This window comes from Sphingomonas sp. BL2 (genome assembly GCF_056680015.1).
Genome location: NZ_JBWXPL010000002.1, coordinates 57672 through 228491 on the forward strand (window position 1 = coordinate 57672; position 170820 = coordinate 228491).

General features: G+C 60.1%; 182 protein-coding genes, 2 tRNA genes and 5 pseudogenes. 87 read left to right on the forward strand and 102 right to left on the reverse strand.

Features of this window, described 5'->3' with window-relative positions; translation table 11 throughout:
- Positions 1-460: 460 nt before the first annotated feature.
- From AC1ME3_RS18735 to AC1ME3_RS18745, 3 genes are all read right to left on the reverse strand, one after another.
- Positions 461-727: a hypothetical protein gene (locus AC1ME3_RS18735; RefSeq protein WP_480955940.1), complete on the reverse strand. Its 267-nt coding sequence runs from the start codon at positions 725-727 to the stop codon at positions 461-463.
- 66 nt (positions 728-793) lie between these two features.
- Positions 794-1309: a YciE/YciF ferroxidase family protein gene (locus AC1ME3_RS18740; protein WP_480955941.1), complete on the reverse strand. Its 516-nt coding sequence runs from the start codon at positions 1307-1309 to the stop codon at positions 794-796.
- A gap of 107 nt (positions 1310-1416) precedes the next feature.
- Positions 1417-1908 (reverse strand): nucleoside deaminase, encoded by a 492-nt coding sequence (locus tag AC1ME3_RS18745; protein WP_353454180.1) that lies wholly within the window; start codon positions 1906-1908, stop codon positions 1417-1419.
- Between the two features lie 357 nt (positions 1909-2265).
- Here AC1ME3_RS18745 and AC1ME3_RS18750 point away from each other — a divergent pair, with 357 nt between their 5' ends.
- Complete coding sequence (locus AC1ME3_RS18750; RefSeq protein ID WP_480955942.1) at positions 2266-3075, forward strand: SirB1 family protein; 810 nt, start codon at positions 2266-2268, stop codon at positions 3073-3075.
- A 33-nt stretch (positions 3076-3108) separates the two neighbouring features.
- On the opposite strand, the gene AC1ME3_RS18755 is transcribed toward AC1ME3_RS18750, so the two are convergent.
- From AC1ME3_RS18755 to AC1ME3_RS18780, 6 genes are all read right to left on the reverse strand, one after another.
- The gene (locus tag AC1ME3_RS18755; protein ID WP_480955943.1) at positions 3109-3483 is read right to left on the reverse strand and encodes a hypothetical protein; all 375 of its coding nucleotides are present in this window, start codon (positions 3481-3483) and stop codon (positions 3109-3111) included.
- A gap of 68 nt (positions 3484-3551) precedes the next feature.
- A complete protein-coding gene (locus tag AC1ME3_RS18760) occupies positions 3552-3839 on the reverse strand; it encodes a hypothetical protein (protein WP_132742086.1) in 288 nt (95 codons plus the stop codon).
- Positions 3839-7102 carry an error-prone DNA polymerase gene (locus AC1ME3_RS18765; RefSeq protein ID WP_480955944.1) on the reverse strand — a complete coding sequence of 1088 codons (3264 nt, stop codon included), beginning with the start codon at positions 7100-7102 and terminating at the stop codon, positions 3839-3841. The genes AC1ME3_RS18760 and AC1ME3_RS18765 overlap by 1 nt, the downstream gene beginning before the upstream one ends.
- Positions 7099-8703, reverse strand: a complete 1605-nt coding sequence (locus tag AC1ME3_RS18770; RefSeq protein WP_480955945.1) for a Y-family DNA polymerase — start codon at positions 8701-8703, stop codon at positions 7099-7101. Before AC1ME3_RS18770 ends, AC1ME3_RS18765 begins: the two co-directional genes overlap by 4 nt.
- A gap of 100 nt (positions 8704-8803) precedes the next feature.
- Positions 8804-9565 carry an ImuA family protein gene (locus AC1ME3_RS18775; RefSeq protein WP_480955946.1) on the reverse strand — a complete coding sequence of 254 codons (762 nt, stop codon included), beginning with the start codon at positions 9563-9565 and terminating at the stop codon, positions 8804-8806.
- 460 nt (positions 9566-10025) lie between these two features.
- Positions 10026-10526, reverse strand: coding sequence for a hypothetical protein (locus AC1ME3_RS18780; protein ID WP_480955947.1), 501 nt, complete (start codon positions 10524-10526; stop codon positions 10026-10028).
- A 131-nt stretch (positions 10527-10657) separates the two neighbouring features.
- Here AC1ME3_RS18780 and AC1ME3_RS18785 point away from each other — a divergent pair, with 131 nt between their 5' ends.
- Complete coding sequence (locus tag AC1ME3_RS18785) at positions 10658-11422, forward strand: hypothetical protein (RefSeq protein WP_480955948.1); 765 nt, start codon at positions 10658-10660, stop codon at positions 11420-11422.
- 4 nt (positions 11423-11426) lie between these two features.
- Here AC1ME3_RS18785 and AC1ME3_RS18790 read toward each other — a convergent pair whose 3' ends face one another.
- Entirely contained in the window at positions 11427-11609 is a 183-nt protein-coding gene (locus AC1ME3_RS18790; protein WP_333962134.1) for a hypothetical protein, read from the reverse strand.
- Between the two features lie 341 nt (positions 11610-11950).
- Between AC1ME3_RS18790 and AC1ME3_RS18795 the strand changes: the two genes are divergently transcribed.
- The gene (locus tag AC1ME3_RS18795; RefSeq protein WP_480955949.1) at positions 11951-12946 is read left to right on the forward strand and encodes an SDR family oxidoreductase; all 996 of its coding nucleotides are present in this window, start codon (positions 11951-11953) and stop codon (positions 12944-12946) included.
- A 233-nt stretch (positions 12947-13179) separates the two neighbouring features.
- Here the strand turns inward: AC1ME3_RS18795 and AC1ME3_RS18800 are convergent, their stop codons facing one another.
- From AC1ME3_RS18800 to AC1ME3_RS18810, 3 genes are read right to left on the reverse strand one after another with little or no spacing between them, the layout of a single operon-like run.
- On the reverse strand, positions 13180-14271 hold the full coding sequence (locus tag AC1ME3_RS18800) for a hypothetical protein (RefSeq protein WP_480955950.1): 1092 nt from the start codon (positions 14269-14271) through the stop codon (positions 13180-13182).
- A complete protein-coding gene (locus AC1ME3_RS18805; protein ID WP_480955951.1) occupies positions 14268-15755 on the reverse strand; it encodes a relaxase/mobilization nuclease domain-containing protein in 1488 nt (495 codons plus the stop codon). The genes AC1ME3_RS18800 and AC1ME3_RS18805 overlap by 4 nt, the downstream gene beginning before the upstream one ends.
- 23 nt (positions 15756-15778) lie before the next feature.
- Positions 15779-16360, reverse strand: a complete 582-nt coding sequence (locus AC1ME3_RS18810; RefSeq protein WP_480955952.1) for a hypothetical protein — start codon at positions 16358-16360, stop codon at positions 15779-15781.
- Between the two features lie 343 nt (positions 16361-16703).
- On the opposite strand from AC1ME3_RS18810, the gene AC1ME3_RS18815 reads away from it, so the two are divergent.
- Complete coding sequence (locus tag AC1ME3_RS18815; protein WP_480955953.1) at positions 16704-16973, forward strand: hypothetical protein; 270 nt, start codon at positions 16704-16706, stop codon at positions 16971-16973.
- A 799-nt stretch (positions 16974-17772) separates the two neighbouring features.
- On the opposite strand, the gene AC1ME3_RS18820 is transcribed toward AC1ME3_RS18815, so the two are convergent.
- Positions 17773-18120: a hypothetical protein gene (locus AC1ME3_RS18820; RefSeq protein ID WP_480955954.1), complete on the reverse strand. Its 348-nt coding sequence runs from the start codon at positions 18118-18120 to the stop codon at positions 17773-17775.
- Positions 18117-18797, reverse strand: coding sequence for an AAA family ATPase (locus AC1ME3_RS18825; protein WP_480955955.1), 681 nt, complete (start codon positions 18795-18797; stop codon positions 18117-18119). The genes AC1ME3_RS18820 and AC1ME3_RS18825 overlap by 4 nt, the downstream gene beginning before the upstream one ends.
- Positions 18798-19214: 417 nt before the next feature.
- Between AC1ME3_RS18825 and AC1ME3_RS18830 the strand changes: the two genes are divergently transcribed.
- The 3 genes and pseudogenes from AC1ME3_RS18830 to AC1ME3_RS18840 form a co-directional block, all read left to right on the forward strand.
- Positions 19215-19646 (forward strand): hypothetical protein, encoded by a 432-nt coding sequence (locus tag AC1ME3_RS18830; protein ID WP_480955956.1) that lies wholly within the window; start codon positions 19215-19217, stop codon positions 19644-19646.
- A gap of 71 nt (positions 19647-19717) precedes the next feature.
- Positions 19718-19798: pseudogene (locus AC1ME3_RS18835) on the forward strand (hypothetical protein); the annotation flags it as partial.
- 122 nt (positions 19799-19920) lie between these two features.
- Positions 19921-19965: pseudogene (locus AC1ME3_RS18840) on the forward strand (hypothetical protein); the annotation flags it as partial.
- A 152-nt stretch (positions 19966-20117) separates the two neighbouring features.
- Here AC1ME3_RS18840 and AC1ME3_RS18845 read toward each other — a convergent pair.
- The 5 genes from AC1ME3_RS18845 to AC1ME3_RS18865 form a co-directional block, all read right to left on the reverse strand.
- Positions 20118-20279 carry a hypothetical protein gene (locus AC1ME3_RS18845; protein WP_480956100.1) on the reverse strand — a complete coding sequence of 54 codons (162 nt, stop codon included), beginning with the start codon at positions 20277-20279 and terminating at the stop codon, positions 20118-20120.
- 424 nt (positions 20280-20703) lie between these two features.
- The gene (locus AC1ME3_RS18850) at positions 20704-21282 is read right to left on the reverse strand and encodes a hypothetical protein (protein WP_480955957.1); all 579 of its coding nucleotides are present in this window, start codon (positions 21280-21282) and stop codon (positions 20704-20706) included.
- Positions 21283-21297: 15 nt separating this feature from the next.
- Positions 21298-21588: a type II toxin-antitoxin system RelE/ParE family toxin gene (locus AC1ME3_RS18855; RefSeq protein WP_480955958.1), complete on the reverse strand. Its 291-nt coding sequence runs from the start codon at positions 21586-21588 to the stop codon at positions 21298-21300.
- Positions 21581-21826, reverse strand: a complete 246-nt coding sequence (locus AC1ME3_RS18860) for a type II toxin-antitoxin system ParD family antitoxin (protein WP_480955959.1) — start codon at positions 21824-21826, stop codon at positions 21581-21583. The genes AC1ME3_RS18855 and AC1ME3_RS18860 overlap by 8 nt, the downstream gene beginning before the upstream one ends.
- A 31-nt stretch (positions 21827-21857) precedes the next feature.
- Positions 21858-22073, reverse strand: coding sequence for a hypothetical protein (locus AC1ME3_RS18865; protein ID WP_480955960.1), 216 nt, complete (start codon positions 22071-22073; stop codon positions 21858-21860).
- An 829-nt stretch (positions 22074-22902) separates the two neighbouring features.
- Between AC1ME3_RS18865 and AC1ME3_RS18870 the strand changes: the two genes are divergently transcribed.
- Positions 22903-23121, forward strand: a complete 219-nt coding sequence (locus AC1ME3_RS18870; RefSeq protein ID WP_056405815.1) for a hypothetical protein — start codon at positions 22903-22905, stop codon at positions 23119-23121.
- Positions 23122-23157: 36 nt separating this feature from the next.
- Positions 23158-23343, forward strand: a complete 186-nt coding sequence (locus tag AC1ME3_RS18875; protein ID WP_480955961.1) for a hypothetical protein — start codon at positions 23158-23160, stop codon at positions 23341-23343.
- A gap of 283 nt (positions 23344-23626) precedes the next feature.
- On the opposite strand, the gene AC1ME3_RS18880 is transcribed toward AC1ME3_RS18875, so the two are convergent.
- The 3 genes from AC1ME3_RS18880 to AC1ME3_RS18890 form a co-directional block, all read right to left on the reverse strand.
- The gene (locus tag AC1ME3_RS18880) at positions 23627-24139 is read right to left on the reverse strand and encodes a Ros/MucR family transcriptional regulator (protein ID WP_480955962.1); all 513 of its coding nucleotides are present in this window, start codon (positions 24137-24139) and stop codon (positions 23627-23629) included.
- Positions 24140-24381: 242 nt separating this feature from the next.
- On the reverse strand, positions 24382-24570 hold the full coding sequence (locus AC1ME3_RS18885) for a hypothetical protein (protein ID WP_480955963.1): 189 nt from the start codon (positions 24568-24570) through the stop codon (positions 24382-24384).
- Between the two features lie 84 nt (positions 24571-24654).
- Positions 24655-25632 (reverse strand): sensor histidine kinase, encoded by a 978-nt coding sequence (locus tag AC1ME3_RS18890; protein ID WP_480955964.1) that lies wholly within the window; start codon positions 25630-25632, stop codon positions 24655-24657.
- A 136-nt stretch (positions 25633-25768) separates the two neighbouring features.
- Here AC1ME3_RS18890 and AC1ME3_RS18895 point away from each other — a divergent pair, with 136 nt between their 5' ends.
- Positions 25769-26176, forward strand: coding sequence for a BLUF domain-containing protein (locus AC1ME3_RS18895; protein ID WP_480955965.1), 408 nt, complete (start codon positions 25769-25771; stop codon positions 26174-26176).
- Positions 26177-26219: 43 nt separating this feature from the next.
- Here the strand turns inward: AC1ME3_RS18895 and AC1ME3_RS18900 are convergent.
- From AC1ME3_RS18900 to AC1ME3_RS18910, 3 genes and pseudogenes are all read right to left on the reverse strand, one after another.
- A pseudogene (locus AC1ME3_RS18900) lies at positions 26220-26618 on the reverse strand (response regulator); the annotation flags it as partial.
- 790 nt (positions 26619-27408) lie between these two features.
- Complete coding sequence (locus tag AC1ME3_RS18905) at positions 27409-27600, reverse strand: DUF6771 family protein (protein ID WP_426291548.1); 192 nt, start codon at positions 27598-27600, stop codon at positions 27409-27411.
- Positions 27600-27722, reverse strand: a complete 123-nt coding sequence (locus AC1ME3_RS18910; RefSeq protein WP_480955966.1) for a hypothetical protein — start codon at positions 27720-27722, stop codon at positions 27600-27602. The genes AC1ME3_RS18905 and AC1ME3_RS18910 overlap by 1 nt, the downstream gene beginning before the upstream one ends.
- Positions 27723-28529: 807 nt before the next feature.
- Between AC1ME3_RS18910 and AC1ME3_RS18915 the strand changes: the two genes are divergently transcribed.
- Positions 28530-28847: a hypothetical protein gene (locus tag AC1ME3_RS18915; RefSeq protein WP_480955967.1), complete on the forward strand. Its 318-nt coding sequence runs from the start codon at positions 28530-28532 to the stop codon at positions 28845-28847.
- A 15-nt stretch (positions 28848-28862) separates the two neighbouring features.
- Here AC1ME3_RS18915 and AC1ME3_RS18920 read toward each other — a convergent pair whose 3' ends face one another.
- The 9 genes from AC1ME3_RS18920 to AC1ME3_RS18960 all read right to left on the reverse strand — a co-directional run bounded on the left by AC1ME3_RS18920 (position 28863) and on the right by AC1ME3_RS18960 (position 36942).
- On the reverse strand, positions 28863-30491 hold the full coding sequence (locus tag AC1ME3_RS18920) for a strawberry notch-like NTP hydrolase domain-containing protein (RefSeq protein WP_480955968.1): 1629 nt from the start codon (positions 30489-30491) through the stop codon (positions 28863-28865).
- 151 nt (positions 30492-30642) lie between these two features.
- Positions 30643-30873: a BrnA antitoxin family protein gene (locus tag AC1ME3_RS18925; protein ID WP_480955969.1), complete on the reverse strand. Its 231-nt coding sequence runs from the start codon at positions 30871-30873 to the stop codon at positions 30643-30645.
- Positions 30874-31214: 341 nt separating this feature from the next.
- Positions 31215-32102 carry a DUF7146 domain-containing protein gene (locus tag AC1ME3_RS18930; RefSeq protein ID WP_480955970.1) on the reverse strand — a complete coding sequence of 296 codons (888 nt, stop codon included), beginning with the start codon at positions 32100-32102 and terminating at the stop codon, positions 31215-31217.
- 130 nt (positions 32103-32232) lie between these two features.
- The gene (locus AC1ME3_RS18935) at positions 32233-32676 is read right to left on the reverse strand and encodes a hypothetical protein (protein WP_480955971.1); all 444 of its coding nucleotides are present in this window, start codon (positions 32674-32676) and stop codon (positions 32233-32235) included.
- An 84-nt stretch (positions 32677-32760) separates the two neighbouring features.
- The gene (locus AC1ME3_RS18940; RefSeq protein WP_480955972.1) at positions 32761-33261 is read right to left on the reverse strand and encodes a DUF2726 domain-containing protein; all 501 of its coding nucleotides are present in this window, start codon (positions 33259-33261) and stop codon (positions 32761-32763) included.
- 169 nt (positions 33262-33430) lie between these two features.
- Positions 33431-33760 carry a single-stranded DNA-binding protein gene (locus AC1ME3_RS18945; RefSeq protein WP_480955973.1) on the reverse strand — a complete coding sequence of 110 codons (330 nt, stop codon included), beginning with the start codon at positions 33758-33760 and terminating at the stop codon, positions 33431-33433.
- 51 nt (positions 33761-33811) lie between these two features.
- On the reverse strand, positions 33812-34492 hold the full coding sequence (locus tag AC1ME3_RS18950; protein WP_480956093.1) for a hypothetical protein: 681 nt from the start codon (positions 34490-34492) through the stop codon (positions 33812-33814).
- Between the two features lie 308 nt (positions 34493-34800).
- A complete protein-coding gene (locus AC1ME3_RS18955; RefSeq protein ID WP_480955974.1) occupies positions 34801-35604 on the reverse strand; it encodes an RNA replicase in 804 nt (267 codons plus the stop codon).
- A gap of 480 nt (positions 35605-36084) precedes the next feature.
- Positions 36085-36942, reverse strand: coding sequence for a replication initiator protein A (locus tag AC1ME3_RS18960; protein ID WP_480955975.1), 858 nt, complete (start codon positions 36940-36942; stop codon positions 36085-36087).
- 673 nt (positions 36943-37615) lie between these two features.
- Between AC1ME3_RS18960 and parA the strand changes: the two genes are divergently transcribed.
- The 3 genes from parA (at position 37616) to AC1ME3_RS18975 (ending at position 39530) form a co-directional block, all read left to right on the forward strand.
- Positions 37616-38302: a ParA family partition ATPase gene (parA, locus tag AC1ME3_RS18965; RefSeq protein ID WP_480955976.1), complete on the forward strand. Its 687-nt coding sequence runs from the start codon at positions 37616-37618 to the stop codon at positions 38300-38302.
- Positions 38299-38598: a ribbon-helix-helix domain-containing protein gene (locus AC1ME3_RS18970; RefSeq protein WP_480955977.1), complete on the forward strand. Its 300-nt coding sequence runs from the start codon at positions 38299-38301 to the stop codon at positions 38596-38598. The genes parA and AC1ME3_RS18970 overlap by 4 nt, the downstream gene beginning before the upstream one ends.
- A 497-nt stretch (positions 38599-39095) precedes the next feature.
- The gene (locus AC1ME3_RS18975) at positions 39096-39530 is read left to right on the forward strand and encodes a DUF3617 domain-containing protein (RefSeq protein ID WP_480955978.1); all 435 of its coding nucleotides are present in this window, start codon (positions 39096-39098) and stop codon (positions 39528-39530) included.
- Positions 39531-39663: 133 nt separating this feature from the next.
- On the opposite strand, the gene AC1ME3_RS18980 is transcribed toward AC1ME3_RS18975, so the two are convergent.
- From AC1ME3_RS18980 to AC1ME3_RS19000, 5 genes are all read right to left on the reverse strand, one after another.
- Positions 39664-39885: a hypothetical protein gene (locus AC1ME3_RS18980; protein WP_480955979.1), complete on the reverse strand. Its 222-nt coding sequence runs from the start codon at positions 39883-39885 to the stop codon at positions 39664-39666.
- Between the two features lie 242 nt (positions 39886-40127).
- A tRNA-Pro gene (locus AC1ME3_RS18985) sits at positions 40128-40204 on the reverse strand.
- Positions 40205-40568: 364 nt separating this feature from the next.
- Positions 40569-41381: a helix-turn-helix domain-containing protein gene (locus AC1ME3_RS18990; RefSeq protein ID WP_480955980.1), complete on the reverse strand. Its 813-nt coding sequence runs from the start codon at positions 41379-41381 to the stop codon at positions 40569-40571.
- Between the two features lie 592 nt (positions 41382-41973).
- A complete protein-coding gene (locus AC1ME3_RS18995; protein WP_332747435.1) occupies positions 41974-42885 on the reverse strand; it encodes a replication initiator protein A in 912 nt (303 codons plus the stop codon).
- A gap of 600 nt (positions 42886-43485) precedes the next feature.
- The gene (locus AC1ME3_RS19000) at positions 43486-44139 is read right to left on the reverse strand and encodes an SOS response-associated peptidase family protein (protein ID WP_480956094.1); all 654 of its coding nucleotides are present in this window, start codon (positions 44137-44139) and stop codon (positions 43486-43488) included.
- A gap of 217 nt (positions 44140-44356) precedes the next feature.
- Between AC1ME3_RS19000 and AC1ME3_RS19005 the strand changes: the two genes are divergently transcribed.
- Entirely contained in the window at positions 44357-44689 is a 333-nt protein-coding gene (locus AC1ME3_RS19005) for a hypothetical protein (RefSeq protein WP_480955981.1), read from the forward strand.
- Positions 44690-47232: 2543 nt separating this feature from the next.
- Here the strand turns inward: AC1ME3_RS19005 and AC1ME3_RS19010 are convergent.
- Positions 47233-47979 (reverse strand): Crp/Fnr family transcriptional regulator, encoded by a 747-nt coding sequence (locus AC1ME3_RS19010; RefSeq protein WP_480955982.1) that lies wholly within the window; start codon positions 47977-47979, stop codon positions 47233-47235.
- Positions 47980-48453: 474 nt separating this feature from the next.
- On the opposite strand from AC1ME3_RS19010, the pseudogene AC1ME3_RS19015 reads away from it, so the two are divergent.
- A pseudogene (locus tag AC1ME3_RS19015) lies at positions 48454-48971 on the forward strand (recombinase family protein).
- 61 nt (positions 48972-49032) lie between these two features.
- Here the strand turns inward: AC1ME3_RS19015 and AC1ME3_RS19020 are convergent.
- The 4 genes from AC1ME3_RS19020 to AC1ME3_RS19035 form a co-directional block, all read right to left on the reverse strand.
- Positions 49033-49869 (reverse strand): hypothetical protein, encoded by an 837-nt coding sequence (locus AC1ME3_RS19020; protein WP_480955983.1) that lies wholly within the window; start codon positions 49867-49869, stop codon positions 49033-49035.
- 2 nt (positions 49870-49871) lie between these two features.
- A complete protein-coding gene (locus AC1ME3_RS19025) occupies positions 49872-51218 on the reverse strand; it encodes a lipopolysaccharide biosynthesis protein (RefSeq protein ID WP_480955984.1) in 1347 nt (448 codons plus the stop codon).
- The gene (locus tag AC1ME3_RS19030; protein ID WP_480955985.1) at positions 51215-51940 is read right to left on the reverse strand and encodes a nucleoside/nucleotide kinase family protein; all 726 of its coding nucleotides are present in this window, start codon (positions 51938-51940) and stop codon (positions 51215-51217) included. The genes AC1ME3_RS19025 and AC1ME3_RS19030 overlap by 4 nt, the downstream gene beginning before the upstream one ends.
- Before the next feature lie 85 nt (positions 51941-52025).
- The gene (locus AC1ME3_RS19035; protein ID WP_480955986.1) at positions 52026-52802 is read right to left on the reverse strand and encodes a nucleoside/nucleotide kinase family protein; all 777 of its coding nucleotides are present in this window, start codon (positions 52800-52802) and stop codon (positions 52026-52028) included.
- A 187-nt stretch (positions 52803-52989) separates the two neighbouring features.
- Here AC1ME3_RS19035 and AC1ME3_RS19040 point away from each other — a divergent pair, with 187 nt between their 5' ends.
- Together AC1ME3_RS19040 and AC1ME3_RS19045 are read left to right on the forward strand one after the other, a co-directional pair.
- Positions 52990-53655 carry a response regulator transcription factor gene (locus AC1ME3_RS19040; protein WP_480955987.1) on the forward strand — a complete coding sequence of 222 codons (666 nt, stop codon included), beginning with the start codon at positions 52990-52992 and terminating at the stop codon, positions 53653-53655.
- A complete protein-coding gene (locus tag AC1ME3_RS19045; protein WP_480955988.1) occupies positions 53652-55031 on the forward strand; it encodes a sensor histidine kinase in 1380 nt (459 codons plus the stop codon). The genes AC1ME3_RS19040 and AC1ME3_RS19045 overlap by 4 nt, the downstream gene beginning before the upstream one ends.
- A 46-nt stretch (positions 55032-55077) precedes the next feature.
- Here the strand turns inward: AC1ME3_RS19045 and AC1ME3_RS19050 are convergent, their stop codons facing one another.
- The 4 genes from AC1ME3_RS19050 to AC1ME3_RS19065 form a co-directional block, all read right to left on the reverse strand.
- Entirely contained in the window at positions 55078-55731 is a 654-nt protein-coding gene (locus AC1ME3_RS19050) for an outer membrane protein (protein ID WP_480955989.1), read from the reverse strand.
- Between the two features lie 311 nt (positions 55732-56042).
- Positions 56043-56549 carry a Ros/MucR family transcriptional regulator gene (locus AC1ME3_RS19055; RefSeq protein ID WP_480955990.1) on the reverse strand — a complete coding sequence of 169 codons (507 nt, stop codon included), beginning with the start codon at positions 56547-56549 and terminating at the stop codon, positions 56043-56045.
- Between the two features lie 1499 nt (positions 56550-58048).
- Positions 58049-58124, reverse strand: a tRNA-Val gene (locus AC1ME3_RS19060).
- A gap of 2151 nt (positions 58125-60275) precedes the next feature.
- A complete protein-coding gene (locus AC1ME3_RS19065; RefSeq protein WP_480955991.1) occupies positions 60276-60791 on the reverse strand; it encodes a hypothetical protein in 516 nt (171 codons plus the stop codon).
- 733 nt (positions 60792-61524) lie between these two features.
- Here AC1ME3_RS19065 and AC1ME3_RS19070 point away from each other — a divergent pair.
- The 3 genes from AC1ME3_RS19070 (at position 61525) to AC1ME3_RS19080 (ending at position 62768) form a co-directional block, all read left to right on the forward strand.
- Positions 61525-61746, forward strand: a complete 222-nt coding sequence (locus AC1ME3_RS19070) for a hypothetical protein (RefSeq protein WP_480955992.1) — start codon at positions 61525-61527, stop codon at positions 61744-61746.
- Positions 61747-61753: 7 nt separating this feature from the next.
- On the forward strand, positions 61754-62107 hold the full coding sequence (locus AC1ME3_RS19075) for a hypothetical protein (protein WP_480955993.1): 354 nt from the start codon (positions 61754-61756) through the stop codon (positions 62105-62107).
- 493 nt (positions 62108-62600) lie between these two features.
- Entirely contained in the window at positions 62601-62768 is a 168-nt protein-coding gene (locus tag AC1ME3_RS19080; protein WP_480955994.1) for a hypothetical protein, read from the forward strand.
- Here AC1ME3_RS19080 and AC1ME3_RS19085 read toward each other — a convergent pair.
- On the reverse strand, positions 62765-63154 hold the full coding sequence (locus AC1ME3_RS19085) for a type II toxin-antitoxin system VapC family toxin (protein ID WP_480955995.1): 390 nt from the start codon (positions 63152-63154) through the stop codon (positions 62765-62767). The genes AC1ME3_RS19080 and AC1ME3_RS19085 overlap by 4 nt on opposite strands.
- Positions 63147-63395: an AbrB/MazE/SpoVT family DNA-binding domain-containing protein gene (locus AC1ME3_RS19090; protein ID WP_480955996.1), complete on the reverse strand. Its 249-nt coding sequence runs from the start codon at positions 63393-63395 to the stop codon at positions 63147-63149. Before AC1ME3_RS19090 ends, AC1ME3_RS19085 begins: the two co-directional genes overlap by 8 nt.
- 211 nt (positions 63396-63606) lie before the next feature.
- On the opposite strand from AC1ME3_RS19090, the gene AC1ME3_RS19095 reads away from it, so the two are divergent.
- Complete coding sequence (locus AC1ME3_RS19095; protein ID WP_480955997.1) at positions 63607-64083, forward strand: lyase; 477 nt, start codon at positions 63607-63609, stop codon at positions 64081-64083.
- Positions 64084-64216: 133 nt separating this feature from the next.
- Here AC1ME3_RS19095 and AC1ME3_RS19100 read toward each other — a convergent pair whose 3' ends face one another.
- Positions 64217-65371: a hypothetical protein gene (locus AC1ME3_RS19100; RefSeq protein ID WP_480955998.1), complete on the reverse strand. Its 1155-nt coding sequence runs from the start codon at positions 65369-65371 to the stop codon at positions 64217-64219.
- An 83-nt stretch (positions 65372-65454) separates the two neighbouring features.
- Between AC1ME3_RS19100 and AC1ME3_RS19105 the strand changes: the two genes are divergently transcribed.
- Positions 65455-66690 (forward strand): integrase, encoded by a 1236-nt coding sequence (locus tag AC1ME3_RS19105; RefSeq protein WP_480955999.1) that lies wholly within the window; start codon positions 65455-65457, stop codon positions 66688-66690.
- A gap of 658 nt (positions 66691-67348) precedes the next feature.
- Here the strand turns inward: AC1ME3_RS19105 and AC1ME3_RS19110 are convergent.
- The 4 genes from AC1ME3_RS19110 to AC1ME3_RS19125 all read right to left on the reverse strand — a co-directional run bounded on the left by AC1ME3_RS19110 (position 67349) and on the right by AC1ME3_RS19125 (position 71604).
- Positions 67349-69502, reverse strand: a complete 2154-nt coding sequence (locus AC1ME3_RS19110) for a xanthine dehydrogenase family protein molybdopterin-binding subunit (RefSeq protein ID WP_480956000.1) — start codon at positions 69500-69502, stop codon at positions 67349-67351.
- On the reverse strand, positions 69499-70518 hold the full coding sequence (locus AC1ME3_RS19115; protein WP_480956001.1) for an FAD binding domain-containing protein: 1020 nt from the start codon (positions 70516-70518) through the stop codon (positions 69499-69501). The genes AC1ME3_RS19110 and AC1ME3_RS19115 overlap by 4 nt, the downstream gene beginning before the upstream one ends.
- Positions 70518-71126, reverse strand: coding sequence for a (2Fe-2S)-binding protein (locus AC1ME3_RS19120; protein WP_480956002.1), 609 nt, complete (start codon positions 71124-71126; stop codon positions 70518-70520). The genes AC1ME3_RS19115 and AC1ME3_RS19120 overlap by 1 nt, the downstream gene beginning before the upstream one ends.
- A 217-nt stretch (positions 71127-71343) precedes the next feature.
- Positions 71344-71604, reverse strand: a complete 261-nt coding sequence (locus AC1ME3_RS19125) for a DksA/TraR family C4-type zinc finger protein (protein ID WP_480956003.1) — start codon at positions 71602-71604, stop codon at positions 71344-71346.
- 142 nt (positions 71605-71746) lie between these two features.
- On the opposite strand from AC1ME3_RS19125, the gene AC1ME3_RS19130 reads away from it, so the two are divergent.
- The 10 genes and pseudogenes from AC1ME3_RS19130 (at position 71747) to AC1ME3_RS19175 (ending at position 79552) form a co-directional block, all read left to right on the forward strand.
- Entirely contained in the window at positions 71747-72079 is a 333-nt protein-coding gene (locus AC1ME3_RS19130; RefSeq protein ID WP_480956004.1) for a hypothetical protein, read from the forward strand.
- Between the two features lie 74 nt (positions 72080-72153).
- Positions 72154-73253 (forward strand): IS3 family transposase gene (locus tag AC1ME3_RS19135; RefSeq protein ID WP_480955804.1). Its coding sequence is split into 2 segments (ribosomal slippage): positions 72154-72406 and positions 72406-73253, totalling 1101 coding nucleotides; the frame shifts between segments, so codons are not numbered across the junction.
- A 171-nt stretch (positions 73254-73424) separates the two neighbouring features.
- On the forward strand, positions 73425-73787 hold the full coding sequence (locus AC1ME3_RS19140) for a hypothetical protein (protein WP_480956005.1): 363 nt from the start codon (positions 73425-73427) through the stop codon (positions 73785-73787).
- A gap of 18 nt (positions 73788-73805) precedes the next feature.
- Positions 73806-73982 (forward strand): hypothetical protein, encoded by a 177-nt coding sequence (locus AC1ME3_RS19145; RefSeq protein WP_480956006.1) that lies wholly within the window; start codon positions 73806-73808, stop codon positions 73980-73982.
- 859 nt (positions 73983-74841) lie between these two features.
- The gene (locus AC1ME3_RS19150) at positions 74842-75246 is read left to right on the forward strand and encodes a BLUF domain-containing protein (RefSeq protein WP_480956007.1); all 405 of its coding nucleotides are present in this window, start codon (positions 74842-74844) and stop codon (positions 75244-75246) included.
- Positions 75247-75394: 148 nt separating this feature from the next.
- Positions 75395-75580 (forward strand): hypothetical protein, encoded by a 186-nt coding sequence (locus tag AC1ME3_RS19155; RefSeq protein ID WP_480956008.1) that lies wholly within the window; start codon positions 75395-75397, stop codon positions 75578-75580.
- Positions 75581-75946: 366 nt separating this feature from the next.
- Positions 75947-76327, forward strand: a pseudogene (locus tag AC1ME3_RS19160) (inorganic phosphate transporter); the annotation flags it as partial.
- Between the two features lie 172 nt (positions 76328-76499).
- Positions 76500-76934, forward strand: coding sequence for a pyridoxamine 5'-phosphate oxidase family protein (locus AC1ME3_RS19165; protein ID WP_480956009.1), 435 nt, complete (start codon positions 76500-76502; stop codon positions 76932-76934).
- A 664-nt stretch (positions 76935-77598) separates the two neighbouring features.
- Positions 77599-78726, forward strand: coding sequence for a hypothetical protein (locus AC1ME3_RS19170; RefSeq protein WP_480956010.1), 1128 nt, complete (start codon positions 77599-77601; stop codon positions 78724-78726).
- A 40-nt stretch (positions 78727-78766) separates the two neighbouring features.
- Positions 78767-79552, forward strand: coding sequence for a hypothetical protein (locus AC1ME3_RS19175; RefSeq protein WP_480956011.1), 786 nt, complete (start codon positions 78767-78769; stop codon positions 79550-79552).
- Positions 79553-79847: 295 nt separating this feature from the next.
- Here AC1ME3_RS19175 and AC1ME3_RS19180 read toward each other — a convergent pair whose 3' ends face one another.
- The 4 genes from AC1ME3_RS19180 to AC1ME3_RS19195 all read right to left on the reverse strand — a co-directional run bounded on the left by AC1ME3_RS19180 (position 79848) and on the right by AC1ME3_RS19195 (position 81352).
- Complete coding sequence (locus AC1ME3_RS19180; protein ID WP_480956012.1) at positions 79848-80234, reverse strand: type II toxin-antitoxin system VapC family toxin; 387 nt, start codon at positions 80232-80234, stop codon at positions 79848-79850.
- 1 nt (position 80235) lies between these two features.
- Positions 80236-80523, reverse strand: a complete 288-nt coding sequence (locus tag AC1ME3_RS19185) for an AbrB/MazE/SpoVT family DNA-binding domain-containing protein (protein WP_480956013.1) — start codon at positions 80521-80523, stop codon at positions 80236-80238.
- A gap of 276 nt (positions 80524-80799) precedes the next feature.
- Complete coding sequence (locus tag AC1ME3_RS19190) at positions 80800-81084, reverse strand: BrnA antitoxin family protein (protein WP_480956014.1); 285 nt, start codon at positions 81082-81084, stop codon at positions 80800-80802.
- A complete protein-coding gene (locus AC1ME3_RS19195; protein ID WP_480956015.1) occupies positions 81065-81352 on the reverse strand; it encodes a BrnT family toxin in 288 nt (95 codons plus the stop codon). Before AC1ME3_RS19195 ends, AC1ME3_RS19190 begins: the two co-directional genes overlap by 20 nt.
- 201 nt (positions 81353-81553) lie before the next feature.
- On the opposite strand from AC1ME3_RS19195, the gene AC1ME3_RS19200 reads away from it, so the two are divergent.
- From AC1ME3_RS19200 to arsH, 5 genes are read left to right on the forward strand one after another with little or no spacing between them, the layout of a single operon-like run.
- On the forward strand, positions 81554-81886 hold the full coding sequence (locus AC1ME3_RS19200) for an ArsR/SmtB family transcription factor (RefSeq protein WP_480956016.1): 333 nt from the start codon (positions 81554-81556) through the stop codon (positions 81884-81886).
- Between the two features lie 11 nt (positions 81887-81897).
- Positions 81898-82326, forward strand: coding sequence for an arsenate reductase (glutaredoxin) (gene arsC, locus AC1ME3_RS19205; protein WP_353449827.1), 429 nt, complete (start codon positions 81898-81900; stop codon positions 82324-82326).
- The gene (locus tag AC1ME3_RS19210) at positions 82326-83612 is read left to right on the forward strand and encodes an arsenic transporter (protein ID WP_480956017.1); all 1287 of its coding nucleotides are present in this window, start codon (positions 82326-82328) and stop codon (positions 83610-83612) included. Before arsC ends, AC1ME3_RS19210 begins: the two co-directional genes overlap by 1 nt.
- Positions 83609-83932: a YnfA family protein gene (locus tag AC1ME3_RS19215; RefSeq protein WP_480956018.1), complete on the forward strand. Its 324-nt coding sequence runs from the start codon at positions 83609-83611 to the stop codon at positions 83930-83932. Before AC1ME3_RS19210 ends, AC1ME3_RS19215 begins: the two co-directional genes overlap by 4 nt.
- Positions 83932-84690: an arsenical resistance protein ArsH gene (gene arsH / locus AC1ME3_RS19220; protein WP_480956019.1), complete on the forward strand. Its 759-nt coding sequence runs from the start codon at positions 83932-83934 to the stop codon at positions 84688-84690. The genes AC1ME3_RS19215 and arsH overlap by 1 nt, the downstream gene beginning before the upstream one ends.
- Positions 84691-84746: 56 nt before the next feature.
- Here the strand turns inward: arsH and AC1ME3_RS19225 are convergent, their stop codons facing one another.
- Complete coding sequence (locus tag AC1ME3_RS19225) at positions 84747-84962, reverse strand: hypothetical protein (RefSeq protein ID WP_480956020.1); 216 nt, start codon at positions 84960-84962, stop codon at positions 84747-84749.
- A gap of 179 nt (positions 84963-85141) precedes the next feature.
- On the opposite strand from AC1ME3_RS19225, the gene AC1ME3_RS19230 reads away from it, so the two are divergent.
- Positions 85142-85330, forward strand: a complete 189-nt coding sequence (locus AC1ME3_RS19230) for a hypothetical protein (protein ID WP_353449832.1) — start codon at positions 85142-85144, stop codon at positions 85328-85330.
- Positions 85331-85573: 243 nt separating this feature from the next.
- Here the strand turns inward: AC1ME3_RS19230 and AC1ME3_RS19235 are convergent, their stop codons facing one another.
- The 6 genes from AC1ME3_RS19235 to AC1ME3_RS19260 all read right to left on the reverse strand — a co-directional run bounded on the left by AC1ME3_RS19235 (position 85574) and on the right by AC1ME3_RS19260 (position 93015).
- Positions 85574-86260, reverse strand: a complete 687-nt coding sequence (locus AC1ME3_RS19235) for a ZIP family metal transporter (RefSeq protein ID WP_055879907.1) — start codon at positions 86258-86260, stop codon at positions 85574-85576.
- Between the two features lie 3 nt (positions 86261-86263).
- Positions 86264-89497, reverse strand: coding sequence for an efflux RND transporter permease subunit (locus tag AC1ME3_RS19240; protein ID WP_480956021.1), 3234 nt, complete (start codon positions 89495-89497; stop codon positions 86264-86266).
- A gap of 3 nt (positions 89498-89500) precedes the next feature.
- On the reverse strand, positions 89501-90670 hold the full coding sequence (locus AC1ME3_RS19245; RefSeq protein ID WP_353449835.1) for an efflux RND transporter periplasmic adaptor subunit: 1170 nt from the start codon (positions 90668-90670) through the stop codon (positions 89501-89503).
- Positions 90667-91932, reverse strand: coding sequence for a TolC family protein (locus tag AC1ME3_RS19250; protein WP_480956022.1), 1266 nt, complete (start codon positions 91930-91932; stop codon positions 90667-90669). The genes AC1ME3_RS19245 and AC1ME3_RS19250 overlap by 4 nt, the downstream gene beginning before the upstream one ends.
- 65 nt (positions 91933-91997) lie before the next feature.
- A complete protein-coding gene (locus AC1ME3_RS19255) occupies positions 91998-92333 on the reverse strand; it encodes a hypothetical protein (protein ID WP_480956023.1) in 336 nt (111 codons plus the stop codon).
- A 19-nt stretch (positions 92334-92352) separates the two neighbouring features.
- On the reverse strand, positions 92353-93015 hold the full coding sequence (locus tag AC1ME3_RS19260; RefSeq protein WP_060527465.1) for a cation efflux transmembrane domain-containing protein: 663 nt from the start codon (positions 93013-93015) through the stop codon (positions 92353-92355).
- Between the two features lie 69 nt (positions 93016-93084).
- Here AC1ME3_RS19260 and AC1ME3_RS19265 point away from each other — a divergent pair, with 69 nt between their 5' ends.
- Positions 93085-93489: a MerR family transcriptional regulator gene (locus AC1ME3_RS19265; RefSeq protein ID WP_060527464.1), complete on the forward strand. Its 405-nt coding sequence runs from the start codon at positions 93085-93087 to the stop codon at positions 93487-93489.
- A 66-nt stretch (positions 93490-93555) separates the two neighbouring features.
- Here the strand turns inward: AC1ME3_RS19265 and AC1ME3_RS19270 are convergent, their stop codons facing one another.
- Positions 93556-94038, reverse strand: coding sequence for a DUF4188 domain-containing protein (locus tag AC1ME3_RS19270; RefSeq protein ID WP_353449838.1), 483 nt, complete (start codon positions 94036-94038; stop codon positions 93556-93558).
- 404 nt (positions 94039-94442) lie between these two features.
- On the opposite strand from AC1ME3_RS19270, the gene AC1ME3_RS19275 reads away from it, so the two are divergent.
- On the forward strand, positions 94443-94610 hold the full coding sequence (locus AC1ME3_RS19275) for a hypothetical protein (RefSeq protein WP_353449839.1): 168 nt from the start codon (positions 94443-94445) through the stop codon (positions 94608-94610).
- Between the two features lie 157 nt (positions 94611-94767).
- Here AC1ME3_RS19275 and AC1ME3_RS19280 read toward each other — a convergent pair whose 3' ends face one another.
- Positions 94768-95136 (reverse strand): excalibur calcium-binding domain-containing protein, encoded by a 369-nt coding sequence (locus AC1ME3_RS19280; RefSeq protein WP_480956024.1) that lies wholly within the window; start codon positions 95134-95136, stop codon positions 94768-94770.
- Between the two features lie 181 nt (positions 95137-95317).
- Positions 95318-96235, reverse strand: a complete 918-nt coding sequence (locus AC1ME3_RS19285) for a hypothetical protein (RefSeq protein ID WP_480956025.1) — start codon at positions 96233-96235, stop codon at positions 95318-95320.
- A gap of 1571 nt (positions 96236-97806) precedes the next feature.
- Here AC1ME3_RS19285 and AC1ME3_RS19290 point away from each other — a divergent pair.
- Positions 97807-98946 (forward strand): FAD-dependent oxidoreductase, encoded by a 1140-nt coding sequence (locus AC1ME3_RS19290; RefSeq protein WP_480956026.1) that lies wholly within the window; start codon positions 97807-97809, stop codon positions 98944-98946.
- Between the two features lie 55 nt (positions 98947-99001).
- On the opposite strand, the gene AC1ME3_RS19295 is transcribed toward AC1ME3_RS19290, so the two are convergent.
- Positions 99002-99493 (reverse strand): RrF2 family transcriptional regulator, encoded by a 492-nt coding sequence (locus tag AC1ME3_RS19295; protein WP_480956027.1) that lies wholly within the window; start codon positions 99491-99493, stop codon positions 99002-99004.
- 86 nt (positions 99494-99579) lie between these two features.
- On the opposite strand from AC1ME3_RS19295, the gene hmpA reads away from it, so the two are divergent.
- The 3 genes from hmpA to AC1ME3_RS19310 are packed head-to-tail and all read left to right on the forward strand — an operon-like array spanning position 99580 to position 102245.
- Positions 99580-100773 carry an NO-inducible flavohemoprotein gene (hmpA, locus tag AC1ME3_RS19300; protein WP_480956028.1) on the forward strand — a complete coding sequence of 398 codons (1194 nt, stop codon included), beginning with the start codon at positions 99580-99582 and terminating at the stop codon, positions 100771-100773.
- A 9-nt stretch (positions 100774-100782) separates the two neighbouring features.
- Complete coding sequence (locus AC1ME3_RS19305) at positions 100783-101856, forward strand: NAD(P)H-dependent flavin oxidoreductase (RefSeq protein ID WP_480956029.1); 1074 nt, start codon at positions 100783-100785, stop codon at positions 101854-101856.
- The gene (locus tag AC1ME3_RS19310) at positions 101856-102245 is read left to right on the forward strand and encodes a tautomerase family protein (RefSeq protein WP_480956030.1); all 390 of its coding nucleotides are present in this window, start codon (positions 101856-101858) and stop codon (positions 102243-102245) included. Before AC1ME3_RS19305 ends, AC1ME3_RS19310 begins: the two co-directional genes overlap by 1 nt.
- A 177-nt stretch (positions 102246-102422) precedes the next feature.
- On the opposite strand, the gene trpS is transcribed toward AC1ME3_RS19310, so the two are convergent.
- The 3 genes from trpS to AC1ME3_RS19325 form a co-directional block, all read right to left on the reverse strand.
- Complete coding sequence (gene trpS / locus AC1ME3_RS19315; protein WP_480956031.1) at positions 102423-103433, reverse strand: tryptophan--tRNA ligase; 1011 nt, start codon at positions 103431-103433, stop codon at positions 102423-102425.
- Positions 103434-103836: 403 nt separating this feature from the next.
- Positions 103837-104295: a GNAT family N-acetyltransferase gene (locus AC1ME3_RS19320; protein WP_480956032.1), complete on the reverse strand. Its 459-nt coding sequence runs from the start codon at positions 104293-104295 to the stop codon at positions 103837-103839.
- 118 nt (positions 104296-104413) lie between these two features.
- Positions 104414-104728: a DUF6966 domain-containing protein gene (locus AC1ME3_RS19325; protein ID WP_332744512.1), complete on the reverse strand. Its 315-nt coding sequence runs from the start codon at positions 104726-104728 to the stop codon at positions 104414-104416.
- A 264-nt stretch (positions 104729-104992) separates the two neighbouring features.
- Here AC1ME3_RS19325 and AC1ME3_RS19330 point away from each other — a divergent pair, with 264 nt between their 5' ends.
- The 4 genes from AC1ME3_RS19330 to AC1ME3_RS19345 all read left to right on the forward strand — a co-directional run bounded on the left by AC1ME3_RS19330 (position 104993) and on the right by AC1ME3_RS19345 (position 107853).
- Entirely contained in the window at positions 104993-105295 is a 303-nt protein-coding gene (locus AC1ME3_RS19330; protein WP_443030011.1) for a lysozyme inhibitor LprI family protein, read from the forward strand.
- Between the two features lie 188 nt (positions 105296-105483).
- Entirely contained in the window at positions 105484-105804 is a 321-nt protein-coding gene (locus AC1ME3_RS19335) for a hypothetical protein (RefSeq protein ID WP_192239184.1), read from the forward strand.
- Positions 105805-105902: 98 nt separating this feature from the next.
- Entirely contained in the window at positions 105903-106226 is a 324-nt protein-coding gene (locus AC1ME3_RS19340) for a hypothetical protein (RefSeq protein ID WP_480956033.1), read from the forward strand.
- Positions 106227-106839: 613 nt separating this feature from the next.
- Positions 106840-107853 (forward strand): hypothetical protein, encoded by a 1014-nt coding sequence (locus AC1ME3_RS19345; RefSeq protein ID WP_480956034.1) that lies wholly within the window; start codon positions 106840-106842, stop codon positions 107851-107853.
- Positions 107854-108006: 153 nt separating this feature from the next.
- Here the strand turns inward: AC1ME3_RS19345 and AC1ME3_RS19350 are convergent, their stop codons facing one another.
- The 4 genes from AC1ME3_RS19350 to AC1ME3_RS19365 all read right to left on the reverse strand — a co-directional run bounded on the left by AC1ME3_RS19350 (position 108007) and on the right by AC1ME3_RS19365 (position 112268).
- Positions 108007-108441, reverse strand: a complete 435-nt coding sequence (locus AC1ME3_RS19350; protein ID WP_353450089.1) for a hypothetical protein — start codon at positions 108439-108441, stop codon at positions 108007-108009.
- A 208-nt stretch (positions 108442-108649) separates the two neighbouring features.
- The gene (locus tag AC1ME3_RS19355) at positions 108650-109069 is read right to left on the reverse strand and encodes a hypothetical protein (RefSeq protein WP_353450090.1); all 420 of its coding nucleotides are present in this window, start codon (positions 109067-109069) and stop codon (positions 108650-108652) included.
- A gap of 371 nt (positions 109070-109440) precedes the next feature.
- On the reverse strand, positions 109441-109956 hold the full coding sequence (locus AC1ME3_RS19360) for a BLUF domain-containing protein (RefSeq protein WP_480956035.1): 516 nt from the start codon (positions 109954-109956) through the stop codon (positions 109441-109443).
- Positions 109957-110762: 806 nt separating this feature from the next.
- Positions 110763-112268, reverse strand: coding sequence for an HWE histidine kinase domain-containing protein (locus AC1ME3_RS19365; protein WP_480956036.1), 1506 nt, complete (start codon positions 112266-112268; stop codon positions 110763-110765).
- 237 nt (positions 112269-112505) lie between these two features.
- Here AC1ME3_RS19365 and AC1ME3_RS19370 point away from each other — a divergent pair, with 237 nt between their 5' ends.
- Complete coding sequence (locus AC1ME3_RS19370; protein WP_133021323.1) at positions 112506-112913, forward strand: response regulator; 408 nt, start codon at positions 112506-112508, stop codon at positions 112911-112913.
- A 177-nt stretch (positions 112914-113090) separates the two neighbouring features.
- Here the strand turns inward: AC1ME3_RS19370 and AC1ME3_RS19375 are convergent, their stop codons facing one another.
- Positions 113091-113453 (reverse strand): hypothetical protein, encoded by a 363-nt coding sequence (locus AC1ME3_RS19375; protein WP_480956037.1) that lies wholly within the window; start codon positions 113451-113453, stop codon positions 113091-113093.
- A gap of 263 nt (positions 113454-113716) precedes the next feature.
- Between AC1ME3_RS19375 and AC1ME3_RS19380 the strand changes: the two genes are divergently transcribed.
- From AC1ME3_RS19380 to AC1ME3_RS19405, 6 genes are all read left to right on the forward strand, one after another.
- Complete coding sequence (locus AC1ME3_RS19380) at positions 113717-113884, forward strand: DUF2613 family protein (protein ID WP_480956095.1); 168 nt, start codon at positions 113717-113719, stop codon at positions 113882-113884.
- A gap of 391 nt (positions 113885-114275) precedes the next feature.
- Positions 114276-115394: a LuxR C-terminal-related transcriptional regulator gene (locus AC1ME3_RS19385; protein ID WP_480956038.1), complete on the forward strand. Its 1119-nt coding sequence runs from the start codon at positions 114276-114278 to the stop codon at positions 115392-115394.
- Between the two features lie 540 nt (positions 115395-115934).
- A complete protein-coding gene (locus AC1ME3_RS19390) occupies positions 115935-116525 on the forward strand; it encodes an acetate uptake transporter (RefSeq protein WP_480956039.1) in 591 nt (196 codons plus the stop codon).
- Between the two features lie 49 nt (positions 116526-116574).
- Positions 116575-117063, forward strand: coding sequence for a hypothetical protein (locus tag AC1ME3_RS19395; protein ID WP_480956040.1), 489 nt, complete (start codon positions 116575-116577; stop codon positions 117061-117063).
- The gene (locus tag AC1ME3_RS19400) at positions 117024-117716 is read left to right on the forward strand and encodes an MOSC domain-containing protein (protein ID WP_480956041.1); all 693 of its coding nucleotides are present in this window, start codon (positions 117024-117026) and stop codon (positions 117714-117716) included. The genes AC1ME3_RS19395 and AC1ME3_RS19400 overlap by 40 nt, the downstream gene beginning before the upstream one ends.
- Before the next feature lie 82 nt (positions 117717-117798).
- Positions 117799-118221, forward strand: a complete 423-nt coding sequence (locus AC1ME3_RS19405) for a hypothetical protein (protein ID WP_480956042.1) — start codon at positions 117799-117801, stop codon at positions 118219-118221.
- On the opposite strand, the gene AC1ME3_RS19410 is transcribed toward AC1ME3_RS19405, so the two are convergent.
- The 3 genes from AC1ME3_RS19410 to AC1ME3_RS19420 all read right to left on the reverse strand — a co-directional run bounded on the left by AC1ME3_RS19410 (position 118218) and on the right by AC1ME3_RS19420 (position 121558).
- On the reverse strand, positions 118218-119528 hold the full coding sequence (locus AC1ME3_RS19410; protein WP_480956043.1) for an APC family permease: 1311 nt from the start codon (positions 119526-119528) through the stop codon (positions 118218-118220). The genes AC1ME3_RS19405 and AC1ME3_RS19410 overlap by 4 nt on opposite strands.
- Before the next feature lie 2 nt (positions 119529-119530).
- On the reverse strand, positions 119531-119830 hold the full coding sequence (locus AC1ME3_RS19415; RefSeq protein WP_480956044.1) for an ArsR/SmtB family transcription factor: 300 nt from the start codon (positions 119828-119830) through the stop codon (positions 119531-119533).
- Between the two features lie 732 nt (positions 119831-120562).
- Entirely contained in the window at positions 120563-121558 is a 996-nt protein-coding gene (locus tag AC1ME3_RS19420; RefSeq protein WP_480956045.1) for a GlxA family transcriptional regulator, read from the reverse strand.
- Between the two features lie 343 nt (positions 121559-121901).
- On the opposite strand from AC1ME3_RS19420, the gene AC1ME3_RS19425 reads away from it, so the two are divergent.
- From AC1ME3_RS19425 to AC1ME3_RS19445, 5 genes are all read left to right on the forward strand, one after another.
- A complete protein-coding gene (locus AC1ME3_RS19425; RefSeq protein ID WP_480956046.1) occupies positions 121902-123350 on the forward strand; it encodes a class II fumarate hydratase in 1449 nt (482 codons plus the stop codon).
- Between the two features lie 13 nt (positions 123351-123363).
- Positions 123364-123759 carry a cupin domain-containing protein gene (locus AC1ME3_RS19430; RefSeq protein ID WP_480956047.1) on the forward strand — a complete coding sequence of 132 codons (396 nt, stop codon included), beginning with the start codon at positions 123364-123366 and terminating at the stop codon, positions 123757-123759.
- Positions 123756-125258 (forward strand): malate dehydrogenase (quinone), encoded by a 1503-nt coding sequence (gene mqo / locus AC1ME3_RS19435; RefSeq protein ID WP_480956048.1) that lies wholly within the window; start codon positions 123756-123758, stop codon positions 125256-125258. Before AC1ME3_RS19430 ends, mqo begins: the two co-directional genes overlap by 4 nt.
- On the forward strand, positions 125251-126543 hold the full coding sequence (locus tag AC1ME3_RS19440; protein WP_480956049.1) for a threonine/serine exporter family protein: 1293 nt from the start codon (positions 125251-125253) through the stop codon (positions 126541-126543). The genes mqo and AC1ME3_RS19440 overlap by 8 nt, the downstream gene beginning before the upstream one ends.
- Before the next feature lie 211 nt (positions 126544-126754).
- Positions 126755-127204, forward strand: coding sequence for a cupin domain-containing protein (locus AC1ME3_RS19445; protein WP_480956050.1), 450 nt, complete (start codon positions 126755-126757; stop codon positions 127202-127204).
- Positions 127205-127293: 89 nt separating this feature from the next.
- Here the strand turns inward: AC1ME3_RS19445 and AC1ME3_RS19450 are convergent, their stop codons facing one another.
- Positions 127294-127833 carry a hypothetical protein gene (locus AC1ME3_RS19450; RefSeq protein ID WP_480956051.1) on the reverse strand — a complete coding sequence of 180 codons (540 nt, stop codon included), beginning with the start codon at positions 127831-127833 and terminating at the stop codon, positions 127294-127296.
- 350 nt (positions 127834-128183) lie between these two features.
- Between AC1ME3_RS19450 and AC1ME3_RS19455 the strand changes: the two genes are divergently transcribed.
- The 8 genes from AC1ME3_RS19455 to AC1ME3_RS19490 all read left to right on the forward strand — a co-directional run bounded on the left by AC1ME3_RS19455 (position 128184) and on the right by AC1ME3_RS19490 (position 134830).
- A complete protein-coding gene (locus tag AC1ME3_RS19455; protein WP_480956052.1) occupies positions 128184-129644 on the forward strand; it encodes a catalase in 1461 nt (486 codons plus the stop codon).
- A gap of 507 nt (positions 129645-130151) precedes the next feature.
- Positions 130152-130811, forward strand: a complete 660-nt coding sequence (locus AC1ME3_RS19460) for an HD domain-containing protein (protein ID WP_480956053.1) — start codon at positions 130152-130154, stop codon at positions 130809-130811.
- 81 nt (positions 130812-130892) lie between these two features.
- On the forward strand, positions 130893-131333 hold the full coding sequence (locus AC1ME3_RS19465) for a Dps family protein (RefSeq protein ID WP_480956054.1): 441 nt from the start codon (positions 130893-130895) through the stop codon (positions 131331-131333).
- Between the two features lie 63 nt (positions 131334-131396).
- Positions 131397-131807: a DoxX family protein gene (locus AC1ME3_RS19470; RefSeq protein WP_480956055.1), complete on the forward strand. Its 411-nt coding sequence runs from the start codon at positions 131397-131399 to the stop codon at positions 131805-131807.
- Between the two features lie 111 nt (positions 131808-131918).
- The gene (locus tag AC1ME3_RS19475; RefSeq protein WP_480956056.1) at positions 131919-132638 is read left to right on the forward strand and encodes a ZIP family metal transporter; all 720 of its coding nucleotides are present in this window, start codon (positions 131919-131921) and stop codon (positions 132636-132638) included.
- Between the two features lie 134 nt (positions 132639-132772).
- Positions 132773-133111, forward strand: a complete 339-nt coding sequence (locus AC1ME3_RS19480) for a hypothetical protein (protein ID WP_480956057.1) — start codon at positions 132773-132775, stop codon at positions 133109-133111.
- A 138-nt stretch (positions 133112-133249) separates the two neighbouring features.
- Positions 133250-133879 (forward strand): hypothetical protein, encoded by a 630-nt coding sequence (locus tag AC1ME3_RS19485; RefSeq protein ID WP_480956058.1) that lies wholly within the window; start codon positions 133250-133252, stop codon positions 133877-133879.
- 576 nt (positions 133880-134455) lie between these two features.
- Entirely contained in the window at positions 134456-134830 is a 375-nt protein-coding gene (locus AC1ME3_RS19490; RefSeq protein WP_480956059.1) for a hypothetical protein, read from the forward strand.
- 11 nt (positions 134831-134841) lie between these two features.
- On the opposite strand, the gene AC1ME3_RS19495 is transcribed toward AC1ME3_RS19490, so the two are convergent.
- Positions 134842-135675 carry a TonB family protein gene (locus AC1ME3_RS19495; protein ID WP_480956060.1) on the reverse strand — a complete coding sequence of 278 codons (834 nt, stop codon included), beginning with the start codon at positions 135673-135675 and terminating at the stop codon, positions 134842-134844.
- A gap of 446 nt (positions 135676-136121) precedes the next feature.
- On the opposite strand from AC1ME3_RS19495, the gene AC1ME3_RS19500 reads away from it, so the two are divergent.
- The 4 genes from AC1ME3_RS19500 (at position 136122) to AC1ME3_RS19515 (ending at position 137997) form a co-directional block, all read left to right on the forward strand.
- On the forward strand, positions 136122-136334 hold the full coding sequence (locus tag AC1ME3_RS19500; RefSeq protein WP_480956061.1) for a hypothetical protein: 213 nt from the start codon (positions 136122-136124) through the stop codon (positions 136332-136334).
- 18 nt (positions 136335-136352) lie between these two features.
- The gene (locus AC1ME3_RS19505) at positions 136353-136922 is read left to right on the forward strand and encodes a recombinase family protein (protein ID WP_480956062.1); all 570 of its coding nucleotides are present in this window, start codon (positions 136353-136355) and stop codon (positions 136920-136922) included.
- A 73-nt stretch (positions 136923-136995) separates the two neighbouring features.
- The gene (locus tag AC1ME3_RS19510; protein WP_480956063.1) at positions 136996-137199 is read left to right on the forward strand and encodes an antitoxin VbhA family protein; all 204 of its coding nucleotides are present in this window, start codon (positions 136996-136998) and stop codon (positions 137197-137199) included.
- 204 nt (positions 137200-137403) lie between these two features.
- Complete coding sequence (locus AC1ME3_RS19515; protein ID WP_480956064.1) at positions 137404-137997, forward strand: hypothetical protein; 594 nt, start codon at positions 137404-137406, stop codon at positions 137995-137997.
- Between the two features lie 264 nt (positions 137998-138261).
- On the opposite strand, the gene AC1ME3_RS19520 is transcribed toward AC1ME3_RS19515, so the two are convergent.
- The 3 genes from AC1ME3_RS19520 to AC1ME3_RS19530 all read right to left on the reverse strand — a co-directional run bounded on the left by AC1ME3_RS19520 (position 138262) and on the right by AC1ME3_RS19530 (position 141605).
- Entirely contained in the window at positions 138262-138705 is a 444-nt protein-coding gene (locus AC1ME3_RS19520) for a hypothetical protein (RefSeq protein ID WP_480956065.1), read from the reverse strand.
- 106 nt (positions 138706-138811) lie between these two features.
- The gene (locus AC1ME3_RS19525) at positions 138812-139015 is read right to left on the reverse strand and encodes a DUF5818 domain-containing protein (protein ID WP_480956066.1); all 204 of its coding nucleotides are present in this window, start codon (positions 139013-139015) and stop codon (positions 138812-138814) included.
- 967 nt (positions 139016-139982) lie between these two features.
- Positions 139983-141605, reverse strand: coding sequence for an FAD-dependent oxidoreductase (locus AC1ME3_RS19530; protein ID WP_480956067.1), 1623 nt, complete (start codon positions 141603-141605; stop codon positions 139983-139985).
- A gap of 170 nt (positions 141606-141775) precedes the next feature.
- On the opposite strand from AC1ME3_RS19530, the gene AC1ME3_RS19535 reads away from it, so the two are divergent.
- Complete coding sequence (locus AC1ME3_RS19535; RefSeq protein WP_480956096.1) at positions 141776-143359, forward strand: Na+/H+ antiporter; 1584 nt, start codon at positions 141776-141778, stop codon at positions 143357-143359.
- A 67-nt stretch (positions 143360-143426) separates the two neighbouring features.
- Here AC1ME3_RS19535 and AC1ME3_RS19540 read toward each other — a convergent pair whose 3' ends face one another.
- From AC1ME3_RS19540 to AC1ME3_RS19550, 3 genes are all read right to left on the reverse strand, one after another.
- Positions 143427-144017: an NADPH-dependent FMN reductase gene (locus AC1ME3_RS19540; protein ID WP_480956097.1), complete on the reverse strand. Its 591-nt coding sequence runs from the start codon at positions 144015-144017 to the stop codon at positions 143427-143429.
- A 72-nt stretch (positions 144018-144089) separates the two neighbouring features.
- A complete protein-coding gene (locus AC1ME3_RS19545; protein ID WP_480956068.1) occupies positions 144090-144917 on the reverse strand; it encodes an alpha/beta fold hydrolase in 828 nt (275 codons plus the stop codon).
- Positions 144918-144974: 57 nt separating this feature from the next.
- Positions 144975-145673, reverse strand: coding sequence for a pirin family protein (locus AC1ME3_RS19550; protein ID WP_480956069.1), 699 nt, complete (start codon positions 145671-145673; stop codon positions 144975-144977).
- Positions 145674-145772: 99 nt separating this feature from the next.
- Between AC1ME3_RS19550 and AC1ME3_RS19555 the strand changes: the two genes are divergently transcribed.
- Entirely contained in the window at positions 145773-146687 is a 915-nt protein-coding gene (locus tag AC1ME3_RS19555) for a LysR family transcriptional regulator (RefSeq protein WP_480956070.1), read from the forward strand.
- A gap of 468 nt (positions 146688-147155) precedes the next feature.
- Here the strand turns inward: AC1ME3_RS19555 and AC1ME3_RS19560 are convergent, their stop codons facing one another.
- Positions 147156-148457, reverse strand: a complete 1302-nt coding sequence (locus tag AC1ME3_RS19560) for an MFS transporter (RefSeq protein ID WP_480956071.1) — start codon at positions 148455-148457, stop codon at positions 147156-147158.
- A gap of 58 nt (positions 148458-148515) precedes the next feature.
- Positions 148516-149505, reverse strand: coding sequence for a hydroxyacid dehydrogenase (locus AC1ME3_RS19565; protein WP_480956072.1), 990 nt, complete (start codon positions 149503-149505; stop codon positions 148516-148518).
- A gap of 205 nt (positions 149506-149710) precedes the next feature.
- On the opposite strand from AC1ME3_RS19565, the gene AC1ME3_RS19570 reads away from it, so the two are divergent.
- The 4 genes from AC1ME3_RS19570 (at position 149711) to AC1ME3_RS19585 (ending at position 154491) form a co-directional block, all read left to right on the forward strand.
- Positions 149711-152623: a TonB-dependent receptor domain-containing protein gene (locus AC1ME3_RS19570; protein ID WP_480956073.1), complete on the forward strand. Its 2913-nt coding sequence runs from the start codon at positions 149711-149713 to the stop codon at positions 152621-152623.
- Between the two features lie 53 nt (positions 152624-152676).
- Positions 152677-153351: an RraA family protein gene (locus AC1ME3_RS19575; protein WP_480956074.1), complete on the forward strand. Its 675-nt coding sequence runs from the start codon at positions 152677-152679 to the stop codon at positions 153349-153351.
- Positions 153352-153412: 61 nt separating this feature from the next.
- Complete coding sequence (locus AC1ME3_RS19580) at positions 153413-154156, forward strand: IclR family transcriptional regulator (RefSeq protein ID WP_480956075.1); 744 nt, start codon at positions 153413-153415, stop codon at positions 154154-154156.
- Between the two features lie 146 nt (positions 154157-154302).
- Complete coding sequence (locus AC1ME3_RS19585; RefSeq protein ID WP_480956076.1) at positions 154303-154491, forward strand: hypothetical protein; 189 nt, start codon at positions 154303-154305, stop codon at positions 154489-154491.
- A gap of 277 nt (positions 154492-154768) precedes the next feature.
- Here the strand turns inward: AC1ME3_RS19585 and asd are convergent, their stop codons facing one another.
- The 3 genes from asd to AC1ME3_RS19600 all read right to left on the reverse strand — a co-directional run bounded on the left by asd (position 154769) and on the right by AC1ME3_RS19600 (position 157998).
- Entirely contained in the window at positions 154769-155620 is an 852-nt protein-coding gene (gene asd / locus AC1ME3_RS19590; RefSeq protein ID WP_480956077.1) for an archaetidylserine decarboxylase, read from the reverse strand.
- A 202-nt stretch (positions 155621-155822) separates the two neighbouring features.
- Positions 155823-156767, reverse strand: coding sequence for an NAD(P)/FAD-dependent oxidoreductase (locus AC1ME3_RS19595; protein ID WP_480956078.1), 945 nt, complete (start codon positions 156765-156767; stop codon positions 155823-155825).
- 127 nt (positions 156768-156894) lie between these two features.
- Positions 156895-157998 carry an aldo/keto reductase gene (locus tag AC1ME3_RS19600; protein WP_480956098.1) on the reverse strand — a complete coding sequence of 368 codons (1104 nt, stop codon included), beginning with the start codon at positions 157996-157998 and terminating at the stop codon, positions 156895-156897.
- 95 nt (positions 157999-158093) lie between these two features.
- Between AC1ME3_RS19600 and AC1ME3_RS19605 the strand changes: the two genes are divergently transcribed.
- The 4 genes from AC1ME3_RS19605 (at position 158094) to AC1ME3_RS19620 (ending at position 160902) form a co-directional block, all read left to right on the forward strand.
- Positions 158094-158981, forward strand: coding sequence for a LysR family transcriptional regulator (locus AC1ME3_RS19605; RefSeq protein WP_480956079.1), 888 nt, complete (start codon positions 158094-158096; stop codon positions 158979-158981).
- A gap of 35 nt (positions 158982-159016) precedes the next feature.
- The gene (locus AC1ME3_RS19610) at positions 159017-159205 is read left to right on the forward strand and encodes a hypothetical protein (RefSeq protein WP_480956080.1); all 189 of its coding nucleotides are present in this window, start codon (positions 159017-159019) and stop codon (positions 159203-159205) included.
- Positions 159206-159337: 132 nt separating this feature from the next.
- Positions 159338-160051, forward strand: coding sequence for a bacteriorhodopsin (locus tag AC1ME3_RS19615; protein ID WP_480956081.1), 714 nt, complete (start codon positions 159338-159340; stop codon positions 160049-160051).
- A complete protein-coding gene (locus AC1ME3_RS19620; protein WP_480956082.1) occupies positions 160048-160902 on the forward strand; it encodes a Brp/Blh family beta-carotene 15,15'-dioxygenase in 855 nt (284 codons plus the stop codon). The genes AC1ME3_RS19615 and AC1ME3_RS19620 overlap by 4 nt, the downstream gene beginning before the upstream one ends.
- Here AC1ME3_RS19620 and AC1ME3_RS19625 read toward each other — a convergent pair.
- On the reverse strand, positions 160878-161270 hold the full coding sequence (locus tag AC1ME3_RS19625) for a DUF2254 family protein (protein WP_480956099.1): 393 nt from the start codon (positions 161268-161270) through the stop codon (positions 160878-160880). The genes AC1ME3_RS19620 and AC1ME3_RS19625 overlap by 25 nt on opposite strands.
- Positions 161155-161655, reverse strand: a complete 501-nt coding sequence (locus tag AC1ME3_RS19630) for a hypothetical protein (RefSeq protein WP_480956101.1) — start codon at positions 161653-161655, stop codon at positions 161155-161157. Before AC1ME3_RS19630 ends, AC1ME3_RS19625 begins: the two co-directional genes overlap by 116 nt.
- A 182-nt stretch (positions 161656-161837) precedes the next feature.
- Here AC1ME3_RS19630 and AC1ME3_RS19635 point away from each other — a divergent pair, with 182 nt between their 5' ends.
- Complete coding sequence (locus tag AC1ME3_RS19635; RefSeq protein WP_480956083.1) at positions 161838-162308, forward strand: nucleoside deaminase; 471 nt, start codon at positions 161838-161840, stop codon at positions 162306-162308.
- Between the two features lie 14 nt (positions 162309-162322).
- Here the strand turns inward: AC1ME3_RS19635 and AC1ME3_RS19640 are convergent, their stop codons facing one another.
- The 4 genes from AC1ME3_RS19640 to AC1ME3_RS19655 all read right to left on the reverse strand — a co-directional run bounded on the left by AC1ME3_RS19640 (position 162323) and on the right by AC1ME3_RS19655 (position 166199).
- Positions 162323-163204, reverse strand: coding sequence for a polysaccharide deacetylase family protein (locus tag AC1ME3_RS19640; protein WP_480956084.1), 882 nt, complete (start codon positions 163202-163204; stop codon positions 162323-162325).
- A 114-nt stretch (positions 163205-163318) separates the two neighbouring features.
- On the reverse strand, positions 163319-163744 hold the full coding sequence (locus AC1ME3_RS19645) for a PAS domain-containing protein (protein WP_480956085.1): 426 nt from the start codon (positions 163742-163744) through the stop codon (positions 163319-163321).
- A 607-nt stretch (positions 163745-164351) separates the two neighbouring features.
- Positions 164352-164915 carry a 3'-5' exonuclease gene (locus AC1ME3_RS19650; protein ID WP_480956086.1) on the reverse strand — a complete coding sequence of 188 codons (564 nt, stop codon included), beginning with the start codon at positions 164913-164915 and terminating at the stop codon, positions 164352-164354.
- 249 nt (positions 164916-165164) lie between these two features.
- Complete coding sequence (locus AC1ME3_RS19655) at positions 165165-166199, reverse strand: site-specific integrase (protein ID WP_480956087.1); 1035 nt, start codon at positions 166197-166199, stop codon at positions 165165-165167.
- 159 nt (positions 166200-166358) lie between these two features.
- On the opposite strand from AC1ME3_RS19655, the gene AC1ME3_RS19660 reads away from it, so the two are divergent.
- Entirely contained in the window at positions 166359-167432 is a 1074-nt protein-coding gene (locus AC1ME3_RS19660; RefSeq protein WP_480956088.1) for a mannose-1-phosphate guanylyltransferase/mannose-6-phosphate isomerase, read from the forward strand.
- Positions 167433-167491: 59 nt separating this feature from the next.
- Here AC1ME3_RS19660 and AC1ME3_RS19665 read toward each other — a convergent pair whose 3' ends face one another.
- Entirely contained in the window at positions 167492-167680 is a 189-nt protein-coding gene (locus tag AC1ME3_RS19665) for a hypothetical protein (RefSeq protein WP_480956089.1), read from the reverse strand.
- 89 nt (positions 167681-167769) lie between these two features.
- Between AC1ME3_RS19665 and AC1ME3_RS19670 the strand changes: the two genes are divergently transcribed.
- Both AC1ME3_RS19670 and AC1ME3_RS19675 read left to right on the forward strand, forming a co-directional pair.
- Positions 167770-168723 carry an NAD-dependent epimerase/dehydratase family protein gene (locus AC1ME3_RS19670; protein WP_480956090.1) on the forward strand — a complete coding sequence of 318 codons (954 nt, stop codon included), beginning with the start codon at positions 167770-167772 and terminating at the stop codon, positions 168721-168723.
- A gap of 62 nt (positions 168724-168785) precedes the next feature.
- A complete protein-coding gene (locus tag AC1ME3_RS19675) occupies positions 168786-170744 on the forward strand; it encodes a polysaccharide biosynthesis protein (RefSeq protein WP_480956091.1) in 1959 nt (652 codons plus the stop codon).
- The last annotated feature ends 76 nt before the right edge of the window (positions 170745-170820 follow it).

The following is a 170820-nucleotide window of genomic DNA, read 5'->3' on the forward strand; positions in this document are numbered from 1 at the left end:
TCGAACGACGGCTGCCCTTGCTTGTGTGACGATCCATACGGAAACTACGGCAAACCGTCCCATTTGGGCTCATATTGCCAGCCCGGTTCGACCGGCAGCTCATTTACGAGCTTGGCTTCCATTGGCGAAGGCCGGTCTGCGACCATCAGTTCTGGTCCGGGGCGCAGCACGCACAGTGTTTGGGAGCCAGTCGTTTTGCCTTTGCTGCCTGGCGACGTCGTTCCTGCCGACTTGGCAGCGGAGCAACGCCAACCGAACTGGGAAAACCGTTAAGCTCAATCGATTTGATCACGGCATCTTTGAACATAAGATCACTCCAGACGGCTTTCAGTTATAAGCCCTCCGGTCGCGATCTGTTCCTGCTACTCCGACGCGGGGATCGGTGGTCCTGATCAGAACAGCAAACCTGTGCCCCCTGCCCCTGACAAGGGACGTAATCGCTGGCCTGGTAGGGGCGGATTCAATGCTCGTTGGAGTGCCGGTCTTCGACCGGCGTGTAGTAGCGCGCTATATCCGCTTCGGTGAGCGCATGACCGCTCGATTCTTTGACAAGCGCGGCGATTTCGCCACCGGTCCTGCCAGCGTCGCGCAGCTGCTCGATCTCGTCGCTTACCATGTTGATGAAGGCGGGCACCGGGAACCGTTCCTCGCCCAGGCCTAGCGCATCGCGCATGTGCTTTTGCGCACGCAGGGCTTCGGGAAGCGTGAATGCGATATCGTCGGCCATCGAACGTGCCTTTCATGAAAAGCTGGAAACTGGTCGGGGGGCATCGGCCCCCCGACACTGAAACGCTTATGCGGTAACTGCTTCCGCCTTGGCGTTCACGCTCGACGTTGCCATCGCCGTCAGCTTGTCGTCGGTCGCATATTCCTCGTCGAGCGTCTCTTTCAGGATCGCTGCGATATCGGCGCGGCCGAGCTGGTTCGCCCAGGCGATCAGCGTGCCGTACCGCGTAATCTCGTAATGCTCGACCGCCTGTGCCGACGCGATCAGCGCAGCGTCGAGCACGGCCTTGTCCTCGATCTCGCCAGCGACTTCGTTGGCTTCCTTGATGATGCCGTCGATCGCCGGACAGGTCACTGCCTTTGCCTTCTCGCCGAGCAGGTCGAAGATGCTCTCGATGCGTGTGATCTGCCCTTCCGTCTCACGCAGATGGGTTTCGAAACCCTGCTTCAGTGCTGGTGCCGTCGCCTTGTCAACCATCTTCGGCAACGCCTTGGTGATCTGGTTTTCCGCGTAATACACGTCCTGCAACTGATGCAGGAACAGGTCGTCGAACGTCACGATGTCTTTGGAAAACAGGCCCATGATAGCGTCCTCGCTGAGCGGATAGCCGCGAAGCAAACTGCTCCGGTACCGCCGCAACGCGCCGACTCCGGGGTAAGTTTCGTTCGGTTTAGCGCAGCCGCAGCACGCTATAGATTTGCCTGCTCGTCGACTGGCAGCTCTGCGTCCGGACCATAATAGAGCTTGGCGCAGTCGTCGCGAAGGCAGCCTCCCTCAATGACGATATCGTCGCGGTAGGCGTCGCCGATGAACGTCAGCGTGTCGACGTGCTGTGCTTCGAAATACATCTCGTGGACATCATCGCGGCCCGCCCCGTAAACAACGCGCCCGACCTTCGACCAGATCGACGCCATCGTGCACATGCCGCAGGGCTGCAGCGTGGAGTAGAGCGTCGCACCGCGCAGCTCCAATTCCCCGGTGCTTTCACACGCCCGTCTGATCGCCATCATCTCGGCATGCGCGGTTGCGTCCGGCAATTCCTTGGTCTGGTTGCGCTCGCCCGCGATAACCTTGCCATCGAGCACGATCACGCACCCCAGCGGTGAGGTCGAGGGGTCGGAACCCTTCGATCGGGCGATCGCAATGGCTTCGCGCATCCAGCGTTCGTCATCCTGCGTCATCGTTTCGGCTCCCTGTCACGGTCTTACAACACGCAGCGGACACAATGGATCGTTCGGCGCGGTCATTTTCGAATGCCAAGGATAGCCGAATGCTACCGTTCCTTGCTGCGTGTCGGGAAGACAGGCCCCCGGACGGTCATTTTGGCAGGGTCGTAGGGTTTCTGCAGGCCAACGATATTGTCGTAGGTTTCACGCAGCCAAGTATCGATTTCGGCAGGGTCCAGGATCGTGATCAGGGGCGGAACCGGCTGTGCCGCACAGTCGCTGCTCACGTATCATAAACTGGTCATGGATCAGGCGCGCCGTATCCTGGCGTCGTCATAGAAACCGTCGAAGCAGTCTCCCATCTAACGGCTCATGACCAACACCATCCTCCATCTCGGGCTAATGGAAGACGGGGAGATCGAGCTTGATCTGGCCGCTCTCGAACTCGCTGCGCTCGATCATCCCGGTATCGATCTCGACGAATATCTCGACGAGCTTACCGACATAGAAATAGCTCTGCGCGCTGCTGACGGCGACGCGGTAAGCAGCGTCGCGCAGGCTCAGGCCCTGAGCAGCGTGATGGTCGAAGAGTTCGGGTTCTCCGGCGACCGGACGCACTACGACGATCCGCAGAATGCGGACCTGATCGCTGTCGTCGATCGACGGCTCGGCCTGCCGATCAGTCTGTCGATCATCTATGTGGCAATGGCACGACGCCTGGGTTGGTCGGCGATCCCGCTCAATACCCCCGGCCACGTCCTGGTCCGCCTCGGCGACGCATCGGATCCGCTGATCATCGATCCCTTCAACGATGGTCGTATCGTTGCCCCTGCACAGGTGGAAGCCTTGTTGGAGCAGATGACAGGCCAGGCCCGGTTTTCCGACGGGATGCTTCCCCTGTCGAACCGATCCGCACTCATTCGCCTGTTGCTCAACCAGGCGACCCGTGCCGAGCAGGCCGGCGATCCCGCGCGTGCGCTGGTACTGTACGACCGCATGACGATCGTGGCGCCCACGCACGCCCATGGTTGGTGGGAGCGCGCCAGACTTCAGCTGGTCGCAGGTGATGTGGCCGGCGCCCGCAGCAGCCTCAGTGCGATGCTGGAGATCACCCGGGATGACGATCTGCGCCTGCAGGTATCGGCAGCGCTCGATGCCCTTCCCCGGCCAACGCCGTCATGAATATTGCGGTGGATTGACCCTTGCCGTGATGCCTTATCCTAAGCGCGTCCATCGGCGCTCATGCCAGGCCCGGGACTGGACGACGTCTCCGAACCGCCAGAACCGGGTTTCCCGCGTATGGGGACCTGCACGAACAAGTGTCCAGCACTCGCCGGTCGGCAACTCGACGATGCGGTGAATGTGCGTGGCATCGACATGGTAGGTTTCGCCGGGAAGCCGGTGAACGAGTTCGCTGTGCCAACCGCCGCTCGGATTCAGGTGGAACACCTCTTCGACATAGCCGCCATCGAGGATCTCGGTGTCGAAACTCCAGGGGTGATCATGCGGCGTGGCGTGCGGCTCTTCCATCTTGAACCGGTGCAGCGCGCGTCCGTCATCCAGATGATATTTTGTGAACGCCCGCGACATGCGCTCGACGCTGACGATCCGCGTGCCTTCGGGAACGCGAGCAATGGCTGCTCGCGGTAATCTCATGCTCACGGTTCGGACACCTCTTCATAACAGCCGGCGCGGCGCAGCTGGCGGACAATCCCGTTGAACGCCGCGGTCACGCCCTGTGCCCTGCCGATCTCGTTCTCTTGGGCTGCGGCATCCCAGTAGAGTGCAAGTGGCCAGCGTTCCGGGCAGTGCGGGAGCAGGCAGCGCAGCGCCAACCGGATCTCGACGACATCGACGCGCGCGTCCGAGCAACGCGCAACGCCGCCCCGCAAGATATGCACCGATAGCGCGATGACAACGCGTTGATGACGGACGAGCTTGGCCATCAGTGGAAGTCGTGAGATTTGAATTTCACGACGGCTTCCGGATCCATGCCGTCCGCATGGGGCGGCCAGTAGGAGTTGCGAGGGGCAGGGCTCCAACCCTTGTCGCCGCGGTCGGGCGAGCCGGCATGTTTCGCGCCATCGCCACGGCCGGTCCGGTGTGGGAAGGACATCTCGCCGACCCGGTGCAGCAGATCGCCATGGTCGATGATCCGGTCGCAGATGACGTGGATGACCTCGCCCTCCTTCTGCACCCTGCCCTTCATGCCGATCATCGACGCGGACATGACACTGCGGCGCTGCCGCTCGAACCGGTCGGGCCACAGGATGCCGTTGGCGATTCCCGTCTCGTCTTCGATCGTGATGAACAGAACGCCTTTGGCAGACCCCGGCTTCTGGCGAACGAGAATGATGCCGGCGACCTCGACATGGCGTCCATCGCGGATGGTGGCCAGGTCTGCGCATTTGGTCACGCCGCGCCTGGCCAGCTCGTCACGCACGAAAGTCAGCGGATGCGCGCGCAGCGAGAGTTGCAGCGCGCGGTAGTCCTCGATCACCTCGCGACCATCGGTCAGTGGGCGCAGTTCGACATCAGGTTCGATCCCTTCCGCACTGACGGCCTGGTCGGCGCGATCGGCCGCGGCGAACAGCGGTAGCGGCGCTTCACCGAGCCCCCTCACCTTCCACAAGCCCTGGCGACGATCGGCACCAAAGCTATGGAAGGCGTCGCCGTCCGCGAGCTTCTCGATCGCGGCGCGCTGGACGCCCGATCGTCGCCATACGTCTTCGACGCTCTCGAACGCGGTCAGCTCGCGCGCACCGACAATCTTCGCGCCGTCCGCGTTGGACAGGCCGCGAATCTGCCGGAGCCCCAATCGTACGGCGAGGTACCGCCCGCCATATGGCTCCAGCGTGCAATCCCAGCGGCTTGCGTTGACGCAAGGGGGGCGAACCACGACGCCGTGTTCGCGCGCATCGCGGACAATCTGCGCGGGCGCGTAGAAGCCCATCGGCTGCGCATTCATCAGTGCCGCGCAGAACACGTCGGGATGATGATGCTTCATCCACGACGATGCGTAGGAGATCTTGGCGAACGAGGCGGCGTGGCTCTCGGGGAAGCCGTAAGACCCGAAGCCTTCAAGCTGGCGGAAGGTGCGTTCGGCAAATTCACGCGGATAACCGCGCTCGACCATGCCCCCGATCAGCTTTTCGCTGAAGTGCGACACGCCGCCTGTGAACTTGAACGTCGCCATGGCGCGGCGCAGCTGATCGGCTTCGGCCGGCGTGAACCCGGCCCCGACGATCGCCACCTTCATCGCCTGTTCCTGGAACAGCGGCACGCCGAGCGTCTTCTCCAGCACCGCGCGCAGCTCGGGTCGTGGGTATTCCGGTTTCTCCAGCCCTTCACGCCGACGCAGATACGGGTGGACCATGTCGCCCTGGATCGGTCCGGGGCGTACGATCGCAACCTGGATGACGAGGTCGTAGAAGCGCCGCGGTTTCATCCGCGGCAGCATCGACATCTGCGCGCGGCTCTCGATCTGGAAGGTGCCGAGCGTGTCGGCCTTCGAGATCATCGCATAGACGTCGGGATCATCGTCCTGCAGATCGGCCAAACCGACCCGCAGCCCCTTGTCCGCCTCGAGCATGTTGAAGGCGCGGTTCATGCAGCCGAGCATGCCCAAGCCCAGCACGTCGACCTTCATGAACTTCAGCGCATCGATGTCGTCCTTGTCCCATTCGATGATCTGCCGGTCTTCCATCGCGGCCGGTTCGATCGGGACAAGATCGTCGAGACGGTCATGGGTAAGGACGAAGCCACCTGGATGCTGCGACATGTGGCGCGGCACACCGATCAGCTTGCGGGCAAGCTCGAGCGTGAGGCGCAGGCGACGATCGCCGATGTCGAGGTTCAGCTCGTTGACCTGCTTTTCGCCGACGCCCTCGGCCGACCAGCCCCACACTTGCCCTGCCAATGACGATGTCAGGTCCTCGGGTAACCCGAGCGCCTTGCCGACATCGCGCACGGCGCCGCGCGCGCGGTAGCGTGTAACGACGGCGGTCAACGCCGCGTGGTTGCGGCCATAGGTCTCGTAAATCCACTGGATGATTTCTTCGCGACGCTCATGCTCGAAGTCGACGTCGATATCAGGCGGCTCGCGGCGCTCGCCACTGACGAAGCGCTCGAACAGCAGCTCGTGCTTGATTGGGTCGATCGAGGTGACGCCGAGCACGAAGCAGACGCAGGAATTGGCGGCCGAGCCGCGGCCCTGGCAGAGAATGCCCCGGCGACGGGCTTCGCGGACGATCGCGTAGACGGTCAGGAAGTACGGCGCATAGCCAAGCTCACCGATCAGCCGCATCTCGTGCGCGATCTGATCGGTATAGGCAGCCGGCACCGTACCGTTGAACATCGTGTCGACAGCGTCTTCCGCGAGCTTCTGCAGCGCCTCTTGCGCGGTCAGCCCGTCGATCAGCCGCTCATGCGGGTATTGATAGGCCAGTTCGCCCAGATCGAAGGTGCATAGACGGGCGATATCGACGCTTGCACGCAGCGCATCGGGATACGCCTTGAACCGCCGGACCATCTCGTCCGGGGATTTGAGCGCACGGTCGGCATTGACCTCACGCCGGTAGCCGAGTTCGTCGACGGTGCATTTCTCGCGCACGGCCGTCACCACGTCCTGCAGCAACCGTGCTTCAGGCGCATGGTAGAGGACATCACCCGTCACCACCGCGCGAACGCCAGCGCCACCTGCCTGCCGCGCCAGCGCGTCGATCCGCACGGCGTCGTCCGGCCGACGCCGTTGGAACAGCGCCATGTACCCGCGACGGCCATAGACTGTCTTCAGGTCGGCGAGCGCCGCCAGATTCTCCTCGTCCGCCTCAACCGGCAGCAGGATGGCGATCATGCCCTCCGACCAGGGTTCGAGGTCATGCCAGTGGAGCAGGCATCCCCCCTTCCCCGCCCGCTTCTTGCCCACCGTCAGCAAACGCGTCAGGCGCGACCAGGCGAGGCGGTCGGTCGGGTAGAGCAGCAGCTGCCGCCCGCAGGACAAATTGACGCGCGTTCCGGCGATCGAGCGAACGCCGGTCGCCTTCTGCGCTTCCCATGCGCGCACCACGCCCGCGACCGTGCCGATGTCGCTGACCCCGATCGACGGATAGCCGAGCAGCGCGGCAGCCGCGAACAACTCCTCGGGGCTCGACGCGCCGCGCAGCAGTGAGAAATGCGTGAGGACCTGAAGTTCGACATAGTCCGTCATGCGAACACGCCGTGCATCCACCAGCTGAGATCGCCGGTATCCTCGACGAACCCGTCGCCACGCCGGAACACCCAGTAGCGACCGCCCATCTCGTCCTCGACGCGGTAATAGTCGCGGACAGCCCACACTTCCGCGTCACGGCGCCACCACTCACCGTGGATCCGCTCGGGGCCGTCGCCGGCCACGACCTTGTGCGGCCGGCCGCGCCACTCGAACCGCCGGGGCGGCTGATCGGGCATGAGCGCTATGACACCCCACAGCGGTTCGGGCCTAGCCAGCAGGCGCGTCGGTCGCCGCCATTTCGGCCAACCTGCAGGCGCCACCACCGGGTCGGCCCGCATGACGGCGCGCTCGGGTACGTGACTTTCGACCGGCGCGATCCGGAACACGGCGTCAGCGCCAATGCGGCCGGCAACGACGTCGACGAGACGGGCCGGATCACGCACAAGGACCTCACCGGCGAGAACCGCGCCGAGATCGACCGCGTCGAGTGGTTCGGTGTGCGGCGCCGCCAGATAGAATTGCTCCAGCCCCAGGCCCGGATCGATCCGTTCGATCCTGAGCTTCATGAGCCGCAGCAGGTGCGAGACCTCACGCGTCGGTCGTGAGGTGCCGACCGCGACGACCTGCTCGGTGCCATCGACGCGCAACCCACCGAGCCGCAGCGATCGTACGCCAAGCCCCTTTGCGCGCAGCAGTTCGGCCATGTCGCCAAGCAGATCCTCCATGACCTGCGCGATCGCGTCTGCGGTGACGATCGGTTCGAGCAGCCGGCGCTCGACGATCGGCATGACCTCGTCGGTGCGCGGCGTGATGGGTTCGGCGACCGCGCCAAGGGCCTGATCGAGCCGCGTGATGGCAGCCAGCCCAAGCCGGCGTGCCAAAGGCCCTCGCGCAACAGGCAGGAGATCGGCGACGCGTTCGAAGCCGAACTTGCGGGCGGCGACAAGCGCCGTGCCTGCTAGGCGCAAGGCCGCGACCGGTAGGCCGCTGAGCGCTTCAACCGTCCGCCCTGTGGGCACGATCGCGATGTCGGCAGGCCCGAACCGGGCAATAGCGTGTGCCGCGCCCGGTGTGTCTGCAACCGCCACGCGCGCGGTGAACCCGGCACGCTGGCAAAACGCGCGCAGACGCCGGCAGAACCGTTCTTCCCCGCCATGGAGATGCGCGCAGCCGGTCAGGTCGAGCCACAGCCCGTCGGGCGGTGTGGCTGCGGCGATCGGCGACCAGCGGCGCACCGCGCGTAGCGCGAGCTGATCCAGCATTGCGGCATCCGCCCCCGTCTCGGACGGTCGGATGTCGAGATTGGACACTAACGCACGCGCATGGGTCGCGGCCATCCCGATCGTGATCCCTAACGCGGCAGCGCCATCGCAGGCGGCCACCACCTCTTCGCGCCGGCCAACCTTGCCGATCAGCGCAAGCGGGGCCCGGTGGAACGCAGCAACGGTCGCCGCAACCCTGTCGTGACTGTCGTCTCGCGCTGGTCGGTGGAACGGATGGTTCGCCGCCTCCGATCGTCGGCCGAGTTCACGCATGGGCGGCTTGGCATGCGCGGGCAGCGCTGCGATCTGACCTTCCACGTCATGCCTGGTCGGCATATCAGCGCGCGCCCACCGCGCACCCGGCCGCCATCCGCCGCCCCGTGGTACCGAACACGCACCGGGATCGTCGTCGACGGGAAGCTGAAGGGGTGGCCGCTCAGGCGGCCGCGTAGCGTGCCGGTCCAGCCGTCTCAGCCGTTCGATGGCCAAGTGCGGCAGGAACAGCGAGACAACCCGTCTCATCGCAGCCCTCCAAAATTATCGAAAATGCTTCGCCGCCACGCTGCCGTGCGACTTCAATCTGCCACCGCGATCGGCCGACGCCGGCGACGCCAAGGCGCTCGGACGGCGCACTGGCGATCCTCCAGCGCGTCCAGGCGGCAGACGGCTCGGCGAGCGGATCCTGGTCGCGGTTACGTCTGCGTCGCAGGATGAGAACGGGAATGTCGGCGTCGGCCGCGACCAGTTGCAGGCGCCGGGTCGCCACCATCGACATCACGCTAACCTCGGCGATCACCGCTGACGGCGTTCCATCGCGCACCGCGTCTTCGACGACGGCCAGCAAAGCTGCATCGTCACGGGGTTGTGCGTGAATCAAGTCGGCAGATGATAGCCCCGCCTGCTCCAAGCCCGGCGCATAGAGATCGTTGCGACAGCTCACCCACAGCACCGGTCCGCCTGTATGCGCCGCTTCTCGCGCGGCGATGCCTGCGAGGAACAGCGTTGCTGCGGCATCGTCGACCATCGAACAGCTTTGTGCGGCGACCTCGTGCAGTGCTCCAGCGCGAAGGCCCCTGCTTGCGAGGCGATCGTCGAGCGCAGGGATACCGAACGGCATGATGCGGTGATCCACCACCGGCGTTGCGATTGTCTGCAGGTGGGCGATGGTTGTCGGCAGAGACTCGAGGGCGGTGATCATGATGTCTAGACTCTACCTGTTCCCTTTATGTTCCGTTACCAGAACCGTTTGGTCAAGCGTCAGACTCGATACTCATGTGGATAAGGTTCTGCCTGCGAACGTTGCGAAGCGCGTTTGGCTATGTGCCGCGGAGGCGGGCTACCGTGAATGCGCGTATGCGAACGACTGTCATTGGGCATGCGGATCGGCGTGCCGGATCCAGTCCGTTTCCCGCGCTATCGAACCTTCGTCAGCCGTGCCTTATCGCCGAGCTAGCCAAGGGATGAGTTTGGCTCCGACATCCCGCCAAGTGCATGAAATGCAATCCGGATTAGCCAGTTTTGCATTCGCCATTGCCCGGCCTGCCGGATACCAAGATGACGCCTTTCAGGCATCCTCTCCTAAAAACTTCCCGGGTCGCTTTTGGCGGCCCCTTTTTTTTGCCCGGACGCAGCCGGCACAGCGTTTCCGGCGCTCCGAGCTACCGGACGTTCGCGTATAGCGATCGGCTGTCATCGAGCATGCTGATGGGTGTCGGGGTGATCCAGTCCGCCCCCCGCATCGGATATGGGCCGTAGAACAGATCGCCGAGCGCACGCCGGTAATGTGCGTTCATCCGACGTCGACGATGATGTTCAGGGCCATCGTAAATCATGTGGCAGCGCTGGCAGAGCGCTGCCAGCTGGTTAAGCGCGCTGTCACTGGGGTCATGATTGAGATGCGCACAGGCCAGCACCACCGGTGTCCATTTGCCTGAATCGAGGATGTTCTCGGTCGGTCGGCGAACACGTCCGCCGTCGCCATTACGCCAATACGACCGGCCTTTGTCCCACCAGCGTCCGTCGCCCATGTAGAAGACCCGTTGTCCGTGTGGGCGCCCGCAATGTTCGCAGCGTCCGCCTGCGCGCACGAAGCGGACCAGATGCGATAGCTGCGGCCAATCGATCGGGTACAGGAAGACATGTTCGGGGCGGATCGGCATCAGGGCCGTCCACCAACATCATCGCTACCCGTATGTCTAGCGACGTTCTGGTCCCTTGATGTTCTCGCTATGTCCTACAGGCAAACATTCGTGCATCCGACCGTTAGCTGAGTCAAAACGGATCGAATGCGATGGGCTATTCAGGAACACATTGGCCGGAAGGGTTGAACGACGAGGAGGCGCTGCAGCGTCTGCAAACTCTATGTCTGGGCGCTTGCGATGGCATTCAGGATCTGGCGGACGACACGCGCTACAAGGCGCTGCGCCGGGCGCTACTTGGCCGGAACGACCTGCGGCCGTTGGCGCCAGCTTTCGTCGCGGCGCAGCCCAGCCTTGAGGCATTCGTACGTCATGTGAGAGAGACCAAGGATCGCACCTCGCGGCGTGAAATGGTCCGTGAGCAGTTCAAGGCGCTCTGGGATGAGGTTCGCGGACCGGATGCCGTCAGTTCGACGACGTGGACCGGGCGCCCTTCCCTGCGCGAGCATGCCGCTGTCATTCAGGCGTTGGCGCCTGTTGCCTTGGAAGCCGTGCAACGGCTGATCGACGATGAGGAGCTCGCTCGCGACAATGGTGGCCCTGTCGATGCCGATCGCGCGGTAGCGCTGCAGCAGCTGAAGGCGCTACATCGTGCGCTTGGCGATCTGATCGCGGCAGTCGATCAAGGTCGATCGCTCGAGCCCGTGTTCGAACGGCTTCGGGTCGTTCGCCAAGAGGCGAAGGTCGCGATCGGTAAGGCAACGGCTGCGCTGCCGGTGACGACCTCGGCGCTGATCGCGTTCGGCAGCGTCGTTGGTATTGTCGAATTCTTCGTAGGGAACGTCGTAGTCGCGGTCGCTGCCGGGGGGATCGCAGGCAATACGCTCAAGGACGCGATGCTCAAAACCCCCCTATAACAATTCAATATAGCCCACCCTCTTCTCTCTCCTCGGCGCCTTCCTTCTGGGCCTCCTCGAGATCGTCTGAGTTTTGTGCGCCGCGCGACGGCTTATCTTCAAGGCTATCTTCCGGACCATTATTGCTATCCGGCAGTTCGTTGACGTCGGTTTCAAAACCCGGTTCTTCGTCCTGTGGGGCGGCCATAACTACTCTCCTTCGGCGCATGTAACGATCCGAGAAGGCACACGGTTGCTATTGCCCGCCACGCGGTAACGATACTTTGATAAAGCACGCTGCAGGACCCGGTCTCGGAGACACTCGCGACGTTCTACGCATCCCCACATCAGACGCTCGTTCATTTTACGCGTTCGGCCCTGCAAGCGTAGCTAGGAGGAGCAAAAATGCCGCTCGCTGATCCCCATCCGTCTTGAAGAGAATCCATATTTGCAGATGCTGAGGGGCGCAGAGGGTACGACGCGGTATAACGGCAGAATTTGGAACGGAAGCAATCGTTTAGCGCTTGGGTTGTGATCATTCCGGGAGCTATGACGATGACCGATACCACTCGACGCACTTTCGTGACGGGGGCAGCTATTACCGCTGGTGCCATCGCTGCGACCGCCGCAAACGCCGCAACACAGAGTGGTGGCAGTAGCGCCGCGACGACACCAGCAGCCGCAGTCTATCCTAAGCCCCCCTACCCTGTACAACGGCAGCCTTGGCCCGGTCTTGCATCAAAAATGACACCGCGCCCAGATCACGGCGAGAAAAGCTACAAGGGTTCCGGCAAGCTGGCAGGCAAGAAGGCCCTGATAACCGGCGGAGATAGCGGGATTGGTCGCGCCGCGGCGATTGCGTACGCGCGAGAGGGAGCGGACGTTGCAATCAACTATTTGCCGGCCGAAGAACCGGACGCTCGCGAAGTCATTGCGTTGATCCGGGCCGAGGGTCGCAAAGCAGTCGCGATCCCTGGTGATCTACGTGACGAGCGCTTTTGCCGCGGGCTGGTGCAGCAAGCGAGCGAACAGCTTGGTGGGCTCGATATCCTGGTCAACAATGCGGCCCGTCAGCAGACTCGTCCCGGTATCGCCGATATCTCGAGCCAAGACTTCGACGATACGATGAAGACCAACGTCTATGCACCGTTCTGGCTGACGAAGGCGGCACTTGAGCGGATGAGTGCGGGCGCGGTGATCGTCAACACCTCCTCAGAGCAGGCGGGCAATCCTTCACCCGACATCGTCGACTATGCGCTAACGCGTGCCGCGGTGCTGAACTTCACCAAGAGCATGGCCAAGCAGCTTGCCAGTCGCGGTATCCGCGTGAATGCAGTTGCCCCCGGTCCGTTCTGGACTCCGTTGCAGGTCAGCGGCGGGGCGACCCCTGAGAAGTTGCGCAGCTTTGGTGGAGACTCGCCGATGGCGAGAGCAGGCCAGCCAGCTGAGATTGCGGCGCTTTACGTCGCCGCAGCCGATCCGTCCCTGAGCTATTCGACGGGTCAGATTTTCGGTTCAACCGGCGGAAATGGGCAGCCGGCGTAACGTTCGAAACGCGTGTAGTCCGTACCGGGGCGAACATTGCCTGCTCGGGTACTGGTAGACCTGACCAAGGAAAGTACATTTCGGTCTAAGCGTGAGAATTTGACCGGTACAATGTTCAAGGCCAGCGGGCAAAAAAACCCCGCTGGCCTTGAACTTTAGATTTGAGCTCAGGACTCGTTGATCAAAGCCAGAAGATGACGGTGGCAGCGAGGGCGATGGCGGACAAGAAGACCCTAACGGTCTTTAATCGGCTCCACCGTGATGGTGGGATCGTGTTGCGGCGTGGAGCGGCTGTCACCGAGCGATGGCCGTTCGCCGAGTTCGATACGTTTGGCCAGGTCGCGGTGAAGCGCGGTCAGCTCTGGCTGTACGACGTCCCCCGATGTAGGTTCGAGCTTGTCCTCAAGAGCATCGAACAGATCGATCGCGCCCGCCAGCTCGGGCTCGGCATATAGCTCTGTGCTTTCGCCCTTTCGCCATAGCGCGGCGAGTTCCTGGGATCGCAAGACGCTACTGGCGGCTGATCGATCCGTCGCCCGGGTCGTCGTCGGCCGTGGTGGCGGTACTGCTCCGCGCTCTTCGATCTTCGCGCGTGTGATGGCTGCGAGGCGATACCGAAGGAGGCGTGATTCTGGGGTGTCCGTCGGTGAAGGGGTCTGCTGCTTTTTCAGAAGCGTGATGAGATCCTCCGCGCTGGTACCCGCGATTGCCTTTCGCCAGTCGACCAGGGCGCGTTCGTTGGATGTGAGGTCGGCCGGTTGAGCGAGGATGAACCGTTCCATCAAGGGGTCGTCTTCCACATCGATCGTCAGCGGGCCGCGTTGCCCCAACACGGCTGCGCGGGTGAAACCGATCAATTCCAGGGTTTTTGCGACTCCTGCCCTGCGGTCCTTCCGGTTGGCACTTGCGGCCACATCCAATCGGCCTGCGATCACCTCGAGGCCAAGGGCGATATCAGCGGTCCCCTTCTCACCGGCGCCAGCGATTTCCTGAGTACGGATGATGTCCTGGTGCAGCGAGCGTGTCGTCACGCGATCGGCGTCGGATCGCTCGATGAGGTTGTGTAGAACCGGGGCCAAAGCTTTGAGCCACTCATGCGTATCAGCGTGACCGTCGACCGTCTTTGCGAGGATAGCCTCTTGGTACGGCACTACGTCGCAAAGTGGCGCGATGCCGGTGTCGATGACATTGATGCGGCGATGTAGCTGCTCCTGGGACTCTTCGATACGCGCGTTGCTTCTCGCAAGGGCCGCCACTTCGCCCCGGAGCAGGGACACGGCGTCCATGAGCGCGGCGATCGCGACGGTTGATGCGTCTGAAGTCATCGGCTGGGCCCACCCCTATCCTTTGAACGGTCGCGATCGAGCCGCTCGCGATTCTGCTCCTCGGCCTTCCTCACGATCTCGTCGTGGCGTGACACATCGATCGGCTGGCTGGGCTCGCCGATCTTCTCGGTGATCGCTCGGAGACGATCGCTGAGCGTGCCGGCGCGATCTGGATCGTCATCCTTCCCGGCCGGAGCTCGGCTCTTTTCGATCGGATCGCCAATACGATTTGCCCTGTCCTCGGACTGGGCTGGCGTCGGCATCGTATCGCCGGGACGCGCCTTGGGTTGTACCTCCGGCGCCGCCATTTTCTGATGAAGTGCCTTGAGGATGTCGAGGCCGGTATCGGCGCGCGACACCGAGGCGTCGGGGATACGAACAGGCGGTCGGACAGGTGCTGCGACGATCGGCTCGGCGACCTTCTCGCTCGCCAGGCGCATTGCCCTGACCGAGTTTGGTTCGGGCTCCGGCATCGTGGCGGCGAACCGCTCGAGGCTCCGAGCGACGTGTTGATCGACGGCTGAAGGCGACGTCGAAAGTTCCGCAATCGAGCGTGAGTAGGTAACGCGAACGGTTGCCTGCCGGCTGGCCAGCATCGCTATGACGGGGTCTTCGCGACCCTCCGCGCGAAGTCGTTCAGCACGCGCGATACGGCTCTTGTCGATCTCAGGCACCTGTCCCTTTTCACGCATTTTCACCGCGGCAATCGGCTCGTGCATAGGGTCGATGCCACGCGCCCTGGCGGGCGTGGCGTTTGCCTCTATGCCGCGGGTCCGCAGCTTTTCGGCAAACCGCTGGCGATACCGGAAGAGATCTTCGCGGTTCGGATGGAAGCGTCGGCCATCATGATCGCGACGTGCGATCGTGAGGTGAACGTGCGGATGGTCGCGGTCGACGTGGAGCGACGCGACCCATGATCGATTGGCAAATTCTTGCCTCGCAAAGTCGAGAGCGGCGTCTTTCAAGCCATCCGGATCGGTGCCAGTGGGCATCGAAAGGATCATGGAAATCGACGTCGCCCCCTTGCGCCGCGCGTCACCATCCATCTCCCAGCCGTGCCATTCCTGAGCGAGCAGCTGCATGTCACGCCCGTCGCGCAGCACCTCGCCTTCGCTCGTTTCCAGACCCAGTTCGCTCACATCGCCGTGGCCCAGGCGGCTGATGTAGGAGAAGTTCGCGAGCACATGGCCGCCGCCATGTTGACGCCCGGTGATCCGCACAACGGCCTCTGGAGTGCGACGTGAAGTACGGTCGGCCGTCATCACGGCGCGGGTATTCATGCGGGCCTGCGATCCGCCTCCGAACGCATGTTTTGCCTGCGCGCTCGGGCGCGATCCAGCGGACGATGATGCCGGTTTCGGAAACATCGATGCGACGGCCATGCCGAGGATCGTGCCCCCGGTCTTCGGGCCTTTGGCGCTGCCGCCCCCCGATCCCATGCGGTACTTTTTGGGAGGCGCAAAGACGCCTGCCATCGAATCCATCGTGCCGGAGGATAGCCGCAAACTCACTCGCCCGGTGCCTCATCCTTGCGGGTCCAGTACCCGATTTCACCACCGATAGAGGACGCCAGCGTGCGCCGGGCCTCAATCAGAAGGGAGCGTAACTCCGCGCATGTTTCCATGAAGGAGCCCGCGATACGCGCGATGTCGAGCGAGCTCTCCGGCTGGTTCGCTGCGTTCATTGCGTGGACCGCCTGGTTGATGTTTCGTCCGATCGCGAGGACCTGCTTGCGGACTTTGCCGATCTCCGTTTGCGTTGCCGGTGCAAGACGCAGAAGCGCCGCCCTGTTCCAGAGCTGCCAGCGGATCGTGCGCTTGATCCACTCGTTGCGGGTCAGGCGCATCGGCGCCGCAACGGTGTCGATCGCCTCCATTTCACTCCGGTTCAGGCGAACTGTAACCCGAATGTAATCGTCGGGATGGCCCCTGCCCTGCACCGGCATGACCGGTACGCTTCGGCTTTCTGGTGTGAGCGCTGCTTGCGTCAACGCGGCTGTGATCCAGCTACTGCGAGTCTGTCCAGACGCCACGGCAATACGATCGATCTCGGCCGTGAGAACGTCGCTGAGCCGGACCGTAACCTTCATCTTGAAAGCCCCGAGCAGCGGAGACTCATAAGCCAATGTCCGACATTGGCGCCATGAGGCATATCCTGCCGTACCTTAAACCAATCCCCCATAGACCTTTGGCTCCTTCTCACACACTACAGCATCTCACGAACGCGGAGCCGGGGCAACTGTGCCGCGTCAGCCCACAAATCTGGCCATCGTATTTCTGTCTATTGTCGATCAAAGGGCAAAAGGTGCACCTACGGCGCGCGCTTTTTTGTTTCTGGTTCTTAAGCGATCCCTGTCCAGTCGATCAGCCTAGCAATCCAAGCCATCCTCGGACATTATGCGATCAATGCCGCTTGAAACTTGGAGACATTTGATGGCCCGAACCTCCCTCAAGACGGTCGACATCACCACCATAGAAGCGCGGGAAAAAGCTCTCCGTGAAGAACTCGCCGCGCTTGCTGAACAGAAAAAGGTCGCCGAACTTGCTGCACGCGATGCCGGCCGTCCTGTCCTGCTTGCCGCTCTCGATCGCGTTAAAATCCCGTCGATGGAAAAGACAGACGCTCGTTCAATCGCTACAGCCATCTCAACCCACGGCGCTGCGGCTGTCGCTCAACACGTTGCCACAATTTCTAAGTCCTGACTCTCGCTGCGCCACAACTCCCCCCAGCAAAACGCGCCCGCATCTGCTCCATGAGGCGTGTTGGCGCCCTTCGTTATCTTGAGGTCGCGGCAGAGCTATTTCAGCAGGCCCCCAGACCGGAACGGTCGTCGTCAAAACCCTCCAATCCCTTGCCTAACATGACGAACGATGGCGCTTATTGTGTCTCTAGTAGAATCTCCAATTCGACATGTTAGCGGAAGCCACATCGATTGATCGGTGCGCACCAGAACGCCTCTGCGGCGCTTCGTGGGATTGCTCACGAACTGAAACTGGAGCTACTCGGCATCGTTGAATTGGGTCCGCTGGTTGTCGCTCGCGCACCCAACCGCTTCTTCGCTCCTGGCTAGATCTCAGACCCAGCGGGCAGCCGTTCGGTTATGATCGCAGGTATTGGTTCGGGGCATCTTTGCGTTTAGCCCGGTTCGAGGTAACGCATTGAAGCATCTGTGTGCATTGGTCGTGCCTGGCTGATATAAGCCGTTGCGTATCCGGCACTCATCCCCACCGTCCGACGCAAGCCTCCCCGTTCGTTGCGACGGTCTGAGCCCCATCATCCCTCTACATTAAGGGGCAGCGATCGGACACAAGGCTCGCCCTGTTATTGCTGCTGCGACGCCTGCGTATGTGCGTCAACCAGCTCCTCTATGTCCTGCGCCAGCGATCGTGCCCGACTCGTTTTCGCTTAGCTATTGCCGAACGGTCCCGTTGGCCGTTTGCGGTTCACTGAACCTGTTTGGGCGCGTCGTTCGGGGTATCATCGTCGCGCGTCGTCGCGTCTCTACTTGTTGCTCAGGGCCGATAGGCGCTCTTCTTCCTTCTCGGCGAAGTCGAGAAGCCGGGTCATCGCGTCACCCTTCGAGAGGCGCTGCCGGTACGCAAAATCCTCGAACCTTTGTCTATCCTCGGGGCGTGCACGAACGTGGATCGCGTCAGTAAACGTCGCCTGTCTGGGCTTCGGCGTAGGCCGGGCGGGCGCTGATGGAGTCGCCTTCTCTGAACGAAAGCCGAGCCCCTCCCCGCCCGCCTTCGCGGCCACGATTTGCTCGGGCGTCGGGACTGGAATGTCGTCATCGGCCGCGAAGCTGGCGATGGATCGGCGTGAACCCGGTGCAGCCTTATCGGTCATGCAGCAGCCCCTTCCTCGAGCAGCGCCAGAACGTCATCGCGGAAAGCGGCTGCGTTAATTCGTGCGCTATCCAGCGAACCCACGTCCGCGTTTGTCATCTCAGCAAGCGTACCGCCTATGCTGAAGAGACCGCGGAATGCACCGCGTTCCGCGAGTGCAGTTGGGATCATAGGGATGCCGGCTTTTTGCAGGTTCGCGACGACTGCTTTCAGGTCGCGCGTCCAAAGCCGAAGCGAAGCAGGCGTCCTCGTAAGGACCGCTGCGAACGGCAACGGACGCTCGCGGGCAGTCCCGGCGTTGCGGACGACCTTGAACGCCCGCGCTGCCTCTACGGCGTCTAATTCCGAGCCCTGGATTGGAATGAGCGCGAGATTGGACATCAGTAGCGCACTGGTCGCGCGTGCGCTTGCCTTGCCCTCCAGATCGACGATCACGAAGTCCGCCCGTTTTCGAGCTGCGTCGATGGTGCCGATTATCTCGTCTTCATCGATTTCTGGAATGACCTCGATATTGTCGGGCTTTCCATCCTTCTTTGCCCATCGAGCAAGCGGAAAATTCGGGTCGGCATCGATCATGACAACGCTTGATCCCTGCGCGGCGATCTCTGTCGCCAGGATCAGGGCTGTCGTCGTTTTTCCGACACCGCCCTTTGGCGATAGCATGGTGATTACGGGCATAATGGCTCCGATGATTTGCGCTGCTGACAGCTGCACATGTGTACGTTGTTTCGCAGGTTACACGCGTATCGCACGTTGCACAAACGCTACGTGTGCCGCGTGTTACACGCGTATCACGTGTTCACGTTTTTCACAGGTCCCACACTTGGAACAAAGAATACGTGTGACACGTGTTGCACGCTTACCACATGTTCACATGTTCACATGTTCACATGTTTCACATATTCCGCAAGTTATACAAAGCCCAGGCGCGCCGCACGTTACACTTGGGATGCGTGCTCACGTGCAGTACTTGTCCCGCGTAGCCAGCATGATCACATTGGGCGCATGTACCATTTGTGATACATGCTCATTTCGTGAGCATGTTCACCGGGAATTCGCTGGAGCGTTGTCACTCTCTATGGGCCGGTAGATTGATTGCCGGCTGACGCCGATCAAAACGGCGATGTCGTTGATCAGGGCAGGGGGGTCGGCTTCCAGACATTCCTTGGCTTTAGCCCACTAAGCATTGTCGAAGGTCGGTGGCCGCCAGAACCGCGAGCCTGCGCGGCAGCGATAGGTTCGGCGCTGGCGGCGCGACTGCATCCGTTCGGGATCCGCACGACGGCCGATCTGGTGGCGATGGCACCGGCATCCGCGGGTGATGTGGGGACCGTCGTTCTCGAGCGCCTGGTGCGCGAGTTGAACGCCGTCGAGTGCGACGGCTTCAAGTCGGAGCCGGAAGCCAGCGAGGCGACGGCGGTGACGCGCCAGTTTGGCGTGCCGGTGACGGACCTGGACGAGCTTTGCGAGGCGATGGTGCGGCGCGCGCGCGCACGGCCGAGAAGATTCGTCACTAAGAGCTGGTAGCGATGTGGCCGATCGTCTTTGCGCACGGGCGCTACCGGCCCAATCCGCCCTGGGCGAGCCGCCAGACCCGGATGTCGCCGCCCAGTAACGATCCGCGCATCATCGCCGGCCTTGCCGACAGGCTGATAGAGGCGATGTATCAGCCCGGGGGCGTCTATACGAAGTGCGGCGTTCTGCTCGAGGAGCTGCTACCGCAAGGCGCGGGGCAGGGGGCAGGGGGCAGGGGCACGTCTTTGCCGTCCAGGATCCGCGCGCGCTCGGGTTGCTGGCCGCTATGGATGGGCTCAACGATCGGTTCGGGCGTGGGACGGTCGGGATCGCAGCGCAGGGGTTCGGCGCGCGAGCGTTCGATACGAAGCGGAAGCCAAAAAAGCCCGGCATGGACGGCCCGCTTGGCGGAGATCCCGGTCGTCCGCTAGGTCGGAGCAGAGCGAGACAAAAAAGGGAGAGGCTGAAGCGCCTCCCTTTGCTTCAGCGGATCATCTTGGTGATGATCGGTGACAGTGCCGAGAGCAGCACCCCGATCGCGATCACGGAACCGAGCGTCCCGATGAGCCAGGTCTGCGCCTTCTGCTGGGCTTCAAGGCCCTTCATCTGCGCTTCCAGCCCTGCGTTCGCTTCCTTGATCTTCACCGCCAGATACTCCTCAAATGCCTCTACAATCTCGATGGCCTAATCGTCCGATACATTAACGGACTTCAGAGCCTTGAACATGTGATGTGCATGAGGTTCTCCTTCTCGTTGATTGGAGTGGCAAAAACGGCATGGGCTCCGGCGTTGGCTGTCAGGGACCGCGAAGCGGGGAGTGGGGGAGCCGATTTGCATGATCCAAATTAGGGGAACGGACGCGAAGGCGAAGTAGGCGACTAGCAATGCTCTTTCTCGAAGCACGCCGTGATCTCAGCGCCGGGATCGAGAGATACGCTTCTCGCTTTTTGACCGTCACAGGAACACCGCGTGACCAGCGCCAATGATAGTGGATGTAGCCCTTTTCGGACGGATCGAAACTTAAAGCGAGAATGGCTTGCTGTTCATTAGATCTTTTGTTCCCCAAAAATCACCTGTTACCCGCCGTGTCCGCGACCGCCGCATTGCCGATAAAGCCGAACTTTTCGAGATCACCGACCGCGGTGGCATACATGACCACCGCGAGGATTTTTTCGTATTTCCGGGTGAAGACCATCGGGTCTGTCTCGCGCGGAGGATCAAACGATACGGAATCGCCTGACACCCAGAGGACGCTGCCCGCGATCAGCCCACAGTGTTGTTCGAGGGCCCCGGCATATTTGCGCAGATCAGTATAGTGCGAGCGCTTTGGAAAATCGTTGATCAACCCCAATTTTGTGACAGCCGCCTTGGTTTCGGCGATCATGCGCGGACGGTATAGTTCGACGCTGTAGTCGCTATAGGCAGACTGAAGCGACTGCTCCTCAAACGTTACAATCTCTGTCTCCGCAGCCCTATGGATGCAGGAAAACTGGTCAGAAGAGGCGCGTGCCTCGCGCCGGATCACGATCTCGATGCTTTGCAGCTCATCCTGCCACACCACTGATACCGCGCCGCGATCAAGCCCGCAGGCAACTAGCTTCTGCGCGATAACCTGTTCTGGCAGCATACTTGGTGGTGCATCAATCATATTGGCCTCGCAGGGTTACAGATGGCGAGCCGCATCCATACGCTGATGCAGGATGCGGATGACGGCGATACCGTAGCTGGTCGAACGGAAATATATGACATGCTGCTCGACCCCGCGCCGTCGATAGCTTGGTCGGATGTTGGCGCAGCCCTGTGCCTGCTGCGGCGCTTCGGCCAGATCGGTGCAGGCGGCTTCGATTAGGTCGGTGTAAAGCATCGCCTGGGGCAAGCCCCAGTGCGCCACGGTGTAGTCGAACACCCTGTCTAGGTCGTGCTGCGCCCTCGGGCTGAGCCGGTATTCAGCCATGCTGCGCGGCTTTGCGCTGCTTGAACGCGGTGAAGTCGAACGGCTCCGGCTCCCCGCTCTGCTCGCCCTCAATTAGCGCCTGGCGGATGCTCTCGATCTCCAGACTCCGCTCCTGCTCGCGCCGGATGAGGTCGCGGATCGCCTCGCTATCATTGGTATAGCTGCCGGCATCAACCTGAGCGGCAATCCAAGCGTTCTGCTGCTCGGTAAGGGTGATGGTCTTGCGTACGGTCGCCATATCGGCCTCCACGTCATACTATTGGTGCTATTTAGCACATCATATAGCCGATATTATCGTCCGAAGCCAATATCCGGCCCATCCCGGTCATGCCCGCACTGGCGTTGCCGCTGCCGATCACGCTCGTCTTAGCCATGTTCGAGAGCGGGCGCCTGCTGCTGCCGGGTGACTGGTCGGGTGCCGGCAGGGCATCAAACCCGTCGCCGGCACTTGTCTGCAACCCCGCCCGCATCGTCAGGCTCGCCATGCCATGCGCCGCCAGCTCGGCCTTGCGTCGAATACACCCTTACAGATGCCGGCATGTCGCTTAGCCCCCTGGTCGTTGCGCTCGATTGCTGGGTTGAAGAGCATGCGATTGACATGCTGGGAACGAACGTCAACGCGCCGCATGCAGAGAGCAATTAGTCAGCACGCGGTGCCTCGACTATGCTGGATCGGCACCCTTTCCCACAAAGGAACCGCTAACGGGACAGTCGCCCGGACAATCACGCCGAGAGCCGTCCCAGGCCCCCTTTTCCAAAAACTGTTCCCGATTGCTCTTTCCCGAAATGGCCTGTCGGAGACGGAGAAACGGGAAAGATCGCGCTTAACGGACGGCCGTTATCGGGAACCCGGATTGCCAGGCTGAATGTCCAGGTTTGGTCGTTCTCGTCCGATCTGGCCTTCTCGGAGGGGATCGAGTTGCGAGAAAACGTCCGGGAGCTACGCGCACAAAACGACCATTTTCTAACCAAGCGGAGAGAAAAGATAAAAGGCCGCCCCTTTCGGGACGGCCTTTCCATTGTCAGCCACTAATGGCCTGATCCTTAGAGCTGGACAGCCCCGCCAGCGGGGGTCGCACTCATCCGGTTTGCCGTTAGCGGCGTATAACAATGAGACATTCGACCACCTCCTTCCAGTTGTTGAACAGTGAAGCGGATATGGGTGTGCCCGCCGAAGGTTCAAGGATCTCAGTATGATAGCCTGCTCGCGCTGGATTGCTCATGCGCGTTTGCGCAACGGTGCTCGCGTCCGTGAAGCGCATAGGGTTTCCTGTTGGGTTGGGTTAGTGAGCCCAATCAACAGGAGCTAACTCAATGCGTTACGTAATCCGTAAAGACGGCGAGATGTCCACGCTGGGTGTTCACCGAAACAGCTTCGATGAAGCGCTCGCTACCGCTGCCGAAATGATCGCGATGCGGGACGACGAAAAGTCGATTGCGGTGGAAGACACGTGGGAAAATCGGACGATCGACGAGGCGGAAATAGCGTCTTTGATTGCCGCCAGATCGCCGGACACTGCCGACAATGTGTGACGCAGTGCATTTAGGCGCGGTCGTTGGGAGATACGAGTGAACGGTTACGTGGAATTTCTCAGCCCCGAGGGCGATCCGATCGTTGTGAACGTCGATCGCGTCAACTTTGTGCGCCGTTTCAGGGGCGGCAATGATGCAAGTGCCGTAAACTTTGAGAAGGGCAATTACGTCGTGGTCAAGGGGAACCTCGCGTCAGTGATGAAAACTCTCCAAGACGGATAGCCGTTTCTCTGGCGAGCTCTACCGTCACGGATCAACTGCCTGATCGAGACGAACTAGGCCAAATAAAGGTCCGCCTCGCGGTCAATCATACTGGTATATCATATGCGTGTATTGCTATTAGGCCTGCTGATGACATTGGGTGCTTGCAACGATCACAAGCGGCCCAAATCTTTTGACACCAAGCCGGACGAGGGCGTTGCTCCTCCCTACAATGGTGTGCCGGAGGGAGAGCAAAATAATTAGCTGGGGTGGCCGGCCTTTATTTCTAAAGGCCGGCCTGACATCACTCGGCGGTGTCGTCGGCTTTGCGCTTACGCGGCGCCGGCTTTGCCGCCTCTGCCTTGGCTTCATTCTTGTGACCCGGCTTGCGACCCAGGCCAATGCTCTTGGCCATGGTACGACGCGCTTCCGAATAGGTAGGAGCAACCATAGGGTAATCAGCCTTCAGGCCATAACGCTCGCGATACTCCACTGGCGTCATGCCGTTAGTGGCGAGGTGACGACGCAGCGTCTTGTACGGCTTGCCATCGATCATGCTGATGATGTGATCGGGGCTGGCGAGGGACTTCCGGGCCGTTACTGCGCCGACGTATTCCTTGGGCTCTTCCGCAGGGGTTTCTTCGGTCTGCGAACCGCCAACAAGCGACTGAACGCTGTTATGCATTTGCGATAGAAAAGCAGGAACGTCGTCGGCCGACGTACGGGTATTTGGATTGCTAAGCCAAGCGATCGTCAACTCGGTAGCGAGTTCAACAGCGTTGGGCTGATAGGTATCGTCGGACGTTAAGTGCTCCATTTAGCTGATGGGCAAGTAGGGCTTCCCGAATAATCGTACAAGCTTTCAAAATATTATTCTATGAAATCGCTTCGACAAATAAGACCGACTACCTGACAATCAACATCGGGCGTGAGAAAAACAAAGCTGGAAAGGTATCAGTAACCGGCGTCCACATTCCCGGTTTGGAACGCTAGTCGTTCAGGCCGGGGCTTTCCCAGTAGGATCAAGTTTCGGGAATATCAGACTTGGTAGTACAGAAGTCATTCCGTCCCTGGATTAATGGCCCGATGCTGCTGTAACCGTGCAGATCCGCACGCTGCAAGCAACTGGTCCGACAGAAAGGAAGCTGTCTCGACGTCGACGGTAGCAACGACGCCAGGCGCTTCGATAAGGACCTTTCCCTCGAACGCGGCGATGTTGGACGCTTCAGGGGGCAGGGTTTCAGCCATTTTGAAATCTCCGATAACGTTTGAACGTCACTGGCGTGCCATTGGCTGGCGTACTGCTGTAAGTCAGTACGTTTTGAGGTACGGTCATGTTGCTGGGACAGAAATCAACACATCTAGGGACCTTGCATCGAGGCGCCTTTCAATTGTTCCTCGAAGACCGCGGGTAACCGTCTGTTGCAGCATCTTTGAGCCGAAACCCGTGCCACTGTCTGGCGCAATGACGTCATGATGAAGATCTTCGCGCCAGCGAATATGTAGATTGTTGTCGCGTCGCGTTGCGGTGACGGACAGAGAGCCGTTACCCGAATAGGCGCCGTACTTCGCCGAGTTTGTCGCCAGTTCGTGAACGATCATGGCGTAGTTACTGACATCGTCTGCGGGGATCGAAAGCCCGTCATCGACAGTGACGACCTCAGTCCCGCTCATGCGGTCGTAGGGGATCAGCATTTGATCCAGAAACGTCTTGAGAGGGATACTTTCAGAAGAGATGCCTCGTGCTCCCGTCGCCATTGCAGTGGCACGATGTAGGACATCGAAGCGGCCACTCAGGTCGCTCGCAAACTCGTCTACGTTGGAAGACTGGCGTGCGACGATTGCTATCAAAGCGCGGGCGACGGTGAACATGTTTGCAAGGCGGTGCGCCATCTCGTTTGACACGAGTTGAGCGGCTTCTTCGGCTCGCCGATGCTGCGTAACGTCGAGGTAAATCGCTTGCACCCATCCACCAGACCGGCCTTCGGGTCCACCAACACCGCACGCCGAGATCCAGCGCACCGTATCACCAGTGCCGATACGGAAATCAAAACTGTAGGGCGTCGGGTCAACCGCACTGGCGAACCAGGCAATGATCGTAGCTTGCCGGTCGTCCTCGTGTACGCGTTCGAACAGGTCGTCGATGCTGACGACGCTCTCATTCATGCCCCAGAACTTGCGACACAGGCTATCAAGCTGCGCCAATCGCGTTTCAGGGGACCATGCCCACAGTGCGACACCTCCCCGGTGGATGGTGTCCGTGAAATCTCCAAGCGACCATCCATGCTCGGTTTGCTGGGTAGTTTGCATAAGCCTCCGGCCACGGTTTCTGCCGTGGCTGTCGCCGCCTTACCAAGATGCGGATATTGTTGAAAGATAGTCCAAAATCCGCTTGAGGGTATGAGATGGCTCAGGACCAATTCATCATGCCACCCGTTGAGCGGCCATGTTCCGCCGCGTCATTTATATCAGCAGGTCTCTCATCGGCGCCGATCCAGATGGGATAGCAGCAATCGTTTCGTCCTCAGTCAGATGGAACGCCAAAGTCGACGTCACCGGAATGTTGTGGGCTGACGGTCAAAGTTTTGCGCAGGTAGTCGAAGGGGACGACGACGCTGTCGGGCAAACGATGGATCGCATCCACGCCGACGGAAGGCATACCGCTATCGATCTCCTGGTGGACCGGTCAGTCCGGTCCAGACAGTTTGGGAGTTGGTCAATGCGACGGGCGGGAGCTGACGAGGCCAGCGCTCAGGGGACGGCTTTCATGATCGGTTTTGCGATGGGGCAACGGACAGCTTTAGCCAAACGATTGTACCGGATCGTCTTGGCAAGTGACGGCCACGGGGCATAGCATCGACGCTCGCTGGCATAGGTGCTGCCGGCGTGAACGCCTGCTACACCGCTTTTTTTAGGGGCTCCGGCAGCTTGCCATCGGGCAGGGTCTTGCGGAGATGACCATGGATCATCTGTGCATTGAACGGCTTGGATACGAATGTCGCCTTTTCTGGCAAGTTACCCGCCTTCGGCCGGAGGTGGCCGCTGCCGATGACGATCTCGATCCAGGGGTAGTTCTCCGCGACGTGGTGGGCGAGCGCGAACCCGTTAGTATTGCCCGGCATATCGACGTCTGAGAAGAGCAGGGTGATTGTGTGCGCGTATTCAGGGAGCATCGCGATCGCCCCATCGCCGTTATCCGCTTCATAGGTGCGGAAACCCGCATCTTCGAGAATGCCTGTGACATCCATGAGAATCAACGGGTCATCGTCAACGGCAAGCGCATAGGGGACTGTTGATAGGGACTTGCCGCACTAACCCGTCACGTGCGAAAACGGCTCCGTCGAAACCGTTTTTGCCACTGGCTTTGAGATCCCTAGGCCATCGCCGCGGATGCACGCGCCTGATTGGCCCATCGTCCGAAAAGATCCAGACAGTAAAACGCCCCGCTGCGGGGGGGGGAGGGCAGCGGGGCGATTTAGAAACCAGCGGGACCAAGGGGGGCAAGTACCCGACCGGTTACAAACACAACAGTGCAGGCCGGTGTTGGTTCCGCACATAGTTACGAAAATGCCCTGCCGATCTGAAGACCGACAGGGCATTGCGAGCTTTCACCGCCGTTCCCCCCGAAAGGGCAGGACGCTTCAAGCGTATATAGAAACCGGTCAGCTTGTAGTGTGTTCCCAGCGCTTGCCTGGGATGCTGGCCGATCTGGACGGTCGAGCGAGCGTCAGCAGTTGTTACCAAAGGATATGGTCGGTGATAACGCCCGCCCCTACAAGAAGGCCGCCTCACCCTCTCAGCTTCCGCTCGAAGTGCTTCCATTGGCGTTCGTCCCGACCGTAACCGGGAAAGGACGGCGGTAGCGGCGTCGGTGCGATCCTGTTTGGCCTACTGCCGCAAGCCGAACACCGCAGATATGCGGGGCGGCATTCGACCGCCATGTTCTTGCGTCTGAGGTAGCACCATCTTGCTAGAACCAAGCGATGCACGACACCCTTGCGCCCGCATTTGGAGCATACGCACCCCAAATTAGCTTCGTGCTTCGTGAAATCCCCCAGCGTCCTAAACCGCGTGTTGCCCACAGGATCACCAAGGCAAAGCCATCTGTGCCGTTTCAGCGTCTACAGGCTGATATAGAGTGCCGTAGACATGCCTTGCGACTTCCAGGCGTGCGTCTGCTCTCAGCCCCTCGCGAGGCGCGGTAAGGCCGATCAGAGCCCATGCCGGCGCGTCCTCGATAATGGCCGCAATTCGCTCCGGCGAAATCACGCTAGCCATCAGAAGCAATCGGTCGAGAACTTGCCGTAGGGTGACAACCCACGCCGCGCGAACTCTGCCTCAATCGGCGCCAGGAGGGTCTCAGGACCGTCTTCGAAGCATTGGAAAAAGATGTTCTGCATCTCGCAGGGCCGAAGCTCTGGCAGGATTTCGGCAATCAGAGTGTGAGTCTGACTGAAGGGCTGTGCGCCGTCGCGCATCGACTCGGGTGCGTGTTCCATACCCGGATCATAGCGGAACATAAAGAGAACGCTAGTGTGATCCCATCCCTTTCAACTCGGGAGTTTGATTAGCGCTTTCAGCTGCTTTTGGAGCGCCGCGCTGCCCAAATGCGATTGCACGTGATCGAAACCCTCCCGCCTCAACTGAGTGCGGATGTCAGTTATCGAGCGTGCTTTGCCGCTCCGCGCGATCTCAAATGCCCGTTCGATGATTGTCATGACAAAGCAGTAACACGGCCCATCTACCAGGAGGACCGTTTCGGTATCCATCGGCTCTAACGATTTCGCGCTCTCGCTTGCCTCTGCGCCCGCCGCTTGGTCTTCTTCGCGGACTTTGCAAGTTGGGTGCTAGCCGCACTGCTGTGCCCTTTGGCCTTCCCAACCGGCTTCGCACCGCTGCTCGCAACGTCGGGGGAAAACCAAGCTTTAAGCTTCGAAAGTGTGGCGCTGATCATGTCTGAGCCCTTAAGCTGTCCAAGCGAGGTCTGCCATTCGCCTTTTCCGAAAAACTAATCGCCACAGATAGCGGGATCGGCCTTCTCAAAAGGGATCGAGAAATGGGAATACCCTCAAGACGATATTGCGTTGCGTGCCGCATCAAGTAACGCGGGTGCCATGGTAGATCGATCCGGGCCCGAGGAGGCATCGACCGTAGCTTCCGACGCGTCCGCATCGCGACGCAAGAGGCACGGGCCTCTCGTCGCGTACATGAACGACGGTGGCGGCCTGAGCTACGAGGTCGGGTCCGGTGGGACCATCGTGACGGAGCGGGACTTCTTCTACACCCTCTACGCGGTGGCCGTGACGGCATCGGACGGGAATCGCTACCGCCATCTGCTGATCGTGCCGAGCAACGTAAGCGCTGCGTCATTCGACATCGGTCTGGCGTTGCTAGAGGCAGACTCGGTCGAGGCGGACGCAGGGCGTTTCGGCCGGGTCGAGCAGCTGGCCAGTGCCTTGAAATGGGATCATCGGCGCTACCGGGCGTTCCCGCCGCCAGCCGAGCTGAACCGCTTCTGCATGTGACACGAAGAGCGTAACTCAGCGGGGTACGGTCGAGCCGAGTTTCCACTGGTTGAGGTGCTGGATGTCGAGCGCGAGACCGCCAACTGCGGTCCAGTCGCGACGCGCATCTTCGAGCAGGGTCTCGGTTTTGGAGACCCAGATGTGCCTGCGGCGTCCGCGCAGCCACTGGTCGAGGACGATCGCGGCGACCTGGCGGCCCTTACCGGCGCCGGTGCCGTCACCGAGGAAGAAGCCGGTCCGGTACGGACGGCCATCCTCGGATGGTGCGATCGAGAGCCCCTCCTCGACAGCTTTGAACAGGGCGGGAATATCGCGCTCAAAGGCGTCGCCGGCATAGATCAGCGTCTTGAACTGCGCGTCGGAGAGCGTCTTCGCGTCGACGACAGCGTGCGGAAGCGTGAGGACGTAGGTCGGCCGTGGCGCGGTGATCGAGCCCATGGCGATCGACTCCACCAGAGCGGTCGGATGCGCGGATGAGCACGGGATCGCGATGCGGCTCGGCTGATAGGGCAGGTACACGCCGACAGACTCGCCGGTCGGAAGCGGCTCGGCAAACACAGTGTAGTCGATCGGCGTCGCGATCTGCGACCGCGTGGCTTTTGCGGGTGGTGCGCTCAGGCGCGGTTTGCTCGCCAAGCCGCCAAGAAGCGAGCTACGCCCGCTCGGGCGGGCGAGCAGTGAGGCCATGCGCGGGACAGGCGCGGACAAAGGCGGAGCGGCCTTTACGGCGATCGCTGCGAGAGCCTCCGCGAGCGCCGCGCAGCGGATTAGCTCGGCAGGCGTGCCGGTCCCCTTTTCCAGCACCATGATCTTCACAGGTTGGCTGGTGCCATGCTTCGCATAGGCGTTCGCCGGCAGTTCGATGTGCAGCGTCAGCGTGCAACCCTCGGTTGCTTTCCCCCAGGCGCGGCTCGACGTGTCAATGCGGGTCGGCAGGATGGCGGCGCAGCGGCCTCCGGCACCGAGACGCATCGAGGCTGCGCGAAGATGCCGGAACGCTGCTTGGCGGTCGGCATGGCGACCGATGCTGCGCGAGAAGGGAGGATTGATGAGGACGGCCGTGGGCTGGATCGTTGGTTCGAGTAGATCGTGGATCAGCTCCCCGTCGTGGCGCGTGACAGCGACGCCCGGGAAGGCGGCCGCAAGCATTTCGGCGCGGGCCGGATCAATCTCGTTCAGAACCAGGCGAGCACCAGCGCGGTGCGCAAAGGCGGCGAGCAGACCGGTGCCGGCAGACGGTTCCAAAACCAGATCCGTGGTGGCGATTCTGCCAGCGAGCGCAGCGAGGTAGGCGATCGGGGCGGGGGTCGAGAATTGCTGAAGCTCGATTTGCTCCTCGCTGCGGGCGGTATGCGTGGGCAGGCCGGCGACCAGCTCGGTCAGTGCGGCAAGGCAATCGCCCGGAGGGGATGGCAGGTCGGCCTTCGCCAGGTACATGACCTCGGCAAGTTCGAGCATGTCGTAAGCGTCGCGAAGCGACCAGCGACCGTCGGCCGAGGATCCGCCATAGGCTTGCTCCATGACCCACAGCAGCGTGTCGCGTTGCAGCGATCCTTGTCCAGCGATGGTGTCGGCGACCGCCTTGGCGGCCGTGATCGACGGTTCGGTGAAATCGAGTTCGAGAGCTGCGGCTGAAGTGTGCATCGAGGGCCTCCGGTTTTATCGCCCGGTGCTCATCACCGGATCAACAAGCCGAAGGCTCCCTCTCCTCTGCCTGCGCTTATGCGCAGGTTCGCCCTGTCATGGACGACAAACTCTGTACTGTACCGGGCCAGAGGGCGCGGCGACCACACCCTCAAATTTGTCCGGCCGTCACCATTTTTGCCAACAAGGTATTCACACGGGTCTGCCACCCGGGGCCGCTACCCCGCAAATACTCGACCGTCTTGGCATCGAGACGAATTTTGACTTCCACCTTGGGGGTTTCCAGTTTCGGTCGCCCGCGCGAGGTCGGCTTCATTCCGGCCATGAACGCTGTGTCCATCGGCGGATTGTCGTCGTAAATCTCCGGGTCAAACTTGGCCATGATAGAACCTCACTTCGTGTTTTTCTGCCGGGCGCAGGCTAATGGCGCGAACCGCGCCGTCATGGGAGCCTTCGGTAAAAGCCAGCACATGCAGGCGACCACCGATCATCCCCAAGGCGACAAAGCGGACCCTCTCCGTAATCGAAGCGATCGTCCTCGCGCTCGAATGCCGTGTCCCAATCAAATCCTTCCGTAGCTTGCAAGGACACGCCGTGCTTGGCGATATTCCCAGCCTCCTTGGCGGGATCGAACTCGATTCCATCGTGATTTCGTACACCCATAAATAGCGACACAAATTTATTGTGCACCCATTAATTGGGCTAGAAGCAAGGTCGTGCCCGTTATGACCGTGGGTCCACTTTGGCCGATGCCTGATACGCCTTCCAGGCGTCGTTCCAATCGTCGTGATGCACAGGCACGCGGCTGACCAGCTCGCGGCCGTTCGCGGTGAGATAGTTGCGAGCCTTGGCGAGCAGTCGATCGGCCGCCTGTCCGCGATCGCCATAGACGATGATGCGGCGCACGCTCGCGGGGATGGCGACGAAGGCGAGGCGTTCGACGCCGCCCAAGGCCCAGGTCGGGGTGCCGAACCATTCCATCGCCGACAGGGCGTCTTCAATGCCTTCGGCGAAGCCCAGTTCGTCCGTTGCCGGCGCCAGCCGGATCGCTGCGGTGCCAAGCAGGCCCAGCGAGACCTTCGGCTTGGGCATTGGCTTGTACAGCACGTTGTCGGGATCGAGGAACGTGCGTTGCACCGCGACGACGCCCATATCGTTTTCGACGGCCGCGATCATGGCGGGCATCGTCCGCTTGGACGGCCCGGAGCCGTGGATGGTCGCGGGGTTGAACCGCAGCGGCTTGGGGAACGGGCCGGAGAGGCCGCGTGCGAGGAGATACTCCTCGGCGAGCGTGCCGGCAATCGGCTGACTGGCTTTCCAGAGCCGGAGCGCGAGCGCGCTCATGTCGCGCTTGGGGCTCGCTTCGGGCATCGAGACGGCTACGCGATCGTGGAGCTTGCGGCGCTGCAGGGCTTTCAGGACTTCGATCGTCGTGCAACCGGCGAAGCAGTGGAACAGGATTGCCGTGTCCCCCAGGCGGACAGACAGGCTCGGAGAGCCGTCGTCATGCGCTGGACAACGGCATTCGCCGCGCGTGCCGCGCCAGATTCCGCCGAGCTTCTCGACGATATCCTTGGCGCGAATTTCAGCGTCGATCGGGAGACGTGCCATGGCGATCGTCCTGTGGGTTTGATGGATTTCGGTCATGGGTGCCCCCCGGAGACATTGAACCCAAGAGCAACCGGCATCCTCCCCTCTGAGGCGGCGATCGCCGGCACCGCCCGCGTGGTCGCGGAGGGGTCTAGCTGTAGCGACCCGAGAAGAAATCGCCGATCGCACGCTGGCGAAAGGCGTTCCACCAGCGGCGCCGACGATGTTCGGCTGCGTCGTGGATCATGTGGCAGCGCTGACAGAGGGCGGCAAGGTTGCGCCAGCGCGGACCACTGAAGGTCGGATCGTGGTTGAGATGGGCGGTCGCGAGATAGACGGGCGTGCGTGTCATCCCGATCGCGTCGAGCGGCACGAAGCCGGGCTGGCGGCGAAGCTGGCGGCCGCGACCATCGCGCCAGGCGTGGATCTCGGTATCCCACCAGACGCCATCGGTGCCCAGCAGCAGCGTGGCGCGGCGTCCGTGGGGGCGCTGGCAATGCTCGCATCGCCCGCCTGCGCGCGTGAAGCGCACGATCCGGCTGATCTCCGGCCAGTCGATCGGGTAGAGCCAGCGATGTTCCGGACGGATCGGCATGGCACCGATTCTGAATCATCCGCCACGAGAACGAAAGGAGAAAATCGACGTCCGGCGCCGATCGTGTCGTGTTCCTTTGATCGGTCATGCGCCGCTCCGCGTCGCACTGACGGACGTACCGGCGTTGTTTGGTTGGAGGGGCTGAAGCTGCGTTGCGATATCGGTCATGGAAAGTCTTCCCGCAGGAAGGCGAATGGTGCGGTAGCCGGCCGAAGCGGTCATCACGTCACGCTTCCGATCGCGGAAGGCATCATGGCTGCGATCGTCCAGCTCGACCAGCGCGAGGACGGCACCGGATGCGCGATCTTCGATCACGAAGTCGACGATCTTCTGGGAAAACCTATTGCGGGTGCGCATTGCCTCTTTGCGACCGAAGCCGGCCTTAGGCTGTAGGAGCGCGCCCATCGAGACCTGCACGTACACGCGGGCATGGGGGAGGATGCGCTCGATGATGCCTCGGGCGGCGCGCTCGCGTTCGGTGAGCAGCGCCTTGGCGCGTACTTGCGGCGTGCGCTGGATTGCCTTGGCGATCGCGGCCAGGACGATGATGACGACTAGTGCTGCGAGGAGCAATTCAGGTCGCATGTAGTGCCTCATCGTGCGGTTGGATTTGGTGCGAGGGCCGGGAGGGCGCGCACTTTGCGCGCCCTCCCGGCCAGGCGAGGATCGTTACCCGACAGAGCCGACACCGTGTGCGGGCTCGGTCGGGGCGCAGCGCCAATAGAGCCGTGCCGAAGGCCGCCCCGGCGTCCCATCAGCTATCCGAGTCCTCGGTATCAGCCTTAGTCAGTACCGAAAATGTATCTGCGATCAACTCGGTCCGGTAGGTCGTGTCGTTCGCTTCGCCATGCTGGCTTTCACGCACGCGGCCGGTGATGTGAACGAGGTCGCCCTTACCAGCATTGTCGACCTGGGAAGCGACGTTTGAGAAGCACACCACGCTGTTCCAATGCGTATCCGTCTTCCACTCCTCGCCGTCGCGCCGGTTATAATTCGCCGCAACGCTGACGTACTTCACTTTCTCACGCGACGTAATCTTGCCAATCCGACCGATAATCCGAAATTCTGCGATATTCTGAGGCATCATACTCTCCTTGGCTGAGGTGGAATGCTGAAACCGCCCGGTTGATAAACGCTATTCGCGCTCCTGCTCGGGATGTCGAAAATGGTATTTCGCGATGTTCTCGGGCGTCGCGTAAAGTTGGTACGCTCGCGTCCAGTCGTGACTGATGTCGCGTTGTGCGGTTTGCAGTGGCACCTGATGGGTGCAGACGAGCCGCCACAGGACATAGGCCAGGACGTTCTTGTCGCCGGCATTAGCTTGGCCCTGGCGCATTTGAAGCCAGAGGTCGTGCATATCGAGCGGCGCGCCTCCGATCGAAATCGGGATCAGATGGTCCAGCTCGTAATCGACCATGCGCTCGCCGGGATGCTGCGCATCCATCATGCGGCGTTTCAGCAGCCCGGTGATTGAATAGGCGGGTCGTGCCGACCGGGCGTAGCCCGGGCGGCAGATCGTCTCGTCGATGTTGGCCTGGGTGACGGCGGGGTCGACTGCCCCCGGTGTTTCGGGCGGTGGAAGAAGCGCGGCTAGGTTCGCAGGGATCAGGGGCGACTGGATCACCTTTGAGATACCGGCGACGGCATCGCACACCGAGCCGTCGTTCGTCGAGGCGCAGCCGAACGGATTTAAGCCTGCATTGTCGCGGTCAAGCGAGGGGCGTTGCCACAGGACGATCCCTCCGAGGATCACAGCACCGCGCAGGATCGCGCGCGCTCTCACCGGAGCGGTGCCGTTCTGCGTGGCGCAGAGCACCGGCAATTTTTAGGCGCTACGAAATCGTCCAGATTTTGAGATCGGGCCGGCATTTCGTCATTATTACGATATCGGTCAAAAATGACAGCCCTATTTTATCAAACTTGTCACCGCCTGATTTGAAGCCGACTTTTGGGAAAAGAGCAGACCAAAAGCAGATCAGCACGGGCAAAGATGGTTATTTGAACCCGACGGAAAACGCATGCGCCTGTCGGGTGCACCGCGAAGCGAAGCGTAGCGTCCGGATGTTGTCCTGGGTGGATAGCGTTCTTGGGAATGGTTTGGTCTGATTATCCACACCGACGCCGTCAGGCGTTGAAGTGTTGGCCGTCGAGGCCAACTCCGTTTAGCGGTAGAAAAGACGAATCTACTAGCGGTTGACTATTTTTTTGAGACTCTTGCCTCTCTACAGCCGTCGCAAGACTGAGCATGATGTGGCGTAGGCCGTCGTCCGCGAAATCCTCGGCCGCGACTTGCCGCGGGGATCGCCAAAGCCGCATGGCGGCGATTGCCTCAATCCGGTCGACCTCGTCTTGAACTACGTCGTCGGGAAGCGGAATAGGTCGCATCCTGTGCGGCAGAAACCTGACGAGACAATTCGGAAACCGCATACGGTAGACGTTTGATGTCTGCTCGTTCTTGGCCTTCGGCCGGTCGGCTGTCGGCTCGATCGGGACACACCGGCGCTCCTTATCCAGCAAGCCGACCGCGGCGAGGTTCCTAAGGGCTCGGTGGACTGTTGCGCGCGATCGTCCGCTTTTCTGCTCGATCCACTCCCACGTCGGGAACACCTTGCCGGCGCAGGTCCGGGCCAGTTCGAGTAGCACCTTCAGGATCTTCAGCGCCCCTGGGGTTAGCAGCATGATGCGTCGCTCGTCCGGGGTGAGAACGCGCCCTTCGGCTTTAGCGGTCCGCCGAATGGCGTTCTTCTGATCCTCGAGCTCTGCCGCGCGTGCGTAGATTCGATCGGTCTCGCCTTTGGCGTAGCTGTAGAAGAAATCATCTTCGAACGTGCCGGCGAGCCGGCTGTTCGGGTGGACCTTGGCGCGTGTGCGGTTAGGCCCGCCTGATAGCGCGCGGGTCTGGGTTGTCGTGATGCGCTCGAGCGCCATGAAGCTCGCGCGTGCGATTGATACGGCTTGCATCTTCCATCCCCTTTTGGGGCTGGGACCGGGCAAAGAGATACCGTGGCGCAAAACGCGCATCCTTGAACCGAAGCTCTAAAGTCGCTATGTGAGGGTCGTTAGATTGACCCGTGGAAGCCCTGCAAGGCTCTCACATTTAGACTTTTGGGATGCCCGGCCTTTGCGCCGGGCTTTCCTTTATGTGGTCACAGCCGCACCCTTTTTGCCGGTCACGTCGTGCAACCAGTCCAAGTTTGATTGTGGCGAAAACGACGCTTCTGCGAAACAGCTAGAGTTCGTGCTTTTGCCGACCGAGGTGCGAAAAAGTTCGTGCTTTCGCCGACCGTTATTGGAGGAGTTCGTGTTTTCGGCGACCGAGATTCGTGCTTTCGCCGACCCAAGTTCGTGCTTTCACCGACCGACCGATATGGACTCGGAATCCGATTCGCAGCAGCTATAAAAAGGGTGTTAAGCGGCTGTGAGCAGCGCGCGTGGGGTGATCTTGACGCGAGCAGCACCTGCATTGCGTCGCGCGCGGCCGCTGCCCGGTGTTACGGGAGCGTCCACTAGGTCGAACGCGTAGCCGGGAATGACATCTTCGTCGGCGATACGTTTCAGCTCGAAGCGAAAATGCTTGAGGGAGCTTTGGTAGCCGAGCTGCAGGCGAAGCTCATCGAGGTCGACGTCGATCGGACCTGTGACACAGGCGGAACGCGCCACTTCATACAGGCGTCGTTCGACCGGCCCGAGCTGAAAATAGCTGGGCGCGTAGTCGAGGACACGACGATCACGAAGAATGGCGCGGTAGAGCCAGTCGCAAAGCCGTACTTTGACAGCCTTCAGCCGTTTAACACCGGTCTTTGTCTTGGAATAATGAAGCTGGGCTTCAGACAACCACGAGAAGAAACCGGCCTGGCCTTCACCGCCAGCTTCGATGTTTGTCTTGATCTGCGTCCCCTGTAGGCGCTCCAACGCGTCTGACAGTCGCGAATAGGACCGGGCGGAGCCACTGATACCGGTGATCCGGAAGAGGTCATGGGCGGTGAAATAGAATTCCTGCGACACGTCCACGCCAGCCTCGAGCTTCGCCACCATCAGACTGGCGATGTAGAGAAGCACTTCCTTGTCGTAGATCGTGGCAACGCCTTTTGAGGTGGCAACGATTTCGATCGAGACGGACTCATTCCGATAGGCAAGTGGCTTCGTCCACTTGCCCTTGCTGAGGGCGAAGAACGGAAATGCCATTAGGGATTGTTCGCCCCGGACCTCGGTGAGGAGAGGGCTATCGAGCGAGAACAGGTCGCCTTGTGGTCTTGCTAGGCTCATGCCTCGCTCCTGACACCAGGCAATCGGTCGGCGAAAGCACGAAGATTGGGTGTTGAGGACGATGATAGGCCTGAGCGTTACGGTAATCGAGTGCGAAAGTTCGTGCTTTCGCCGACCGTTTCGCGACTAGCAGGTTCGGCTTCGTGCTTTCGCCGACCGTTTGGGAGGGGCGGTACATAGAACGAACCCAATTAAACGCTAACGGTCGGCAATGACGGAAAACCTCTAAAAATCTGGTTTTCACCTACTGAGACAAGCGACAGGATTTGTCGCACACGCTGCCCCTCGATTGTTGGCCGCGGCCGGGGCTTCAGGGATGCCATCGGAGATCATGTGTTTGTCGACAGGGCGGCAGCGGCAAGAGCCGACCAACTCAGGTCGTTAGTCACGAGAGTTGCGGATGGCAGCTCCGGACAGGACCTGTCATTCGACGACGCCAAGAGGACGACCGGCGGTCGCCCGATCTTTGCCATGAAGCGCGGTTCGGTACCTTGTCTTGAACGCGGTCGTTCGTGAGGTCGCTTAGCACCAGCATATCGCGACTTTCATCAACGATATTGCCTTCCTTCACCGTGAAAAATGGGGGGCGCGAGATGCAGGCATTGCAGCCAATTACACTGGTTCCCGTCAGCAGTGTTGCATTGTCGCGATGTAGACATGTAGGGGAGCAGACATGCCTACTATCGCAATAATCAGCCAGAAGGGAGGCGCGGGCAAGACGACGCTGGCGCTTCACCTTGCCGCTGCCGCCCATGACGCGGGGCGCATTGCGCTCGTCATCGATACCGACCCCCAAGCGACTGCGAGCGAATGGGCAGCCTGGCGCCAAGACGCACCGCCTGAAGTAATCGACAGCCCACCGCCACGACTCTCTGCCAAGATCGGGCAGGCGAAAGGGCAGGGGGCCGATTTCATCGTCATCGATACTCCGCCTCATGCCGACAGCGCCGCGCGTGCCGCAGTCGAGGTTGCCGATCTAGTCCTGATCCCATGCCGTCCCAGCGCCTTCGACCTGGCGGCAATCCAGACGACGGTCAAACTCGTGCAGTTGCTCCGTAAGCCAGCCTTTGTGGTGTTCACCGCCGGATCCCCCAATGCGCCGCGCATGTATCAGGAGGCTGGCGAACTCGTCGAAGGCTTTGGTACGCCAGCGTGCCCGATCCAGATCGCCGACCGCGCCGCCTTTCGTCACGCAAGCGCGGAAGGCCGCACCGTCATGGAATACGAACCCGGCAGCAAAGCGGCAGAAGATATTCGACACATCTACAAGTGGACATGTCTTCAACTTGGTATACCGATCAAGACGCCAAAGAAGCCATCATCCAAACCCTTAAAAGAAAACGGAAAAGCTGTAGCATGAGCCGCAAGCCGTCCTTCGCAAACCTGCGTGATCGCACCTTGCCGGAATCCGTCGTCGCACCACCAGTGGCATCACAACCTGTGGCACAGACGCAAAACCAGGCGGGCGGGCAGGGAGCTACATCGGGTCCTGCGAGCCGGCAGGGTCGCAAACAGATCGCAGGTTTTTTCACACCCGAGATGTCGTTCGCCATGCACACGTTGGCACGTCGCCAGGGCAGAAGCCTTCAGGCGCTGATGGCCGAGGCATTCAACGACGTGCTGCGCAAGCATGGCGAAAGCCCAATCGGGGACTGATCGCGACATCACATTCCGATCGGCAGGCGGTAACAGCCTAGCCGCTACGGTCAATAAGCAACTCAGTTGTAACCGCCAGTCCTGCCCTTGGATTGCGATGAGATGCAAGGTGCGCCTTCGGCCCCGCTTTGCCTTGCCAGCCAAGGCGGGCAGTGGCGTCGTGCCGATCTGGAGACGTACACTGGTAGCCCATCTTCTTCCTCGTGCAGATGACAAGATCAGCACGGCAAATAATGTGACGCTCGGCGGTCTACGCGCCCGGTTCCACATATTTACCGTTCACGTCATGGTCCCGCTGTTGGGTTGCGTATCGGCGCAATGCATACGCGTGGCGCGCGCAGCATGGACGCTCTGGGAGGGCACCCATACGGTAATGTAACGGGTCATCGCGCAGGCCGGGGCAAACTGTTTGGTACCGTCGCTCCAGAAAGCGAGACCACCTGTCCCGGAAGGGCAGTCAGTTGTGTACGGTGTACAATCCGGTAAATGATTGAGGTATGACGAAATACCTCATGCTTCTGCTAGTTGGCCTTCCGATTACCGCTACCGCGCAGGTGATGCAGCCAGGAGATTGGGACATTACCTCGAAGGTCGTAGACCTGACCGTACCGGGTGTTCCCGGTTTCCTTCTGCGAATGATGAAAGGCAAATCGAAGGCCGAACGCAAGCATCTGTCGAGCGGGCAGGGGATCGCGACGCTCCTGATGCCTGACCCGAAAGCACGATGCCGGATCGACAGCCAGCGCGTCGCCGACGGCAGATATGCGCAGACCCTAAGCTGCCCGCAAAAGAAGGGTGACTGGCTACGTATCAATCGCACGGGGACGTACGATGCGACGGGCTATACTGGTCGGGCAACCGTGGCTGGTATCACCCCCAAAGGGGCTCTCAACATCGTTCTGGATCAGCGCGCAACGCATATCGGGCGATGACGCTGCATTTCTGGTCCAACCGCCCGTCGGAACATAGCTGGTTCAGGGATACTCAGGCCCATTGCCATTGCCTGCTTAGCGCAAGGCTATCGCCCGAGGCGGAGAAATCCACCGTCAAGATGAGCTATCTTGGTCAGCCGGGAATGCCCCAGTTGGCTTCCTCGTTGGCTGCCTTCGCCGTACGGACAAGGTGCTCGACATAGTTCTGGAAGATAGGAACCGTAAACGTGACCAATAGGGGCTCGCCCCCCGGTTCCTTGAACGTCAGCACGACGAAGCGCTGGCCCACTTCGTCGAGGACAAGGCCTGCTTCCATCGCACCTGGGCCGCTTGGAGTGATGACGGTCGGTGTCACGCAATAGCCTCGATTATCTGTGCGACGCCGCGGTATTGCAGCGTCCTGGTTCCCCATAGCCTTTGCGGATTTGGCCGGATCTCGCAAATCGCGCGAACCGACCCATAAATCGCAAGACTTCTGGGACTGGTTATCCTGGGGCGAAGTCCGTCGTTTTCACGTTGGATCGCGGCCTTGAGGCGGCATACAATGATGAAGGCACCCGCCAGCATCAAGGAGCGAGAATAAAACCTTACGGTCTATGGTCGGGGAGACAGGATTCGAACCTGCGACCCCCTGGTCCCAAACCAGGTGCGCTACCAGCCTGCGCCACTCCCCGACGGCGCTGCGGTTAGGCATACCAGCGCCAATACGCAAGCGTCATGACGCGGTAGGGACAAAATGCCGGGCTGCCGGTCCTGCATCGCCGGGACCTCGATTTCCGTTCACTTTCGTGAATGCGGGCGCTTTCTAACCCGAGTCTTGGCTCAACATGTTGATAAGAAGCATGATTCTCTCATAACGCATGGCACGACGTGTCTACTTCGAATGCGGTCGGATAATCAGAGCTTCAGAAACCGCATGATCCCATTAGGGAGCATTCGCGGCGACATCGTCGCCGCGTCCAGGGTTTTCCGCGTATTATTCAGGTGCTTTGGTTCGGGCGTCTCCGGTTTCCGCCCGTGATCTATCGCGTTGGCCGTCTAGGCCAACACTGCATTTCCTATATTTATAGAGTTTAATAGCGGTTCTGGATCAATTTGAGCCTCGCGCTCCGTGCGATCGATCGTCTCGCCGAGCTTGGCAAGAATTTTGCCGAGCGGACCACCGACGGTAATCTGTGCGAGTTCCCGGCAGGACAGCGTCTTCAGCATCGCATTGGTTTCTAGGGCATGGTCAGCGTGATGCTGAACAACGTCATCGGGCAATGGCGCGGGACGCATCCAGCGCGGAAGATAGGGTCGCACGCTGCCAGGCAGCAAAGGTCGGTAGGCGTTGGATGTCTGTACATACCGAGGTCCGGGGCCGTCGTTCTTCACACGGTTGAAGCGCCGCTGGCGCACGAGAAACCCGATCGCTTCGAGAATGCGGAGCGCACGACCAACCGTTGCACGACCAAGCCCCGTCGCCTCTGCTAGATAGTTATAGGAGGGATACACCCGACCACGGTTTAACCGCGCAAGGGTGAGGATCTCTTCAAAGATCCGTACGGCGCTGCCGGTAAGCTGAGCGATACCTCGCTCGACGACCGTAAGCGTCCGTTCTCCCAAGCGCGCATCGCGCCGCAACCGCCGTGCAGCATCGAGGGTTTTGCGCGCAACATGCAGCAAACGGTCGGTTTCGCCCTTGCCGGGTGGCGTCCAGAAGACTTCTTCGAAGGTACCAGCCTCCAGGCTGTCGCGTAGCACAGGTGCGCCTGTCTGGTGCAGCGCACCCGATCGCGCGGGCGCATGCTCGCGCGTCAGCAAGCCGAACGCCTTCAGCGCGGCATCGCCGATTGTAATAGTCCCCATCATCCGTTCCCTCTTGAGGGTGGCGGAAACAGGCAAAAGTCAGCCGTGGCGCGAAACGCGCATCCTTGAATTCAATCTGAAAAGCGCATATTTAGGGATCGTTGGTAGACGATTGTTTGTGCTTGCCGGCACGAACCTAGTATGTGCTTTTGGGATGCCCGGCCCTCGTGCCGGGTTTCCTTTTATCCGCTCACAGCCATTCCTTCGTTATCGATGTCATGGGCTTGGTGGGGCAGGTGGCGACCTGAGCAGCGTATACACCCTGCGCTGGCGTAAACGCTGCGCACGATGCGGCTCAGAAAACCCGACACTTGTCCCCCCTTGCCGATGATCTTTACGACCACGCCCTCGCTCGTCGGATTTGGAAAAAACCGAATTCGACGAACGACGACCGCCGTTCCATCATCCTTGCGGTTTATCGGGGCAGGGCAAAGCGCCAAGGTTCGTGCTTTCGCACGGAAAACTAGGGAAATGTTCGTGCTATCACACGGAAAACCCTTCGCCGGGCCCCGGTAGCTTAGCCGGTCAGGACTTAGAGTGCCGAATGTGAGTTCGTGCTATTACACGGAAAACCCCGTGCGCGCTTGCAAGCCGATTACGCGTCGGTGCCGTCTTCGAGAATTTCGAGATCTCTTTTGGGTCGAAAGCCGATCGTCGTATGCAACCGCGGCCGACCACCGCGTCCCGACGGGATTTTCGTTTCGACCACGTCGAGAGTATATTCGGGCAGACTATCCTGTTCAGATACGTCGCGGAGCTGCTTCTTAAAATATTCCAGGCCACGTCGGTCCGAAGCGCAGCCTACGCGCGCCGCCAGCTCACCAATATCAAGTGTAAAACCGTCGTCCTTGCAGTTGAATTTGGCAAGTTCGTAGAGACGCCGTTCGATGGGGCCAAGCTTGAAGAAGTCATGATGGTATGCAGCGATCCGCTGATCCGTCAGGATCGCCCGATACAACCAGTCACACACCATCACTTCGACCCATTTTACACGGCGCTCACCCGTCGACGTCTTGATATACTTGATATCCGCTTTGAGCAGCCAGGAAAACGAGCTGTCCGATCCTTCGCCACCAGTCTCAATATTTGTGACGATCTGCGTGCCCTGCAGCCTGTTCAAGGAAGCCTTGAGCGACGTGTAGGACCGCGCGGACGAGTTCGTACCAGTAACGCGGAAGAGATCATTGGCGGTAAACGTCATGATCCGGTCGGCTTTTTCGCCTTTTTCGGCCCGCTCCGCCATCAGACTGGCGATATAGAGCAGGATTTCCTTGTCATAGATCGTCGCGACACCGGTCTTGCTCGGATTGATCTCGATCCGGGCTTCGCCCGATTCAAAGACCATCGGGGTCATATGGGCCTTTTTCGACAGGGCGAAAAACGGAAACTCAGCCACGGTCCGCTCGCCCTGGACATCGCCGTATAGCGGGCTGTGCACCGAAAACAGGTCGCCCTGAAAAACCGAAACGTCGCCCATGATCCCAAACTCGCCTTTATCAGCGATCAATCTGTGTCGCTGCCTCATCCTTGTCCAACGGAAAGGGGGTTTTCCGTGTGATAGCACGAACATTAGCTGGCCAGTCCGAGGCCTGCCGCGTTTGGACAGCCGGTCCTGGGGGGGGCACCGTGATTCTGGTGCAATACCGTAGAGATCAGTACGGAATCATCGTGCTTTGACAGGGAAAACGCCGAGCTGTGACATGAGCCGGACAATCACCACTGGAGAGTTCGTGCTATTACACGGAAAACCCCGTCAGCCTCACAAACCGCTAGCCGTTTTTGATCGGTCGAGCCGGCCATGTCGGCGCTACCTGTGTCTGCCGACGAACAATATTGCGGTCCGCAGGCTGACCCTTTGGATGATGAACGTCATCTCGACAGCAGACACGTCGACGTGTCGACACGTCGATAATCGGAGCTACCGGTAATATTTGAAGGGAAATCCATGGGAGGCAACCGGTTAGGCGACCGTCACTCGTATTAGTAAGAGTCCGAAGCCGGGAAAGATTGCACTGAACGAAGGGTCATTATTGGGAGACCGGCTCGCCAGTCCGAACGTTGGGTGTCGACGAAAAGCGGTTACGTAGGCTGGTGGAGCCCCATCCCGTCAGCCAAAGACTATATTTCGCGTCGGGAATACTGGCCCCCTTAGGGTCATCTGGTCCGCCGGATATGGACGCTGTAGCGCCAGCACGTCGTCATAGCTGCCGGTCAACCACCGCTCGTGATCGTCCGGCCGCAAGATCGTGATCATTGCCTTCGGGTGTATCGGCGCGACCAGTGTGTTCGCGTCACACGTGACCATCGCGAAGTAGCGCTGGTCGCCGACTTGTCGCCAGAAGCCGGCGATCGCGAACACGGGCTGATCGATCACTCCAAACCACATCTCCCCCTTGATAGGCTTCTTGCCGTCGCCGAGGTCGGTTGGTTCGCGGGCCCATTCGCAAAACTCTGTTAGCGGGATCAGGCACCGATTGACCGGATCGCTGACGAGAGATCGCCATTGGGGTAGGTGTAGGGTGCGCACGTTCGTCTGTGCGACCTTACGTCCCGCCTGCTTCGCCTGCCCTGCCAAGACGTCCCATTCCATCACGTCGAGCCCGCGGCGCTCACGTTCGTTCCGCACGACATAGGCTCGACCGAACGGGCGCAGTTCCTTGGGCTCTAACCGGTTATCCATTGGCTTGTCGGCAAGCCATTGCACACCAAATCGTTCGGTGATGGTCTCGGGCTCGCCGTCGAACCTTGCTCGATTACACATTAGAGGTTCACCCGGCCCACAAGCGCGCCGATCGCGATGACCGAGCCAATGATTGCCCAGCCTTCCCAGGTTCGAGGGGACCAGCCAATCCCTACAACCTTCTTCTGAAACCATTCACGTGGATGATTCATGATGGCTCCGATACTGCGAGAATGGTCCGCAACGTCTTCCGCTTCGTGGCCTCCCGCAATACATGCCAGGCACGGAGGATGCCAGTATGCCCGCGGACATCATGAAGGTAGACGACCAGGCCAAGATTGACCTGTTTCAGGAGATCATGCCGATCGTCATGCAGTACCTCGCGGCAAACTCCGCCGATCAAGCGTTGATCGCCGACGACATCATCGACTTTTTTGCCCTGTCGATCGCATCGGTAATCCAGAACGATACGAACCTGACCACCCCGCAGCTACAGCGCAAAGGCGTCGAGGCGGCGAGCAAGCACATCGCGCACTGGGTCCGCCTGCTGAAACTCGATCACGAACAACGCGGCGCATCGCTGCTGGCAATGACGATGGGTGCGGTCGCGTCAGACGAAACGCAGCAATGACGCCAATATGGAACGTGAGACGGCCTCGCCTGTTGGCCTATTGAGGAGATAGATAGTGAGCGATCCAATCAAGCCGACAACCACAACAAAACAGCCGAACCTATCGACCGAGCACCAGAATGAGGGCGACGCCCGGCGTCCGAGCGATACGCTCAACAAGGACACCCCGAGCACTGAGGGACAGGATGCGCCAAAGCGGAAGTCATCGTTGACGTAAGCTACCAACGTGATCCTGATGCAATGAATTAGGCGCTCAAGTTCCTCATTATGATGGGTGCGCTTTACGTCCGTTGCCCGACAAAACTGCGCCTTGGCGCTTAGTGAGCCATACTCTTTTGAAAATGAACGATGTCTTTAAATGGCGTGATGTTCAATCATTGCAATTTCATACTTAATTACTCACGCCGCTACTCAGCGGTGTCGCGTCAGACCACTCTCTTTTTCGGCAATGCACAAATATAATATCTTCTTCGGGTCGGCTTCCCTGACATTCAGTCTTGTCGGTATGTAAGCTTCTTCTGCCGCTTGTCCTTTGACAGCCACATCGTTGCCCACCAAATCCCCGCTTCTCGCTTGTGACGCTGCCGGCGGCGTTCTGACCGTTGTCTGCGTTCACGAGATTTAAGAAGTGAACGTGTGCCGATCGACATCGCTACCGCTGCCGGAACGATCGCCAGTAACTCAACCATGTAACGCTCCAAGCCAGCAGACGCGCCACCGCCTATAACCTTCACCTCGCGTCCAGCGAGAGTTGCTTCCTTACATCTGTCCCAAATTTGGATTGTCACAATAACAGCCGCAGCCAGTCACCGCGCAATCGGCCAAGCAACGCAGCCGAACGAACTGAAACGCTGGTCAAACCCGCTATCGCGTGCGGGTACGTCTTCTTGGGGCTCCATATGCTTGCCAAGGGGATGATCGAGCATCAACTGCGTAAAGCCCCCTGCCAGTTGTTATGTGGTAGCGACGGCCCGGTCGGATCGACCGATCACAGCCGCTGCCGTGTGTGAACTGAACAAGCTGCCGTAATCGAGCTCTAAAGGAGCCTGCTCGGCGCCACGAGACACCAGCCAGGCCCAGTTCCATAGCCCTGATGATAGTGTTGCGACGACAGCTCAAGCTACGTTGGTGCGAGCGATGGTCGCCGACAGCGAAACGGGGGGCCGTGCTGTCGGCATGGGCTTATCTAACGCCATAACAGCGAGAGCCTCGCTTACCCAGGTTTATACCTGTTGTTACCGCGGTGCCGGTCGTCCGCAGAATCTAAGGGCCCGCCTCACACGTCCGGGAGGTCGCGAGGCGAGCCGACCAGTCACTTTCCGGGCATCTGGCTGTGTACAAACGAAGAAGCTGCCGACATGTTCATCCGTAACGACCGCATCAACGCCGGTGTAAAACGCAGGGCGGCGGGTGGGCCAAAGCCAGAAAACGACCTTGGCAAGCTGTTTAGGGGGCGCTCCAGCGCCGCGCCAGTAACGAGCAGTGGCCAGCCCATCCGGAAAAGTGCTGGGAAAACGGATCGGCTGACCACTTCGATAGCCCATGTCACGAGTCTCGCAGCGGATCGGCTCAGGAGCGCAACTACATTGCGGACAGGTCGGTACGCGATCCTGTCCAACTGAGATGCGATCGAGGGGGAATAACGTGGCGACGACATTAGACCCAGGGACCGCCCCGGCACGTCTTGCGCACAAGCTTTTGTCTCGGAACAAGCTTTGCGCCGCTATGCGCGCTGTAGGGACGATGACGAAGGCTGAGGCTGAGGCTGAGGCTGAGGTTAAGAGCCGTCAATCGGCGTCCAAAAGAGACCCCTTCGTCGGGCAGCGTGACGGAAACGGACGCGCCGTTAAGGGCGTCCAGGCGAAGCTTGCGACGTTCGCCGTGTAGGCCACGCTCCTGCCCGACGTGGCGTACGCCGCCACCTCGATTTTCCGTGAATTGCTAAGAGCATGCGGGCAATCCCAGAAACCGGCCGCAGCCATGGCGAATATGGCACGTCGAGAGCATGCCGGTCAGATGGCCCACTACCGCAGTCAATTGCCGCTCGTGACGGCCTGGGAAGGCTCGCCGCGGGATACCGGGATCGGACACAGCCAGAGTGTCTCTGGTCACAATCGATCCGCGCGCACGCCACGTCAGTCGTGCACCTCGCCTGACTGCATGCTCCATATTGTAAAGATAATAGCCTGTTTTGGTATAGCCCAACCGTCATACGAATGCGTTTAACGCGTCGTTTTGAACGCTTTGCTGAGGCGACCCTGTTGCATACCTTGATTGTCAGCGTTGTTATTATCTGGGGCGTATCCCTTACGATCTTCATTATTGGGCTAGGCGCCTCCGCGGTAAGCCGAAGGGTCGCTATTTGGTTCACGGGAAGCCACTAACGGGGCTTGAACATACTTTAAGATACGTCACCGCTTTGGCGAGCAATTAACGACGCCCCCATAACAGGCCACCGATCAATCAATAGAGAAATAAGTTTGAGATAAAACTCGTTTAGCCAAACGGTGTCAGCCTTAGCGAGCGCGACGACGGACCGAGATTTAGGAGTTAACCTGCGGCAAATGGAGGTATCGTGGATTATACTCGCCAGCGTACATTAATGCCTCCATATTCGGCACGCTTAAATAGCGGCCTAATTGCTTGATCAGTAATTCCGACTGTAGAACTTTCAGCATACGATTGACATGAACAGAGGTCATTCCGGTCGCGTCACCGATCTGCTCTTGGGTTAGCCGTAACTCGTATTTTCCGTCGGCAGGATGCCGCCCCAAACTTATCCGGTCCAAGTACTCACACAAAAAATGTGCTAGTCTTGTTCGAGCGCTTCGACGTCCGATGTTGAGCATCCATTCGCGAGCGATCGAGGCATCGGTAAAAGCTCCAATCAGGAGCGAACGAGCCACTGCCGGTAGTTCAGCCGCCAAGGCTCTAATTACCGACGCATCGACGAAAGACGCTACACAATCCTCAACCGAGCGAATGTCGTAATCAGGAACACCGAGAAACGCGTTCTGGAAATTAAGCGCGTCACCGGGACCATGAAGGGAGACAATCTGGCGGTCGCCTAAGCCCGTTGATTTTTGCCGGACTGCGAACCCCCGGATGAGTATGGCGCATGTCGAAACCGACCGCCCCTCTCTTCCAATAAAGTGGCCAGATAAGAAAGATCGTGAGGTCATGGGTATCGACGAAATCGTATGCCGATCCTCTGGAGAAAGTTCACCTTGAGCGCTCAGCAGACGGATCAGGGCTTCGTGGCTGTTTATCAACGTCAAAAACCCGGACATGAGACACCGGTCAAGGCGCCGGACAATCCTAACTTACATCAATCTAACGTTATCACGTGAACTATTTTTAAAATGCTCGCTTTGCGTCGGCAACCAAGACGGTATCGCTATGACGCACGCTCTGCCATCTCGTCGGACTGGGTACCTTCGCCGTTGAAACTCGACCATCGGCTCGGCGAAGATATGAGCGGCGGGGTGCGCAGCCACTCAACAACGGATCGAGCGAACGCTGAAAATCTGCATCCCCCGCGGATGGCCCGCGCGTTCGCAGTTCCATTACAACGGCTGCGTTCACACCGCCCCTCTAAGCGACCGGGACGCGCAGCCTACATTTTCGACCATATTCAGAGCCCTTATTCAACAAACAATTATGTCGACACATGTATATGTCGACACGTCTACAGATTGGCTGCCTTTAGTTTGTTTGACTGATGAAAAGCCGCAAGGGCCTGGATATAGCTAGGTCACAACAGTCTGGAGATAGCGATACGGGTTACGGTGGCGGGTTCGGGCAACGTCGCCAGCGTATTCGAGGAGACTGCCAGCGGCGGACTGTGGACCGGCCAAAGCTTCTGGCAATGATCGACCCGTTGCGGGACGGTGACATGGTGGTTGTCTGGAAGCTCGACCGGTTGTCGCGCAGCCCGAAGGACATGCTGCCCATCATGGAGCGGATCAAAATTGCAGGCTCAGGCTTCCGCTCGTTGACTGAAGCGATCAACACCACCACGGCCGCGGGACGCATGGTGATGCAGATGGTCGGCAGCTTCGCCGAGTTCGCGCGCGCGATGGTCCGTGAGCGTACCCGCGCCGGCCGTGCCCAAGCCCGTCCTGAGCGAATGATTGGCGGACGCCGGCGTAAACTCACGGAACAACAGCGTCGCGCGATCCCCGAAGCCGTTGTCTCGGGTCGGAAATCCGGCGCTGACATGGCAAGGCTCTACGACGCTAGCGAACCCTCCGCATCGCGCATCGTCGCTGTGCGCCGTTAGCAGACTGCCGAGTGAAAGTTCATGACCAAATACTGGGACCCCTGCCAACTAATTACCTTAGCTATGCGGGGTAATAGGCTACCAACATTTCTAAGCGTGCCCGGATATCATCGGGAAGATCGAGAACGTCGCGATGGTAATCACGCTGCCCGGCGCCGGATTCCTCGATCAAGGCATCATGCATGCTACCCATCAAACCGTTGATCGCACTAAGAAAGCGGGATACCTTGTATAGCTGGTCATCGGGCTCAAGTGTTTTTAATGTATCGTAGAACGATACCTGCCGGCTCACAATTTTTCGGATGGAATGAAAATCGTGACTGGTCAGTGTACTCTGCAGAGCATGCCGGATTCTTTGGACCTCGCTTTGCCTGAACGCAAGAAAGCCAGATGCGTCGTCTAGCTTTAAGCCGGCGACCTCGCGTCTGACGTATTGCCAGACTGGCTTTGAAAGCAGCGCGCGAAGTAAAACTCCGTACCGCATCACGCTGGCGCGGTTACCAATACGAAACGCGTCCTGGAGATGCCCCATAACCGCAACTGTCGCGGCGAACAGTGGTGGGGGCTTGTGTCTGGTGCCGTACAGGACGAACGCAAAGCGTAAATGCTTGTATCGCGCCCTAATATATTTGTATTTGACGCGCTCGTCCGGGGCAAGGTCACCGGTCCGCAAAAGCTGACCCGCAAGGTTCCTCATCACTAATCGATCCGCGCCCTGTTCCCAGAATTGAACGCAAAGATCGAGGCACCTGCCCATCTCGTCCTGGGTGCAGGCTACCGGCACAGGGTTAGGCAGACTAACGTGGGGATCAACGATGTCATCTGTATCAACGGCATAAAACATTGCATTAAGAATAGCGGAAGAAAATTCTTCACCGCGTGTGTGCGCTTTTTTCATTGTTAAGCGGCCTTTGGGGTCGGTTGAGCCAAGGTCTGGCGGTGGCGATAAGAAGAGAGCGTCGGGATCAGCATCGCGACGGCTTTCAGGCACACGCCGGCAACGTACGCTGCCCCGGCACCGGCGATCCCAAACTGATGGATCATAGCAAAGAGAAGCCCGGCATAAACAAATGCCGCGAAGCCTTCGGCGACCAAAGCGGCGCGCTGTCGCCTTGCCATGTAAAGCAGCGACTCAAGCGGAAAGCTGGCCATAGTCACGACCAGGGATGCGGTCATCAAGCGCAGCAGTTCATAGGCTTCCATATAGCGCTTGCCGAAAACCAGGTTGATCAGCGGCTTTCCACCAACGATTACCAGAAGGAGGATGGCTAAGCCGATCGCGCCCGCGACAAAGGCGCTGCGAATTCCGAGCAGCCAGGGATGTCGGCTGGCAGGGTCGAGCCGCATGATCTCGGGGTAGAAGCTGCGTGACAGGAGGTCTGCAGGCTTGCTGGCGGAATCAAAGAAGGTCGCCGCGATTTTAAACAAGCCGGCGCTTGCTGGTCCGAGCATGGCACCGACGATCAGGTTGCTTATCGGACCCCAGGCAGACCAGATCGAGTGCGCGATGTTGGTCGTCCAGACAAAGTCCCAGGCCCCCTGCAACCGTCGGCCAGGTCCAATCAGACGGGGTACTAGGCCATTGTGTATGCCCTTGGCGCGCAGTTCACGAACCGCCATCCACCACAGGCAAAGATCTCCCGCCAAATCTGCCAGATACCAGGTGAGTACGAACCCGGCGAAGCCGAGGTGGCCGAAATACGAAATTATACCGCCGGCTGCCCGCAGAAGCGGCGTGACAAGCTGCTGAAAAGCTATCTGATCGAAGCGATCCAGTACCCGCAAGATGCCGGTCGGCGTCGCCGCCGTCATCGTGGGGATCAACGTGCAGTAGAGCAGCGCCCAGCCAAGGTCGCCGCTCCCTATGCCGAGCCAGCCTGCCAGGAAGGGAAGGAGGACCAGCCCCCCGGCGAGACCCAGAAGCCCGCTGGCGAGATCCAACCCGAATGCAAATCCCGTGACATCACGCAGTTCGTCATCGTTGCCACGACCAAGAGCTGGGGCACCGTAGCGAACGATGAATTGCCACGTCTGGAATTTGACAAGTCCGCCCACTCCGTTGGCGTAGGAATGGATAAGCACCAACGTGCCGAACATCGCAGGAGTCATGCCCCGCCCGGCACAGGCCAGGGCAATGAGGCCAAGCAGCGCCCCCATTAGCTTGCTGGATCCAAGGTACGACGCATTGCGGATAATGGTCCGGAACACGCCATCTGCGAACCAGCGTTTGATCGCGATGTGTTTCATCGAGCGCCATTCGCCCAGCGACCCGCGACAGGGTTATCGATAGCGAGCTGCGACAACCGATCATCGATCGCTGCCTTGGCCTGCTCGAGCACATGCTCAAGCGGGCGATCGGCGTCGAGCTCGACAATTGGGGCATCGGCAAACGCCAGATGCGGGACATCGACGATTTTTCGAGCAAGTGACGTCACGCGGTGATCCGATTTGCGGGATACCGCCACATCGAGAGAGACGTTGAGGCGTAGCACCAGGTCTGGCACGGTCGCGACCATAGCCCGGAAGCGGCGCAGCTCTGCCCTAGCAAGTAGCCCCACCAATCCGTTGCGCGATGCGTGCGCAAGGCCGAGCCCGTCCATCGGGCCGGGCCGGGCAAGCTGGGGAAATCTATCGGCGATGATCGCGTGCCCTGCTTGGCGCAAGCGCATCATACGGCGAAATCGCCGCACTCGTCGCAGCGAGAACGCGTAGATGACAATCGCCGGCAGGACACCCGGCCCCCCGTCCGCCTGTGCTTTGCGCGCCTTGGTCTGGATCGATTTGTCGAGCCGCCCCCCCATTAGGGGGAGCTGCGCGATTTGACGGCCGATGTTCCCGGACTGCTTGCCGAGATGACAAATCTGTACCGGCCCGCGCTCAGCAAGCCATGCTTGCAGCGCTTCGGTTACCGTCGATTTGCCGGAGCCGTCGCAGCCGATGACTGCAATCAGAGGGGGAAGTTTGGTCATCGAGGTATCAATTCAAAACAAAGTCAATCACGCCAGCCTTGCAACGACACAAGGCTAAATTCCATTGGTATGGCCGGAATCGGACCTACAGGCCCTGTAGGCCGTACCGCGCAGCTGCGTCCAATATCGTTGCGATGACAACGTGGTACGGGAGCGTCGCATCGACATCGACAATTGGCGCTCCGCCAAACAGCAATGTCGGTATGACGGCAAGCTTGCGTTCTAACTGCGCTCGCTCGTGATCGCCTTTACGTGCAAGCGCCGTATCGGCATCGACGTTCAATCGAATGACAAGCGTAGGCTGATAGGTAGACATATCCTCGTACAGCGCTCGCTCGCGCGCCGCTATCTTCTTAACAAGAGGACTGCCTTTACGCGTCCATGCAAGGCTGGGCCCGTCGAACGTCCCGGCCACTTCGGCTTGAGGGTAGCGGTCTGTCACGACTTGAATGCCGCGTTTGCGATACGCCAACACTTGTCGGAAACGACGCAGCCGCAGAAGGGAAAAACCGAACATAGCAGATGCTGTTGCGAGGCCGGGCAACCGCTTTCCGGCACCATCATGCGCCTTTTTAGCCTTACCAGTAAGAAAGCGTTCGGCGATCGGCCCGAGTACCGGGAGTTGACCAATTCGGCGACCAAGATCGCCGGTCCCAAGTCCCAGATAGACCGATCGGGTTGGAGCGAGCCGGTTTAGTCGCTTGGTCAGGTCGGCTGCCAGCGTGGATTTACCGGCACCATCGCAACCGATCAGTGCAAGGCAGGGGGCCCCTTTCGCCATGGGCATTCTAAGGGAGCGCTTTGACGCGTAGCCGCGGTCGGTTTGCGACATTTTAGTGTGCAGCAAGCTGCTGGACGTCATCGTTAGTTAGCCGTTCGGTTGGCACCGGAATTGGTGTCGCTTGGCAGGGTCAGCTGCGAATCGAACCAAACAATCTAAATGACTTAGCTGACGCGAAACTGACGATGCGCCAAGCTGCCCGTATATTTGACGGCGCTCCGCAGCGGATCTATTTCGTTGTCACCTACGAAATATCCGGAGTCCCGCCTTGCCTCGTCTGCTCGTTGCAGAAGACGACATCGATCTTGGTCATGTTATGAGACTTGCCCTGGAGCAGGAGGGTTACGTGGTCGATCTGGTAGCCCGGGGCGACGAGGTGCTCGCCGCCATGCGCGCCAGCGATTACGATGCCCTATTGCTGGATGTCGGCCTACCGTATCTGTCAGGGATCGAGGTTCTAAGGCAGTTGAGGTCTGGCAAGGATACGACGCCAGTAATCATTATCACAGCGCTTGACCGTACCCGACACCGAATTGCCGGACTGGACGCTGGCGCGGATGACTATGTCGTGAAGCCGGTAGACCTGGCGGAGTTGGCGGCCCGCATCCGGGTACAGCTACGCCGAAAAGACCAACGGCATAGTGAGCAACTCAGCGCGGGAGATGTACAGGTTGATCTGGTTGGACGGGTTGTCACAAAAAATGGTGAAGCGGTCGCGCTGACGGCAAAAGAGTTTCGGGTCCTGGCGCTACTGGTTCGACGTAGCCGGCGTTTCGTAACGACAGGCGACCTCGAAGGAGAGTTATACGATCACGATCATGGCGCCGAGTCTAATACAGTAGAGGTCGCGATTTCATCACTGCGTAGAAAACTTGGGCGCGATTTTATCCGAACGGCACGTGGGCTCGGTTACATGGTCGGCGAAAAGGGATGACAAGATCGACCTTATCAACGCGCCTTTACAGACGCATACTTCTTTTGATCGCCTTAACCGGTTTAGCGATGGGGCTGATTCTTTACACAGCAGCAAGACACGAGGTCGCCAAAACCGCTGACGCACAACTTGTGAACGCCTCGTTACTACTTTATATGATGATGGAGAAAGACCTCCCAGCCCAGGTGCTTGGCACTCACAATACTACATCGTCACAAGGTTTGGATGGGCCGTTGTCTCCGCAGGAAAAGTCCGCCTTTCAGGCGACTTACGACTGGTGCATGTTTACCGTCCTTTGGGATGGGCGTCCAATTGCTCGGTCTGGTTGGGGTGCGCCAATCCAATCGATCCCCCGCCAGCCAGGGTTGCGCGACTTCAGCGCAATGGGGGACAGCTGGCGTAGCTATGGTCTGTCTGCGCATGATGGAAGGCTGCTGATCGTCGTCGCCGAGCGTAACCCTCTCGGCGAATTTTCTATCATTCCCGTGCTCCGAAGGCTGGCACTACCGCTTGGCCTGTTGATCGCGGCGGGAATGCTGATGCTATGGAGGACGCTGCGCACAAGTCTGTCTGAGGTAAATCGCCTTATCTCAACGATATACCGACGAAACCTGACGGATTTGACCCTGCTGGAGCCATCGGAATGGTCGCTCGACCTGGAGCCGCTGATCATTGCGCTGAACAAACTTTTCGTTCGGCTTGGCAATGCCTATGAACAGGAGCAGTCGGTCACAGATGACGTAGCTCATGAGCTGCGCACTCCACTGTCTTCTATCCGAGCACAGGTGCAATTGCTAAACAGATCGGTGCCTGAATCACTTAAAGATGATACAGATCGCCTCGTTAACAGCGTCGACCGGGCAAACTGTTTGATCACAGGCATGCTAACGCTTGCTCGTCTCAACGCTACCACTTTCGCGAGTCGGTCAGTGGATGTTCATGCGGTTGTCGCCAACGTGGTCGCCGACGCAATCATGAACGTTCCGAATCTTGCTATGGAATTTACTGTTATTCCGGATCATGTCGTGCGCTGGCGATGTGACCCGGAGGCGCTGACGATGGCATTGTCAGCGGTGATCGATAACGCGATCAACCACGCGTACAACGGTGGCACTATCGAAGTCGCGATAGTGCCGAGCATGGAAGACCTTACTATTACGATAAGTGATCGCGGTCCCGGGATTGAAATGCTCGATCATGACCGCTTACTTCAGCGGTTCGAACGGGGGCGTTCGACATCTTCAGGCAGCGGTCTGGGGCTTTCGATTGCTACAAAGGCGATGGCGCTTGGCGAGGGGACAGTTCGGCTTGCTAATCGTGAAGACAGCCCGGGGCTATCAGTCATTCTCACCCTGCCGGTAGACCGAAAACATTGAAGGTGGATGGCGTCGAAGATCTCAACGCTATCCACCCACTCTCGTCTTAGAAACGGACGCCCATTGCATAAACGACCTGCTGCCGGCTCGGCTTTAGGCTGGCGCTCAACGCGTCGGTCTCGGCCGAAATGCGACCGTATTTGGTGTAAATATACTCGAGCCGACCATAAACGCCGCTGCCAACTGCGGCTTCGATGCCAGCGCCTACATGGAAGCCATCGAAGTTGTGACCAAAGTTTTCATCAGCCAAGATCAGCTCGTTATCTTGGTAGTCAACCGTTACACGGCCGTTGGAATATCCGCCTTTACCGTAGATGAGGAACTTGTCATCCAGTACTGCGCCGACGCGTGCACCAGCCACTATATTCCGACCGGCACGAACGCATAGCCGATCTTCGCCGTACAGTTCGCCACATGCTTTGGTTGTCGAGCCTTCAAGCCCCGCATAAGCGCCGATAACAATTTTGTTGTCGGGACTGTAATCGTAGCCAACCTCGCCGCCATAGGTGACGCCGCTCTTGTCCGCAGACCGGCTGACGCGATTACGGTTATCCTGAATAGTGGCGCGAATATCGGGGTTGTCCCAACCGGCGCGCAACTCGATGCGTGGCCCATTAAAGGTCTGAACAATATCCTGAGCATAAGCCGACGTAGATACGAAAGCCGCCGTAACAGCGACGCCCATGGCAACGATCTTCATTAATTCCTCCCGGAGCCGGCGCGATCGCCAGCCACGGTCTTAAAAGCCGACTGAGGTTAACAAACCCGATAAAATGGTACCATTTCTGACCAAAATCCAAATTTGTCGTCTTAGCTGATGCCGTGTTGCCGACCTACCCGAAATCGCCTGTCGGGGCCGGCGAAACGGAACGATGGCGCTTACCGAACGGCTATCATCGGGAGTTCGGTTCGCCGACCTCAACGTCCTCATTCGGGTGGGGGGTACAGACTGAACGCAGCAATGCCTTAGAGTACCTGGCGTCCTGTTTCCCAGCACGCCAGGCCCCTGGATTATTCCGCTGCTGCGTCTTCGGCCTTGCGCTTGCGCGGAGCCGGAGTGGGCTTGATATCGGCCTTAGCGGCATTCGTCTGGCCAGGCTTTCGACCCAGGCCAATGCTCTTGGCCATCGTACGACGTGCTTCTGAATAGGTAGGAGCGACCATGGGATAATCCGCCTTCAGGCCATACCGCTCGCGATATTCCGCCGGCGTCATGCCATTAGTGGCGAGATGACGACGCAGCGTCTTGTATGGCTTGCCATCGATCATGCTGATGATGTGGTCGGGGCTGGCAAGCGACTTACGCGCCGTCACTGCCGGCGTGTATTCCTGAACAGGTGCCTCGGGCTCAGCAGCCGTAGCATTACCGCCTACCAGCACCGAAACAGTTTCGTACATTTTGTTCAGGAAGGCCGGAACGTCGTCAGCATTGGTGCGCGTGTTGGGGTTGGCTAACCAGGCTATTGTCAATTCGGTGGCGAGCTCAACGGGGTTTAGGTCGATGGTAGTGTCGGACATAGAAAATCTCCATTTCTGGAGACGCGTCTAGGTAGCCGACTGGTATCTGGCAAGCTCTTACAGCTCTTTAGCACCTGTTTGGGATGTAGTACTTTTTTCACCCCGGTATGGATCATATCCAAATAGTATGATCTCTTTGCCATCAAGAGCGGTTGATTTCCTGATTGGGAACGTCGTCGGGGAAGCATGTGTAGGATGCTCGTTTTGCATCGGCAATTGTGGGGGGCATAGCTGCGGAGCACGTTCCGGCATGTCGTCGGGCTAGGCGCCTTCGTCGTTGAAACTCGACCATCGGCTCGGCAAGGATATCGAGCGCCATCGTCGGCAGAAAATCGAGCGAACGCTTCAACTCAACGACCCGCTGGATGGCCCGCACGTTGTTCAAGTTCCACCATAAAGGCTGCGCTCGCACCGCCTCTCAGAACGGCGGGGATGCGTATCGTACATTTTCGACCATGTTCAAACGCCTTCTTTAACAAGCAGTTACGAAGGTAACTCGACATGTCGACACGTCTACGTGGTAAGCGACTTTAGTTTTGCTTGATCGACGAAACACGTAACGGCTTGGATATAGGCACGTCACAAGTGACGGTCAGGGGAACGCTATACGTATGCTGGTGGCGGGTCCGGGCGACGCCGCTAGCGTATCTCCCAATGTGTTGCTCGTCTGGGGCTCGAAGTGCATGAGTGACGCGAAATGGCAGGTGTCGCGTGATGCTGAACGCCCGTTCCGCGTGCCACATCTGCATGCGAACATCGAGCAAGCGTTTGCGACCGCAACGTTCGAACAACCTTTACCGACACAGTAACGGGTGCGCATCCGGCATCCGTCCAACTGCTGCTCGAAACGACGTAACTTCACCTTTGTCGACAAGCCGTTCGCCGATGCCCTTGCTGAAGCGCCGCGGCAAAATACGTAAACTTCACCTTTGTGCCGTGTCCCGTAAAAAGGGGCACCTGCGGAGGCACAGAGTGCAGGGGGCAGTATGAAAACAGGATCAACACAAGAACTAGCAAGCTCGGAGGTCGGCGCGGCGCAAGCGTCCGTCGGTGCGGTGCCCAGCCAGGCAACCGCCTCAACGATAGCGCACAAATATCGGCGCGCACTGAAGAACGGCACCGGCGCTACCCTGACGTTCCTCGAACTGCAGTTGCTCGCACGTCTTGGCGCTCTGGATCTGGTGACCCGTGCAGAAAATCAGGAGCTCATGAACTGGCAAGAGATACTAGCCGGTTCGTCGCCTGGGCCCGCTAGCCCGACCACCGCCGTGATCGAAAGACCACCGGCATCCGCTAGGCCACAAAGTCAGGCAACCGACGATCGGGCATATGTCAAAGCACTCGGACTTGCGACCTAGAGACTGCAAAGATGACGATCCACGCGCCCTTCGAAACCAAACGCACCAAGCTTCAGAGTAGCAAGGATGCCGGGGTCGTGTCCAAATCCACGAAAGCCACCGCGACACGGTCGCTAACGTATTGTTATTGCCGGGGATGGGTGGTGGGCGATGACGGGCTCGAACCGCCGACATTCTCGGTGTAAACGAGACGCTCTACCAACTGAGCTAATCGCCCCCTCTCGGGTAGATCTCCGATGCCAAACCCCGGCGACGCGGGCAAGCTAAAAGGGTTTGGCGGTCACACAATTCTCAGTGATGCGCGATCATGAGATTGAACGTGGTGCCGCTCCCTGACATTCGGCACGACTGCAGTGTTTTCCACAAACCTGCGAGGCCTACGAAACCAGAGCGCTTCACGTCGACTTTCTGACATGTCGAATAGTCGACATATTGGCCGTATGCCCCGAAAGCCGAACGGCGACTTTAGGAACAGATAGGCGATAAGGCGCCATTGCCGTCCGGTGCCAAACCGGCACCAGCCGGCGATGAGGATTTATCCAGATGTCGTGCTGCACTCGCCAGCCCCCTCACGATCGGATGTAGTCGTGCACAAGACAATTATGCCTCAATCTGTTCCGCCCCTCGCGAGCATTGGGGACGGGTGGAGGATGGCATCGGTCACTTGAGGACGATGCAGCCGATATACGTCGCCTCCGACGGATCAATGCTCTGGAACAAGGTGGTCATCTCGGACGCCACCCTGCGGAACTACATGTCGGTCATGAGTGGCATAAACCCCGAACCTCAAGCCGTTCTCGATATTGCCCCAACTGCTGCGTGCAATCGCGGGGAAGCTGTGCGGACGATCATGGATGCTGCACCGATGTGCAAGGGCCGCATTCGTTATGCAGCGAAGGAGGGAATTAGCGACAGTGCCCGAGTTATGCGCCCATAACGTCCGCTATCGAGGCGCGCCTAATCCGATCTGAACGTCATGGATTGAGTGGAAGCGGAATGGGGAGATAAAGAGTTTACTTGCGCGTTTTTCTTGATTAGCCCTCGGGCTTGCGAAATAATCCCGCGACGGCATTCCGGGGTGGCCATGACTGAACCCAAGTTTTCAAGCCTGTACCGCGCAGCGCTGCAACACGAACACTTTTTCGAACAGTGCGCAGACCCCCGAAGACGCGGAAAAGCGCATATCGTGAGCTCGATGGTGTTCGAAGCTTTGTTCGATGTGTTTGGCGATCCCGAGAAAGCGTGGATTCGAAAAGGACGGCCACGCCACGTCATCTTCGCTTGGTGGGTAACGAGGAAAAGATGCAGGACCACGAACACGAAGCAAGCGCGCGGGAGCTTCGAGACCGTATCGCTCAGATGTCAGATAAGGTTTTGCGCGCGTCCTATCGGGCCAGCCGAGCAGAAGTGGGCGATCCGTGGCGGGATGCCTTGGCAGCAGCGATGCAGGAACGCCTAAGACGAATGGCTTTTGCCCGTCCGAACGATCTTGCCAACGCTAAATCCGCTTAGCCAAGCAAACCGCAGATCCATAGCTTCATGGATCGCGAACGGGCAGGCGCTTGGTAAGCCCTTTTCGAGACCGCTTTTCAGACCCGCGTCGTAGGCGGCGCGTAATAGGTCCGTTGTCATGTAATTTTAACGCGACACTTCCCAAAACGGGCCCTAAAACTAACATGTATTTATTACAAGGAAACAGTCTTCATCCCGCGTTACTCGTGGTAATACCAGGCATGGCGATCATAGAACGGGCTTTCGAGATCGCGCGAGGCGGTAAGGCGCGGACGATAACTGACATTCGGACGCAGTTGTCTCGCGAAGGATTTGATCACGTTAGATCGCATTTGAGCAGCTTAGCGCTGAAAAAGCAGTTGCGAGCGTTGCTCAAGGGTCAAGCCGGAACGCGTTTCGAACCTGAGTAACGCCCCGTTAAAAAAACGGCCCGCCCAAAGGTCAAGAAGGGCGAGCCGGCCGTAACGCGCATTTGGGAGGATACGTCCCGGCGATCCAGATACGAACTCACAAGCGCTACGGTTTCATCATGATAACGGCCCGCCCCTAACGTGATGAGCGCGAGGCGGGCCGACCGGGCCACTGCCAAGCAAACCCGGCGTGACCATAACGCACCGGCAGTACGAAGTTCCGTCCGCCCGTAACGGCCCGCTCACGGTGCACCAGTGAGCGGGCCGGCCAGTCACTTTCCGGAGCTACCTGGCAGTATAGAAACGCGACAGTGATCGCCGAGTTCACGAATGACGACCCGTCTCGATAGCCAAGAGAACACGAGGCGGACCGGCCGAGGCCGGAGGACGACCTTGGCCGGCAAATTATGGGAATGGTTAAGCTGCTCAGCAACCGCGTCGGTAGTTCATCTGAGCATTTTGGAAGTCAGCGTGACGGGAGCAAGGCTGGCAAGATAAGCTTTTCCGTGGAGCCCAAGCAGCGTAACGCGACCGGCATTCTCAACTTGCACAGCCTTCAGATACGATCTGGGCTTTTTCATCAACTTCGGCTGATCGAGCCCAGTAAGCCCAACGATCCGCGCGGCTTCCTTTACGAAGGTCACACAGTTGTGGTCTGCTAGGCGATACACGCTGTCGGGCTTCCCCTCGCTCCACGCGTCGACCAACCGCAGCACCGCTTCATACTGTACATCGCTCATGATTACTGAGAATTGCGCATCGCTCCCCGCGACATAGCCCGGCTTGGCTATGTCGAGCTTTCCCGCAACGGGCCCCATCAAAAGCGCTGGCGAGACCGATTTAGCAGTGAACCCGACATTCGTATCGACCGGCGCACCGCCTGCATCCGGTATCCCCCGCAACGTGAAGAACGCGTGGGGGAAGCTGTTGCCAAGCTCGTGGCTCCAGAACGTGATCGTCACTGCGGCCTGCGCAGGACCGGCAGCGAAACTCCACAGAAAGAAAGCCGCAGCGAGCGCTAAAATGGTCCTCATACAGGAAGTTACAGCTATCCGGTGGCGTGGAGCAATCTAGAATCGCACCGAGCGCCGACCATAAGTTTTAAAAACCGGAAGCACCGCAGCGGGGAGGCGTCTTGGGGAGGCTCAACCCGCTGCGATGATCAAGTGATGACATTGGCCATTACCGTAATCAACAAATAACTAGTCTCGAAATGAAACGATGCCGCGACGAACGTGTGTGACGAGCACGAAAGAGGAAGCCCGCCGCGACAATCGAAACAACGCACGAGCGACAGCCTTAGGTCAATTGCTTAGGTTAAGGCGTCTTGTCCGCCACCTTCATCAATTATCAGCACCATTGTGACCCATACGGTCACGGGAATGGAAGACGCATAACCACGACAGCCGTGAGAAACGCCGCTAATTGCGCCGGCTTTGTCGATCTTGCAAAGCCTTCCAGTTCGCTAATGCTTCCGCGTCATGTTGACGACGCCTGGCCCGCCGACGGGCACGCTGCCTGTTCTGCTGAAGAAACCGGTTGGCGGTTAGCCCTGCAACGCTCAAGCTCGCTACTCCAGTCACAACGACGACAACCATCCCGCTCATGCTTCCTCCGATACACCCGATTCGGCCGGAATAAATAGCATTCGCTCTGGTTCTAACCAGACCCAAAACTTACAGCGGATTCCCGTTGATGGACATCATCGTTAAAGATAATCACGCGGCCGCCAAATTGGGATCGCGTCACCGACGCTGGCAAAAGCATATCGGACGCGATCTTGGAGCAGGTACCGACGATCTTCCAGCCCAGCTTCAATGGAAGCGCGACGCTGTTCCTCTGGGCGCAGGGATAACCAATCATCCGGAGCGTTTCTTGGTGAAAGCCTCGGCCCGCTCGGCTTGCGCCGCAAGTTGATCAAGCCATGGCAGATGCCAACAAAACGGCCTTCTTATTCACGAGGGTGGTCGCTTCCGCTTCAGCCCGATCCGAAGCCACGCGCCCGCAACTCATCGCTCACTCTGCTCATGCGCGTCTCTACCTTCCAAGTCCCCATCTGCAAGGCTATGTTGCGGATATAGACGAACTCACCACCTTCATTGTCGGCATAGACTTTCCGAAAGAGGACAAGCCGAAGCGCAACAGAAGCGCAACAGGCGCATGGAATGCATGCTTTGCGCGCCTGGCGAAACGGCGATTGCCGTTACTAACGGGCGTTTCCGACGAAGATCCCCCGATCCAACCTAATGCCGCCGACCTGCCGTATTTGGGAGTTTGACGCGGCAGACGGTTTGGCAAATGGATGAACGCTTTCGGCGGGGGCGGGAGCGTTTTTCTACGCTTCTGTCGCATTATTCTCGTCGGCCATCTCAGTGGAACCATTTGCGCCCCATTGGGTCGCCCCGTGCCCCCGCCGCCAACATTAAGCCGAGTGTGTTGTCATCCTGGTACACGCCAGACATTCGCGGGACGGCGAGGGACCAAACCCACTGGCCGAGACCTAACGCCCCTGGGGTATCGCTTCGATCGCCGAGCACAGCCAGATGGCGACGAGGGGAAGGTCGAGTCGGTCGGCAAGGTCTCGCAGCTCGGCTAGCTGGGCCTTCAGATAGTCAACGGTCTCTTTGCGTTCATTAGTCATCTAGTGAGCTAGCGGCGATCAGTGGACCGAGTCGACCACTCCAATGTACTAACGAAAGCTGATTTTTGCACTAAGACCACGCGCCCTCTACGGCCTTTCACGCCGCCCCCCGCATCGTTATCATAGGTTGATGACTAAGACTGTCGGACAGCTTCGGGCCGAGGCTACCGAATACCGGGAACTTGCCGAGACCTTTGAGGGCGCTTCGATGCAGCAGGCGCTACTGGAGACCGCGACGGCCCTGGAGCGCCTTGCGGATGACCAGGAGGCCGACCCGGACTTCTCCCGCCGCATCTAGGCTCGAACATTAGTCGCGGTAATAGCGACGTCCGCCTTCGTCAGGGCGACGTCTGTCGTGTAAATCTCTGCTCCCAGTTCTATCGCTAGCGCCAAGCACGCCCGATCTCCTAAAGAGAGCCCAAGCGGCCGGGTGGCGGGTCGTAGGTCGCCGATCATCATTGCCTGAACCGTCGATAATGGACGGACGTCTAGATGTAGCCCACCAAGGGCTTCCCTGACTTCAATCAATGACAGGCCGCGTTCGCGCAGCTTCGACACGACCTCGGCGAGGTTTGCTGCGCCAATCAGTGATCGTGTCAGTACCTCGGCGACCCGATCGGCTCCTGGCTCATCATTAAGTAGACAAAGCAGAGCCGACGCATCGAGTACGATTTTGTTACTCATGCTCCGCCTCAGCACGTCGGTCCGCAATCAACTCGTCAGCCAAGCTCGTGCCCTCAGGAACGTAACGACGCAGAATGGCACGGGCGCGTTCAAGGGCTTTCGAAACTGACCGCACCCGTAATTCACCATTGTCGATATCGACCATGACGGTATCACCAGGGCCGATCCCTAGTTCTCTGCGCATCATAGCAGGTATCACAAGCTTTCCGCCTTCGACGATCTTGACCCGCTGCGCTTCCAAGGAACCATCCTTTCAAACCTAACCCGAACGAAACAAACTGTACCGGGCTCGGGGATAGGAGTCACTACGATATTGGGTGTGCTCGCGAAAAGCGTACCGTAACACGGGATGCGCCATTCATCCCGAGCTGGCTAGCTTGCCGACGAATGTCCGAAAGTGGGCGGAAGCGGAATGGTTAGCTGCCGTTCGTCGCTGGTGGTACGCTAGGTCGATGACCAAGCGTTACGAGCCTGCTTCTGACTTTCTAAGGGCAGTCGCCGCCGAGGAAGTGCCGCTTTCAGGCTCGAACTTCGCTGAGGCAAACATGCGACAGCTTATCGCGATGACGCGGGACGACGACGTCTCCAACCGCGATTGGGCGACCATGCTTCTTGCAGCGGAGGAAGCCGATACGCCAGAGATACGGGACGCACTCCTATCGGCCGCCAACGATGAAAACGGCGTCGTACGAGCAGAGGCGCTGGTCGGTATCGCGCAGCGTGACCGAGGGCTGGCGCTACCGCTCGTTCTAAAGGCGTTATCTGGTGAATGGGCAGGTATGCCCCTGTTCGAGGCCGCCGCATTAGTTGCCGATCCCGCCTTAGTGGATGTCCTACGGCTTTGGACTGAGCCGTCAGATGATGAGTGTCTCGACAAGCTCGCGCACGAGGCCCTGATAGCTTGCGAAGATAGCTTGCCCATCCTCTAGTTGATGAATGTCGGCTATTGGGCGGAAGCGGAATGCCCGAGATGGGGAGATGATTATTTATCTGAGCTACCGTAGATCTGACCGTTTGCAACGGGTAGCCAAAGGCTGAACAGGTAATCGAAACGCGCGACGATCAAAGATCCCTCGAACGTTCCAGTAACCGATCGATATCAGCCATGCTTGCATCAAGGTCGGCCGTGGCAAGGGCCAGCGGCCCGTCGTCCAGGATAGCGGGTTGCTCGAACAAAAGCTGACGTTGCGTCGGTTGAATACGACCGCCTGCTGCGAGGGTAACAAGACCGGCACGGGCGAGCGCATGCGCCTGGATATCGGCCCCGGCTCGAGACAGACCTAGCGCCCGTGCAAGCTGTATCCGCCGCAGCGGGCCGATTGCAACGATGAGCGCCCACGCGTCGCGCGTGCGTGCGTTGCGGGAGAGGCCGGTAAGCGTTTCAATACCGCGAACGCAGCGGCGGTTGCTCTGTTCAAGGTAGTCAAAGGCACCGCGAGCGATATGTTCGCAATGTTGGACAAGTGCCTCCGCGCGCTCCTGAAGCGTCAAATTGAGGCGAAAGACGGTCCGCGGAAGCTGCCCCGCAAGTCCAGGCATGACGCCCGTGTTTTGGCCCAGCAACGCTAGGTTGAGTGCCCAACACCCTGAAGGTGGTGCTGCAACATGGCGGTGCAGCGGTCCATCCGGCAGGTCCAGCATAGCGTCATGGCTGTGCTGCTGGGCAAAATCGGGATCGTCGAACAGTACATCGATAGCGCCAACGGCCGGCGCGATATGCTGCAAAGGGTGATCGGCAGCAAGCCCAGCGAGACCGAGAGCTATAGCAAGCGGGCCAGTTGTCGGCGCTGCGAGCAAGGCGGCATTGGCTGCGTCGAGGAGTGCCAACTGATCAGGCCCAAAACGTCGGGTCGCATCGACCACGCGTGCCAGCATCGCGGCAGGCGCTGCGATCGCGGGCACGCCATGATCAGCAAGCCATAAGAGTACAGCGTCACGACGGAGGTCGTCAGTGAGGAGAAGCGTGTCGGCGTCGATGCTTTCCTGATGGGCAAGACCGACATCGCCGACGCCGGCATCGCGCCGGTACGCGCGCCATGCCTCAGCAACAGTCGCAAGACCGCTGATCTGGTTGCGTTCGGCAGTGGCAAACCGTGTTGCGCCGATCAGGCACCCCAGTGCGTGAGCCAAGGGAACAAGATCATGACGCACCATAATCTTGAGGTAACCTAGCAGATTGAAGATTACTAGGCATTGCTCTAGAGATTTATAACGCACTTACCATAATCGGACATTATGGTAACTACTGCGATGTGCTACGGAGGCGGAATGCAGGGTAAATCAGACCAGCGGGCAGCCGCATGAGCGAGATCGTCGTCCACCGCACCGACGGGGAGGGGCTGCCGGTCCGGGCACGACGTGGGTTGGTCGAGCCGATCGATGCCCGCGTTACCCGGTTGCTGGGCCTTGCGCTGTCCGCCGATGCCGGCCCTGTCAGCGAGATCGGCTTCGCCGCGCAGCTCGGCGCGATGGCCGCGGCGAGCAAGGCAGCACTGGCGTCGGACCTTGCCTGCTATCTGCGTTGGTGTGAGGACATCCGTGTCGCCCCGCTGCCCGCAGAGCCCGAAAACCTGGTCCGCTACATCGCCATGCTCGAGGCGAAGGGCGCCAAGCCCGCGACGGTCGCCCGGCGGGTTGCCAGTCTCGCCACCGCACACGGCCTGTCAGGCCTGCAGGAGAGGGGGCACGCGCCGACGAGCCACGTGATGGTCCGCGCTGCGCTCAAGGGCCTGCGCCGGCGTCGTGGCGCGGCCCAACGCCAGGCGGCCCCGTTGCGCTTCGGGGCCTCGCTAGATCCACATACCAAGGGGTTCACGCTGACCGCGCTGCTCGGCGCCTGTGGCGGCGATCTGCAGGGGCTGCGTGATGCCGCGCTGCTATCACTGGGCTATGACGCTGGACTGCGCGTCAGCGAGCTCGTCGCCGTCACCGTCGCGCATATCGATCCGCACAGCGATGGTTCTGCGCTCCTGTTCATCCCCTCGTCCAAGACCGATCAGGAAGGGCAGGGGGCGTGGGGCTGGCTGTCCGCGGACACGATGCGCCGCGTTGGCGCCTGGCTGGTAGCGAGCGCCATCACCGAGGGGCCGGTCTTCCGCCGTGTCGGAGTCGATCGGCGCCGTCTGCGGACCGCGGTTCCACCGATGGCGTACGAGGCAATCCCGGGGCACACGCGGCACTGGCAGGAGAAGCTCAAGGGCAAGAAGGCCGAACCGGCGCGGACGGTCTACACCGTTGGGACTGCCTCACTGAGCCGCCAGGGCGTCAACGGAATTTACCGGCGCGTGGCGCTGAGTGCGTTCGATCAGGGGCTGGTCGAGATGCCGATCGCGAAGGTCGAGGAGGCTGCTAGGGCGCTATCAAGCCACTCGCTGCGGGTAGGGCTGACGCAGGATCTGTTCGCAGCCGGGGAGGACGGCGTTGGCATTGCCCAGGCGCTGCGTTGGTCGTCGCCATCGACGGCACTGCGCTATGGGCGGAAGCTTGCCGCCAGGAGCAATGTTGCGGCGCGCGTGTTGTCGAAGATCAGAGCCTGATAATCGCGTTACCCGGTGAGTCTTACGGGACAGACAGCGGTCCCGGCAGCTGCCGAGGGAACCACGTCAGGAGAGCGTCCGACAGCGCCGTAGCGACAACTGAGGGATCGCCTGTTCGGGTGCCACTAGCGCGCACCGTGGTCGCCTGCCCCGTCCACACGACGTGATTGTCGCGGCGCAGCGATACCGTCACCTGGAGACGGGTTACGATCAGTCCACGCAATTGATCCTTCCCCGAAGGCAAAGTCAGCGACAGGCCGCCAAGCCCCGCCGCCATGCCCGGCCGATCCGATCGATCGTTGCCGGACCTGACGACACCGCGCTGTGTCTGCGATACCTCAACCTTGGCGACGTAAAGGCTGTGGTTCGGGTCGGGCAGGGGCAGGAATGGTGTTCGAAGAAGGGTTCGCTGAACGGCGTCTGTGAACGTTCTTGTGATAGCGGGAGACGTAGTCGAACTATCAGCAGCCACGATCGCTATCGTGCCGGGCCTAACCGCGGTGGTGGGAACCGGCGATTGCATCATGGCTGCTGCCGCAGCGAGAGGAAGTACGTACATCCAACAAGGTCCGATGCTTCAAGAGGCCTTTTGATATAGCTCGGCACGTCGGAGGCATGTGATTTCCCGTCCCAGTCGCGGTCTTTCGCCTCGGTTCGATTACAGAAGATCTTCGATCCTGAACGGCATCTCGCGCAGCCGCTTGCCCGTCGCATGGTGAATGGCATTGGCAATGGCGCCGGCACAGCCCGTCATGGCAACTTCGCCAAGCCCCTTTGCGCCAAGGGCATTGATCAGAGGATCCGGTCGATCGATAAAGCCGACGTCTATCGACCCGATGTCGGCATTCACAGGCACGACATAGTCGGCAAGATCGTTGTTGAGCCACCCACCATAGCGCGGATCGACTTCGGTCGCTTCGCGGAGCGCCGCACCAATGCCCCAGATCACGCCGCCCCGAACCTGACTCTCGGCCGTGCGCGGCGAGATCACCCGCCCGCAATCGGCAATGCTGACGACGCGTGGCACGCGGACGCGGCGCGTACCGGGTTCGACATGAACTTCAACGAAGTGGGCAATGTAGCTGTAGGTCGTGAAGGTCGAGTAATCCGGCCCGACCAACGCCATGCCGCCCTTGCGAAGTGTCGCCAGATCCTTCGGACCCTGGTCGACCGCAACATGCTCGACCTCAACCTGAAGCGAGGGACGTCGCACGGTCGCGAGCTGTCGGTGAAGATTGCCCGCCACCTGACGCCCCGCCAACAATTCGGCCATGGCAGCGTTCAACTTGGCAGCCGCCTCTGCCGCTGCCGGCACGACGCTTGCAGTGCCCCAGGATCCCGCCGTCGTATGCTGTGGCGCTACGCTGGTGTCGCCGATCGCGATCTCCAGTTTCAAAGGATCGATCGCCAGTTCGCGTACGAGAACCTGTTCGATGGTCGAGCGGATGCCCTGGCCCATCTCATGCCCTGCAGCCGCAAACCGCGTCGTGCCGTCTGCGTTCACGCGTAGAGTGACGATGTTGGGATGGGCGGAGCCCGGATAGGCGCCCGATGCCACGCCCCAGCCGACCTGCGTGCCGTCGGGCAGCGTCATCGATCCCGGCTGGAGACTACGCCGTTCCCACCCAAAACGACGGGCGCCCTCCGTCAGGCATTCCGATAGATAGCAGGACGAGAGTTTCTGGCCGTGGATCGGATCGGTCGTGGCGCGGTGGCGCAGTCGGAAGGCGACCGGATCGACGCCGAGCTTGAGGGCAAGTTCGTCCACCGCGCTTTCGAAGGCGAAGCACGATGGATGCGGCGTCGGCGACCGCATATAACCTGGCGCCTGCGTATCGATCCGCAGATTGGCGGCGGTCCCGTGATAATTCTCGATACCGTACAGCATGGGCACGGACTCATGGTAGTCAGGCGGAAACTGGCCTTCGCGTGATTGCTGCTGATCGGCATCGTAGCGCACCGCGATCATTTTGCCGCTGGCATCCGCACCGATCTCGATCCGGTGACGGTTCTTTGGCCGGAAGGTCGCGTTATGGAAAATCTGCCCGCGCGGCAGGACAAGTTTGACCGGTCGGCCGAGCAGCATCGCGGCGCGGGCGACAAGGGCGGTCTGGCGCTGTGCCCCACCACGCTGGCCGAAGCCCCCGCCGATTTGTGGGCTCTTTACCGTCACCTGCTCGGGCGTAAGGCGCATGTTGCGCATTACGGCACCCTTAGTGTTGCTGCTGCTCTGCGTGCTTTCGTAGATGGTGAGTTGCCCGTTCTCCCATACAGCCGTCGTCGACAGCATCTCGATCGGGTTATGGTGCTGTGGCGGTGAGACATAGTCCGCCTTGTGCCGGGTTACCGCGCGCGCCATCGCCTGCGTCGCATCGCCCGCTGTCACCGGTTTGACGGCTTCGCGCACCATCCCCGGCTGCTCGATGAGCGAGGTGAACGCGGATGCGACTGTGTAGGTCGGACGGATAGCTTCGGCACCCTCGATCGCGGCCTCGAGCGTCTCGGCAACGACAAGTGCGACCGGCTGGCCGCGATAGGCAATGTCGGCCGTGAGCGTCGCAGGCGGGGGCGGTGCGCCAGGGGTCGCAGGAGGGGGCGGCAGAAAGTCGGTCGCGGTCAGCACGCGAACAACGCCCGGCACCTGCATCGCTGCATCGACCGACAGCGCGGCAATCCGCCCCTTCGCAATGGTTGCCGGGACCTGCATGGCGTACAGCAGCCCAGCGACCTGATGGTCGGCTCCATAGCGCGCAGCGCCCATCACCTTCTCACGGGCATCGGCACGGGGACGGTTGGGGAAGGGGGCGGTCATGACCGGTTCCTCGCTGCGGCGATAGTCAGGGCATCGGCAACGGTCCGCGCGCCGAGTTCGATCTTGAAGCCGTTCTGCTTGCCAGCTTTGGCATCGGCAAACGCAGCGTGGCCTGCCGCCAGTGCGGTCGCCGGGGTCAGGGGCTTGCCAGTCAGCAGCGCCTCTGCCGCGGTCGCCCGCCATGGTTTGGTCGCCACGCCGCCAAGTGCGATCCGGGCGCGTGTCACGGTGTCACCATCCATGTCCAATGCGACCGCTGCCGAGGCGAGCGCGAAGGCGTAGCTCTCCCGGTCACGGATCTTGTGATACGTCGAATGCCGGCCTGCCTTCGTCTTTGGCACGACGATCGCCGTGATCATCTCGCCTGGCTGCAGCGTGAACTCCAGGTTCGGCGTGCTGCCCGGTAGGCGATAGAGTTCGGCAATCGGGATCGCGCGGCTACCGCTGGCGCCCAGCACTTCGACATAGGCGTCGAGCGCGACGAGCGCGACGGGCCAGTCGCCAGGCGAGACGGCGGTGCATGACGAACTCTGGCCCAGCACGGCCTGACCGCGGTCAAGCCCGCCGATCGCCGCGCAACCCGAGCCCGGCTCTCGCTTGTTGCAAGGGTAGGTGTTGCCAACCGACGTTCCGCCCGCACCGTTTCGGAAATAGAGACAGCGGGTCTGCTGGAGCAGGTTACCACCGACCGTCGCCATGTTGCGCAACTGCTGCGAGGCAGCCTTCCACAATGCCTCGGCAAGGACGGGATAATCGCGCAGGACGACCTTGTCGGTCGCGACCGCGCTCATCGGTGCGAGTGCCTCGAAGCGTAGCCGCTCGCCGTTCGTCTCAATTCCATCGAGCCCTCGGATCGTGGTGACGTCAATCAGGTGCTGAGGCTTCTCGATGTCGAGCTTCATCAGGTCATAGAGCGAGGTGCCGCCTGCGATGTAGCGCGCACCGGCTCCTGCGGCTGTGAAGGCCTGGACTGCCGCTACGGCGCTTTCGGGTCGTGCATAGGTGAAGGGACGCATCAGGCTTTCTCCCTTCCCGCAACCTGCTCGATCGCCGCGACAATGCCGACATAGGCGCCGCAGCGGCAGATGTTGCCGCTCATATATTGGCGAATGCGGTCCTTTGATGTGGCGTTGCCTTCGCGCACGCACGCCACTGCCGCCATGATCTGTCCCGGTGTGCAATAGCCGCATTGCAGCGCGTCGTGATCGATGAAGGCCTGCTGCATCGGATGCAGCGTTTCGCCATCGGCAAGCCCTTCGATTGTTGTCACGGCGCGTCCATCGACCTTGGCTGCGAGCGTGAGGCAGGATGCCACACGCCGACCGTCGACGTGGACGGTACACGCGCCGCATTGGCCGTGGTCGCAGCCTTTCTTGGCGCCAGTCAGGTGCAGTTGCTCACGCAGGAGATCGAGCAGCGATGTCCGCACATCGATCTCTACCGGTACCGCCTTGCCGTTGACCGTCGTCCGGATCGCCAATCGGACGCCCACAGGCTTGGCCGCTGGCGCAGCGACTGCAGGATCGCCCTCGGAAATAAGCGTAGATGCGGTAAACGCAGCAGTGCCACCCAGTGCGGTGCGCCGCGTTAGCGGCACGCCCAGCAAGTGATCCATATTAGCCATCTACATCTCTCCGGACGGGCGCCTGCCTCGCGCGGCATTCGTAGCCGAAACAGATGCTTAGCTAAAGCGCTCAGATGGGTCGTGCAGCCGTCGCTACCATCGACGCGTGCCAGCTAAGGGGGCCGGCTCACAAAGCTTCGCTTACGTTCTCGGAGGAGTCTGACCTCGTCAACGCGACCCAGTTTTTAATAGGGCGCAGTCAAGCGACATGTTTGGATTATTTAAGTTGGCTGTCCTTGCTCCCACGTCTGTTCATGCCGGTTGCTACGGGACGGTCCCGACCGCTCTGACAGGCTACGCAGGTGTGTACGCCCGGTAGCGCGCGTCGGCGCCCTTCGGGAATGTCGTCCCCACACAAGGTGCAGATAAGTCGGCTTTCACCCGCCGGCATCTGCGCGCGGGCTGCCAGAACGGCATCGGTAATGGTATCATCAATCTGGTCCTGCACCGCGCCGTCTCGGCTCCATCCACCGGCCACTTATCGTCCCCTGCTGTTGTCCTTCACCATGTAGGAACGGTTCGTACTCACGCCATGAATGTCGCATACCAGCTGAAGCATAAATACACTGTTGGATGAGGAAGTTATGCGTCCAGGGACGATCCCAGAACGTTTCAAGTGAATGAGCAATACCCATTTTCCGCTTCGCTTCGATTCTAGCTTCGAAAACGTGCCGGATGACGAGGTTGAGACGGAGCGCGGCCTTACCGACGCGATGCTGGCGATCCAGCGCAAGACGCACGCAGATACAGGTTATGCTCACCGGGCCGTACACGCCAAAGCTCACGGCTATCTTAAAGCCAGGTTCGAGGTGCTCCCCGATCTTCCGACATCTCTCGCGCAGGGACTGTTCGAGAGCCCTGCTACATACGATACCATTCTGCGTTTCAGCACGACACCAGGCGACGTGCTCGACGACAATGTTTCGACCCCGCGCGGGGTGGCGCTGAAGTGACGTCCCCCCTGTTTTTAGTCCATTTTGAGCGAGAGTTTTTCGGCCTTGAGAAGCCTTCGGGCAAGGAGCTGGAAATGAAGAAATCTAGGTACACAGACGAGCAGATTGCCTTCGCGTTGAAGCAGGCAGAAACCGGTACGCCGGTGGCCGAAGTCATCAGGCGGATGGGGATTTCGGAGCAGACGTTCTACCGTTGGAAGAAGGTGTACGGCGGTCTCGGCGTCGGCGAGCTGAGGCGCCTGAAGCAGCTTGAGGACGAGAACCGGCAGCTGAAACAGTTGGTTGCGGACCTCAGTCTGGACAAGCACATCCTGCAGGACGTCCTTTCAAAAAAGCTCTGACGCCTGGACGACGACGCGAGCTCGTCGCGTACGTCCAGGCGTCCCATGCCGTGAGTGAGCGGCGCAGCTGCTCGGCGCTGGGCGTCGAGCGGTCGTCGGTGCGCTACATCTCGCACAAGCCGGACCAGACACCGCTGGTGATGCGCATCCGTGATCTGGCGGCAACGCGGACGCGCTATGGCTATTTCCGGATCTACATCCTGCTGCGCCGGGAAGGATGGGTCGTGAACCATAAACGCGTCTATCGGCTATATCGGAATGATGGACTGAGCCTTCGGCTCAAGAAGCCAAGGCGCAACGTCAGCGCTGCCAACCGCGAGCGGCAACCTGCGGCACTGGCCGCGAACGAGATGTGGTCGATGGATTTTGTCTCCGATGCCCTGTTCGACGGCCGGCGATTACGGGCGCTGACGGTCGTCGACGCCTTTACCCGCGAAGCGCTGGCGATCGACGTCGACCAGGGGATCAAGGGCGAGCAGGTGGTCGAGGCGATGACACGGATCTCATCGATCCGCGGCGCGCCCAAGACCATTCGCGTGGACAATGGGCCAGAGTTCATCTCGAAGGCGCTCGACCGCTGGGCGTACGAGAACGGCGTCACGCTGGACTTCAGCCGACCGGGCAAACCAACCGACAATGCGTTCGTAGAGTCGTTCAACGGTCGCCTTCGTGACGAGTGCCTGAACGCACATTGGTTCCTGTCCATCGCGGACGCTCGAACCAAGATCGAGGCCTGGCGACGGGACTATAACGAGAGCCGCCCTCACACATCGCTTGGCTGGATGACGCCGGTCGAATATGCTGCTGCCGCGGCCATCAAAGCGGCCGAATGAACGCCGGAAACTCACTTTCAGATTGGATGAGAAACCGGGGGACCCTCAGGGTGGGCGATCATTGTTTCTGTGATCGCGGTTGGCGCGGTTGTAGGTCGGGTCAATCTCTGACTGGTAGAAACCCAATGACGCCATATTGCACGCGGCGAAGAACCCGGTTTAGGCTCGGCCATGGAAAACACCGCATCGCAGTTCGATCTTCTTGGCCAGCTTCGTTCGCTGATCGTCCAACGCAACGAGGCAGCGGAGGCGTTCGACGTCTTCAAACAGGACGCGGTGCTAGCGCCAGCGCCTGACATTGCAAACAATGAGGTCTCTTCCGACGAAGCGGCGGACGTGGCGGCAGAGGAGGTCGACACGTTCAGGGCTCAGACTGGGGGCCTTCTGGCCAGCGCAACCGACGATGAGCTTTTGGCCGCGTACCGGCAGACCGAAGGCGAGGTGGGCGATCTTGCGGCTGAGGCGCTACGTGATGAACTGCGGCGTCGGAAACTCGAGGAGCGAACCGACCAAGTGTCAACCAGGTATCCATAGATGTGTAGCCGATCGAGTATGTCGGATCGCGAGGTGTGGGAAAAGGCGTCCACTATCGCGGCAGCGTTTGGCAATGATGAGCCCGAGCACTTCACAGAACGGCTCTTCGACATTCTTCGTGATACCACCAATCCGCAGGACTGGCGTCGTGTCGCGGCCGCGGTTGATTTCATCGCCGGAGCGTCCCGGCAATAGCTCTACTTGAGCGTCGCTCGGTGCCTCTATGACGCCAACCGAGCATTTGATAATGTACTGCGCCGGTTTGGCTCGCTGACGCCAGTGAGCGGTAGTACGCCCAGTGGCGGGGCAGCTGGATAGTGTATTACCGGCAAGTAGGAGTGATGACGGGAAAAGGAGCAGCTTGGTGAAGCGCTTAGTGTCGGTTCAGGGGCAACACGTAGAAGTTTACGTTGAAGAGGCCGAACCTGGGCGGTGGAAGGCAACGGGAGAGTATGGCGGTAAGATTTGGAGCGTGACCAGCACGACAGCTAACCGAGCGGCGTCAAATTGGGGTGTCGCCGTCGGGCAGCTAGACCCGGCACACCGTAACGAGCCGCCCCTGGAGACCGAGCGTTAGGCGCGTCGGAAGTTTCAGGAATGCCACGTTACGCCAGCGGGGAGCGAAACCCACACCGTCCGTGCCGCTGTCGCCGTACGTATTCCATTTTAAGTGAGCCGATGTCGTCCGCAGACGTTCGGTCTTTGCCAGAGCCTATGCAAAGCGTCCTCGCCGACCCACATCGTGTTTCTCTTGGCTATCGAGGCGGGTCGTCATGCCTGGGTCGGACTTAAGGCGCGCGGTTTATCGAGGACGTACGCGTCCTAAATGGACAGTATTGCGTACCTGTCGGTCCGCGGCGCGGTTTTGCTCCCACGTTGATCCACCGCGAAGCTCATTATCTGAGCTACCAAGGCGGTCAGCCTATCCGTTTTTCTCAGCAGTTTTTCCGGATAAGCTGGCCGTTCGTGAGACCGACGAAGCACGCCGCCATTCGCATATATTGACGTGGCGTTTAGGTTCGCTTGCTACTCCTCCTCTCTGAGGAGCCCTGGATTGATACGTCTCATTTACATCAGCACCGCCCGATCGGAGTTACCCAAGGTTGAGCTTGAGGCGATTTTACGCGTTTCGAGGCGCAACAATGCCGCAGTAGGGGTGACGGGTTTACTGATCGTTGGTGGACGCCGCTTCCTTCAGGCGCTTGAAGGACCAGCTGACGCAGTCACTCTGACGTACGATCGCATCAAGGCTGACGGACGTCATTTCGCTGCGGTGACATTGGACAGCCGCGCAATTTCAGGGCGCAGCTTTCCCGGTTGGGCAATGGGGCACCAGCCTGGCAAATCTTTGCGTGGCGATGGCGCGGTTGCAGACGATGTAGCGACATTGATCACGCCGATCTCGGATCCCACTACGCATGCGTATTTCGCAGAGTTCGCCAAGAAGCATGCCGCCTGAGGTGCGCAAATGCCGGACGCTCAGCGCTGCGCTGCTGTGTAGCGAACTGAGAAACATCATTCTCTAAGAACCCGTTTTCCTTCATCTGAAGGCATGACGTGGCCCCGTAGCGTCCCTTGTGCGTTTGAACGCTACGAAGGAGACTGACATGCCGAGCAGAGAGAAGATCACGGACGGTGCCAACGAGCGCGCCATCGACGAGCCGATCGCCGGCACTGCACCAGGCATCCCTGACGATGCGCTCTTGCCAGGCGAGGAACTGCCGGAGGAGCCAAGTGATGAGGAAGTTGCGCGGATCGCTGCGAAGCTCGGGGCACCTGACCCAAACCGATAACGGCCTAGGCCTTCGATAGGCTTGGCGTTTCGGGATCGATCTGAATGGATTCGTCAGCAGGTTCGAAGCGAAGGGTCCACCGGGGGTAGCCCCCTGGTGCGATCTCGATATCGGGAAGGCCTACCGGGTCAGAGCCGGTTTCTACCCAACCAGCGCCAAGGCAACGATCACAGGCGGCGCGCTTGCAGCGGAAGCCAACGAGATCAATCTCGGTATTCCACTGCGCCCTTCCTTGGCAGACCGGGCACATGGCATCGAGGCTCCCCTTACGTGGCTGGAGCGGAACGATGTCGAAGGCGTGGGGGCTGTCCGGACCGTCGCAATAAACGATGTTGCTGGCGTGAGGCATGCTCTTCCGTCGCGGAGCGGTACATTCCGACCTAGGTTAAGGTCGCCGTCGCGTTGGCTCTGGGTCTGGGCACGATGATTGGTTGGAAACGTATCGTCGTGACCGTCGGCGAGAAGATCGGCAAGGCGCATCTGACCTATGGCATGGGGGCTGCGGCCGAACTTGTCGCGGCTAGTACGATCCTGCTCGCACAGGTCAAAGGGATGCCGGTCTCGACCACGCATATCCTGTCGAGCGGCGTGGCCGGAACGATGGTGGCGGACGGGGCAGGACTTCAAAGAAGCACGGTGCATAATATCGCACTGGCTTGGGTCATGACGTTGCCCGCGGCCATGGTGTTGGCGGGGGTTCTGTATGCGTTGTTCCTCGGGTTGGTACGAATGACCGGGAACGGGTGACCGCTGAGACGGGGGATTGTGCATAGTCACTACGGGAAACGGCTGCGCCAAGAAGGCGCCGTGTTCTTGTAAGCTAACTCGACGGCGGCATTGTCGGAAGCAGCCAACACGACATCAATTCGTTGCAGCCATCGGGACGATCTTCATACGCCCATATTGAAGGAGCAACTCCATGGCGGACCTGAGCCTACATGACCTGTCCAAGAAGATGGCCAAGTTAGACTTTGCGATGATGGCCACTCGTTCGCCGAACGGCACGATGACCGCCCGCCCGATGAGCAATAACGGCGATGTCGAATATCAAGGCGACAGCTACTTTTTTGCCTACCAGAATTCACGGAAAATTGCTGACCTGCAGGCGGATCCGCACGTCACGCTCAGCTATACCGGTGCCGTGGGTATGCTCGGTGGTCCACCGCTGTTCGTAGCGGTCGATGGGGCTGCTGCGCTGATCCGTGACAAGGCTGCATTCGCTGATCATTGGACCAAGGATCTTGATCGGTACTTTCCCGAGGGCATCGACACCCCCGGCATCGTAATGATCCGTGTCGATGCAAAGTCGATCCGCTACTGGGATGGGAGCGACGAGGGCGAAATTGCCATCTGATCGACGCATCCACTACATGGGACATCCGCGCAGTGTCGCGGAAGTCCTGAGTTTCGAACGTATCAGATGTCGTTATTTTTGCGACAGTGCGATGCCTGGATCAGGTCTGAAACCGTCGTAGGCGAGGGTCATTTCCAATTTTGGATGCGATTTGAACCGCGCTTCTGACACCCATAAGCACACGGAAAGCTGCGAACGCGCCTCTGTCACAACCATCCGGTTATCACGCACATAACTTGCCAGATCAGGTTGTTATTTTTACCTTGACTGCCAGATTTGCGGAGTTATGTAGAGTGCACAAGCAAGGAAGCTCGCTATGCACCCCTCGTCAAACATCAACCTCCGCCATCCTCTTCCCGACATGCGCTGCTGCGCATGCAGCAGCGTTCGATACCGCAGCATGTCGTCGCGTTCCTGACGGAGCTGACCGATCTGGTCGACGCGGGCGGCGGCTGTACCCTTCACCGTTTCGACGAGGATAGCTGGCCGAGGCTCGCCGCCTTCTGGTCGGCCATGCGCCCCGGCTTGATCGCTACCGCAATGCTTACGTCGTCCTCGCACCCAACGGCTTGGTCATCACCGCCGCCCGTCTGCACTGATCAATCGGAGAAGTCCTATTTCCATCTATCTCACCCGCATCCAGCGCACCAACTCGACGACCGGGTTGACCGAGCGCCCTTGGCGCCAGCGCGATCGTATGTTCGTTCTTGGTGATCCGGCTCACGGTTCACAGCGCCACCACAAAGAGAACGCTGTTTTCGTCTCCAGCTACCTTGAAGCCCTGGAACTGGTGCGGAAGGGCTTCGCCATCCGCATGTCTGATGGTCGATCAGCTCCGAGTCTCGTCGCGCCGGGCACGCTTGAGTTTATCGACGAGCCCGTGAACCAGCTCGACGACCTGTGGGCCTACACCATGCCCGAGCCGCCCTTTTCACTGGAGGCGGTCATGGTCGAATTGAAGCAGCACCTGCGCTCGCAAGCCGCGGATTTGGGCCTAATCGCCAGCGCCGACGCAGCGAGCGCATTCATCGGCTTTCCATTCGATCCCATCGACGATGGCGAGAGCAGCGAAGCGTTGGAGCGCATCGACTTATCGCGGTTCAACATGACGCGCATCGTCACCGCCGCCTATCATAGCGCGTTCCGCCCGACCGCCGAGAGCCGATCGATCTCGGAGGACGACGTCGACGAGTTGGAGCAGATCATGGTCGGCTCACTCGCTCGGTTCAGCCGTCGGCACAGCTCGCCGCTCGACCGCGAAGGAAGCGCGCTCCAGCGGACAATCCTTTCGGCCTATTACAGGTGGCAGATCGCTGACGGCTGCTTCCTCGTAAGCGAGGCGTCGGACGGAAAGGACGGCGCAATCGATCAAAGTGTGACCGAGGCAGTGGCTGCCCTCACCGGTATGCCGGCGACCGCCGTACGTAACACGCTCAGCCGCGATGGCCTGAGCCTGGTCAGGTCGAAACTCGACCTGCCAGCGCTGACAAACTGGGTCGTGACCCGCCGCAACTTCGCGCCTCTACGTGAAGAGGAGACATACGAAGGGCGGTGGGCTTGGAGGATCGCTAACGATCTTCATGATCAGCCAGGACCCAAAGGGTTCGCGATCGCCCGTTCCCGGATTGGCGACCCTTCACCCGACCTCAACGAGGCAGAACCCGCTATCGTGAAGCGTCGCACTACTGATGAGATGCCGACCGCACCCGAACTGCGACGCTACGCCGTGGCGCTGCACGTCTCCCCCGACTCCCTGTTCGCAGCTTTTCAGGCCCTTGGCAGTCGGCGCTGATCTGCGTCGGGTCCACAAATCTAAATCCACGAAGGAAGCTATGGCCCAGTCTCTTTTCCCACGTTTTGCCGCTACCGTCCGCGATCTCACCGATGTCGAAGTCTCCGACCCGCGGACTGCCGATAAGCTCGCTTTGGCGCACGCCGATGCAGGCGGCCGGACTGTCTCGATGGTCTACGCTCCATTCGACCATATGAACTGGACAGCGCGCATCGCCATTGTCGGCCTGACGCCGGGCCTTCAACAAGCCCGGAACGCGCTCTCGGCTGCACGAACCGCCCTGCGTCGTGGCGCAAGTGTGGTTGACGCAGCTGCGGAAGCGAAGGTGTTCGCCAGCTTTTCGGGTCCGATGCGTGCCAACCTAGTCGCCATGCTCGATCAGATCGGCGTCGCACGCCATCTCGAGCTTGCGTCCACCGCCTTGCTCTGGAGCGAGCGCGCAGACCTCGTCCATTTCACGTCGGCGCTGCGCTACCCGGTCTTTGTCGATGGCGAAAACTGGTCCGGGCAGCCTGACGCGCTTCGCATCCCGTCTATGCGGGATTGGCTGCTGACCTACCTGGGCGAGGAACTGCGCTCCTTGCGCGGCGCGCTCTTGGTGCCGTTGGGGCCGAAGGTGAGCGCCATGCTCGATTACCTGGCTAATCAGGGCATCGTCGATCGCTCGACCATTCTCGACGGTCTTCCCCATCCGAGCGGGGCGAATGCCGAGCGCATCGCCTACTTCCTTGGTCAGAAGCCCCGCGATCGGCTTTCGGCGAAGACGGACCCGACGCGCCTGGATGCTGCTCGTGCGTCGCTCGAGGCGAAGCTTAAGGCCGCGTAACTGGCGTGCAGAGGCCTTCGACCTCTGCACGCCAGTTACTTATGACCGTCAGCTGCCAGGTAGCAAAATCCCCCTTCTAGGTCTTGCGGTTCATGCCGTTTGAACTGACCGCGCACTTTGGGACCCGTAGAGTCGTCGCGAAATTGCTGAATTTCGCGACGGTTTAGCCAACCGTCGGCTTCCAGATGCTCGATCGTCGCATAAGGCGGTTGCAGAACGAACCAGTTCCAAAACACATTTGCGACGCTTGGTTTGGGGTTGAATGCTGCTGGGCACGGCGAGGCAGGATAGGCGGTTAGCGGATATGCTCCACCTTGAGCCCTTTGACCTTTACCTTTTGCCATTCCCGGTCGGCGGTAAGCGCGGGAACACCAAGCTGCATCGCAAGCGCTAGACAGGAACGATCGCCGAGGCCGCGCCCAAACTCCTTCGTCTGAGTGTGCAGGCCAGCGGCTGAATACGCTGCCTCCACGTCGTGGGAACGTACATCGAGACGAAGCTCGTCCAAAATCTCGCGGATGGTAGACGCATCCAAATCGCTAAGCAGGAGCTCCTTAATGACCTCCTGTAGATTCACGGCCGAGATCGCTGCTCGTCCAATGTGCGGTGTGACCTTGTCAGCGCCTGGCTCATCCCGAACCAGCGCCAGCACCGCAGAAGCATCCATTACAACAGATGTCATGCTAGATTTCCCTGCGGCTCCGAATGGGCGGCTCGCCTGCCTCCGCGATGGCCTCCGCCTTACGATCAGACAGAAAGTCGTCGACTGTTCGGGTCTGCTTGGCATGCTCTCGATAAAGCGCTTGCGCCCGAGAAACCCCGTGACCAATCGGCGACAGGCGGACCTGATCGTTCTCAACCGTCAAGATGACCTTCGCATCTCCATGGAGACCCATCGCTTTGCGAACGGATGCAGGCAGAATCATACGACCATTACTGGCCACTTTAACGTCTATGGACTGCGTAGCCATAGCGGCGCCTCTCTCTTGATGCTAATTGGATCGTATGCCACTTCACACAATATGACACAATGCCAGCTTTGGCAGCAGGTCATACCTATCAGGTCGGCTACGTTATTCTGGGTATACCCTGAATGGCGCTTTCATATTGGTGCGCGTCAGCGTGACGGAATTGGTAGACGTATCGCTACAGCGATCTCGCCGACGGGCGCGGGTCGATCCCCTGCCGTTGGCAACTTTGCCCAATATCAGTCGGCAGTGGAGCGCTAAGCAGCGGTATGGATAGCGTCAGGCCCGCGCTTCGCTCTCTGCAACGTAGCGCCGCAGCACGCGGTTGATTTCGGTCTGGTAGCCGCGATCATGGGCGTGCTCCTTGAACCAGCTCACGATATCGGCATCGAGCCGGAGCGTGACAGGCTTTTTGATAGGGCGATACAGACCTGGCCGGCGGGCATGCTGCCACGCTTCGGCCGATGCTTCGGGGATATCGATGGTGTCGATCTGATCGTCCGGCAAAGCTGCGAGCCGATCGAGCTGATCCTGCAACTCGGGACTAAGCGCTTTCTTGCTCATAGCGTTTCCTTTCGTGTGCCGTTGCTTTTCGGGCGCTGATGATCCGGACCCGGTCTTCGTTATCCGGTTGCAGATGGCTGTGAACGACCACCAGGACGACGACGGCACCAATCATGCCGATAGCGTGCCAGCGCTGCTCGCCGCCTTCCATGCGATCAGGAAGGACCACGTAGAGCGGATCGCTCCAAACCTCGCGCGCCAGTTCGAAAGAAATCCCGTACTTGGTAAGATTCGATGCGGCCTTCCCATCGTCCCACTCAAAATGCACGGCTGTTCCTGTATTTTACGAATATGTATGTACACTATTCCGCTGTTTTCCGCAAGTGAGCAGCAGCGGTTTGCCCACCTGAACGTCCAGATATGGGCGCTCTCGCCCGATACGGCTTTCTCGCGGGGGATCGTAAATTGAGAAGGTTGGCCTCGGAAATCTCGAACTAGCCAAGCCTGACATATCCTCTATGCTGGATATATGGAAAACGATTCGGCCATTGCTGCACTTAGCGCTCTCGCACAAGGCACACGCCTCGACGTGTTTCGCCTACTGGTCCGGCACGAACCAGTTGGAATGGCGGCCGGCGAAATCGCCCGTCAGCTCGACGTGCCGCAAAACACTATGTCAGCGCACCTTGGCATTCTCGCGCGTGCCGGCATCGTCCGTTCCGAACGACATAGCCGCTCGATCGTCTACCGCGCCGATCTGGACGGGCTGCGCGCACTGACCCTGTTCCTCGTCAAAGACTGCTGCGCCGGCTCACCCGAACTATGTGCGCCACTCCTAGCCGAACTCACCCCATGCTGCTGAAAGGACGCCTCGTGGCCGTCGATATCGTGATCTATCACAACCCCGAGTGCGGCACGTCGCGCAACACGCTGGCGATGATCCGCAATGCCGGCATCGAGCCGCATGTGGTCGAATATCTGAAGACGCCGCCCTCGCTCCCGCTGCTGGTCGAGCTGATCGATCGCGCCGGGATCACGCCCCGCGATCTGCTGCGTGAGAAGGGGACTCCTTATGCGGAGCTTGGCCTGGGCGACACGTCGCTATCCGACGACGCGCTGGTGGACGCGATGATGGCGCATCCGATCCTCATCAACCGGCCGCTGGTCGTATCGCCGCTTGGTGTAAAGCTGTGCCGTCCGTCCGAAGCAGTCCTTGATCTGCTGCCTGAGCCGCAACAGGGTGCGTTTGCTAAGGAAGACGGCGAACAGGTCGTAGACGCCGCTGGTCAGCGCGTCGCCTAATGCTGCTCGCGCTCGCTATCTTCGTTGCGACGATCGCGCTCGTCATCTGGCAGCCCAAGGGCCTCGGGATAGGGTGGAGCGCGATGGGCGGCGCGGCGATCGCGCTGCTCGTCGGGGTCGTCTCGCTCTCCGACGTGCCGGTGGTGTGGGGTATCGTCTGGAACGCGACCGCGACATTCGTCGCGATCATCATCGTCAGCCTGTTGCTTGATGAAGCCGGATTCTTCGAATGGGCGGCGCTCCATGTCGCGCGCTGGGGCCGGGGGCATGGTCGCCGGCTGTTCGTGCTGATCGTTCTGCTCGGCGCGGCGGTGTCGGCGCTGTTCGCCAATGATGGCGCGGCCCTGATCCTGACGCCGATCGTCATCGCGATGCTGCGTGCGCTGGGATACAAGGACAAGGCGACGCTGGCGTTCGTCATGGCGGCGGGGTTCATAGCCGATACCGCCAGTCTGCCGCTGATCGTCTCCAACCTCGTCAACATCGTCTCGGCCGACTTCTTCCGGATCGGCTTTGCCGATTATGCCTCGGTGATGGTGCCGGTTGATCTGGCGTCGATCGCCTCGACATTGGTTGCGCTGCTGCTGTTCTTCCGACGTGAAATACCGACAAGCTATGACGTGACGCAGCTTCGCACGCCTGCTGACGCGATCCGCGATCCTGCAACGTTCAAGGCAGGCGGGGTCGTTCTGGCCCTGCTACTCGCCGGCTTCTTCCTGCTCGAACCTATCGGCGTGCCGGTCAGCGCCGTTGCCGCTGCCGGCGCGGTCCTCCTGCTCGTCATCGCCGCGCGCGGCCATGTCATCCAGACGCGTAAGGTGCTGGCCGGTGCGCCGTGGCAAGTCGTGATCTTCTCGCTCGGCATGTACCTGGTCGTCTATGGACTGCGGAATGCTGGCCTGACCAACCACCTTGCCAGCTTGCTCGATCGCACCGCGCAAGGCGGCGTGTGGGGCGCGGCGTTCGGGACCGGAATCATCGCGGCACTGCTGTCGTCGGTGATGAACAACATGCCGACTGTGCTGGTGGGCGCGCTATCGATCGACGCGACGCACGCCACAGGCGCGATCAAGGAAGCGATGATCTACGCCAACGTGATCGGCTGCGACCTCGGTCCGAAGATCACGCCGATCGGCTCACTCGCGACGCTGCTCTGGCTGCATGTCCTCGGGCAAAAGGGCATCCGGATCGGCTGGGGCTATTACTTCAAGGTTGGCGCGACACTGACGATCCCGGTGCTGCTGGTAACGCTCGCGGCACTCGCGATCAGGATCAGCATGGTATGACGGCACTCGTCTACCTTGCCGCGTCGCTTGCGGAAATCGCGGGCTGCTTTGCCTTTTGGGCATGGTTGCGGCTGGGCAAATCGCCCCTGTGGCTGGCTCCGGGCGTAGTCTCGCTTATGCTGTTCGCCTGGCTGCTGACACGCGTGGATAGCGACGCAGCGGGGAGGGCATATGCTGCCTATGGCGGTGTCTACATCTGCGCATCGTTGATCTGGCTGTGGGCTGTCGAAGGGGTGCGGCCCGATCGCTGGGATGCTGGTGGAGCGGCACTCTGCCTGATCGGCACCTGTATCATTCTGCTTGGCCCAAGGACTGCCTGATGCCGCTCCGCACTCTCTCCGATCCTGATAATCTGCCCGCGCTCGATCGGCGCTATGCGCTCGATCGTCCTGCCCTTGGGCTGGGCGCTGGTGATCCGCCTCCGCGCATCCTGTTGCTCTACGGCTCCCTGCGGGAGCGGTCGTTCTCGCGACTGTGTGTGGAAGAAGCTGCTCGCCTGCTGCAATTCTTCGGCTGCGAGACGCGGATCTTCGATCCTTCGACCCTGCCGCTACCCGACCAAGTGACGGGGGACGATCACCCGGCCGTCCACGAACTGCGCGAATTGTCGATGTGGTCGGAAGGGCATGTGTGGTGCAGCCCCGAGCGGCACGGCCAGATTACCGGGATCATGAAGCTGCAAGTCGATCACCTGCCGCTGTCGATGGGGGGGATGCGCCCGACGCAGGGCCGCACGCTCGCCGTCATGCAGGTGTCGGCCGGATCGCAGTCGTTCAACAGCGTGAACACCCTGCGCGTCCTCGGCCGCTGGATGCGAATGGTGACGATCCCCAACCAATCCAGCGTCGCGAAGGCGTTTGCCGAGTTCCACGAAAACGATCGAATGAAGCCTTCGGCCTACTATGATCGGATCGTGGACGTGATGGAGGAACTGGTACGCTTCACGGTTCTGCTACGCCCGCACACCGCCCAACTGGTCGATCGCTATTCCGAGCGAAAGGAGGCAGGCGTGCCGATCGATAGCGCCACGGACCTTTCGAGCATCGCAATCTCGCCAACGTACCGGAAAGGCGAGTAAAATCCGCTTAGTGTGGCAAACCGCTCCTGCGGCATTGTGCGTCACTGAGTGGGCTTCTAGATGCATCCGATGAAACGCCGGGCTCGCCCACTCTCCAAGATATTGCATTCCATGGCGTTTTTCGTCTTGGCGGTGATGTTGCTGGTCCGGCTTGGCCCGCTCTGTGAGACGATGGCGATGGCCGCGCCTCCGGCTGCGTCCGCGATGATGGACTGCACCAGCAAATCAGCAGGCGCTCCCATCAAAAAGGCCCCTGCGTCGGCCTGCGCCATACCGTGCGTTGCTGTTGCCGGCGAAACCGTCGAGCATATCGGGCTGGTTCCGTCCTCCCGTCTATCGCCTTGGCCGGCTCCGCAGACCGGCCTTTTGGGCATGGCATACGCTCCGGCCACACCCCCTCCGCAAACCGTGTGACGTCGAACACCATCACACGTAAATTTCGGAGAATATCATGACCAAGTTCAAGCTCATCAGCGCTGCCTTCGCCCTCACCGTGTCGACTGGCGCATTCGCCGCTGTCGCCAATTGCTGCGCCGACATGGCGTGCTGCAAGGACGGTGCGGACTGCTGCAAGGATGGCGCAAAAGCCAAGGCTGCTGACTGCTGCGATCATGCCAAGGCCGGCATGAAGCACGGCTAAAGGATGGATAGGGGCGGGCAACCGCCCCTATTTTCTAGTCTACGTCTACTCGGCGCGGCACGCCGTCCCGCCACGGTCGCTGCGACGAGCGAAGAGTTACCCGCAAGGTTGAGGCTCTCCCCCGAACCGCATCCATCGTTCGTCCCATCTCGCGCGTGATTACCGCCAGCGTCTGCCTGGCCTCGATACGCCGACGAAGCTCGGCGTCATCATCATCGGTCCAGGACGTTCCACGTCGAGAGGTCAGCCCAATACCTCCTCAATCAGGAGCAATCCCAGAAACCCGATGAAGAACATCGCGCTGATAAGCGGGGTGTCAGGCTTCTCGTGCGCCTCGACCAATAGCTCCTCCGTCACGAGGTAGAGCAGCGCCATCAGTCCGAAACTGAGAAACCCGGCGATGACGACGGGCGGAAACGTCGCAACAGGCGTCGCTATCGCCGCACCGATCGGCAGCAACAACGCGATCCCCATCGTAATCCCGATGATACGTGCCTTGGACTTGATCGTCTCACCCAACTCGGTCGTTACGGTCAGTCCGAGAAACAGCACCTCCAGCGTCAACGCGATCGTCAGCAACACGCCGGCCTTCCCGCCAGCGACGAACGCCAATCCGAGAACAAGCCCGTCGATCAGGATATCGACTGCAACTGCCCCGAGCATAGCGATCGGTCCACTGGCGCGACCCTCAAGGGCTTTGAGCGACAGCATCACGAGAATGCCAAGTGCGCCGCCAGTGAATGTCGCGATCGGTGAACCTTCGTGCATCACCTGGGGCAGGATCTCGGCTGCCGCTGCGGCGAACACAACGCCTGCCGCCAAGTGCTGCATGGCGCTTACGAAGGCATCACTTGGCCGTCTCGATACCGCGAATAGCGAGCCGATCAGTACGGCAACGACGGGAATGAGCGTAAAGGCAACGGCCTGCATAGCTTAGGCCCTCACGCTGTCATGAGCCAAAGGCGGCAGTTCGATATGTCCCCCTGATGGAGCTGGCAGCTCGCGCCGTCCAAAACGAGCGTAGAGCGTCGGCAGCACGAACAAGGTGAGCAGGGTTGCGGATATGAGACCACCGATGACGACGGTCGCCAGCGGCTTTTGCACCTCTGCTCCAGCACCATGGCCAAGTGCCATCGGCACGAAGCCAAGCGACGCAACGAGCGCTGTCATCGCAACCGGCCGGAGGCGCGCCAGAGCGCCTTGATGCGCCGCTACCGCACGATCCATGCCTTGCCGCATCAGATCATGGATGGATGACACCATGACCAGCCCGTTGAGGACCGCGACGCCCGATAGCGCGATGAAGCCGACTGCCGCTGAAATGGAGAACGGCATACCTCTTAGCACCAGCGCAAGGATGCCTCCGACCAGCGCCAGCGGAACGCCGGTAAACACGATCAACGCATCCCTGACGGAGCCAAGCGCGCCGTAGAGCAGGAACATGATGACCACGAAACAGATCGGCACCACAACGCTGAGCCGATCGCGGGCGGATGCCAGGTTCTCGAACTGACCGCCCCATTCGAGGTACGTGCCGGGCGGCAATTTAACCTGCGCGTCGATGGCTGAGCGGGCATCAGCCACGACACCGGCAACGTCTCGATCGCGCACGTTGGCCTGCACCACGACACGCCGCTTGCCGTTCTCGCGACTGATCTGATTGGGACCATCGACCACGGCGATATCCGCCACAGTCGATAGCGGGACGAAGCCGCCACTACCGGTCGGCACCGGGACCTGAGCAACCGCCGTCAAATCAGATCGTGAGCTTTCCGCCATCCGCATCACGACGGGGAAGCGACGATCGCCTTCAAAGATCACGCCAGCCTGCCGGCCGCCAATGGCTGCGGCAACCGTGTCCTGCACGTCACCGGCCGTTACCCCGACGCGGGACATGGCAGTGCGGTTCGGCCGGATATCGAGCATCGGCAAGCCTTCGGTTTGCTCAACCCGCACGTCCGCTGCACCCCGCGTCTTTCGCAGAATGCCGGCGATCCGATCCGCGGTCGCGTTCATCTCGCCAAAGTCGTCGCCGAATACCTTGATCGCGATATCGCCGCGCACGCCTGCAATCAGCTCGTTGAACCGCATCTGGATCGGCTGAGTGATCTCATAGGCGTTGCCCGGCAGGGTGGAGAGGCGCTTTTCCAGCCGCTCCACCAGCTCTTCCTTGGACAGGCCGGGGTCAGGCCACTCCTTCTTCGGCTTCAAGATGACGAAGGTGTCGGTCGCGTTAGGCGGCATTGGGTCCGATGCGATTTCGGACGTCCCGGTGCGCGAGAAGGCGAAACGGACCTCAGGGGCCTTGGCGAGCGCCTTTTCCACCTGGAATTGCATTGCCTGGCTCTGATCGACCGATGTGCCGGGGATGCGGACCGCCTGGACGAGGATGTTGCCCTCATCGAGCTGGGGCAAGAACTCCTGCCCCAAAGTCGTGAAAGCGGCCCCGGCAAGCGCCAGCGCGCCGATCGCGACGCCGATGGTGAGGGTGGGTCGGCGCATTGCCGCATCGAGTCCCGGCTCATAGCGCTGCCGGAGGAACGTGACGACGCGGCTTTCCTTCTCCTCGACCCGATTGCTGAGCCAGATCGCAATCGCTGCCGGTATGAAGGTCAGTGACAGGATGAAGGCGAACACTAGGGCGATGATGACTGTCAGCGCCATCGGCTCGAACATCTTGCCCTCGACACCCGTGAAGGTGAGCAACGGCGCATAGACCAGGATGATGATAGCCTGCCCGTACACCGATGGGCGGATCATCTCGCGCGCCGATGCCGCGACAATCCCAAGACGTTGCTCGATCGTCAGCACGTCATCACAACCATGCTGCGCCTCTCCCAAACGCCGTAATGCGTTCTCCACGATGATGACCGCGCCATCCACGATCAGACCAAAGTCGAGCGCGCCAAGGCTCATCAGATTGGCCGAAACACCCGCCTTCAACATGCCGATGCTGGTCAACAGCATCGTGATCGGAATGACGCAGGCTGCGATCAGCGCCGCGCGGAAATTGCCAAGCAGCGCAAACAGAACGACGATCACTAGCACCGCACCCTCGGCAAGGTTGCGGGCAACCGTGGCGATCGTGGAGTTCACCAGCTCGGTCCGGTTCATGACCGGCTTCACGACAACATCGACCGGCAATGAGCGGCCGATCTGCGTCAGCCGTTCGGCAACGCCCGTCGACACCGTGCGACTATTCTCCCCGATCCGCATAACCGCGGTGCCGACGACAACCTCATGGCCGTTTTCCGACGCCGATCCCATGCGTAGCGCCTGCCCGGTGCGAACGGTCGCGATCTGGTTGAGCAGAATCGGAACGCTCTCGCGCGTGGCAACAACGGTACGGGCCAGCTCGTCGGCGTTGCGGACACGCCCATCCGATCGAACCGCCAACCCTTCGCCGTTGCGGTTGACCACACCAGCGCCCGCGCTGGTATTGCTGCGCTGAAGGGCGGTGGTGAGATCCTGAAGCGTCAGCCGCATTGCCGCCATGCGCTGTATGTCTGGAATAACGAGATATTCCTTGGTGTAGCCACCAAGGGAGTCGACGCCAGCAAGCCCGTCAGTGCTTTTGAGCTGCGGCGTGACGATCCAATCCTGCACGGTGCGCAAGTAGGTCGCCTTGTCGGCGTCGCTGACGAGGTGATCCCCCTCAGGGGTGATATAGCTGGCATCGCGTTGCAGGCCGGGTTCGCCGTTGCGATGATGGACCTGATCCAGTTCGCGATATTCGACGGTCCACATGAAGATATCGCCAAGGCCCGTGGCGATCGGCCCCATCTCGGGGTTCACACCTTCGGGAAGGTCTTCCTCAGCGGTTCGCAGGCGTTCCGCCACCTGCGCCCGCGCAAAGTAGATATCGGTCTTTTCACCGAAAACCGCTGTGATCTGGGCAAAGCCATTGCGGCTTAGCGAGCGGGTATATTCAAGCCCGGGAATGCCAGCGAGCGCGGTTTCAACCGTGAACGCAACCTGCTTCTCGATCTGATCGGGGGAGAGGGCAGGAGCAACGACGTTGATCTGTACCTGGTTGTTAGTGATGTCGGGTACGGCGTCGATCGGAAGCTGACGCAGCGCGCCAATCCCGAGCAATGCAGCCGCGATGGTGAGAAGCAGGACGAGCCAGCGCTTCTCGACAGAGAGGGTGACGATGCGACCGATCATGGCTCAGTCCTCATCCCCGCCTGCACCCTTGCCGAGTTCGGCCTTGAGCGTGAAGCTGTTGGTGGAGGCAATGCGCTCCGATCCGGTAAGGCCCGCCGTTACAGTGACCTGTCCGCCGTTGGTGCGACCAAGCGTCACGGGAATTGCCCGGAATCCTGTCGCCGTCCGGACGAACACAAACGACTTGTCCTCGATCATCTGCACTGCGGCCGATGGTACAGCGACGGTGCGGTCCCCGGTCGCAGGAACGAGGATAGATACGTTGACCGTCTCACCAACGCGCCATGTGCTGCCGGCGTTGTCGAGGGTGGCGATCACCGGCACCAATCGGGTCGTCTCGTCCAGAATGGGGGACACGAACGTGACACGCCCCTCCTGACGCCGCCCCGGCGCCGTCACTTCGACACGCACGCCGGGTTTCACCCGGCCGGCATCGGTGGGGACGAGTGATGTGGTTACAGTGACCTTCGACAGATTGGCGACGCGGAACAGCTCTGCATCGGCCGCGACTGCCTGCCCGAGTGTAGCGGATCGCGCGATGACCTGGCCGGCGATCGGCGAGCGGACCGCGATGCGGTTGAGCGCGCCGCCTCCGCTGCCCGTCGCTGACAACTGCTGCTGCGCCAGGCGAAGGGCAATGCTGGCCTCCGTCGCGGCCGTCCGCGCTGCGACCAGATCCTGTTCTGGCGAAACACGTTCAGCGAACAAACGCTGTTCGCGGCGAAGGTTCGATTGGGCGAGTGCGGAACGCGCGCGCGCGGCTTCTACCTCCGCTTTCAGTGACGCCGCTTCCCGGCTCTCTATGATAGCCAGCGGGTCGCCCCGGCTGACTGACTGCCCGAGATTGCGGGTGAGGGAAACAAGCCGACCGCCTACGGAGGTGGACACAACCTGCACACCTTGAGGATCGCCCTCGATCGTTGCCGATAGCTCGATCGCTCCGGCCACGCCGCCTACTGTAGGACGCGTAACCTCTATCCCGGCATCCGCAATCTGCTGCGCGGACAGGGTGACGATATCCTTTGGACCCTCCTTGGCTTCGCTGGCCTCGGCACCTTCCGTCTTCTCGGCTCCGGCTTTCTCACCGGCCTCGCCGTTGCCACCCCCGCCGCATCCGGCAAGGAGGACAGCCAGGGTCACAGGCGCGAGCGCCCGCATGATGGTCTTCGTCATTGATTGGTTTCCTCGGGCGAAGGCGCTGCGGCAACGAGCCGTTCGAGGCGTGCCTTGGCGTCATGATAGGTGGCGAGCGCATCGATAGCGGCGGTTCGTGTTTCGGACAGGGTACGTTCGGCATCGAGCAAATCGAGCTGACCGAACTTGCCCTCCCGGTAGCCGATCCGGGCGATCCGAGCGGCTTCGCTTGCCGACGCCAATGCCGGCCCGCTGGCGTTGCGAGCGGTCGTCGCGGCATTCGCGACGTTCGCCTGTGCGCTTGCGATATCCTGCGCGGTATCTAGCTCGGCCGCGCGACGTAGCGCCTGCGCCTGATCGGTCTGCGCCCGCGCCTGCGCCACTGCCGCCTTGCCGTTGTTGAACAGTGGGAACGGGATCGACACCCCGAACACCGCTGCCACGTCGTTCGTAGCCTCAAGCCGTCGTGCGCTGGCGCTGATTGTCACGTCGGGAATGCGCTGCGACCTGGCAAGCCGCACCTGTGCCTCTGCCGTTGTCACGTCCGCGCGTGTCGCCGCCAATGCCAGCGTCCCGGCGGTCTCGATCGGTCGCGTTGGACCAAAGCCCTCGACACGGCCGAACCACGCCAAGTCCAACGGTCCTGTGAAAGGTTGGCCAATCCGTCGTGCAAGATTGCTCCGCGCGACCTCCGCAAGCCGCTCCGAGCGCTCCACGGCTGTCTCCGCATTGATCCGCAATACATCGGCGCGCTGCTGTTCGAGCGGTGATGCTCGCCCCGCTTGAACGCGGACGCCGGCTGCGCGCGATGCTTCGCGGGCGATACCGGCCTGCTCGCGCGTGGTCACCAGTCGGCGTTCCGCTGTGGTCGCCTCGATGTAGAGCTGCGTGATGGCAAGCCGTAGATCGGCCGCGGCCAACGCCGTGCCTATCCTCGCTCGATTACCAATTGCATCTGCGACAGCGATCCGTGCCGATCGTTTGCCACCCAACTCGATCGGTAGTGCCAATCCTGCCGTTGTCTCGGCGCTGCGAAGGCCGCGATATTGACCGCTACCGGCAATGTTCTCGGTCTCAGCAACGATCGACGGGTTAGGGCGGTAGCCGGCAACCGTGCGGCCTGCCTCTGCTGCCCGGACGCCTGCTGTGGCAGCCTCAAGGCTGGGGGCGGTCGCTCCGGCAAGTGAAAGCGCCTGATCAAGGGTGAGAGGGGGACTGGTCGATGTGGGATCGGCTGACTGCGCCTGCGCGATCGACGCGCACGACGCCACGGCCAATAAGGCCGCAATAAAACGGTGCATGGGTAATGGACTCCTGACGAACCTTGGGCGTCCGCACGGGCTTTCCCGGCGGAATTAGGCGTTGGTCAGGCTCGGGGAGGGCGTAGGGCTGGGTCCGACGCTACCGGGGCCTTGGGCGCATTGCGCCACACCGATGCCGTCATACGAACGCTGCTGGCTGGTCCGGTTGAATCGGACGCGATCGGCACGCCGACATGATGGCCGTGGCAACCACCATGATGGTGAGGATACGCCTTGTCGGCGTCTGCCGGCACTTGGTCGGCATCGCCGTCGCAATGATCGAGGGAGCTGACCGCTGCGGTATCAATGCACGTCACGCCTTCGGTCGCGTGCGCAACTGATCCAAGCCCGAGCATAAGCACGAGCATGAAACTGAGGAACAGGGCGGAAAGGCGGTGCATCGGCCCGCGCCTTAGCAGCTTACCGACTGCCATGTAACGACCGCTGGTAAGTAGCGGGGGCGGGTGAGGGCTCGCTACGCATTTCGGCGCGTGCCTGCCGCATGATCTGAACACCGCCCGATATTCCCAACACAGCCATCAAGGCGGCGACGGCAAGATCAGGCCACGCGCTGTTGAGGCCGAACACCCCGCCTGCGGCCAGCACGACGGCGATGTTGCCGATCGCGTCGTTACGCGAGCAAATCCATACCGACCTCATGTTCGCATCACCGCTTCGGAAGCGGTACAGCATGACCGCGACGACAAGGTTCGCGATCAACGCGGCTATGCCGACCACGCCCATAATTTCGGCATGGGGCGTTGCGTCGTGGAGCGCCCCCCATCCCGCCGCGAACAGGACATAGACGCCTAGCAAAGCAAGCGTCGCCCCCTTCAACATCGCAGCGCGTGCGCGCCAGGCTATCGCCATTCCGGCAACGCCAAGACTGATTGCGTAGTTCGCGGTATCGCCAAAAAAGTCGAGCGCGTCGGCTTGCAGCGCCTTCGATCCACCCGTGATGCCGGCAAGTATCTCGATAACGAACATGCCACCATTGATAGCGAGTGCGATCCATAGCGCCCGGCGCCATTTGGGGTCGTTGAAAGTACCCGCCTTGTCGGACGCGCAGCTTGTGCAGGCCATGTTCGCCACCTCGATAGAATCGATCTGACAGCCTATATGCACCCTCTAGTCGCTAGAGGGTCAAGCGCTATGTCTGAAAAACTGACGATCGGAAAACTGGCCGGTGCCACCGGCACGAAGGTCGAGACGATCCGCTATTATGAGCAGATTGGCTTGCTGCCCGCGCCTGAACGATCAGCGGGGAACTACCGGACCTATGAGGACGCGCATCTACGCCGCCTGTCCTTCATTCGGCGTGCGCGCGATCTTGGCTTCTCGATCGACCAAGTACGCGAGTTGATGGGGCTTGCCGATCGGCGCGATCAGTCCTGCATCGCGGTTGATGTTGTCGCCAACCAACACCGCGACGCGATTAGACGTAAGATTGCGGACCTGACTGCGCTTGCTGGTGAACTCGACGCGCTGATAGATTCCTGTAGCCGCAACACCGTCGCCGACTGCCGGATCATCGAAGCGCTTGCTCCTTCCGCGTAGCGCCTAGCGACTGACCAATTCGACCTATGTCGCTTAGCTTATAAAACCTCGCCTGGGTGAGAACGATCAGGACCGTGTGCCCGCTAGCCGCTTTCGGGCGCTGGCCCGCGCTCCCTTGGCGGGATGAAGAGTGCCAGCGACCCCCAAGCCATAGCGCGGCATGTTCACGAAAACCGACTCAGAGTGACCGGCGGGAACAACGTAAGTTTCGTGCCAGATGCCTACATCGCCGCTGGTGCCAATCTTCTCGTTGAAGCGTCGCCATGCACCCAAATGCGTGCCGCCCGCCCGGTGGGCATATGCGTGAAGATGCTCGGCGGTCTGCCAGTGCTGGAGGACGCCAATATTGCGAAAACCAAATACTGGCCGGACGGAGAGGAGGCCGATCGCGGGATCGGCTGCCTGCTCGCGAAGCATCGGCGGCATTTCCCCCAGAACCGGGAGCCAGCGCCATACCTTCCACCAACGGTTGATCCGCATACCAATCGCGAACACGACGATCTCGCCAGGAACCTCCGCGCACATCCGCTCAGTCAGAACCTTGTCCACGATCCTTTCCCCCTTTAGTCGATAATTGGATTGGCTGCCGCCTTCACGAATAACGACTGACCCTGACTATGTCTCCCGAAGCGGTCTAACCGCTATGCAATCATCCAGCGCCGACCACATTGCTTTTACAGTATCACGCTTACCGCTATCACAAGCGTAGCGGACTTCGTTTAAACATTTTTTTCCTCAGGCGTGAGGAGCCTTCCCATTTTTCGCTCTTGAAAAGCGATGAATTTACTTGGGGTCATCCCCGATCTTATCATAGGTTTCAGATACTCTGAACCTCAAAGGTTATATTCTATATGATAAAAAAGAGTAGAATTTGGAGACATTCGGCAACCCTCCCGACGAGATTGTTCGTCTCATAAACAGTGTTACGGGTCGTTCAGTTTATGGGGTTGGCGATGGCAGCGATTACTGATGACCAGTATTACCTGATGCGCGCACAGCAGGAACTCGACATGGCCGCACTGGCTACTGACCCCATTGTGAAAACCCTGCACCTGAATATGGCGGCAAAGTATGCGACGTTGCGCGAGCGGGTGAATGCGGAAATGCCGAATCTAGGCTAGCCGACACAGTCGGTTGCGTAACCACCGCGCAACACAAGACAATTCTCGGATCGAGTAACGGCGATCGTGACGGCAGGGGCGTTCTCAAAAGGATCGAATTTTGAGAATTGAAGCTGGCACGGGCTGCGTCGCAAAAGGGGTCCCTTTTGCAACTCACTTACCGATAGGGTTCGCAGGCGATGCCATCGCCGTCACCGTCCATGCTTTCGCGATAGCCGGGCTCATTAGAATAAATTGGTGCGGTACCCGCAGCACGGGCGTCATCGCACCCGCTCCAGAAATCACCGGCCTGTGGCTTCCTCGCGCGCGCCATCCCGGCCCATACTGCAACCGGTTTTACAGCTGAGACCATCCGAACTCGTCCGTCCTCGCTAAGCGCGATACTTCCCACGCCCATGATTGCCCCAGCGGCTACAGCAGCACCGAGCACCTTGATTGCGGATTTCTGGTCACGACCCCGCTGCTTACGGCGATAGTGACTTCCCAGCTTTACTGGGGCGGCTCGAAAAGGCTTTTTGAAGCTCATCGAGTGAACCTATCAACCAACTGTAAATGACAGGTTCCTGACCGCCTTCCCCCAGCCCTCTTGATGCAAAAATCAACAGTTTTGCATCAGCGTAGCGAGCGAAGCAGCCGGTCAGTTGACGCTCAAAAACCACGCTTCGTTCGGCCCTTTCACATGCCGACCGATGCCGATCGAAGATCGATCATTCCACCAGTTTATGCAGAGTGAAGGTCGTCGACCGCTTCTCGGGGCCATAGATGCCAGTAGCGCGAAGGGTCCTTCCATCAGGCATCAGCTGCATGGAAAGAGTGTCGTCGACTGTACCATTTGCTGACAAATCGGTTTCGACAATAAGATCGGATCGCGGTCGCGTAATTTGCGCTCGAACGCCAGAATTGTCCCCATCGAGTTTAACCGGCGCGCCTCCGACGATTGCGTCGTACCCGATGCCGCCATCGGTCCTCCAACTGAAGCGATTGCCGTCCAGCTTTAAAATCCAGTCACTCCTAGAATCCGCCGTCACACCGATGCGCTTCCACGTGCCGGAGAGAAGATGCGCGCCTTTCTTCGCCGCGCCGACACGGCGTTGCACCGTCTTGCTCAGAACGGCTTTGCCATCCGGGCTTGTGTAGCTGGCTACGTGCCATGTCAGAGTGTTGCCGTCAGGCGAGATACTATAATCCACGGTATAGGCGAGTTTACCGCGGATCTTGTCGACTTCCCTGACAAGATGATCGCTTTCGACTGAAATAGATTGCTCATCGACGTAGCCGTCTCCGGCAACGCGATGAGGCCGACCATCAGCCATTATGTCTTCGGCATCGTCTCGCTTGAAACGCCCGTCATGCACCTGAAAGACCGTTGGCTTGGTAATGCCAGTGATAGACGCGGTATCCATCCGCCAGCGCCCGCTGAAATGACAGTCAAGTGTCGCGGTCGCAGCACCAGCGTCAACGGAAAGGGCAGCAACAGCAGTCGTCCGCGTGCCGCCGACTAACCCAATATTCCCAATCGCGAACGCGGTCGGCTTCGACATAGCGGGTGCCACGGGGAGGCAAGGTAAACATGGTGACGCATTGTCGGCAACGGGAGCGATAGCGAGCAGGAACAGTTCGATCATTACGAGAGGATGCTAGACCGCGCCGCTCTACGCAATGGGACAGAACGGCATGACTGGTGATGCGAAAATCACAAACTTTGCATCAACACCTTGAGCTAGCCGGCATTGCATAGAGCCGACCCAAGTCCCTATGAGACGTATAATGTTCGGAGCGCACCCCGACGTTGCCATCCGTTTTGCGTTAAGGCGTAATGAGCTTCAAAAGCTCCGCCACAAAGGCCAGTGCAAGTATATTCGAAATGGACGGTAGCTGATTTTAGATCGGCGCTGAACTTAGGTACATTGATTGAATATATATAAGCAGGTCGAGGGCTATATCCCGGTACAGGTGCATGTATATTTGCTCGTGTATGAGCATCATCCGTCGCCTCCGAATAGCCGATCGGCAATTCACTTTTTAGTTTAGGACACACGTTCAGCAGATCGCGTCCATTTTCATCGGAAGCGGCATAGTATGAGTCCGCAGGATAGTTGTTATAGATACCGGGTAGATCTCGAAGAGCTGCACGTCCAACTGTGCAAATCGCCTCCGTCGTCGGAGCGCTTGGAGCGAGTGCGGCTGCCAGCAGGCTTATTAGAGGTATAAGCATATCACTTCTCCAGGCAGCACTAGAGGTTTGCTCACCCTGCTTTGCGATACAAGGGCGATAGCAGCCTAAGCGCAAATTCCTCGCAGCATGATGCAAAAACCACGAGTTTTGCATCAGGCTCGAAGTCGCGGAAATCGTAGCATCGCTTGATGCAGAAATCTGATGCGTGTCGGCCCTGAATGTCCGGGTTGGGAAGGAAAGCGGACCGTCCGCTATTGGGAAGGCAACGGCGTTATCGGACGTCCCTGACGCAGCCGCCCTTTCCCCCAAAGGATGGTCGAGCGGGAATATGTTTGCTTGTAGAAGTGAGTGTGCTGAGCCTGAAGGGTGGAAATGTGCCGAACAATGCGCTTCATATAACCCTTAGGACGCATCACGTTCTTCGTGTCGTCTTTCCACCGAACTTGTGGGAGCGGGTGGAAACGACGCTAGTGATCGATTGCGGACCGGAGCAAGTCCATTCTCGAGATTTGGATGGCGAAGCAATGGAGCGCATTTGGCTCGCGACTTTAAAACTATCGGATGGGAGCATCACTGCGTTCGAGAACGCGGTGCTTCTCGCCCAAATTGACTGGCGCGATGTCCTTTTGGGCGCCGGGTTCGGGAGCGATCTAGAGGCGCATATAAAATGGGCAGCCGTCATAGCGGCCTAGTATTTTGGCAGTTTAACGATTGCTGCTTCTGCTTGCGCGGCTTTCCCAGACACGATGGTTTATTAGGAAAGTCGGTTGCCTCCCAAAATAGGTAGGAACCGTTTCCGAAAGCGTATCCAGCCTTATGACTTCGTCACAGCGGCCCGGCATTGCTAAAAACGAGGCTGTCACATAAGCGCGTGAATGTCGCGCAAAACGACGGTTCGGGACGGCACTCGCCTCCTAGCTGTCGCGTATACGTCGTCCACGCATCTGCATGGTCGCCCAGCGTCTCCAAACATCATCCGTAGCGTCGAACGCCGACGTTGCAGCATATGGAGCGCCAATCATGCAGAATACTATTGCTATCATCGGTGCCGGCCTAGGCGGCCTTGTGCTTGCCCGCGTCCTGCACCGGCACGGGGTTGTAGCCACAATTTACGAAGCCGAGTCCTCGCCGACCGCTAGATGGCAAGGCAGCTTGCTCGACATTCACGACCTTTCCGGACAGCGCGCGCTTGAAGCGGCCGGTTTGCACGAGGCGTTCCTGCGCCTCGTCCGCCCCGGCGAGGACGGCAAGCGCATCGTGGGGAAGGACGGGACGATCCTGTTCGACAAGCCGGCTGACCCGGCTTCAGCCCGTCCGGAGGTAGATCGGGGCGAGTTGCGCGCAATGCTGATCGCATCATTGCCCGCGGATGCGATCCGCTGGGGTCACAAGGTCACCGCCTTCCGCACAATCGAAGGCGGGCGGCATGAGGTCGTTCTTGCTGACAGGCATACCGTGATCGCCGATCTGATCGTAGGTGCCGACGGTGCCTGGTCCAAGGTTCGGTCCCTCGTTTCTGACGCGCGGCCGATCTACTCCGGCACGTGTTTCATCGAGATTGCCCTTGCTGCCGATGATACGGTCCACGCAGCAAGCGTGGCGGCGGTCGGCGCAGGCACGCTGATGGCTCCCGCTCCAGGGAAGGGCATCATGGCGCACCGCAACGCTGATGGCAGCGTCGCGGGATATGTAGCGCTGAACGAACCGGAGGAGTGGGCACGGTCGCTAAGTTTCAGCGATGTCCGCGCCGGCTTGCGTTTGATAGCGGAGCGGTTCGCGGGCTGGGCTCCGGTGCTAACCGATCTTATCACCGGCAGCACCGCTTACCCAACGCTGCGTCCGATCCATGCCCTGCCGATCGGGCACGAGTGGCCGCGAACGCCCGGCGTTACGTTGGTGGGCGATGCCGCTCATCTTATGTCGCCGTTTGCAGGCGAAGGAGCCAATCTCGCAATGTTCGACGGGGCGGAACTCGCCCGTGCCCTCGTTAATAGTTCCGCAGACATGGAAGTCGCGTTGGCCGCCTATGAACAAGACTTGTTTCCGCGAAGCCGGGAGGTCGCGCGCCAGTCGGCTGATAATCTCGCATTGTTCTTTGGCGACGCCGCCCCTGGTAGCGTCGCCAACCTGTACAAGCGGCTCGTGATTCACCAAGCCTGATTCCATTCCCGAAAACGATGGTATTTTGGGAATACGAAGGGCCGTTCGCGCTCGCTTAGCTATGCTGATCGTCACTCATGGTAATGCCGTCCGAGTCCAACACATCGCCCGAGACTGCGGCATCCGTATCACGCAACGCGAATAGCGCGCGTAGATCGGCCGGTCGGGTAGAAAGATCCGCGATCGTGTAGCGATCCAGGGTGGCAAGGAATGCCTTAGTCGCCTCCGCCAAGACGCGTGGCAGGCCACACGAGGGCGCGATCACGCAACCACCGCATTCCACGAGATCGAAGCCGCCTTCGGTATGGCGCACCAACTCGCCGACGTTAATCTCCGCTGCCGGCCGTGCCAGCCGCAATCCCCCGTTCCGTCCCCGGATCGTCTCTACAAAACCAGCACGGCTCAGGTCCTGCACAACCTTCATCAGGTGGTTTTGCGAGATCAGGTAACGCGAAGCGATCCGACCGATAGAGGCCAGCTCGTTCTCATGCACCGCGAGGTGGATCAGCACGCGCAACGCGTAGTCAGTGTAGCGGGTCAGCTTCATTGAGATACGCTAATACCGGTATTTCGGTTGCATGTATATGGTGACGACAATAGAGGCATCCTGAATACCTCTTTACGGAGTCGCCCATGTCCGCGTCGTTGTCACCGCAAACCATCGCCATCGTGAAGGCCACCGTTCCAGCGCTGGCCGAGCATGGCAGCGCCATCACTGGGGCGATGTATCGCCGGCTTTTCGAAGACGCGGAGATTGCCGCGTTGTTCAACACAGCCAATCAGGAGAACGGCGCTCAGGTCCATGCGCTTGCGACCGCCGTCCTTGCCTACGCTCGCAACATCGAGAATCTTGGTGTGCTTGGGCCTGCGGTCGAACGGATCGCGCAAAAGCATATCGGCTACGCCATCAAAGCCGAGCATTATCCCTACGTCGCAACGGCCCTGCTTGGCGCGATCGAGGAAGTGCTAGGCGACGCTGCTACCCCGGAAATTCTTGCAGCTTGGGGTGAGGCATACTGGTTTCTCGCCAATATCCTGACCGGTCGCGAAGACACGATCCGCGCCGAGATTATGACGCACGAAGGTGGGTGGACCGACTGGCGCAAGTTCGTCGTCGCTGAGCGTCGGCCGGAGAGCGAAGGCATTGTGTCGTTCGTTCTCAAGCCCGTCGATGGTCGTCCAGTGCTGCGCCATCGCGCCGGCCAGTACCTCACGTTCCGCTTCGACGCTGCGGGCCTGCCCGGTTTGAAACGTAACTTCTCAATTTCGTCCGGCCCGAGCGACGATCATTATCGCATCACCGTGAAGCGGCAGGCGGACGGGGGTGCGTCGGCGTTCCTGCACGACCACGGCTTCCCCGGCGTGATCGTAGAAACTACGCCACCTGCCGGCGATTTCTTCCTCGCCGACGTGCCGGAGCGCCCGATCGTACTGCTGTCTGGCGGTGTGGGACTGACCCCCATGGTCAGCATGATGGAAATGATTGCGGAGGCGCATCCCGCCGCTCGCGTTTGGTACGTCCACGGGACGGCGAGCCGTGAGGCGCACGCTCTCGACGCGCATATCCGCGAATTGGCCGGTCAGCATGGCGGTACAAAGGTCCATACATTTTACGAACGGCGCAGCGAGGCGGACGATGCGGAAGCCGGGCTAGTTACGGTCGACTGGCTGAAAGCCAACACGCCATTCGAGCAAGCCGACTTTTACCTATGCGGTCCGCGTCCCTTCCTGCGCTCCTTCGTTCCCGGCCTGATCGGGGCGGGCGTACCATCGGGACAGGTTCACTACGAACTGTTCGGTCCGACTGACGAAGCGTTTGCGGCATAGGAGGCGAGGATGCTCAACCGGCTCAACATGACGCTTCCCATCGTTCAGGCACCGATGGCCGGTGTCTCAACGCCGACACTGGCCGCAACGGTGTCAAATGCGGGCGGGCTAGGATCGATCGGGGTCGGTGCGACCGACGCCAAGGGTGCGCGCGCGATGATCGAGGAAACCCGCGCGCGCATCGATCACATCGACGGTGCCTTTAACGTCAACCTGTTCGTCCACGGCAGCGCCACGGCCGATCCGGAGCGTGAACGGGCGTGGCTGGAATGGCTCGCGCCGTTGTTTGCCGAGTTTGACGCCGAGCCGCCCAAGGCGTTGCGGACGATCTATAAGAGCTTTGCAGACGATGCCGACATGCTGGAAACGCTGCTCGCGCTGAAACCTCCCGTCGTCAGCTTCCATTTCGGCTTGCCGTCTGCCGACGCGCTTTCCGCTCTGCGCGCGCGGGGGATCTACCTGCTTGCGACTGCTACCAGCTTGGAGGAAGCGCACGCGATCGAGGCAGCCGGTATTGATGCTATTGTGGCGCAAGGTATCGAGGCAGGCGGACATCGGGGCGTATTCGATCCGGAAAAGCCCGATGATGCTCTTGGTACGCTTGCGCTGGCGCGCCTGCTGGTACGGAAAACCAAGCTCCCTGTTATCGCGGCCGGCGGGATCATGGATGGGGCGGGCATCGCAGCCGCACTCGACCTCGGCGCGGTTGCAGCGCAACTCGGCACGGCTTTTGTACCTTGTCCGGAATCCGCTGCTGATGATGCTTACCGCGCCGCATTGACCGGCTCGGGAGCGTATCACACCACTCTGACACCGCTAATTTCAGGACGTCCAGCGCGAACAATTGCCAATCGTTTTACTGCGTTGGTCGAACATCTCTCCGAGCGGTTGCCGCCCGACTACCCCATTGCATACGACGCCGGCAAAGCCCTCCATGCTGCCGCCAAAGCGCGCGGCGAACATGGCTTTGGCGCGCAATGGGCGGGACAAGGAGCGCCGCTTTCGCGCGCGATGCCTGCCGCCACCCTTATTGAAACACTCGTGGGCGAGCTGAACGCCGTCCGCAATCGGAAGGACCAGTAATGCCGCTGCTCAACATCCATGTCGTCAAAGGGCGCACTGCAAAGACAATCGCCGAATGGCAGCAGGTCATCCATGAAGCGATGGTGGAAGCGTTCCAGGTGCCGGTTCGTGACCGCTATCAGATCGTCACCGAACACGAAGCCACTCATCTTGTCATGGAAGATACTGGGTTGGGCTTCGAGCGTACCGAACAGCGTGTTTTGATCCATATGACGACGCGCCCTCGCTCGCAGGAAATGAAACAGGCATTTTACCAGACGGTGACGCGCGGCCTTGCGGAGCGTTGCGGGATTGAGCCGCAGGATGTGATGTTCTCTGTGATCGAGAATAGCGATGCGGACTGGAGCTTTGCGTTCGGAAAGGCGCAATTTCTCACTGGCGACCTGTAAACAGGAGGGTCTTTCGGCCCTCCCCAGTTTGCAACCCTCATGGCAGTGCTCAGGCTACGCGTGACGTTCCACAGGATGGTTGCGGCTAAATCGACGTTCTCAAAGGGGATCGATTCCGAGAACGCTCCGGCCTTCTCGATCGCCCCTCGTTTGCGAGAAGCCTGGCAAGCTTAACAGCTACAGCTGAAATAACCCCAAACCCTCGATGATCTCCGCTTTGGTGCGTTCGGTGACTTGGCGGCCCTTCTCCGCGCCAGCGCGCAGAATATCCATGATCGTGTCGGGCCTGGCGCTGAGTGCGGCCCGGCGCTCGCGGATCGGCGCGACGATCGTTTGAAGGATGCCTGTCAGCCGGCGCTTCAGCGCCATGTCCCCCAACCCTCCACGACGATAATGTGCTTTCAACTCGGCTACCGCTTCCACGTCAACGTCGAAGGCATCGAGATAAGTGAACACCACGTTGCCCTCCACATGCCCTGGATCGGTCGCGCGTAGATGGTTCGGGTCGGTATACATGTGCTGCACCGCTGCCTCGATCTCGGCATCGCTCGCTGATAGCGGTATCGCGTTACCCTGCGACTTGCTCATCTTCGCCTTGCCGTCGACGCCGGGCAGTCTTCCCATTGCGGGGATCAGCGCCCGCGCCTCGGGTAACAGCTCGTGTCCGATCTGGCGGTTGAGGCGGCGGACCAATTCGTTGGTCTGCTCAATGATCGGCGCCTGATCCTCGCCGACGGGAACCACGGTAGCCTTGAAGGCCGTTATGTCAGCGGCCTGTGCTGCCGGGTAGCAAAGGAAGCCGGCGGGAATGTCGCGGCCGAAGCCCCGAGCCTGGATTTCATCTTTGATGGTCGGGTTGCGCTCGAGGCGCGCGACCGTCACGAAATTTAGGTAGAGAAGCGTCAACTCAGCTAGCGCCGGTAGCGCCGATTGAAGGCAGATCGTGGACAGGTTCGGGTCGATCCCCACCGCAAGGTAGTCGGTGGCCACCTCCAGCACGTTGCGGCGGACCTTGCCCGGATCATTTGCATTGTCAGTAAGAGCCTGGGAGTCGGCGAGCAGCACATATTGCTGATGGGTATGCTGTAGCTCCACCCTGTTACGCAGAGAGCCGACATAGTGTCCGAGGTGAAGCGCGCCGGTGGTGCGGTCTCCGGTGAGGATCACAGGCTGCGAAGAAGAGGGCATTTGGCAACACTCCAAGGGGTTGCCGCTGCTATCGTCGGAAGTGCTGTAACCGGGCCGCCGAAAGCAGCGGCCGGGTCAAAAGGGTATGACTGGCCGCGTTTAAATCGCGGGCCACCAGCATTGCGAAACGATCGTCATCAGGTTTGTCATGGACGCTTCATAGGCAATTGGAGGGAAAAGCCAAGAGTTGAGCCTCGCCATACGCAGGGGGCCTTTCCCCGTTTTGCTGCGTCACTCGGATTTTGGGAACGCCTTCGCCTTCTCGTTTCTCGATCCATCGCGAGAATGCGGGATCGTACCAGGAGGCCCGAAAACGGACATGTACTGTGCTGCTGGCTCAGGCGTTCCTGATAGCTGAAGCCATCCGCTGCGCTCAGATCATGGCACTCGAACGCAGCCGATCCTACCGCTTCTGTAGCCCGACGTTCTTGATCATCTGGACACCCCGTCCGTTAGCCCTCTCCAACTCGTCCTGATCCCAAACTGCGCGCTCCCAACCACTCTTTTCGTAGAAGCCAACCGCATCGATGAACGCGTTTACGCGAAGCTGGGCGACACCGCTCGCGACGGCTTGGGCGTCGAGAAGCTCGCCCAGTGCCCTACCATAGCCTTGGCGCTGATATGCCGTGCGGATGCCGACGAGGCGGACTACCCCGATCGTGCCACGCTGATCTAGCCGCACCACGCCAATCGGTTTCCCTCCCGATATCAGCAGAAACGGCGTATTCCCATGAGCGCGGTCGTCAGGGTGGTTCTCGTCATACTCGAACGGAAACACGCCAGTATCGAACAGGACCTCACGGCGGATATTATGTAGCTCGCGCCAATGGAGCGGCTGCTCTACCTTGATCAACTGATCCATGACGAACGTCTTTCGGGCCAATGATTGCAAAAGTCTAGCGCTGCCGAATGTCTGCTTTCCTTCTCACCCCGCTATTCCCGAAATTCGATCGAATTTCGGGAATGGCCGAGTTGGGTGGTTAGTTACCGTCATCGCGCGCTCTGTCTCGCGCCAGTGCATTCACCTGTTTCCAAGCATCTGTTCGAAGCGCGTTAAACCTCTCATTGTCTTCTGCCGGGGCAATTCCACCGGATTGCAGAACCACGTCGTTCAGTGATCCCATTCCACCGTAGAGACGCAAAAGTCGATCGACGCCGTGATAATCGGATTGTGCGATACTCGATCTACACCGCTCGACCTTCTCGGCCCATCCGTTGTCACCGTGCAGCTTTAGCAATGTCACCATTGCTTCGAGTGTTCCAGCGAGCCGAGCAACATCAGGATGCAGTGCCATTTTACTAGCGTAGCGGGTCTCTCGGAATGACTGCAAGTCGGCGTTTTTGCTCGGGCCGGCTTCCTCGCGAGGGATGCTTAATCGGGAATAGACATACGTTCAGTCGAGCGCGATACGGAACGTAGATTCACTGCATCTTGCTGTTTGAGGACAAAAATGCGGACGTATGCAATGATCGTGGTAATCGCAGCTGCCGGAGCTGTGATGCCGGCTTATGCGGCTTCTGATCCTGCCCATCGATACTCTCGCGAGTTCCGTTCTTGCATGTCCGCAGCGACTGCTGCGGGAAATACCGATCATGATAACACCGCATGCAATTACGCCGAAATTCAGCGTCAGGATGATCGGCTAAACCAAGCATATAAGATGATTATGTTACGGTTAAATCCCGCGAAGAAATCAGTTTTGCGAGAATCTGAACGCAAGTGGATCGTTTCCAAGAAAGAGGGATGCCGTCGAGATCGAGGCGATGACGTGGGAGGGACGTTAGACGAGGTTATCATAAGTGATTGCGTCTTACGGCAAACTATCGAGCGAATAATCTATCTTGAGAACTATCATCCGTAACTGCCTGATGCGGTCAGATCCTGTTGTAGGCAGTGACGCACTGGCGGTCAGAATAAATTCGTCACGCCTTGAGGAATTCCGCGGTTTCCCTTCCCGTTGACGATCGAATTTCGGGAATTAACCGCCACGTCGTATTGTGGTGTCGAACAAGGATATCGGACCGAGTTGTGCAGTCTTACCCAATAGGCATGATCTTACCGGTGCCAGGCATCGGGCGTCTGGTGCTGTTCGAAGCGTATCCGGCGAGAAATGTCATTCATCGGGAGATCTGGGGCCGAGAGGTGTTCCTGTTCGACGCCAGCAATCGGCCTGTGTGGCAGATTGCGCCGGAACAGGGCGCGACGGACGACATGCACCGGAATTTCGATGCGACCCGCCCCGCGACCGACACCTTCTCCGCCATCAGCAATATCGACGGAAGGTTCTATGCGAGCCGGATCGGCGGTGATACCTTCGTGATCGATATGACGACCGGCGCTGCCTCGTATAGCGGCTGGGCACGGACATAGCCCGTCCGTAGCGGTCAGATGGCGGGATTGACCGGAAGGCGACGACCTAGATGGTAAGAGCTTTAGCTGCCATGTTAACAGTTGCAGGTTTAACGTTCATGGACAGCCCGATCCCAAGTCAGGCGATTGACCCGCAACGGCTCTCTATCCATTTGAAACTGGCGAATGATGATTTTGGCATCGAAGGCGAGACGTTCCAACTCTATGATGTCGAGGACGCGATAGGCGCTGCCATAGAGCCTACTGGCGTTATCGAGGGACACGAGATCGGGAACGGCTTCTTCGTCGTGTTTGTTACCGGAGCGCACCCCGATAAACTCCTGTCATCGATCCAGACCAGCCTTTCGAAGGTCAGTGTTCGACCGGGCTCATTCATAGAGCTGTGTCGGTCTGACGGCTCTTGTTCACGGTATTTGCCCTAGCTTCGCGCGAAGGCGTCCGCGTCGGAACGACGGACCTTGACCTTGTGGTAACCCATAGCTTTCGGCGACATAGGTGTCGATTGCTGCGTCTTGCTGCATTACCGCCATTCCCAAAAAGGATGGTACATCAGGATTTTCCAAAGCTCACGCAGATCCGTTATCAGGGCGTATCACATCAACCTTTTGACAGGGGGCGACGTTGCAGACGGTCGTATTCGAGGGATGGGGTCTGCGGATCACTTGCGAAGACGACCTTTACATAGCTGAATACGACAGCGGAGAATCGGCCGGTAGCCGACTTCTTCAGCGTTCGATAACGGCTGAGCAAGCGGTTCGCGCAATGCAAAGCGAAGACAGCGCTTATCGTGTTCTGCTGGAGGTGGACGATAACGCTGATCCGAGCGGTGTTCCCAATTAGGAACGCCGATCGAGACGGCAGGGGCTTTCTCATTGGGATCGAATATCGGGAATGGCAGACACATTCCCAGAACCCATCAACGATGACCTTTCGAGAAAATGGGAAGACTGGTAGCCGCTCGGATGGCAGGCTATGTGCGACTCTGACGCTGCGCCAGACCAGCATCCGGTCATTCGCGCAGGCGAATGGGGGGTTATGACAGCCCAAGCTGGTAGCGTTGTTGGTCGCCGGCAAATCGCCGCAAAGATCGTGCCCTTCGCCATCATTGCACTCGCCGGAATGGCGGTGCGAATGCCGGTGGCGACGGCCCATCCGCTCCCGGCGCTGCTCCTGTTCCTCTGGATCGTCGCGGACACGTTGATGCTGTCGCTTGTTGCCCGATCATCGGGAAAGCCGGAACACAGCGCCATTCTGGCGGTGTTGGCCGGGGCAAGCTTCACCGTCTGGCTGGGTTCGCCTCCGGGGATACGGGGCACGCTACTCGAAATGCCGATCCTAGTGCTGGCGATGGCGACCGTGGTTCTAGGCCATGTCGCTTGGGCAACGGCCCGAGCTAGCCGGCTCGTAACCCGGGCGGGTATCGACCGTAAGGAGCGGTGGGTAGCTGCCGCATCGGAGTTCTTTCCGCCCGCACTCGTTCGACTGGCTGTGGCGGAAATGACAGTGCTTCACATGGCGCTTTTCCGGTGGGGCGGGCCGGCAGACGTACCGGTAGACGCCCGAGCTTTCGGCTACCATAAACACCTGACGCCAACGTGCGAGACGCTACTGATCCTGTCGGCGATCGAGATCGCGGTTTATCATCTGCTGCTAGGTCATTGGAGCCGCACCGCCACGATCGTGATGTTCGTTCTGAGCGACGTGGGGTTCGTGTATCTGGTCGGCCTCATCAAGTCCTTCCGGTTCAGGCCGGTATTGCTGACGCCCGAAGGTGTTCGCGTCCGGGCAGGCTTTCTGATCGACCAGCTTGTGCCACTCGACGCGATCGCCGCTATCGAGGGCGCGTTTACCGGCGATGAAGTACGTGACGCGACGACCCTTAACGCGGCGCTACTCGCTTGGCCGAACATTATGCTGCGGTTGGGCCGCCCGTTGCCGCGTCGTTCTTTCCTGAAAAAGCGTGGTCCCTTCGTGCGTGTCGCGTTCCGCTTGGACGATCCCGAGGAGTTCACCCGGCTTCTGGAATGGAGGCTGGGCCTTCGCGTCTGATAGGCGCTGCACCTTCCCAAAAACGAACGGAGATCGAGACGGGGATGGCGTTCTCGGAATCGATGCTGAAATGGGAATCGCAGAAGCGAGCGCGGAATGTACCCAGCCACTACCGATCAGTGATGCTCCCCGCATCACGCGATGATGGCCGAGTTAAAGGTACGGCAAACGATCGACGTCGCCGTCTGGATAAGGGTCCACATAGTAGATTTGCCTGATGGCAATGACCGGCTTTGACGTGAGATCTGCTACAAAGTCGTCCGCCCACTCACCCACCATGGATTGTATCTCGAACTCGACCGTAGCGCCGTCGTTCGTCGGCGTGACGCAGCGGATGGTGAGCCGATCAGGGTCAAAGCGCGGGTCAGACCCGAAAGTGGGCAGCTGCGTTCGAGTTTCGGGCGTGATAAAGGGGCGAAGCAGATTTGCGTAGGATGCGGAAAAATAATCATCGGCAGGCTGCTCGACGTTTTCCCTGGAATAAGCCGCGTAAGCGTCGTTGTTCCAAGCCTTGTACTCACGGCAGAAACTGACGACGAAATCTTCGATCGAGGAGCGGTCCGGCTCCCCCGGCTTCCAAACTGACATTCCCAGAAACCCCCAAACCAGCGTCTATCATGAGTGTACTCATGACCAACGCTATACACCTATCTTGCCGGTGCCCTACTTGGGCAAGACCGTTCCCGGAATCGATCGACTTTCGAGAACCGCTGGCGACGGACCTCGTATGCTATCGAGCTGGTAAGCTGCTGCCGGTCCCATGGACACCAGTTTATGCTAGCCTGCTTCTCGAAAGTTATGGGGCGTGCGAAGCATTCGCTAGGTACAATTGCGGCAATGATTGGACATCGAATCCGAAATTCGTTTTAAGTAGATTATCTATATAAGCCTTGCGGACCGCACCCAGGCGGACAGGACTCTTACCCCCAAGATAGTCAGAGTCTTCTTTGCCGCGACGCACTGCGATCTCACGGAGGTACTGAAATTCGTCTTCAGAATTTACGCCGCTGTTTGGCGTAAATCCAAGCTCGTCATGAAGACCACGCCCGTGGTAGCGCTCCATGTCCAGCATGACGTAAATATAGGTTGGTGGATCTTCCACTTCGTCAATTACCCGTGCAGCCCAATCGGCAATTTCGCTCCTATCGACTGTGCCAGTTATCAAAGCGGCGATTGCGAAGCCAAGGTCGATTGAGTCGTTTAATATCACGCGCACGCTACTAATCCTTTGAGATGCAAAAAGGGATTGATTACTGCATTATGACCACACCGACAGTCTCGCAAACGATGCTATTTTGAGAGCAGTCGAGCGGTAGCAAACTCGATCAGAGCCGAACGCCTTTGGCCGTCCAAGCCGCCATCTCGCCATCGATACCGGCATTTGCCACCGCTAGAGCAAGAGGCAATCAACGCGGAAGAGAATGTCGGTAAGAGGTGCTCTCTGTGGGAACACCGATGCCACGCTACCCAACAACTTGGATTGGGAGGCGCCCCGCTGCGGGAGCAGCAGCGGGGCGTCGTTTCCGGCAGGGCAGGGGGGAAACCGCGCCGGTCGCACTCAAAACCGTAGCCGCGTGGTTCTGTTCCCTACCCCACGTTACCAGCATGGCTAGATAGCACGATTTCATACAATCGTTTCGATGCGGCGGTGCGTTCGCCCATTGCAAAGCCGATCATGAAGCTGGTGCCATGCGCGCTCGCCTCATCGTCACCAGCGCATCGCATCGACCAGTTACCGAACTGGCGAGATAGGATCGATCGGTCCAACAAGACCGTAATGTCAGTATGGCTGGGATCGCGGCGGATACGCTCCATGGTCAATTCAATCTGATCAGAAGCGCCCTCGATTACTTGCGCAAAGTTCGCGCCATCCGACCAAAGCATCCCCGTGATGCCGGCTGTGGTATTCCAGGCGACTGAGCCTGCCACGATACCAGCTATCGCATCGGGATCTCCGTCAACCAGCGATCTACTGATGTAAATTATTCGGCGCATCGCCAACTCACGATTCCGGCGTGTCGGACAGCGCTGGGTCAGTGTTCCGCTGATTGCGAGCCTCGGTTGCAGATTTATGAAGGCGATTTGCCGTTTCTTCTGCCGCATCTGCCGACAAGGTTACAGCGACCCCTCCAGGTCCCGATACAACCACGCAACCGTCGATCGCCGCAACGTCGGAAGGCGTATCATGGATCGGGGTATTCAACGGCTTCCTCCTATCTGGTGGGGACAAAACACGCAGACGTGAGGCGGTTTCCCGACAAAACGAAGATCTGACGACAAACCGACGTACTAAACCGGGATAGAACGCTACCCGGATGCCGAGACAAACTGGTATTGCACTAGGAAACTAACATTGCGGTTTGCGTTTATGCCTCGCCGCAGTCGTCCTCCGGCTGTGACCGGTCCGTCCTTGCTACCCTGTGGGGACGGGCCGTCGCACTTTTCTGAAGGTTTTTGACAAAGCGAACGACACCAGCTCAATGCTTTGTGAGTGGGACCATACCCATCGCGCTGCTAACGATGGCTCCGACGACTTTTAGGTCTAACCGGATCGCCAGAAGCCGGAGCTCCGCAAGCGCGTCCACCAGATCCTGAGCAGTTTCGGGTTCGCCAATCCCCGTCCAGAGCGCTTCGTGGTCTTCGGGATTATCAGGTCTCACCCCGGCTCCATAGCGGAACAGGTGATGCTACACGATGGTATCGATGCGTGATTGCCTAGTAGTTGCAGACTACATCCCTGAACGGCCGGCGATGATTTTTCACCGTCAAAATTGCATATAAACAGAAATGCTGGGTCAGCGGCGCGGTTTACCCACCATCGTTGTGCCAACTATCTCAATGAAATATCTAGTCTTATCAGCCGTATGCTGTGAATTAGGCTGAGATGGGACACTGAGGGTAGCCAAGCCTCAGTTTCTTTCTTCGGCTCTATCCTGCTGCTCGTTGTCGTTGTCGGCGCTGTCGACCAACGGTGCGACGGCTTCGAACACGACTCCACCAGGGAGGTATGAGATTTTCGCCGTTCCGCCGGTTTCATGCGCTAAAACACGCTGAATCAGCTGTGTGCCAAAGCTGGTTCGCGTTGGCGGTTCAACCGGTGGGCCTCCTGACTCAACCCAGGTGAGGTGGAGATCATGCGGCTGCCAGCCGTCCATGACCTTCCAGCTCAGATCTATTACCCCATCGGCAGTCGATAGCGCGCCGTACTTAGCGGCGTTGGTTGCAAGCTCATGGAGGGCAAGGGCGAATGCGACCACAAGGCGGGGCGGGAGCTGAAGGTCCTCACCGGAAAGCTTGAACCGTTGACCGTCTTCCACCCCGAAGGGGGTAAGCGTGCGCTCAATTAACGTACGCAGGGACGTGCTCTCGAACCTGCCACTAATCAGCAAGTCGTTCGCGGCGGACATCGCGTGGATGCGTGCTTCCAGCGTCGTGCCGGCCTCCTGCACAGAGGTCGCCCGGCGCATCGTTTGCGAGACGATCGCCTGCAGGGACGCAAGCGTATTCTTCACCCGGTGGCTTAGCTCATTAGCCAAGAGGGTCCGATGCTCCTCAGCGCGCCTCCGTGCGGTCACGTCCTGGGTCGTCCCGACGATTGCCAACGGTGTTCCATCGGCGCGGTAGCTCGCCTGTCCCCGGATCTGTACCCAGCGCTCCTCACCTGCCGGCGTCCGCAAGCGGTACTCGAGGTCCAGCAGCGATCGGTCGCGTACGGCACGCTCTATGCCATCGATCTGCATCTGCCGGTCTTCCGGGTGGATCGACTCTCGCAGTTCGTCGAGGGTCAAAGGATCGGTCGGGGCACGACCACATATCCTCTTGCACTCGGCAGATGCCGTTAGCCGGTATGTATCGAGATTGATGCTCCAGGATCCCAGGCGGCCGGCATCAAGGGCAAACTGAAGTCGCTGCTCGCTCTCCTGAAGCTCGGCAATGCGGCGTTCCACCTCTGCTTCTAGGGCATCGCGATCAAGCTGAAGATTGACGAGGCGTTCGCGCTCGAGAGTGACGTCGTACTGCGAGGCAAAGAAATAGAGCAGCATCCCGTCGTCGTTGAACACGGGTGAAACCAGCAACCGGTTCCAGAAATGTGTGCCGTCCTTCTTGTAGTTCAGCATGTCGAGTTCGATCGACTCCCGGACGCGTATCGCGTCCCGCACCCGGCCGACGTCGGCCATGTCCGTGTTCGGTCCCTGCAGAAACCGGCAGTTGCGCCCCATGATCTCGCTGCGGGCATAACCAGTCAGCCTCCCAAAGGCGTCGTTCACAAACACGATGGGATTGTCGGGCAACCGGGGGTCGGTGATGATCATCGGCATGCGCGTTGCCCGCACGGCCGAGGCAAAAGGGTCAGATCCGCTATCGCCGCGCGTCAGCTCGCGGACGATCCGCGCTTCTTCCTGGATATCTCGCACACGTCACTCCGTTCGCGTGCTCAACGGGCCTTACGACGTTGGACGCTGCGTTTTTTTTAGTCCTTTAGTGTCAGTAGGCTATGATGGCTATTGTGACAAAACTACTCGGTTAACAGCCTGCAAACGACACTCGGCATGGCCCGTGGATACGGCCATGCCGCAGTCGCATTTTGAGGAAATCGACCAGTAAATCCTCGCGCGCCGCAACTCGGCATATGGCGGGCGAGTTAGGGCTCCATGACCCTTTCAACCGTACCCTACGCCCTCGTTGTCGATGATGATCCGCTCATCATGATGGATACGACTGCCATTCTCGAAGACGCCGGATTCCGCTTCTACGAAGCCATGGACGGCGACGAGGCGAAGCGCGTCTTAGCCACCAACTGGGAGAGTATCGTACTGCTGTTCTCTGACGTCGACATGCCCGGCGAAACCAACGGCTTTGCGTTGGCGCGTCATGTCGCCGATCGCTGGCCGGCGATCGAAATCGTCATCGCATCCGGTCATGTTCTGCCAAAAGCGGGCGAGATGCCCGAAAAGGCCACATTCATCTCCAAGCCGTTCAACAAGCAAATGGTGCACCAGCATTTGCGCAACATGCTTCCGGACAACAAATTGCCGGAGCCGCTCAAAAAGGCGGTTTGATTACGTACGGAGTTTCTCGGCGTATACCTGCGTAAGATCCTCGGACGACGAGTAGTGGGTACCGCCGCAATGCAGACCTGCATGGCAAATAGCTGGCCTTTTATAGGCGATTGGCATGCATTGCAGTACGAAGGATCGGGACATCGCCCGTGCCAGGGCGATGTCCATAGGACTGACTTAGAGCGGTGATGCGGGGTCGGTCAGAATGCCACACGCCGCAGCTGCCTTGCCTACTTCGAGAGGCACCTTGGGATCCTTGACCTGCCCAGACACGCGAACGAAGTCGCTGGCCGTCAGGCGGCCCGGGGTCGTGTCGCCTTCGCGCGACGCCTTGGCGGCGCGGCCAAGCTGCTGCAACTGACCAAGCGACAAGTTTGCCTCGAGCCGATCGCCGACGCACTGCGACTGCGCCGGCTGAAAGCCATATCCCTCAAGCGAGGTTGCGATTTTTGCTGACGGATTGACGCAGGCCGCAAGCGACATCGTCGCGATGCCAACGCCAACAAGCCCAATTCGGGAAGGACTGCGATGCCATGCCATGAAAAGCCCCTTGTTTTAGGGGTCACGCAGTCAGACCGGTATGGCCAACGATCTGCTGATCCCCAGCATCAAACCAGCAGGTTTGTCTAAAGGTTTCCGGTATAATAGGCAGCTTATCGCGTACCTAAGTACCAATTTTATCAAAACTCGGAAGATGTCGCGGTATCGGCATTCCCTACTTCGGCACGCGCGCGATAAAGCAACGCAAACTTCTCGTGCAGTCTCTTAGTGCTGTTATCTGTTGAAATCGAAGCGCGGTGGCTATGCCACTCTGCGCGCGCAGCGTTGTAAGCGCGGTTGCTGGAATCTCGCTCGGTGTTCGCACTGTTGCTGGTACTACGCATTTTTGTACTCTCCTGCATCTCCCTACCCAGCGAAATGAAAAGTTAACATGGTGCAAAAGTACCTCAACCTTGGTGCATTCGGCATAGTCACCGTAGCGTTGCGACCCCTGCCGTCGATTATGGGGCGGATGTAGCGCGTCTGTGGGGTGTCATGCCCAGCGGGTAAGTTTGACGAAATTTGTCAAAGGCGGTCTGTCTTCCACACCGGTTTCATTACCTATTGGCGTAAACTAAGATTACACAGCTAGCCAATCCTAGTTACCATTAGAGCGGCGAGCCAAACCTATCACTTCTCTAGCTATAGCCAATGCATCCGATATAGTGTTTGGTTAGCCATGCTGACGCGTATACCGATCTGTCCTACAGATCATGATACTTGTTGCTGCCAAGTATCAAAATGGGTCACTCCTTAGGTGACGTGATATTCATTTAATCCAAGCGATGGTTTTGCCGTATCTTCGTTATACGAGGAACGACGATGACAAACGCCTGCATAGATATCTTCACGCGACCCCACCAGCCTTTGACGGGGCGGGTGTCGAACGCGCGTGATCGCGACACGCAATACGAATGCTTTATCGAGCAAAACCCTGCTCCAGCCATCGTTTGCAGCTTGCGCGATCTTCGCTACGTCACGGTCAATCGTAGCTTCCTCACGTTGACGAACAGCACTGACGACCATTGGTTGCGGCGATCGATATATGAGCGGGATATCCTCGACGGTGTAGTGAACGCCGATCTCGTGAAGCGCGCACTTGTCGAGGCGCAAATCATTCCACAGACCTTGGCCGATCTCGCAATGCCTGACGGCACAAGCCGGCGCGTGATCGTGGCAGGCCGGCCGGTGACTGTCGCCGGTCAGCCCTGCATGTTGTTTACCTTCACTGATATTGAAGCGTGGCGGGAGAGCGAGCCGTACCATGCTCGGTATCGAACAAGTGTCGAGGCAGCATTTGCGAACTCGTCGGCATGTATGATGATAGTCGACGCCGCCAATAACGTGGTGAACGTGGCAAACGAAAGCCTATGCTCGCTGACTGGGTATCAGGCAGACGAGTTCGCCGGACGTTCGATCTATGACGTGGACCTCTGGCCATCGGGGATCGCATCCGGCGCGGTTCATACCAAATGCGGCCAGCGTCTCGAATGCCTCGTTTCACAGGCCAGTGTCACAGTTGGCGAGCAGACCTATGTGCTTTGGACGTTTCAAGACGTCACCAAACGTAGAATGGACGAGCGCGATCTCGCTGCCGCGATCGAGGCCACGATTACGGAATCCAATTGGCTCAGCCATGCGATTTTGGATAATCTGACGCTCCGGTCCGAACCAACGCGCATTAGCGCTCCATCGGGACTGAACGACCTTACTGTACGCGAGCGCGAAGTGCTGGCCTTGATCTGCGAGGGTATGGACGACAAGACGATGGCACGTACGCTGAACGTCAGCGGCAACACGGTCCGCAACCACGTTGCTCGCGTTTACAGCAAGATCGGCGTTAATCGTAGAGTAGCAGCTGCGGCCTGGGGCCGGGCACGTGGGTTCGACAGCGGCTCGGTGCGTACAGTTTTGCCATCGTGCGCCGTTGACCTGTCCTGAGCCACCAGCGCTTGAGGCCGCATGCATCTCGGTGTGGGCGATTCCGTCATTCTGACCTTTTCCAAAAGGGATCGTAAACTGAGAATCGCCTCAGGACTTCGCGGATAGAGCAGACAGATGGGTCTTCATCGTTGGAAAAGTTATGGGGCGGCGCACTGCTGTAGATCACGAAACCGCCCGCACCATACCTCCTCCGGGCGATGCGATATTCGCCCATGCATATGGCTAGAAGGCGATGCAGCATATTGAGCATGATTGGCAGAAATTTCAGCCTTACCCTCGTTGCACCCAAGAGAATGGTTGGATTAAATCAAGTGTAACGCAAATCATGATCGGCAAGCGTCCGGCGTAATAAGGCCTGCGCTTATTAAAAACCTGGCATGCTGATTTACTCATTGGTAGGTGTCATAATGCCCTCTCTTATTGAGACCACATTCTTCTGTTTTCTACAAAATACCAATCTGCATTCCGTGATAATATACCATATATCTGGGTATTATTCGTTATTACCGATAATGATGCGTTGAATTGGTAATATATATGCCAAAAAACAACGTTCCGTATGAGCGCTCTGAACCAGGCGCACTTGGAATGGCCGCCTTCGGCCTGACTACGGTGCTTCTGAGCCTTATCAACGCCGGCGTTCTTCCGGGATCCGGCCTGCTGATCGTGCTTCCAATGGCGCTGATATTTGGTGGCTTCATCCAGATCATCGTCGGAATACTCGAGTTCCAACGGACCAACACGTTCGGCGGGACCAGCTCGTGCTGCTACGGCGCGTTCTGGATCTGGTTCGCCTCGCTGCAATTCTTGAGCAGTGCTAAGGTTATTGATCTACCGGCATCCCATGCGACCTACGGGGCAGCTCTAATCCTATGGGGCGTACTAACCCTCTACCTCTGGATATGTACGTTCCGACAGACGCGAGTGACTTTTGTCGTCTTCCTGACCCTTTGGATTGACTACTTTATTTTGGGATTGGGCACGATCCTGGAATCTCCGCAGCTACTGGAGGCGGGTGGATGGCTCGGCATAATCTGCGGTGCCACGGCGTTATACGGAAGCTTCGGCACCGTCGTGAACGCTACCTTCAGGCGATGCGTCCTCCCGCTTGGCGCTCCGCTCGTCTGAACCCGTTCTTACCCGACGCGATCTCCCTTTTAATAAGGCTCCTTATAATATGACGGCACCCCGCGCTTTTACCCGTACTTTTGCTCTGATCAGCGTGCTCGTGCTGAGTACATTGCCCGCTTGCGGCTCGCAGGCCGCGAGCTCGATTGACCAACGCACGCAGCAGCAACCGCAAGCAGCAATGCCATACCGACCCGCGGCAAAGCGGCCTACGACGACGTCGGCAAAAGCGTCAGCGTCGTCCTCAAGCTCCTCGGCGAAGCGTAGCTGCTACCTCAGGGTCGATGGCAAGGTCCGTGTTTCTGGCAGCTGCCTCGTCTATCCGATGGGAGCCGATGGCAGCTATACGTTGAACACCTGGGACAAGGGAAAGCCTGCTCAATCTCACTTCGCGGTCGTCTCGGTAAACGGCAGCACCACCGCAGATGCCACCTGGAACAAGGACCCTGAAGACGACCGCGCCCTTGATCCGCTCGGCACTGTCAAACTTGTGAAGGGATGCTGGCAGAACGCGCGCGCGAAAATCTGCGCGCGATGAATATCCTTTCCGTGCAGCTTGGACGGATCGCTCCGCTCGGACCTGACGGGATCCCGAGTGGCTTTATCAAAACGCCAACACCCGATCGAACCGAGGTCACGCACCTCGGTCTGGTTGGTGACGCTCAGGCGGATCTCCATCTCCATGGCGGCCCCGATAAGGCCGTCTACGGGTATGCTGCGAGCCACTATGATGACTGGCTCGCTGCCTTTCCCGAGCATGAACCCCTCCTCAAACCAGGCGGCTTCGGCGAGAACCTGACGATCGCCGGGATCGACGAACATCAAATCTGTGTTGGAGACGTTCATCGGATCGGCACAGCCATACTACAGATCTGCCAACCCAGAGTGCCGTGCTACAAACTGGCGTTGCGGTTCGTCGATAACCGGATGCCGAGGGCGATGGTGCGATCGGGGCGTGCGGGCTGGTACTATCGGGTCCTCGAGGAGGGGCATCTGCAGGTGGGAGATGATCTGAAGGTCCTCGAACGACCTCATCCGGACTTCCCCCTGACAAAGCTGGTTGAGATCGTGAACTATGGTCGTGCGGAATTGAACGAACTGCGGGCAATGGCCACAATGCCGGGCCTGGCAGTCCCCCTCCGCATGCTTGCGGAACGCACGCTTGAGGGCATTCAATCTTCAAAGGCTTAGCGGGGAGGGGCGTAGCAGCTCGCATCGATGCCTCCCGCTCCAGGCTAAAACTCCTATCTCTCCAGCCGTAAAGTAAGACGTGATGCGAATTATCCAAAACCTGCCCAGTCCAGTCGCCACGCGACCTGGCTTGATAGCTGCTCAAGGCCTTCCTCTCGGTTCGCGAAAGGCCGATCCGGACGTCGAAGGGGTGGCCGCGGCTGACAACGCCAAGACTAAAGTTTCCAACAGCGACGGCGAGTCCGCGTCGGGCAACAGGACCGCGAGGGGCACCGCTCAGCAGCCCAAGCACGAGGTTGACCGCCGCGTTGCCGATGGCGGAACGATGAAAGTGACGGTCATCTCTTACAGCGATGGCTCGCACGATACGCTGCAGGAAATCAAAGGCGGTAGCTTCGACAAGGCGGCCGGCATACCCAGGATTGATATGTCGGGGGCCAGACAACCCTCATCAAAAGCCGTCCTCTTCGGGGGCAAGGGCATGATGATCGACAAGACCGCTTAGGGTTGCTGATCGCGATCGATGCCTACGCTACGTACTACAGAGCGGTAGAAAATGCGGCGTTGTCGCCGGGCGATGAGGATGGCAGTTACACCTACGACGATCAGCCAGAGCAGCGCCCAACCAGCGAAGGGCAGCAGCGCTGCGCATAGTAGCGCTCCAAGCCCGGCGAAGACGCGCTGTGCGCCCTGAAGCAGTCGGACGCCCGCCGCCATGCCGATCACGTATGTAGCAATGCCGAGAACGTTCGGGATGGCAAGCAAAGCCTCGACGTCGACCCGCGTCGCGAAACTCACGCCCAAACCAATAAGGGCGAAGCCGCCAACCAACAGAACAGCGGCTCTCGGAACGCCTTGCCTATCGAGCGTCCTGAACGTCCGTGGAAAAGCATCGTCGCGAGCGAGCGCGTAGGCGAGACGTGAAGCCCCGGCGATGTAGGCGTTCGAGGTCCCGAGCGCGATGAGCAGCGCCATCGCCGCTGCGATCTGTCCAGCGCCAACGCCGAGACTGTCAGCCAGTACCTTCGCGACCGCCGTTCGGTCGAGCTCCGGTGCCCCATAGGTTCCCGTGCCGATCACCGCGGCAGCGATGCCGATGTAAAGAAGGGTGATACCGCCTACGCTCCATGCGGTCGCCCGCGGGACATCGCGCGATGGATCGTGAAATTCCTCGGCGAGATGAGCAATGACCTCCCATCCGAAAAAAGCGTAAAAAACGAAGACGGCGGCAGATCCTACGGCTGTCCATCCATGCGGAGCGAACGGAGCCCAGTGACCGCCGGCACGAGGAAGCGCCGACAGGGTCGCAACCAGGAGCATGATCGCGATCGCCGCACTGAGGCACAGCGCTAATCGCCCACCCACCTTCAAACCCCGTAGGTTTGCGCTGATGGTGATCACCAGGATCCCGGCAGCAAGTCCATAGGTCCCCGCACCGCCAAGCCCGACGTATCTGGCGACGTAGTGGGCGCCGGCGAGAGGAACGATGATCTCCCCGACGGCTGCGGCGACGAGGTAGAACCATCCCACCAGGGCTGCCAGATCGGCACCGAAGGCGTTCCGGGCGAACGTCGAGACACCGCCCGCATCCGGGTAGCGGCTCGCCATGGCGCCGAACGTCAGCGCGAGCGGAATGCCCAGTAGTGCGTCGAAAACCCAGGCAACGATCGACGCGGGACCGGCGATCGATGCGGCCGCTCCTGGTAGGACGAGCACTCCGACGCCGACCACGGCACCAATGTAGAGTGCGATGGCCTGACCCAGGCCAATCGTGCGTTGCAGAGATGGCGCGTGTGCCTGCTTGGTCGTCATGATCAGAGCCCCGCAATTTGAACGGCAAGAGCCGCAATGGCTGCTTCGACCCGGCGAAAGTAGGTGAACTTCCCAACCCTTAGGCCTCGGACCAGTCCTGCCTGGGTCAGGACTTTCAGATGCACGGACGTTGAGGCCGGCGATATGCCAAGGTTCTGCGCGATATACAGGCCGCAGACCCCTTCCTCCTCGTCGTAGGGCTGGTTGGCCTTGAAATAGCTCGCGGGATCCTTGAGCCATTTGAGTATCAGCAGTCGCTTCTCGCTGGCGAGGGCCTGAGCCCCGAGTAGAACATCATCCATGCTTCGTCCATTAGCTGAGCGACTAATCGTTAGTCAATAACGGCTATCCTTGTCCCGGGTTGCAACACCAACGGAGTTTTCTGAACCAATCACGGTAAAGGGCACGCTGTGAGGTACGGATCCAGATATGCCATGACTGACCTACCTCGCTTCCGACCAAGCCCATGGCGATGGACAGAAGCGTAGATGTTTTACAAAGCGGCGTGATTTGCTCCTTCGTAAAAACTGATGATGGCCATCGCAGAAGACAGGAACAGGCAAAGTGCGAGCCCTGCGGTCCAGCCTTCTGTAGCATCGCGCAGCGCACCAACTGGGCCGGGTATGGAAGCGACCCGGTCGAAGCAATTGTCTTGAAAGAACTCCCGGTCTAACACTCAAGCCTGCGGATCGATCAGGGTAGTCGACCGCGGGAAAGAGGGTTTCGACGATCAGTCGAACCGATAAGAAGAGACCGGGTCGCTTGCGGGAAAAGACTCAACCAAGGCCTCGTCCAATCGGTCTTCCCGATGATCGGCAAACGTTCCGTCATCAGGTAGTATGTTGATTTTGCAATCCATGTCGATCGAGTACATGTCAGTCACCTTATAGATACTGGAAGATCTTTTTATCTCCCTGCAAAACTGACTTTACGGAAGTGATATCTCCAAGACAAAGATCCGGATCAGGCGACAACTGCCAAACACAACGGAAAAACGGCCGGGCATGCCAGAGATGCCGCGGCCGTTTGGCAATTCAAGCGAGGGCGGACGCCTCCTCGTGCGCAAAGGAAGGGTGAAAGTTTTCCCGGTAACGGGCGGGACTGAGCCCAAGTCGGCGTTGAAAAGCTCCGCGCATCTGCTCGGGACCGGCGAAACCACAGTCGTATGCGATCGCTTTGAGTGGCTGATCGCTCGCCTCAAGCATGTTGCGCGCCTGGTCCAGTCTAATGCTTTCGATAAATTCGTGAGGCGTGATGCCGAGCTCGGTTACGAACAGGCGGGCAATGCTCCGCGGGCTCGTGCCCGCGATTTCTGCCAACCGCTTGACAGGAAACGGCTCCCGCAGGTGCCCCATCACATATTCCTGTACCTTGGCGACGGGAGACTGGTTCTGGGAGCGAACCGTTAACAGGGGGCTGAACTGCGATTGCCCTCCCTGCCGCTGGGCCACAACGACAAGGCGTTTTGCACAGGAAAGAGCGAGCGCTTCCCCATAATCTTCGCTGACAAGAGCCAAGGTGAGGTCGATACCTGCTGTTACGCCGGCGGATGTGACCATCCTTCCGTCACGGGCATAAATTCGATCGTGTTCAATCCGCGCCTCGGGAAACATGGCCGCCAACTTCTCGGCATTCTGCCAATGTGTTGTCGCGGTCCTTCCATCCAGGAGGCCTGCATGTCCAAGTGCGAAGGCACCAGTACAAATCGAGCCGTAACGTCGAGAGCTCGTACCCCATGACCGTAGCCAGTCCAACATACCCTCGTCAGCCGGCGCGTCGGGGAGAGCCGGACCGCCCGCCACAAGTGCGGTATCGAACGTGCGGCAGGCTTGGGCAAAGGACAATTCCGGCGCCATCGCCATACCATTCGACGCCCGAACCAGCCTCGTCTCGGCACCGATCATGATGGACTCATAGCCTTCGTTTGCCGGCAGAAAATTGTTCGCCTCGGCAAAGACGTCCAAGGGGCCGGCGACATCGAGTGCCTGCACGCCCTCGTGAATGATGAGCGCGACTTGCTTCCTTGCCATTTTCAATCCTTGCCATACGGCGTTGGCGCCCTCGCATGGAGCACTCGGTACCCGTCACGCGCTATTACTCGATTTTGGCAGCATTTCAACGAAGCCGGTTTTGCTGCCGTTGCTCCTAGAGTTTTACCGCTTGCACGAAGCGGCTGCCGGTCAATGCGGCCATCCGCAGTTTCTACCGTAAGGTTGGCAGATTTTGCGCCATCCAAAGCATTGCAGTCGAACGTCCTCGGCTAGATAACGATCATACGGAGCCGGTGAGGCTCATCCAAGCACAAGACGGACAGAAACGCCGCGCTTTCGGGGCAGTGGAGTTGTGTGTCTATCGCATACCAGGAGAGCAACCTTGAGCGAGACAGCAAAGCCGAAGTACATTGCCATCGGTCTTCACGCATCAGGCACTCGACTGGAGTTTGACAGCATGGGCGCGATCGCCGTTCCGGCGGATCGCTATTGGGGAGCCCAGACCGAGCGCTCGCTTCATCATTTCAATATTGGAAGTGACCGTATGCCCAAGGCGGTCTACCATGCGTATGGATACGTGAAAAAAGCTTGCACGCTCGTCAACGCTGCTGCTGGACGTCTTTCCAAGGAAAAGTGTTTCGCCATCGTCCGTGCAGCCGATGAGACAATATTGGGTGAGCTAGACGAGCATTTCCCGCTTTACGTATGGCAGACAGGGTCAGGCACCCAATCCAACATGAACGTCAATGAGGTACTGTCCAATCGGGCGATCCAGTTGCTCGGAGGCACGCCGGGCTCACAAATTCCGGTAGGTCCGAACGACGACGTAAACATGGGCCAGTCTTCAAACGACACTTTTCCAACTGCAATGCACATCGCGACTGTCATCGCCTTGGACAAACAGCTTGTACCTGCAGTCACCAGGTTGGTGGAGCTCATCGAGCAGAAGGCCGATCGCTGGACGAACGTGGTCAAGATCGGTCGTACGCATCTCGAAGACGCGGTGCCACTAACTGTAGGGCAGGAGTGGTATGGCTGGGCCGGACAAATCCGCGCTTGCATCGCGGACATCGAAGCAAGCCGAGCAGGTCTCTATGAACTGGCTGTGGGGGGCACGGCCGTCGGCACTGGTCTCAATGCACCGCCAGGTTTTTCCCAAGCCGTCGCGGCGAAAATTGCCGAGCTGACGGGGAAACCATTTGTCACCGCACCCAACAAGTTCGCGGCGCAAGGCTCGCTCGACGCTATGGTCCGCGTTTCGGCGGGCCTGCGAGGACTGGCCGTCGCCTTGATGAAGATCGCCAACGATATGCGATGGTTAGCGTCAGGTCCGCGTTGCGGCCTCGGCGAGTTGAAGCTGCCAGACAACGAACCCGGGTCCTCGATCATGCCGGGCAAGGTCAATCCAACGCAATGCGAGGCGATCGTCATGATCGCCATCCAAGTGCTCGGCAACGACAGCGCCGTGGCGTTCGCCGGCAGCCAGGGCAATTTCCAGCTGAACGCTATGCGACCGGTCATCATCAACAACGTGCTGCATTCTATCCAGATTCTCGCTGATGGATGCGATCGGTTCCGCGAATTCTCCGTCGAGGGAACGCAGATCGTGCCGGAGACAATTGCGGCGTACGTCGCAGGCAGTGTCATGCTCGTCACGGCCCTGTCGCCCATCATCGGCTATCAAAACGCCGCCCACATCGCCGAGACGGCGATCGCTGATGGCAGCACGCTGAGAGAAGCGGCACTTGCCTCAGGCAAAGTCGATGCAGCCCTCTTCGATCGAACCATCCGACCGCTCGATATGGTCGGTCACGGCCTAGCCGGCGCCTGAGGGAGATGTAGGCATGATACGCTGCATTCGCATGTGGACGGGAACGGACGGTCATTCGGTATTCGAAGAAGGGCACATCGCTTTCGGTGCAGGCCTCCACGGTAAGGCGTCAGGTCTGCCGATCGCTGCGCGAGAACTCTCCTTTCAGGAAACGCCCGCGGGCGGCTCGTTCGAATGGCATCAAGCGCCTCAGCCCCAATTCGTCATGACCCTCTCCGGGACGCTCGAGTTCGAGGTCAGGTCGGGCGCGACCTTCATCGTCCACCCCGGCGACGTTGTAATTGCACAGGACGATAGCGGCAGCGGACATCGCTGGCGTCTCATCGGTGAGGAGCCCTGGCGCCGAGCCTACGCAGTCTACGATGCCGACGCAGACCTCCATTTCAAACCCAGGGATCAACAGGCATGAGCGCATCAAACCATTCCGAAGTCGATGTCCTCCTAATCGGAGCGGGCATCATGAGCGCGACGGTGGGGACGCTGTTGCACACGCTAGATCCCTTGCTGAAGATCACCGTGATCGAACGCCTGGAAGACTGCGCACAGGAAAGCTCGATGGCGTGGAACAACGCTGGCACGGGCCACGCCGCGAACTGTGAGATGAATTACACGCCGCAGCGAGCGGATGGCAGCATCGACATCAGCGAGGCGCTCGAGGTCAACACACAGTTCGACGTCTCGCGGCAGCTTTGGGCGCATCTCGTCACCTCTGGTGCCATTCCCGATCCACGTGCCTTCCTTCATCCATGCCCACACATGAGCTTTGTTTGGGGCGAGGATAACGTAGCATTCCTCAAGGCCCGCCATGCAGCGATGAGCGCGCATCACTGCTATCACGGGATGGAATACACCGAAGATCACGCGGAGATCACGACCTGGGCGCCGCTGATCATGGAAGGTCGTGATTCATCCCAGAAGGTGGCAGCGACCCGTATCGTCACAGGTACCGACGTCGATTACGGATCGCTGACCCATCTCCTTATGCACCATCTCGGCAACGCAGGTGCCGACGTTCGATACAACCGGGACGTCGTGGGGATCGATCGCTTGTCGGACGGCCGTTGGAACGTCACGTCGAAGGAGGTCGACGATGGCACAGAGGATACGCTTACAGCCAAATTCGTCTTCATCGGTGCAGGCGGCGCGGCCATCGAACTGCTTCAGATGTCGGGTATTCCAGAAGCAAAGGGATATGGCGGCTTCCCGGTCAGTGGGATCTGGCTACGATGCGACGTCGATAACGTGACACAGCGCCATCACGCCAAGGTCTATGGAAAGGCGGCAAGCGGCTCGCCGCCAATGTCTGTACCGCACCTCGATACCCGCGTAATCGGCGGCAAGACGTCCCTGTTGTTCGGCCCATACGCGGGGTTTTCAACGAAATTCCTCAAAAACGGATCGCGTGCCGACCTCTTCGAGTCCGTCACGCCCAGCAACATCCTGCCGCTGCTCGATGTAGCCAAGGACAATGCGGCACTCGAGGAATATCTGATCGGCCAGGTATTTCAGAGCCGGCATCATCAATTCGAGACGCTTCGGCAATTTTTCCCAAACGCCAAGCGCGGTCAATGGATCGAAGCCGTTGCTGGTCAGAGGGTGCAAATCATCAAGCCTGACACAGCGGATCACGGTGGAAAGCTCGTGTTTGGAACCGAGCTGGTAGCAGCGCAGGATCAATCGCTCGTCGCGCTGCTTGGAGCTTCGCCGGGGGCGTCGACGGCCGCAGCTATCGCGGTCAAGGTGCTGCATGCCTGCTTCGGCGACCGACTGACCAACGGGGACTGGTTACCCACGCTCCGGAAGGTGTTTCCAACTTGGGGAATCGATCTGACACGCGATGCCGACGCCTGTAGAGCAACGCGAGCGGCGACGGCGCCAGTCCTCAAGATCGAGAACATCGATGGCTAGGACGCCGCCTTGGCGTCTCGATGATGCTGGTCGCATTCTACTGCATCTCGCCCGTCTACTGCTTGAGGCGGGTGCGGACGGCGAGAGCGTGCGATGCCGGGTCGAGATGCTAGCGGATCGTCTAGGGTTCGCCGCGCAAACCTTCATCGAAAGCGAACGCCTGCTTCTGATGCTCGGTACAGGCGAGGCGTACCGTACCCGGATCGGGCATGCCATCGGCACCATGGGTATCGACATAGGGCGGCTTGTGGCCATCGAAGCGGTGGCGCGTGAGATCGCCGACGGAAGCCTAGACGTGCTTGCCGCGAACGACAGGTTGGAACAGGTCGAACTCGACCGATCCCGCTACCCTGATTGGCTGATTATCCTCGCCGTGGCATTCACGGCGACCGGCCTTGCAAGACTGTTCGGCGCGGATTGGAAGGTGGCAGGAGCAGCCTTCCTTGCCGGGTCGATCAGCACGGTGCTGCGTCGACAGCTATCTCGATCAGGTCTCGTGCCTGCGGCCGTTGCTGTGCTCACAGCGAGCATCAGCGGGATTGTCGGGGCGCTTCCCTTGAAGGCGATCTCGGTAGATCCTTCACTCGCCCTGGTGACCGCCGGTATGGTCCTGGTGCCAGGCGTGCCGCTTATCAACGGCATCAACGATTTACTGCGCGGGCACTCTGGCATCGGAGTCGCACGCCTGGTCAACGGCATCATCATCGTGCTTGCAGTCGCCTCAGGCCTGACCGCAGCGAGCCTGACACTTGGAATGCGCATGCCGGTCAGCATGAGCAGCGGCAACCTTCCGGTCCTTCAAGACCTCCTTTTTTCTGGAATTGCGGCCTTTGGCTTCGCCATCTTATTCAATGCCCCCCCGAAGGCGATCGCGTGCATCGTCGTGTGCGGCGCCCTGTCTCATGGGCTGCGAACTGCTCTTCTGCCAATGGGGTCAGATCTCATGACTGCGACATGCCTTGGCTCTGCAGCAGCAGGCACCATCGCGGCTTTCTGGTCGCCGCGATTGAATGTGCCCTGGACGGCGCTCGCTTTCCCCGGTGTGGTTGCGATGGTTCCGGGCTCCTATGCTTTCCGGGGGATGACTGGTGCCTTGAATATCATGACAGCTGGCGCATCCACACCGACCTCCGTTTTGGCTGTCACCTTTGCAGCACTGGTCGCAGCATCCGTTCTTACGATTGCGATCGCGGTTGGGTTAGGGATTGCACAGGGTGGCCGGGCGGTGATCCGCAAGCTGGTCAACCAGGCGGACTCGATCTGGTGGAGGAGCTTTTCACGCTGATCCTGCCGCCAATGCAATTGCCTTTTTTCCCCGCTATTTGGCAGCATTTGCGTGTTGAGCGTTCTTGCGGCGGCAATGCCTCTTGAACGACGAGAGCCGACGTCGGCTTGGGAGATAAGTGCTTCGAGCCTCGCGCACGCCTTGCAGGCGTCCCTGGACACGAAGGAACACGAAGTTGGCACAGTCTGTTTTTGAACACCTCCGGCGCGAAATGCGCGACATCATGGGTCCGATGCTTGTGTTCGACCCGCAAGTTACCCAGGAGAAGGACTTCAGCGTAATTCGCTCGCTTATGCCGAGCGGTACCCTGGTCCCGATCCACAGCCATGCGGACCGCGAGGCATGCGTTGTGGTAGAGGGAGTTCTATCGGTTTGGCTCGATGGAACGTGGCGTCAGGTGCACCCGGGCGACTGCATCGATATTCCGCCCCACGCTCGGCATTCGCTGTACAACGGGTGCGGCCGCGAAATTGCGATGATGGTGATCACGACGCCGCTGATGCGGCGGTTCTTCGAGGCGGTGAGCATCCCGGCAGCTGAGGTCTCCGGGCCTCCGGGCACTGAACGGATCGGCAAGTTTGTAGCGCTCGCAGATCAACATGGGTTTTGGTTGGGCTCGCCCGAAGATCAGGCTCTCCTTGGCATGCCCTCTCTCGTTTAACGATCAGGAATGACCTCGAAGAGCGCCGAACGGTTGGGATGTTGGTCGGCGCTGCCCTGTTTCTGGTACGATGCCGTTGGTTGCGTGACCTATGCGGGCGTTGAGCCCTTGGCCTGCTGTAGAACGGCGTTGTAGGCACTCCATCCGCTCATCTTATTGTCGCCGAGATAGGTGTTGATGTCCTGGGACGTGATGGCTGCGCCCCCCTTCCCGAACTTCAGGGAGCGCATGTCGGTCAGCAGCGTGTAGAGTTCCAGGGCATCTTGATGCGATCCCATGTCGGTGATCTCGGCATCCTTGCTGTCGTAGAAGTGACGATCCCTCATAGTGACGCCAGTGGTCTTGGCGATCAGGTCGAAGTCCGACTGATTGAGCGAAACGCCCGCGGCCACGGCATACATAGGTTTCGCGGTCGCAGCACCACCAGAGATAGGTGCGACCGTCTCGGAAACCGGCTTCGGATCCGCATTCTGAAACGGCTGACGAGCATCAGTTCCCGACACGTTGCCAAGCGGTTTGCGCAACGTCGATGCCATCATCGCCGTTGGAAGGCGAAAGGTCGTGTTCAATCGGTCCATATGATTGCCCTTCGATTGGCCGTTTTTCGAGAAAGCATGATAACCTGCCAAGGGTTAGCAATATCTTACCCGCACGTTCCCATTACCGTCGCGCCTTCTCTGGGGTGGGGCGGCAAAAAGCCTCACATGCTCTTTGCTGATGGGCTCACCTGATTACTCAAATCGGCGTCACCGATAAGTCCGCAGTTTATCGCGACAGGTTGGCAGGATTTCAAGCATGGGCGGCGTTGCGGCCAATCTGGCTCGAGCGCATAACGGCTTTAGCGAAGTAGAAGAACATCTGCTTATTTCATCAGATGCAAGAAGGCGTCTTTTGAAAGCACATCTAATATTTTCACGGGCGGCGTCATCTCTGCAGTAATTGTAGATGGTCGACGTGTGCTCAGGAGGCAGGACAAGCCATGACAGAGAACAAACGTTTTACCACAGCTGCTGGCGCACCCGTCGCGGACAATACGAACATTATGACGGCTGGCCCACGCGGTCCCGCGCTCCTGCAGGACGTTTGGCTGATCGAGAAGCTGGCTCACTTCGACCGCGAGGTGATTCCGGAACGGCGGATGCATGCCAAGGGCTGGGGTGCGTACGGCACCTTTACCGTCACACACGACATCACCCATCTAACCCGCGCTAAACTCTTCTCGGAAATCGGCAAGAAGACGGATCTCTTTATGCGATTCTCGTCCGTCGCAGGGGAGCGCGGCGCGGCCGATGCCGAGCGCGACATTCGCGGCTTTTCGGTCAAATTCTACACAGAAGAGGGCAACTGGGATATGGTGGGCAACAATACGCCCGTTTTCTTCTTCCGTGATCCGCTGCGTTTCCCTGATCTCAATCACGCCATAAAGCGCGATCCCCGCACCGGCATGCGGTCGGCTGACAACAATTGGGATTTTTGGACACTCCTGCCCGAAGCGCTTCACCAAGTGACGATCGTCATGACGGAGCGTGGTATTCCGAAGAGCTTTCGGCACATGCATGGGTTTGGCAGCCATACCTTTTCGATGATCAACGCCAACCAGGAGCGCGTCTGGGTCAAGTTCCACTTCCGTACGCAGCAGGGTATCGAGAACCTCACGGATGAGCAGGCCGGCGAGATCGTCAAGAACGATCGCGAGAGCCATGGCCGGGACCTGTTCACCGCCATCGAGACGGGCGACTTCCCCAAATGGACCCTCTGCATTCAGGTGATGACGGAGGAACAGGCAAAGGAGCACAGGCACAACCCGTTCGACCTGACGAAAGTGTGGCCGAAGGCCGACTACCCGCTGATCGAGGTCGGCGAGCTCGAACTGAACCGCAATCAGGAGAACTATTTCGCCGAAGTCGAGCAGTCTGCCTTTGCGCCAAGCAACATCGTGCCCGGCATCGGCTTCTCGCCCGACAAGATGCTGCAGGCACGGTTGTTCTCGTATGCCGATGCGCAGCGCTACCGTCTCGGGGTGAACTTCAACCACATCCCGGTGAACGCGCCAAAATGCCCGTTCCACTCCTACCATCGTGACGGCGCGATGCGGACCGACGGTAACCTCGGCGCGACCAAGTCGTATCATCCCAACAGCGAAGGATTGTGGAGCAACCAGCCCGACTTCTCCGAACCACCCATGCCGGTGGACGGTCACGGCGCCCATTGGGACCACAGCGTCGATGACGATCACTGGGAGCAGCCCGGAAACCTGTTCCGGATGCTGACGGTCGATCAGCAGCAGGCGTTGTTCGATAACACAGCCAGAGCTATGGGCGATGCTGCTGCGCACATAAAACAGCGCCATATCGACAACTGCACGCATGCCGATCCTTCATATGGGGCTGGAGTTGCACGAGCACTCGGGTTCCCGACGTCGACGGACGAGCCTTCATAACCGCATTCTGAGCATGCCAGCCCCTCGGCAGCTTCGGCTCCGTCTTCATTGAAGGCGGGGCCTTAGCCGTTTCTGGGACCGATGCCGCGCCAATCACGATGGTCCCGACCCAGCCCGAGCCTTTGGGAAGCCTGCGATACGATAAGCCATAAATCGCGAGCCTGAGCCTGCTTCTGCTGGGGCTAACGCAACCGCCCGATCGCGTCGCAGACCTCTGCCCGCCCATGTTTTTGAGGCAGGCACTCGCTGGCATCATGGCTCTCACCGGATGAGCAGCCGCTTATCGCACAAATTTGGCAGCTTTTCAGTCATCCATATCGTTGCAGCAAAATTCGAATGGCTCGATAACAATACTATCGAAACGGTGACAGTCCACTCAAGGCCAATGAATATTTGGCAAGTAGGTCTTAAAAGCCTGATCGTAAAGAACCAGTAATCTCTACTGAATATTCGTTTTGTAGAAGCTTTACCAATTTTATTATAATCGTTCATATTTGGAGAAGCACGATGACAAATACTCAATATTCGACGCTCAACGTAAACGGCGTGACCATCCCAGACAGCAAGCTGTGCCGGGCGATCACCGAGTTCGTCCGTGACACCGACACCGATCTGCTGTTCAATCACTCAAGCCGCGTCTACTTCTTCGCCGCGCTCGCCGGTCAGCAGCGCGGCCTGACCTGGAACCCGGAGATGCTGTATGCAGCTACCATGTTCCACGACGTCGGCCTCATGCCGTCGCACAGCAGCAACGACCTCCGCTTTGAAGTCGACGGCGCCAACGCCGCACGCGACTTCCTTGAGAGCCACAACGTCGATGCAAGCGACGTCGAGCGCGTATGGGCCGGCATCGCACTGCATACGACTCCGGGCGTGCCGGAATTCATGCATCCGATCATCGCCCTGACGACGGCAGGTGTCGAAATGGACGTGCTCGGCCTCACCTACAACAAGTATGACGACAAGACCCGCGAAGCGATCGTCGCAGCGTTCCCGCGCACGCCGAACTTCAAGGAAGACATCATCCAGGCCTTCTACGACGGCATCAAGCACAAGCCCGACACGACGTTCGGCAACGTGAAGGCCGACGTGCTGGCAGACAAGGATCCGCACTTCCACCGCGGCAACTTCTGCTCGGTGATCCGCTGCTCGCACTGGAAGGCTTGACCCCTTTCATTCGGGAGGCCCCAGCCGCTTTGCCAGGCTGGAGCCTCCCGACCTCACGACCTCAGCATCTGGATGATTATCATGGCTGCCAACACTGCCACCGACGGGCTGCGGCGCGTCCTCGCCGACACCTATGCCCTGTACAGCAAAACCCACGGTTACCACTGGAACGTAACCGGCGAGCGCTTCGCTCAGCTGCACGCGATGTTCGCAGAGCAGTATACCGAACTGTGGAATGCTCTCGACGCGCTCGCGGAGCGCATCAGGTCACTTGGCGAGTTCGCACCGCAGGGCTTTGGTTCGCTGACGAGCCTCAGCACCATCGATGGGGGGATCGCGGAGCAACCCGCCCAAGCTATGATTGCCGATCTGCTTTCGGGCCACGAAGCCGTGACGAATACCCTTACGGCAGCGCTCGACGCGGCAGAAGCCGCAAAGGATCCCGTCACCGTCGACCTGCTGACACAGCGGCTCGCTGTCCACGCCAAGTTTGCCTGGATGCTGCGCGCGATGACGGAATGATATTCAGGGGACCAGCGTCATCCTATCAATGACCTACCTGCCGCAAGCAGGAAGGAGATTACAATGATCGACACTCTCCGACCACTTCAGGCTGCCGCTCTGATGAGGATCAGCCTCGGCGTCATGTTCCTCGCCCACAGCATCATCCTCAAGCTCGTCACGTTGGGCATGCCAGCCACGACGCATTATTTCTCGTCGCTCGGCCTGCCAGGATGGCTCGCCTATCCGGTCGTAGTCGCTGAGGTCGCCAGCGGCATGCTTCTCATTTTGGGTGTGAAAACACGCTTGGTCGCGCTTCTGGACATCCCGCTTCTGGCCGGAACGATCATCGTCGAACACGGCCACCATGGCTGGTTCTTCGCTTCGCCGGGCGGTGGCTGGGAATATCCGGCCTTCCTGATCGTGACGTGCGTGAGCGTGGCACTGTCGGGGGGCGGCTCGACCGGATCACGTCCGACCGGCTCTAACCTCTAGCCTCATCTCTCCACAACCGGCGGCGAGCACGTTCTGACCCGGCTGCCTCGCCTCGACGACAGCGCGGACCGATGCCTCATACCCTCTCGGCCCCTTTCTTTGGACGCCCACATGACCACGTTACCCCTGATGTTTGGCATGGGCGCTACTTTAGCCACGGTGGCCGGTGGATTGCTGGCGCTGCGACTGCGGCACCGCATTAATCTGATGCTCGGGATCACGGCAGGCGTTGTATTCGGCGTTGTTGTTTTCGACCTTCTCCCAGAAGCGATGGCGCTGGCGGGTAATGATTGGGATGCTCGAGCCCTGATCATGTTCGTCGCGCTCGGGCTTGGCTTTTACATGGTTCTCGATCGCGGCCTCGAACAGACCGCGTGGCTACCTGAGAGATGGCGGAAGAACCTGAGCCCCGCGACCCTAACCCTTCACAGTCTGATGGATGGCATGGGCATCGGCCTGGCGTTTCAAATCGATAGCCGCGCTGGTTGGCTGATCGCATTGGCGGTGCTGACGCACGATATTGCTGATGGGGTTAATACGGTCAGTTTATGTTTGGCGGCGCGGTCAAACGAAGGAGCGCGGCGGTGGCTGGTGCTCAATGGATCGGCCCCCATGGTGGGTGTCCTTCTTGGTTTGAGCTTCAAAATGCCGCCTGTCGTCCTGGCACCGCTCTTGGCCGGATTTGCTGGCATGTTCCTCTACATCAGCGCCTGCGAACTCCTCCCGCGAAGTTATGCGATGGATCCTAGACTACGCACGACTTTCGCCAGCATCAGTGGAATGACGCTGATGTTCGCCGTCACTCATCTGAGCGCCTTGCCAATCCATTGAGCAGATCTGATCGATACCCACCGTTTAAGCATTCAATCACCGTCAATATGTCTCATAAAGGATCCTAAGCGGGAACGGAACGATCGGCAAAAAGACCAGTTGTAGGCTTTCGCTGATGCTTTAAGGTCGAAGGCATGGAAAAGGGCCGACTACTTTCCGCAGAAGATTTCGAAGGATGCTTCCTGGCGCCAATGCAGAACGTGACAGCCAACGCAGACCCCAGTGTCGATATTTGGCCTTACGTCGATGGACTCGATCTGGACGCCCTGAGCTTACCCGGCATCAATGACGTTCACTACGTCTATCGCGATGCCTTAGATCGTTTTGATCAAGTCCTAATCGGTACAGGTCGCTTCAACACGCTATTGGCGGTAGTCGTGGATCGGAAGCAGCGCTCAATAGCAGGTCACCACCTGCTCGATCTAAACGATAAGTTCGGGGTGCAGGGCGGTCAACTACGGACCCTCCGCTAACCTCGCAAACCCGGCCATTCCCAAAATTCGATGGTTGATCGGGAATGTTCGAGTTAATGAGAAACGGTCCGGCAGATTATGGACATGTACTGGAAAAGGGCAGACGACTGTAAGTGTCGTATAGTGGGAGAAAGTAGGATGCGCCGACTTGCCTTGCTGACCGTCCTCCTCGCGGCACCCCTGACCGCACAGCCGGCCGAACCAATACCAACGGTGTCGATCGCTGCCCCAGAAACATTATCCGGCGTGATTTTGCTCGCACCGCCCCCGCAGTCGTTAAGCGCCTACGGCCGCTCCAAGGTTCTTTGGCGGGCTGATATCCATCTACCCAAAGGCCTCTCGATCGCGCGCGCTGACATGACCGGGTATGCACCTATCTTCCTGACTTCGCGGAGCGGCAGCTGCTTTAAACTCGACTTCAACGGCGCTAGCCAGGCCCTGACCAAGGTCGATCTGCTTCCCGACGTTTGCTGGCCCGGCAGGCCTGCCGGTGCTTCGCCGCCGCCTCCTGCTCCATTACCGCCAAGAGCGGGCCTCGTCTATGCAGGGCGAGCGTGGGACCTGATTGCCTGGACTGATACTCGGACAGGCGAAACGACATTGATTCCGGAGCGTGAACACGACGCGCGCCCTGTGCTGACTACCAGCATGCGCGTGATCGCCGTCGGCGGGCTCGGATCCCCCGATGCTCCGATGACCGAGGTGTCGCTGGTCGGCTACGTGCGTGGTCAGCTCGTCGCCACCACAGTCATGTTAATCCTGCCATAAGTGTCAGCGAGACCGGCCTCCTTTGCCTGATAGCGGTCATACCGACCTTCCCACTAAGGAACGGCCAGCGAGACGGCGCGGGCGTTCTCGAAATCGAAGGGCAATCGAGAGGTCGAGCGCTTTCCCCGATCGGATCGTTGGATAGGAATGTTTGGATCTGGCGAGAGGAGTATCATCAGAACGAAGACAGAACGTATTACGCCAGTGTAAATATGCCAGTTACCCAACGCTTTCGATCATTTTGTCGGACATTTTGATATGGATCAATGTGCTTTATCTTGAGAGCACTTTGAATTAGCTCTTAGATAGCGAAATCGCGGGGTAGCGCACCGATCCGCCCCCAGCTGGGAATCTGTCACTCATGGAACGTAATAGCGGTAATCAATGCCCCCGCGTGTTCGCGAGCCAACTCGAAGATATGATTGCATTTGCTGATGCAAAGCAGGACTTCGCTTTAGCAGCTTGGCTAAGTCAAGCTCTGGACCGATTGATGGGCGATCATATCAAGCCCTAACCGGGGGTTGCCTTCCGTTACGGAATTTGTTGATATCGCTACCCAATAACCTGGAGTGGCGCGTGAAGGGTAACGACGAGGCTGTTCAGCTAGCGATGGCGATACTGCGCTTCCGCAAGTATCGAGCCTCGGTGTTGTCGCGCGATATATTCGGCGAACCGGCCTGGGAAGTGCTACTTGAGCTGTTCGTCGCGGACGCAAACAGCGTACGGATTACCGGACGAATTATTGCGGAAAAACATGACATCTCCACTGCGGTCATAGGGCGTTGGCTCAAACATCTTACTACCGAAGGCCTCCTAATTGGCGACGGCACCGGAAATGTGGACGATGAGCTAACGCTATCCGGGGTCGGAATGGACAAGATGGAAACCGCGCTACTCGAAGCACGGTTTCTCAAAGACCAATTCGGCCCACAGCCTAGCATAGCAAACTGAAAAAATGCTCGTTACCGGGTCCCCTTCGGTGGAAGCTTAAATTTCACGCGTTGAACACAGCCTCGACGGCCAGAATCGCTTTCTACTACCCGTGCATTGGAAAGCGCATTGCGCGCGGTATCGCCGAACGCTTCGTCCGGTTCAGAACCGAGAACCCTTACGTTACCTACCGCTCCCCATGGCGCTGTATCGTAACCAATTACCGCCGCCCCTTCGATGCCGCGACGCGAGAACGCCCTAGGATAAGCGCTGCCGTCGAGAAGGCCCGGGATCGACTTGGGATCCACGATGCAACCGGGCTGGTCTCCAGTATCCAGGGGCGTGTCTGGCACCGGTACGGGCGCCGCAAGGTTGGCGCGTCCGTTATGGTAGAAATGATAGGTGCATCCGTGAAAACCCGCTCCCGGCTCATAGCGGTTGGCGAGCAAAGCTTCCCGGCCGGCGCGCTCGAGCGCCGTGTCGCCGGACGTACCCAATGTCTGGACGTTGCCAGGCTTACCCGCGGCGTTCACATCGAATGCCAGAAACACCCAAGCCGGTCGGCGCGCCGGTTGCGGCAGTTTTTCGAAGGCCGGCAGGTTAAGACGCCGGTACTGGCCTGGTTCGCGGGGACAATTTGAACCTGCAGGGCGAACTCGTTCAAACAGGGCAGGCGCGAACCCTGTGGAATCCGGACGGCTCGCCAGCTCGTACAAATCCGGCATCGACGCCTTCTCGATCGGCGTGACCGATGCTTTGAAGGATACGCTGCATTTCGCCTGCGGCATTACGGTTGGAAAGCTCGAAGCCGCCAGCGCAGGAGCAAGATCGCTCGTGTCGACATACCAACCCGGCGACTCCGTCATGTCACGGCGGATCGTGCGAGCACGTCCCTGCGCATCGATTACGAAGGAGAACCGATATGTGGGTGAGGGGCTTCCGGTAACAGCGAGACCGTAACGCGTCGCAACTGCCGTGAAAGGCCGAACGATACTATCGGCTGCTATCGGCTGCCCTGAACAGGTAAGATCGCTTGCGGTGAACGACACGACCTCCGTCCGCTGTGTGGCGAACGGTACCGGGGGGGCAGGGACGCTGAGCAGCACGAGCATCGCAACAGGCATGGCGTGATCTCCAAATTTACGACATCGATTATCCCGCTGGCGGCAACGTGCCTAGCGATCTCACCAACGAATAATCCTCGGCGGGCACAGATCATAGCCGGTCTGGATTTCCACTTTCTCAAAAAACGTTCTCATTGTATATTCTCATTGAACGCCAACATTGTTGGCTAGCTGAGAAGGGTCGAACCATGACGATCGACGACGCACTGCGCGCTTATGCCTCAGGGCACAGCTCGTCCAAGGAGACGAAGGAGCGTACCGGATTGGATTATGCTCAGGTCCTGGATGGTCTCGGTCGACTGAACCTTCGCGTACCACCGCCCGCCTTCGACGGCCCCGACGGCGACGCGCTGCGTGAGAGCGCAGATCGCTTCACCGCGTTCCTGAAGCAGGCGCGCTGACATGGCGGATCCCCGCTGATGCTCATCGGATATGCCCGGGTCTCGACGTCGGACCAGAATTTGACGCTGCAAACGGACGCTTTGACCGCCGCGGGATGCGAACGGATCTGCAGTGACAAGGCGAGTGGCGCGAAAGCCGACCGTCCGGGTTTGTCGGAAGCGTTGAACGTTGCTCGCCGGGGTGACACGCTCGTCGTCTGGAAGCTCGACCGCCTTGGCCGTTCGATGAAAGGCCTTGTCGAACTGGCGGCTGATCTTGCTACCCGCGGTATCGAGTTACGGTCCCTGACCGACGGGATCGACACAGCGACGCCGACCGGCCGGTTGCTCTTTCACATTCTGGCGTCGATCGCGGAAATGGAGCGTGAGCTGATCCGCGAACGAACAATGGCCGGGCTACTGGCGGCCCGTTGCAAGAACGGGCCGGGCAGGGGGCGCAAGTCGGTCCTGACGCCAAAAAAGAAGGCCACAGCTATGAAGCTGCTCGCTGCAGGCGATCGTCCGCGAGACGTGGCCGAGGCGATCGGCGTCTCGGTCGCAACCTTTTACAGGCATTTCCCAGCTGGTGGAGGCGAGCCGGCATCGTGAAGACCTGCCGCCTACACATCGTGCCCTTTGGCAGCTATGATCGCCGTCTGACGACTCTGGAGGCCCTAACGCCATGAACGTCTATCGGCAGATCGAAACCCCTGCGATCAACCCCGACGAACAGGCTCGCCGTCAACGTGCGATCGACTTTGCGCGCGGCAGCGTACGGTACGAAGGCTTCGTTCTTTCCGAAGAAGCCGAGCGTGTTGGAGAACGCTTTATCGCCGGGCACCTCACGGTGCCTGAGTACGTCGATGCAATCAAAGCCATCGGCTAATGTCCGCTTCTCGCCCGATCAACGAGGGAAGTAAGGTTGGGTGACGACCGTCATCCGTACCGCTTCATTGTCGATACCGCCGCGGGTGCGACGGTGATTGATCAGGCGCTTGCTCCCCGTTTTTCGGAGGCCGCGTCCGGGACCAGCGATGTGCAGGGTGCCAGCGGCGCTCAATAGTCGTTTCAAAATGCTCGGCTGCGCAGGTTGAAGATCGCGGGCTTAAGCTTCCGCATCCTTGACGTGGTCGTCACCGACATGGCGCAGTTCAGCGACAAGTCTGACCAGCATTACGACGGCATACTGGGTAACGATGTCCTTTCGCATTACTCCTTCGTTTTTGATGTCCCCAATGGGCGCCTTTCCCTGATCGACGCTAATCGACCTGATCCACGTCGGTGGGGACGATGCATCGACAACCCGCTGTTAGCTCGGCCTGGCGGGGCAAATGGCTTTCTGTCCGTGCCCGTGTCGCTGCATGGGGGCGCTCATGCCCTAGGCATCGTCGATACCGGAGCGGGAGCTACAATCCTGAATTGGCCTGCCGCGTCGGCTTCGGGATTATCGAAGAACGGTAGTGGCGTCAGTGCCGCAAATGGGGTGGTCGGCTTCGACCCCAAGGCGAGCACCGCGTCATACAGAGCGACGATCGCCGACGCGACGATCGGATCAAAGGCGCTGCCTGCTTTTACTGCCCGTCTGAGCGATCTGGCGGTGTTTGAAGGCTTTAGGCTCAAGGGCAAGCCGGGGATGATCGTCGGCGCAAACATTTGGCGTACTGTGCCGTTTGCAGCTGCTTGAGGCGCGAAGGCTTTCTGCATTTCGACGATTTAAGCGCTACGGGACACGTCAACGACGCTGCGTCACAAAGGCTGCCATGCTGATCAAGCGAGAGTGCCAATCGAGGTATACCCTGAGCGAGCATGTAGTTTGGAACACAAATTCCGTTCAAACAGGATCGGTAACAGCGGAACTCAACACTCATTCAGGAGGTCCAGACCCTGCTTGCACACATTAGGGAGGCGTCTGGCTTACCCGAGTGGATCGCTGGGTCAGCCTGTGCCCTTAGAGGGCAATCACAGTATTCGTGGTCGATGGCATGAGCGTCGGCAAGCATTGCATGTTTGACGCCCGGTTCGCGGCTGCCATCAGATCAACGTCACTCAGATCGCGGCAATCGATCCACCATTTGGCGTCAGTGACCCGAAGGCATGCGTTACAGTCGGCGTCGCTGTTTGAGTTGGTTAGCGCTGCGAGCCGCTTGGTTCTAATCGTCGACGCCCAGCTGATTTGCCGATCGGTGCCGGTTAGCGGTGGAAGAGCAAGGTGCGACACTGCAGCGCTGCTTAACGCTGCCGCGGCGACCTCCTCAGCCCGCTTATCCGCGACGAAACAGTCTCGACAGGTAGTCGTCTTGAGCCACTTGGCCTTTCGTTCCTGTTGGCTGTCATAGCCGGTAAGATAGTGAGCCTGCTCGTGACCGCAGGCATGAATGATCCGCTGTTCCATGGCTGGATGATGGCTGTTCGTGGTTTGTGCGCAACGGCAATGAGTCAGGTTGAATCAGAATTGCGCCCAGTAGCTGACAACGTGAGCCAGAGGCATCCTTGACCAGCTAAGCTGGTGCAACCCCGTCGGCATTAACCAGACCTGGACCAATCAACGTACCGCTGAGCCGGACGCGCTTCTCTACCAGATCTACGGGGGTGCGGTGCAGTTCCAGCTCGTACCGCCCACCGACATCGCGGCGAAGATAGAAGGACCCGCCATCTCGTATTAGGGTGCCAGTCTCGTTGATCCGGGTTCCAATCGCTACCATCGCTGCGCCTTCGCTCCATCATGTCGTGAAATGTTGCGGGAGATCGTTGGGTTTGAGCGATGTTCTTCAGTGGGCCCCATGTTTTTGCTAACGCGTTCTCGACCGGCCTTCAAAGACTGATATTACGCCGCGCCATTTTAATCGCCGATTGGTGAGCGGGGCTCTGCTTTAAAAATGTCGGCCAAGTCGAGCAAATCCTAGTTGGAAAGGTTCTCGACCGAGGCTTCGATCTCGGCAAGGCGCCGCACGGCGTGATCGCCGCGATCGGCGACCCGCTTCATCCTTGTCTTGACCATCATAAACATCGCGGGGGCGGCAGGGGCTTTACGGCCGGTTGGCTAAGGTCATTCGGCCAAATATGACCGATATCTGCAGGTGAAAGAAGCTTCTTCAATGGAGAACCGCACCGCATTCTGGCAGCAGATCCCAAAGCGGCAGGAACATACAGCTTTAGCATCACCATCCATCCGAGCGCCGCGGCGATCGTCAACCTAGCGACTACGCTAGATATGGAAACGACCGCCAAAGAGCGTCAAGAATACCGGGCAGCTCGACTTGTTGCACGGCAAAGGCTGCGATAACATCCCGGGTCATCTATTCGGCCGCCCGGTTGAAAGTTTGCCGTATCGCCGGGCTGCTTGAGATAAAGAGCTAGTCAGGCAGCCTGGCGGATTGGAGAGGGAGCGTCGCCACTGAACGACGCACGACGCCTGACAACGGTCGGACAAAATGCCACCAACCATGGCGACCCGCGCTCTTATGAATTGTACGGGCTAAACTCGCTCTCTATCCTTTCTGAACCGTACAGACCGATAACTCAGGGCGTCGGAGACGACCTTAGCACAATGAACGAACGGCCGTAGTTGGGGAGCGGCGAAGGACGTCTAAATATCTGCCATTGGGTCAACCACGCTAATCATTCGATCAACTGGTCGAAGGCGAGAGAAAAAGCGGCAGTGGCTTCTGATTAGGCACGGTTCACTCCGCGCACATGCTCCCAGACGTTGGAAATGACGACTGATCCTTCTCCTACCGAGGACGCCACGCGTTTCACCGACCCGGCGCGGACGTCGCCGACGGCATAAATCCCTGCACACGACGTGGCGAAAGGAGACAAAGCACCAGCCGCTTCGCCTGTGAGAACAAAACCCTTGTCGTCGAGAGCGACCAGTTTGGAGAGCCAGTCCGTATTGGGTGCCGCGCCGACCATCACGAAGACGGCGCAGCTTGCCACGGTACGATCGCCGTCTTCATTGCGGATCGTCACCGCCTCCAGCCTGTCCCCGCCGTGAAGTCCGACGGCATGGGTGCCGTATTCGATGGTGATCGCAGGGTCCGCCTCGAGCCTGCTCGACAGATAGCTCGACATGGACGAGGCCAGGGTGTCGCCGCGCACCAGGAGGCGAACGTGCCGCGCCGTACGGCTGAGAAACATCGCAGCCTGCCCAGCAGAATTACCGCCGCCGATGACCAACACCTGCGTATCCCGGCAGAAGCGCGCCTCATTCTCGGTCGCCGCATAATAGATGCCCGTGCCCTCGAACTCGGCAAGGCGTGCGATCGGCAGGCGTCTGTACTGGACCCCGGTGGCAACGACGACAGAGGCGGCGAGTACGCGCCGACCATTGGCGAAGGTCGCACAGAAGGAGCCATTGTCGAGCTGGTCTAGCGACTCGATCCGCCGGGGCATGACGAAGCGCGTGCCGAATTTCATCGCCTGCACCTCGCCGCGCCACACAAGATCGGCGCCTGAGATGCCGGTGGGAAAGCCCATATAGTTTTCGATCCGGCTGGACGTGCCGGCCTGGCCGCCGATCGCGGTCTCGTCGACCACCAGCGCGCGCAACCCTTCGGCTCCGGCATAGACGCCCGCCGACACGCCGGCGGGGCCGGCCCCGACGATGAGCACGTCGAATGCCTCGTCCTCGGGAACATCCTGATCGAGTCCGAGCAGCCGTGCCACCTTCTCCGGCGTCGGATCGCTCACCACCACGTCGCGGCCGAACACGACGACGGGCTCGCGCGGTGCGGTTCCGCAACTGCTGGCGACATGCGCGGCCTCGTCGCTGCCGAGCGGGTAGGAGCGGTAGGGCAGGCGGTTGCGCGCAGCGAACTCAGCCACTCGTCTGACGGCCCTGTCCTCGTCTTCGCCAACCAGAACCAGCATGCCATCGCCGGCATCCAGCTGCCGCCGACGGCGCGCCGCGAGGACTGTGATGACGATGTCCGACATCTCCGGTATCGCCGCCATCAGGCGAAGCATCGCGGATCGCGGGACTTCGACAACGGTCGTGTCGCTCGCGGCACGCATCGGGAGCGACCATGTGCCGCCGGACAGCAGCGAGATCTCGCTCATGAACTGGGTGGGCCCCAGCGTCGAAGGCACCAGACGATCGCCCGTGAACGGGTTGACGACCTCGATCTCCCCATCCTCGACATACACGAAGCGGTCGGCCGGCGCGCCGATCTCCGCCATCATTGTTCCCTTGCGATACTGTGTGCGTGTTCCCGCCGCCCGGATCGCAGCAATATGCGCAGGCTGCAGCGGAACCCGTTGCATTTCCCCCAAGTCACGACCGATCGTTTCCATGAGCGCTTTCCCCTCTGCACCCCGACATTACCCCGTCGAACGCGGCGACGGCAATCGCTGGGGATTGGCCCAGCCAAATGCGGGCGCGGCTCGATACGCTGCCCGATCGCATTGACGGCGTTCGGGACAGATTGCAGGACCATCGGACGGGCAGGAGAAAGGGCGGCTTTGTGCATCCAGCGGCGAACTTCGAGCTGATCATCCTGATGTTCCTGGTAGTACTGGCGCTTCACTATCTGGCTCGCCGTCTGTCGCTACCACCAGCAGCTGCGCTGATCGTCGGCGGGGGCGCGGTGGCCTTCGTACCGGGCGTGCAAGGGATCGCGATCGATCCGGAGCTGGTGCTTGTCCTGTTTCTCCCACCCTTGCTGATGGACGGCGCGTGGTTCACCGCGGTTGCACCGTTCCGGCGGCACATGGCCGGCATTCTCTCGCTGGCGGTCGGCGCCGTCTTCTTCACCACGGCGGTCGTGGCGATCGTGACCAGGCTGCTGATGCCACAGCTGCCCTGGGCCGCCTGCGTCGCGCTGGGCGCGATCCTGTCGCCGCCCGACGCGGTATCCGCCCGCGCCGTGTTGCAGCGGGTGAAACTTCCGCGCAGGCTGACCACGCTGCTCGAAGGCGAAAGCCTACTGAATGATGCCGCGGGTCTGGTGCTGTTCCGTTTCGCGGTGGCGGCGGTGCTGACCGGCAGCTTCCATATCGGTGCTGCGACCGGAACGTTTTTCGTGCTGGTGGCGGGCGGCATTGCGGTGGGCGCAGCGATCGGCGGGCTCTGGGTGATCCTGCTCCGCCGGCTTGGCGATGATACGCTGATGATCGCAGCGACCGTGCTGGTCTGCTGGAGCGCCTATATCGCGGGTGAACTGCTGCACGTGTCCGGCGTCATTGCCGTCGTCACCGCGGGCCTCGTCTGCGGCTGGTATCAGCATGTCGTCTTCACCGCCCGCGTGCGCATCCGGGCGATGGCATTCTGGCAGGTACTGGTGTTCCTCCTCGAAGCCACCGTGTTCCTGCTCATCGGCCTGTCATTGCGGGGGTTGCTGGACCGGGTCGGCGGGCTCGACATGGTCGTAGACACGATGGCGCGGCCGGTGCTGCTCATCGTCCTCGCGGTCGTCGCCGCGCGGTTCGTGTGGATCTTCGCCGTCGATGCCGGCGTCGCCGCTTTTCGCCGCATCCGGTGGACGCGACAGCAACCGCTCGGAACTCGGGCGGCGGTGGTGATGAGCTGGGCCGGGATGCGCGGCGTGGTGACGCTCGCGGTTGCGCTCTCGCTGCCCGATACGATGCCGGCGCGCGATCTGATGCTCGTCACCGCTTTTGTCGTGATCCTTGTCACTGTCCTGGTGCAGGGCACCTCGCTCGGCTGGGTCATCCGGGCCGTAAGGCCGCACGATGACGGCAGCGCACGATCACCGCTCGATTTGCACGCCGCCGAAATGATGCTGTTCCAGGCGCAGTTGGCGCTCGTGGAACGCGAGGCGGTGGCGGTCGACGGGACGGTCATCCACCCACAGCTCCTGCGACGCTACCGCACCCGGGCGACGGCAGCGGATGCGTTCGACGGTACGGTGGAGGAGCGCAACGTGGCGATCGCGAGCCATTTCGACGTCATCATCGCCGCGGTCGCGGCCGGCCGTGCCGAGCTGGTTCGACTGCACCGTGCCGGCCGCATCGATGACGAGACGCTCCACGATCTCGAGCACGATCTTGACCTCGAGGAACTGGCCGCAGCGGCAGCGAAGGGGTGAACGAGCCCGGTTGCTCGGTTATAAGGCTGCTCGGCGCCGCGATAAAGACGCGCGGACGTCGGCCGGATCAATAGGGCGGGTCGAGCCGTTCGCGCTGGGCGCGGGCGGCCTGTGTCCACCAGCCGAGATCGTCGGCGAAGCGCGGGAAGGCGCGGGTGAGAGCGGCACCGCCGTCGCCCGCCTGTTCTCCGGTCGCATCGAAGGCATGGCCGATCCCACCCACCGCGATCGTGCTCGACACAACCACCATGCCCATCTCGGACAGGATGCCGTGCCATGCGAGACCGGCACGCGCACCGGCGAAGCGTCCGGCCGAATAGCTGACGATCGCTGCGGGTCGCCAGTACCATTCCTCGAGGAAATGGTCGGTAAGGTTCTTGAGCCCGGGCTGCACGCCCCAGTTATATTCGCCGGTCACGAAGACGAAGGCGTCGGCCGTCCTGATCTTTTCTGCGAGTACTTCCAGCGCGGGCGGCGCCTCGCCGCTCGGATGCTCCTTGTACATGCGGTCGAGCATGGGGAGGTCGACCGCCCTGGCGTCGATGAGCTCGGCCGATGCACCGCGCTTGGCAAAGGCGCGGACGAGCCACTCCGCGAGGCGAATGCCCTGCCGGTCGGAGCGATAGGAGCCGTAGAAGATCAGGACCCGGTCGGGCAGCGCGGCAACTCCTTGTGAAACGTGTCGTGCAAGGACACGGAGCGCCCCATCGCTCCGTGCCCTGACCGGGGATCAGCCTTCGATGAAAGCGAGCAGATCGGCGTTGATCCGATCGGCATTGGTAACCGGCATGCCGTGGGGAAAGCCGGGGTATGAGATGAGCTTGGCCCCCTTCACGATTTCGGCCGACATCTTGCCTGTGGTCGCGAACGGAACCACCTGGTCGTCCTCGCCGTGCAGGACCAGCGCCGGCACGTCGATCGCCTTGAGGTCGTCGGTGAAGTCGGTCTCGGAAAAGGCCTTGATGCCGAGCGTATGGGCCAGCGCCGATCCCATCATGCCCTGGCGCCACCAGTTGAGCCGCACCGCCTCCTTCACCTCGGCGCCGTCGCGGTTGTACCCGAAGAAGGGCAGCGTGAAGTCGTAAAAGAATTGCGGACGGTTCGTGGCCGTCTTCTCGCGCACCATGTCGAATACGTCCATCGGCACGCCGTGCGGGTTGGCGTCGGTCCTGACCATGATCGGCGCGACCGCACTGACCAGCACCGCCTTCTTGACCCGGCCCGGCTTGGCGCGTGCGACATAACGGGCGACCTCGCCACCGCCGGTCGAGTGACCGATATGGACGGCATCGCGTAAATCGAGCGCGTCGGTCAGCGCGATGACATCGGCGACATAGGTGTCCATGTCGTGGCCATTCGCCGACTGTGTCGAACGACCATGGCCGCGGCGATCATGCGCGATGACACGGTAGCCCTTCTGGACGAAGAACATCATCTGCGCGTCCCAGTCGTCCGAGCTGAGCGGCCAGCCGTGGTGGAACATGACGACGGGTGCATCCGTGTTGCCCCAGTCCTTGTAGAAGATTTCGCTCTCGTCGGCGGTCGTGATGAAGGGCATTCGAGGTCTCCTCAGGCTTGGTTGAGTACGCGGCACGCTACGGGTCGAAGGTGACAATCAGGCGGCGTCGACGAGGACGATCTCTGCGTCCTCGATGGCGGTCACGCGCAACACGGCCTCGTCGGCGATGGCGGCGCCGTCTCGCGCCTCCAGGCGGGTGCCGTTGACCTCGATCGTTCCAATCGCCGGCACGAGGTAGCCGTGGCGGTTGGCGCCGAGCGGATATTCGGCGGTTTCGCCGGCCTTCAGCGTGGCGGCGACGATGCGGGCATCGGTTCGGATCGGCAGGGCGTCGCCATCGTCTGCAAAGCCACTGGCGAGCGTGACGAACTGGCCCGACCGGTCGCCCTTGGGAAATGGCTTGGCACCCCATGACGGCGCTTCGCCCCGCGTCTTCGGTTCGATCCAGATCTGGAAGATGCGGGTGGTGCCCGGCTCCCTGTTGTATTCGGAGTGGCGGACGCCCGACCCAGCACTCATGACCTGCACATCGCCCGCCTCGGTACGGCCGACATTGCCAAGCGAGTCCTGATGCGTGATCGCACCCTCGCGGACATAGGTGATGATCTCCATATCGTTGTGCGGATGCGGTGGGAAACCGGTTCCGGCCGCGATCGTATCATCGTTCCACACGCGAATCCCACCCCAACCCATCCGCGCTGAATCATAGTAGCTCGCAAACGAGAAGTGATGCTTGGCATCGAGCCAGCCATGGTTGGCACCACCAAGTCTGTCGAAGGGGCGACGGTCGATCATGTTCGGTCTCCTGGGGAGCGCTGTCGCTCCGATGACCTGAAGATGCGCCATGATTGGGCTTGACGAAACGGTAAGATTGGCATTTCAATCTTGCCGAAAATGACGAAGCGCCTTCCCGATCTCGAAGCCTGGGCGATCTTCGCCACGGTCGCCAAACATGGCTCCTTCTCGCGTGCAGCACGCGAGATGGGCATGTCCGATCCCACCGTCTCCAAGGCGATCGCGCGACTTGAGGCGCGCCTGGGCCTGACGCTGATTGCACGAACGTCGCGGCGCGTAGCGCTCACCGATGCCGGCCGCGCCGCGTTGGCGCGCGCATCGCGCATCCTTAGCGAGGGCGAGGCCGTAGAGGACGAGGCTGGCGAGCAATCCACCGTGCCCCGGGGACGCGTGCGGATCAGCGCACCGCTGTCGTTCGGCATCGCGTATCTCAGTGCGGTGCTGCCGGCCTTCTTGCAGGCCTATCCCGAGATCACCGTCGATTTCGCGCTGAGTGACCGGAAGGTCGATCTGGTATCGGAAGGGTTCGACCTGGCGCTCAGGATCGCAAGCCTGAACGACTCCTCGCTGCTGTCGCGGCGGCTCTGTACGGTCCGGTTGCTACTGGTAGCGTCGCCCGACTATCTCGACCGCCACGGCATACCGACGCACCCCGCCGAGCTGAGCCGGCATCGCGCGCTGGCCTATACGGGTGGTGCGTTGAGGGCGTGGCGCTTCACGCATCCGACGTTCGGGGAGGAGGCGATCGAACCGCCGGTGCGTGTCTGGACGGACAATGCCGATCTGCTTAATCCGGCGCTCGTTGCGGGGCAGGGGCTTGCGATCCAGCCGGAGTTCCTGGTCTGGCGCGAACTGCGCGACGGCAAATTGAAGATGGCGATGCCGGAATGGTCGGTGACCCCGTTGGGGCTACACCTCGTCATGCCGCCGAGCCCGCTGCGACCACTTCGGGTCCAGGTCCTCATCGATTATCTTGCCCGCGAATTGGCGAACGCGCCTTGGGGCGGCGGGTAGGAGAGGGGTACAATAGCAAATACTTCCGTTCGATAAATGAGCTTCGGACCGGAACCAAGATCCAAGTTGAGATTAACGAACGGCAGAAGTTCGGAATCCAAAAAGGGGGCGTGAATGACTGCGAATGGGTCGAATCCCCTCATTCATATACTGATAGGTGAAGTGTTAATCAATCAGCTAAGCATCATGTTCACGAGCGCAATCGACTTTCCAATCGATCAGCTACTGAGCACCCGACAGCTTCTCCCGATTTTATCTTCCGGAATGTATTATAGCTGATACCGAAACTCGACATTAGGACCGCGTCCGTCTGACCAGGTAGATTTTCGAGCATTTTGCGAACTGTGTCAGGCGCAACTTGCCGGAGGGCTAACACGCGTGGCCGCTGAACATAACCGTCGTTGATCATGCGGATGCCTTCCGTTCGTCCTATTGGCAGATTGCCTTGGCGATCGCCGCATATCGTTTCTATGTGGCGGTGCTCGCTACAATCACGTCCGACTTAGCCTGCCGTCCAACGTACAAGATCGCCAACGCACTTAGGACCGTGAGCCCCGCCAAAGGCATCAGTGCCAGGACGTAGCTGTGCGTGGCGTCATGGATCTGGCCATAGACGTTGACCATCAGGCCACCGCCGATGAGATTGGATATGGCGTTGATCCCCGCGATCCCAGCCGCGGCGTTGCCAGCCGATAGCCAGCCCGATGCCATGCTCCAGAACGGTCCTTTGAAGCAGTAGGCACCAATTAGCACGAGGCTGAGCAGGAACACCATTGGGATCAGTCCACTGACGATGAACGTGCCGACCGCGCCGACCGCGATCAGGAGCAGCGGCAATGCGGTGTGCCAGCGGCGCTCGTTGGTTGCGTCTGAATGACGGCCCCAAAGGATCATCATGCAGGCAGCGATGCCGTACGGGATGGCGTTGACCAGTCCAGTCTGGAAGTTCGTCAGTCCGAACGACTTCAACAGTTGCGGCTGCCACACCCCCAGGACGCTTCCTGCCGACGACGCGCCCGAGCACGCGATGACGAGAGCCCAGAATGCCGGAGTCTTGAGAAGGGCCCAGGACGAACCGTGCACCAGCGCACTGCCCGATGCAGGCGCAAGACGGGCGACGAGCCATTCGCGCTCTTCGTCAGCAAGCCAGCGTGCCTGTTCCGGCCGATCAGTCAGAACGCGGAGGCAGGCGATACCAAGCAGGATCGTTGGTATGCCTTCCAGGATAAACAGCCACTGCCACCCGCGCAGACCAGCGGTCCCGTCCATCGACAGGAGCAGGCCGGAAAGGGGCGAGCCGATAAAACTCGAGAGGGGAATTGCGACCGCGAATAGCGCGAGGACACGGCCGCGATACGCGGACGGCAACCAATAGGTGAGGTAGAGGACGACGCCGGGGAAGAACCCCGCTTCTGCCGCGCCCAGCAGGAAGCGCATGACGTAAAACGACTCTGCGTTCCAGACGAGCGCCATGCATGCGGACACCAAGCCCCAGGTGATCATAATCCGCGCTATCCAGATCCGCGCGCCAAAGCGCTGAAGCATCAGGTTGCTGGGCACTTCCATCAGGAAATACGATACGAAGAACAGGCTCGCACCAAAGCCGAAAACCGAGGACGACAGGCCGACATCCGCGTTCATCTGCAGCGAGGCCATGCCGACATTGGCCCGGTCGATGAAGGCCAGCAGATAGCACAGCATCAGGAATGGCAGCAGGCGCCACGTCACCTTGCGCATCGTGCGGGACTCGAGTTCGCTCACGTCGATCATGTCGCTCTCCGGTGAAATGCGCGGTGCCTCGTGGCGGGCACCGTCGCGGTAAGGCAGTTCAGGCGGCGGTTTGCACGCTGGCGGCAACGCGGTTCACGCAGTTGCGCGCATCGAGATGACCGCTGTCGAGAAAGTCGGCAATTTGCTCCACATCACTGACCCCGACGCGCGAGCGCGCCTCGTGTGTGTTGGCGCCGACATGCGGGCTGACGACCAACGTGTCGAATGCCCAGAGCGGACTGTCGGTAGGTGGTGGCTCGGGTGAGAAGGTGTCGAGTCCCGCCCCGAAGATCGTGCGATCGCGCAGCGCATCGACCAGCGCGTCCTGATCCACGAGTTCGCCGCGGGCGGTGTTGATCAGAATGGCAGTCCGCTTCATCCGACCCAGTGCTGCCGCATCGATCATGCCACGATTGTCCGATGTAAGCGGGCAGTGGAGGCTGACGATGTCGCTCGTCGACAACAGATCGTCGACCGATGTGACACGTGTGACGCCAGTGGGCACGTCGTCGTCGCGGAGGAACGGATCGTAGAGCCGAACGGTCATGTGGAACGGCGTGAGCAGATTGAGGAACGCTCGTCCGATCGCGCCCAGGCCAACCAACCCGATTGCCTTGCCGGACAGCTCGTAGCCCGCATAACTTGCCTTGTCCCAATGCCCCGTGCGGATCCGCCGATCCAGCCAGGCGGTGCTCCGGGCGACGCCGAACAGGAGCGCCAGCGCCTGCTCTGCGACCGATTGGGCATTCGCACCCCCGGCGATAACCACGGGTATCCCGCGAACTTCGGCCGCGGCAACGTCTATGCCGTCCACGCCGACGCCGTGTTTCGCAATGATCTTCAGCGTGGGGACCGCGTCCATCACGTCTGCGCCCACGCGGCCCATCCGCACGACGATACCCGCAGCACCGATGGCGTTGGCCGTGGCGATCAGTTCGTCGGACGAGGGATAGGACTTTGACGGGACCAGCCGAATGTCGCGGCGCTTGGCCAGCGCCATCGCATCGGGCGCCAGATCCGGACCCAGTATGAGGATAGAACGCGTCATTGGTCTCGACTCTCCCAGAGGCATTTCGTGACGTCTGCTGCGTCAATCATCCTTTGATCAACCAACTTTTAACCGAAATCAACAAAATAGAACGCCATTTCGAAACGGTATTGCGTTCGAGAATGTTGCGTCCTACCCAGAGGGGGTTGCCGCGTGACGGCATGCAGAATCGCCGATCCGAAAACGGGCGGCATGCAGGGAGAAGATGATGAAAGACCTCCGTTTCTCGGTGCTCGCTCGCGCTGCATTGCTTGCCGGTGCCAGCATTTCGGCATGCCTCGCAGGCTCGTCGGCGACCGCTCAGGCCGTGCCGGTAGACCGTGCCGCAGCCGCTGCGCCGCAGCCCGGTGAGGCACAGGCTGATCCACAAACCGTTCCCGAAGCCGTGCAGACGCAGGGTGATGGGGCAGCAGAGGCGGTACCAGCCACTACGGCTGTTGCGCAGGACGTGCAGGACATCATTGTAACAGGGTCGCGCATCGGCCGCAGCGGCTTCACGACGCCGCAGCCGGTCACGGTCCTCAGTTCAGACCAGCTGGTAAAGTCGGCGCCATCGACGCTTGCGGATGCGCTGCGCACCATCCCGGCGTTGACGGCGACGACCGGGCCTCAGCGTGCGTCGGGTACACAGGGCGGGGGCCAAGCCTTCCTGAACCTGCGCAACCTTGGCGCGGTCCGCACGCTGACGTTGCTCGATGGTCGTCGCTTCGTTGCCGCCAGCCAGTTCGGCACCGTTGACGTCAATTTGCTACCGTCCGGACTGATCCAGCGAGTTGACATCGTTACCGGTGGTGCGTCTGCCGCCTATGGATCTGACGCGGTGTCGGGCGTGGTGAACTTCGTTCTTGATACCAAATACGAGGGGCTGAAGGGCGAGGTTTCCGCCGGTATCTCGAACGAGGGGGACAACGCCGAACAGCGGGCCGTCCTGACCGGCGGTGTGTCGCTGGCCGACAACAAGCTGCACCTCATTGGCAGCGCCGAATACTACAAGAACAAGGGTATCCTTGAGGGCAAGCGCGACTGGGCGCGCCGCGGATCAAACCTGATCAACGGCCCCGCCGGCGGTCCGACGCTGATCTCGGCCGAAGACGTACGTGTGATCGGCACCTATGGCGGCCTGATCACTACCGGCAACGGCGGGACCGCTACGCAGAACGCGGCATTCCGCGGGCTTCAGTTCGGACCGGGTGGTACCGTGTCTCCGTACAGCTTCGGCTCGTACACCACCGCGACCCAGCAGATCGGGGGCGACGGCGTCGACTCCTCGTATTTTCAGGAGATCAACCGTCCGCTCGAACGCGCCGCCTTCTTCGGCCGTGCGCAGTATGACCTCTCCGACAATTTCTCGGTCTTTGGCGAAGCGTCCTACGGCACGACCGACACGCGGTACTCGACCTCGATCAATCGCCATCAGACGACCAACCCGATCACGATCCGTCGCGACAATGCCTTCCTGCCTGCACAGGTTCGCGGGTTGCTGGCCGCCAACCCTAACGTCTCGACGCTGACGATGCTGCGCTATTCGGGTGAGGGTGGCCTTACCGACGTCGCGATCAAGACCGACACCGATCGCTACGTCGCGGGCTTCAACGGCAAGGTCGGCGGGCTGAAGCTCAACGGCTATTACCAGCATGGTCGCACCAAGCAGCGAACCGACGTCCTGAACAACGAAATCACCGCCAACTTTACGCGTGCAGTCGATGCGGTGGTGAACCCGGCCACCGGCGAGATCGTCTGCCGGTCGACGTTGACGGCGCCGACCAATGGCTGCGTGCCGTTCAACGTGTTCGGCGCGGGGTCGCCTTCGTCCGCGGCGCTTGCCTACACGCGCGGCACCAGCCGGACGGACTCGACCTTCAAGGAGGACGTCGCGGCGCTGAACGTGTCTGGCGACCTGTTCGAGGGGTGGGCCGGCCCCATCTCGTTTGCCGCAGGCGGCGAATATCGGCGCGAGACGGCCGCGCTGAGCGTCGATGCGCTGTCACTGGCGGGTGCTTTCCTGTTTGCGAACCCGCAGCCCTGGGCCGGCAAGTACGACGTGAAGGAGGGGTATGTCGAAACCGTCATTCCGCTCTTGAGGGATCTGCCGTTCGCCAAGCGCGTCGAGTTCAACGGCGCCGTCCGGTACACCGACTATTCGACCAGTGGCGGCGTGACGACGTGGAAGACGGGCTTGAGCTGGACGCCCTTCGACGCGTTGCGCCTGCGCGGCACCCGGTCGCGCGATATCCGGGCGCCCAATCTGAGCGAGCTGTTCACTAGCGGCCGGACCAACACCGTTACGGTAACCGACCCCTTCAAGAACAGCGTGCGTCTGTCCGGTATCTTCGTGACCAACAGCGGCAACACCACGTTGCAGCCGGAGAAGGCGGATACGCTGACGCTGGGCGCGGTGGTGCAGCCACCGTTCGTGCCGGGGCTCAGCGTGTCGGCGGACTATTACAACATCAAGATCAAGGACGCGATCGGCACTCTTTCAGGGCAACAAACGGTCGATCAGTGCTTCGCAGGCAACCAGCTGGCGTGCTCGCTCATCCAGCGTGACGCAGGCGGCAACCTGACCGGGCTGCTGGCTTTCCCGATCAATCTGTCCGAACTGCAGACGAACGGCGTCGATATCGAGACGAGCTACCGCGTGCCGCTCGCGTCGATGATGAATACCGATGCCACCTTGTCGCTACGAACGGTCGTTTCCTATGTTGGCAAGCTCGCCACGACGACGCCGGGATCGCCGTCGATCGACCGGTCCGGGGAAGTTGGGATCAGCGCCAACCCGCACTGGCGCTTCAATGCGCAGGCGGATTTCTACAAGGGCGGCTTCAACGTCTTCAACCAGGTCCGCTTCATTGGTGCCGGTCGCTACGACAACACCAAGGGGCCAACCGCGGTCGACCTGCAGAACATCAAGGCACAGGCTTATTGGGATCTCCAGGTCGGCTACAAGCTCGAGTCCGCAGGGCTTAAGGGCGCGGAACTGTATCTGAACGTGCAGAACGTGCTCAACCAGGACCCGCCCTACGCGCCGGGTGACGGCACCATTCCGACGGCGACCAATACCGGCCTCTACGACACGTCCGGCCGCCTGTTCCGAGTCGGTTTCCGCTTCCAGTTCTAACGTTTCCCGGGCGCCGCCGCTGGCCGGCGCGCCCGTTATTTGGAGTATCCAGCATGGCGATCGGTTTTCGCATCCTTCCCCTCACGCGCCGGGTTCCGGCGGATATGGTGGCCAAGTTTGCCACGCTGCCCGTCGCGAATGTCAGCGATGCCATGAACCGGATGGCCGCAGGCGGCGCGTCCCTGCGTCCGATGCATGGCGGCGGTGTCCTGGCCGGACCGGCGGTGACCGTGAAGGCGCGTCCCGGCGACAATCTGATGCTTCACAAGGCGATCGACATCGCCGAACCCGGCGATGTCATCGTGGTCGATGCTGGCGGCGACCTGACCAATGCGTTGATCGGCGAACTGATGACCGCGCATGCAGAGTATCGCGGCTTGGCTGGCATCGTGATCTACGGCGCAATCCGCGACGCAAGCGCGATCCGCGAGGGCAAGTTTCCGATCTTCGCAGCCGGCATCTCGCACCGCGGGCCGTACAAGGATGGTCCTGGTGAGGTGAACGTCCCGATCGCGATCGAGGGCATGGTCATCATGCCGGGCGACCTGGTGCTGGGCGATGACGACGGCCTGGTATGCGTGGCGATCGACGACGCCGAGACGGTATACGCCGCCGCCTCCGTCAAGCATGTGGCCGAGACGGCGCAGATGGAGAAGATCCGCCGCGGCGAAAACCCGCGCGCCTGGGTGGACGAGACGTTGCGCCGACTGAAGTGCGAAGGCGTCTGATCGCATTCCATTTGACGACCGAACTCGTCTAAGGCGGTTGCAGGCGATGTAAGGGGCGATTGTGGCGACCGTGACGAAGGACAGGCCCGCGGTGGAAGGCGTGGCAGCCGTCGAGCGTGCGCTCGAACTGCTCACTGCGTTTCGTCCCGGCGACGAGGCGTTAGGGTTGGTCGCTCTTTCCGAGCGCACGGGCTTGATCAAGAGCACTATTCTCCGGCTTGCGGTCTCGCTCGAGCGCTTCAATCTGCTGGTGAGAATGCCGGACGGCCGTTACCAGCTTGGTAGCGAGGTCGTCCGGCTCAACAGCGTCTATCAGGGCGCGATCGACCTTGAACGGCACATTCAGCCTGTTCTGGCTAAGCTTGCCGTCGAGACGCAGGAAACCGCGACCTTTTACGTTCGCCACGGCGAACACGAACGCATGTGCCTGTTCCGCGTCAATTCACCTAGCGTGCTGAGACTGGACGTACAGCCCGGACAGTCGAGACCGATGGACGGCGCCGCCAGTGCTCAACTCTTGCGCCTCTTCGAACACTGGCCGGATGTAAAGCCGGCAATACCTGACATCCCGCTGTATACGTCCGGCGCCACTACGCCTCACGTCGCTTCGATGTCAGTTCCGGTCCTGGGCCACGGCGATACTCTGGTTGGTGCACTCAGCCTGGCCGGGCCATCGTCGCGACTAACAGAAGAGCGTGCGGTCTCGGTGTCTTTAAAGCTTCTCCAAGCGGGCTTGGCTTTGTCTCGCAGCCTTGGAAGTAACGCTGATCCAGTGTTCAGGGTACCCATCGCAAAGCTTTCATAACCTTACCTTCAAGGTCGTCGTATTCGATTGATGAGAGCATCGGATAGTGCCCTCAATTGCGCCCGCGGAGACGTTGTATCGCAAGATTGCCCATGTGAACGAATGGCCGAAGTTGGGAAGCGGAACGGGCGCTCAAACGTCGGCTTATGGGTCTTATTGTCGCGATCGATGACGAGGACGAAGCACTGGCGGCGGTCGCGCGGCTGAAGGCACGCGGCATCCTCGTCAACGCGGTCGCATTCATCGCGTTCCTAAAGGAATTTTCTATCTCGTCGTCGATCAATGGTAAAAGTAACGGCCAAGCAAATACACCGTCCAACACCCAGAACAGGTAATGATGGCCGGATAAAGAGCAAGGTACCCGGAGGTCCACTAATGTGTCTGGCCGGAAGTCGACACAGCGCTTGCTGTCCTGAGCAACGAGTTGCGGATCGACTAAGAAAGCCGAAACACCATCACCCTTGCGAAAGCGGGGGTGCCGTCGCTCGGGGTATGCCTGCAACGTAACGGCCGTCGGGGAGATGAACGAATGACTGAAGTTGGGAAGCTGATAGCGCTGCTCGAATGTCAGATTGTGGGTCTCTTTCGCTCTAGGCCAACGACGCAAGAAGCTCAGGTTGCGCGCTGCCCCATCAGTTCGCCCAGGCGCACATTCCGTTCCGGCACCCAGTCTTCGTTGAACGCAATCGCGCCCCGCTTCCACAACATCACGATCGTTGAGCCAAGGAGGAAGCGGCCCATTTCCTCACCCTTTTTTAGCACGATGTCCTGGTCGGTATATGTCCACTCCGACGACCTGTTAGTGCGCTTTGGATTGACTACACCGTGCCACACAGTCGCCATGCTTCCAACTATGGTGGCGCCAACCAGCACCATGACAAATAGGCCATGCTCTACAGATTCAAAGACGCAAACTATTCGCTCGTTGCGCGCAAACAGGTTCGGTACGCCGCGTGCTGTGACAGGGTTTACTGAAAATAGCTTACCCGGCACGTAGATCATGCGCGTAAGCTTGCCATCGCATGGCATGTGAAGGCGGTGGTAGTCCTTGGGGGACAGGTACAGGTTTGCGAAGCTGCCGTGGCGAAACTGATTGGCCAGTGCGGCGTCGCCGCCAACAAGCTGCGTCGTGGTGAACCGATGCCCCTTTGCTTGTAGTATGTTATGGTCATCAATCGAACCGAACTGGCTAATTGCGCCGTCGACTGGACAGACAAAGTCCCCATCCGCGATTGGGCGTAACCCCGCTTTGAGGGGGCGGGTGAAGAATTCGTTGAAGCTCTTGTAGCTCCGAATGTCCGCATCCGCGGCTTCGTTCATATCGACGGAATATTTACCAACAAACCAGCGGATCAGCTGGGTTGTCATCGCACCCCCATGCGCTCTGGCGACCCGGCCTGCCAGCGCGGTGAGGCGCTGCTTAGGCAGGATGTATTGGAGTAGGACCGGCAGGCGATCGGACATCAAAACCTCAGAGCGTCGACACCGTCCTTGTAGGGCTTTGAAACGTCAGGTCGACCACGCAATTCGCGCTCAGAGACGAGGCATCCTGATCACCGGAAGGAGACCGGATAGGTGCTGAAACCGACACCGTCTCAAGCTGAACGAATGGCGGACGTTGGGGAGCCGGGAAGGGCACTCGAATGGCGACTTATGGGTCTCAGGATCAGAAATTCTGTTCGGAGACAGTCCAATTTGGCGATCCTACTAGCGATGCGAGTTCCTTCCCCGAGAGCCAAGCGGCCTCGATCCGCGGTCCTAGGAGCCAGTCGCCGCAGCCGCCTAGGCGGATATCCGCGTTCCAGATCGCACCGTGGTTCAACGCGTCGACTTTCGCATACCGCCAGCGATGGATGCTGGTCGCGATGACGGCAGGCGCCCCCGCGGCGATATGGTCAGCGAACGCCGCGAGAAGCGCGCGTTGGACCGTGTCCGGGGGGTCTTCGAGATGCGCGCGCGACCAATCGGCACTAGCCTGGAGGACCCAGGCCTCCGGTCCGGTCCGCGCTGGCTTGGCCGAGTTGCGGACGGCGGATCCGATGATGCCAAGATCCGTGAGCCGATCGCGATTGATCGGCACGGGGCCGTCGAATGCTGCCATGACGGTCCAGCATGGATCGGACACCGCGGAACGGGCTGCATCGGCCAGCGCGGTATCGTGGGCGGCGACCAAGGGCGCGACCTGTTCGGCGGGCACCGCGACGACCGCCGCGTCGAACCGTTCGTTGCCGATCCGCCATTCGCCGTCATAGGTCAGGGTGTCGATGGCCGTGTTCCAGCGGACGTCGCCGTCGTTCGCCATCGCCCGAATCGGCGCGGTCATCGCCGGCGTCCCGACCCACGCATCGGCGCCGGCGGGCGACCAGCGTGCGACGTGGCCGTCTTGCGCCCAATGCTCGACCTGCGCGACGAACGCGGGGTCGCGTGCCGTCAGATATTGCGCGCCGTGATCGAATGCGGCGCCACCCAGCGGGGTGTCGACGCGGCGGGTCGACATGCGGCCACCCGGCCCGCGGCCCTTGTCGAACACGATGACATCGTGACCCTGATGGCGAAGCGCCTGCGCGCAGGACAGGCCCGCCATTCCCGCCCCGATGATTCCGATCCGCATGACTACCCCCGTGCCGGCGTGTAGCAAACGAACTTGCTGCACGCCGGACGCCTTCAAACGCCGGGTTTGTCGATTGGAGCCGACCACGCGTAGATTTCGTCTCGGGCGGCGGCTTCAGGATGACGTTTCAGCTTCGGACATCGCCGCCGCCGAAGACGACCTGGTTGCGCACGGTAGGGGCGAACAGGCCGTAGAGAAACGGCAGGTTGCCACCGCTCACCGCATCGAGCGCGGCACGGTGCTCGGGTGACAGGGTGAGGCCGAGCGCGGCGACATTGTCGGTTACCTGCTCCGCCCGGCTCACGCCCATCAGCGTCGATGCGACGCCGGGCTGCCCAACCACCCAGGACAGCGCGACGCGCGCGGGCGTCTCGTCGATCTCCGCGGCGACGCGCTTCAGTTCGTCGAGGATCTGCCAGTTGCGCTCGGTGAACAGCGTATCGCCGAACGGATTGTCGCCATCGAGCCGCTTGTCGTCGACGGGCCGCGCAGTGTCGTCCTGCCCGGCCTGGTTGGGGACGCCGCCCGCGCGCTTCGGACTCGCGTCGACGGTCGCTCGATCGTATTTGCCGGTGAGCAGGCCATAGGCGAGGGGGCTCCAGGGCACGAGCCCCATGCCCGCCGATCGCGCAAGCGGCAGATGCTCGGCTTCGACCCCGCGTTCGACCAGCGAATAGAAATATTGCAGGCCGATCGGCGCCGGATCGCCCTGGACTCGCGCCAGCGTCGCGAGTTCGGCGACGTACCAGGCCGGGGTGTTGGATATGCCCCAGTAGCGGATCTTGCCCGCTGCGACGAGCGCGGTCATCGTCCGCAGCAGTTCCTCGGGCGGCGTGACGCCGTCCCATACATGCACCCAGTACAGGTCGATGAAGTCCGTCCGGAGGCGGCGGAGCGATCCTTCGACGGACGCCAGGATGTGGCGCGCGCCGTTGCCGCCTGCGTGATAGCCGCGGCCGGTTGCAAACCCCGATTTCGTCGCGATCACCAGCCGGTCGCGCGACGATTGTGCGGCGACGAAACTGCCTACCATCTCTTCCGATCGCCCGCCTGCATAGACGTCGGCAGTGTCGATGAAATTGCCGCCCAGATCGGTGTAGCGATCGAACACCGCGCGGCTGCCGCTCTCGTCCAGCCCCCATCGCGGCGTGCCGAAGGTCATCGTGCCGAGCGCCAGCGGGCTGACGAGAAGGCCGGAGCGGCCAAGCGGGCGATAGGTGTCGAGGGTCACGGTGGCGTCCTGCATTGTGTCGCCTCCAGATGGACGCCGGACGGCGCGAGGATTAGATCATGTGCGGCGCATGGGTTGCTGAAGGATGTTCAGGAATGGATCGTGATCTCTGGTCCGGTCTCGCGGTGTTCGAAACGATCGTGGAGGCTGGCAGCTTCGCGCGAGCGGCAACGCGGCTTGGATTGTCCGCCTCTGCGCTTAGCCACGCGATGCGGTCGCTTGAGACAAAACTGGGCGTCCGGCTGCTCGACCGTACTACTCGGTCGCTGGCGCCGACGCCTGCCGGCGAGGAACTGCTCGCGCGGTTAAGGCCGGCGATCGCCTCGGTCGCGGGCGCGCTGGCCGATCTCGACAATGCCCGCGAACGACCGGCGGGGCGGATCCGGGTCAGCGCGCACCGCGTCGCGGCGATCTACGCCATCCTGCCGCGGCTGGCTGACTTCGCGCGCGCCTATCCCGACATCGCCATCGAACTGGTGGTCGCCGACGGGTTCGTCGACATTGTCGCGGACCGTTTCGACTGCGGGGTCCGGCACGCGCAAACGCTGCAGGCCGACATGATATCGGTCCGCATCAGCGCACCGGTGCCGCTCGTCTTCGTTGCCGCTCCGGCCTATCTCGCCGGTCATCCCGCACCGCTCGATCCCGACGATCTCGTTGCGCATCGGTGCTTGTGTTACCGGTACACATCGTCCGGTGTCGTCCATCGCTGGGAGTTCGAGCGCGATGGCCGGACGATCGAACGGTCGGTCCGCGGCGAGTTCATCACCAACGATATCGACGTGATGCGCGACTCTGCAGTAGCAGGACTGGGGGTGACTTGCCTGCCGCTGCCACATGCCGCGCTGCAACTGGCCGATGGTACGCTGGTGGAAGTGCTGGCCGGCTGGGCTCCCACGCTAGCCCCGAACCACCTCTACTATCCCAGCCGACGTCAACCGACTGCCGCCTTCCAGGCCTTTGTGGCTGCAATGCGCGTGTGATCGCGAGCGTGCTTTGACAAGATTGAGGGCAGTTGATGATCCGGATAACCACGAGTCGTTTTGGTGGGGGGCGCTTCGCTCGGCTCGACACCAGCCGTCATTCCGAAGGCAGTGGCCTTGGTCTCAGCATCGCGCGGGTCGCTGCCCGCGTTCATGCCGCCTCGCTGACGCTGAGTGACAATGCGCCAGGGCTTCGTACGGCTGTGCACTTCCCGAAAGCATAAGCATCAGTCTGTTGTGACGCCGCCAAACATGACACATTCATGAACTTATCGCGAGCTAGGACCCAAAACATGTGAGCGATGTTAGGGGCTTAAGGTCGACGCCGGGTCGTCCTCAAGATAGGGGGCTCCCTCGTGGATCAAACCGCTTTTCTGATCGGCTTCAGCGTGATGTCGGTCGCGTCGCTGGCTATATACGCGACGGGTAAGAAGACGCGTCCGTCGGGTCATCATACGCTCCTGCACGCCAGCGTTCCGTTCATCGCGGCAACCGCGTATCTCGCAATGGCCTTTGGGATCGGCACGCTGATCAACAGCGACGGCTCGGCGACCTATCTGGCACGCTATGTCGATTGGTCGGTAACGACGCCGATATTATTGTCCGGGCTGGTGCTGCTGGCGTTCCACGAGCACGGCAAGACAGGTGAAGTCGGCGGGTATTTGACATCGGTCATCGTCCTCGATGTCCTGATGATCGTCACGGGCCTGATATCGTCGCTTGCCGCCCCATCGCTGGCGAAATGGATTTGGTACGGATGGTCCTGCGTCGCGTTTCTCGGCGTCCTGTATCTGCTCTGGGGTCCATTGCGGTCACAGGCTCTCAGTCGTGGCGCCGCGTTGGGCACGGCTTACGCCAAGAACCTCATCTTCCTGACCGTGATCTGGTTCCTCTATCCGATCGTGTTCCTGGTCGGGCCGGAAGGTCTAAAGCTGATCACTGATCCCGCATCGGTCTGGGCGTTCCTGATAATGGATGTCATCGCGAAGGTCGTCTATGCGTTCTATGCGGCAGCCAACCTCGACAAGGCGTTGGCGCATCAGGGCGACGAACGCGGCTACCGGGCATGACACGACGCGCCCCGGCCCTTGGCTGGGGCCTCCTTTTCGGGGCGGCTTTGATCGCATCATTGTGCTCGCTCACCGTGCAGCTTGCGTTCGCAGCCATCGCGGTCGGCGTCGTCGGCATGGCGCACGGCGCCAGTGATCTCGAAATCATCGAGCACCAGCGACGCCCGATATTCCTGGCACTGTACGTCTCTGCGTTGTTGATCTGTTTCTGGTGGTGGATCGTCGATCCCGCGATCGCACTTCCCGCATTCCTGCTGGCATCCGCAATCCATTTTGGCCTTGAGGATGCCCCGGCAAGCCGGCCGTTCGAGAGGATGGCCCGCGGCATAAGCCTGGTTGCCACGCCTGCGACGCTGCATGCGGCGAGCCTGACCCGCATTCTCCATTCTGCCGGCGTTCAAGCGTCAAGTCTGCCGACCATGGTCAGCAGTCTGGCGGTTGCCGGTGGCATAACCGCCGGCTGCCTCGCGATCATCGGCGTGGCGCGTCACGATCGACGTCTCCTGGTTGGAACGACGGCACTTCTGGTTCTACCCCCGCTCGTCGGGTTTTCAGTGGGATTCCTCGTGCTGCACGCGGTGCCACAGACGAAAGAGCGTCGTGATCGCTTGCAGTGCGTCACGACCACCGCGTACCTTCGTACCACGGCTCCGGTCCTCGTCGCGGCCGTGACGCTGGTGGCGATTGTGGGCGGGTTGCTGCTGCGATGGGACCCTTCGGGCGTGCGTTCGCTATTTGCCGGCATCGCGGCCCTTGCAATGCCGCATCTGTTGGTGACCCCGTATTTCGAAGGGATTGCCCGGCAATCAAGGGTTATGCCCCAGCCTCAAGCACGCCAGAGCTTCCTGTAAGCCGTATTGAACGCCGTCAGGTCGTCAGGATCCGTGATGGTGGTCGTCACCCGCTTTGCGTGGCGGTGCGCCCAGCGTTCGATCTCCGCCTGGGCATTGGTCAGGTTCGCATGCAGCGCCGCCAGCGTCGCGGTCAGCCGCAGCGATACTTCAATCTCCTGAACGCCTTCGCGCAGGATCGGCCCGAACGCGTCCGTCAGCATATCGTCCATTGTCGGTCTGCCGATATGGACCGGATAGGTTTCGACCTTGTCATTGAGGCGTGATGCGCTCGACCGGAGCGTCGGGAACACGCGCAGCAAAGCATTGAGGACCTCGATCCCCGTGCCCGGATCGTTGGTTGCCGGCGCCAGCGCACGGCTCGCGATCTCGGACAAGGCGATCAAGCTCAGCCGCGGGTCCGCGGTTCAGGTTCGCGGCAACCAATTGCCGCGCGCTGACCGGCAGGATGGCGACAATCTTGTCCATGTTGTCAGCGACGGCGGTCGGTGGAACCACCATGCCGTAAACGCCCGCAATAACGCCGGCGAGCGGGATCATCGCCAGAAAAGCGGCAAGCGCAATCGAACTCGCCGCGATGCCGAAATCGTCACGCAGCGCGCTACGGACCGTTCGGGCCGATAGCACAGCCCATAGCCCGATCCGGCCAAGCGCTTGGGTAGACATCTTGAACCGCAGCAGGCGAACACCGACACGAAGGGCTTGGCGACCCTTCAAGTCCGTAGCCATCATGGACCAGTGTTTCCGGTCCATGGGCAGGACGTGAAGCTGCGGCAGGATAAGTCGGTCACGGTCAGCTCCACATTGCTCCGGCATACCGTTCGAGATGGGGACAGAGTTCCCGCGCGTCGTACTGACCCAGTCGCCGGATCCAACTCGGACTTGGGTCGTCTGTATACCGCCCCCGGTAACGGCCGTTTTCTTAAGGAAATTCAATGAACAACGTGGATATACGGCATCTGCAACGGTGCGTTGAGCTGGCAACAGAAGCGGTCGACGCGGGCGACCAACCATTCGGCTCGATCCTTGTATCGCGTGACGGAACCGTATTGTTCGAAGACCGAAACCGGACGGGCGGTGGCGACGCCACGCGTCATCCCGAGTTCGCGATCGCGCTCTGGGCGGCCGAACACCTGTCGCCCGAGACGCGGCGACACGCCGTCGTCTACACCTCCGGCGAACATTGCGCGATGTGTGCAGCGGCGCATGGGCTCGTCGGGTTGGGCCGTATCGTCTACGCGACGTCCACGCCACAGCTCAGTCACTGGATGCAGGAGCTGGGCAAGCCATCGCTCGGCATCGCCCTGCTGCGCATCACCGACGTGGTGCCGGATGCGGACGTGACTGGCCCGGTGCCTGACTTTGCCGACGAGGTCCGAGCACTCCACGCACGCTCCGTCAGCTAGTGTGATACAGGCGGTCAGACCGCGAGGCCATTCGCCTCGACATGGCCGGCGATGTCGCCGGCGGTCGTCCACCAGATACGGGGATCGTCCGCTTCCCGAAGTTCCGTCAGGACGCGGGCCAGTGCCGGGACGCGGTGTGCCTGCCCCATGATGTAGGGATGGAGCGCGATACCGAGGACGAGCGGCCGTCGGTCGCACTCGGACAACAGTTGCTCCACGCCCACGCGAATCATTGCCGCAAACGTCTCTGCCTCTTGGTGGCGCTCGATGATCGCGGGAAGGTCGTTGATTTCCTGAGAATAAGGAACGGATAGAAGCCCGCCATGCTTGGTCGATAGTCGGGTGGGCTGATCATCGTGCGCCCAATCGAGTATGTAGCGATAGCCGTTCTTGGCCAGCAGATCCGGCGTGCTTTTACTCTCTGAAATCCAGGGCCCCAACCAGCCAGACGGTCGTATACCGAGCGTTGCCAGCTTCTCTGTGACGTCTGCGATCAAGCTATCCTCGCGCAGGCCGAACATGTTCCCCTGCGCCTTCGCATTGCTGCTGCCGTGAGCCGCAATCTCGTCGCCACGATCACGGCATGCTTCTGCCAAGCCGGGGCAACGATCCAGCACGTCGGCGTTGAGCAGTGCGGTGGTCCGCAGCTTCAACCGATCAAAGAGATCGAAAAGCCGCCATGCTCCCACGCGATTGCCATAGTCGCGCCATGCGTAGTTCATCACGTCAGGTTCGGTCTGAGACGGCGCTAGCTTTGGCCCCAAACCGCCACCGAAGTCAAAGACCTCATAATTTACGCCGACATAGATAGCGAGGCGACGTCCACCCGGCCAGTCGTAGTCCGGCCGGTTTGTGATGGGGCGGTATTCATAGCGGTCATGGTTCGGATTGCTCATGACGGCGCAACGCACGGACAAGCGAATGGCGTCACCGCGATCTCACGAAATGTCTATTTTCGGGCAACGATGCTCTCAAACCGGTAACTTTTAAGGCTGAGTTCCCCCGCAGGGTCAGGGCCGGATACCCTTCGCTTTACTGTCATGAATATCAATATTGACGCCGAACCATTTTATGATCTTTCCGTTCTCGTCGCGCAGTGGCACGGCATAAACGTGCATCCAACGGTAGTTTCCGTCCTGACCTTTAAGGCGGTATTCTGCGTTCACCGCTTGCTGATCCTGAACGGTATTACGCCATTTTGTAACCGTCGCTATCCGATCTTCAGGGTGGATTGCGGTCAGCCATCCATAACCTTTCCAATCGTCGTAACTCTGACCGGTGTAAAACCGCCAACTAGGGCTGTCGATTTCAATTAAGCCGTCTGGCGCGCTTTCCCAAGTTGCCTTGACAATGCCTTCGGCAAAAAGTCGATCCCGCGTTTCTTCATCGAAAGGCGCATCGCTATCGAAGAAACCCCATGCCCGAGCATCGCCCATGTCAGGTAACCTTCTCGGGTGTTCGGCTATGCCGACTGTGCACACTGTTGGCCGGGCAAAAAAGAGAGTATTTGAAGGTGTCTAGTATTAACTCCCGTTCAATGCGCAACCTCATCCCCTCGGGGCTGTATAATTGCCAAGTTACCACGGCTTAGAGCCGTGACCTTTCGGTCGAATAACGCCGCTGTCTCTTGCAAGCTGTGACAGGTGCTCCGCGGCACGCAGGTGTATAGCCCTCACTTCCTCTATCGGGGACAAAACTGCCGCAACAATGTGCTTCGAAATCTCAACGTGAGGATCATTTAGAAACGGAGATTGAGACATGCACTACCCCTCCTGTGGCTTATTATCACCGAAGCAAGCCACGTTCACAACAACGCAGCAGTGACAGGTTCGGCCCGCAAGTCCTGCTAAATAGGGGCTTTTGTCAGCTCGCAGGCGGCCGATTCACTGGCAGAGCTTCGCTTCACTGACCGTCGACGATCGCTGACTCAGGCGGGCGCCAGGCTTTGGAACGCCGCGATAAGAGCCTGTTCGTTGATCGGTTTGTCGAGAATAATCATCGACGGGCGACTTACATGGCATGCTTCGCGCGTCCCGGTCACCGTCAGCCTCCACGACGGTATTGCTCCGCCAGTTCCATCGCGGCGCCTCGAACCGCGAGCCATCGTTGGCGCTCCGCCTCGGCGTCCGCCAGTGCTCTATGGGCTGGCACCTTGCCGCGTGCCCGCACCTCGATCAGCGTGATCAGATTGTCGACCGTTGCGTCCAGCAAGTCGGGCGGGATACTGGGGGCAAGGATCACGCGGGCATCTTCGTCGATGGCATCATCGGTGTCGCGAAGGCGAAGCGCGCGCCGGTCGAGGCCGGCACCGCGCAGCAGAACACTAAGCCACTTCCCGTCCCAAGATGGCGCGCTGGCGAGGAGGTCGTGGCCGGCGAGTACGTCGATCATGCGCTGCGCGACCACGTCATGGGGCTCTCCTGCGCTCAGCAGCGTGCTGCGAGAAATATGATGGATCGCCTCCGCGTCTTCGTGCCAATCAGTCCACGATGGTGTTGGGCGGATGAGGTGGGTCTCGGACCGTCCGTCCGCAAACACCCACGCCACCTCGATCGGGTAGCTTTGCTTGGCGAGCGACGAGGCTTCGAAGTCGAGAAAAACCAACATTTGATCGCCAGCAGCTTTCGCGGGATGGTTCGGATGGATAGTGCATTAGCGTCTCCGTCACCATGGCCGGGTATAGGCTGAGCGAAGCCGAGCCGCACGAAGCGTTTTCCACGAAGCCGTTCGCGCGCCCCGAACCCATTTGACCCGTTCGACTATCCGACATGTCGTGGTGTCGACATGTCGGACGTCCGACATGTAAGACAGGTTCAGTCAAAATGTGCAGGCAAGAGATGCATAATAATCCGAGGCTTACAGAAAGCGCTGTCCCGCATGATCCTTGAAAAGATCCGCATTGCGGACATAGTCGGCGAGCACCTGCATCGATTTATGCCGGCTGACTTCCTGGAGTTTGAAGATCGTCGCCCCTTGCGATGCGCCCTCGGTGAGGAACCCTGCACGTAAGGAATGCCCCGCAAAGTGCGTCGGATCATACCCGGCTGCCGCTGCATGATGCTGGACCAGCCGTGCGATCGCGCGATCCGACATGGGGGCAGAGGTCAGCGCATCGCGCCGCGACAGGCGCCGGAACAGTGGTCCCTCGGCATGGCCGGCCGCCGCCATCCAGGCAAGGAGCAGCGCCTTGGGTCGAATACGCGAGCCCTCGGGGATCGCGATGACGATGCCTTGCCGGGCCTGATCGGTCTTCGAATGGGCGATGGTCAGCCTGAGCCCCTCGGGCACGATCCCGATATGCTCGACCTGGAGTGCAACGATCTCGGACCGGCGCAACGCGGCCGCCATGCCGATCGCGAGGATTGCCCGATCGCGTAGCGCCCTGAGCCCTTCGCCTTCGATCGCCGCCAGCATGTTGCGAAGCGCGGCCGCATCGGCGGGATGCTTTTGCCGTTTGGCACACCCGTGTTCCGCGCGAATGCCGGCGAGCACTTCGGCCAGACGCCCCGCGGTCGGCATGGCGGTCGGCGCGGGATACCCGCCAGCGCGGTGATGATGCCCGATCGCCGCCACCCGCCGATTGATCGTCGACGGGTTGAGTCCGGCGGTTGCCTGATCGCTAGCAAAGACGGCGACGACATCGGGCGTTGCCGGCAACGGGGTCAGACCGTGCTGCGTGCACCAGCTTATGAAGATCGCCCAATCGGAGTCATACGCGCGCCGCGTCGCGCCGGCGCGGGCGGCTTTGGCGTATGCGGCCGCCTGCTCGATCTTTTCATGGAGGATCGCAGGGAGCGTCGGCTCATTAGAATCTAATGCAACGAGCGCGGTTGGCGCCAGTGCGAGGTCCAGATCGGCCGGCGTCGGCTCGAGGGGGTGTGAAGCGACCATAAAGAGCGTGTGCCACGCTCGCTTTCCGCGCGCTACCCTTTCGTCCGAGAATGACAGTTATCGGACACATCTCGTTTAGGGGGTTTTAACGACCGAAGCCGGAACGGCGGTTGGCTTGTCGGGCTGGCCGACTATAGGTCGACCTCTTCAGGAGGAAGCATGTCCCTACGTAAGATCGTTCCCGTTATTCTATCTGGCGGATCGGGCACGCGCCTCTGGCCGATGTCGCGCCCCGAGATGCCCAAGCAGATGCTCGCGCTGACGGCGGACGAGACGATGCTGCAACTGACCGCGGGCCGCGCATTCGGCGAGCGCTTCGCCGCGCCGATCGTGGTTGCCAATGCGCGCCATGCAGATCTCGTCGAGCAGCAACTCGCAGATGCAGGTGCCGCACCGCAGGCCCTGATCCTAGAACCCGCTGGTCGCAATACGGCGCCGGCGATCGCGCTGGCAGCAATCGCTGCAGGTGGCGGCGGCGACGCGTTGCTGGTGATGCCATCGGACCACGTCATCGGCGACGTTGCCGCGTTCCATGCAGCAATCGAAGCAGCGATGCCGCTCGTGACGCAAGGATGGCTCGTCACGTTCGGCATCGCACCCGACGCGCCCGAGATCGGCTACGGCTGGATCCAGATCGGCGACGAACTGCACCCTGGCGTCAACCGCGTCGCCCGGTTCGTCGAGAAGCCCCCGATCGACAAGGCGCAGTCGATGCTCGCCAGCGGCGATCACGCCTGGAACGGCGGGATCTTCTTGTTCCTCGCCGACGCCTATCTCGAGGCGCTTGCACAGTTCGATCCGAGCATCCTGACCGCCACGCAGGAGGCGATGGACAAGGCGCGTACCGAGGGCTCGCGCATCTACCCCGACGCGGCCGCGTTTGCCGCCTCGCCTGATGACTCGATCGATTACGCGGTCATGGAAAAGGCCGACCGGGTCGCGGTCGTGCCGGTGGCGATGGGCTGGAACGACGTCGGCAGCTGGGACGCGCTCCACGCGATCAGCGACACCGACGGCGACGGCAATGCGCATCGCAGCCAGGGCGACGGCAACGTACTGGCGATCGATACGAAGAACTGCTTCGTCCGCAGCGACGGCGTTCGCGTCTCGTTGGTCGGCGTTGAAGATCTGATCGTCGTCGCCAGCGGCAATGACGTGCTAATCCTGCCGCGCGGGCGCAGTCAGGAAGTCAAAAAACTGATTGAGGCGATGAAAACGCGCGATCATACATAAGATAACTCATGTGATGGTCTCGATGCCGACGATAAATTCCCCATGTGGCATTAACTAAATTAGCAAACATATCTTATTTGCTGAGCGGGCGTCGTCACCTTGATCGCTAAGACGTAATTATTGGCTTCGTTTTGCTGAACCATCAGCCTCACACCACGCACATATTCATGCGGACGGCTACAGTCGCGCTTGGCACCCAGGTTGCCGACCTGTCTGGTGCCAATCACGAGGGCGGCCTTGGTCAGCATCAGCTTCTTGTACCTGATTGGTTGCGTCCGCCCGCGCGAATGAAATCTTCCCATTGCAAGCCCCGTCAATGACGCCGATAGCACCCGGCATGCGGATTATCGTTACCGGCGCCAGTGGCTTCGTGGGGCAGCGTATCGTCGCGCGGCTCGTGGCCGCAGGGCACAATGTCGTTGCTGCAACCCGACAGCCTGGCTGTTTCCCGGGTGCGGACCAGTGCGTAGCACCCGATCTGGGTCCCGACGCCGATTGGTCGTCGATCGTCCATAACGCAGACATCGTCGTTCATGCCGCGGCGCGAGTGCATGTCATGCACGAGCGCGAGCGCAATCCACTGGCCATATTCCGCCATGTAAATGTTGAAGGCACGCGTGCGCTTGCAAACGCTGCAGCGCAAGCAGGCGTCAGACGCTTCGTCTTTATCAGCTCGATCAAGGTTAATGGCGAGCACACAGATGACCGAATGCCCTTCGCGCCCGACGACGCGCCTGCACCTATCGATCCCTACGGCGTCTCGAAGCACGAGGCAGAAGTCGCGCTTTCACAGATCGGCGACGCCAACGGAATGGAAACCGTCGCCATTCGTCCCGTCCTCATTCATGGCGCGGGCGTAAAAGGTAACATGGCCAACTTCGCACGCCTTGCCGCTCGCGGCTGGCCGTTGCGCTTCCTTCCACTGGGAGCAGTAAAGAATAGGCGCAGCCTCGTCCACGTGGACAACCTCGCCGACATGATCGCTGCTGTGGTTGCCCATCCCGGTCCATTGCCTACAGTCATGCTGATCCGTGACGACGAAAGTCCCTCGACGCCCGAACTGCTACAGCGAATGGCGTATGCGGCAGGGAAGAAAGTACGGCTGGCGAAACTCCCCCCGCAATGGCTATCGGCCGCCGCGCGGGGTGCGGGTCGCGCAGCGATCGCCACGCGTCTCTTAGGTTCGCTCGAGGTCGATGACAGTACCACGCGTGCTGCGCTCGGCTGGCGCCCGCCAGTGACGCTCGACGCCGGTCTAACCGACACTATCGCTGGATCTACGCGCCGTTGATTGGGTAGCGTAGCAGTAGGCGATGCGCTAATCAGGCCCATTAAAATTTGTGTGGTGCGTACATGATCGTCTCTTCGCTATTTACAAGGCTGACCGGCCTGTCGGTCTTGCAGAAGCAGGCGACCTTCGTCCTGATCGATATCTTCCTGGCGCTTGCGACCCTGTGGATTGCCTTCTCTCTGCGGTTCAGCACCGTCTTCTTGTTCTTCGACTGGCGCCAGGTTACGATTTTCGCGCTGGCGGCAGTACTGGTTCCGCCTATCTTCGTGCGATGCGGGCTCTACCGTGCGGTATTCCGCTACAGCTCGTTTGGAGCCACAGTCGCGGTCGCGCGGGCGGTGACGATCTACGGGCTCGTCTTCGGCGCGTGCGTCCTGGCCTTTTCTTTTCCTAACGTGCCACGCACGGTCGCAATTATCCAGCCAGCGCTGTTTGCTTGGAGCGTGCTGGCGGCGCGCAGCCTCGGCTTCCTGCTACTGCCCCGTTTCGGCAAACCAGCTGGCCCCGATGCGGAACGCGTACTGGTTTACGGTGCGGGCATGAGTGGAATCCAAACCCTGTCCGCGTTGCGCCTCAACCGCGCGACCAACGTGCACGGATTCATCGACGACGATCCGCGTAAAGTGGGACGCGAGGTGTTCGGCCTGCGCGTCCTATCCCGCATCCAAGCCGAAGAAAAGCTGCGTGACGAACAGATCGACGGCGTGCTCCTAGCGTTGCCCAACGTATCACGTGCGCGTCGCAATGACATTCTCGAATGGCTACGCCCGTTCGGCGCGCACGTGCGCACCGTCCCAAGCGTCGACGAACTCGCCAATGGCAACATCGAGCTTGCAGTCCGCGAACTCGACATCGAGGATTTGCTGGGGCGCGCTCCGGTACCATCGAGCAGCGGGCGCTTAGCCCACGACATCGCCGACCACGTAGTTCTCGTTACTGGAGCAGGCGGCAGCATCGGAAGCGAATTATGCCGCCAAATACTGGCGCTCAAGCCAGCCAAACTGCTTCTCGCCGATCTTTCCGAATACGCGCTTTATACGATTCATCGCGAGTTGGAGGGCGTCTGCGATCGCACCGGATCGCCGACGAAGTTGATCTCCCTCTTGGCGAACGTGCGCGATACAGCACGCATTAGCGACATTTTGTCAACGTGGCGACCAAACGTCGTCTATCATGCTGCGGCATACAAGCATGTTCCGCTCGTCGAGCACAACCCGTTTGAAGGGGTCGCCAACAACGTATTGGGCACGCTCTGCGTCGCCAAGGCGGCACGCTTGGCAGGGGTAGAGCGATTCGTCCTCATATCGACCGACAAAGCAGTGCGTCCGACCAACATCATGGGCGCTTCGAAACGGATGGCAGAGATCGTGCTGCAAGCGCTTGCCGCGCATGGGGGTGGAAACGGCACCGTTTTCACAATGGTCCGCTTCGGCAACGTGCTGGGGTCGAGTGGCAGCGTCGTCCCTCTATTCCGTGCGCAAATTTCCGCTGGCAGTTCGGTGACGGTCACGCATCCCGACATCACGCGTTACTTCATGTCCATTCCCGAGGCCGCACAGCTCGTGCTGCAGGCCGGGGCTATGGCCAGCGGAGGCGAAGTGTTCCTGCTGGACATGGGTGAACCAGTTCGCATCGTGGACCTTGCACGACGAATGATCGAACTTTCGGGCGCGCGTGTCCGCGACGACGAGACGCCTGACGGCGACATTGGAATCGTCTTCACTGGCCTGCGCCCGGGTGAAAAGCTTTATGAGGAACTGCTGATTGGCGAGAACGATCAGCCGACCGAACATGAGCGGATCATTCAGGCACGCGAGCGGATGTGGAGCTGGGACGAAGTATCCAACGCGGTGAACGACCTCAACACTGCCCTTGCGGCACGCGACCTACCGACCCTGCGTCAAATTTTGGCCCGCTACGTCGACGGTTTTGACCCTGACGCAAAGTCGGTCGATCACGTTGATATCGAACGTATAAACCGGTTCACATCGGCGCACAGAGAATCCTCCGCGATTCAGTAGATACCGATAACAGCTGAAATCACTAATATTGGCGATATCGTTGAACATATATGAATGATAAATATCCAAAGCGGAT

Coding starts and splice junctions, on each gene's coding strand:
- AC1ME3_RS19295 (WP_480956027.1), bottom strand. CDS start 99,493: ATGAAGCTGACCCGCTACACTGACTACGCGTTGCGCGTGCTGATCCAC.
- AC1ME3_RS19460 (WP_480956053.1), top strand. CDS start 130,152: ATGACAAATACTCAATATTCGACGCTCAACGTAAACGGCGTGACCATC.
- AC1ME3_RS19020 (WP_480955983.1), bottom strand. CDS start 49,869: ATGAAAAAAGCGCACACACGCGGTGAAGAATTTTCTTCCGCTATTCTT.
- AC1ME3_RS19185 (WP_480956013.1), bottom strand. CDS start 80,523: ATGGCTACGCAGTCCATAGACGTTAAAGTGGCCAGTAATGGTCGTATG.
- AC1ME3_RS19415 (WP_480956044.1), bottom strand. CDS start 119,830: ATGGATGATGTTCTACTCGGGGCTCAGGCCCTCGCCAGCGAGAAGCGA.
- AC1ME3_RS19360 (WP_480956035.1), bottom strand. CDS start 109,956: ATGCGGCAGAAGAAACGGCAAATCGCCTTCATAAATCTGCAACCGAGG.
- AC1ME3_RS19115 (WP_480956001.1), bottom strand. CDS start 70,518: ATGCGTCCCTTCACCTATGCACGACCCGAAAGCGCCGTAGCGGCAGTC.
- AC1ME3_RS19375 (WP_480956037.1), bottom strand. CDS start 113,453: ATGGCATGGCATCGCAGTCCTTCCCGAATTGGGCTTGTTGGCGTTGGC.
- AC1ME3_RS19030 (WP_480955985.1), bottom strand. CDS start 51,940: ATGACCAAACTTCCCCCTCTGATTGCAGTCATCGGCTGCGACGGCTCC.
- AC1ME3_RS19255 (WP_480956023.1), bottom strand. CDS start 92,333: ATGCACCGCCTTTCCGCCCTGTTCCTCAGTTTCATGCTCGTGCTTATG.
- AC1ME3_RS19655 (WP_480956087.1), bottom strand. CDS start 166,199: ATGGTCGCTTCACACCCCCTCGAGCCGACGCCGGCCGATCTGGACCTC.
- AC1ME3_RS18940 (WP_480955972.1), bottom strand. CDS start 33,261: ATGCGACCTGAATTGCTCCTCGCAGCACTAGTCGTCATCATCGTCCTG.
- AC1ME3_RS19070 (WP_480955992.1), top strand. CDS start 61,525: ATGGACATCATCGTTAAAGATAATCACGCGGCCGCCAAATTGGGATCG.
- AC1ME3_RS19345 (WP_480956034.1), top strand. CDS start 106,840: ATGACAGCCCAAGCTGGTAGCGTTGTTGGTCGCCGGCAAATCGCCGCA.
- AC1ME3_RS18885 (WP_480955963.1), bottom strand. CDS start 24,570: ATGGCTGAAACCCTGCCCCCTGAAGCGTCCAACATCGCCGCGTTCGAG.
- AC1ME3_RS19035 (WP_480955986.1), bottom strand. CDS start 52,802: ATGACGTCCAGCAGCTTGCTGCACACTAAAATGTCGCAAACCGACCGC.
- AC1ME3_RS18975 (WP_480955978.1), top strand. CDS start 39,096: ATGACGAAATACCTCATGCTTCTGCTAGTTGGCCTTCCGATTACCGCT.
- AC1ME3_RS18860 (WP_480955959.1), bottom strand. CDS start 21,826: ATGGCGACCGTACGCAAGACCATCACCCTTACCGAGCAGCAGAACGCT.
- AC1ME3_RS18870 (WP_056405815.1), top strand. CDS start 22,903: ATGCGTTACGTAATCCGTAAAGACGGCGAGATGTCCACGCTGGGTGTT.
- parA (WP_480955976.1), top strand. CDS start 37,616: ATGCCTACTATCGCAATAATCAGCCAGAAGGGAGGCGCGGGCAAGACG.
- AC1ME3_RS19210 (WP_480956017.1), top strand. CDS start 82,326: ATGCTGCTCGCGCTCGCTATCTTCGTTGCGACGATCGCGCTCGTCATC.
- AC1ME3_RS19430 (WP_480956047.1), top strand. CDS start 123,364: ATGATACGCTGCATTCGCATGTGGACGGGAACGGACGGTCATTCGGTA.
- AC1ME3_RS18790 (WP_333962134.1), bottom strand. CDS start 11,609: ATGGCCGCCCCACAGGACGAAGAACCGGGTTTTGAAACCGACGTCAAC.
- AC1ME3_RS19565 (WP_480956072.1), bottom strand. CDS start 149,505: ATGACGCGTTCTATCCTCATACTGGGTCCGGATCTGGCGCCCGATGCG.
- AC1ME3_RS19325 (WP_332744512.1), bottom strand. CDS start 104,728: ATGGCACTGCATCCTGATGTTGCTCGGCTCGCTGGAACACTCGAAGCA.
- AC1ME3_RS19475 (WP_480956056.1), top strand. CDS start 131,919: ATGACCACGTTACCCCTGATGTTTGGCATGGGCGCTACTTTAGCCACG.
- AC1ME3_RS19025 (WP_480955984.1), bottom strand. CDS start 51,218: ATGAAACACATCGCGATCAAACGCTGGTTCGCAGATGGCGTGTTCCGG.
- AC1ME3_RS19370 (WP_133021323.1), top strand. CDS start 112,506: ATGACCCTTTCAACCGTACCCTACGCCCTCGTTGTCGATGATGATCCG.
- AC1ME3_RS19130 (WP_480956004.1), top strand. CDS start 71,747: ATGAGCAATACCCATTTTCCGCTTCGCTTCGATTCTAGCTTCGAAAAC.
- AC1ME3_RS18850 (WP_480955957.1), bottom strand. CDS start 21,282: ATGATTGATGCACCACCAAGTATGCTGCCAGAACAGGTTATCGCGCAG.
- AC1ME3_RS18760 (WP_132742086.1), bottom strand. CDS start 3,839: ATGGCCAAGCTCGTCCGTCATCAACGCGTTGTCATCGCGCTATCGGTG.
- AC1ME3_RS18820 (WP_480955954.1), bottom strand. CDS start 18,120: ATGACCGATAAGGCTGCACCGGGTTCACGCCGATCCATCGCCAGCTTC.
- AC1ME3_RS19260 (WP_060527465.1), bottom strand. CDS start 93,015: ATGGCCTGCACAAGCTGCGCGTCCGACAAGGCGGGTACTTTCAACGAC.
- AC1ME3_RS19675 (WP_480956091.1), top strand. CDS start 168,786: ATGATCGTCTCTTCGCTATTTACAAGGCTGACCGGCCTGTCGGTCTTG.
- AC1ME3_RS19340 (WP_480956033.1), top strand. CDS start 105,903: ATGGACAGCCCGATCCCAAGTCAGGCGATTGACCCGCAACGGCTCTCT.
- AC1ME3_RS19050 (WP_480955989.1), bottom strand. CDS start 55,731: ATGAAGATCGTTGCCATGGGCGTCGCTGTTACGGCGGCTTTCGTATCT.
- AC1ME3_RS18755 (WP_480955943.1), bottom strand. CDS start 3,483: ATGTCGCGGGCGTTCACAAAATATCATCTGGATGACGGACGCGCGCTG.
- AC1ME3_RS19595 (WP_480956078.1), bottom strand. CDS start 156,767: ATGCGGATCGGAATCATCGGGGCGGGAATGGCGGGCCTGTCCTGCGCG.
- AC1ME3_RS19605 (WP_480956079.1), top strand. CDS start 158,094: ATGGATCGTGATCTCTGGTCCGGTCTCGCGGTGTTCGAAACGATCGTG.
- AC1ME3_RS19385 (WP_480956038.1), top strand. CDS start 114,276: ATGACAAACGCCTGCATAGATATCTTCACGCGACCCCACCAGCCTTTG.
- AC1ME3_RS19440 (WP_480956049.1), top strand. CDS start 125,251: ATGGCTAGGACGCCGCCTTGGCGTCTCGATGATGCTGGTCGCATTCTA.
- AC1ME3_RS18955 (WP_480955974.1), bottom strand. CDS start 35,604: ATGGCGCTCGAGCGCATCACGACAACCCAGACCCGCGCGCTATCAGGC.
- AC1ME3_RS18825 (WP_480955955.1), bottom strand. CDS start 18,797: ATGCCCGTAATCACCATGCTATCGCCAAAGGGCGGTGTCGGAAAAACG.
- AC1ME3_RS18970 (WP_480955977.1), top strand. CDS start 38,299: ATGAGCCGCAAGCCGTCCTTCGCAAACCTGCGTGATCGCACCTTGCCG.
- AC1ME3_RS19575 (WP_480956074.1), top strand. CDS start 152,677: ATGGCGATCGGTTTTCGCATCCTTCCCCTCACGCGCCGGGTTCCGGCG.
- AC1ME3_RS19550 (WP_480956069.1), bottom strand. CDS start 145,673: ATGATCGACCGTCGCCCCTTCGACAGACTTGGTGGTGCCAACCATGGC.
- AC1ME3_RS19510 (WP_480956063.1), top strand. CDS start 136,996: ATGAACGTCTATCGGCAGATCGAAACCCCTGCGATCAACCCCGACGAA.
- AC1ME3_RS18855 (WP_480955958.1), bottom strand. CDS start 21,588: ATGGCTGAATACCGGCTCAGCCCGAGGGCGCAGCACGACCTAGACAGG.
- AC1ME3_RS19215 (WP_480956018.1), top strand. CDS start 83,609: ATGACGGCACTCGTCTACCTTGCCGCGTCGCTTGCGGAAATCGCGGGC.
- AC1ME3_RS18865 (WP_480955960.1), bottom strand. CDS start 22,073: ATGGCGAGCCTGACGATGCGGGCGGGGTTGCAGACAAGTGCCGGCGAC.
- AC1ME3_RS18745 (WP_353454180.1), bottom strand. CDS start 1,908: ATGACGCAGGATGACGAACGCTGGATGCGCGAAGCCATTGCGATCGCC.
- AC1ME3_RS18880 (WP_480955962.1), bottom strand. CDS start 24,139: ATGGAGCACTTAACGTCCGACGATACCTATCAGCCCAACGCTGTTGAA.
- AC1ME3_RS19560 (WP_480956071.1), bottom strand. CDS start 148,457: ATGATCGACGTGAGCGAACTCGAGTCCCGCACGATGCGCAAGGTGACG.
- AC1ME3_RS19645 (WP_480956085.1), bottom strand. CDS start 163,744: ATGGGCGATGCTCGGGCATGGGGTTTCTTCGATAGCGATGCGCCTTTC.
- AC1ME3_RS19495 (WP_480956060.1), bottom strand. CDS start 135,675: ATGACGGAGTCGCCGGGTTGGTATGTCGACACGAGCGATCTTGCTCCT.
- AC1ME3_RS19520 (WP_480956065.1), bottom strand. CDS start 138,705: ATGGAACAGCGGATCATTCATGCCTGCGGTCACGAGCAGGCTCACTAT.
- AC1ME3_RS19075 (WP_480955993.1), top strand. CDS start 61,754: ATGGCAGATGCCAACAAAACGGCCTTCTTATTCACGAGGGTGGTCGCT.
- AC1ME3_RS19640 (WP_480956084.1), bottom strand. CDS start 163,204: ATGAGCAATCCGAACCATGACCGCTATGAATACCGCCCCATCACAAAC.
- AC1ME3_RS19545 (WP_480956068.1), bottom strand. CDS start 144,917: ATGCCCTTCATCACGACCGCCGACGAGAGCGAAATCTTCTACAAGGAC.
- AC1ME3_RS19145 (WP_480956006.1), top strand. CDS start 73,806: ATGTCGGATCGCGAGGTGTGGGAAAAGGCGTCCACTATCGCGGCAGCG.
- AC1ME3_RS19275 (WP_353449839.1), top strand. CDS start 94,443: ATGGCAGCGATTACTGATGACCAGTATTACCTGATGCGCGCACAGCAG.
- AC1ME3_RS19660 (WP_480956088.1), top strand. CDS start 166,359: ATGTCCCTACGTAAGATCGTTCCCGTTATTCTATCTGGCGGATCGGGC.
- AC1ME3_RS19570 (WP_480956073.1), top strand. CDS start 149,711: ATGATGAAAGACCTCCGTTTCTCGGTGCTCGCTCGCGCTGCATTGCTT.
- AC1ME3_RS18815 (WP_480955953.1), top strand. CDS start 16,704: ATGGCCCGAACCTCCCTCAAGACGGTCGACATCACCACCATAGAAGCG.
- AC1ME3_RS19485 (WP_480956058.1), top strand. CDS start 133,250: ATGCGCCGACTTGCCTTGCTGACCGTCCTCCTCGCGGCACCCCTGACC.
- AC1ME3_RS18785 (WP_480955948.1), top strand. CDS start 10,658: ATGGGCTATTCAGGAACACATTGGCCGGAAGGGTTGAACGACGAGGAG.
- AC1ME3_RS19250 (WP_480956022.1), bottom strand. CDS start 91,932: ATGCACCGTTTTATTGCGGCCTTATTGGCCGTGGCGTCGTGCGCGTCG.
- AC1ME3_RS19555 (WP_480956070.1), top strand. CDS start 145,773: ATGACGAAGCGCCTTCCCGATCTCGAAGCCTGGGCGATCTTCGCCACG.
- AC1ME3_RS19670 (WP_480956090.1), top strand. CDS start 167,770: ATGCGGATTATCGTTACCGGCGCCAGTGGCTTCGTGGGGCAGCGTATC.
- AC1ME3_RS19620 (WP_480956082.1), top strand. CDS start 160,048: ATGACACGACGCGCCCCGGCCCTTGGCTGGGGCCTCCTTTTCGGGGCG.
- AC1ME3_RS19110 (WP_480956000.1), bottom strand. CDS start 69,502: ATGACCGCCCCCTTCCCCAACCGTCCCCGTGCCGATGCCCGTGAGAAG.
- AC1ME3_RS18890 (WP_480955964.1), bottom strand. CDS start 25,632: ATGCAAACTACCCAGCAAACCGAGCATGGATGGTCGCTTGGAGATTTC.
- AC1ME3_RS18990 (WP_480955980.1), bottom strand. CDS start 41,381: ATGATGGGGACTATTACAATCGGCGATGCCGCGCTGAAGGCGTTCGGC.
- AC1ME3_RS19005 (WP_480955981.1), top strand. CDS start 44,357: ATGCCCGCGGACATCATGAAGGTAGACGACCAGGCCAAGATTGACCTG.
- AC1ME3_RS19120 (WP_480956002.1), bottom strand. CDS start 71,126: ATGGCTAATATGGATCACTTGCTGGGCGTGCCGCTAACGCGGCGCACC.
- AC1ME3_RS19465 (WP_480956054.1), top strand. CDS start 130,893: ATGGCTGCCAACACTGCCACCGACGGGCTGCGGCGCGTCCTCGCCGAC.
- AC1ME3_RS19225 (WP_480956020.1), bottom strand. CDS start 84,962: ATGGCGCAGGCCGACGCAGGGGCCTTTTTGATGGGAGCGCCTGCTGAT.
- AC1ME3_RS19180 (WP_480956012.1), bottom strand. CDS start 80,234: ATGACATCTGTTGTAATGGATGCTTCTGCGGTGCTGGCGCTGGTTCGG.
- AC1ME3_RS19445 (WP_480956050.1), top strand. CDS start 126,755: ATGCGCGACATCATGGGTCCGATGCTTGTGTTCGACCCGCAAGTTACC.
- AC1ME3_RS19290 (WP_480956026.1), top strand. CDS start 97,807: ATGCAGAATACTATTGCTATCATCGGTGCCGGCCTAGGCGGCCTTGTG.
- AC1ME3_RS18765 (WP_480955944.1), bottom strand. CDS start 7,102: ATGACGGACTATGTCGAACTTCAGGTCCTCACGCATTTCTCACTGCTG.
- AC1ME3_RS18810 (WP_480955952.1), bottom strand. CDS start 16,360: ATGAAGGTTACGGTCCGGCTCAGCGACGTTCTCACGGCCGAGATCGAT.
- AC1ME3_RS19470 (WP_480956055.1), top strand. CDS start 131,397: ATGATCGACACTCTCCGACCACTTCAGGCTGCCGCTCTGATGAGGATC.
- AC1ME3_RS18780 (WP_480955947.1), bottom strand. CDS start 10,526: ATGCCGATCCGCCCCGAACATGTCTTCCTGTACCCGATCGATTGGCCG.
- AC1ME3_RS19280 (WP_480956024.1), bottom strand. CDS start 95,136: ATGAGCTTCAAAAAGCCTTTTCGAGCCGCCCCAGTAAAGCTGGGAAGT.
- AC1ME3_RS19000 (WP_480956094.1), bottom strand. CDS start 44,139: ATGTGTAATCGAGCAAGGTTCGACGGCGAGCCCGAGACCATCACCGAA.
- AC1ME3_RS18915 (WP_480955967.1), top strand. CDS start 28,530: ATGAACGACGGTGGCGGCCTGAGCTACGAGGTCGGGTCCGGTGGGACC.
- AC1ME3_RS18740 (WP_480955941.1), bottom strand. CDS start 1,309: ATGGGCCTGTTTTCCAAAGACATCGTGACGTTCGACGACCTGTTCCTG.
- AC1ME3_RS19410 (WP_480956043.1), bottom strand. CDS start 119,528: ATGACGACCAAGCAGGCACACGCGCCATCTCTGCAACGCACGATTGGC.
- hmpA (WP_480956028.1), top strand. CDS start 99,580: ATGTCCGCGTCGTTGTCACCGCAAACCATCGCCATCGTGAAGGCCACC.
- AC1ME3_RS18735 (WP_480955940.1), bottom strand. CDS start 727: ATGGCCGACGATATCGCATTCACGCTTCCCGAAGCCCTGCGTGCGCAA.
- AC1ME3_RS19175 (WP_480956011.1), top strand. CDS start 78,767: ATGGCCCAGTCTCTTTTCCCACGTTTTGCCGCTACCGTCCGCGATCTC.
- AC1ME3_RS19400 (WP_480956041.1), top strand. CDS start 117,024: ATGCTGGCAGAACGCGCGCGCGAAAATCTGCGCGCGATGAATATCCTT.
- AC1ME3_RS19080 (WP_480955994.1), top strand. CDS start 62,601: ATGACTAAGACTGTCGGACAGCTTCGGGCCGAGGCTACCGAATACCGG.
- AC1ME3_RS18905 (WP_426291548.1), bottom strand. CDS start 27,600: ATGGCTAGCGTGATTTCGCCGGAGCGAATTGCGGCCATTATCGAGGAC.
- AC1ME3_RS19085 (WP_480955995.1), bottom strand. CDS start 63,154: ATGAGTAACAAAATCGTACTCGATGCGTCGGCTCTGCTTTGTCTACTT.
- AC1ME3_RS19380 (WP_480956095.1), top strand. CDS start 113,717: ATGCCACTCTGCGCGCGCAGCGTTGTAAGCGCGGTTGCTGGAATCTCG.
- AC1ME3_RS19045 (WP_480955988.1), top strand. CDS start 53,652: ATGACAAGATCGACCTTATCAACGCGCCTTTACAGACGCATACTTCTT.
- AC1ME3_RS19140 (WP_480956005.1), top strand. CDS start 73,425: ATGGAAAACACCGCATCGCAGTTCGATCTTCTTGGCCAGCTTCGTTCG.
- AC1ME3_RS19635 (WP_480956083.1), top strand. CDS start 161,838: ATGAACAACGTGGATATACGGCATCTGCAACGGTGCGTTGAGCTGGCA.
- AC1ME3_RS19665 (WP_480956089.1), bottom strand. CDS start 167,680: ATGCTGACCAAGGCCGCCCTCGTGATTGGCACCAGACAGGTCGGCAAC.
- AC1ME3_RS18960 (WP_480955975.1), bottom strand. CDS start 36,942: ATGAGCCTAGCAAGACCACAAGGCGACCTGTTCTCGCTCGATAGCCCT.
- AC1ME3_RS19650 (WP_480956086.1), bottom strand. CDS start 164,915: ATGTTGGTTTTTCTCGACTTCGAAGCCTCGTCGCTCGCCAAGCAAAGC.
- AC1ME3_RS19240 (WP_480956021.1), bottom strand. CDS start 89,497: ATGATCGGTCGCATCGTCACCCTCTCTGTCGAGAAGCGCTGGCTCGTC.
- AC1ME3_RS19285 (WP_480956025.1), bottom strand. CDS start 96,235: ATGATCGAACTGTTCCTGCTCGCTATCGCTCCCGTTGCCGACAATGCG.
- AC1ME3_RS19265 (WP_060527464.1), top strand. CDS start 93,085: ATGTCTGAAAAACTGACGATCGGAAAACTGGCCGGTGCCACCGGCACG.
- AC1ME3_RS18925 (WP_480955969.1), bottom strand. CDS start 30,873: ATGGCCAAGTTTGACCCGGAGATTTACGACGACAATCCGCCGATGGAC.
- AC1ME3_RS18945 (WP_480955973.1), bottom strand. CDS start 33,760: ATGCCTCAGAATATCGCAGAATTTCGGATTATCGGTCGGATTGGCAAG.
- AC1ME3_RS19095 (WP_480955997.1), top strand. CDS start 63,607: ATGACCAAGCGTTACGAGCCTGCTTCTGACTTTCTAAGGGCAGTCGCC.
- trpS (WP_480956031.1), bottom strand. CDS start 103,433: ATGCCCTCTTCTTCGCAGCCTGTGATCCTCACCGGAGACCGCACCACC.
- AC1ME3_RS18895 (WP_480955965.1), top strand. CDS start 25,769: ATGTTCCGCCGCGTCATTTATATCAGCAGGTCTCTCATCGGCGCCGAT.
- AC1ME3_RS19235 (WP_055879907.1), bottom strand. CDS start 86,260: ATGCAGGCCGTTGCCTTTACGCTCATTCCCGTCGTTGCCGTACTGATC.
- AC1ME3_RS19395 (WP_480956040.1), top strand. CDS start 116,575: ATGACGGCACCCCGCGCTTTTACCCGTACTTTTGCTCTGATCAGCGTG.
- AC1ME3_RS19200 (WP_480956016.1), top strand. CDS start 81,554: ATGGAAAACGATTCGGCCATTGCTGCACTTAGCGCTCTCGCACAAGGC.
- AC1ME3_RS18910 (WP_480955966.1), bottom strand. CDS start 27,722: ATGCAGAACATCTTTTTCCAATGCTTCGAAGACGGTCCTGAGACCCTC.
- AC1ME3_RS18930 (WP_480955970.1), bottom strand. CDS start 32,102: ATGGCACGTCTCCCGATCGACGCTGAAATTCGCGCCAAGGATATCGTC.
- AC1ME3_RS19525 (WP_480956066.1), bottom strand. CDS start 139,015: ATGGTAGCGATTGGAACCCGGATCAACGAGACTGGCACCCTAATACGA.
- AC1ME3_RS18935 (WP_480955971.1), bottom strand. CDS start 32,676: ATGCCGATCCGTCCGGAACATCGCTGGCTCTACCCGATCGACTGGCCG.
- AC1ME3_RS19245 (WP_353449835.1), bottom strand. CDS start 90,670: ATGACGAAGACCATCATGCGGGCGCTCGCGCCTGTGACCCTGGCTGTC.
- AC1ME3_RS19010 (WP_480955982.1), bottom strand. CDS start 47,979: ATGTCCGGGTTTTTGACGTTGATAAACAGCCACGAAGCCCTGATCCGT.
- AC1ME3_RS18920 (WP_480955968.1), bottom strand. CDS start 30,491: ATGCACACTTCAGCCGCAGCTCTCGAACTCGATTTCACCGAACCGTCG.
- AC1ME3_RS19155 (WP_480956008.1), top strand. CDS start 75,395: ATGCCGAGCAGAGAGAAGATCACGGACGGTGCCAACGAGCGCGCCATC.
- AC1ME3_RS18750 (WP_480955942.1), top strand. CDS start 2,266: ATGACCAACACCATCCTCCATCTCGGGCTAATGGAAGACGGGGAGATC.
- AC1ME3_RS19190 (WP_480956014.1), bottom strand. CDS start 81,084: ATGAGCAAGAAAGCGCTTAGTCCCGAGTTGCAGGATCAGCTCGATCGG.
- AC1ME3_RS19350 (WP_353450089.1), bottom strand. CDS start 108,441: ATGTCAGTTTGGAAGCCGGGGGAGCCGGACCGCTCCTCGATCGAAGAT.
- AC1ME3_RS19230 (WP_353449832.1), top strand. CDS start 85,142: ATGACCAAGTTCAAGCTCATCAGCGCTGCCTTCGCCCTCACCGTGTCG.
- AC1ME3_RS18795 (WP_480955949.1), top strand. CDS start 11,951: ATGACGATGACCGATACCACTCGACGCACTTTCGTGACGGGGGCAGCT.
- AC1ME3_RS19630 (WP_480956101.1), bottom strand. CDS start 161,655: ATGGACCGGAAACACTGGTCCATGATGGCTACGGACTTGAAGGGTCGC.
- AC1ME3_RS19335 (WP_192239184.1), top strand. CDS start 105,484: ATGATCTTACCGGTGCCAGGCATCGGGCGTCTGGTGCTGTTCGAAGCG.
- AC1ME3_RS19320 (WP_480956032.1), bottom strand. CDS start 104,295: ATGGATCAGTTGATCAAGGTAGAGCAGCCGCTCCATTGGCGCGAGCTA.
- AC1ME3_RS19480 (WP_480956057.1), top strand. CDS start 132,773: ATGGAAAAGGGCCGACTACTTTCCGCAGAAGATTTCGAAGGATGCTTC.
- AC1ME3_RS19390 (WP_480956039.1), top strand. CDS start 115,935: ATGCCAAAAAACAACGTTCCGTATGAGCGCTCTGAACCAGGCGCACTT.
- AC1ME3_RS19530 (WP_480956067.1), bottom strand. CDS start 141,605: ATGGAAACGATCGGTCGTGACTTGGGGGAAATGCAACGGGTTCCGCTG.
- asd (WP_480956077.1), bottom strand. CDS start 155,620: ATGTCCGATCGCCTGCCGGTCCTACTCCAATACATCCTGCCTAAGCAG.
- AC1ME3_RS19165 (WP_480956009.1), top strand. CDS start 76,500: ATGGCGGACCTGAGCCTACATGACCTGTCCAAGAAGATGGCCAAGTTA.
- mqo (WP_480956048.1), top strand. CDS start 123,756: ATGAGCGCATCAAACCATTCCGAAGTCGATGTCCTCCTAATCGGAGCG.
- AC1ME3_RS19500 (WP_480956061.1), top strand. CDS start 136,122: ATGACGATCGACGACGCACTGCGCGCTTATGCCTCAGGGCACAGCTCG.
- AC1ME3_RS19305 (WP_480956029.1), top strand. CDS start 100,783: ATGCTCAACCGGCTCAACATGACGCTTCCCATCGTTCAGGCACCGATG.
- AC1ME3_RS19610 (WP_480956080.1), top strand. CDS start 159,017: ATGATCCGGATAACCACGAGTCGTTTTGGTGGGGGGCGCTTCGCTCGG.
- AC1ME3_RS19455 (WP_480956052.1), top strand. CDS start 128,184: ATGACAGAGAACAAACGTTTTACCACAGCTGCTGGCGCACCCGTCGCG.
- AC1ME3_RS19310 (WP_480956030.1), top strand. CDS start 101,856: ATGCCGCTGCTCAACATCCATGTCGTCAAAGGGCGCACTGCAAAGACA.
- AC1ME3_RS19405 (WP_480956042.1), top strand. CDS start 117,799: ATGCGAATTATCCAAAACCTGCCCAGTCCAGTCGCCACGCGACCTGGC.
- arsH (WP_480956019.1), top strand. CDS start 83,932: ATGCCGCTCCGCACTCTCTCCGATCCTGATAATCTGCCCGCGCTCGAT.
- AC1ME3_RS19585 (WP_480956076.1), top strand. CDS start 154,303: ATGGGTCTTATTGTCGCGATCGATGACGAGGACGAAGCACTGGCGGCG.
- AC1ME3_RS19055 (WP_480955990.1), bottom strand. CDS start 56,549: ATGTCCGACACTACCATCGACCTAAACCCCGTTGAGCTCGCCACCGAA.
- AC1ME3_RS18775 (WP_480955946.1), bottom strand. CDS start 9,565: ATGATCACCGCCCTCGAGTCTCTGCCGACAACCATCGCCCACCTGCAG.
- AC1ME3_RS19330 (WP_443030011.1), top strand. CDS start 104,993: ATGTCCGCAGCGACTGCTGCGGGAAATACCGATCATGATAACACCGCA.
- AC1ME3_RS18800 (WP_480955950.1), bottom strand. CDS start 14,271: ATGACTTCAGACGCATCAACCGTCGCGATCGCCGCGCTCATGGACGCC.
- AC1ME3_RS19505 (WP_480956062.1), top strand. CDS start 136,353: ATGCTCATCGGATATGCCCGGGTCTCGACGTCGGACCAGAATTTGACG.
- AC1ME3_RS19420 (WP_480956045.1), bottom strand. CDS start 121,558: ATGGCAAGGAAGCAAGTCGCGCTCATCATTCACGAGGGCGTGCAGGCA.
- AC1ME3_RS19105 (WP_480955999.1), top strand. CDS start 65,455: ATGAGCGAGATCGTCGTCCACCGCACCGACGGGGAGGGGCTGCCGGTC.
- AC1ME3_RS18805 (WP_480955951.1), bottom strand. CDS start 15,755: ATGGATTCGATGGCAGGCGTCTTTGCGCCTCCCAAAAAGTACCGCATG.
- AC1ME3_RS18770 (WP_480955945.1), bottom strand. CDS start 8,703: ATGCCGACCAGGCATGACGTGGAAGGTCAGATCGCAGCGCTGCCCGCG.